We start from the raw sequence: 196,379 nt of genomic DNA, 5'->3' as shown, positions 1-196,379 counted from the left end.
GGTGGGGAGTGCCGGGGCGGGACGGGCGGTCCGGGTCGTAGGGGCCGTCCGGGTCGTACGGGCGGTGCGGGGTGCCGGGGCGGGACGGATGGTCCCGGTCGTAGGGGCCGTCCGGGCGGCGCGGGTGGTCCGCGCCGGTGGAACGGTCCGGGTACTCGGGGGCGAGCGGGCGGTGGGGAGTGCCGGGGCGGGACGGGCGGTCCGGGTCGTAGGGGCCGTCCGGGTCGTACGGGCGGTGCGGGGTGCCGGGGCGGGACGGATGGTCCCGGTCGTAGGGGCCGTCCGGGCGGCGCGGGTGATCCGCGTCAGTGGAACGGTCCGGGTACTCGGAGGCGAGCGGGCGGTGGGGGGCACCAGGGCGGTCCGGGTGGTCCGGGCGGTCCGGGTCGTACCCGGAACCCGGGTCCTGGGGGCCGTCCAGGCGACGCGGGTGATCCGCGTCAGTGGAACGGTCCGGGTACCAGAGACCCTCCGCGTCGTACGGGCGGTGCGGGTCGCGGGGACGATCCGCGTAGCCGGGGCGGCCGTGGCCGTGGAGGCGCTCCGGTTCACGGCGGTGGTCCGGGCGGCGCGGCCTGTCCGGGTACACGGGGACCAGCGGGCCGTGCGGCCGGTGCGGGTCACCGGGGCGGGCCGGGTGGTGCGGGCCGCCCGCGTCCTCGGCGCCGTCCGGGTCGTACGGACCGTCCGGATCCACGGAGCCGTCCGCGTCGTACGGGTGGCGCGGATCGCGGGGACCGTCCACGCGGCCGGGGCGGCCTTGGCCGTGCGGCCGGTGCGGGCGGTCGGCGTGCCCGGGGGCGTCAGCGCTGTGGGGGCGGCCGGGGTCGCGGCCATGGTCCGGGGCCGCCGGGCGGTCGGGGTCGCCCAGCCGGTCCGGGGCGTGCGGACGGTCGGCGTCACGGGGCTGGTCCGGGGCGGACGGGTGGTCCGGATCCTGGGGACGGACCCCGGCCTCAGGGCCACCGGAGTCCCCGGGACGACCCGGTCCGGAGGGAGGCTCGGACCCCGCAGGCCGATCCACGGCGAACGGGTCGGGCTGCCGCTCCGACGCGGACGGGCCGCCCGGACCCTGCGGGAGGACCCCCGCCTCGGGGCCATCGGAGTCCCCGGGATGGCCCGCCCCGGAGGGACCCTCGGACCCCGCAGGCCGGTCCGGGCCCTGAGGACGGACCCCGGCCTCAGGGCCACCGGAGTCCCCGGGACGACCCACCCCAGAGAGACTCTCGGAACCCTCGGGCCGGTCCACGGCGGACGGGTGGTCCGAACCCTGACGACGGACCCCGGTGTCAGGATCGTCGGAATCCCCGGGGCGGCCCGCCCCGGACGGGTGCTCGGACCCCGCAGGCCGGTCCAACATCAACGGGCCACCGGGTCCCTGAAGACGCATCCCCACCTCAGCACCATCGGAGTCCCCGGGACGACCCGCCCCAGAGGGACGCTCGGACCCCTCGGGCCGGTCCACAGCGGACGGGCCGGGCCGCCGGTCCGACATCAACGGACCGCCCGGGCCCTGAAGACGCAACCCCACTTCAGCACCATCAGGGTCTCCGGGACGGCCCGGGCCGGAGGGACGCTCAGACCCCGCGGGCCGGTCCAGGTCGACTCGGCGGTCCGGCGTGGACGGACGGTCCGGATCCTGAGGACGGACCTCGGCCTCAAGTCCGTCGGAGTTTCCGGGACGGCCCGCCCCGGACGGACGCTCAGCCTCCGCAGGCCGGTCCGCAGCGGACGGGCCGCCCGGACCCTGAGGGCGGGCCCCGGTCCAAGGGCCGTCGGGCTTCCCCGGGCGGCCACGGTGGTCCGGGGCAACCCGCCGATCCGGTGCGGCGGGCTGCTCGGCCCGGCGGGGCCCATCCGGGTCGCGGGCGTCGGCCGCGTCGGGCCGACCGTCGGGGCCCGCAGGGCGCTCCGGTCCGGGCGCCTGGTCAGTCGCACGGGCGTGGCCGGGGGTCCCGGAGCCCTCGTCGTCCTGGGGGCGTTCCCGGTCCTGGGCGGCGGCCGCGCCCCCGCCCCCGGCGCGGAAGGCGACCGCGCGCGCCCCGACGGCGGCGCCGTCAGCCGACCCGCGCCCGCCGTCCTCGGCCCCGCCGTCGAGAACGGCACCGCGCTCCTGCGCGGCGTCAGCCCCTCCCCCTCCGCCCCCCGGCAAGGCCGACGCGGGCGACACCGTGCCGGTGCCCGCCAGGACCACGGCGCCGACGGCGAAGACGAGTGCGCCCCGCAGGGCGCAGCGGTGGCGGGGGCCGCTCCCGGTACTGTCGGCGGACGCGGACGCGGATGCCGCCCGGCACCGCTCGCACGCGCAGTCCCCGGGTATCCCCCCGGTGACGGACTCCGCGAGGGAATCCGTGAAAGCCGGTGTATCCGGTATTCGCTCCACTCCGCTGCCGCCTTCCGTCATTCGCGCCGTACCGGCGGAACAACCGCCCGTACATATGCGACATACACCCTCTTTGGTGGCCGCGCAGTCGGAATCCGGGGACAAAGGACCGGCCCGCCCAGGACTTCCGGCCCTGACGGCGCCTTCCCCCGTTCCGCTATCAGGGGGACAGCCCGTGGCCGGGAGCGGCCATGGAGGTGGTCGGGAGCACCCTCAAACATCGGGTAGAGTTTTCTCTGTCAGCAGGCGCCGCTAGCTCAGTTGGTTAGAGCAGCTGACTCTTAATCAGCGGGTCCGGGGTTCGAGTCCCTGGCGGCGCACAGACAGCCGGAGGCCCCCATCGCGAGATGGGGGCTTCCGGCGTTTCCGCCCACCTTCCGGAGACACGACGAGGCGCCCCGCATCGTCTACAGCGCCCGCACCCCGCCCACGCGACCCCGTACTCGCGCGCGAGCGGTTCGCGAGCGGTTCACGCCGCTGCGAGCCCACCCTCGATCACTTCCGGCGCATTCGCATACGAGTCCGCTCGCTGCACCGCTTTGCCCGGTAAACACCTCGTTTCACCCTTGCGATCATGACGCTGCGTCCGAGATCCTTGGCCGACAGCGACGGCCCAACATCATTGTGTGACCTATGAGTTGGGCGGTGCCGGTGGGGAGCCGGCGCCCAGAGGTCCGTGCGGCCATTGGGGGGCCGTGAGAAGGACCCGCGTACCAGGACACACGCGGCCGAGCCCGCGTGCGGGGGGACAGAGCTCATGACATCCACGCCTGCCGACGCCCGGCAGCAGCATCTGCATCCGCCATCCCCGGCCCACCCGGCGAGCCCGGCGAAGCCACGCGGCCCGGGTCTGGCCGGCCTCTCCGGGCTCGCCGGGCTCTCCGGCCTGCCGGTGTCCGTGCCCCGGCAGCCGGGCCGTACGGGCCGGCCGGAGCAGGAGGGCCCGCCCGGGGAGGCGCGGCCGCCGTCCCCGGAGGCCGAGGGTCCGCCACCCGATCCGCCGCGCGAGCGCAGACGCCCGCGCTACGACTACGAGCACTACAGCCGGCTGGCCGGCCCGCTCACCCAGCCCGGCCCCGAGGAGCCCTACCGGGTCCGCTACCGCAGTCTTCTCGCGCAGGAGACGCACCGGGTGATCGGCGCGCTGCTGCTGGGCGCCGCCCCGGTTGTCTCGGTCGGGCTGCTGGTGTGGCTGATGCAGCCCTCCCACTGGACACAGCGGGAGAACGCGACGCCGACGATGCGTGTGCTGGACTCGGTGATGCTGGTGTCGATCGGCCTCATCGAGCTGTTCCGCACGCTGAACGTGGCGTCCAACGCCCATGCCACGCTGGTCGCCCGCGACCCGGTCCCGGTCGTGCCCGAGACGGGCACCCGGGTCGCCTTCCTCACCTCCTTCGTGCCCGGCAAGGAGCCGCTGGAGATGGTGACGCGCACCCTGGAGGGCGCCGTGCGGCTGCGCCACCGGGGCCCGTTGGACGTGTGGCTGCTCGACGAGGGTGACGACCCGGAGGTCAAGGAGGTCTGCCGGCGGCTGGGCGTGCGGCATTTCACGCGCAAGGGTGTCGCGAAATGGAATCAGCCCAAGGGCCCGCACCGCGCGAGGACGAAACACGGGAACTACAACGCCTGGCTCGACGCGCACGGCGACGAGTACGACTTCTTCGCGTCGGTGGACACGGACCATGTCCCGCTGCCCAACTTCCTCGAAAGAATGCTCGGTTACTTCCGTGACCCCGACGTCGCGTTTGTCGTTGGACCACAGGTGTACGGGAACTACGATGCGGCCGTGACCAAGGCCGCAGAAAGCCAGCAGTTCCTTTTCCACGCCCTGATCCAACGCGCCGGCAACCGCTACGGCTCCCCCATGTTCGTCGGCACCAACAACGCCGTGCGGATCAGCGCCCTCAAGGGGATAGGGGGCCTGTACGACTCGATCACCGAGGACATGGCCACCGGTTTCGAACTGCACCGGCACCGCAATCCGGTCACCGGCAGGAAGTGGCGCTCGGTCTACACCCCGGACGTGCTGGCGGTCGGCGAGGGCCCCAATTCGTGGACGGATTTCTTCACCCAGCAACTGCGCTGGTCCCGGGGCACCTACGAGACCATCGTCAAGCAGTTCTGGCGGGCCCCGTTCAGCCTTCCGCCGGGCAGGCTCCTCAACTACTCGCTGATGGTCATCTATTACCCGATGACGGCGCTCAACTGGCTGCTGGGCGCGCTGAGCTGCGCGCTGTTCCTCGGCTTCGGCGCCTCCGGGATCCAGATCGACTCCGAGGTCTGGATGATGCTCTACAGCGACGCCGCCGCCCTGCAGATCGGGCTGTACGTCTGGAACCGCCGGCACAATGTCTCGCCGCACGAGCCGGAGGGCTCCGGGGGGCTCGCCGGGATGGTGATGTCCGCGCTCTCCGCGCCCGTCTACGCCCGTTCGCTGGCGGACGCGGTGCTGCGCCGCAAGAGCTCGTTCGTGGTGACGCCCAAGGGCGACTCCGCGAGCCCTGACACCCTGTTCGGCACCTTCCGCATCCATCTGTTCTTCATGGCGGTCTTCGGGGGGTCCCTCGTGGCCTCGTTCTTCCTCGGCCACACGCATGTGGCGATGCGCACCTGGGCGGGGCTCGCGCTGGCGATCACCGTCGCGCCGGTCCTGGCCTGGTGGTGGACGGTGCGCCACACGCCGGCGCGGCCCGCGGAGGCCGGTCGATGAGACAGCCGGGACAGCCGCGCCACCTGGTCAGCCGCCGGACCCGTCGCCTGGCGATCGGTTCGGCGGTCGTGCTCGCCCTCGCGGGGATGAACGGTCCCGCGCTGTGGGGATACGCCTCGGACACCTACCACGACTACACGATCAATCAGTCGGACTACAAGGCCCGCAACGGCCATTGGGACGTGGTGGACGTCCCCGAGCAGTACCGCATCAACACCATTCACGCGGCACTGCTGCACACCGGGAAAGTGCTGCTGGTCGCCGGCTCCGGCAACAACGCCCGTAATTTCGCGGCCAAGACCTTCCGTACGGTCCTGTGGGACCCGGCGACGAACACCTTCAAGAACATCCCCACGCCCAAGGACCTGTTCTGCGCCGGGCACACCCAACTGCCCGACGGCCGCCTCCTGGTGGCGGGCGGCACCCAGCGCTACGAGAAGCTCGGCGGCGACGTCAGCAAGGCCGGCGGGCTGATGGTCGTCCACAACGAGAATCCGGACAAGCCGATGACGCTCCCGGCGGGCACCCGCTTCACCGGGAAGCAGAACGGCAGGACCTTCGAGTCCAAGGACCCCGTGCTCGTCCCCCGCGCCAAGAAGGAGCAGCCGCAGGGCAGTCAGCGTGTCATGGTCACCGCCAGTACGGCCCGGGTGTATGTGGAGGCGCTGCGCAAGGGCTCCCAGTACGAGACCGGTGTCACCGACAACTACACGGTCGAGGGGCTCGGCGGCGAGGACTCCCGCAATGTCTACGGCATCGCGAACAAACTCTCCTTCGACAAGAAGGACTTCCAGGGGATCAAGGACGCCTTCGAGTTCGACCCGGTCGCCGAGCGCTATATCACCGTCGACCCGATGAACGAGGCCCGCTGGTATCCGACCCTGACCACCCTGCAGGACGGGCGCGTGCTCTCGGTCTCCGGTCTGGACGAGATCGGCCAGGTCGTCCCGGGCAAGAACGAGATCTACGACCCGAAGACCAAGAAGTGGTCGTATCTGCCCGAGCAGCGCTTCTTCCCGACCTACCCGGCCCTTTTCCTCACCGACAAGGACCGCGTTTTCTACACCGGTTCCAATGCCGGCTACGGTCCGGCCGACCAGGGCCGTACACCCGGGCTGTGGGACCTCAAGAGCAACGAGTTCACCGAGGTGCCGGGCATCAGCGACCCGGACTCCCTGGAGACCTCGATGTCCGTGCTGCTGCCGCCCGCGCAGGACCAGCGGTACATGGTGCTCGGCGGCGGCGGGGTCGGCGAGGACAAGAAGTCCACGGCCCGCACCCGGATCGTCGATCTGCACGCCGCGCGGCCGCGCTTCACGGACGGCCCGGAGCTGTACGCGAAGGTCCGCTACCCGAGCAGTGTGATCCTGCCCGACGACACCGTGCTGACCACCAACGGCTCGGGCGACTACCGCGGCCGCGGCGACTCCGACGTCCTCAAGGCCGCGATCTACGACCCGCGCAGCAACGCCCTGCGGGAGGTCGCCGAGCCGCTGGTGGGCCGCAACTACCACTCGGGCGCGCTGCTGCTGCCCGACGGCCGGGTGATGACCTTCGGCTCCGACTCGCTCTTCGGCGACAAGGACAACACCCGGCCCGGCACCTTCCAGCAGCAGATCGACCTGTACACCCCGCCGTATCTGTTCAAGCCCTCGCGCCCCGAGATCAAGGACACCGGGTCCAGGACGGTGGAGCTCGGCGGCAGGGCGAGCTACCGCACGTCCCGCCCGGCGGACATCGCCAAGGCCCGGCTCATCCGGCCCGGTTCGTTCACGCACGTCACGAACATCGAACAGCGGTCGGTCGCGCTGGACTTCACGCGCTCCGCGGACGGCATCACCGTGACCCTGCCCAAGGACCCGTCCCTGGTGCCGCCCGGCTGGTACATGCTGATGGTGGACGACGGCCAGGGCGTGCCCTCACAGGCCGTGTGGATCAAGGTCCCGACGGCGGGCGAGAAGTCTTGAGCCAGGGACGGGAGTCGAGGACGCGACCGGGGCGGGCCCGCGAGGGGCCCGCCCCGGTCAGCGTTCATCAGCGTTCCGTCAACGGGCGTTGCGCGCGAGGTCGAGCGCGTAGCTCTCCCACCACTGGCCCGCCTCCGGGCCGCCCTTGCACGTGCCGTCCGACTCCCCCGGCCGCTTGATCCACAGATAGGCGTCCGTCCGGCTGTCACCGGTGTGCGTCGTGGGCGGCTCGCCGAGGGCCCGGCCGGAGGGGTTGCACCACGCCTTGTCGTTCTCGCCGCCCGACTTCGGGCCATTGCCGTTGCGGCTGGTGTCGATGACGAAGTGCTTGCCGCCCAGCAGCTCCGAGAGCCGGTGGCCGTAGCGCTTGTTCGCGCGAGTGGTCTGGAAGTTCGAGACGTTCAGCGCGAAGCCGTCGGCCTGCTCGATACCGGCCCGGCGCAGCGGCTCGGCCATCCGCTCCGGCGGATTGACCCAGCTGGGATTGCCCGCGTCCAGGTAGACCCGGGTGTGCGGCCGGGACTTGAGTCTGCCGACGGCCTCCTTCAGCAGCGCGTAGCGCTCCTCGTGGAACTGCTGGGGGGTGCAGCCGTCCTCCATGTGCGGGACGGCGTCCGGCTCCAGGACCACCAGGGCGCCGCGGTCGCCGATGCCGCGCACCGCCTTGTCGAGCCAGGCCCGGTAGGTGTCGCCGTCGGCGGCGCCGCCCTGCGAGTACTGGCCGCAGTCGCGGTGCGGGATGTTGTAGAGCACGAGGACGGCCTCGCGGTCGGCCTTGGCGGCGGCCTCGGTGAACCCCTTCGTCTGGCCCTCGGGGTTGTCGGTGCCGATCCACTCGGCGACGGGCTGCGCCGCGATCCTGTCGAGGAGTTCGGCGTCGTGGCCCTTGCCGTCGCGGCGCAGCTCGCCCGCGCGCTTGGCGGCGGTACCGTCCGGATTGACCCAGAACGGGTCCTTGGACCTGGGCTGTTGGACGGGCGCCTGCTGGGGCGGGCCCCCGGCCTGCGGCGGGGAGGCGGAGGAGGAGTCGGAACAGCCGGCGAGCAGGAGCAGCGCCGCCAGCGCCGCCCCCGGCCCGGCCTGGGCCCTGCGTGTGCGAGGTGTGCGGCCGGTGGTGCCGTACATCCATTCCCCCTTGGGTGTACTTCCTGCGGGGTGGTCCTCCCCTTCCCCCACGGGACAGACCGGTCGCCCCCATGCTGGCACAGACCTCACCCCCGCCGTCAGTGCGCGAGGGGCTGGCCCAGGGGCGCGTCGCCCGCTTGGCGGACGCGTGGCGTCAGACATGTCCGGTCCTTGTGAGGTAGGCGGAGACGACGATGTTGGCGTCGTACGCGCCGCGGGCGCGGTCGTACTGGCCACCGCAGGTGATCAGGCGCAGTTCGGCGCGGCCGCGCTCGTGCGGGCCGTAGACCTTCGCCGCGTCGAAGCGGTCCTTGGTGAGGACGGAGACGTCCTCGACGGTGAACTCGGCGGTGCTGCCGTCGGCGCGGCCGACGGTGACGGTGTGCCCGGGCCGGAGGTTGCCGAGGTCGTAGAAGACGGCCGGGGCGTGGTCGGTGTCGGCGTGGCCGACGAGCACGGCGGCGCCGGGCGTCCCGGGCTGGGGCCCGCCCCGGTACCAGCCCACGGCGCCGGGCCGCCCGTAGGGGGGCGGGTCGACGGCACCGCGGTCCAGTCCGCGCTCCTCCACCGGGGCCCTGATGCCCAGGGCGGCGACGGTGAGGGTCCTCGGGCGGGAGCGCGGCAGCGGAGCGTGGGCCGGGGGCAGCGGGCCGGCGGCCGGGCGGCCGACGGCGGCGACATCACCGGCGGTCGGGCCCGCGTCGGTGGCGTGCTGCCCCTCGGTGGCGCCCCGGCCCCACAGCCACAGAGCCATCAGCAGGACGGCCCAGGCGAGGCCGGTCAGCAGCCGGCCGTGGGTGCTCGCGCGTGGTTCGTACGTCCCGTGCATGCTGTGCTGCCTTCCGCTTCCGCCGGCTCCCGGCTACCGCCGGGCCGCTTCGCCGCGGCGGCGGTGCCAGATGAGACCGAGGGCGATCAGCGCGCTGCCGCCGGCCAGGATCAGACCCGGGGTGCCGGGGGCGCCGTCCGCGCGGGCCGCGCCGCCGCCTCCGGCGGGCACGGGGGCCACGGGCGAGCCCGCGGCCGGGCCGTTCCGGTGGCCCGTGCCCGGCGCGGGGCGGTCGCCCGCGTCAGTACGGGCGTCGGAGTCCGTACGGGCGTCGGCGGGCCCGGCGGCGACGCGCAGCCGGCCCTCGGGCACGGTGCCGCGGTCGGCGCACCGGACGCGGACCGGGTGGCTGCCGGGGCGCACGGTGGAGCTGACGGTGGTCTCCGCGTACATGCCGCGCGCGTCCTTGGCGAGTTTCGCGTCGGTGACGAAGGCGTCGGAGACGGCGGTGGCCCGCTCGCCCGCGCAGCCGGTGACGCGCAGCTGCACCTGTTCGCCGGGGCGGGCGGTCAGGGGCGTGATCTCCAGGGTGCCGGGCGGCGCGGTGCCGTCGGCGGCCTCGGCGTGCACCGGGGCCGCGCCCATGGCGGCGGCCGCGAGGACAGCGCACAGCGCGAGCCGGAACGGAGCCACCTTTACGGCGTTCATGGCGCATCCTCCTGGAGCCGCATGTGCTCCGAGAGTCACCCGCCGCCGGGCACGCCGCATCCGCTGCGTACCGGTATTGCTCCGTTCGGTGGCGGCTCAGATCAGTCCGGCTCAGATCAGGCCGACGAGGTCCGCGATGGAGTCGACGACGCGGGACGGCCGGAAGGGGTGCCGGTCGATGTCCTCGGGCCGGGTCAGCCCGGTGAGCACGAGGAAGGTCTCCATCCCGGCCTCCAGCCCGGCCAGCACATCGGTGTCCATCCGGTCGCCGATCATGGCGCTGGTCTCGGAGTGGGCGCCGATCGCGTTGAGGCCGGCGCGCATCATCAGCGGGTTGGGCTTGCCGACGAAGTAGGGCTCGCGGCCGGTGGCCTTGGTGATCAGGGCGGCGACGGAGCCGGTCGCGGGCAGCGCGCCCTCGGTGGAGGGGCCGGTCTCGTCGGGGTTGGTGGCGATGAACCGGGCGCCGTCGTTGATGAGCCGGATCGCCTTGGTGAGGGCCTCGAAGGAGTACGTGCGCGTCTCGCCCAGCACCACGTAGTCGGGCTCGACGTCGGTGAGGACGTAGCCGATGTCGTGCAGGGCCGTGGTCAGCCCAGCCTCGCCGATGACGTAGGCGGTGCCGCCGGGCCGCTGGGAGTCCAGGAACCGCGCGGTGGCCAGGGCGGAGGTCCAGATGGACTCGTGCGGGACGTCGAGGCCGATGCGGGCGAGCCGGGCCTGGAGGTCGCGGGGGGTGTAGATGGAGTTGTTGGTCAGGACGAGGAACGGCTTGCCGGAGGCCGTGAGCTTGTTGACGAAGGTGTCGGCCCCGGGGACGGGGACGCCCTCGTGCATCAGCACGCCGTCCATGTCGGTCAGCCAGGACTCGATGGGTCTGCGCTCTGCCACAGTCGGTACTCCTGCCATGCTGGCCCGTGCGGGCCGGTGGACGCCGGACGCACCTCGTCGTGCTGCCGCCGATCTCTCCAGCCTAGGTCAGCCGGGCGGCGGCCCGTGATCGTCCCGGCGGACCGCCGGATTCCGGGGCAACGCGGGCTCGGACGCGGGCTCGGACGCGGGGCTCAGCTGCCGGTCGCCGCCTTCCAGGCGTCCAGGTATCCGGGGAGATTGCGGCCGATGTCCGCCCAGTCCACCGGGAAGACCTCGACACCCTTCATGATCCCGGCGAGGGCGGTGGCATTCGCGTCACCGGCCTTGACGTCGCCGCGGGCCGGGAAGCCGCCGCCGACCGCGGAGACCTGCCGCTGCACGTCCTCGGAGAGCAGGTAGTCGAGGAACTTCTTCGCGGAGGCGGCGTGCGGGGCGTCCTCGACGAGACCGGCGGCGTACGGCAGAGCAAAGGTCGTCGGCTTCCCGCCGGGGCCCGCGGGGAAGAAGATGCCCTGGTTCGGCATGGACTTCATGTTCGCGTAGTTCATCTGGACATCGCCGTTGGCGACGAGGAGTTCACCCTTGTCGGTCTTGGGGGCGAGCTGCCCGGTCGAGGAGGACGGGCCGACGTTGTTGCGCTGGAGCCTCTTGAAGTAGTCCATCGCGGCGTCCTTGCCGCCGAGGTCGTGCATGGCCTTGATCAGGACGGCCGTGCCGTCGCCGGCGACACCGGGGGTGGAGTACTGCAGCTTGCCCTTGAAGCGGGCGTCCAGCAGGTCGTCCCAGGTCCTCGGCGGGCTGCTCAGCTCCTTGGTGTTGTAGATGAAGCAGAAGTAGTTGTTGACGACAGAGGTCCAGGTGCCGGAGGGGCTCTTGTCGCTGTCGGCGACCTTGTCGGCGCCCTGGGGCCGGTACTCCGCCAACAGTCCCTTGGAATCGGCCTGTTGGATGAACGGCGGCAGGGTGACGACGACGTCGGCCTTGGTGTTGGACTTCTCGCGGGCCAGACGCTGCACGAGGGCGCCGGAGCCGCCCTCCACGTAGTTGACCTTGATGCCGGTGCGCTGCTCGAAGTCCTTGAAGACCTTGTCGTAGAAGCCGGAGCCGTCCTCGGCCTTGAGGCCGTCGGCGCTGTAGACGGTGATCTCCTGGGCGTCGGCGCCGACCGTACCGCCGCAGGCGGCGAGCGCGGGGGCGAGGACGGTGAGCGCGGCGAGCAGGGCGGTGCGGTGCTTGCGGGATGTACGGACCGTACGGGGCATGGTCGAACTCCTGGGCGGAATGGGGGGATTCAGCGGATTCACCGGCAGGAAGAGCGGTTGCGGATGCGGGACACCCCGAAGAGGGCGAGAAGCGTCGCCGCCATGAGGACCACGGCGAGCGCCGCGCCGGCGAAGAGCGCGCCCCGGTCCGTCGCGGCGAAGATCTTGACGGGGAGGGGCAGCCAGTCGGGCGGGTAGAGCATCATCGTGGCGCTCAGCTCACCCATGGACAGGGCGAAGCACAGTCCGGCGGCCGCCCCCAACGAAGGGAGCAGCAGCGGAAGTTCGACCCGCCACAGCACGTACGCGGGCCGGGCACCGAGCGAGGCGGCGGCCTCCGCGCAGGCCGGGTCGAGACGGGTGAGGGCGGCGGCGACCGACTGGTGGGCGAAGGCCGTGACCAGGACGGCGTGGGCGGCGACGACGATCTGCGGGGTGCCGTTGAGGAGCAGCGGCGGCCGGGAGAACGCGACCAGCAGCGCGAGTCCGACGACGACGGACGGCACGGCGACCGGCAGCACGAACAGCGCGTCCACCACGCGGCGGGCGCGCCGCGGCAGCCTGCGCGCGGCGAGCGCCGCCCAGGTCCCGGCGGCGAGCGCGAGGACGCTCGCGGCGAGCGCGGTCAGCACGCTCGTGCCCAGGGCCTGCAGGGCGCCGCCCCCGGCGAGGTCCCGGTAGTGCGCGAGGGTCGCCCCCGACGGCAGGGCCCCGCTCCAGCGCGTGGCGAACGAGGCCGCCAGCACGACGAGCAGCGGCAGCGCGAACACCGGCAGGAACAGGGCGAGGAAGACGGTTTGCAGGAGCAGCCTGGCGAACCGGCTATGCACGAGCACGGCGGGCACCTCCGGGGGCGGTGGTACGGGCGGTGGTACGGGCTGTGGCGGTACGGGCGCCCGTACGGGCGACGAGCAGCCGGTAGCAGCCGTAAAGGGCCACCGACAGCGCGATGTTGACGACGGCCACGACGCACGCGCCGGTGTAGTCGCCGTCCAGGATGGCCTTGCTGTAGACGAGCACCGGCAGCGTGGTGACGCCCTTCGCGCCCGTGAACAGCACGATGCCGAACTCGTTGAGGCACATCACCAGTACCAGCGAGCCGCCCGCCGCGAGCGCGGGCAGCACCTCGGGCAGCACCACCTGCCGTACGACACGCGGCGCGCGGGCGCCGAGCGAGGCCGCGGCCTCCAACTGGGCCGTCTCCACCTGGGAGAAAGCGGCGAGCAGGGGCCGCATCACGAACGGCGTGAAGTAGGTGACCTCCGCGAGCAGCACGCCCCACGGCGTGTGCAGGAAGGCGAACGGCCCGTCCGGGGCGCCGGTGAGACCCGTCCACAGGCCGTTGGCGATCCCGACGCTGCCGTAGAGGAAGAGCAGGGCGAGGGTGATGAGGAAGGAGGGGAACGCGAGGAACACATCGACGAACCGTCCGACGGCCCGCGCCCCCGGGAACGGCACGAACGCGATGACGAACGCGAGCAGGAAGCCCAGCAGAAGCGAACCGGCGGTGGCGCCGGCGGCGATACGCACGGTGTTCCACAAGGCATCACGGAAGGCCGTCTGGGCGAGGACGTCACGGTAGGCGTCGACGGAGTGCCCGCCGCCGTCGGGCGTGAGGGACTGCCACAGGACGAGGGCGAGCGGGTAGAGGAAGACGAGGCCGAGCGCGAGGAGCGGCGGAAGCGCCCACCGCGCGGCGCGTGCAGGGGGGTCTGCGGCCGCGGGAAGGGCCGCGCCGTCGGCGGGAGTTGCCACTGAGGGCCGCGGGGCCCGGTCCGGGGCGGACCGCCCGGATGCCGACGGCGTGCCCAAGGCACGCCCCCCGGCCCGGGGCACGGACCCGCCCGGCTCCGGGGTGCGGGGCTCCGCCGCCGCAGGAACGGCCTCGCCGCCGAGGCAAGTTGCCGCCGCAGGCCCAGGACCCCGGTCCGGGGCGGTGCGGCCGTCCGGCGGGCGGCCCGCCCCGGGCGCGGGCCCGGCCGGAGGTGTGGGGCAGGGTGCGGTGGGGTGTTCCCCGTTGCCGTTCATCGGGTGGGGCTCTCTTTCCCGGTGCCGGCCGGCAGGAGGACGCCGTCCTGCGGGGCGAAGTGCACCGTCACCTCCGCGCCCAGGGCCGGCGGATCCCGTAGCTCGCGGACGTCCGTGTGCACGGTGTGGCCGCCGACGTCGAGCCGCAGGCGGTGCGTGGCGCCGCGCCACTGGATCTCGGTGACCCTGCCGCGCAGCGCGTTGGGGCCGGTGCCGAGGGTGAGCAGGTGCGGGCGGACGCACAGGGTGGCCGAGGCGCCCGGGGCGGCCGTGCCCACGGGCACGTCCAGGTCCGTACCGGCGAAGCGGACACCGGCCGGCCCCACCGTCACCGGCAGCAGATTGGCGTTGCCGACGAAGGACGCGGTGAACTCGGTGCTCGGGCGGCGGTAGAGCTCCTGCGGGGTGCCGCAGTCCCGCAGCCGGGCCCGGTCCATGACGGCGATCCGGTCGGCGAGGGTGAGGGCCTCGACCTGGTCGTGCGTGACGTACAGCATGGTCAGTTCCGGCAGTTCCCGGTGCAGCCGGGCGAGTTCGGCGAGCATGCCGGAGCGCAGCCGGGCGTCGAGGGCGGAGAGGGGCTCGTCCAGGAGCAGCACCCCGGGCCGGATGGCGAGCGCGCGGGCGATGGCGACGCGCTGCTGCTGCCCGCCGGACAGCTCGCGCGGGTAGCGCCGCGCGTACGCGGCCATGCCGGTCATCTCCAGCGCGGCGGCGACGCGTCCGGCGGTCTCGGCGCGCGGGGTGCGGCGGGCCTTGAGGCCGAAGGCGACGTTGGCGTCGACCCGCAGGTGGGGGAAGAGGGCGTAGCTCTGGACGACCATGCCGACGCCGCGCCGGTACGGGGCGAGGCCGGTGACGTCGCGGCCGCCGAGGAACACCCGCCCGGCGGCGGGCCGTACGAATCCGGCGACGGCGCGCAGCGCGGTGGTCTTGCCGGAGCCGGAGGGGCCGAGGAGGGCGAGGACCTCGCCGGGTTCGACGGTCAGGTCGAGGGAGTCGAGCGCGAGGGTGCCGCCGTAGGCGACGGTCACCCCGTCGAAGCGGATGCCGGTGGCGGCCGTCATGGCGCGTACTCCGCTATCGCGTCGGGGAGTTCGGCGACGGACGGCAGGATGTGGGTGGCACCGGCCGCGCGCAGGGCGGTGGCATCGTGGGCGCCGGTGAGGACGCCCGCGACGAGCGACGCCCCGGCACGCCGGCCGCAGACGATGTCGGAGGTGGTGTCGCCGGCGACGGCGATGTGCTGGACGGCGTCGGCGGCGCGGGTGCGCAGCAGGGCGGTCAGGACGAGGTCGGGCCAGGGGCGGCCGCGGCCGCCCGCGTCGGCGGGGCACAGGCTCAGGTCGGCGAGGTCCCGCCAGCCGAGGGCGGTGAGGATCGCGTCCTGGGTGGCGCGGGCGAAGCCGGTGGCCAGGACGACGGTACGGCCCTCGGCGCGCAGCCGTTGGACGGCCTCGCGGGCGCCGGGTACGGGCGCGCAGTGCCCGGCGCGCACCAACTGCCCGTAGGCGTCCTCGAAGGCGGCGTTGGCGCGCCGCGCGCGGTCCTCGTCCCCGCCGCCGAGGTGCCGGAAGACGGAGATCTTCGAGGTGCCCATCGTGGCGCGGACGTGGGCGAGTTGCTCGGCGTGGGCGGGGCTGCCGGGTTCGGTGCCGAGGGTGCGGCAGGCGGCGTCGAAGGCGCGCTCGACGAGGCCGTCGTCGGCGACGGTGGTGCCGGCCATGTCCAGGACGACGAGGGAGATACGGCGGGGCAGAGGGGCAATGTGCTCAGTGTGTGCGGTGTGTGCGGTGTGTGCGGTGTGTGCGGTCAACTCGGGTCACCAGCCCAGGGTGTCGGCCGTGGTTTCGGCGATGGCGGGGGAACAGGTCATACCGCGTCCGCCCGGCCCGGTGACCAGCCAGACGCCGTCACGGACCTGTTCGCGGTGGACGAGGCGCGCGGGGTCGGCGCACTGCGCGTACACCCCGGCCCAGCGCCGCCGTACCGGCGGCAGGGGGCGTCCGAGCAGGCCCTCGGCGACGGCGGTGAGGTGCTCGTAGGGGGCCTCGTCGACGTCGAAGGCGAAGGGCGCCGCGTACTCGTGGGTGTCGCCGATGGTCAGCGAGCCGTCGGCGCGCTGCACCATCAGCAGTTGCATCCGGTGTTCGGCGGCGACCTGCGGCTGCGGCCGCGCGGCGGCGAGGGCGTCGAGCGCGGGGGAACCGTAGGCGGGGTAGTAGCGGAAGCTGTCGGCGTCGGCGACGGAGGTGGTGAGTGTCTCGCCGAGCGGCGCGGTCTGCATCATCTGCAAGCGGACGCGGCGCACGGGCAGTTCGGGGGCGAGCTCGCGGGCGAGCCCGCCGAGCCAGGCACCGGTGCACAGCACGATCGCGTCGCCGCCGTGGGTCCCGCCGTGGTCGTCGCGCACGGAGCGGGCGCCGGTGACCTCGCGGACCTCGCGGCCGGGCAGGAAGGTGTACCGGCCGGAGGCGAGCAGGGCGGCGCGCAGGGCGCGCTGGGCGGTGCGGGGTTCGACGGCGGCGTCGCGCCGGCACCACAGGGCGCCGAGGAAGTCGCCGCGCAGCGCGGGGTTGAGGGTACGGGCCTCCTCGGCGTCGAGGAGTGCGAAGCCCCGGGCGGCCGCGTCGGGGCGGCCGGCCGCGGCGCGGGCGACGGCCAGTTCGGCCTCGTCGGTGACGACCGTCAGGGATCCGTTGGCGCGGAAGCCGAGGCCGGGGACGTGTTCGGCTGTCTCCTCCCACAGTTCGCGGGCGCGCAGGGCGGCCGCGAGTTCCTCTCCGCCGGCCCGGCCGCCGACCCAGACGAGTCCGAAGTTGCGGACGGAGGCGCCGCGCGCCTCGGCCTCGCGCTCGATGTGCACGACCTCGTGGCCGCGCTGTACCGCGTGCCAGGCGTGCAGGGTGCCCAGTACACCGGCTCCGACGACGATGACTCTCATGCCCCGAACGTTGCTCGCGGAGGGTTTCCCTCAAGGAGCCGGACGGCGACGCGACGGTGAACGAGCCGTCAAACCTGGCCTAGACCCGTTACCTTGCCGTTATCTCCAGGGGGCGTGTGGCGGGCGGTGCGGAGTCAGCCCTTCCGGCCGTCGAGGTGGGTGGTGAAGGAGAAGCGGTCCCCCCGGTACAGCGAGCGCACCCGCTCCAGCGGGCGGCCCTCGGCGTCCCGGGAGACCCGGTGGATGAGCAGCATCGGCAGCGCGGGCGAGGTGCCGATGAGCAGCGCCTCGCGCGGGGTGGCGAGCACGGTCTCCAGGCGTTCGTCGGCGTCGCCGAAGGCGATCCCGAGCCGCTCGCGCAGATAGCCGTAGAAGGAGGAGTCGGGCACGAACTCCTGGCCCAGCCGGGGCGCCCGCGCGACCGCGACGTAGGTGCTCTCCAGGCCGACGCGCTCGTCGTCGGCGAGCAGCACCCGCTCCATGTGCCACACGGGCTCGCCCTGCCGCACCCCGACGTCGGCGGCGAGCGCCGCCGGACACGGGAAGCGGTCGAGGCCGATCAGGGCCCGGCCGGGGCGGCGGCCCTGGCGGCGGACGCCCTCGGTGTAGCTGGCCAGGGCCAGCGGCTGCTCCAGCTTGGGGCCCGCGACGACCGTACCGCGCCCCTGCCGGCGCACCCGCCCCTCCAGCAGCAGTTCCCGCAGGGCCTGGCGCACGGTCTCGCGGGAGACCGCGAAGCGCGTGGCGAGGTCACGTTCGGCCGGCAGCCGGCCGCCCGTGCCCAACTCCTCCAGCAGCTCGGAGAGTTGGGCCTTGACGGCGTAGTACTTGGGTATGCGCCCGTGCTCGGGGATGCCGGCGCGGACCGGGGCGCCGGGGGTGTGGCCCGGCCGGGTGCGGGCGGGGCGCGGGTCGCGGCCGTCCGGGGTGTGCGTGTCGTCCACGCCGCGATCCTCGCACCTCAGGGACGTTCGCGGCGCGCGCTCAGGACCAGGGCGCCCCCGGCGGACAGCAGCGCGCAGACAGCGCAGCACAGGGCGAACACGTGGCGCACGGTTCCCGTCCGCGCCAGCGCGGGCCGGCCGCCGTCACGTACGCGGAAGGTGTAGCTGTCGGAGTCGCCCGCCCAGTCGCCGTCGCCGCCGTGCCGCTGTACGGCCGTCACGCTCGCGGTGACCGGCCCCTCGGGGGCGCCCGGGGCGAAACCGAGCCGCACGGGGACCTGGACGGTGCCGTGCGCGGGCACCGTGAACCCCGTGAAGACGGGGCCCCCTTGACCCGGCGGCCCGGGCGGCCCGGGCAGGCCCTCGAAGGCGCCCACGCTCTCGGCCGCGTCGCTCCGCTCGAACCGTACGGGCCGCCAGCGGGCGGCGGCCGCGTCGTAGAAGTCCAGCCGCACCTGGGCGGGCCGCAGCGCGTGGGCCCGGTCGGCGAACACCGCCACCGGGTGCAGGGAGCGGCACTCGGTACCGGTGGCGTTGCGCAGCTCCAGCCGCCACGCGCGGGGGGCGGCCCCGGCCTCGTACGTACGCGGCCCGCCGGCCAGCCGCGCGGCGATCGGCGGCACGGCACGGCCGGGCACGGCGCACCGTTCCGGCTCCCGTTCGGCGCGGGAGGCCCGGGGGCGGTGGTGGACGGTGGACTCGAAGGGCGGCGCGGGCGCCGACGTCGCGAGGAACGCGACCGCGACGGCACCGACGGCGAGCGCGCGGGAGGAGGGCATCGCGGCACCTTGGGTGGCGGTGGGCTTCCGGGCCAGGACCATCCCACCGCGCGGGGCCGGGCGGGGCCCGGCACGACGACGACAGGACCGACTGGCCGCCGGACACCCCCCGATATGACTATCGCCGCCGCGGATCCGGGCACGGACACCGCGCCTCCCGGGAGCGCGCTCCCGGAATCCGGGGCGGAGCCCCGGCAAAAGGCCACCGCAACCGGGGCGCCTTCACGATCCGCCGGACAGACCCCACCTGCCGGGGCCTGCCGACGGCCCCCAACGTCCGGCGCCGAGCCCCGGCAGGCCTCACCCGCCCCGAACACCGGCACCGGCACCGGCACCGGCACGACCACCGCGCGCGCATCGGCCGGAGCCCGCCGACACCCCCAACGCCCCGACGCCCCCGGCGAATCCCCACACCTCCCCCAGGATCCGGGGCCGAGCCCCGGACACCGCACGGCCCCCGGCGCGAACCCACACGCCACCTCCCCAGGGTCCGGGGCCCCGGAAGAACTCACCCGCCCCCGAACACCGGTGCCAGTACCAGCTCCGCCGCGCCCTCGACCACCGCGCGGGGCCCGGACGGGGCGACTCCCACCGGGGTCTCGCGGCCGGAGCGGGTGGCGTCCTCGGTGAGGACGGCGGACACCCCGGCCAGGTACGGGGCCGGGTCGGCGAGGACGGTGCGGCCGCCGAGCAGTACCAGGTCGATGTCCAGGAGCCGGACGAGGCCCGCGGCGCCGGTGCCCAGCAGGCGGGCCGCGCGGGCGGTGTCGCCGGCGGCGACGGCCGCCAGGCACAGCGCTTCGAGGCAGCCGCGGCCCCCGCACGCGCACGGCGGGCCGTCGAGTTGCAGCACCTGGTGTCCGAACTCCCCGGCGCCCGTCCGCGCGCCCCGGTGCACCGCCCCGCCGAGCACGAGCCCGGCGCCGAGGCCGGTCCCCAGGTGCAGGCAGGCGAAGGACTCCACGGGTGTGCCGGGCCCGCCGGGCCCGGACAGCCGGCGGAGGAGTCCGAGGGCGGCGGCGTTGGTGTCCTTGTCGACGGCGACGGGCAGCCCGAGCCGCTCCGCCAGCGCGTCCCGCAGCGGGAACCCGTCCCACTGCGGGAACCCGGTCACCCGCCGCAGCACCCCGCCGCGGTGGTCGAGGGGTCCGGGCACGGCGACCCCGGCACCGAGGAGGGTGTCGCGGGGGACGTCCGGTCCCAGCAGACCGTCCACCTCCGCCGCGACGGCCGTGAGCACCGTCTCCGCCCCCGCCCCGAGGTCCAGCGGCGCGGTGCGGGTGGCGAGCTCCGTCCCGGCGAGGTCGACGAGTGTGACGGTCAGGGTGTCGCGGTCCAGGTGCGCGCCGATCGCGTGCCCGGCGGCGGGGAGCAGGCGCAGGACCGTGGCCGGCTTGCCGCCGGTCGAGGCGCGGCGGCCCGCCGCGTCCGCGAGGCCGGCCGCCCGCAGCCGTGCGGTGATCTTGCTGACGGCCTGCGGGGTGAGCCCCGTACGGTCAGCGAGCTGGGCGCGGCTCGCGCCCTGCGCGCCCGCCGCGCGCAGCAGGCCGAGCACGAGCGCGGTGTTGTGGTCGCGGAGCGCGGCGAGGTTGGCGCCGGGGGCGGGGCGGGTTCGGTGCACACCCCTATTCTCCCTGCCGCTTGCACTTAGGCAACAGCGTTGCCAAAGTGGGGGCCATGGACGGCACCCCCACCCCCTCCCGCACCCCGCTCCGCGTCGGCCTCATCGGCTACGGCCTCGCCGGCTCCGTCTTCCACGCCCCGCTCCTCGCCACGACCGAGGGCCTGGCCCTCGACACCGTCGTCACCGCCAGCCCCGAGCGGCAGCGGCAGGCCGTCGCCGAGCACCCGGGAGTACGGACCGTCGAGCGCGCCGAGGCCCTCTTCGAGCGGGCCGGCGCGCTCGACCTGGTCGTGATCGCCTCCCCCAACCGCACGCACGTCCCGCTCGCCCGCGCCGCCCTCGCCGCCGGGCTGCCCGTGGTCGTGGACAAGCCGCTCGCCGCCACGGCCGCCGAGGCCGAGGAGCTGGCCGCGCTCGCCGAGCGGCGCGGGCTGCTGCTGAGCGCCTTCCAGAACCGCCGCTGGGACAACGACTTCCGCACCGTGCGGCAGCTGCTGGCCGACGGCGCCCTGGGCGAGGTCCGGCGCTTCGAGTCCCGCTTCGAGCGCTGGCGGCCCACGCCCAAGGGCGGCTGGCGGGAGTCCGGCGACCCCGCCGAGCTGGGCGGCCTGCTGTACGACCTGGGCAGCCACGTCGTCGACCAGGCCCTGGTGCTGTTCGGCCCGGCCGCCGCCGTCTACGCCGAGGCGGACGTGCGCAGGCCGGGCGCCGAGGCCGACGACGACACCTTCATCGCGCTCACGCACGCGAGCGGGGTGCGCTCCCATCTGTGGGTGAGCGCGACGGCCCCGCAGCTGGGGCCCCGGTTCCGGGTGCTGGGGAGTACGGCCGGCTATGTGAAGTACGGGCTGGACCCGCAGGAGGCCGCGCTGCGTGAGGGCCGGCGGCCCGGGGACGGGCCCTGGGGGGTGGAACCGGAGTCCGTGTGGGGACGGCTGGGCGCCGGGGAGTCCCCGCTGTCGGGCGGCGGCGAGCCCGTACCGACGCTGCCGGGCGACTACCCCGCGTACTACGCGGCGATCGCCGAGGCCCTGCGCACGGGCGGCGAACCGCCCGTCACCGCCCGGGAGTCGGCGGCCATGCTGCGGGTGCTGGAGGCGGCGCGGATCTCGGCGGCCGAGGCGCGGACCGTACGCCTGGGCGACGGCGAGGGAGAGGCCGCCACCGCACGCGGCTGACGCTCAGTCGGCCGGCGTCTCCTGCTGCCGCGACCGGTACAGCACGAACATCGCCAGCCCCGACCCGGCGACGACCAGCGCCCCGCCCAGCAGCAGCCGGGGGTTCATCGGGGGCCCGCCGCGGGCCAGTTCCCGGCCGGGCGCCCCGGGGCGCGGGGCGGGGGCGCCCAGGGCGCCGGGCGCGTTCTGGGAGCCCGACGCGCCCGGGGCGGCCACGGCCTGGCCCGCGTCGTCGGCCCACGGCCTGGGGAAGCCCGGCACCTTCAGCGCGCACAGCAGCAGCACGGCGACCAGCAGCGCGCCGATGAGCAGCGCGTCCCCCACGGCTCTCGTCAAGGCCGTCAGGCCGGCGGTGCGGCGCCTGCCGCGCAGGTTCTCGACCATGTCGAAAATATGCACAGCGCGAGGCGGCTTCCCGGGCAGCACACGCGGCCGTTCCCCCGAACGCTCCCGGGCCCGCGCTCAGGCGTCCTTGACCTCCTGGCGCTGCCGGCCCAGCCCCTCGATCCGGAGCTCCAGCACATCGCCGGCCCGCAGATACGGCTTGGGGTCGGGCAGCGCCATCGCCGCGCCGGCCGGGCTGCCGGTGTTGATCACGTCCCCGGGGTGCAGCGTCATGAACTGGCTGATGCGGCGGACGAGATACGCGACCGGGAAGATCTGGTCGGCCGTGGTGCCGTCCTGGCGCACCTCGCCGTTGACCCACAGCCGTACCCGCAGCGCCTGCGGGTCGGGGATCTCGTCGGCGGTCACCAGCCACGGGCCGAGCGGGTTGAAGGTCTCGCAGTTCTTGCCCTTGTCCCACTGCCCGCCGCGCTCGAACTGCCAGCCCCGCTCGGAGACATCGTTCGCGATCGCGTATCCGGCGACGGCGGCGAGCGCCTCCTCGTCCGTCTCCAGGTAGCGGGCGGTGCGGCCGATGACGACGGCCAGCTCGGCCTCCCAGTCGGTCTTGGTGCCGCCGCGCGGGATGCGCACGGTGTCCTCGGGGCCGACGACGGTGTCGGGGGCCTTGAGGAAGAGGACCGGTTCGGCGGGGACCTTCGCGCGGGTCGCGGCCGCCAGGCAGCGGTAGTTGAGCCCCACGCACACGATCTTGCCGATGCGGGTGAGCGGCGCCCCGATCCGCAGGCCCGCCGGGTCCAGGGCGGGCAGGATCCGGGCGCCGGCGGCGAAGCGGACGCGCTCCAGCGCGGTGGGGTCGGCCAGCAGCGCGCCGTCGATGTCGCGCACGACGGGCGACAGATCGCGCAGGGTGCCCTCCTCGTCCAGCAGTGCCGGACGCTCGCCCCCCGCCGGTCCCACACGCAGCAGCTTCATCGGTACAGCTCCCGTGGTCGAACATCGGACATCGGGCGATCTTGCCGATCGTCCAATTTCGGAGGGCCTCTCCGCAAGCCCTGTTTCGGCCGACGGGCCCGGGCGACCAGCACAGATCCGCCGCCTGTCGGGCCCTGTTCGGGCCATCTGCCGTAGATCCGCGGGGGGTTGGCGTACGGGCGCTCCCGCCGCACGCGAACAGCGCCCGTACCGCCCGTACCGCTCTACCGCCTTCGGACCGGGGCGGGCTCCGCCGGGGTGTCCGGGCCCGGGTCCCGCGCCAGTACCTCCTCGTCCGGCCGGGGGTCCGCCGGACGCGGCCCCAGCCAGGAGACCGCGAGCGCCACCGCGAGATTGACCGCCAGGGCGAGCAGGCCCGCGTTCACCCCCCACAGCGGGTCGCGCCCGGTGAAGACCAGCACGCACACGAGGGTGCCGCCCGCCACCAGCCCGCTCACCGCGCCCCACAGCGTCAGCTTCCGCCACACCAGCCCGAGAAGGACCATCGGGACGAGCTGGGCCATGCCCTCGTAGGAGATCAGCGAGAGCCGTACGAGGGTGTTGGGCGCGGTGTAGGTCAGGACGAGCGCGAGCGCGCCGGAGGCCACCACGACGGCCTGCGCCGCGAGCCGCTGCCGCTGCGGACGGCCGCTGAGCGCGGGTACCCGGCCCAGTACGCTGCGCCCCCACATCGTGCCGATGACCAGCATGAACACCGCCATCGGCACGATCGAGGAGAGCGCCGCCGCGACCCCGACGAGGCCGACCGCCCACGCGGGCAGCGAGTCGACGACGAGCTTGAACAGGGCCAGGTTCGAGCCCGCGCCGGTCAGGGACGGCACCACGAACAGCGCCGCCATGCCCAGCAGCATCGGCACGAACAGCAGCACGTTGTAGAAGGGCAGCAGCACCGCGTTGCGGCGCAGGGCGTCCGCGCTGCGCGCGCCCAGATAACCGGCCACCGTCGTCGGGAAGATGACGACCGTCAGCGAGTTGAGGAAGCTGGTGGTCGCGAACCAGGTGCCGTTCAGCCCGCTGCCGCCGTGCCCGGTGAAGGTCAGCCACTGCGGTTTCTCCGCCACCAGCCGGTCCAGGAACGGCCCGTAGCCGTCGAAGTAGTGCACGGGCACGTACACGGCGAGGAAGCCGAGGGTCACGATGACGAGCACGTCCTTGAGCACCGACACCCACGCGCTGCCGCGCAGTCCGCTGACCACGACGAAGCCCGTCGTCACCGCGAACGCCAGGAAATAGCCCCAGTTCAGGCTGATCGCCCCGTAGGAGATCGTCGAGACGACGACGCCCATGCCGGTGATCTGCAGCTGGATGTACGGCAGCAGACACACCGTCGCCAGCACCGCCACCGCCGTGCCCAGCCAGGGCCGGCCGTAGCGGTGGGCGACCATGTCGGTGATCGAGACCAGGCCGTGGCGGCGCGCGTACGCCCACAGGGTCGGGCCGACGACATAGCCGATCGCGTAGCCGCAGGACATGTAGGCGATCACGTACAGCACGGGGGCGCCGTGGTTGTAGCCCCAGCCGGCCGCGCCGAGGTAGCTGAAGCTCGTGTAGCCCTCGCCGGCCATGAGCACCCAGATGAAGACGGTGCCCAGGCTGCGGCCGCCCACCGACCAGTCGGCGAGCCCGCCGCCGGAGCCCCGGCCGCGCGCGGCCGCGAGCCCGAGGGCGACGGTCAGCACCATGAAGACCCCGAACACCGAGGTCGCGACGGCGGCGTTCACACCCGCCCCCGCCTGCGGTCGCAGCGCCGCGCCAGCAGCACGGCGAGGGGCGTCAGCAGGGTCGCCAGCAGCAGCCAGAAGAACAGGAAGGGCAGCCCGAGCACGGTCGGGGTGATCCGGTCCACCAGCGGCAGGGCGCCCAGGTAGAGCACGTAGGGGATCAGCAGATACAGCACAGCCGGACGTTTCAGCACGTCCAGACCCTAAGGGGTTGCCGGCCCCCGGAACCCCCGGCCCGCCCCCACCGCAGGGCGACCGGTCCTCGGCCGCAGGACGCCCGGGGCCGGCGGCCCCGCGCGTCACCACGCGCCGTGCCGACCGCCGCCCGCCGGGGTCCGTCCCGCCCCGGTCCCCGGCGGCCCCCGCCGTCTACGCCCCCAGCAGCCGGGACACCGTGTAGATCGCCAGGCCCGCCAGCGCGCCCACCACCGTGCCGTTGATCCGGATGAACTGCAGGTCGCGCCCGATGTGGGCCTCGATCTTGCGGGAGGTGTGCTCGGCGTCCCAGCCCTTGATCGTCTCGGTGATCAGCGCGGTGATCTCGTCCCGGTACGCCGTCACGACGTGCACCGCCGCGTCCTCCAGCCAGGTGTCGACCTTCGCCCGCAGCCGCTCGTCCGCGGCGACCCGGGCGCCCAGCGACAGCAGCCCCGCCCGCACCCTCAGCCGCAGCTCGCTGCGCTCGTCCTCGGCCGCCGCCACGACCATCGCGCGCACCGACCCCCAGGCCGAGGCGATCAGGTCCTGCACCTCGCCCCGGCCCAGCACCTCGGACTTCAGCCGCTCGACGCGCTCCCGGGTGTCGGTGTCGGACTGCAGGTCGCGCGCGAAGTCGCCGAGGAAGCGGTCGACCGCGCCGCGCGCGGGATGCTCGGGCATGTCGCGCATCTCGGAGACGAAGCGCAGCAGCTCCTTGTAGACGCGCTCGCCGACCTTGCGGTCCACGAAGCGCGGCGTCCAGCCGGGCGCGCCCCCGGTGACGGCGGTCATCACCGAGTCGCCGTGCTCGACCAGCCAGTCGTGGGCCCGTACGCACACCAGGTCCACGACCCGGCGGTGGCCGCCGTCGGCGACGACCTTCTGCAGCATCGCGCCCAGCCCCGGCGCGATCTCCTGGGCATCGGCGCGCCGCGTGATGGCCTCGCTGACCACGGCCTGCACGTCCGAGTCGCGCAGCACGGTCAGGGCACCGCGCAGCGCGGTGGCCAGCTCGGCGGTGACCCGGTCGGCGTTGGCCGGGTGGGCGAGCCAGCCGCCGAGCCGGGAGGCGATGCCCACCGAGCGCAGCCGCTCGCGGATCACCTCCCCGGAGAGGAAGTTCTCCCCGACGAAGTCGCCGAGGCTCCGGCCGAGCTGGTCCTTCTTCGTCGGGATGATCGCCGTGTGCGGGATGGGCAGGCCCATGGGGCGCTTGAAGAGCGCGGTGACGGCGAACCAGTCGGCGAGCGCGCCCACCATGCCCGCCTCGGCGGCGCCCGCGACATAGCCGGCCCAGGCGCCCGCGCCCTGGGACTGCGCCCAGCGGGCGAGCCCGTAGACGACGGCGACCGCCACCAGCAGCCCGGTGGCCAGTGCTTTCATGCGCCGCACTCCGCGCCTTTTCTCCTCGTCCACGGGGCTGTGGACGAGCCCTCCGGCGGGCATCATCCGGCCGGGGCCGGCCGGCGCGCCATCGTGCGCGCCGCCGGAGGAGCCATCAGCGGACCCTGCCATCCACACCACCCGTTCCCGCAGTCCTCACATGCAATTGTCACTGTGCCTGGACTTCCGGCGCGGCCGCGGAGTTCCCGCCGCCGGTCCGCCGGACGGCAGTCGGCCGACAGGCCGGCTTTCCGGGGAGCGTGGGATCATGGAAACGCCCGATCGGCCCCACCGGCCTATCCGTCCCGGCCGCGCCCCTCAGGAGACCCGTATGAGAACGCCGGAGCGGCACCGCGGCACGGGGTACGCGCTGCTCGCCGCGCTGGCGGCCGTGGCCGTCCTGGTCTCGGCGGCGATATTCGTGGGGGCCGGGGGCCTGCGCGGCGGGGCCGCCTTCGAGCGGGGCCCGCGCGAGGCGCACGGCACGGCCGCCCCCGCCACCGCCGGGCAGTGGATCGCCACCTGGGGCACGGCCCCCTCCGCCGCCGAACCGGCCGCCGGCCGCGGCTTCGCCGGGACGACCGTGCGCAATGCGGTGCACGCCAGCGTCGGCGGCACCGCCGTGCGCATCCGGCTCTCCAACCTCTACGGCAACCGGCCCCTGGCCGTCACCCACGCCTCGATCGCACTGGCCGCCCGCCCCGGCGGCCCGGCGGCGGAGGACGGCACCATGCGCCGCCTCACCTTCGACGGGCAGCCCACGGCCACGGTCCCGGCCGGGCAGGCGCTCACCAGCGACCCCGTGCTGCTGGCCGTGCCGGACGCCGCCGGACTGCTGGTGAGCACGTACTCGCCGACATCCTCGGGCCCGGCGACCTTCCACTACCAGGCCCGCCAGACCTCCTACCTGGCGCACGGCGACCAGACCGAGGACCCCGGCGCCGCCTACACCCTCAAGACCCCGTTCTGGCGCTATCTGACCGGCGTGGACGTGTGGACGCAGCAGGCGCAGGGCACCGTCGTCGCGTTCGGCGACTCCATCACCGACGGCGTGAACTCCACCCCGAACGCCAACCACCGCTGGCCCGACTTCCTCGCGGCCCGGCTGCGCGAGGAGCCCGGCGCGCCCCGCTACGGCGTGGTCAACGCGGGTATAAGCGGCAACCGCGTCCTGCTCGGCAACAAGGGCCCCGCCCCGCAGAACAACCCCAGCGCCCTGGACCGCTTCGACCGCGACGTGCTGGACCGCTCGGGCGTACGGACCGTGGTGGTGCTCCTCGGCGTCAACGACATCCTGCGCTCCCCCCGGCAGACCGACCCGCACCGGATCGTGGCGGGCCTGGAGCAGCTCGTGGAGCGGGCGCACCGGCGCGGGCTGCGGGTCGTCGGCTCGACGCTCATGCCCTTCGCCGGGCACAGCGGGCCGCAGCAGAACGCGGTACGGCAGGGCGTGAACGAACTGATCCGCGCGGGAGGCGTCTTCGACGTCCTCGTGGACCTGGACGCGGCGATGCGCGACCCGGCCGCCCCGCAAAGACTCAAGGCCGCCTACGACTCCGGCGACCACCTGCACCCCAACGACGCCGGCTACCGGCACATCGCCCGCACCATCGACCTGAGCGCCCTGCGGCCGAGCACCGTCACCGCCCTCTGACGGCCGCCGCCCAACGGCCCCCGCTACTCAAGAGACTTGCGGCGCTCGCCCTCCAGACGGCGCTCCTCGTCGCGCCGCTCGCGCTCCAGCCGGTGCTCCTCCCGCTCCTCGCGGGCCTTGCGGGACAGTCCGACACCGCCCCAGAACGCGAGTCCGGTGATGCGCACGCGCGGGGCGCCCGGGGTGCCGCCGCCCGCCGAGCCGTGGTCGAAGCCGCCCATGATGCCGATACCGCCGACCTGCACCTCGATCTCCGGCGGGGCGATCACGTTCACCCCGCCCATGACGGCGAAGCAGCGGATCTCCACGTCCCGGTCCTCGAACCGGGCCTCGCGCAGGTCGATTTCACCCCCGCCCCAGAACGTGAAGGCGGTGAAGCGGCGCGGCACCGTCCAGTTGCCGCGGCGCACGAAGCCGCCCATGACGCCGACGCCCGTCCGGGACGTCGCCGTACCGCCGACGCGCGCGGCCCAGTCGCGCTCCTCCGGCTGCGCGGAACCCGCGGCGGAACCGGTGTCGACCACCGTGCCGGACACCGGCAGATCACGGACGAGCGGCTGCAGCTCGCCGTGCGTGCGCGCCTTGTAGGCGGCGTCCAGGCGCTGCTCGAACTCCTCCATGGTCAGCCGCCCTTCGGCGACGGCCTCGCGCAGGGTCTCGGCGATCCGCTCGCGCTCGGCGTCGGAGGCCCGCATCTCAGGAAGTTCGCTCGTCATGGCGCACAGAGTAGCGAGCCGCGGCCAACTCCCCGTACGCCGCGGTCCCCCGGCCCCCGCGCACGCCGCGGAACCGGGTACGCGCCGTGACGTCCCGCTCCGTGTCGCGGTTTCACTCTCCGGAGTGGTCGGTCTGGCCCGGACGGCTAATCCGGCACCGTCCGGGGGCGCCACGCCCCGCCGGTGCGAACGTGTGATGCGACAGTGGGCGGCGGGGCCTTGCGACGCACCGCGCACCGACCGACACGAGTACCGCCCAGCCGTGCACCCCGGCGGCGGCCGAGGAGTCCCTGAGGACCATGAGCGACGAGCAGTCACAGCAACAGCCCGCCGGCCGTGGCACTCCGGCGTCCTGGACGCCGCCCAGGAAGAACGGCGGGCGGACCAGGCGCACCGGCTGGCGCCGGCTGCTGCCCACCTGGCGCATGGTGCTGGGCGCCTTCCTGCTGATCGTCCTGCTGATCGCGGGCGGGCTGATCGCCGGCTACATGCTGGTGGACATCCCGCCCGCCAACAAGGCCGCCGTCGCCGAGAGCAATGTCTTCCTCTACTCCGACGGCAGCCAGCTCGCCCGCGACGGCGAGGTCAACCGCGAGAGCGTGCCGCTGAGCAAGGTGCCCAAGGCCGTGCAGCACGCCGTACTCGCCGCCGAGGACCGGGACTTCTACTCGGAGTCGGCCGTCAACCCCGAGGCGATGCTGCGCGCCGCCTGGAACACCGTGACCGGCAAGGGCAAGCAGTCCGGCTCCACCATCACCCAGCAGTACGTCAAGAACTACTACCTCGGCCAGGAACAGACCATCAGCCGCAAGGTGAAGGAGTTCTTCATCGCGATCAAACTCGACCGCGAGGAGAGCAAGGACGACATCCTCGAAGGCTATGTGAACACCAGCTACTTCGGCCGCAACGCCTACGGCATCCAGGCCGCCGCCCAGGCCTACTACAGCAAGGATTCGGACAAACTCGACGCCGCCGAGGGCGCCTACCTCGCGACGCTCCTCAACGCGCCCAGCGCGTACGACATCGGCGCGCACCCCGAGAACCGGCCGCGCGCGACCGCCCGCTGGAACTACGTCCTCGACGGCATGGTCAAGAAGAAGTGGCTGACGAAGTCCGAGCGGGACGCGATGAAGTTCCCGGTGCCGGGCAAGTCCAAGCCGCGGCTGGGGATGTCGGGGCAGCGCGGCTATCTCGTCGAGGCCGTCAAGGACTACCTCACCAGCAACAAGATCGTCGACGACCAGACGCTGGCCGCGGGCGGCTTCCGTATCACCACCACCATCGACAGGAAGAAGGAGGACGCGTTCGTCAGCGCGGTGGAGCGGCAGCTGATGGACGAGCTGAGCGACACCCGCAAGGTCGACCGCTACGTACGGGCCGGGGGCGCCTCCGTCGACCCGAGGACCGGCCGGGTGGTGGCCCTGTACGGCGGGGTCGACTACACCAAGCAGTTCGTCAACAACGCCACCCGCCGCGACTACCAGGTCGGCTCCACCTTCAAGCCGTTCGTCTTCACCTCGGCCGTGCAGAACGGCTCCACCACCCAGGCGGGCCGCCCCATCACCCCGTACACGGTCTACGACGGCACCAACAAGCGCCCCGTGCAAGGCCCCAAGGGGCCCGTCGGCTACGCCCCGGCGAACGAGGACGACAAGAGCTACGGGCAGATCACCGTCACCAAGGCCACCGACCTGTCCGTCAACGCCGTCTACGCGCAGATGGCCCAGGACATCGGCCCGCGCAAGGTCCTCGACACCGCCGTCGCCCTGGGCGTCCCCGAGAAGACCCCGGGCCTGAACCCGTACCCGTCGATCGCGCTCGGCGTCGCCACCGCGAGCGTGCTGGACATGGCACAGGCGTACGCGACGCTCGCCAACCACGGCCGCCACGGCCCGTATTCGCTCGTCGACAAGGCCACCAAGGGCGCGGAGAACGTGCAGTTGCCGACCGTGGAGACCAAGCGGGCCGTCACCCGCGAGGCCGCCGACACCACGACCTCGATCCTCAAGAGCGTCGTCGACAACGGCACCGGCTCCGCCGCGCAGGACGCCGGGCGGCCCGCCGCGGGCAAGACGGGCACGGCCGAGGAGGACCGGGCCGCCTGGTTCGCCGGCTACACCCCCGAACTCGCCACCGTCGTCGCCGTGATGGGCCAGGACTCCGACACCGGCGACCAGAAGTCGCTGTACGGGGCGGCCGGGCGGGACCGGGTCAACGGCGGCGGCTTCCCCGCGCAGATCTGGGCCGCCTACACGGCCGACGCCCTCGACGGGGCCCCGATCACCGACTTCGACCTGGAGACGGAGAACGGCGCGGGCATCCCCTCGCTGGAGCCCTCCAGCTCCTCCGCGCCGCCCACGGGTCCCTCCGGCCCGCCGAGCGGACCGCCGACGGGCCTGCCGCCCACCGGACCGCCGCAGCAGCCCTCCTTCCCGCCGGAGCCGCCGACCCTGCGGCCGCCGACGGGCCCGCCGGGGCCGCCGACCGGACCGCAGCCGCCGGGGCCGCCGCTGCTGCCGTTCGGCCCGGGCGAGCAGAAGGAGGGCGGCGGCCGGGGCGGGCACGGCCTGGACCGCGACTCGCTCCTGGGCGACTACTGAGCCGACTGCCGCGGCGGCCGCCGGGCGCGTCCTCAGTGGCCGGAGGTGGCCTTCAGGCCCACGACCGCCACCAGCAGCAGGGAGATGAAGAAGATCCGGGCCGCGGTCACCGGCTCGCCCAGCACCACCATCCCGAGCACCGCCGCGCCCGCCGCGCCGATACCGACCCACACCCCGTAGGCCGTGCCGATCGGCAGGGTCCGCGAGGCCTGCGCGAGCAGCAGCATGCTCGCCACGATCCCGGCGACCGTGAACACGCTCGGCCACAGCCGCGTGAACCCGTCGGTGAACTTCATGCCGACCGACCAGCCGACCTCCAGCAGGCCGGCGAGCGCGAGCAGGATCCATGCCATGACGGCACCTCCGTGGAAAGAGTCCTCACAGGGGGTGCGTCGTCTTGTCCTGCCCGGTACGGCGCGTCTCGTCGGGTACCTACGACCGTAGCAAACAGCCCGGGCAGAGAGCCCGGGTACGGAGCCGCTACAGGTACAGACCGGTGGAGTCCTCCGAGCCCTCCAGCCGCTCCGCGGCCACCGCGTGCAGGTCGCGCTCGCGCATCAGCACATAGGCGATGCCGCGCACCTCGACCTCGGCGCGGTCCTCGGGGTCGTACAGCACCCGGTCGCCCGGCTCCACCGTGCGCACGTTCTGCCCGACGGCCACCACCTCGGCCCAGGCCAGCCTGCGGCCCACCGCCGCCGTGGCAGGGATGACGATGCCGCCGGTCGACCGGCGCTCGCCCTCGGGGATGTCGGTCCGGACCAGCACACGGTCGTGGAGCATCCGGATGGGCAGCTTGTCGTGGGAGTTCGTACTCACGCTCATGACCGTACCCGGCCCGGCCGGGCGGGAAGGCCACGGGGCGGGGAAGCGGGGATGTGAGCCGCGTCCCTGGACGGGGCCGCCGGCCGCCTCCGCACGGCCGTCACGCGTCGTCGTGCCGGCGCCCCGCGCGCAGCAGTCCGACGACGCCCACGGCCAGCAGGCCCGCCGCCGCGATCCGCTCCAGACGCGGGGCACCGTCCTCGGTCAGCAGGTGGGCGCGCACGCCCGAGGCGAGCCGCTGCGCGGCCTCGCAGGCCCGGCCCTTGACGTGGTCGGCCTTCGCGGCCACGGTCGCCCTCGCGTCGCCGATGATCGTCTGCGGGTGCAGACGCACACCGATCTCGTCGAGCGTCACGGCGAGCTCGTTCCGCCTGCGGGCGATGTCCGCCTCGATCTGCGCAGGGGTCCTGGCATCCGACACCGCGCTGCCTCCGTCGTCTCGAAAAGAGTGATGATGAGTGTGATGACGACAGTCTGTCAGCTCGCGCGACGCTCGTCCCCGCGGCACCCCCGATCGGGGACTTGACTAGGCTCGGCGCCGGGGTCCCGCACGCCGCGCGGCGCCCCGTAAGACGCCCGGCCGGCGCACCGGCCGACGCCACCGACCGAGGAGAGCCATGAGCGAGCGACTGCAGCCCGGCGACACCGCCCCCGCCTTCACCCTGCCCGACGCGGACGGCCGGCAGGTCTCCCTCGCCGACCACAAGGGCCGCAAGGTCATCGTCTACTTCTACCCCGCCGCCCTGACCCCCGGCTGCACCAAGCAGGCCTGCGACTTCACCGACAACCTCGGCTTCCTCGCCGGACACGGCTACGACGTGATCGGGATCTCCCCCGACAGGCCGGAGAAGCTCGCGAAGTTCCGCGAGAAGGAGGACCTGAAGGTCACGCTGCTCGCCGACCCGGACAGGACGGTCCTCGAAGCGTACGGCGCCTTCGGCGAGAAGAAGCTCTACGGCAAGACCGTCACCGGCGTGATCCGCTCCACGGTGATCGTCGGCGAGGACGGCACGGTCGAGCGGGCCCTGTACAACGTCAAGGCCACCGGACACGTCGCCAAGATCATCAAGGACCTGGGGCTGTAACCCCGGCGGCCCCGGCGGGGCTCTCCCCGGGCCCGTCCTCGGCCTCCGGCAGTTCGAGGACGGCCCGGGCGCCGCCGCCCTCCGCCTCACCGAACTCCAGCCGCGCCCCGAGCACCACCGCCTGCCCCACGGCGATCGTCAGCCCCAGGCCGTGCCCGGTGCCGCGCTCCGGGGCGGCCGTCCGGAAGCGGCGCGGGCCCTGGCTGACCAGCTCCGGCGGATAGCCCTCGCCGTGGTCGCGGACGACGATGCGGGTGTCCTCGACGGTGACCTCGATGGGCGGTCTGCCGTGCTTGGCCGCGTTGGCGAGGATGTTGACGAGGATCCGCTCCACGCGGCGCGCGTCGGTGGCCACGATCCGGCCCTCGCCCACCACCTCGACCCGTACGTCGTCGACGCCGCGCTGCCCCTGGGCCCGCTTGACGATGCCGCGCACGAGCGAGGGCAGCTCGACCGGGTCGAGCTGGGCCCGCTCCACCCCGGAGTCGAGCCGGGAGACCTCCAGCAGGTCCTCCACCAGCGAGCGCATGGTCTGGGCGCGTTCGCGCACCATCTCCACCGCGCGCGGGTGCGGCAGCAGCTCCGCCGAGGCGACCAGCCCGGCGACGGGCGTGCGCAGCTCGTGCGCCACGTCCGCGGTGAACTCGCGCTCCGCCTGCACCCGGGCCGCCAGCGAGGTCGCCATCAGATGCACGGAGCGGCCCAGTTCGGCGACCTCGTCGCGGCCCGCCGTCACCAGCGCGTCGGTGTCCGGGGGGCCGCCCTCGGCGATCTGCCGGGCCGCCGCCGCGCTGTGCCGCAGCCGCCGCGAGAGGCTCTGCGCGACGAACCAGGCGACGACCGCCATCAGCGCCACCGTCGCGACCCCGGCCACCACCAGCGCCTTGTCGAGGGCCGGCATGGGGTCGCGGTCCGGGTAGGGGGCCGACACGGACAGGATCTTGTCGTCGGCGACCGCGGTCGCCGCCCAGACGCGCGGATCGCTGCCGCCGCTGATGTACGTGCCGGAGCGGCCCTTGGAGACGGCCTGCGCGAGCGGCAGCGGCAGCGCGGAGTCGTCGAGCTGGGCGCCGAGCGCGAGCACGCTGTCGCGCTGGTAGATCTGCAGGGCCGAGCTGAGCAGCCCGTCCTGGAAGGCGCGCGCCTGCTGGTCGCGGCCCACGGCGGAGAGGTGGTGCACGCCCACGCCGAGCACCACGACGGCCAGCGCCGTCACGAAGGAGATCGCCAGCGCGATCCGGCCCCGGATCCCCATCACACGATCGTGTAGGTCTCGGACGGGTCCCCGAAGGGCGTGGCCCCGGTGTAGTCCACTTCGAGCTCGGTGAAGGCCGTCATCCCGTCGACGGTCCGCGCCCCGTACAGCCGCAGCCGGGCGGGGAAGGAGACCGGGACGGCCCCGCTGTTGGCGCCCCCGGAGACCTGGACGACACCGCTGCCGCTGGCGCCCTCGGCCGTGTAGCGGGTCCACTTGATATTGCTGGCCACCACGCCGGCGTTGGAGCAGTTCAAGGTGATGATCTCCGGCTCCACGATCGGCTCGCCCAGTCCGCACTCGCGCACCCCGGGCACCCCGGCCTCGCGCGGCAACGCGGCCTCCGCGCGCGCCTCCTGCGTGGCGCGGCCCGGCCCGGCCTTCTGCACGGCCGCCGTCCGGGGCGCCTCACCCACCGCGTCCGCCTGGCTCTTGAGCTGGGCCAGCCACACCCCGCCTGCGGCGACGACGGCCAGCGCGGCGACGATCACCACCACGGTGCCCGCACGGGCCCGACGCGGCACGGCACGCTCGGCCATCGGCCTCTCTTCCTCGTGGATCCCTGCGACGGGAGCAACTTCGAACAAGGGGGGTCCGGCTGTGCGGTCCCACGCTCTGAGGGACGGTGAAATCGGGCCGCGCGTTCCCTTCGTGGGCATATCCGGTCGGCCGGGTTCCGGGTACGGGCCGGGCACGGCGCCGGTGGGCCGCCGCCGCCCCGGCCCAACTGCCACTGTCCGGGCGGCGGCTGAGCCCGCGACGGCCGTTCGGCCACCCCAGCCCCACGCGCCGCGGCCGCCCAGTACGATGGCCTCGCCGGGCGGCCGTGGTGGAATTGGCAGTCACGCTGGGTTTAGGTCCCAGTGGGGTAACACCCGTGAGGGTTCGAGTCCCTCCGGCCGCACCATTGTTCTCTGTTCTCTTGTCGCTCCCGCGCGGGTGTCGCTCCCGCGCGGGCCCGCGCTCAGAGCGCCAGCAGTTCCCGTACGACGGGCACCAGGGCCCGGAAGGCCTTGCCGCGGTGGCTGATCGCGTTCTTCTCCTCCGCCGTCAGCTCGGCGCACGTGCGCGTCCCGCCCAGGGGCTGCAGCACGGGGTCGTACCCGAAGCCGCCCGAGCCCGCCGGGGCGTACCGCAGCGTGCCCTCCAGCCGGCCCTCGACGACGCGCTCGGTGCCGTCGGGGAGCGCCAGGGCGGCCGCGCACGCGAAGTGGGCGCCGCGGTGGCCTTCGTCGATGTCGGCGAGCTGGGCGAGGAGCAGTTCGAGATTGGCCCGGTCGTCCCCGTGCCGGCCGGCCCAGCGGGCGGAGAAGATCCCGGGGGCTCCGCCGAGGACGTCCACGCACAGCCCGGAGTCGTCGGCCACGGCCGGAATCCCCGTGGCCCGGGCGAGGGCATGCGCCTTCAGCAGGGCGTTCTCGGCGAAGGTGACGCCGGTCTCCTTGACGTCGGGAATCTCGGGATACGCGTCGGCACCGACGAGTTCGACATCGAGACCGGCCCCGGAGAGGATCGCCCGGAGCTCGGCGATCTTGCCGGTGTTGCGGGTGGCGAGGATCAGGTGCTGCGTGGGACTCATGCGGCGATTATCGCCGCCCCCGGCCCGGCGCCGTGGGGCCGGGCCCTGGGCCTGCGGCCCGGAGACGGCGCCGGGCAGGGGGCGCGCGACGCTCCCGGGGGGTGCGGGCGCGCTGCCGGTGCTGGGCGCACGGCGTGGGGCAGCCGGCCGTGAGCCTGCGCCCGGAAAAGGCCGCGCGGTGCGCGAGACACGCGCACCCGCCGCCCGGCGCGTACGTGGCGTGGCCACAGGCACCAGCCGGCGCCGGGCTCACCGGCGAGCAACAGGGCCCGAGTGCACCGCAGCGGTCCCCGGGCCCGTAGCGCCGGACGGCCGCACGGCGTGCGCACCCGGCTCACGAGCCGGCACGGCGCGTCGTGCGCCCGGCGCCCGATGCGGGACACCGGGCGCAGCCCGGAAACGGTTCGGGGTTCAGCCCAGGGTCTTCTCCAGCGCTTCGCGCTGGACCGCGGCGAGGTTCGTGCAGCCGTGGACGGCCAGGTCGAGGAGGGCGTTGAGTTCCTCGCGGGCGAAGGGTTCGGCCTCGGCGGTGCCCTGGACCTCGACGAAGCGGCCGTCGCCGGTGCAGACGACGTTCATGTCGGTGTCGGCGCGCACGTCCTCCTCGTAGCACAGGTCGAGGAGGGGGACGCCGTCGACGATGCCGACGCTGACGGCGGAGACGGTGCCGGTGAGCGGCTTGCGGCCGTTCTTGACCAGTTTGTTGGCCTGGGCCCAGGCGACGGCGTCGGCGAGGGCGACGTAGGCGCCGGTGATGGCGGCGGTACGGGTGCCGCCGTCGGCCTGCAGCACGTCGCAGTCGAGGACGATCGTGTTCTCGCCGAGGGCCTTGTAGTCGATGACGGCGCGCAGGGAGCGGCCGATGAGGCGGGAGATCTCGTGCGTCCGGCCGCCGATCTTGCCGCGTACGGACTCGCGGTCGCCGCGCGTGTTCGTGGAGCGGGGCAGCATCGCGTACTCGGCGGTGACCCAGCCCTCGCCGCTGCCCTTGCGCCAGCGGGGCACGCCTTCGGTGACGCTGGCGGTGCACAGCACCCTGGTGTCGCCGAAGGAGACGAGGACGGAGCCCTCGGCGTGCTTGCTCCAGCCGCGCTGGATGGTCACGGGGCGGAGCTGGTCGGGGGTGCGGCCGTCGATACGAGACATGGGCCAGAGCCTATCGGGAACGTGAAGGGCCCCGTTCCGGTCCGTCGGTGCGAACCGGCCACGGGGCCCTGCACAGGGTCGCCGGGTCAGCGACTCACATCATGTCCTCGATCTCGCCGGCGATCGGGTCGGCGTCGGTGCCGATGACGACCTGGATGGCGGTGCCCATCTTGACGACGCCGTGGGCGCCGGCGGCCTTGAGCGCGGCCTCGTCGACGAGGTCGGGGTCGTTGACCTCGGTGCGGAGACGGGTGATGCAGCCCTCGATCTCCTCGATGTTGTCGATCCCGCCGAGCCCGGCGACGATCTTCTCAGCCTTGCTGGCCATGCGCACTCCTGGTTGTCTCGGCCCTCGGCGCCCTCGCCGACCGGGCTTTCACACGTTAACCCACGTTCAGCCCAACTACGCGGGCGTTCGTCCGCCATCTGACGAAAGATGGCGACCACCCGGTACCGCGTTCCGGGGCACGGAACACACAGCACCGCAATGGTCTACACCAGTATGCGGCAAGGCGCCGGGCGGACCGCCGCCGGGGCGCCCGGCCGGGAGGATGCGGATGAGCGCGAACGCCGCGGCCGCCGCGCCGCAGGGAAAGCCGCGGGGGAAGTGGACACAGGCCCTGCTGGCGAACCTGCAGAAGATGGGCCGCAGTCTCCAGCTGCCGATCGCGGTGCTGCCGGCGGCGGGCATCCTCAACCGGCTGGGCCAGCCGGACGTGTTCGGCGCGGACGGGCTGGGCTGGACCGACGTGGCGAAGGTCTTCGCGGGCGCGGGCGGCGCGCTGCTGGACTCGGCGCTCGGGCTGCCGCTGCTGTTCTGCGTGGGTGTCGCGATCGGCATGGCGAAGAAGGCGGACGGTTCGACGGCGCTGGCCGCGGTGGTGGCCTTTCTCGTCTACTTCTCCGTCCTGCACCAGTTCCCGCTGGACTGTCCGCACGAGGCGCACTTCAGTGGGGCGGGGCTGTGGGGCGGGGTGTGCGTGACGGGCGCGGGCCGGGCCTCGCCGGCGAGTTTCCAGAACCCGGGGGTGTTCGGCGGCATCGTGATCGGGCTGCTGAGCGCCTGGTTCTGGGTGCGTTTCCACCGGGTCAGGCTCGTCGACTGGCTCGGTTTCTTCAACGGCCGCCGGCTGGTGCCGATCCTGATGTCCTTCGTCGCGCTGGCCTTCGCTGTGGTGTGCCTGTGGATCTGGCCGCCGATCGGTGACGCGCTGACGGCTTTCAGCCACTGGCTGTCGGATCTGGGGGCGGCGGGCTCGGGCCTCTTCGGGGTCGCGAACCGGGCGCTGCTGGTGGTCGGCCTGCACCAGTTCCTCAATACCTTCATGTGGTTCCAGTTCGGCTCGTACACCAAGCCGGACGGCACGGTCGTGCACGGCGACATCAACCGTTTCCTCGCGGGCGATCCGCACGCCGGCCAGTTCACCTCCGGTTTCTTCCCGGTGATGATGTTCGCGCTGCCGGCGGCGGCGCTGGCCATCGCGCACTGCGCGCGCCCGCACCATCGCAAGGCGGTCGGCGGCATGATGCTCTCGGTGGGTCTGACCTCGTTCGTCACCGGCATCACCGAGCCGGTCGAGTACTCGTTCCTCTTCATCGCCCCCGCGCTGTACGCGGCGCACGCCCTGCTCACCGGTGTCTCGATGGCGGTGACCTGGGGGCTGGGGGTGCACGACGGCTTCAGTTTCTCGGCCGGGCTCATCGACTACGTGATCAACTGGGGGCTGGCGACGAAGCCTTGGCTGATCATTCCGATCGGGCTCGTTCTCGCGGCCGTCTACTACGTGCTTTTCCGGTTCGCGATCACCAAGTTCGACCTGCCGACTCCGGGGCGGGAACCCGAGGAAGTGGCCGAGGAGATGGAGCGGGAGAATATTCGCTAGCGTTCGGCCCCAGGTGTGGTTCAGGCCACTCGGAACGATGGATTCCTTTACCCGCGCTTCACGTGCTACAACAGGTCTAAACCACTGAGTGGTGTAGACCAAAGCCGGCCGTCCCCTTCCCCCGAGCGCCGGCCTCACCTGGAGGAATCCGATGAGTAAGGCCAGCGCGCCCGCGGCCGAGAAAAAGGCCCTCGGAAAAAGCGCCATGGCGATCGCCCAGCGCATCGGCCGCAGCCTCATGCTGCCGGTCGCCGTGCTGCCGGCCGCCGCCCTGATGGTCCGCCTCGGCCAGGACGACATGCTGGGCCGCGAGTCGTTCCCGGCGTTCCTCACCAGGATCGCCGAGTTCCTCTCCGCCGGCGGCGGCGCCCTCCTGGACAACATGCCGCTGCTGTTCGCGGTGGGTGTCGCGATCGGCTACGCGAAGAAGTCGGACGGCTCCACCGCCCTCGCGGCCGTGGCCGGTTACCTCGTCTTCCAGAAGGTCCTCGGCACCTTCACCGACAGCAGCCTGCCGAAGAAGGAGGCCGTGGTCGACCACAAGGTCGCCATGGTGGAACAGACCGTCGACGCCAAGGTGCTCGGCGGCATCGTGATGGGCCTCGTGGTCGCGCTGCTGTATCAGCGCTTCTCCAAGACCAAACTCCCCGACTGGCTGGGCTTCTTCGGCGGCCGCCGTCTGGTGCCGATCCTGTCGTCCTTCGCGGGCCTGCTCATCGCCATCGTCTTCGGCTACATCTGGCCGGTGCTCGGCACGGGTCTGCACAACTTCGGTGAGTGGCTGGTCGGTTCGGGCGCGGTCGGCGCCGGTATCTTCGGTGTCGCCAACCGCGGTCTGATCGCGATCGGCATGCACCACCTGCTCAACTCCTTCCCCTGGTTCCAGGCCGGTTCCTTCGACGGCCCCAAGGGCACCGTCAACGGCGACATCGCCCGCTTCCTCGCCGGCGACCCGAGCGCCGGACAGTTCATGACCGGCTTCTTCCCGATCATGATGTTCGCGCTGCCGGCCGCGTGCCTGGCGATCGTGCACTGCGCCCGCCCGGAGAACCGCAAGGTCGTCGGCGGCATGATGGCCTCGCTCGCGCTCACCGCCTTCGTCACCGGCGTGACCGAGCCCATCGAGTTCACCTTCATGTTCGTCGCCCCGGTCCTCTACGCGGTGCACGCGGTACTCACCGGTGTCTCCATGGCGCTGACCTGGGCGCTGGGCATGAAGGACGGCTTCGGCTTCTCGGCCGGCGCGATCGACTTCCTGCTCAACCTCGGTATCGCCACCAAGCCGTGGCTGCTGGCCCTGGTGGGTCTGTGCTTCGCGGCGGTCTACTACGTGGTGTTCCGCTTCGCGATCATCAAGTTCAACCTCAAGACCCCGGGCCGCGAGTCCGAGGAGGAGTCCGCCGAGCTCAAGGCGTGACCCCCACGAGGGCGTGAACGAAGGGCCCCCGGAACCGCACGGTTCCGGGGGCCCTTTTCCGTATCCGCCCTCAGACCTCGTACACCGCGCCCGCCGTCGCCAGCTCCACCGGCCCGGTGTAGGCGGCGCGGGCGTCGCGGAGGTTGGCCAGCGGGTCGGTCCACGGCGGGACATGGGTGAGCACGAGCCGGCCCGCCCCCGCGCGGGCCGCGTGCTCCCCGGCCTCCCGGCCGTTGAGGTGCAGGTCCGGGATGTCCTCCTTGCCGTAGGTGAAGGACGCCTCGCACAGCAGCAGATCGGTCCCCTCGGCCAGATCGCTCAGCGCCGCGCAGGGCCCGGTGTCACCGGAGTAGACCAGTGACGCCCCGTTGTGCTCGACGCGGAAGGCGAAGGCCTCCACGGGGTGGCGCACCCGGTCGGTGCGCACGGTCATCGGACCGACCTTGAAGGTGCCGGGGGCCAGGGTGCGGAAGTCGAAGACCTCGCTCATACAGCTCTGATCGGGGATGTCGCCGTAGGCGGTGACCAGCCGCTCCTCGGTGCCCTCGGGCCCGTAGACGGGGATGGGCTCGGCACGGCCGCCCTCGTGCCGGTAGTAGCGGGCCACGAAGTAGCCGCACATGTCGATGCAGTGGTCCGGATGCAGATGGGAGAGCAGGACCGCGTCGAGGTCGTACAGACCGATGTGGCGCTGCAGCTCGCCGAGGGCACCGTTGCCCATGTCGAGGAGCAGCCGGAAGCCGTCGGCCTCGACGAGGTAGCTCGAACAGGCCGAATCCGCGGACGGGAACGAGCCCGAGCATCCGACGACGGTGAGCTTCATACGGGCCTGAACCTCCGTGGGCCGGTGACGGGGGGCCATGGTCCGTCGAGCGTAAGGCGCGGACCGTACGGCCGCTCCTCCACGGGGTGGGGTTGTGGCTGAAGTCACCGGTACGGGCCCTTCTGCCCGCCGGGGCGCCCGGTACGCGCGAGGGTTTGCGGGCCGGGGGCCCGCGCACCGTATGGCCCGTACACGAACCCGTACGGGACGGGGCCCGGCGGCCCTGACGGCCGGCCGTCAGGCCCAGAGCTGCCCGTGCAGCGCCTCGACCGCGGCCTCGGTCGTGGGCGCGGTGTACACCCCGGTGGACAGATACTTCCAGCCACCGTCGGCGACGACGAAGACGATGTCGGCGCGCTCCCCCGCCCGCTCGGCCTTGCGGGCCGTCCCGAGCGCGGCGTGCAGCACGGCGCCGGTGGAGATGCCCGCGAAGATGCCTTCCTCGGCGAGGAGTTGGCGGGTGCGGCGCACCGCGTCCTCGGAGCCCACCGAGTAGCGGGTGGTGAGCACGGAGGCGTCGTACAGCTCGGGCACGAAGCCCTCGTCGAGGTTGCGCAGCCCGTAGACCAGGTCGTCGTAGCGCGGCTCGGCGGCGACGATGCCCACCCCGGGCACATGCTCGCGCAGATAGCGGCCGACGCCCATCAGGGTGCCGGTGGTGCCCAGCCCGGCGACGAAGTGGGTGATCTCCGGGAGGTCGGCGAGGATCTCGGGCCCGGTCGTGGCGTAGTGGGCGCCCGCGTTGTCGGGGTTGCCGTACTGGTAGAGCATCACCCAGTCCGGGTGCCGCTCGGCCAGTTCCTTCGCGACGCGCACGGCCGTGTTGGAGCCGCCGGCGGCGGGCGAGGGGACGAACTCCGCGCCCCACATGGCGAGCAGTTCGCGCCGCTCCCGGCTGGTGTTCTCCGGCATGACGCACACGATGCGGTAGCCCTTGAGCTTGGCCGCCATGGCCAGGGAGATACCGGTGTTGCCGGAGGTGGGCTCCAGGATCGTCGCGCCCGGCGTGAGACGGCCCGCGCGCTCGGCCTGCTCGATCATGTGCAGGGCGGGGCGGTCCTTGACGGAGCCGGTGGGATTGCGGTCCTCCAGCTTGGCCCAGATCCGCACCGAGTCCGAGGGCGAGAGCCTCGGCAGACGCACGAGCGGGGTGTTGCCGACGGCCGCCAACGGGCTGTCGTAGCGCACGGATCAGACCGCCCCGCCGGCCACGGCCGGGAGGATCGTGACGCTGTCGCCGTCGCCGAGCGCGGTGCCGAGGCCGCCGAGGAAGCGGACGTCCTCGTCGTTGAGGTAGACGTTGACGAAGCGGCGCAGCTCGCCGCTGTCGTCGACGAGGCGCTCGCGGATGCCCGGGTGGCGCGTCTCCAGGTCCCTCAGCAGCTCGTCGAGCGTGGCCCCGGCACCCTCGACGGCCTTCTGCCCGTCGGTGTGGGTGCGCAGGATGGTCGGGATGCGGACCTCGATGGCCATGGTGTGCGGCTCCTGTGTCGAAGGACGGGCGGGCACCTGGGAGAACGACCAGCGCATCGTATCGATTCCCTGTGCGCGCCCCGGAAGTTCGTCCCGGCATCCGGGACGGTCCGTCTCAGCGGGCAGTACGCTCCTGCGGTGCGCGGCGGGGGTCAGTACGCGTCGACGACGCGTACGTCCTCCTCGGTGACCCGGCCGTCGACGATACGGAACGAGCGGAACTGGAAGGGTCCGGCGTCGTCGGCGTCGGCCGTGGAGACCAGGACGTAGTGCGCGCCGGGCTCGTTCGCGTAGGAGATGTCGGTGCGCGAGGGGTGGGCCTCGGTGGCGGTGTGGGAGTGGTAGATGACGACGGGTTCCTCGTCCCGGTCGTCCATCTCCCGGTAGAGCCGCAGGAGATCGCCGGAGTCGAACTCGTAGAAGGTGGGCGAGCGCGCGGCGTTGAGCATGGGGACGAACCGCTCGGGCCGGTCGGTGCCGGCCGGTCCCGCGACCACGCCGCACGCCTCGTCGGGGTGGTCGGCGCGGGCGTGCGCGACGATCTGCTCGTACAGGGCCTGCGTGATGGTCAGCATGCCCCCACCCTACGGAAGGGGCTCGGCGCCCGGCCGACGCGGGTGACGAACTGCACGCGCGGTGCGCGGCGTTGGGGACGGAAAAGCCCGTGGGCCCGTCCGTACCCCAGTGGTACGGACGGGCCCTCGGGCACCGAGTCCCGCGCGGCGTCCTACGCCGCCTTCTCGACCTCCGGGACCGTGTAGTCCCGGCGTGCGAAGGCCAGCGGGTTGCGCTTCTTGAGGACCAGGTACGACACCCACACGATCGCCGCCCACAGGGGCGCGCAGTACAGCGAGATCCGCGCGTCCTCGTCGATGCCCATGAGGACGATCACCAGGCCGATGAAGGCGAGCGCGAACAGGCTGGTCCACGGGGCGCCCGGGGCGGGGAAGGACGAGCGGGGCAGCTCGCCGCGGTCCGCCCGGCGGCGGTAGCGCAGATGCGCCACCAGGATCATGATCCAGGCCCACATGCCGGAGATCGTGGCGAAGGAGACGACGTACGTGAACGCCTGCCCCGGCCACTGGTAGTTGATCCACACGCCGACGAGCATCAGCGCGGCGGAGAAGGTGGTGCCGCGCAGCGGCAGCCCGCGCTTGGACAGCGCGGCGAAGAACTTCGGGCCCTGGCCGTTGAGCGCGAGGTCGCGCAGCATCCGGCCGGTGGAGTACATGCCGGAGTTGCAGGACGACAACGCCGCGGTGAGGACCACGAAATTGACGATGCCCGCGCCGGCCGGCAGCCCGATCTTCGCGAACGCCTCGACGAACGGGCTCTTGCCGGGCACGAATTCGGTCCACGGCACCACGGAGAGAATGATGACGAGCGCCCCGATGTAGAAGACGGCGATGCGCCACGGCACGGTGTTGATGGCCTTGGGCAGGGTCTTCTTCGGGTCCTTGGCCTCGCCCGCGGTGACGCCGACGAGCTCGACGGCGAGGAAGGCGAACATCACGATCTGGAGCGTCATCAGCGTGCTGCCGATGCCGTTGGGCACGAATCCCCGGTGCGACCAGAGGTTGGCGAAGGAGGCGGTGTCCCCGGCGTCCGAGAAGCCGAGGGTGATCACGCCGATGCCGATCAGGATCATGCCGATGATGGCGGTGACCTTGACCATGGAGAACCAGAACTCCAGCTCGCCGAAGAGCTTCACGGAGATCAGGTTGACGAGGTAGAGCACGACCGTGAAGGCCAGTGCCGAGACCCACTGCGGAATGCCGTGGTTCCAGTACTGCACATAGGTGGCGGCGGCGGTGACCTCGGTGATGCCGGTGACGACCCAGAACAGCCAGTACGTCCAGCCCGTCGCGTAGCCCCAGAACGGGCCGAGGAATTCCCGCGCGTAGTCGGAGAAGGAGCCCGAGACCGGGCGGTACATGAGCAGCTCACCGAGCGCCCGCATGATGCAGAAGATGACGAGCCCGGCTATCGCGTACGCCAGGATCAGGCTCGGGCCCGCCTTGGATATGGCCTTGCCCGCGCCGAGGAAGAGCCCGGTGCCGATCGCGCCGCCGATGGCGATCATCTGGATCTGCCGGTTGCCCAGCCCCCGCTGGTAACCCTCGGAAGCTTCCCTGCCGCTTCCGTCCTGCCCTGCGGACCCCGGGTTCTTCGCCGGGCTGTCCGCGACCTGCTCAGAGGTCATGGTGGTGCGCCTTTCTCCATACCGGTCGGCGCGCACGGGCGCGGACCGGGTCCAGATCCCCCCGGATGGAGTCCTGCAAGTGCCGACGGTCGGCCGGCGAAGCGCTCCCGCCGTGACATGGGTGGCGTCACGGAGGCAGGTCGGCAAGGTGTATCACGTCCGGCGGGGAGATCACCCGGGGCCGGTGTGGGGCACACCACAGAATAAGCGGGACAAAGGCGGCGGGCAGCATCGAAAGCCGCCATCACGGTAATGGGATCGTTATCCGGAATTGAGCGTTCTCTGAGCGGACAGCGGCACCGTGCCCTCAGGCCGTCGGGCCGTCGGGCCGTCGTGCCCTCAGGCCGTCATGGCCTCCACCAGCGTCTCCTGGAGTCCGCCGAGCCAGAGGTAGGCCATCACCATCGGCTTGCGCGGATCCTCGTCCGGCAGCCGGTACAGCGCGTCACTGTCGTCCTCGCCGCGGATCTCCAGCCGGGCGGCGATCGTCAGCCGCAGGTCGTTGAGCGCACCGAGCCAGCGCCCGCAGTCCTCGGGCGCCAGCCGCAGCACCCCGCCCCGCTCCCCCGCCGAGCCGCTCAGCCCGTCCAGGGAGCGCACGACGCCGAGCGCGTCCTCGCGCTTGCGGGCCCGCAGGTCGTTCTCGGTGTAGCGGCGGAACTCGGCCGCGTGCGCACGCTCCCGCGGATCCTGCTCCTCGCCGGGGGTGCCGTAGGCGTCCGGGAACAGCCGGGCCAGCGCCGGATCGGCGGGCGGCTCGCTGGGGCCCTCGGCGAAGAGCCGCGCGAGCGGGTCCTCGGACGCGTCCTCCCCCTCACCCGGCCCGATCAGCTCCAGCAGCTGAACGGCCAGGCTGCGCAGAATGGAGATCTCGATCTCGTCCAGGGCGACGGCGGCCCCGCCGCCGGGCAGCGGCTCGAAGTGCCCCGCCATCAGCGGTCCTGCGACAAGGTCGCCCACAGCCCGTAGCCGTGCATCGCCTGCACGTCGCGCTCCATCTCCTCGCGGGAACCGCTGGAGACGGTGGCGCGCCCCTTGTGATGGACGTCGAGCATCAGCTTGTGGGCCTTGTCCTTGGAGTAGCCGAAGTACGTCTGGAACACATACGTGACGTAACTCATGAGGTTGACGGGGTCGTTGTGCACCAACGTCACCCAGGGCACATCGGGCTCCGCCACCGCGAACGGCGACTCGCCCGTCTCGGGACGTTCGATCTCGACTGGGGCAACACTCACGAGTCCCATGCTGCCACCCACCGGGCAGGCCCGCACAAACGACCCCCAGAAATCGTCACCCTGACGAGAGTCGGAGGTAGCATCACTGGCCGGACCCGAGGACGACGACCGAGCGCGTCATACGGAGAGCGAGCCAGAAGTGAGCGCACACGACAGCACCGCGGAGCTGGGACTGCCGGTGACCGTACCGGCGACGTCCCTGTTCACCGACCGGTACGAACTCACCATGCTGCAAGCCGCGCTGCGCTCCGGCACCGCCGACCGCCGTTCGGTCTTCGAGGTCTTCACCCGCCGGCTCCCCGAGGGCCGCCGCTACGGCGTCGTCGCCGGCACCGGCCGCGTCCTCGACGCCGTGGAGAACTTCCGCTTCGACTCCGGCGTCCTCGACTTCCTCTCCGACCGCCGCATCGTGGACGAGACCACTCTCGCCTGGCTCGCCGACTACCGCTTCCGCGGCGACATCCGGGGCTACCCCGAGGGCGAGGTGTACTTCCCCGGCTCGCCCGTGCTGCGCGTCGAGGGCAGCTTCGCCGAGGCGGTGCTGCTGGAGACCGTGATCCTCTCGATCCTCAACCACGACTCGGCGGTGGCGGCCGCGGCCTCCCGGATGGCGGTCGCGGCCGGCGAGCGGCCACTGATCGAGATGGGCGCCCGGCGCACCCACGAGCTCGCGGCCGTCGCCGCGGCCCGCGCCGCGTACGTCGGCGGCTTCGCCTCCACCTCCGACCTCGCCGCCGGCTTCCGCTACAACATCCCCACCGTCGGCACCAGCGCGCACGCCTTCACCCTGCTGCACGACAGCGAGCGCGACGCCTTCCACGCGCAGGTCGACGCCCTCGGCGGCGGCACCACCCTGCTCGTGGACACCTACGACGTCGCCGAGGCCGTGAAGATGGCCGTCGAGGTCGCCGGCCCCGGGCTGGGCGCGGTGCGCATCGACTCCGGGGACCTGCTGCTGCTCGCCCACCGGGTGCGCGAGCAGCTCGACGGGCTCGGCGCCCGCGGCACCCGGATCGTGGTCACCAGCGACCTCGACGAGTACGCGATCGCCTCGCTCGCGGCCGCGCCCGTGGACGCCTACGGGGTCGGCACCCACCTGGTGACCGGCAGCGGGCACCCCACCTGCTCGATGGTCTACAAACTCGTCGCCCGCGCCGACGGGCCCGGCCAGGACGCCCCGCTGCGGCCGGTCGCGAAGAAGTCGATGGGCGGCAAGGCCTCGGTCGGCGGCCGCAAGTGGGCCGCGCGCCGGCCCGACGCGCACGGCATCGCCGAGGCGGAGGTCGTGGGCACCGGCGCGGTGCCGCCCGAACTGGCCGACCGGCAGCTGCTGGTGGAGCTCGTGCGCGGGGGCGAGGTCGTCGGCCGGGAGCCGCTGGAGGCGGCCCGCGAGCGGCACATGCGGGCACGCGCCGGGCTGCCGCTGTCGGCGACGCAGCTCTCGCGCGGCGAGCCCGTGCTGCCGACGGAGTTCATGACCGGCTCCTGAGGCGCGCGACCGGTTCCGGTTACGCATTGACGTTTCTTCCACGCCGACCCCGACCGTCGCGCCGCAGGTCACCGGGGGTGCTGCCGGTACCCCCTCCCATTGCGCGGGCGAAGTCACTACCCTCGGTCACAGGACTTGATCCGCCCGCCTCGGCCGAGGGCCCTTTCCTGAAGGATCCGCACCATGCAGAACGCACTCATCATCGTCGATGTGCAGAACGACTTCTGCGAGAGCGGCAGCCTCGCGGTCGCGGGCGGCGCCGATGTGGCGGCGGCCATCACCGATCTCGTCGGCGAGTCGGCCGGCACCTACCGCTATGTCGTGGCGACCCGCGACCACCACATAGACCCCGGTGACCACTTCTCCGAGCATCCCGACTTCGCGCACTCCTGGCCGCCGCACTGCGTGGCGGGCACGGAGGGCAGCGGCTTCCACCCCAACTTCGCGCCGGTCGTGGCCTCCGGGGCCATAGACGCCGTCTTCGACAAGGGCGAGTACACGGCGGCCTACAGCGGCTTCGAGGGCACCGACGAGAACGGGGTCCCGCTCGCGCGGTGGCTGCGCGAGCGCGCGGTGACGAGCGTGGACGTGGTCGGCATCGCCACGGACCACTGCGTACGCGCCACCGCACTGGACGCCCGGCGCGAGGGCTTCGCGACGCATGTCCTGCTGGACCTGACGGCGGCGGTGGCACCACAGACGGCGCAGCGGGCGATGGAGGAGCTGCGTGAGGCGGGGGTAGAACTCACGGGTAAGCCTGTGGGGGCTTGAGTTATCAGCCCGTCCGGCGCTTGAGGACCGGGGTCTGGGGCGGAGCCCCAGTTTCGGGAAGGGGCGGGGTGGGGAACAAAGCCCGCCGCAGGCGCCGCTATCAAGCCGCGGGCCGCGGCGGCTCCGCACGGCGAAGCAGCGACGCTATCGGATGCCAGGACTCCGTCTCGTCATCCGGCGCCCCACGCCACACCAGCCCCTCAGGATGGTGCAGGACAGCCGTTATCTCGTCCGGCGTAGGCGGCTCCGTGTTGCCGCGCAGGTACACCGACCGCAGCCCCAGGTTCCGCAGCCGCGTCAGCGCGCGCTGGCGGTTGACGGAGTGGACGAGCACCCGGACCCGGCCGGCCGCCGGTTCCCCGGCCGGGCTGGGGAGCGACAGGGCGACGACCACGCTGCCGTCCGGGAGCCTCACGAATCCGCCGCCGGCCATCCGCGTCCCCTTCCTGCCGACCGCCCGGTGTCAATAACGACCTCATGGCGGCCATCTAAACGCGATCGGCCGCCGCCCGCCAGGGGGCGACGGCCGATACCGCGTTGACCTGCGGAGATATGGCGTGCGGAGGGGGTTACCGGCCTGCGGGACCCACCTGGATCTTCATCGTCGCACCGGTCCAGTCCTCGTTGACGAGGGCGATGCGGGTGTTGGTGTCAGTAACGCGGACGCCTCCGGTCGGGTTCTCCTCGTCGAAGTACGTGCCGTGCCGGTCGTCGAAGACGGGGATGCCGGACTTGGCCGGCACCTGTGCGGCTACGCCGTTGCTGTGCACGGTGTAGCCCCGCACCCAGTGGTTGGTGAAGGTCGAGTCGTAGGCCTGGAAGCGGTTGCGCATCAGCGTGCCGTCGGCCCAGCGCTGCGCCTTGGGGTGGGCGTCGACGGGCAGGATGCGGCCGACGCCGGGGTGCACGCCGACGTTGTTGTCGGCCTGCGAGGTGTCCCACTTCCAGATCAACAGGCCGGGCTGGTACGGGTGGTGCTCGACCCAGGACGGGCGCGTGTCGCGCCAGCCGAAGTTGTAGGGGCCGGAGCTCAGCGTCTTGTCGTAGGAGACGTACTGACGGTTCTCGGCGAGGTAGTACTGCGCGTACTCCTTGGTGAAGGAGGCGCCGATGCGCGAGAAGCCCTTGGCCGTCCAGCCGCCGTCGTCGCCCTGGCCGCCCTCGGCGTTGTCGGTGAAGACGGTGGTGCCGTCGGCGGTGAGGCTGATGGCGTCGGCGGTGAAGCCCTTGCCGGTGGTGCCGCCGTCGGTCTGATAGCGGAAGCGCAGCCCGACCTTGTGACCCGTGTAGGCGCCGAGGTCGTAGGAGAGCTTCTTGTGCGCGCCCGAAGTGCCGGTCAGCGCGGGCCGGTTGCCGCCGTCGCGGGTGACGGTCTTTCCGTCGGCGGTGCCGTCGACGGGCGTCCAGGTGGTGCCGCCGTCGGTGGAGACCTCGGTGTAGAGGTAGTCGTAGTTGGCCTCGATGTCCCACCAGCCGGTCAGGTCCAGCCGGGCCGCCGACTTGCCGGTGAGGTCGACGGTGCGGGTGAGGGTGTTGCTGAGGTTGTCGGCCTGGCCGCCCCACCACTGCCTGCTGCCCTCGGCGGGGGCGACGACGTCGGTGGTGACCTTCTTGGCGGGCAGGTCGACGACGACGGCCTGCTTGTCCTTGGTGTTGTACTCGGCGACGCCGAGGGTGTGCGTGGAGCGCGAACCGGCCTTGGCCTTGTCGTAGTTGAGCCAGCCGAGCTGCAGCTTGTCCCAGGCGCTCATGTCTCCGGGCAGGTCGCCGATGGTGTCCTTGCCTGTGCCGAGCCAGGAGCCGGAGGACATCAGGGACCAGTACGCGACGGAGGACTCACCGGTGCCGGTGGTGTCGTACTCGTCGGGCAGGCCGAGGTCGTGACCGTACTCGTGGGCGAAGACGCCGAGGCCGCCGTTCTCGGGCTGCATGGTGTAGTCGCCGACCCAGATGCCGGTGTTGCCGATCTCGGTGCCGCCGGCCTTGTTGAAGGACGGGCCGGTCCGGCCGGCGTCGCCGCTGTAGGCGTACCAGCGGTGGGCCCAGATGGCGTCCTTGCCCTGCGCGCCGCCGCCCGCGGACTCGTCCTCGCCGGCGTGCACGATCTGGAAGTGGTCGATGTAGCCGTCGGGCTCGTTGAAGTTGCCGTTGTGGTTGTAGTCGTTGCGGTCCCACTGGTCGTACTCGGCCAGGTTCGCCTTGATCTCGGCGTCGCTGCGGCCCTTGGCCTTCTGGTCGGCGACCCACTGGTCGACCGCGTCGCGCACCAGGTCCCAGGCGTTGGAGCAGTTGGTGGACCCGCAGTAGTTCGAGCCGTAACGGGCCTCGTTCCAGGGGACCCTGACCCAGTCGGAGACCTGGCCGTCGACGGAGTAGCGGCCCGAGGACTGCTTCTCGTAGTACTTGGCGAGGGACTCCTTGCCCGCGTCGTGCGAGAAGTACAGGTCCTGGAAGTGCTCGCGGCTGTAGTCGGGCTGCCAGGCCGTGGAGTTGTCGTTCTCGCGGTCCGGCTTCGCGATGGTGTTGTGGGCGGGGCCGGGGGTGCCGCCGTACTTCTTCACGGGCGGCCGGGGGCCGTCGGGACCGTCGGGGTCGTACATCGTGGTGTCGTCGACCTTGTCGCCGAAGTCCACCAGGATCGTGAAGATCTTGTCGGTCTTCTCGCGGGCCAGCTCGACGTACTTGCCCTTGCCGAGCTCGACGACCTTGGAGCCGCCGCGCTGCTGGGCCTTCGCGTCGCCGGAGATGACCGCTTCGAGGGCGGCCTTGCGCTGCTCCTCGGTCTTCTTGGAGTACGGGCCCTTGAGGTCGTGCTCGACGGCGTGCCCGGCGGGCTGCGGGTCGTGGCGCTGCGCGGCCGCGGGTATCTCCGGGCCGGCGGTGGGGGCGGCCAGGGCCGGGCCGGCGCCGAGGCCCGCCGTCAGGGTCACCGCCCCCAGGCCGAGGGCCGTGGCCAGGGCGGCGGAGCGGAGGCCCCGTCTGCCGCTGCTGTTCGCTCTCTTCACTTGTTGCTGTCCTCCCAGTCAGAACTGTGGAGGTATTTGACAGGAAAGGATCAGCAAAAGACAGATCTTGACTGGGTAACGCAGACCAAGTACGTTACGCGGAACTTAACTTGCGGATATCGGACACCAACGGGCGCATCGGCACCGATGGTTGGACGACCGGATGACCCAGTGCGCCCCCGCCCCGACGGCTACGGCATGTCAGGTCGGGATTGCCGTCGGTTCCGCTCGGGCAGTCTCGACCGTAGAGTCGATTGGGTGTACGCGCCAGCCGACTCGGCACCCCCACCTGTCTCCCCGAGGACGGATCCCGCCATGTCGCGTCCGACCCCCGCACAGATAGCCTACGGTTCGGCCACCGTCGTCCTGTCGACCCTCGCGATGCTGCTGCTGTCGCAGACGCGCTCGGGTCCGGGTGTCGCCCTCATCGCCTGTGTCGCGCTCGCGCTCGGCCTGCTCGTGGCCGTCACGGTGCCGATGCCACGGGTCTTCGCCCGCAGGGTCACCGGACGATTGCCGCAGCGCCCGGCCGCTCCGGCCGAGGCGCGGATGAGCCAGCACTCGCTGCGCTGACTTTGAGTCAACCCGGCTTTTCCCATGCCGGGTTGCGGCCGTTCACTGCGTCGCGACCACCACGGTCTTCGCCGCCTTGTCGTGGATGCACTGGTGGTACGGCTCGTCCCAGGTGCACCACAGCACGTTGACGAGCCAGAAGACGAAGCCGCAGCACGGCACGATGCCCGGCAGCGTGTAGACGGCGGCGCGCGTCCAGCCCGGGGCGCCCTCGGGGCTCGCGCCGTTCTCCAGCATCGCGACGCGGATGTTCATGGCCATCTTGCCGACGGTCTGCCCCCGGGTGGTCAGCATCAGCCCTTCGTAGACGAAGTAGACGACCGCGATGATCACGCCGAGGGTGAAGGAGTCGCCGGAGTTCTCGTAGACGTCCCAACGCGCGGAGACCGCCGAGAAGATGATGCTGAGCGGGACGGACACGAGCAGCCCGTCGATGATACGGGCGAGCAGCCGCTTGCCGCGATGCCCCAGCGGGGGCATACCCGCGAGCGGGTCGGCGTCGTAGCCGCCGTGGGGACCACCGGGGGCGGAGCCGTAAGGAGCGCCGGGCCCGGGCCCGGACGGCGGGGGCCCACCGGGCGAACCGGCCCCGTAGGGCTCACCGCTGCCCTCACCGGGGGGCTGCCCACCGGGTCCGGGACCGCCGGCACCGCTCGGGGCGCCGCTTCCGTACGGGCCACCAGGCCCCTCGCCGGAGCCCGACCCCGGACCGGCGGCGCCCGAAGCACCCGCAGCACCACTCCCGTACGGGCCACCAGGCCCCTCGCCGAGAGGCTGCCCACCCGCACCGGAACCGCCGAGACCGCCCGGAGCGCCGCTCCCATACGGCCCGCCCGGCCCCTCGCCGGGAGGCCGTCCCGCACCGGCGGCACCCGAACCACCCGCAGCACCACTCCCGTACGGGCCACCAGGACCCTCACTGGAAGGCTGCCCACCCACGTCGGCACCGCCGCTCTCGTACGGCCCGCCGGGCCCCGCGCCGGAGCCCTGCCCCCGGCCGGCGGCACCCGCACTACCCGGCGGGGCACCGCTCCCGTACGGCCCGCCCGGACCCTCGCCGGACGGCGACCCCGCGCCGGGGGTACCGGGACCGCCCGGGGGTTCCTGCGGCTGCCCCCGGAACGGGTCCGTGCCCGGCTGTTCGCTGCTCATGGCCCGAGTAGACCCCAGCCCCTCCCCGGCCGCATCCGGCCGTATGCCGTTCGAGTTGCCGGGGGCGGACGGTCCGCCCGTCGTCAGCGGGCCTTCGCCTCCGCGACGAACGTGCGCGCCGCCTTGTCGTGCCAGCACTGCCGCCAGGGCCGGTCGAACAGGCACCACAGCACGTTCAGCACGCCGACCGCGAGCACGCCCAGCACCCCGTACAGCAGCCAGCGGCGCAGTGCCGCCCCGAACGAGGGGGCCTCGTGGGACTCGATGCCCAGCACGCGCAGCCCGCACAGCTTCTTGCCCGCCGTGCGGCCCCACTTGGCGGTCGGCAGCGCCTCGTAGAGGACCCCGAACAGCAGCAGGACGCCCAGCACGACGCCCAGGTACGGGCCGGTCGTGCCGTCGACGAGCCAGACCGTGACGGTCTGCCCGGACTGCTTCGCCTGCTCGATCTTGGCGTCGATGTGGTCGACGGCCTTGCTCCACAGCGGGACGGCCGCCGCCGCGACGACGGCCCCCGTCACGAGTGAGTCGACCACCCGCGCGGCCAGCCGCCGCCCGAGCGCGGCGGGCTTGCCGGTCTCGGTCGCGGACAGCAGGAAGGGGTCCTGCACGGGCGGCTTCCACGGGACGGCCGCCTCACTGCCGGCGGTCTGCGGCACGGCGGGCGGCGGCGCCGGCTGGTACGGCTGCGGCAGCCCGCCCTGCGGCTGCCGCTGCGCGAGCTGATGCACCTGCTGGGCCCAGCCGGCCGCCTGCTCGGCGGACGGCTCGGCGGATCGCTCGGCGGACGCCTCGCGGAACTGCGCTCCCTGCGCGGCGGGTTCCGCCGCGTGGGCGGCCCGCGCGGCGGGCGCCGGGACGTGCCCGTCCTGTCCCGGCCGTACGGCCGCGGGAACGTCCACCGCCTCGCGCGGACCCGGGTACTCGGGCTGTACGGACGGCTGCGGCGACGGCTGTACGGACCGGGCCGCCGCGGGCTGCCGCACCGCCCCGTACGCGTCCTGCCGCCCGGTCTCCGCGCCGGATTCCTCCGCGGGCCCGGGGTCCTCCCCCGCGCCGGGCGCGGCGCCGAACCGCCCGTCCGGGCCCGCCGGCGACGGACCGTACGCCCCCGGCTGCTCGCCGGGGCCGCCCGGCGGCACCGCCTCCGCGCCGCGCGCGGTCTGCGGGCCGGACGGGCCCGCCCAGTCCCCCGCACCGCCCCCGGCACCGGCGGCGGGCCGCCCCGGCTGCCGCCCCCGCTGCGTGCGGAGCTGCACCGTGCCGCCGCGCCCGCCGGCGACGGCGCCCGCGTCCGGCCCGGCCGGTTCCTCGTCCAGGAACACCGGGCCCGTCTCCTCCACGGGCCGCGCCGCCGGCGAGGCGGCGCGCGGGGTCGGGGGGACGGGCGCCGCGAGCGAGGGGGCGGCCGGGGCGAGGCCGGCGGGCGGGGTGGGCATCGGTTCGCCGTCGGCGGGGGCCGGCCGACTCGTGCCGGGCACCCACGCGCTGCCGCTCCAGTACCTGATGTAGCCAGGAATGGACGGGTCCGGATAAAACCCGGCCACAGGGCTGTTGTCGGCGGATCCTGAGGTAGGGGCGCTCATGGTGTCCGTTGTCCCGTATCTGCTCGGCCGTGCTGGGGGGTGTCGCGCCGGTGGACGGCTGGGTCCTTCAGTCTGCCGCACGGACGCGACGGTGCGGTCGCGGCTCCGGACCGCCGTACCGGCACGCGCGCTTCCCGCACACGTGATCTCTATGCACAAAATGCAACCCGGAGCGCATCAGACAGGTCTACCAGACGGTTCTCCTCCGTGCGGCCGTCCTGCGCACGGGACCACTCGCACGCGCGAACGGCGGGGTCCGTCACCCCTAGGGGCGCCCCCGCTGCGGAAAGGTTTCACTAGGGGCTTCACTGTCGACGGAGCGTCAAGGGCGCGGGCAGGGCGAAGCCGGTGGGCGAAGTCGCGTAAGGACGCGGGGACCCCGGGCTCTGTGACGGAGCAGGAGCAGCCGCAGAGGCAGAGAGGGCGCAACTGATGCACACCGTGGTCGAAAGAGAACTGGAACTGAGCCTGGTGCTGTCACCGGACCGCAGCGTCCCGGTGCCGTCCCGGCTCAGCTATCGCACGGCCGATCCCTACGCCGTGCACATCGCCTTCCACGTCACCTCGGACGTACCGGTGCACTGGACGTTCGCGCGGGACCTGCTGCTGGACGGGGTGCGGCGGCCGAGCGGGCACGGGGACGTACGGGTGTGGCCGACGCTCGCGGACGGCCGCAGCGTGGTGTGCATGGCGCTGTCGTCCCCGGACGGCGACGCGCTGCTCCAGGCTCCGGCCGGGGCGGTCTCGGCGTGGCTGGACCACACGCAGCGGGAGGTGGCGCGGGGCACGGAGGCGGAACGGCTGGGCCTGGACGCGGCGTTGAGCGCGCTGCTGCCGCCGGGGGCCGGTGCGTAGGGAACACGCGCAGGGGGAGCGCGCGTGACGGTCGAGGGCGAGCGGGTACGGGCCCGCGCCCGCCGTGCACGACCGACACCGGTCCCGCACGCTCCCGCGCGGGGAGCGCACCCCCACGCGCCGGGCCCCTCAAGCGCCCCGCGTGTCCAGCACCTTCCCCGGATTCAGCAGTCCGAGGGGATCGAAGACCGCCTTGACCGCCTGCTGGATCTCCGTGCCGACCGGCCCCAACTCCCGTTCCAGCCACTGCTTCTTGAGCACCCCCACGCCGTGCTCCCCGGTGATCGTGCCGCCCAGTTCGAGGCCGAGGGCCATGATCTCGTCGAAGGACTCGCGGGCGCGCCGCGCCTCGTCCTCGTCGGCGGGGTCGAAGCAGACGACGGGGTGGGTGTTGCCGTCACCGGCGTGGGCACAGACGCCGATGACGAGCCCGTGCTTGTCGGCGATCGCGGCGGTGCCCTCCATCATCGCGGCGAGCTTCCCGCGCGGGACGCACACGTCGTCGATCATCGTGGCGGGCCGGAGCCGTTCGAGGGCGGGCAGGGTCATCCGGCGGGCCCGCAGCAGGAGTTCGGACTCGGCCGGGGTGTCGGCGGGGACGACCTCGGTGGCGCCGGCGGCGCGGGCGAGCTCGCCGACGGCGGCGAGGTCGCGGGCCGGTTCGGGGGTGTCGAAGGCGACGAGGAGGAGGGCGGCGGTGGACTCGGGCAGCCCCATGTTCGCCATGGAGTTGACGGCCCGCACGGAGGTGCTGTCCATGAGTTCGAGGAGCGCGGGGGCGTGGCCGCGCGCCATGATCTCGCAGACGGCCTCGCAGGCGGCGGCCACCGAGGGGAACTCGGCGGCCAGCGCGAGCTGTTGCGGCGGCGCGGGCTTGAGCGCGAGGACCGCCCGTACGACGATGCCGAGGCTGCCCTCGGAGCCGACGAACAGCCGGGTCAGGTCGTAGCCGGCGACCCCCTTGGCGGTGCGCCGGCCGCAGCGCAGCAGCCGCCCGTCGGCGAGGACGACGTCGAGGCCGAGGACGTACTCGGCGGTCACCCCGTACTTCACACAGCACAGCCCGCCGGAGGCGGTGCCGATGTTGCCGCCGATGGTGCACTGCTCCCAACTGGAGGGATCCGGCGGGTAGTACAGGCCCTGCTCGGCGACGGCGCGGGAGAGGTCGGCGTTGACGACGCCGGGTTCGACGACGGCGATCCGCTCGACGGGGTCGATCTCCAGGACGCGGTCCATCTTGACGAGCGAGAGCACGACGCAGCCGTCGACGGCGTTGGCGCCGCCGGACAGCCCCGTACGGGCGCCCTGCGGGACGACGGGCACGCGCAGGGCGGTGGCGGTCCGCATGACGTGCTGCACCTGCTCGACGGTGCGCGGCAGCACGACGGCGGCGGGGGCACCGGCCTCGCAGAAGCTTGCCATGTCGTTGGCGTACGAGGCGGTGACCGCGGGGTCGGTCAGGATCGCTTCCAGGGGGAGCGCGGTGCGCAGGTGTGCGACGAGATCCATGAACTCACCCTGACACGTGGTGGCTCCGCCGGGGAAGATCAGGTGGCGGTCCGGCGTGGAGGGGACGCCTGCGGCGGGCCTTCCCCTCCCCGCCCCTTCCCGAAACTGGGGCTCCGCCCCAGACCCCGGTCCTCAATCGCCGGACGGGCTGGAATTCCCGAACCTCAGAGGTTGCCCCGCCTCTCCTGCTCCCTCTCAATGGCCTCGAAGAGCGCCTTGAAGTTCCCCTTCCCGAAGCCCATCGAGCCGTGCCGCTCGATGAGTTCGAAGAAGACCGTCGGCCGGTCCTGCACCGGCTTGGTGAAGATCTGCAGCAGATAGCCGTCCTCGTCGCGGTCGGCGAGGATCTTCAGTTCGCGCAGGGTGTCAAGGGGCACCCGGGTCTCGCCGACCCACTGGCCGAGGGTGTCGTAGTAGGTGTCGGGGGTGTCGAGGAACTCGACCCCGGCCGCCCGCATGGCGCGTACGCTCGCGACGATGTCGTTGGTGGCGAGCGCGATGTGCTGCATGCCGGCGCCGCCGTAGAACTCCAGGTACTCGTCGATCTGCGACTTCCGCTTGGCGACGGCCGGTTCGTTGAGGGGGAACTTCACCTTGCGGGTGCCGTCGGCGACGACTTTCGACATGAGCGCGGAGTATTCGGTGGCGATGTCGTCGCCGACGAACTCCTTCATGTTGGTGAAGCCCATGACGTTGTTGTAGAAGGCCACCCACTCGTTCATTCTGCCGAGTTCGACGTTGCCGACGCAGTGGTCGATGGCCTGGAAGTTCCGCTGGGCCGGGGGCTCGACGATGGGGTCGGCGGCGACGTAGCCGGGCAGGTAGGGGCCGTCGTAGTCGCCGCGCTCGACGAGCGTGTGCCGGGTCTCCCCGTAGGTGGCGATGGCGGCGAGCACGGCCGTGCCGTGCTCGTCCTTGACCTCGTGCGGTTCCTCCAGACCGGTGGCGCCGTGCGCGACGGCGTAGGCGTAGGCGGCTCTGGCGTCGGGCACCTCGATGGCGAGGTCCACGCAGCCGTCGCCGTGCCGGGCGACGTGGTCGGCGAGGAAGCGGCCGTGCTCGGTGGTCGCCTTGATCACGGTGGTGAGGACGAACCGGGCGCCGCCGGACTCCAGCACGTAACTCGCCGTCTCCCGGCAGCCGTTCTCCGGTCCGCGGTAGGCGACGCGCTTCATGCCGAAGGCGGTCGAGTAGTAGTGCGCTGCCTGCTTGGCGTTGCCGACGGCGAAGACCACCGCGTCCATGCCCTTGACCGGGAAGGGATCGGCCTGCCGTGCGGTGTGCGGGGTGTGATCCGTGGTCTGCGTCATGGCCGCAGGTTCCCTCCGATCCACAAGGTGCGCAATAGTTCGCGTATTTACTGGGCAAGTTGTTCAGTGGTACGCGGGAGTTCCCGGCCGTTGTGTACAGGGTGACCATCGGGGGGTGGCCATGGCGATCGATCGTTTGGACGGCAGGCTGATCGAGCTGCTGGCGCAGGAGCCGCGGGTGGGGGTGCTGGAGGCGTCCCGGCGGCTCGGGGTGGCGCGCGGGACGGTGCAGGCGCGGCTGGACCGGCTGCGGGCGCAGGGGGTGATCCGGGGCTTCGGGCCGGACGTGGACCCGGCGGCGCTGGGCTATCCGGTGACCGCTTTCGCGACGCTGGAGATCAAGCAGGGGCAGGGCCAGGACGTCCGGGCGCACCTGGCGACCGTCCCCGAGGTGCTGGAGCTGCACACGATCACCGGGCACGGCGACATGCTGTGCCGCCTGGTCGCACGCTCGAACGCCGACCTCCAGCGTGTGATCGACCGGGTTGTGGGTTTTGATGGCATCGTGCGGGCGTCCACGGCGATCGTGATGGAGAACGCGGTGCCGCTGCGGATCATCCCGCTGGTCAAACAGGCATCGGCCGACGGCCCCGGCGCGGCGTGCGGCTCGGGGACGGACGGCGGGCGGAGCGGAACGGGACTGACCGGACGGCACGCGGGGAAAAGCGAGACGCAGGACCGCGAGTGAACCCGGTGGGCGACCCAAGGAGGGTGCGACCTCGTGAGCTTCTTCGGTTATCTCGCCAGCCGCCATGCGCAACTGCTGGCGGACACCTACCAGCACGCCAGCGCCGTCTTCCAGTGCATGCTCGTCGCCACCGCCCTCGGGGTCGTGATCGGGGTGGCCACCTACCGCAGCGCGTGGGCCGGCGATCTCGCGGTGACCGTGGCGGCGACCCTGCTGACCGTCCCGTCCCTGGCCCTGATCGGCCTGCTCATCCCGGTCACCGGCCTGGGGGTGGCGCCGACCGTGACCGCGCTGGTGCTGTACGGGCTGCTGCCGGTCGTCCGCAACGCGGTGGTGGGACTGCGCGGCGTGGACCCCACGCTGCTGGACGCCGCGCGGGGCATCGGCATGTCGCGCGCCGCCCGCCTCTTCCGCGTCGAACTGCCGCTGGCCTGGCCGCCGATACTCACCGGTATCCGGGTCGCCACGCAGATGCTCATGGGCATCGCCGCGATCGCCGCCTATGCCTCGGGGCCCGGCCTGGGCAATGAGATCTTCCGGGGCATCTCCTCGCTGGGCAGCGCCAACGCCCTCAACCAGGTCCTCGCCGGCACCCTCGGCATCGTCCTGCTCGCGCTGCTCTTCGACGCCGCGTACGTGCTGCTGGGGCGGCTGACGATTCCGAGGGGGATCCGTGCCTGATCCCTTCCCCACCGGCGGTCCGGCCGCCGGTGCCGGGCGGCCGCGCGCCTCCGGCGCCACCATCGAGCTGGACAGGCTCACCAAGCGCTTTCCCGGCAGCGCCGCGCCCGCCGTCGACAGCGTCACCATGGAGATCCGGGCCGGGGAGATCGTGGTGTTCGTGGGGCCGTCCGGCTGCGGCAAGACCACCACGATGAAGATGATCAACCGGCTGATCGAGCCGACGTCCGGGCGGATCCGCATAGGCGGCGAGGACGTCACCTCCATCGACCCGGTCCGGCTCCGCCGCAAGATCGGCTACGCGATCCAGTCCTCGGGGCTGTTCCCGCACATGACCGTCGCGCAGAACATCGCGCTCGTCCCCCGCATGGCGGGCTGGTCCAAGGCCCGCACCTCGGCCCGCGTCGAGGAGATGCTGGACCTGGTGGGCCTGGACCCGGCCGAGTTCCACGGCCGTTATCCGCGCCAGCTCTCCGGAGGCCAGCAGCAGCGCGTGGGCGTGGCCCGCGCGCTGGCCGCCGATCCGCCGGTGCTGCTGATGGACGAGCCGTTCGGGGCGGTCGACCCGATCACCCGGGACCACCTCCAGGACGAGCTGATCCGGCTGCAGCACGAGCTGCACAAGACGATCGTCTTCGTCACCCACGACTTCGACGAGGCCATCAAGCTGGGCGACCGTATCGCGGTGCTGCGCGAGCGCTCGCACATCGCCCAGTTCGACACCCCCGAAGCGATCCTCACCAACCCCGTCGACGACTTCGTCTCCGGTTTCGTCGGCGCGGGCGCGGCCCTCAAACGGCTCAACCTCACGCGCGTACGGGACGTCGAGGTCGTGGACGTGCCCACCGCCACCGTCGACGACCCGCTGCAGTCCATCTTCGAGGCGCTGCGCTCCGGCACGAGCAACGAGGTCCTGCTGCTGGACCGGCACCGCCGCCCCTACAAGTGGCTGCGGCGCGGCGATCTCATGCGCGCCAAGGGCTCGTTGGCGCGCGCGGGCACGCTCGTGCACGACACGGTCACCCGTGACGCGACACTGCGCGACGCGCTGGAGGCCGTCCTGACGGACAACGCGGGCCGGGTCCCGGTGACCGGGCGGCGCGGCGCCTACGAGGGCGTCGTCGACATGGAGACGCTCATGAAGTCCGTCCACGAACTGCTGGAAGCGGACCGTCTGGAGGCCGTGGAACACCAGCATCGCCTGGAGGAACAGCGCGCCGAACAGACCCGCAGAGCCCAGGAGGGCAAACCGGGCGGCCCGGAGGGCGGGTCGTGACCGGGCCGGGGTGCGCGGGCGGCCGGTGCCGTACGGACGCGGGCGCGGCGGCCCGGGCGGACGGCGGGAGCGGGACACCCCGCAGGCGTCACAAGGCCGTCGCACACCGGGGGGCCCGGCCGTGACCGGCCCCGGCCGCCCGGGGAGTTCCCCCGGGCCCGAGGAGCCCGGCGCGGGCCGTACGGGCGAACCCGGTTTCGGCGGCATCGGCGGCGTCAGCGGGCCCGGCGGCATGGGAGAGCCGCCCGAGTCGCCCGGGATCGTCGGGCCGCCGCATCCGCCCGCGCCCGGCGAACGGCCCGTCGGCGAGCACGAAGTACGCGGCATCGCCTTCCGCGACCTCCTCACCGCCGAGGAACAGCTCCCCGCCGCACCCCCCGCCCGCCGCATCGGCTGGCAGCGGCTGACCGTACTGCCCGCCGTCCTCGCCGTCGTCCTGCTCACGACCTGGCTGTGGTTCCGCGGCGCCCACCTGGACTCCATCGCCCGCAACACACTCGCCGGCGGCAACGTGTGGCTGCGGCTTCGCCAGCACATCGTCCTCACCGTCGTCTCCACCGTCCTCGTGCTCCTCATCGCGCTGCCGCTCGGCATCCTGCTCACCCGCCGCCGGGTGCGCCGCGCCGCCCCCCTGGTCATGGCGGTCGCCAACACCGGCCAGGCCACCCCGGCGATCGGCCTGCTCGCCCTGCTCGTGATCTGGCTGGGCATCGGCGCGAAGGCCGCGCTCATCGGCATCGTCGTCTACGCGATCCTGCCGGTGCTCTCCAACACGATGGCCGGACTGCGGGCCATCGACCCCACCCTCGTGGAGGCCGCGCGCGGCATCGGCATGTCCGCGCTCGGCGTGCTCGGCCGCGTCGAACTCCCCCTGGCCGTACCGCTGATCCTCGCCGGGGTGCGCACCGCGCTCGTCCTGAACGTGGGCACGGCCACGCTCGCCTACTTCGGCGGGGGCGGCGGCCTCGGCGACCTGATCGCCTCCGGGATCACCAACCAGCGGATGCCGGTCCTCGTCCTGGGCTCGGTACTCACCGTGGCGCTGGCACTGCTGGTGGACTGGCTCGCCTCACTGGCCGAACTGCTGCTGCGGCCACGGGGCTTGGAGGGAGGCGCGTGAGGGTGCGTGGGACGACACGGACGCGACGCCCCGTACGGGCGCCCTGGCGCCGTACGGCCCTCGCCGCCACCCTCGCGACCGTACTCCTCGCCTCCCTCGCCGGCTGCGGGCTGACCAGCGGCTCGCCGCTCGCCGACGACGTGGGCCCCGGCTCGATCGGGCAGGGCCTGCCCCTGAAGGGGGCCCAACTGACCGTCACCTCCAAGAACTTCAGCGAGAACATCGTCCTCGGCCAGATCATGGGACTCGCCTTCAAAGCGGCCGGCGCCGAAGTACTGGACCGTACCGACATCCAGGGCTCGATCGGAGCCCGCGCCGCGATCACCTCCGGCAGCGCGGACGCCATGTACGAGTACACGGGCACCGCGTGGATCACCTACATGGGCCACGACAAACCACTGCCCGACCCCGCCGCGCAGTGGCGGGCCGTCGCCGAGGCCGACCGGGCCAACGGCGTGACCTGGCTCGCGCCCGCCTCCCTCAACAACACGTACGCGCTGGCGCTGAACCAGGCCAACGAGCGCAGATACCGCACCCGTACGCTCTCCGACGTCGCCCGGCTCTCACGGACCCGGCCGCAGGCGGTGACCCTGTGCGTGGAGAGCGAGTTCGCGGCCCGCGACGACGGGCTGTCGGGGATGGCGCGCGCGTACGGCATGAACGTGCCCGCGAAGCGGGTGCAGAAGATGGACGGCGGGATCATCTACACCCAGGTCTCGGGCGGCAACTCCTGCACGTACGGGGAGGTGTTCACCACTGACGGCCGCATCAAGGCCATGGACCTTGTCGTCATGGACGACGACAAGCGCTTCTTCCCCAACTACAACGCGGCCCCGGAGATCAACAGCAAGGCGATCGCGAAGTATCCGGCGATCAAGGACGTGCTGGACCCGATCACGGCGAAACTGACGAACGACGTGGCACGCGAGCTGAACGCGGAGGTCGACGTCAGGGGGCGGGACCCGCGCGATGTGGCGAAGCGGTGGCTGGTCGAGGAGGGCTTCATCACGAAGGGGTGACGCGGGGGCGCCTGCGGCGGGCGTACGGAGCCCGGAAACGGTTCCGGGTACCGGGGCGCCCCGGTCCCGTCAGGCCGCGCAGCTCGGCACCTTGTCGTCCTGGCCCGCCGCGAGGGCCTTGAGCGCGTCGACCGCGTCGTTCAGCTTGTCGACCGGGACCAGGCGCAGCCCCTTCGGGGAGTCCTGCTTCGCGGCCGCGCACTCCTTGCGCGGGAGCAGGAAGACCGAGGCCCCGTCCCGCTTGGCGGCCTGCGTCTTCAGCGGGACGCCGCCGACCTCGCCGACGTCGCCGTTGGGCGCGATCGTGCCCGTGCCCGCGATCGTCTTCCCGCCGGTGAGATCGCCGCCGCGCCCGTCGCCGTCGATCTTGTCGATGATGCCGAGGGTGAACAGCAGCCCGGCGCTCGGGCCGCCCACGTCCGCGAGGTTCAGGTCGACCTTCACCTGGTCCGGGGACCGGTGCAGATAGTTCAGGGCGGCCTGCTCGGCGGCGGTCTGCGACTTCTTCATCTCCTCGGCGTTGTGCTGCTCGTTCTCCTTGGCGGAGCCGGCCGGGTAGACGGCGGAACGCGGCATGACGGCGCGGTCCGTACGGAACCAGGCGCTGACGACGTCGCGGAGCCGGACGTCGACCTGCGGTCCCGTGACCACGATCGTGGTCATCCGCAGCTGCCCGTCCGTGGTCCGGCCGGGCACGCCCTTGAGGGAGATCACCTGCTTCCCGGAGTCGGCCCCGAGCACGTTCACGGTCCCCCCGGGCTGCGCGATCGTGAACGGCAGCGGGGCGAGCGCCGCCACCGCGAGCAGGGCGACGACGGGCGCGGCACAGATCGCGAGGGTACGGGCGCGGGCGGAGCGGAACAGGGTGCGCGTCGGAGCAGGCATGCCAGCGAGGCTAATTCACTCAGGCCCCTTGCGAGGACCCGCACCTCTGTGCTCCGCACGACCGCACGCGTACCCGCAGGCGCGAACCACGCGGAGCCGCTCCCGCGCCGGTGCGGCCGGAGCCGCCGCCGAGGCGGGACCCGTACCGCGACCCGCACGACCCGCACCACAGCCGGGGCCGGGGCCAGGGCCGTACCCGCAGACCCGAACCACGCCGAGGCGGCACCCGTACCGCGACCCGCACCACAGTCCCGGGCCCGGCCCGTGCCCGCGCCGGGCTCGGCCCGGACAGCGTTCGGTACGGGCACGCGCCCGTACCGCCGCCGCCCGCAGGGCCACGGCTAGCGCAGCGCCTCCGCCACCTCCTTCGCCGCCTCGACGACGCGCTTGCCGACGCGCTCGGGGACGGAGTCCGAGAGCATGACGACCCCGACGCTGCCCTCTATCCCGAGCACACCCAGCAGCGGGGCGGCCGCCCCGCTCGCGCCGGCCTCCAGTTCGCCGTGGGTGAGCGCGTAGCCGGGGCCGGAGGACAGTTCGCCGTTGCGGGCGGCGAGGATGGCGCGGCCGGCGGCGCCCCGGTCCAGGGGGTGGCGGAAGCCGGCCCGGTAGGCCACGTGGTAGTCGGTCCAGGTCGGCTCGACGACGGCGACCGCCAGCGCCTCGGTGCCGTCGACGAGCGTGAGGTGCGCGGTGGCCCCGATGTCCTCGGCCAGGGACCGCAGGGCGGGCAGGGCCGCTTCCCGGACCAGGGGGTGCACCTGGCGGCCGAGCCGCAGCACCCCCAGTCCCACCCGGGCCCGGCCGCCGAGGTCACGCCGCACGAGCGCGTGCTGTTCCAGGGTGGCGAGCAGTCGGTAGACCACCGTCCGGTTGACCCCGAGCCGGGTGGACAGCTCGGTGACGGTCAGCCCGTGATCGGTGTCGGCGAGCAGTTTGAGGACACGCAGTCCCCGGTCGAGCGTCTGCGAGGTCTCCGTCGTCACGACGCCCCTCCTCCGATGAAAGGCGTACCTCCGCTCGCGGTGGGGTTGCGCTGCCGTTCCCGTCCGGCAGCGCGCGAGGAGAGGCCGCCGGCCACTTGTCGCTTGGGCACCGGCTGCGCTCCGCGGCGGCGCTGCCACGGGGCGTGTGCGTGACCGGCACGGTAGCGCCGCCGATCCGCTCAGCGAAAGAGTCTGCCCACAATCCGGGCAACACGCGGCCGTTTTCCGGTAATCGGCACACGCTTCCCACGAGTCGGACACGCCGGGGCGTGCCCGCCGGCGCCCCCGGCCCGTACTGCCGCCGCCCCGCCCGGCACGGGCACCCGCACAGCGCAGCGTCACCGCATGCGCGTCGCCCACTCCCGGATCTTCTTGATCCGTTCGTTGAGCTGGCCCGCCGTGGCCTCCGCGCTCGGCGGGCCGCCGCAGACGCGGCGCAGTTCGGTGTGGACCACGCCGTGCGGTTTGCCGCTCTGGTGGACGTAGGCGCCGACCAGGGTGTTGAGCTGCTTGCGCAGCTCCAGCAGTTCCTTGTGCGTGACCACCGGCCGCCGCTCGGCGGGCAGTTCGAGGAGGTCGGCCTCCGTGTCGGGTTTCTTGCGGCTGTGCGCGATCTGCCGTGCCTGCCGCTTCTGCAGCAGCAGCTGCACCTGGTCGGGCTCCAGCAGGCCGGGGATGCCCAGGTAGTCCTGTTCCTCGTCGCTGCCCGCGTGCGCCTGCATGCCGAACTCGGCGCCGTCGTAGAGGACCCGGTCGAAGACGGCGTCCGACTCCAGTGCCTCGAAGGAGAGTTGGTCGTCGGTGCCGGTGTCCTCGTCCTGCTGCCGGTTCGCCTCGTCCATCTCCTTCTCGGACTCGGCGTACGGGTCCTCCTCCTCGCCGTCCTTCTTCGGCCGGTCCAGGACGTGGTCGCGTTCGACCTCCATCTCGTTGGCGAAGGTCAGCAGCGTGGGGATCGTGGGGACGAACACCGAGGCCGTCTCACCGCGCCGCCGCGAGCGCACGAAGCGGCCGACGGCCTGCGCGAAGAACAGCGGCGTGGAGATCGTCGTCGCGTAGACCCCGACCGCGAGCCTGGGCACGTCCACACCCTCGGACACCATGCGCACGGCGACCATCCACCGCGAGCCGTCCTGGGAGAAGTCGTCGATGCGCTGCGAGGCCCCCGAGTCGTCCGAGAGCACGAGCGTGGCGCCCTCCCCCGTGATCTCCCGGATGAGCTTGGCGTAGGCGCGGGCCGACTCCTGGTCGGAGGCGATGACGAGGGCGCCCGCGTCCGGAATGGACTTGCGGATCTCGCTCAGCCGCTGGTCCGCCGCCCGCAGCACGTTCGGCATCCAGTCGCCGCGCGGGTCCAGCGCGGTCCGCCACGCCTGCGAGACCGCGTCCTTGGTCATCGGCTCGCCGAGCCGGGCCTCCAGCTCGTCGCCGGCCTTGGTGCGCCAGCGCATGTTGCCGCTGTAGGAGAGGAAGATGACCGGCCGCACGACGCCGTCGGCCAGCGCGTTGCCGTAGCCGTAGGTGTAGTCGGCGGCGGAGCGGCGGATCCCGTCGTTGCCCTCCTCGTAGGTGACGAACGGGATCGGGTTCGTGTCCGAGCGGAACGGCGTACCCGTCAGCGCGAGCCGCCGCGTCGCCGGCTCGAACGCCTCCAGGCAGGCCTCGCCCCAGGACTTCGAGTCGCCGGCGTGGTGGATCTCGTCGAGGATGACGAGCGTCTTGCGCTGCTCGCAGCGGTTGCGGTGCAGCATGGGCCGGACGCCCACGCCCGCGTACGTCACGGCCACCCCGTGGTACTCACGGCCCAGCGGGCCCGCGCTGTACTCCGGGTCCAGCTTGATGCCGATCCGGGCCGCGGCCTCCGCCCACTGCTTCTTCAGATGCTCGGTCGGCGCGACGACCGTCACCTGCTGCACGACGTGGTGGTGCAGCAGCCACGAGGCGAGCGTCAGCGCGAAGGTGGTCTTGCCGGCGCCCGGCGTCGCGACGGCGAGGAAGTCGCGCGGCTGGGTCTGGATGTACTTGCCCATCGCGCCCTCCTGCCAGGCGCGCAGCTTGTTCGCGGTACCCCAGGGGGCCCGGCCGGGGAAAGCGGGCGAAAGGTGGTGGCTGGTTGTGGCGGCGGTGGTAGTCACGGTCTCCGTCAGGGGCGCTCGGGGATCGGCAACCGCGCAAGCGTACCGGGGGGTGCGGGGTGCGCACGCGGTGCGGGGTGCGCACCCGGTGCGGGGTGCGCACCCGGTGCGGGGTGCGCACCCGGTGCGGGGTGGGTCGGGGCCGGGGCGGTCCGGGCCCGAAGGGGCTGTATGAATTACGGCGGCGTGCCCTGGATCGTGACGGCACCCAGAATGCCGCCGCAATTCACACGTCACGCCCCTTCTCGGGCCCTCCCCGCCCCGGCCCCTCCCGCCGTCGGGCGGCTGCGGGTCCATGTTGGTACCGCCCCGCCAGGGGCATCCCGGACCGGACTCCTCAGCCCGCCGTCCGAGGCCGTAGCCGTGTCGTTACCCAGGCCCCCACCAGGGCCACGGCCGCCATCGCCGCGAACACCGCCACGAACGCCCCCGCCGGCGCCGCCCCGCCCGCGTCGCCTCCCCCGGCCTCAGGGGCCGTCGCGCCGCCGAAGGCGCCGAAGAGGACTCCGCTCGCGCCCACGAGCGCGATGTTGCCGAGGGCGTCGGAGATCTGGAGGGCGGCCGAGTTGGCGCCCTCCTCGCCGGGGGCGGAGAGTTCCAGCATCAGGACGCCGGTGCTGGAGATCGTCAGGCCCATGCCGTAGCCGCCGACGATCCAGGAGACGGCGACGATCCACGCGGGGACGCCGTCGGCGAGCGCGGTCGTCACGAGCGCGATGGCGAGGGTGATGCAGAGCATGCCGACGGTCATCAGCCGCTGCCGGTACGGTTCCAGGCGGCTCCGGCTCTGGGTGTACGAGCCGAGTGCCCAGGTCAGTCCGCCGCCGGTGAGGGAGAGCCCGGCCGTCGTCGCGGACAGTCCGCGCTCGGAGACGAGCATGAGCGGGATGAAGGTCTCGGCGCCGAGGAACGCCCCGGCGGCGACCCCGCGCAGCAGGACCACGGCGGGCAGCCCGCGCGCGACGCGGAACGTGCCGCGGGGCAGCAGCCGTACGATCGACGGGGCCAGCAGCGCGAGTCCGAGCGCGGCGGGGACGAGGGCGAGCCAGTCCCGGTCCTGCCCGGCGTACTGGAGCAGCCCGGCCCCGGCGGCGACGGCGAGTGCGAGCAGGATCCGTTTGCGGTCCAGTGCGGCCGCCCCCGCGCGGTCGCCGGACGGGAGCCTGCGCAGGGCCGGGAGCATCACGGCGAGCGGCAGGAGGACGATGACCGGGATCGCCAGGAACACCCAGCGCCAGTTCAGCTTCTCCGCGACCGTGCCCGCGACCACCGGGCCGACGAGCACGGGCACGACCCAGGCCGCCGAGAAGGAGGCCATGACCTTGGGCCGCAGCCGCCCGGGGTAGGCGCGCCCCACGACGACGTACATGGCGACGATGATGAGCCCGCCGCCGAGCCCCTGTACGCCGCGCGCGGCCACGAACATCCACATCTGCTGCGACAGTCCGGCGAGCACGAGCCCCGTGCCGAAGGCGGCGATGCCGGTGAACAGGGGCGCGAGCGGCCCGGAGCGGTCGCTCCACTCGCCGGAGAGCGTCATGGAGAACAGGCTCGCGGTGAAGTACGCGGAGAACGCGAAGGCGTACAGCCCGATCCCGTCGAGCGCGCGGGCCGCGACCGGCATGGCCGTGTTGACGGCGCTCGCCTCGAAGGCGACGAGGGAGACGACGGAGATGATGCCGAAGGTCAGCGCACGGTAGCGGCGGTCGAATATGCCGCTGCCGGCGGAGCCGGGTGCGTCGCCGAACTCGGCAGCGGCGGGTGGGGAGTTGCGTGGCGAGCCGGTGGCTCTCGAATCGGTTGCTGTCATGCCCGCCAGCGTAGGTAAGGGGACCCTTCCTTGTCCTGTGCCGGACGGCTGGAACGCGCTCATGCATCGGGCCTAGTCCCAACGGCCCGAAACATATGCGCCCCCTCACACGGTCAGCAGCACTCCCCCGTACGACACCCCCGCGATCACCACCCACGAGCACAGCCCGAGCAGCGCGACCCGCCCGCCCGTCCGTACCAGCGACGGCAGATGCACCGCGCTCCCGAGCCCGAACAGTGCCGCGGCCAGCAGCAGCTCCTGCGCGTGCTGCGCACCGTCGAGGACCCCGCCCGGCACCCATCCGGTCGTGCGCACGCCGACCATCGCGAGGAAGCCGAGCACGAAGAGGGGTACGAGCGCGGGCCGCTTGCCGGAAGCGGTGACGGGGGCCGTACGCCGCCTGCGCAGGGACACCGCCACGGCGGCGACCAGCGGCGCGAGCAGCGCGACCCGCATGAGCTTGACGAGGACGGCCTCGCCGAGCGCGGCCGGCCCGGCGGTCTGCGCGGTGGCCACGACCTGGCCCACGTCGTGCACGCCCGCGCCCACCCAGCGCCCGAACTGCGCGTCGCTCAGTCCCAACGGGTGGTGCAGCAGGGGCAGTACGGCGATGGCGAGCGTGCCGCAGAGGGTGACGAGCGCGACGGACGTCGCCACGTCCTCCTCGTCACTGCCGGACACCTCGCTGACCGCGCCGATCGCGGAGGCCCCGCAGATCGAGTAGCCGGTGGCGATCAGCAGCGGCTGGTCGCCGCGCAGCCCGAGCCGCCGCCCCAGCCACAGCGTCCCGAAGAACGTCGCGGCGACGACGGCGAGCACCATCACGACGGTCGCCCAGCCGAGCCCGAGCACGTCGTCCAGGCTCAGTTTCAGCCCGAGCAGCACGATGCCGACGCGCATGAGCCGCTTGCCGGCGAGGGTCAGCCCGGGCCGCCCGACACCGCGCACCCGCGCCCGTACGCCCGGTACGTGCGCCACCGCGATGCCGAGCACGACGGCGGCGGTGAGCATGGGGACGGCGGGAACGAGCCAGTGCACGCCCCAGGAGACGGCGACACCGGCAGCGGCCATGGCGAGCCCGGGGAGTTTGCCGGGTCTGCGCGCCTTGTTGGGTATGGGTGCCGTACGGCCCGTACGGGAACTGATCAGCGCCACGTACGTACTCCCCGTACGGGACGTAGGGAACGTACGGCCGTCACCGCTCCGCCACCGGCAGCTCGTACACGCGCCGCACGCTGCTGCCCAGGCGGGAGATGTCGGCACCGTAGATGTGGATCGAGATCGCCATGTCCGTACAGGAGTTGCGCACGCGGTGGATGTCACCGGGCGGTGCGAAGCCGCACACGTCTCCCTGGTGGTTCACCACGTCCTCGGTCGCGACGAGCCGCGCCGTGGCGCCGTCGGGCACGAGCCGGTAGCGGCGCTCGCTCTCGATACCCTGGTGCACTCCCGTGACACACCAGGACACGTGGTCGTGGATGGACGTCTGCTGCCCCGGCAGCCACACGAGCGCGACGATGGAGAAGCTGCCGTCGTGCTCCGCGTGCAGGATGTGCTGCCGGTAGCGCTCGGGGTCGCCCTCGCGCTGCCCGTCGGTGAGCAGGTCGTCCGCGCCGAGGTGCGGCGAGAGCCGTTCGCCGACGAGGTACGCCGTCGTGTCGGGTGGCAGGCCGCGGTCGACCACCTCCCGGACATCGGCGACGAGTTGGCCGATTCGTGCGGTCGTCGGGGGTGCGGTGGGTGTGGTCATACGGGCAGCGTCGGGGCGGCCGAACCATCACGTCCAACGAGAGTCTGTTGGCGGCTTACGAAGCCGGGCTTATGGATGAGTTCGAAACCCGCGAGTACGAGTCGCGGCGCACCGTGAACGGCCTCAGCACCCCACCCGCCGCGCCGCGACGGCCTTCAACTCGTCGAGGACGAGGGCGGTCGCGGGGATCCGCAGATGCTCGCGCAGCACGTACGCCGACACCTGCCGCCGCGAGGCCGGGTCGAGCGCCCGCCCCGTGATCTTGTCGTGGCGCAGGAACGACAGCACGAGCCCCGGCATCATCGCGACGCCCAGCCCCTCGGCGACGAGCGACTGCACGACGAGATTGTCGTCGGTGGTGAAGGCGATGTCGGGGGCGAATCCCTGCTCGGCGCACTCGTGCAGGAAGTTGGTGCGGCAGCGCAGACAGCCGGCGATCCAGCGTTCCCCCTCCAGGTCGGCGAGTTTGACGGCACGGCGCCGGGCGAGGGGATGCCCTATGGGCATCAGGATCGTCAGCTGGTCCTCAAGCAGGGGGATTTCGACCATCTCATCCGGAATATGCTCGTGCAGCCCGGGATAGGTGAAGGCGAGCGTGATGTCGCACTCCCCGCGCGACAGCCGCCGCAACGAGTCCGGCGGCTCCCCCTCCAGCAACTCCACCCGCACCCCCGGGTGATCGGCCGCGAGCCGCGCCACGGCCTCCGGCAGCAGCGTCGCGCTCGCACTGGGGAACGCGCACACCCGCACCCGCCCCGCGCGCAGCCGCGTGATGGCACTCATCTGCTGCTGAGCCGCCGTCAGACTCTCCAGAATCACCTCGGCATGCCGCGCCATCGCCTCCCCCGCCTCGGTCAGCCGCATCCGCCGCCCCACCCGCACGAACAACGGCGTCCCCACGGCCCGTTCGAGCGCCTTCATCTGCTGGGTGACGGCGGGCTGGGTGTAGCCGAGCGCACGGGCGGCGGCCGAGTACGAACCGGCGGTCACCACCGTGTGGAAGGTCTTGATGTGCCGGGAGTCGAACACCTCGGAATCATAAGCGGAATTTGGGTAAGCGGGTAAAGGGGTGGGGGTCCGGAGTGCATCAGATCGGGCCCGGCGCGTCCGGCGCGAACCCAAGCACATGAACAGGACATTGCGGTCACATGGCAGCGGGAACGGCACCGTTGAACCACGAGCGGTCCGCCGCCTAAGCTCGAACACATCAGCAACACGGCCGTGTGCCCGAGTGGTTGAGGGACTCGCCTGCAAAGCGAGTTACGCCGGTTCGATTCCGGTCACGGCCTCTGTGAGTACGGGTACTCGTGAGCTCCCCGGAGCCCATGAGTACCCGTACGGATACCGGGCCCCGGGCGCCCCGCCTACCGTCGGCAACATGATCACGCAACACACCCGGCGCCGTCCGCACGACGACCACGCGACCCTCTTCCCGAGGCGTGCCGGGGTGTGTCTGTGACCATCCCGGCCACGGCTTACGGATGCCCGATGATCCAGACGACCTGCACCTCGACGTGATCGGGGAAGACCCGGTACCCGATCGACACCCGTGCCGCGTCGAGCACCAACCGGCGCAATGCGGTGGGGCCGCGCCCCTCGTGCTCGGTGCCGACGTCGTACGGGCGGGTCGCGAGCGGGCCCCGCTCCGCTTCGAGGACGGCACGCCGCTGGTCAGGGGCTAAGGTGCCGATGCCGCGGCGGGCATCCGCGCTGTAGACGACACGGTAGGTCACGCGCGCGGCTCCAGCGTCTTCGGGTCGTACTCGGCCCACACGTCCTCGGAGGAGTACGTGGTGGCCGTACCGTCCGCCGACGCCGCGGCGGCGGCCCGGACGACGGGGTGGACGAGCGACAGCCACACCATCCGGTACTCGGCGATCAGGTCGCGCAGCTGCCCGAACGGGGCGGTGTCCAGCCGAGCGGTGAACGCCATCAGCTGCTCCGGCCACGGGGCGAGCGCCGCCTTGAGCTCCGCGATCGTCTGTGGCCCCTCGTCGGCCTCGACCCGATACGGAGAGCGTGTCGGGTACGCCTCTGCGGGCTGTGCGCTCATGATGTCGCCTCCTCGAACGGTACGGCTCCAGTGTGCTCGATGTCCGGGCCCGGGGCGGTCTGATCCAGGCATCTCCACCACCTCATCGGATGAACGTCACGGAATCCCCTGCGGGACCGTTGCTTCCAGGGGACAGTCGGCCCACGTCGCTGCCGTCGCGGCGAACGACCAAGGCCAGAGGGGGCGCTATGACACCGCGACTGGAGCGCCCGGTGACGGCCGGGGAAATGCGGAATTTCAAGGCGATCGACAAGGCATTCCCGGACTTGCACGCCGAGATGATCGACGGGGAGGTCTGCATCGATACCAGAGCCACCGGCGCTCATGGCCAGATGGTGATGTCCCTCGGGGCCCAGCTGCTCGCGAAGTGGTGCGTCATGACGGAGGTCAACACCGTCTGGGCGGGCTGGCACGGGACGACCTACCTGCGCCCCGACATCTCCGTGGCCGACCCCTCCCACCGCGGTGCCAACCGCAAGGAATTCCCCGCGGACGAGCTCATCCTCGTGGCCGAGGTCGTCTCCGAGTCGAACCCGGAGAACGACACCCGCCGCAAGGTCGGCAAGTACGCCCTGGCAGGCGTTCCGTACTACCTGGTCGTCGACCCCATCGAAGGCCGTTGCCTTCTCTACTCCCTGCCGGCCGAGGGCCGTTACCGGTCCCAGGTCGAGACGAAGTTCGGCGACCCGGTGCAGCTCGGCGCTCCCCTCGATGCGGAGCTGGACACCACGGGCCTCTTCACCTACTGAGCGAGGGGTTGTCGTACCCCACTGCTACGGTCCCGGACCATGACAACAGCGCTCCCGGACTTCCCGTACCACCCCGACCCCGTGGCCACGGGTGTCGTCGTCCCCTCCGACGTGACATGCGTGTGCTGCGGGCAGCAGCGCGGCCATGTCTATACCGGCCCGGTGTACTCCGAGGCCGACGGGCTGGACGACCGGCTGTGTCCCTGGTGCATAGCCGACGGGAGCGCCGCGGAACGCTACAAGGCTTCGTTCACGGAGGGATGCCTCGGCGATCACGTACCGGTGGACGTGATCCTCGCGGTCGACACCCGCACGCCGGGCTATGACGCGTGGCAGGTGCCCCAGTGGTTCTACCACTGCGGCGACGGCGCCGCTTTCCTCGGCGCCGTCGGAACTCCGGAACTCGCGAACTACCCCGACGCCGTCGAGATGTTGCGCCAGGAAGCCCACGACTGGGGCTGGTCACCGGAAGAAGTCGACCACCACCTGAGCACCCTCGACAAGGACGGCCAGCCCACGGCCTACCTCTTCCGGTGCCGGGTGTGCGGGACGCATCTCGCGTACTCGGACTTCACGTAGGGGCCTGGTCGAACTCGGTACGGCGCACCCCGCCGGGCGGGCCGTCAGGCAGACGCCCCCGTCACCCGCCCCCCACCCCACCTGGCCCGGGCCTTCTCCAGGTCGAGTGGCACCCGTTCGATGCCGGTGCCGTACGACCAGTCCTCCGCCGGCACCCGCCAGATGATCTCCAGGCCGATCCCGTCCGGGTCGGTGGCGTATACCGACAGGTGCATGCCCTGGTCGAGGCATTCCTTGACGGCCCCCGCCGCCTCCAGGCGCGTCTTCGCGGCGGCGAGTTCGTCGAGTGTGCCCACCTCGAACGCGACGTGTGCGAGCCCCGGTCCGGAGCTCGCGTCCCCGCCCCCGGCGGGAGACGCATCGGCGAGCAGCGCCAGATCATGGTGATTCTCGGAATCCACCGCCGAGCGGAGGAAGACGAGCAGTGGTGTGCCGTCCGGTCGCGGGACGCTGTCGACGACCTTCAGCCCGAGAACGTCCCGGTAGAAGCCGACGGAGGCGTCGATGTCGGTGACGGACAGCGTGACGTGGTTGACGCGGCGGATCGTCACGGCTTTTCTCCCTTCTCCCTCACCCGATCGAGTGGTGGTGAGTGATGGTGAGCAGACGGATCGTATCGCCGGGCGGGCCGCTTCCCGGGAGTGACGCCCGGAACTCGGGTAGCGGGTCGGGGGGTTAAGGGCGGCAGCCCGGCAGAAACCCGTCAGAGGCGTCGTCCTGCGGTTTTGAACCCGGTACCTGAGACCCGGTATCCAGAGACCCGGGATTCGAGCACTCTTTTCAAGGAACGGGAGGTAGATATATTCCCACCCGCCCACCCTCCCCCGCGTACGCGAGCGCGCACACGCACCCATGCACGCGCAACGCGCGTATAGCACAGGAGAGTTGACTTCCGGCAATCCGGCGTGACCGCCCGTGCGCGGCGTGTAACGTGCGCAGCAATGAAGCGAGCCCCGCTGGTGTAGGCGACACCAATACGGGGCTCTGACCTTCCAGATCGACTGAAGCGGAGACGATCCGATGGTTGACGCCAAGCTTAGCGCTGTTCTCATGGCTCCCGCAGGCTTCGGCAAGCGTTGTGTCCCCGACCAGCCCCCGCTGCGCCCGGGCACGTACGCGCACCTGCCCAAGCGCGAGGCGTACTTGGCGCACTACATCGACCGCCTCCCCGAGGGCGCCGCGATGGGCGTCAAGGCGCTGTCGCAGACGACCCGTTACGGGCAGATGGCCGTCGGCAGCGCCCTCAGGTACCTCAAGGGCGAGGGGCACCTGTTCATGCACCGGGGACCCCTCTGCGAGGGCAGCACGATGTGGGTGACCCGCACGTTCTGGTCCCGGATCCCGCGCAGTCAGACGTGGTGGGACGCCTTCGTCAACGGCGGCGCGGCGGCGGGCTCCTGGGCCGAGGACGCGCCGGTACTCGTGGCCGAAGAGGCTGAGGAGGCCGAAGAGACCGAGGAGGCCGAGGTCGAGGAAGCCGGGGCCGCCCCCGTCGTGGCGGAGCTCAAGGCGGAGCTCAAGGCGGAGCTCAAGGCGGAGCTCAAGGCCCAGCTCAAGGCCCGGCCCGAGGCAGAGCCCAAGACGCAGCCCAAGACGCAGCCCGCGCCGCTCCCGCAGCCCCTCGTTCACCCCTACGGGCGACCCACCCCCGCCCCCAAGCGCCCCTCCCGCGCCTACACCGCCCTCGCCGGACTCGGCCTCGCCGACCCCCGCATGTGCCTCTCCGCCGCCGACTGCGCCGAACTGGAGCCCCTGGCAGAGGAGTGGTTCGCCCGCAACGTCTCTGAACAGCAGTTCATCGCCGCCATCACCGGCGGACTCCCCCACGACGGCGTCCACTCACCCCTCGGCCTCGCCCGCCGCCGCCTCACCGCCAAGCTCCCGCCCCTGCTGGCCCGTTCACCCGAACCGGCGACCCAGCCCGCACGCCGCCGCCTCATCGAGTGCACCAACTGCGCCCGCCCAGGCACCCCCGAGGCCTTCCACAACGGCCTGTGCCGCACCTGCCGAGGCGACGGCACCCCCACCCCCTGGGGCACCACCACCGCCGACACCGTCCACACCCACGCCGCGAGAATCCGCCGCGACATGCGCGACCGCAAGGCGGAGCGACAGCACAGCGCCCACCCCTGAGACGGCGACCTGCGCGCCCATCCCGCCGCGACGCGGGAACCTCGAACGCGCCGCCACCGTCCCAGGTTTGAGGGCCCTCAGGGCGCGTCAGCCGAAATCCCGTGAACCTCCCGACTTCCCAGGACATTGCAGGAAAAAGCCGTCATCGGGGTCCGTCCGCGTCGGCAGGGGGGTTCATTCATGTTTGGCGATCTCCCCGCCGTTCTCCCTGATCCCGCGCGCACCGCCCCCGGGAGAAACGAATCTCCGCGCATTTCGCATGACGCGCACCCCGGAGGAAATCTCTTCGCGCTGGCGGAAGATACCGGAATGCGCGTCCGACACACTCCTCAACCCCCGAATGTTCATTGCCCAAATATGATTGTCCTACTTACTTTGAGTGTTGCGCGGGCCGCCGCTCGTGGGTTTCCGAGAGGGATCCCCAAGACCCGTCGCACAGGCGCCTGTTGATCGTTGTCCCCGCGAGACAAAAGGAGAAACGCCATGACGTACGAGCGTCCCACCCTCACGAAGGCCGGCAGCTTCCGCAAGGTGACCGGCGTCAAGAACACCGGCTCGCCGGACGTGCTCGCCGGACACCAGATCCTCTGATCCGGGGCGGGCGGCCCGCACCCGCCTGATTCCTGCGGGCAGTGCGCTCCGGGCCGTCGCCGAGGCGGCCCGTCGACCGGGTGACGGCGTCCAGCCGCCACCCGGTCCCCTGTCCGCACCCCGTCGACCGAAGGCCGAGACCCATGGAGCAGTCCCTGTCCCTCCGGGCCGTCCCCGCCTGGTTCGTCGTCCTCCCCGACACCGACGCGGCGGCCCCCCTCAGCCGCGCGGCACACCCCCACGCCCACCAGGTCCTGCGGCACGCCTCCGGAAGGCCCTGGATCATCGGGCGCTGGGCACCGGAGGCCATGGTGACCGGCGAGCACCGGGGCACACGCCTCGCGGTGACCGGCGAGCACGCCGTCACGCACCACCAGGCCGAGCAGGCCGCCGCGGCCGTCACCCGCGCCCGTTCCCTCGACGCGCTGGACCGCGCCGCCGACTGGCCCGGCAGCTTCCACCTCATGGCGAGCGGCTTCGGCGACGTCCGCGTCCGGGGCTGCGCGGTGGGCCTGCACCGGTTCTTCCACACCACCGCCGGCCGGGTGAGCGCGGCCGCCGACCGGGCGGACATCCTCGCCGAACTGACCGGCGCCGAACTCGACGCGGGCCGCGTCGCACTCGCGCTGCTCACCATCGGCGTGCCGTACCCCTGGACGGGAGAGCCTCTCTGGCGGAACCTGCGCGCCGTCCCGGGCGGTCACCACCTGACCCTGCACGCCAACGGCCGTGCCCGCACGGCGCGTTGGTGGTCGCCACCCGACCCGGTCCTCCCCCTCGCCGAAGGCGCCGTCCGCCTGCGTGACGCGCTCGCCGAGGCGGTCGGGGTCCGCACCCGGGGGCAGAGCCTGGTCAGTACGGACCTGGGCGGCCTGGACTCGACGGCCGTGTGCTGCACGGCAGCGCGCGGGGAAGCCCGGATCGTCGCCTACACCGCCGCCGTCCACGACACGACCGGCGACGACGTGTACTGGGCCGAACGCACCGTCCGGGCGCTGAAGAACGTCGAGCACCACGTCGTACCGGCCCACGACGTGGCCCTGACCTTCGACGGGGTCGACACCCTCACCGACGTCCTGGACACACCCTGCGTCATCACCGTCGCCCGCAACCGCCGCATGGGCATCGTGGAACAGGCCGCGGCCCGAGGATCCCGGCTGCACCTCACCGGTCTCGGCGGCGACGAACTCCTCGCCGGCACACCCGCCCGTCTGCACTCCCTGCTGCTCACCCACCCGCGCACCGCCGTCCGCGCCATCCGGGGCTACGCCGCCAAGTACCGGTGGCCGCACCGGGCGACGCTACGCCAGCTGCTCGACCGGCGCTCCTACGGGGCCTGGCTCGACCGGGTCGCCCGCGACCTCACGGCACCGCCGGCCGCCCCCGGCGAGCCCCTGCTCGACTGGGCGATCCCTCCGCGCATGCCGCCCTGGGCCACGGACGACGCCGTCGCGGCGGTCCGCGAACTCCTGCGCGCCGACGGGCCCGTACAGCCGCGCGGCAGGAACCACGGCGAGCACCGCGAACTCGTCGCCATGGACGGCATCTCCCAATGGACCCGGCACATCGGGCAGATGGCGGCCCCGCTCGGCATCACCGTCTCCGCCCCCTACTACGACGCCCGCGTCATCGAGGCCGCCCTCGCCGTCCGCCCCTCGGAACGCATCACGCCCTGGCGGTACAAGCCGCTCATCGTCGAGGCCATGCGGGGCGTCGTCCCCGAGACGGGCCGCACCCGCGCCACCAAAGTGAACGCCACTTTCGAGGAGGAGACGGGAATGCGCGACCACCGCCGGGCCCTGCTGACCCTGTGTGAGGACTCCCGGCTCGCCCGGCTGGGCCTCGTCGACGAGGACGTACTGCGCGACTGGTGCCGACGCCCTCTCGCCGCCGAGACCGGCAGCTGCCTGCTCCACTCGACGGTCGCCTGCGAAGCGTGGCTGCGCGCCCGGGAGATGACGCCCCGCCCGGCCACCACGAACGGAACGGGGTGAGCCGTGTTCGCGCTGAAGCCCGGCATCCTGCTGACCGAGACCGAGTACGGCATGGCCCTGCTCGACCAGAAGAGCGCCGAGTACTGGACGCTGAACCCGACCGCCGCGCTCGTCCTGCGCGCCCTGCTCGACGGGCACGGCGCCGAGCGCGCCGCCGAGCTCCTGACCGCGCGCTACGAGGACGTGGACCCGGACACGGCCGCCGAGGACGTCCGCCGCGTCCTCGACGGCCTGCGCTCCGCCGGCCTCGTCTCCCTCTGAACTCCCGGACCGGCCCGGCCCGTTCACGAACGGAGAGGCACGCATGTCGTCATCGGAAGCGCTCCCCTACGACCCCCGTTCCGTTCCCCTCGGCCGCCGCTGCGTGGCACGGCTCGCCGTCGCGGGCGCCCATCTGCTGGCGATACTGCCTCCGCACCGGATCCGGGCCGTCCTCACCCGGCTGCGCGGCGGCGTCCGGCCCGCCACCCTCGCCGAGGCGAGCGCCGCGCGGGAGACGGTGCTCGCCGTGAGCCTCGCCGCCGGCGGGCAGAAGGGCTGTCTGACCCGGTCCCTGGCCACCGTGCTGCTGTGCCGCTGGGACGGCCGGTGGGCCACCTGGTGCGTGGGCGTACGCACCCGGCCGCCGTTCGCCGCGCACGCCTGGGTGGAGGCCGACGGCGTCCTCGTCGGCGAGGGCGCGGCGGCCGGCTACTTCCAGCGGTTCTTCGGTGTGGAGTGAGCGATGACCGTCGCAGCCCCCGCCGAGGCCACGGGCACGCAGTCGGTGGACACCTCCGCCCGCCCGGGACACCGGGCCCTGCTCCGGCACCTGCGCCCGCAGTCCGGCCGCCTGGCCGCGGGCCTCGCCGTGGGCCTGACCGGCAGCGTCCTGGGCCTGGCCCAACCCCTCGCGGCCAAGCGCGTGGTGGACGACATGGGCCGGGGACACCCGGCCGCCGGACCCGTCGCCCTCCTCAGCCTGCTGGTCGTCGCCGGGGCCGTGCTCGCGGGGCTGGGGTACTACGTCCTGCAGTGCTCGGCGGAGTCCACCGTCCGCGACGCCCGCTGCCGACTGGCCCACCGCCTGCTGCGGCTGCGGGTCCCCGTGGTCGAGAGCACCGAGCCGGGCGACCTGATCGCCCGGCTCACGTCCGACACGACACTGCTGCGCCGGACCGCGCCGCTCGCCGTGACCGCCGCCGTCAACGGCACGCTGGTGACGGCGGCGACCGTCACCATGATGGGGCTCCTCGACCCCGTTCTGCTGTGCGCCACCCTGGCCGTCGTCGCCTTCGTCGGCGTCCTCGTCGCGGTCGTCTCCCCCCGCATCGGCCGGGCCACCCGCACCACGCAGGAGGCGGTGGGCCGCCTCGGTTCCACACTGGAACGCGCGTTGGGCGCCTTCCGCACGGTCAAGGCGTCCGGCGCCGAGCGCCAGGAGACCGAGGCCCTCCGGCGGGCGGCCGAGGAGGCCCGCCGCACCGGGGTGCGGGCCGCCGCGTGGGAGTCGGTGTCGGCGACGGCGACGGCGGTGGTGCTCCAGGTCTGCTTCCTCGTGGTGCTGGGACTGGGCGGCGCCCGGGTCGCGTCCGGGGCCATCGGCGTCTCCACGCTCGTCGCCTTCCTGCTCTACCTCTTCGCGCTCGCCCCGCGGGTCGGCCAAGTCGTTGAGGGAGTGGGCCAGTTCCAGGTGGCGTCGGCGGCGGCCGGCCGGATCGCGGACGCGGAACGGCTGGAGGTCGAAGAGGGCGAGTCCGAAGTCGGGGCCGAAGAGGTGGAGGGCGAACGGGGCGCCCGGGACGGGGAACCGCGACCGCCCGTCGCCGTCAGCTTCCGGCAGGTCTGCTTCACCTACCCCAGGCCCGGGGCGCACCCCACCCACCACCGGGTCTCCTTCGACGTCCCCGCACGCGGACTCACCGCCTTCGTCGGCCCGTCCGGCGCGGGCAAGACCACGCTCCTGTCCCTCATCGAGCGCTTCTACGAGCCCTGTTCGGGACGCGTCCTGCTGGACGGGAAGGACATACGGCACTGGCCCCTGGCCCGGCTGCGGGCCCGCATCGGCTACGTGGAGCAGGACGCCCCCGTCCTGTCGGGCACCCTGCGCGACAACCTGACGTTCGGCACGGCCGGTTCGTCCGACGCGGACATCGCGAAGGTCCTGCGCCTGACCCGCCTGGACGAGGTGACCGCCCGGCTGCCCGACGGGCTCGACACGACAGTCGGCCACCGCGGCAGCCGCCTCTCCGGCGGCGAACGCCAACGCGTCGCCATCGCCCGCGCGTTGCTCCGGCGCCCCGGCCTGCTGCTGCTGGACGAGGCCACCTCGCAGCTGGACGCGGCGAACGAGGCGGCGCTCCGCACGACGGTCGCCGCCGCCGCCCGGGAGGTGACGGTCCTGGTGATCGCCCATCGCCTGTCCACCGTGACGACGGCGGACCGGATCGTGGTGATGGAAGCGGGACGGGTGCGGGCCATCGGCTCCCACGGGGAGCTGATGGCCCGCGACGAGCTGTACGCGTCGCTGGCCCGGACGCAGTTGCTCACGTGAGCCGGCGAGGGCCGGGCCGCTTCACCCGGCGCCGCGTCCGTCTCGGCGGCGCCCCCGGAAGGGTGGTTACAGCGCTTCCGTACCGTGTTGCAGGTCGCGCAGCTCTTCCAGGTTCTCCCGGAGCTTCTTCATGTCCGCGGAGGGGTGTTCCCGCTCCATCTTGCGCATCTTCTCCAGCTGCCGCTCGATCTCGGCGGAGCTGTGACCGCCCGGGGCCGAGCCCTTGCTTCCGGCCGAGGGCGAGCCCTTGCCCGTACCGGCCTCGCCCAGCTTGGCGGACTGCAGGTCGCCGACGGCCCGTTCCACGTCCTGCGGCTTGATCTTCTTGGCGCCGGAGGGCGCCTTGAACGCGGGGGCCTCGCCCTTGAAGCTGATGGACAGCGGCAGCTCGCCATTCGGCTTCTTGCCGTCCTTGGCGAACTGGGCGAGGTCCAGCGTCAGTTCACGGACGACGCCGCCCTTGATGGCGATGTCGAACTTGATGTCCTTCTCGGGAACGTCCGTGACGTCATCGGGCACGGGAGGGAAGGACGGGTTCTTCTCCGCGAGCGGCTTCAGCCCCTCGGCCAGGTCCTGCACGGCCTTCTTCGCGGGCACGATGGCCGTCACATGGTCGGCACCGCCCTTGCTGCCGGCGTCCTTGAGGTCGGCGTTGTCGACGAGGGCCTTCTTGAAGGCGTCCAGGATCTTCTTCTGGTCCTGGACGTCGAGCCGGGCGGCGGGACCGCCGCCGGGGCCGCCGAAGCCGGGCTTGTTCTTCGTGAACTCCTCGAAGTCCTTGATGTCGTAGGCCAGCCACTGCCCGCTCATCATTTCCTTGAACGGGGACGGCATCTTCTCCAGCTCGCCCAGTCCCTGCTCAAGACCCTCGCGGCCCTTCGCCGTCATTCCGGCGATGCGCTTGAAGTCCATGCGCTGGTACATCGTCCTGCCGTCGGACCGGATGTCCATGACGGGTTCCCCGCCGTCCAGGGCGAGCGCGTATCCGCCCGGAACATAGGTGTTGGCCTCCGGCGACTTGAGGACTTCCCGGACCGGCTTGTCGGAGTCCACCCACGCGGAGACCCTCATACCGGCCATGATCTTGGCGTAGTCGCGCTCAAAGCCCTTGGAGTCCTTCAGCGCGGACCAGATCTGATCCTCGCTCGCCGCGATCCGGAACTCCGCGGTGAGCGCCTTGCGCTCACCCAGTTTCTCGAACCCCTGCTGGACCTTCGCGCCCGCGCTGATCTTCTCGATCGGGCCACAGGCGACGGACACGGTGGTAATCAGGGCCACACAGCCGACGGCGGCCGAGCCCTTGCGCTTGATGGAGATGCTCCTGCTCCTGATTCGATGCGACAGATGCCGATGCGACGGCTGATGCCGGTGGGTACGACCAGGATGCCCGCGGCAAGGTTGTACACGCCAGCGGTTTTTGTCGGGGCCGCGCAGCGATCGAGCGGGGGAGCCGGACTCATCACTTCCTGGACGAAAGCTCCCCGGAAACACACAGGCACCGGACGCGCTCGCTGAACTCGTCGTGGCTCAGGGTCTCGTGCCGCCCGTGCGGGTCGTACAGCCGGATGGTGTCGGCGTCGTAGCCGAGGACGGCGAAGGCGTGCTGGTCCTCCTCCTCGCCCATGTCGAGGCCCGCTATGACGACCCTGCGCTGGTCCAGCCCCGACATCGCCTCGTCCAGGGCACCCTCCAGCGGCTCGTCCCCCGCGTCACCCTCGCACTCGATGCCGTATCCGAGCAGCTTGAGAGCCGTCGAGACCTTCTTGCAGCCGTCGAGGGCCTCGTAGCTGGGTGCCCCGAGCAACGGGGACTTCCGCTTCGCCAGGGCCTTCTCCATGAGCGCCACCCAGGACGAGGTACGGCCGTCGGCGTACAGACCCGTGGGGCAGGCGGGGCGGGCGTGGACAAGGGGACCCACCTCGACCGTCCGGTCGAGCCTCACCTTGTAACGGCCGTTGGGCAGCGGCTTGATCCGGTTCTCCAACGACGCGGGGTCGACGTACGCCAGGGCCGCCAGGGTGGCGAGGTAGACGCAGTCGCCGACCTCGCCCTGCCGGACGTCGTCGGGCCGCGGATAGCCGGTCCGGCTCCACAGGGTGAGTTGGCTGAGGTCCCATGTGGTGAGCTGCACCCCGCCGGCCGTACGCTCCCGTTCGGCCCTCGACTCCCGTACGGACGGCCTGCGTTGCGGGGCGGCGGCGGACGGCTCTGTTCTCTTCAGCGCGCTCAGCATCAGGCAGGGTCCCTCTCCCGGTGTCAGGGCACGTGTGGCAGCGACGTCACCCAGGAGCGAGCCTAGGTACGGCTGCCATGGCGTGACTGTCGGCGCTGGTCGACTGTGGGGGGCAAAGGTTGACCTGACCGGAATCGGCGCTCTGATCAGAGGTGTCTGATCAAGCCCGAAAACGCGTTGCCCCCGCCGGGGAGCAGCCACTACCGCCGCGCCGGCACGAAAGCCGCCCGCCTACGCCGACGTGATCACCAAGCGCCTCGTCCTCCGGGCCCTGGAGGCGTCGCTTTCAGGGCCCCCAGCGCCGCACTGCCTCTTCCATGAGCCCCGGGGCAGAGTGACCGTTCAGCGTCCGGCGCCGTGGACGGCCCGGTAGTCGCTGGGGCTCAGGCCGTGGGCCGCCTTGAAGGCACGGCTGAAGTGAGCCGGGTCCATGAACCCCCACCGGGCCGCTGTCGAAGCCACCGTGCGGTCGGCCGCGTACGGGCCGGCCAGGTCACGTCGACAGCCCTCCAGCCGACGCTGCCTGATCCAGGCCGTGATCGTCGTCTGCTCCTCGGAGAAGAGTTTTTGCAGGTAGCGCAGTGACACATGGTGCGCCTTCGCGATCTGCTCCGGGGAGAGACCGGGGTCGGCCAGGTTCTGGTCGATGTATGCGCGGACGCGCAGGAGCGTGGTGCGGCGCACCGCCTGCCGGTCGTCGCCCGGGCGTGGCCGTCGTTCGGCGAACATCGTGGCGAGCAGATCACCGGTGGTCCGGGAGAGGCCCTCCGCGCTGTCCGCGTACTCGCGGGAGCGTCCGGCCAGGCGGGTGAGGAACGGAGAGACCAGGGCACCGACGCCTTCGGTCGCGGAAAAGCGGGTCGCCGTCAGCTCGCCGGTCCGGCTGCTGTCCAGGTGGGCCAGGCGATGCGGAAGCATGAACTCCAGCATCGAGAAGTCCGCACGGCACACGAGGGTGTAAGGCCGGGTGGTGTCGTAACAGGCGATGTCCCCGGGACCCAGCACCGTTTCGCGGCCGTCCTGGCGGACCACCGCGCTGCCGCGCTGCACCACGCCCACGAGGAGGTACTCGGCATCCGAGCGGGCGATCAGCCGTGGCGTCCGGTCGACGCGGCTCGGATCGGCCGATACCTCGCAGATCTGGACGGCACCGAGACGATCGGCCCTGATCTCTCCGCGGAACGGCTCGTCCTGAAGCGGCTCGACGTGGACCGGCACGAAGCTGTCGCACACGACGTCCTGCCAGAAGGCGCGCCGGTCCGCGGACGCGTGGTCCTGCGTCCGCAACAGGACGGTCATGGCTGCCCATTCATCTCTGTCCGCGTCCGCGTCCACGTCCGCGTCCGCGTCATAGGGCTGATCACGGTTGCTTCACTTTCGCCTCATGAGGAATGCGGCGGGCCGCCGGCGGATTCCCGTGCGCGTACCGACAAGCGGGCGTGCGCCTGAGGACAAACCGGCCACGCCCGCACCGGGCACTGTGGAGGCGTTCGACGAGCCGTCCGTCCCGATGGGAGACAACGCATGCCTTTCGCGTCAGTCAATGGTCAGCAACTGTACTTCGAGGACACCGGGGGCGACGGCCCGGTGGTCGTCTTCAGTCACGGCAACCTCATGAACCACCGCATGTGGGCGCCCCAAGTAGCGGCGTTGCGCGGTGAGTTCCGCTGCGTGGTGTGGGACGAGCGTCTGCACGGCCGTACCCGGGACGACGGCGCCCTGCACACGTACTGGGACTCCGCCGACGACCTCCTGGGCCTGCTCGACCACCTCGGCATCGAGCGGGCAGCACTGGCCGGTCACTCCCAGGGCGGATTCCTGTCGCTGCGCGCCGCTCTGCGCGCGCCCGAACGGGTCGGGGCCCTGGCCCTGATCGACAGCGCGGCGGTGGCCTGGCCGCCGGAGGCCCTGGCCCAGATGAGAGGTATCAGCGAAGGCTTCCGCGGCGACGGCCCGGACGCGGTGGCCCCGCTCCTTCTCGACATGCTGCTCGGCAGACCCGGGATCCACGCGGACTGGCTCCACGCATGGCACGAGCAGCCTCGGGAGCGACTGTCCGACGCGGTGGCCGTACTCATGGGCGTCGACGACGTCTCCACCCGCCTCGGCGAGATCACTCAGCCGGCCCTGATCGTGCACGGCGAGGCCGACCAGCCGGTCCCCCTGCCGCTGGGGCAGATGCTCCGCGAACGCCTGCCCGGCGCCACGGACCTGACCGTGGTACCGGGCGCGGGACACACACCCAGCCTGACCCACCCCGACCAGGTCAACGGTCCGTTGACCGCCTTCCTTCGCCACCACGCCTGAGCCGTACGGGAGGAACCGCACCATGACGCCACCACCCACTGACCCCGCACTGCTGCCTCTCGCCTTCCAGAACGCGCTCAATGCCCACGCTGCCGACCAAGTCCTGGCGCTGTACACGGAGAACGCGACGATGCGCACCGTCACCGGTGAGGTGATCAGCGGCAGCGCCGCGCTGCGGAAGGAAGTCGAGCAGACGATCGCCGCCGGCCCCCGCATCACCAACACCACCCGCCATGTCCTCGTCGGCGACGGCACCGCCTTGGTGATCGTCGACTGGAACATGCAGACGACGGCGCCGGACGGCAACCGCGTCACCGCGTCCGGCACCACCACGAACGTGGCACGCCGCAGCACCGACGGCACCTGGCGCTTCACCATCCTCAACCCGGCCGGCACCGAGCCCGTGGACGAAGCAGACGGAGCGCCCTTTCGGTCTGTCGCACACCGGCCGCCGACGTGAGTCGGCGGCCGATGAGTGGTGGTGCCGGCTTTCCTCGGCTCTGGGCGTGACTAGCCGACGGAAACGCTCCAGGACCGGCCCGGTGCCCGGAAACCGCCACCGGGCTCGGACGCGAAGGTGAAGAGAGCCGAGCCGACGTTGCCGTAGCTGTAGAAGGCCGCCATGTCCGCACGCCCGTTGCCGTCGTAGTCGCCGGCGAGGAGCTGGGCGTTGTTGGGGTTCCACTCGTCAGGCTTGGCGGTCCAGGACTTGACCGGGGTTTCGAAGCCGCCGTCGGCCGTGGACCGGAAGGTGAACAGGGCCGTCGAGCCGTCGCCATAGCCGTACATGGCACCGATGTCCGCGCGGCCATTACCGTCGAAGTCGCCGGCGACGACCTTCATGTTGCGTCCCCACCAGCTGTTGGCGGGGGCGTTCCAGGACATGGTCTCCTTGCCGAAGGTTCCGTCGGGCGCGGAGAGGAACGTGAACAGAGCGGCGCGGGCATCGTCGTAGCCGTACAAGGCGGCGACGTCCGCGCGGCCGTTGCCGTCGAAGTCGCCGGCGACGATCTGGATGTTGTTCACGTCCCACTGTCCGGGCTTGCCGGTCCAGGACTTGGTTTCCTTGCGGAAGGTGCCGTCCGGTTCGGAGAGGAAAGTGAACAGAGCTGCCGAGTTGTCGTCGTACCCGTACATGGTGGCCAGATCGGCGCGGCCATCACCGTTGAAATCACCCACGACCAGCTGCTTGACGCTCTTGAACGTCCACTGCCCGGGCTTGGTGCTCCAGGACTTGACGGGCTCCTTGCGGAAGGTTCCGTCGGGCTCGGAGAGGAAAGTGAACAGGGCTACCGAGCCGTCGTCGTACCCGTACATGGTGGCCAGATCGGCACGACCGTCACCGTTGAAATCACCCGCGACCAGCTGCTTGACATTCTTGAACGTCCACTGCCCGGGCTTGGTGCTCCACGACTTGACGGGCTCCTCGAAGCCGCCGTCGGGCTTGGAACGGAAGGTGAAGAGTGCTACCGAACCGTCGTCGTAGCCGTACAGAGCGGCGGTGTCGGCGCGGCCGTCGCCGTCGAAGTCACCGGAGACGGTCAGCTTATTGGCGCCCTTGACCACGGCGGACCGGGAAATGACCTGACGCATCCAGTAGTTGACATCGTCGACACGGGTCTCGACCGCGTTGTTCCGGGACTCCTCCTCGCCAAAGCAACCGCCGTGCCAGGCAAGGCTGTGAACGGCAGCCAATTCGAAACGCCCGCCGGTTTCCCGGAAGGCCGGACCCCCGGCATCACCCTGGCAGATCGCCGCACCAGGGGACTTGCCGGTCAGGCCGAGCGAGGCGGCGTCCACCGAGCCGATGGTGAAAGTGGCGTCGTGCAGGCGGTCGGGGACCCACTCGTCCTTGGTACGCCCGTAGCCGGTCACCCGCAGTTCCTCGCCCGGCGTGGGCTTGCCGGTGGCTATGCCGACCGGGGTGATCCCGGTGACCGGCTGGGAAAGCCTCGCCAGCACCAGATCGCGGTCCTCGCGCGGGACGAGTTCCACCACCTCCGCCTTGCTGCCGGTTTCCTGGGCGAGGTCGAGACGGCCGATGGTGGCCGTGGTCTTCCACTTGGGTGCACCGGCAGCGACGTTGAGGGGCTGAGCCGGATTCTCGGCGAAGCAACTGGCCGCTGTGACCAACCACTGCTGATCGACCAGTGCGGCGGAACAACTGCGGTGACCATTACCGATGTCGAGCTTGGCGGTGAACGCGTACGAGGCGTCCTTGGTGGCAGTGCCGACCACAGCCTGGGCGGGAGTGGCGGTCAGCAGACCGGCTGCGACTCCGGAGGCGACGAGCCCTTGGAGCAGCGCGACGCGCGAACGTCTGGCAAGCATGTGTTTCTTTCCGTTGAGATCAGAGTTCAGGCAACGGCGAAGCCGAGAGTGCGGATACCCGGGATGACGGGGGCAGCTCTGACGGCAGCGACCAGAAAGGTGGTCGCGCGACGTATCACCAAGGCGCCCCCCAAGGCTCACTCAACGGCTGAACCGCGCATAATGGCGAGATAAAGACAACTGTCGGTGAACTTATCACTACGTCAGCAGGTGGCAGTAGCGGGAAGGATCTTCGCAATCCGGCGACGGGGCGGCTTGCCCTCGGACTCCTCTCTTGGGGTAGTGGGCTGAGTGCGCCCTCGGGCACTCACCCCAGGACATTCGGCAGAGGTTGAGCGCGCCGACCCGGTGGCCGATCCGGCTGCGCCCCGGGCGATCCGCCAACGTCTGGGTCGTCACAGTCATCACGGCGGACGGACGATGCGGCCGTCCACGGGTCACCGCCGTACACGCGCCGACCGCCCGTGGTACGGCTGCCGCCCGGTCACAGGGCCATCTCACCGTCGCTGTCGTGCAGTTAGAACCAGAAGTCTGAAGGTGCATGAAGCATGGGAACAGCGAAAGTTCAGTGGCGAAAGTCCTCGAAGTCGACTGACTCCCAGGGGAATTGCCTTGAGGTCGCGGCGTTGGGGGACGAGATCCTCATCCGGGAGAGCGACGACCCGGATGTGGTCATCCGAACCACTCAGGCCAAGCTCCGAGCCTTCATCGACAGCGCTGTCGCAGGCGAATTCGACAGCCTCGCCTGACCGCCCGAGGTCACCGTCTGATCATCGCGTGACAGCAGCCTGGCGGTGGGATCGATCGGCCTGTTCTGGCCGCCCAGCGAGAGAACGCTGGAAATTGGATACGACACCGTGGCTTCCCGTCACAGCCGGGGCCATGCCCCCGAGGCCACCCAGGCGGGACTCTGGAGGCGCTGCCTTCAGGGCCCTGTCCCATCGACGACAGGCACGGCGGTAAGGGATCACCTCCTACCTCGTCATCACAGCGGATCACGCCCAACAACCCGGCTCCGGTCCCACCATCGACTCCACTTCTCGCCCGCGCGACCTCGCTGCCGTCCGGCCACGTATCCGGGGCTGGACGCACCAGCGGGGCCCGACAGGGGACGTGACCCGCATCACTAATCCTGCCCGAGCGGATGGCGTCAATCCTTGACCACTAGTCGTTATCCGACCAGCGGTCGTCCATAATGCGACCCATGCGAACCACTCAAAGGAAAGCGCGGGAAGTTGCTGAGCGTGACCAGGCGCTGGTGCGGCTGGCCCTGGACATGGTCAGCAAGGAGGGCTTCCACAACCTGACACTGGCGAAGCTCGCCCAGGAGGCCGGCTACTCGAAGGGGACGGTGTACAACCACTTCACCTGCCGCGAAGACCTGCTCATCGAGCTCTCGGCCGAGAGTGCGCGGCGCCAGTTGCGCTACTTCCAGGCCATCGCGGATCTGCCATGGGACGGAGTGAAGTCGGTCTACGGCATGGCCTTCGCGTACCTGCGCCATGCCGTGGTCGCCCCGGTGCTCTTCGAGTGCAGCATCTCCGCACGCACGGATGCGATCTGCCGGATGGCATCCCAGGGGCGGATGGAGCGGCGCGACCTGGTCGAATCCCAGATGGCTCAGGTAGTCGGCTTCGCCGTCCAGCGCACGGTCGCTGACGGGGCATACAGCAATCCCGGCGTACCGACCGCTGTGGCGGTCGATGCCTTGCGGGCCTTCATCTTCGGGTACGCGACGATGCACCTGTTGCCCCGGCGTTTCCGCTGGGCCGAAGAGGAGGGCCTGGAGGAGCGGTTGCTGGTCATGGCCTCGATGGTTCACGGCCTCGGGTGGCCCAGGTTGGAGAAGGAAGAGCTCCTGGCCGTCCATCGAGTCGTCGTCGATGTGGTCGACAGGACCACTCGCGAGTGCCAAACAGGTTGACTACTCATCGTAGCCACAGCGGCAGGATCAGCCGAGGTCGCTCATCTACGTTCCCGAGCCCCCATCGATCCATTGATCGAACTGCTTGTCAAAAATCGACCAACTGTCATAACGTGAGTCGTGCCCGCCGGGGGGGGTGGGCAGATGCAAGTGGAGGGGCTATGCGCATCAACATCGCCCGCCGCGGCAGTCAGCTGTGGCAGGCGTGCGTCGATCTCGCGCGAGATCGGTACACACGTGATTACCAGGCACACATTGATCCGTCACCGGACTGCTTCATCGCTCTGTGTGCGGACGCGGACGACAGTGGATGCCTTGTTCCACTGGCTTGTGCGGGCCTGACCTACGGGGGGACCAAGAACCTGCTCGTAGAGAGCTACCTGGGCGCGGCGGCGACTGACATCCTCACCGAGAGGTCGGGGGAGAAGTGCGAGCCGACAGACCTGATCGAAGTGGGGCCGCTGGCCTCCCGTGAAGCCGGTGCCGGACGACAGTTGATCCGGATGGTTCCGGCACTGGTCTGGTGCAACGGTGCCACCTATCTGCTCTGCACCGTCACCACGCCGCTGGCACGGATGCTGGCCCGGGTCGGCATCCAGTTCACCGGCGTAGCGGAGGCGCGCGAGGACTCCCTTCCGCTGGCTCAGAGGGGCCGATGGGGGACGTATTACGACACAGCTCCCGTCGCCGGCTACGTGGATTTACGTGCGTTCGATGCAGGGCTCAACCAGCAGGCCGAAACGGGCTATCAGCTCGCCGTGACTTGGGAACAGGGGACCGCGCTGGCCAGTCGGGGGACGGCGGCCCGATGAAGAACATTCGCCGAAACCTGCTGGCGGCCGAGCACCAGAACAACGTCCTCGTCGAGCGGCTCGCACCGGACGGCACGACCGCCGAGACCTTCACCTACGCCCAACTGGCCCAGTGGAGCGGAGAGATCCGTCGCGCTCTCGCTGTCTGCGGAGTGCCGGAGGGGGCCAGCGTCGGCGTCGTCGCCGGGAACGGGCCTGAATGGGTGGCCGCAGATCTGGCACTCCTGCTGGGCGGCCTGGTGGAAGTGCCCGTGCCGCTGGCGTTCTCCGGTGAGCAGGCAGCGTCACTGCTGCGCGAGGTTCGGCTCTGCCTGGCCGATGAAGCCGGTGCCCTCAAGCTCGCCGAATGGGGGCTGGCCGAGAACATCACAGTCGTCCCGATCCATTCCCACCGGGGTCGCGCTGACGGGGACACCTGGCCGGAGGGTCTTCCGATACCCTCGGACGAGCGCATCATCAAGATCATCCATACATCGGGGACGACGGGCGCACCCAAGGGCGTGAAGATCCGCGCCAAAGCTCTTGAAGCCCTCCTTGTTTCGCTCAACTCGGTCTCACCGACGGGGGTTTACGCACGCTACCTGTCCCTGGTGCCATTCAGCCTGCTCATCGAACAGGTCACCGCGGTGTATCTGCCGATCATCAGCGGAGGCCGGATGGTCCTGCTGCCGGACTCGACCGCCCTGCTCGGCACCGCTGGCTCCCGCGCCGAGGACGTCGTGACCTGGATGCGTGCCGCACACCCCACCGCTGCGGTGCTACCGCCAGCCGCAGTGAGCGCGCTCGACAAGGCCGTCCGGAGCGGTGGTGGTGCCGAGCCGATCCTCGGCACGGGCCAACGGCCGTTCCTCATGGCCGGAGGTACCCCCGTCGATATAGGGGCCCAACTCCGCCTGGATACCGCCGGGTTGCGGGTACACGAGGGATACGGGCTCTCTGAGAATAGCTCGGTGGTCTCCTGGAACACACCTGATAACTGGCGTCCCGGGACGGTGGGGAAGCCACTGCCACACTGCAGGGTCAGAGTTTCGGAAGACGGAGAACTCCTGGTCAAGTCCACTTCGCTCTTCGCCGGTTACACCGTGGAGGACCCGACCAGCCGCCCCGTGGACGCGGAGGGCTGGCTGCACACGGGAGACCGCGCCGAGATCGACGAGGATGGATACATCCGGATCCTGGGCCGGCTGAAGAACGTGATCATCACCAGCCACGGCCGGAACGTCTCGCCGGAATGGGTGGAAGGTAACCTACGCAGTTGTTCATCCGTCGTCGATGCCGTTGTCTTCGGCGACGGCATGGAACACCTCGCCGCAGTCCTGGTCACCTCACAGGGCATCAACCCCGAGACGGCGCGGCAGCAGGCCCGGGCACACGCCGAGGACCACCTCGCCGAGACCGACCGGCCCGAGACCTTCGTCGTCGTACCGGACAGCCGTGCGTTCCGCGACAAGTACTTCACGGTCACCGGCCGCCCTCGGCGGCAGCTCATCTTCAACGACCTGGTGGGCGCGGATCCCGCCCGCCTCAGCTGATCACTCAACGCACTGCGCAACGCATCGAGCAGGGGGGCTTGCTTGCCATGACACTTACTCAGAACAGCCTTCGACTCACCGCCATCGGGAGCGGCGACGGTCTGGCAATCACCCCGGCCGGCGGGGAAGCCGACTTCACCGAGCTGTACCAAGCCGGTCTGGACGGACTCTTGGCCGACGCAGGACACCTCCTCATACGCGGCTTCAACCCGGGCGTCGAGGAGTTCAACGAACTCGTGCAGCGTTACAGCTCCCGCACAACGCTGGATCCGGCCCGCACATTCCACGGAGATGCCGCCCAGAAGGTCGACTCCGGGCACGATCCCATCGGGCTCCATCTGGAGAACGGGGCGACTCCTTTCGCGCCCGACCTGCTGTGGTTCTACTGCGTCAGGGCGGCCACGTCAGGGTCGGAGACGACCGTCTGCGACGGATTCCGCGTGTGGGACGCCCTGTCGGACCGGACAAGGAAGGTCTTCACCGCCCAGCCGGTCAAGTACTCGCGCAACGTCCCGAGAGAAATGTGGCAGCGGCTCGCGGCACACCTCGCCGGCGAATCCCACCACCCCGGCCGGATGCAGGTCTCCAGCCTCTACGCGTTGGCGAATGAGGGCGCCGACGTGACCTTCACCGAAGAGTCCGACGGCAGTCTGACATACACGTACACAGTGTATGCCGCCCACCCCACCCGTTGGTCCACCCGCACCGCCTGGGCCAACAGCCTGCTGGGTCCGTCGTTCAACTACGAGGCGCCCGAGATCCGTTTCGCCGACGGATCCGCGATACCCGACGACGTGATCGCCGAGTATTCCCAGGTGACCGAATCCGTCACTGAAGAGGTGTCGTGGGAGGACGGCGACATCGTCCTCATCGACAACTCCCGGGTCATGCATGGCCGTCGGGCGATCACCGATCCCGACCGCACCATCCTCAACGCCCAGAGCTACAACAGGAGCTGATCCATGAAGTACGGCATCGTCATCCGCTACGAATTCGACACCTCGTGGCTGCGGCTCAGCCGCGAAGAGCGCAACCAGAAACAGGAGATCTTCCAGAAGGAGATCGTCGGACCCTTCGTCGACCGGTTGTCCGTACGGCACTTCGACGCCGAGGCGTTCTCCACCGGCTACTCCGACTTCCTGATCGTCGAGACCGATGACATCAAGTCCTACTACTACTTCGTCGAGAAGCTGCGCGACAGCGAGTTCATCGCCCATGGCTGGGCACGCATCCGAGACATCTCCATCGGCGTCCAGGACGGCTACAGGGAGTACGAGAGTGACAACTCATAATCAGTTCCACGGCATTGCCGATGCTGTCCGCACCGAGCTGGCATCGGTCACCCGGCTCGCTCACATCAACACCTTCCACCCGGGCGCCTTCGACTGGTCAGAAGCCGGCACCGCGGACGAACTGAATTATGTCTCCACCGTCGCGTACGGGGAGGCCGGCCACGAGAAGCAAGCCGTCGCCTATCTCACCAAGGAACTCGCCCAGCTCGCCGAAATCGAGCGGCATGTGAGCGCCGTCATGACCATGGTCATGGGTGAACTGCACGACCTGCGCGACCCGATCAACGTCGGGCACGAGCTGCACAACGCGCTGTCCTGCTTCGCATCCGAGGAGATCCAGCACGCCAATACCTTCTACCGCTACGTGCGTGCCCTCTCTGGAGTCGAACCGCGTGTAGACAAGGCACTGTTCGACGAACGATTCGACGTCTTCCGCACCGACGATCACCCGTACGTCAAGCTGGTCGCCCTGTGCTGCTCGGCCTACGTCGGCGAATCCGTCATCACCGTATTCGAGCACCGCGCCGACGCACTCGACCCCCAGCGGGACCGGTTCTTCACCCGGCTTCTGCACACACACGGCCTCGACGAAGCCCGCCACGTGAAGATCGACCACGTCGCCATGAAGCTGGTCTACCCCGCGCTCACCGCTCATCAGCAGCAACGCGTCCGTGAACTTCTCTCTCAGATCGAGGAGCTGAACCGAAGGCTGGCCGAGGCCTTCCAAGCAGCCACCGAGCAGATCCTGGCCGTCGACTTCACCACGGGCAACCCCGCTGCCGCCGTCCAGTTGGAGATGACCAAAGCGTTCGGCAGCAAGGTCTTCGCCCCCGACGGCACACTTCACACCGTCGACGAGATCCTCGACGACGAACTGAGCGCCGTGATCACCGCCTTCTCCGGGGTCGGACGGGTCCACGCAGCGGGTATCCCGCCCCTGTCGCCCGAAGTCCCCGCATTGGCGGGAGCGGGACAGTGACGTCGCCGGCTGTGGGAGCAGGCACCGCGCCGAGAGCTGCTTCAGGGCGGTCCGCCGTCACGACGGGTCGGATCGCGGTGGGAGCGGCAGTACTGGCCCTCCTGCTCGCAGCGATGGACGCCACGGTGATGGGGACAGTGCTGCCCAGCGTCCTGTCGGACGTCGGCGGTGCATCAGGCGGCGGATACGCCTGGCTGGTGTCCGGGTTCATGCTGGCCCAGGTCGCGGGTACCCCGCTCGCGGGCTGGGTAGCCGACCGACTCGACGACCGGGTGCTCGCCATCGGCGCCACTGCGGTCTTTCTCGCCGCCTCCGTCGCCGCCGGCCTGGCCGGGTCCTTCACGGTGCTTGTCACCGCGCGGGTCCTGCACGGCCTGGCCGCAGGCGCGATCGTCGTCTCCAGTTACGTCATCGTCGGGCGCATCTTCGGCCCCCAGCGGCGGGCCAAGGCCCAGGGCATGCTGAGTATGGTCTGGGGAGTGGCCGCCGTCCTGGGGCCGGTTGTCGGCGCGGCTGTCACCGAAATATGGGGCTGGCGTTGGGTGTTCTTCGTCAACGTGCCGCTGTGCGCGCTGGTGGTCATTGCGATAGCGGTCGCCCTGCCGAAGCCTGCGAAGACCGAGGGCAGCCATGGTGCGCGCATCGGCTTCCCGACTACGGAATACGCCCTGGTCACCGGAGGATCCGCGCTGTTCCTCATCGGCCTGCAGGGCGGCGCCCTGGGCATGGGCGCGGTCGGCGGATCGATCACCGCGGTCGCCGGTCTGGCGGCCCTGGGGCTGGTCCGCCGATTCGGAGGCAGCCTCGTGCCGAGGCAAGTCTTCGCTCGAACCCCCGTCGCGGCGGCGGCACTCGCCACGATCGGCGCCTGCGTCGTCATGTACGCCACAGTGACAGTCCTTCCCATCCGGCTCGCAGCACTCGGGATGTCCACCACCGGGATCGCTGTGGTGATCGGGCTCTCCGCCGTCGGCTGGGTGACCGGAAGCGCCCTGACGGGCGGGCTCATCTCCAAGCACGGCTACCGGCCCTCGATGATCATCGGCGCACTGGCGCTCCTCGGCAGCGCCGTGCTCAGCGCCACCGGTGAACTTCCCTGGCTGGCCGGCGCCCTGGCCGGAGTCGGCACCGGTGCAGTGACGGCGACGACACTCGCCCTGATCCAGGACCAGTCGCCGCCCGAGCAACTGGGCGTGGCGACGTCCGCGGCGACGATGCTGCGCAACATCGGATCCGCGGCGGGCGTGAACGGCATTGCGGCGCTGTACGCGGCCCTGGCGACATCGTCATCGCACCAGGAGAACCGGGCGTTCTGGGTACTCGCCGTCGTGGCCGTGCTCACAGTCCTTCTCCCCGCACTGTCCGCACCACGCCGCCGCACGACAACCGCTTGACCCAGGTGATCTCATCTCAGAGGCGGCGGTCACATCCCCGACTGCCGCCTCTGAGGAGTGACACCACGAGTGCCGACTCCCCAAGCCAGCGACAGTCCCGTCGTTCTCCGGTCATCCCGGCCCGACCGGACCGGAGCACCCTGCCAGGTATCCGGTATTCGGAGGTCCTCCCATATGGCGGCAGGGATACCCAGGTCCACCGGCCCAACGTCCTGTTGACGCTGCGCCCAGGAGGTCAAGGCGCCCCGAGCAACACAGCGACAGCCGCCCGGGCATGACGGGCCGGGGCCGGATCGCCGCTGATGCCGGCGGTCACGATCGCTCCTTCGGCGAGCAGGACGACGGTTTCCACCACCGGCGCCCCGGCCGCGTCGACCCACGCCGCGATCTGGTCGTGGAATGCCCGCTTGTGCGAACGGACTTCGGCCAGCACCGCCTTGGAGGAGGGGCCGAGTTCACCGTAAGCGTTGAGCCAGGCGCATCCGCGGAAGCCGGGCTGCGCGAACCACTCGGCAAGCCAGTCGAAGACGGCGAGTACGCGCTCGCGAGGTTCCTGGATCTGCTCCACACGGGCGGCCAGAGCCGCTCTCCATCGCTGGTCGCGACGTTTGAGCGTCGCGACGACGAGGTCCTCCTTCGACGCGAAGAATCGGTAGATCCGCTTCAGCGGCAGACCCGATGCCGCGCGGACCTCGTCCATTCCGACGGCCTGGACACCTCGCTCGTAGAAGAGCTTCTCCGCTGCGTCGAGCAGTGCTTCGCGGTCCAGGCGGTTCCGTTCCTCGGCGATCGGGGCCGGCATCCGGGACTCCTTGACGTTGAGAACGATCGTTCTCTACCTTAACCCCCGTCGAGAGAACGCACGTTCTCAATGTGAGGAGGACGCAGTGCCGGAACATCGTCCGCCGTACCCGCCGTTCACACGGGAGACCGCCCTGCAGAAGGTCCAGGCCGCTGAGGACGCGTGGAACACCCGCGATCCCCAACGGGTGGCACTGGCCTACACACCGGACTCGACGTGGCGGAACCGGGACACGTTCGTCAGCGGCCGCGAGGAGATCGTCGCTTTCCTGACGCAGAAGTGGGAGCGCGAACGGGACTACGCCCTGCGCAAGAGCCTCTGGTCGTTCCACGAGAACCGGATCGCCGTCCGCTTCCAGTACGAGTGGCGGGAGGTGGAAGGCCAGTGGTGGCGCAGTTACGGCAACGAGCTGTGGCAGTTCGACGAGTGCGGCCTGATGCGACGCCGCGAGGCGAGCATCAACGACATCGCCATCACCGAAGCGGACAGGCGTATCCACGGCCCACGCCCCTCGGACGAATACGGGATCGACATCCCGCTCCAGTAGTGCCCGCCATCGCCGTGATCTTCTGCTCGCCCAGCTGACTGGGACATACCTGCTGGCAGCCGTCACAGGATGCGGATCTCCACTTCGGAGGATCCGTGCCCTTCGTCTTCTGACCGCAGCACCGGCCTCAGCGCAATCGTACGAGCGCCTCGCGCAATCGGCGCCGCCGCAGAAGCCATCGCGACGGCTTCGCGTGACGGCCGCCGACGACGGCCCGGCCGGTGACCGTCACCCTCACCGGCCTGCCGTGGCATCGGCATTCGTACCAGCCCGCATCCCCGCGACCTCGCGGAGTGGCCGACCATCTGCCGAGCCCGTAGACGAAGCCCAGGGTGAGCGCCAGAACGCCGATACCGACGACGGCCGGCCACGGGTCACCGCCGTACACGCTCCCACCTCCGCCCGGTCACGGGGCCACCTCGCCCTCGCTGTCGTGCAGTTGGAACCACACGCGTTTGCCGACGATGTTGTGGTGCCGGTCGCACTCCCAGTCCACGCCCGCGCGCGCGGCCAGCACGTGGACGAGGTACAGGCCCCGACCGTGCTCCTCGGCGGCGCGGGCACAGCGCGCCTCCGGAAGTCCGAGGGGGCTCTCGTCGCGTACGGACACGACCACGCGGGGTGCCCTGATCGCGATCTCCACCTCCAGGGACGGAACTTGGGTGTGCGTGACGACGTTCGTCACGACCTCGGACACGCACAGCCTCGCGTCGTCGACGAGTGCGGCGTGCTCGTCCTCCAGGACGGTCGCCACGAAGGCGCGGGCGAGTCCGACGGTGGCGGGGCGGGCCGGTACGGACAGCCGGTACGAGGCGGCGGGCTCGCGGCCCGGGGGGCGGGGACTGTTGGGCGTTGCTTTGGGCATGACGGGGTCTCCCAACGCGGGCTGCGGACCGAACACGCACGTCACCGAGTGCGGACTTGACCAGCGATCACCTGGTGCAACTGGCCTGTGGGCAGCCGCACTTCGTGACCGACGGAGCGGTGCGCGATAGCGAGAGGACCATAGAGCACGGAGGGCCACACTCGCTACTAGGGAGCACAGTTGGCCCCAGTGGACCCAGGCCGTGCGCTACGGAAGACTTGCCGCATGCCACCAAGGAAAGATCCGACGGCTCGACAGCGGCGGCTCGGCCTCGAACTCCGCAAGTTGCGGGAGGCCGCAGGGCTCACCGCGCGTGAGCTCGCGTCCCTCATGGGGATCGACCACACGAAGGTGAGCCACATGGAGACAGCCCGGTTCGGAGTCGGCTCCGACCGTCTCCGTGCGCTGGCGAGCCACTGCGGGTGCACGGACCACACCTACGTCAACGCCCTCATCGCGATGGCCACAGAACGCGAGAAGGGTTGGTGGGAAGAGTACCGAGGGGCCATCCCGACGGGCTTCCTGGACCTGTCGGAGCTGGAGCACAAATCAACCTTCCTGCACACCTACCAAGTCACGCACCTGCCCGGCCTGACACAGACCGAGGAGTACGCGCGAGCAGTATTCGAGTTCACCTTTCCCCGGCTCTCCAAGGAACAGGTCGAAAACAGGATTTCCCACCGCCTGAAGCGAGCACAGATCCTGGACCGCCCGCACGGCCCCGAGTTCACTGCCGTGATCCACGAGGCCGCGCTCCGCATGCGCTTCGGCGGCCGGGAGATGGCCCGTGAGCAGCTCAACCACCTCTTGGCCCTCTCCGAGCGGCCGAACTGCACCATCCGGGTCCTGACCTTCGAGGCCAACGGGTTTGCCGGATCGGGCCAGGCCGTGCTCCACGCCGGCGGCAGCGTTCCGCAACTCGACACGATCCACCTCGACTCGGCGCACGGCGCGTTCCTCCTGGATGCCGAGAGCGAACTCAACGCATACCGGGACCTGTTGGCGGCGATGGAGAAGGCTAGCCTGAACGTGACACAGTCGCGCGACCTCATCAGAGGCATCGCACAAACCCTGTGAAAGGCTAGGAAATGCCCGACATCGCTTGGCAGAGGTCGTCCTTTTGTGGTGGAGGTGGCAACAACTGCATAGAGATTCGCCTGGAAACCGGATTGACTCAGATAAGAGAAAGTGCGGCACCCGGATCAGTCGTCACCACAACCAGCGGACGCCTCGCGGGACTCATCACAGGCGTCAAGGAAGACCGCCTCGGTCACTCGAACTAGCGACTCTCTACGGCAGCGCCTCTCGTCTTCACAGGTGAGGGGCGCTGCCGTTTGCTTCGGGCGCCCTGGTGTGTGCAACCTAGCTACGGCAGCACCGTTGCTCCCTTGCTCCTACGACGCTACTTTCGACGTGCGCCGCAGCACTCGGACGCAGCCGTGTGCCAGGTCGGCGTAACTCGCCCTGCCTACTGGCTACTTGTGGGCCAAGAGCGGCGCCCCGACTTCTCCGGTCCAGGAAGTGGGGGCGCTCCCGCCCTTCCACCCGTCACCCGAAGGAGACCTGATGCCCACGCCGACGAACTCCCCAGCCACGCCGAGCGGCCGCCCATGCCAGCAGTGCATCCGCCTGGCCCTGGCGCGGGCCGTCGCCTCCAGGGAAGGGCGGACGCTCGATGCCATCGCGATCGAGAAGGAACGGGAGAAGCACCGCAGTGAGCCACACCCGGGCCAGCTGTAACGCAGTTGCTGCGCGCCCGGTCAACTTCGGCTGTGCGCCGCTTCCCGGCCCCGGCGCCTACCGGGCGGCGGGCATGTTGCCGTTGCGCCAGTCGTCCACGCGCTTCCGGATGCTGGCAACCATCGGCAGCGCGTTGACTTCGCCGGGCTCGAACCACCGGACGTCCGTGGATTCCTCGGACACCGCCAGGTACCCGGCCACCGGCCGGGCCAGGAAGCAGACGGAGAACTCCTGCCGTACTTCACCGTCGTCGTACGCGAAGACGTGCCGGGGGTTGGTGTACGTGCCGACGATACCGACGACCTCGATGTCAATACCGGTCTCTTCTTTGGCCTCGCGCACGGCGCAGTCCGGCAGCGACTCACCGATGTGCATCGCGCCACCAGGCAGGGCCCACATCCCGTTGTCCCGACGACGCTGCAGCAGGATGCGCCCGGCTTCGTCGACGACGACAGCGGAGGCGGCCGGCACGAGGCTGTTCGCGACGGGGGCATCGGGGTCGTCCTCGTAGTCGCGCCTACCCATGACGTTCCCCTTCCCAGACCGGGGTTCCCCGGTTCCAGAGTTCTTCGACGTGCGCGGCGAAGCGGTCGAACATACCGTCACTCTGATGCCGACGCAGATGCAATGCAGGGGCGTCGTGCCCGATGTGGTGCGTGAGCAGAGGCGTCACGATCATGTCGTCGTCGAAGCGGAACACGGACAAGTACGCGTTGCCGTCACTGTACTTGGCCTCCACGCCCTCCTGTCCACGGATCTTCTCAAGTTCAGCGAGCGTCACGCGGATCCGACACAGTTTGCCTACGTCACTGACCCCAGATCGTAGGCAAATCATTGCCGCATCGTCGCCATGCTGGGCGGACTCCGACTCACGCACAACTCGGGACTGTGGCAGATGCTTGACGACCTCACCCCGGCCGAGACACTGCGAGAGCGGCTCGCTGCCGCTAACGCCCGTAGCAGTAGGGGAAGTCGGTGACCCACAGCATGCACAGCGCACCACGCGTCATTTCCGTGCCGCACTCCTCGGGGCCACTGCCAGTTGCTGCTCCTGTGTGCACCGAGTGCGCACGGCTGGTGGACGCCAGAGCGTCGGCGTGGGCCGCCGGAGACCTGACGACCGAGACACGGCATCTCACGGCATTGCAGCACCACAGGCAGACAGCCCACGGAGGTCAGACTTCGTGACCGAGCAGCAGTCAGAGCGGCCCACTGATAGCAGCACTTCATCGTCGCCTTGCCGTCAGTGCCTCACCCTCAGGATCGCCTACTTCACCGCTTGGCGGATGCGTGAGACGCAACGTGCCGTCGATCTGTACGAGCGCCTGAGCCAGCACCAGAAGGTACACATCTGAACACGGGCCCGCATGCCCACGGCGGCCGTCCCGGTCAGGTCCTTCCTGGCCGGGCCCCGTCAGGCGGTTCAGAAGGAATTCAAGTCGACTCCCTCAGGCACCCGGTAGACGGGCGATACGACAGAGAAACTGATGAGGTCCTCCTTCGAAGCACCCGGGGAATCCTGAGGTCGCAGGCTCCTGAGGAGAAGCTCGACGGAGACAGAGGAGTGGGTCTTCTCGTCTTCCGCGTTGATCTCCAACTGCCGCGCCTCGGAGTTCGCCGGACCGTAGTGAGTAACCCGAATCCCCTGCTTGGGAAGCTCTTCGCGAAGACGCTGGAATCCCTGTTCCAGCTCTGATGGCGACAGCTTCCATATCGACCAGTAATGGTGGACCGAGTACCGACCCTTGCCATCGTCACCAGTCGACACTGCCGGGCCACCCTGCGTGACCTCGCCTCGCAATTGAGTCATGTCGAGCAGGCGACTGGAGAGATCGCTCACCTGCTTTTCTGCATCGCTGGGGTGGACCACCTTCACTTCTCGCGGGCTGCCGCGCTCCACAGTTTTCTCCAGCCCCTCGCCTATTGACCCACACCCTGTCGCAGAGAGAACCAGCACCGCCGCCGCAGCACCTAGACTCATCCATGGCCTCGAATGTCTCGATCTACTTCGCATGAGAATTCTTCAGCTTCACTTCTCCGTATTGGCCCACAACAACCTTTGCCTGGTTCTCAAGACTGAGACTCGCCCTATGGGTGTCTGCGTCGTAGTCCCAGTAGCCGCCGTGCCCTTCTGTGTCCGTGGCCATCTGGCGAGCGCCGAACTCCACGTCATCCGGAATGACCTGCTTGATGCCGGAGGGCCCAGGAGGCTGGGCACCGCCGTGCGCGAGTCTGCCGAACGTGCCAACGAGCTCATCACCCTTGTCGGCGTGCTCATTCCACACATGCCCTTGCGGCACGGGGAAATCAGAGGCACGTCCAAGCTGAACTCCAGGACTACCGGCGAAGATAACGTCGCTCACCGGCAAATCACCCTGTCTTGCGGCAGAACCAACGACCACAGTGCCGTAACTGTGCCCAATGGCCGTCAAATGATGGCCCGCGCTGGAAGAGTGCGATGCATTGAGCCCGGAAAGGAATCCGTTGAGGTTGCCGGCTGCGTCATCAGCGTAGTGACTGAACGGCGAGTCCTTCACCACGTCCTGAGGCGCATCGTAGCCGTACCACGTGATGGTCGAAACCGTGTCTCCAGGCGCCTTGGCTGCGCTGGCTCGCCACAGAAGACCAGAACGATTGATCCCGCTGGGGATGTCTTCAAGCCGTGCTCCTGTGCCCGGAACATAAACGGCTGTGTGCTGCGCGACATCCGGATTTCCGTTGGCGACAATAGCGTGACCCCGACCGACGGCGTCAAACCCGAGAAGGTAAGCTTCCGGGAGGTCTCGCTGATCCTTACCCGCCCGTTCAACACGCTGCTGGATAGCATCAATTCCCTTCAGCTTCTTCTCCAGGTCCTCCTTCTCCGCACTCCACTTTTCCCAACCACTCGTTACGGCTTGCACTCCCTGCAGGGGAAGTCCCGTGATGTTGTTGTACTTTGGCTCAAACTTCTGCGGCTCATTGGCTTCCAGACCGCGGATCCGCTCCGCAAGGTTCGCGCGGGTCTCGGCCAGGACGATGCGGTTGGCGTCGTCGCGGACCGTTGCCGGGAGGCCGTCGAGGGCGCCGATTGCTGCCGGGTAGAGCGCGGCGTACTCGTTGCGTTGCTCGTCGGTCAGGCTCTGCCACCAAGCCGCGTTGTCCTTGGGGGACTTGCCCTTCGGGATGGCGTCCGCTGAGAAGTGCTTGCCTGCCGCCGACTGCACGGCTTTGAGGTCCTGGGACACGTCGGCCCAGTCGGTCTTGGTCAGGTCGCTGTTGGTCTGGAGCTTCGAGAGAGCCTGGGCGTAGCGACCGTCGATTTCTGTCGCTTCCTTGAGCGCTTCCCCGATACGGTCCGCGATTTCCTGGGCCTTGGCGTGGTTCGCGTCGTCCGTCTGGAGGAGGAGTTGGCCGCCTTGAGCCGGTTGTTGGAGGAGTGGTGCGGGAGTGGACGGGCTTCTTGGGTACTCGACCGAGCCGTCCGGCTTGACGGTGAACTTGAGTTGCTGGGCCTCGTCCAGGGCTTGCTTCAGCTTGCGTTGCGGAGAGACCAGCTCTTCGGACAGGCCCTTGAGGGCCGTTTCGACCAGGGCGCACTCGGCGTGGATGTACTGGTAGTTGTTGCTCAGCTTCGTCAGGGTGCCGGTCACCGACTCCGCGGCTTCGCCCTGTTGCGTGGCGCGGAGTTGCGCGAGCATCTCGTGTTCCACGCGGTCCTTTGCCGCTCGGGCCCGGCCGCTTACCTTCGCCCAGCCTTCGGCGGCTCCCGCGAACTTGGACGGGTCCAGGTTCAGGAGTTCTTCGATGGTCGGCATCGTCGCTCCCTACCGTCCCTGTCCCGTCGGCTGCGAGTAGTCGTCGATGCGGGAACGGCCTCGAACCGCGTCGAACGACGCTTTGACGCCTGCCTCGTTCGCGCCGAACTTGCCGCCGGCTTCCTTCAGGCTCCCTTCGAGGGATGAGCACTCATTGCGTACGGCCGCGAGGCGGCCCTCCCATCCGCCGCGTAAGGCACCCAGCGCGGTCGCGCTCGCGAAGCCTTGGAGTCCGCTGCCGATGCCCTCGTGGGCCTGGCCCAGTTCCTTGAGGCCCGTCTCGACGCTTTCACGGAGTTCGGCGGCGGCGCCGGATGCGTTCACCCACGGTGTGACGCTGGCCTTGTGCGTACCGTCGCCGCCGGGGCCTGCGGATGCGAGCCGCACCCCGGCTTCCTGTTCGCGTGCCCCCGGGATGAGCTTGCCCTCGGCGTCGTAGTGGTGCGGGTTGACCAAGCGGTCCCAGTGCGGTGGGAGTTCCGTGTCCGTCACGGGTGCGGCTCCTTGGGCGGGGTCAGTGCGGTGGGTGCGGGCGGTTTCGGCGTCTCATCAGGGCTGGCGCCACGATTGCGGCGCCCAAGATGGCGGCTGTGGCTACGCCTGCGGCGATCCATTTCGGGTCGGGACCGTCGTTGTCGGGGGTCGCGTGCTTGTCGGTGCTGGCTGCGGATTCCGAATTCGACTTCGGTGACGGGGAGTTGGGCGTCAGGGGGCTTACGTCCGGGGGGCCCGGGTCGCCCGGGTTCTGCAGGGCTACTCGGGGGCGGATGGCGCCGAAGCCGACGTAGTCGTTGCGTTTCTCGCCGCTTTGGGGGGCGCCGGCGGTGTTGATGAGGACTCGGGCTACTTGGTTGGCGGTCCAGTCGGGGTGGATGGACCATAGGAGGGCGGCGGAGGCGGAGGCCAGGGCGCTTGCCGCGCTGGTGCCGTCTCCGGTGCAGACACCGGTGGAGCCTGGGCAGGCCGCCACCGTTCCCACCCCAGGTGCTGCCAGGACCACTTGCGGGCCGTGCTGGGACAGCGGTGCCACTTCGCCGTTCCGGTCAAGTGCTGCCATTGCGATGACACCTGGTTCTGCTGCTGGGTACTCCACAGGATTGCCCTTGTCCCCCGTATTGCCAGCCGCTGCAAAGATCAGCTTGCCCTTGGATAAGGCGTACGCAATCGCTTGGCTCTCCGCAGGGCTTTCTTGAGGGCTGCCCCTTGAAATATTGATGATCTTGGCATCTGAGTCTGCCGCGTAGCGCAGCGCACCGACCATCGCCATCGTGTCTTCAGTGAAGTTCTTCCCCCCCACTCGAAGTGGCAGGACCTTCGTCCCGGGAGCCAGCCCGTAAGACCCCGTCGTATTGCCTCGCCGACCTGTACCCGCGATGAGTGCAGCCATGCTCGTACCGTGCCCGTTCAGGTCGGTATGAGCGTCACCAGGAAGGGGCGAAAAGTTCTTGCCCTCCAGTACCTGGCCCTGAAGGTCAGGAAGATCTGCGTCGATGCCCGAGTCCACCACCGCCACAGTGACCCCGGTGCCCGTGCTGGTCTTCCACATCTCCTCGGCGTGCATCGCGTCAAGATGCCACTGCTGGGAGCGAATCGTGTCTCCCTGCGCAGGAGTGGCCAACGCAATGGCCACCAATAGGCCAGTGACGACAACCTGGGCCCCCACCCGCCTTCGTCGCCTGCTGCAAGATGTGTTCTGCAAGGCTTTCCTCTGCATACGGGGTCGACTTCACTCGATGACCGGCGGCACCACACGGCGGCTGCCGTGTGTCCACGTCTCCTCGTCCTCGACCAGGTAATCAGGGCGCTGACTGCGACGCTTTCGTCCCGACGTGCCAGCGCCCACACCTGAGGCAGGCACCATGCCAGCTGCCGTGCCACTTCTGGGCATTGTGGATGAGGTCTCGTCTCTTGGTGGTACGCCACGCACCGAGCCTGCTCCTCCAGGCGTGGACGGCCCTTCCACGGCAGCGCCGGGTCGCCGTACCTGATGAGGTCCAGCAACGTCTGCGGGCGCAGCCCCCGCGTATCGGCCGCCGGATACGGACCTGCCGCCGACCGAACCGCCCGCTCCGGTGTACTGGCTTTTGGCTGCCGGGGATTGGGCCCTTCCAGAAACGGTGCCCCTGTCCGTACCGACAACGGTGGGGCGGGAACCGTTGCCGGTCGGTGCCCCCACGTTCCGTGGCGTCGCCCGCCCACCAACAATGCCGTCCGTGGGGATGTCCCGTCCTGGGTCGACCGCCCGTCCCATGCCTCGGGCTGGGGCCCTCCCCTGGTCCGACGCAGATGCGGTTCGGCCTCTGCCCGAACCCGGCATCCCCGCAAGGGATGTCTCACCGCCTGCCATCGGCAGTACAGCCGAAGGAAGCGGCCACGTGCGCTCCAGGAACGGGTCATTGGTCCTTGGCTGGGCTGACGCCGTTCCACCTGTCGGATGGGGCAGAGGCTGGGTCGTCCTACCCTCGGCATCCAGGGCGAACGACTCTGGCCGGCTGGGATGCACGACGGCTGCACTCGCTGCCCGTGCTGGCGCACCTGCGGAGTCAACGGATTCGCCGGATGCTGATCTTGACGGCGCAGAGGGAGCAACACCGTTACGGACTCCCGAGTCCCCGGGAAGCGGGATGTACTCCAGCTCCGAGTAATCCCGTTTCGCCGGCATCACCGCATCCGGCAACACCGGCAAAACCGGCCTCTCCGCCGAACTCAACCGCACCCCCGACCACTGATAAGACTCCGCCAGCTTCCGCATCAGCCGAGCCGCCTCCGCATGGTCCCGGTCCAGCCGCCCCTGCGCGGCCACCGCATCCGCGTGCGAAGGGCCGGCCCCCACAACAGCCCCCGATCCCCCGTCCCCCGCCAGCGGCACCGCAGAAGACCCCAGCAACTCTGGCCGCTGCCTCGCGTACGCATCGACCACCGACCGGCTCTCCGCCGAATACTTCGGCATGGCCGACTTCACCGAGGCGAGCGTCTCCGCCGCGTGCCCCATCCACGTCCCGGCCGTCTCGCTGTAATCGCCCAGCCGCAGCGTCGCGTTGGCCATCCGCGCACCCCACTCGCGGAACGCGGTGCCGCCCTCGCCCTCCCAGCCCACGCGCTCCATGTGGCCCCGGAGGTCATCCGCGATCTTCCGGATGGCGCCGGCCGCAGAGACCAGTCTCCGCGCCATCGCATCGACCTGACCTGCATCCGCATGCTCCACCATCGCCTGGAGTTGCTCATGCGGGATGCCGGAGAAGTCGTTGTTGGCGAACATGGACGGGGTCGGGCGGCGCGGATCGACCGGACTGCGGCCCTGGAAGACGACCGGCGGCTGCTCGGACGCGGCACTGCCGGAGCCGAGCAAGTCGCCGCCGAAGTCACTCACCGGATTCCTCCGAGGATGCCCCGGACTTCAGCCTGGGGAGGAGGAGAGGGAGGAATCGGACTCTTGCGGAGCAGGGCAAAGGTAGCCGTTTCGCCGCCAGGACGAGACGGCGTCCACCATCCCCGCAGGTGAGGGGCACCATAAAGGTCAATCGGACTCAACTGTCAGTCCTCCCAGATAGGTTGGCTCGTATGGCTGCGGAAGCGAAGACACAGGAGGCCGGGCACGCCCGGTACAACTATCGCCTTCGGCTGTCCGCGTCGGCCCGGCGTGATCTTGAGGCCGAGTGGGACCGCTGCCGCTGGCTGTGGAACGAATGCGTTGCGAAGTCCAAGCAGGTCCACGCGCTCAGCAAGGCCACGGGCGAGAAGCTGACGTGCGGTCCGGCGCAGCTCGACAGGATGCTGACCGGGGCCCGCAAGCGCACCCCCTGGCTCGCGGAGGGCTCCAGCGTTCCCCAGCAGCAGGTGATACGTGACTTCGGCAGGTCGAGGGCGAAGGCTCTGAAGGACATCAAGGACCGGTTGCCGATGCGGCAGCGGGCCGGGATGCCCCGCTGGAAGAAGAAACGCGAGTCGCTTCCGTCGCTGAATTACACGAAGCGCGGGTTCCGTGTCAAAGACGGCCGTCTGCACTTGGCGGGCGGGATCATGGTCCGTCCGGTGTGGTCGCGTGAGCTGCCCGGCCCGCCCTCGTCGGTGCGCGTGTACCGCGACAGCGTGGGGCACTGGTGGGCGTCCTTCGTCGTCCCGGCCGTGACCGGACAACTCCCTGAGACGGGCCGTGTGATCGGGATCGACTGGGGCGTCAAGGAAACCGCGACCACCACCAGCGACGACTACGACCTTCCCCACCCCCAGCACGGGAAGACCGCCGCTCAGCGCCTGGCGAAGTACCAGCGGATGATGGCCCGCCGGAAGCCGAAGAAGGGACAGGCCGCCTCGAAGGGCTACCGTAAAGCGAAACGGCAGACAGCGAAACTGCACCGCAAGGTCGCGGCCCAGCGGCAGGACACCGCCCGCAAGTGGGCCAAGCGCGTGGTCCGCGACCACGACGCGCTGGCCGTCGAGGACTTCAGGCCGAAGTTCCTCGCGAAGACCACCATGGCCCGCAAGGCCGCAGACGCGGCCATCAGCGCGACGAAGAAGGCCCTGGTCGAGATGGGTCGCAAGCACGGACGGGACGTCCGCCTCGTGCACCCCGCGCACACCACCATGGACTGTGCGCAGTGCGGAGCGAGAACCAAGCACGCACTCCCCCTCTCCGAAAGAACGTATACCTGCACCGCGTGCGGAGCCATCTCACCGAGAGACAAGAACTCCGCCCGCGTGATGCTCGTCCGGGCTGGTCTCTGTCCCGGCTAGTGCTGATCGTGCAAGACCTGCACCCCCGCCGGGAGAGCAGGCAACGAGAGCTAGGAATCCCCCTCGTTACGAGGGGGAGGAGTCAAAGCTCCACCTTCTTCGCCCCCGGAGCCGGTTCCCCGGCGCCCCCGCCCCCACTACCGGAACCGGCCCCGCCGCCCCCGGAACCGTAGAAGCCCCTCAGCCGCTCCTGGACCGCCCACATGCGGTCCCGCTGCTCGACGTCCACGTCCGCGTAACCGCTGCCCGCGCCCCGCACCGCGACGCCCAGTGCTTCGATCTGGTCGGACAGCAGCTGCGACAGCGTCGCGAGGTCCTCGTGGACCGTGTGGTACGCCCCGTACAGGGCCTGCACCGCCTCGAAGTTGCGGCCCAGGCTGTCCGCCGGCAGGCGGTCACCGGACAGGCGGGGCGGGGCCGCCTCCGAGTCGCCCAGTTTTACGAGGAGTTCGTCCACCCGGCCCTTGAACTCCTGTAACGACGACAGCTCCGCCGCGAGCCCGCTCCCCCCGGCCTCGCCCGTGCCGGCAACGGCAACCACCTCTGTCCACCCCAACCGTCAGACGTCACCGATGACTTCCGGGTACACGCTACTAGCGGGGTGTGACATTCGGCCTGAGTACACGTACTCAGAAGGCGTCCCGGCATGAGTAGAGGGACCGATGCGGCTGATCCGCTGCCGGGGTGGGGTGGGCGCCATGGAAACCATCCCGAACTCCTGCGGCGGTGCCGCCTCTCAGCGTGACATGCAGCCGGCCTATGTCGTCCTGGGCCGCCACCTGGCGATCACCGGGCTGGCGCTTCTCCTGCCCGCGTTCCTGCTCCTGGCGATGACCGACGTGACCAAGCAGATATCCCACGACCATTGCTACTACGAAGGGTGCACGAAACCGCTCATGGCCGCGCTCGACTGGGCGTGGCGGATGTTGTATCTGGCCGGGGCCGCGGCGCTGGTGGCTGTGTGTCTGCCCCGACGTGTCGCCAGGTTGCGGTTCTGCCTGGCCTGTCTGCAACTTCTTCTGCTGGTGAGCCCGTTCTTCATCGTCGCCGGTGTGTGACCGGTACGTCGCGGCGAACGCCGGGGGCGCGTCCATGACATACGGTGTGCCCTTGCACGCACACACGACGCAACAACGCGTATCCGCAGAAAGAGAGACACACGCGTGACCCTGCCGCCTCCCCACCAGCCGCCCCAGCCCCCGGTACCGCCGGCCCCGCCACAGCAGTGGCCCGCGTATCCCCAGCCCGGGGCCTGGGCAGTACCACCGGCCGCGCCCGCGCCCCGGAGGCTGGGAACCGGTGCTGTCATCGCCATCGTGGGCGGCTCACTGGCCGGTGTGGTCGCCCTCGGCGTGCTGGCCTTCTCATTGTTCAGCGGGGCGCAGGAGCCGGCCCGGGCGGCGGCTCCTGCGCCGGCCGCGTCGGGCAGCGGAAGCTCCCGGCAGGAGACCGCTCCGCCTTCCCCCCGCTACCGGCTCACGGTGCCGTCCAGCCTCCTCGACGGTCAGTACACCCTGGCTCAGGACATCAGCCGGACCATGGACGGAGGCATCGCGGGTTCCAGGAGCGGCAGCAACGAGCGGAACATGAAGGGGGCCGGCGGGCAGTACACCAGTGTGTCCGGCCAGGGGCCGCAGACCCTCCTTGTCTCCGGGCTCTACGGTGAGATCAAGGACCCTCGGCGCTCGCTGGACAGCATGTTCAAGGGGATGACCGAACACCCGGGCGTCGAGATCACGACCCCGGTGAAGGACATCACGCCCCCCGGAGTCCAAGAGCCTGTGACCTGTGAGGTGTTCTCGTTCACCCGCTCCGGGCGGACCGGGTCCATAGCGGCATGCGGCTGGAGCGACCACAGCACGGTGGTGACAGTCAGCGCGTCCGACACCGGCACCAGCAACCGCGTCAGCCTCGACGAGCTCGCGGCGAACACGGCCAAGGTCCGCGACCAGGTGCGGGTGCCCCGGGTCTGACGGTCACCACCGCGCTGCCGCGAAGCCGAAGAAGCCGCCGGCCGTGCAGAACGTCAGCGCCCCCGGAACCTCACCGCTCCCCCGCCCCCGTCACCACCGCCGTCTGCGGCCGGATCGGCAAGCGGTTCACCGGGCGTCCCGTCGCCGCCCGTACCGCCGAGGCCACCGCCGCCGGGGACGTCACCACCGGCACCGCGCTGATCGCCTTCGCGCCGAAGGGAGCGACGACGTCGCGCTCCTCGACCAGTTTCACGATGCGGATGTCGGGGGTGTCCAGGGACGTCGGCAGGGCGTAGCCCGTGAGGTCGGGGCGGCGTACCTGGCCGGCGGACGTGCGCAGGTTCTCCGTCAGGGCGGCGCCCAGGCCCTGGGTGATGCCGGCCTCGATGCGGGCGCGGGCCTGGCGGGGGTTCAGTACGCGGCCCACTTCCTGGGCGACGGCCATCTCCACGACCCGTACCACGCCCAGTTCGATGTCGACGTCGACGACGGCCCGTACCGCGCAGAAGGCCATGCCGACGAACGCGTCGCCCTGGCCGCTGTCGTCCAGCGGCTCCGTGGGGTGGGGACGGCACTGGGCGGTGGCCCAGAGTTCCTTGCCTTCCAGGGCCTCCTCGACGGTCGTGCTGAGCACCCCGTCGTACGAGGTGATCTTGCCGTCGGCGATCGTCAACAGCTCGGTGGACATGCCGAATTGATGGGCGAGCGGCTGGAGCAGCTGCGTGCGGACCATTCTCGCCGCGCGCTCCACCGCGCCGCCGGAGACCCACGTGTGACGGCTGCGGGCGCCCGCCCCCGACGGGGGCTGGTCGGTGTCGACGGGGGCGACGTGCACCTCGTCGATGCCCAGGATCTCCTGGACGATCTGCCGCGCGAGGGTCGCGAAACCCTGCCCCGTCTCGACGGCCGCGCAGATCACCGTGGCGACCGAACCGCTCACCTTCACCGTCGCCGTGGAGACCTCGTCGGCGCCCTCCGCGCCCAGCATGTGGACCATGCCCAGGCCGTAGCCGACGCCGCGCCGCACCGCGCCCGGGTCGCCCGCGCCGTCGGGGCCGCCGGGCAGCAGCCACTCCTCCTCCGGGTCGTCGACGGGGAGGGGAGGCAGCGGGAAGTCCCTTACGGAGCGCAGGAGTTCGGCGACCGGGGCCGGGCAGGTCACCGTCTGGCCCGTGGGCAGCAGATCGCCCGTCGCCAGGACGTTGCGCAGGCGCAGCTCCGCCGGGTCCAGGCCCAGCCGGGCCGCGAGCTTGTCCATCTGGCCCTCGTACGCGGCGCACACCTGCATCGCGCCCTCGCCGCGCACATGGCCGGAGGGCGGGTTGTTGGTGCGTACGGCCCAGCCCTCGACGAAGGCGTGCGGGACGACGTACGGGCCGCACGCGAAGGAGACCGCGGCGGCGAGCGCGTCCGAGGAGGTGTCGGCGTAGGCGCCCGCGTCCATCAGGATCTGCGCCTCGACCTTCACCAACTTGCCCTCGCCGTCGGCGTGGTGGCGGTAGCGCAGCAGCGTGGGGTGGCGGTGCGGGTGGCTGAGGAAGGACTCCTCGCGATTCGCCGCGAGCTTGACGGGATGGCCCGTGCGCAGGGCCAGCAGGCCGATCGGGAGCTGGGTGCCCGGGTCCTCGCGGTCGCCCATCGCGCCCGGCACACCCGTCACCACGATCTTCACGCGGTCCGGCTCCAGACCGAAGCAGGCGGCCGCGAGATCGCGGTCCGCGTGCGGGTCGGTGGACGAGGTGTAGATCTCCACACCGCCGTCCGGACGCGGCACGGCCAGCCCCGCCTCCGCGCCGATCGGGGCCGGGTCCTGGCGGCCGATGCGGTACAGGCCCTCGACGATCACCTCGCCCGTGACCTCGGGGTCGCCGAAGCGCAGCGGGATGTGGCGGATCAAGTTGCCGTCGGGGTGCAGGGGTTCGGCCGAGAACGCCTGCTCGGGGTCGGTGACCGGCTCCAGCAGCTCGTACTCGACGGCGATCGCCGCCGCGGCCAGCCGCGCCGTGTCCGGGTGCTCGGCCGCGACCGCCGCGATCGGCTCGCCGTGGTGCCGCACGATCTCCGAGGCGAAGACGGGGCGGTCGCAGGTGCCCCGCCCGTACGCGGCGTCGCCCGGCACGTCCTCGTGCGTGATGACCGCGCGGACGCCCGGCATGGCGGCGGCCTCGGCCGTGTCGATCTTCACGATACGGGCGTGCGGGTGCGGCGAGCGCAGGACCGCCGCCCACAGCAGGCCCTCCGCCCACAGGTCCGCCGCGTACGGGTACACACCCATCGTCTTGGCCGCCGCGTCGGCCGGGGGCACGGAGACACCGAGGCCGCGCGCGTTCGCGTCGAAGGAACCGTCGGGGCCGAAGGGGTCGGTGACCGTGGCGGCATGGTCCTCTGCCATGGCGGCCGTACCCGTCATGCCACCCGTTCCCGTCATGCTGTCGCCTTTCCGGTGCCGCCGGTGCCGCCGTGCGGGCCCGCCTGGTGCGGGATGCGCGCGGTCCCGGTCCCGTTCCCGCTCTCGGGACGCGCCTCGGCCTCCGCCTGCTCCCGCGCGCCGTCCGCCGACGCGGTGCGCTCGGCCGCGACCTTGCGGACCGCGTCGAGGACCCCGCGGTAGCCGGAGCAGCGGCACAGGTTGCCGCAGAACGCCTGGCGGGCCTCCAACTCGCTCGGGGCGTGGTTGCCTTCGAGCAGGTCGTGCATGGTCATCGCCATGCCCGGGACGCAGAAGCCGCACTGCACCGCGCCGCACGCGGCCAGCGCCCGCTGCACGTCCGACGGCCGCCCGTCCTCGTCCGCCAGGCCCTCGACCGTACGGACCTCCGAGCCGGCGGCGGTCGCCGCGGGCACCAGGCAGGAGGCGACGAGCCGCCCGTCGACCTGAACGGAACAGGCCCCGCACTCCCCCTGCGAACAGCCGTCCTTGGCCCCCGCGAGCCCGAGCCGCTCGCGCAGTACGTACAACAGGGACTCGCCGATCCAGGCATCGGTCACGGGGCGGTCGACGCCGTTGACGCGCAGGACGTAGGAGGAGCGGGGGTGCTCTGTGTGTTCGGTGTGCTCGGGGAGGTCGGCGGTTTCGGGGGGCTCCGGGAGGCCGGAGGCCTCGGCGGGGGCCGGGTGCGCGTCGAAGTCGCCGGGGCGCACGGAGCGTTCCGGGAGGGCGGGGATATCGGCGGGGGTGCCGGTGCTGTCGACGGGGCCGGGGCCGTCGTTCGGGCGACCCGACTGTGCCGGGGCAGCGGGTGGCGCGGCGGGGGCGCCGCTGTCGTCGGGGGATTCCGGTCGCTGGGCGAGGTCGCCGGGAGGTACGGGGCGTTCCGGGACGCCGGGGACGCCCGTTCCCCCAGCGGAGCCGGGACCATCGGCTGAGCCACCGGACTGCGCCGAGCGGACAGGCGGCACGGCGGTGCCGTCGAGTGACGCCGAGCCTTCGGCGAAGTCGCCGAGGTGCGCGGGGCGTTCCGGGACGCCGGGGACGCCCGTACCTCCGACGGAGCCGGGATCACCGGCTGAGCGGCCGGACTGCGCCGAGCGGACAGGCGGCACGGCGGTGCCGTCGAGCGACGCCGGGCCTTCGGCGAAGTCGCCGAGGTGCGCGGGGCGTTCCGGGACGCCGGGGACGCCCGTACCTCCGACGGAGCCGGGATCACCGGCTGAGCGGCCGGACTGCGCCGAGCGGACAGGCGGCACGGCGGTGCCGTCGAGCGACGCCGGGCCTTCGGCGAAGTCGCCGAGGTGCGCGGGGCGTTCCGGGACGCCGGGGACGCCCGTACCTCCGGCGGAGCCGGGATCACCGGCTGAGCGGCCGGACTGCACCGGGGGGACCGGCGGCATAGCGGTGCCGCCGGCCGACGCCGAACGCTCGGCGAAGTCTCCAGGGTGCGCGGCACGTTCCGGGACGCCCGCTCCCCCGACGGAGCCGGGGCCGTCAGCCGGGCGGACCGGCCGCACGGCGGTGCCCTCGGCCGACACCGAACGCTCGGTGAAGCCGCCGGAGTGCGCGCCGAGGTCACCGGCGGGGGCGCCCGGCCTGTCGGCGGAACCACGGTCGTCGGCCGGTGCCCTGTGAGCGGTGAAGTCACCAGGCGCCCCGGAGTGTTCCGGGAGGCCGGGGGTTTCGGCGCGTGCCGGGAAAGCAGGGCCGTCGGCAGCCGGCTGCGGCTGCCCCGGGGTGGCGGGGAACTCTTCCCGCCGCTCCGGCTGTTCCCGGTGCTCGGGGCGGGCTGCCCGGGGCCGGTCCGTCTCCCCGGTGCCGGCGGCGCGCGGTTCCGGGGGGGCGGGCGCCGTGTGCTCGGGGTGGGGCTGGGCGGGCTCGTGCGGGGCCCATTGGGCCGTCGCGGCAGCCGCCGCCAGCGGCTGCCGCCACGCTTCGTCGGCCCGCGGGTCTCCGGCCATGGTGTCCCCGGGGGCGGGGGCGGGCCACTCGGCCGTCGCGTGCGGGTCGTCCTCCGGGCGCGCGCGGTGCGTACGGCCCTGGCCCTGGACGAGATACTCGCCGGACTCCTCGACCGGGTCGTCCCCCGCCGCCGGCACCGACCACTGCCCCGTGGCCGGGCCCGTGCCCTCGGAGCCCGCGCCGCCGGAGGCGAACGGCAGCGGCCACTGCCCGGAATGCCCGGTGTTGCCCTCCGCCTGCGGATAGCCCTGCACGGCGCCGTGCGCCCCCCGCGCGGCGGCCTGCGCGCGTTCGGCGCCGGCCTGGCGCGGCAGGGGGTGCCCCTGGGCCGGGTTCGTCCCGGCGGCCGCGCCGGGCGCGTGGCCCTGCCCGGGGATGGTGACGCCACTCGCCTGCGAGCCACCCCCCTGCACGCCGCCTCCCGCACCGTGGCCCACCGCGCCGTCCCCGTCCCCGGGGTGGCCCTGGCCGGCCGCCGGCCAGCCGTGCGCGTCCGCGCCGGAGGCGCCCTCGTCCTGGGCGAACACCCCGGTGGGCAGCGTCCAGTGGCCCGTCGCGCCGGGCGCGTACGCGGCCTCGGGCCACTGCGTGCGCTCGTCGGCGGCGGGCGTGCGGCGCTGCCAGGGCTCGTCCGTCGGCGGGGTGTAGCCGCCGCTGCCGGCGGCGGCCAGGGGGTCCCAGGTGCCGGTGCCGGAGTGGTTCGCGCCGGGGTGCGCGAGGAGTTCGGGGGGCAGTTGGACGAAGGCGGTGCCCTCGTCGTACGCGCCGTGCGGGATCGGCTGCCAGCCGCCGTGACCGGCGGCCTGGGTGTGTCGCTGCTGTTCGTCACTCACGCGAGTGCCCTCCCCAGTGCTCGGCGGGCCAGGGTCGACACCGTACGCCGCAGGTGCAGCGCGGCGGGCGGCAGGGTGGCCGGCCCGCCGTCCGGCGCGGGGACGGGATCGGGGATGCAGGCCGCGGCCACATAGTCGCCGAACGCGGCGCACGCCTCGGGCGCGAGGGTGCGCTCGCCGTCCCAGTCGATGATCGAGGCGACCCAGCGCTCGGCCTCCAGCGGGCGCAGCGGCATCGGCGCGACCGCGCCCACCGCGCACCTGACGCCCCGCCGGGCCGGGTCGAGGACGACGGCCACGGACGCGGTGGCGCGCCCCGGGCCCGTACGGCCGGTGGCCTTGAGGAAGGCCTGCGGGGCGTGCAGCAGGGGCACGCGCACGTAGCCGATGAGCTCGCCGGGGGCCAGCATGTCGAAGCCGGTCAGCAGGTGGCCGACGGGGATCTCGCGGCGGCTGCCGCCGGGTCCGGCGATGACGAGCGCGGCTTCGAGAGCGGCGAGGACGGGCAGGGCGTCACCGGTGGCCGCGGCGGAGGCGATATTGCCGCCGAGGGTGCCCGCGTTGCGGATCTGCGGGGGGCCGGCGACGCGGGCGGCGGCGGCGAGCGCGGGGATGAGGGCGGCGAAGTCGGGGCGGCCCATGCGGGCGTGGGTCAGGCCCGCGCCGAGCAGGGCGTGGCCGTCCTGGTACTGCCAGCCCTTGATCTCGCTGATGCGGCCGAGGCCGACGAGGGCGGCGGGCCGCAGCAGCCCGGAGTTGACGGCGGCCATCAGATCGGTGCCGCCCGCGACGGGCACGGCGGCGGGCATGGCGGACAGCGCCGCCACGGCCTCGTCGAGCGAGCCCGGCAACGTCACCGTGTGCGCCGCCTGCGCTGCGTGCGTGGTCAACCCAGCTGCCCCTTCCCCGGAGGTCCCGGCCGAATCCGCCCCGTCCCGCCGTACGGTACGTGCTCGCGGCCCGGACGTGGCAACTCTGGCACATCTTCGAGGGCCGCCGCCGCGAGGGTCCGCGAACCACCGGTCCGTACCCGATGCCGGAAATGATCCGGGTTTCTCGGCACTGTCGCCGCGTGCGTGCTTTGTTGTGAATTAAAGGAGTTTGTTGGGTCTTGTACGGCTTACGGCAGTGTGGGGAGGAACCACCGTGCCAGGCACCCGCCGCGCGGGCGGGTGCCTTCGCCACGGCTCACACGATCGGGGGCGGGCCCTCGATCGGGCGTCCGAGGACACCGGGGCGGCGCTGCCAGGGGCGCGGGCCGGACGGCGGCCGGTAGTCGACGCCCAGGGCGTCCAGCCGCGCGTAATGGACGCTCATCCGTGCCTCGAACGCGGCGAAGTCGCGGGCCCCGGGCGCGGGCAGCGGCGACCAGACCGCCTCGGCGAAGGCGGAGAGCCGGGGGAAGGCCTGGTAGTCCACGCGCTGCCGACTGTCCATCACCTCCGTCCAGATGTTGGCCTGCGCGCCGAGCACGCGCGCCGCCTCATCCTCCGTCAGCTCCGCCGGCACGGGCTCGAAGCGGTAGACGTCCTCCAGCGTGCGCACGTACCCGATCGGTACCGGCTCGTCCGCGCCCGCCGCCTGCCGGTGGTCGAGATACACCTGCTGCTCCGGGCACATGACGACGTCGTGGCCCGCCCGCGCCGCCGCGATACCGCCCGCGAAGCCGCGCCAGGAGGAAACTGTCGCGCCCTCCGCGAGTCTTCCTCCCGGCCGCTGGCCTCCTAGGATCTCGTCCCAGCCGACGAGGCGCCGGCCGCGCGCGGTCAGCCAGCGGTCGAAGTGGCGGACGAACCAGCTCTGCAACTCGTCCTCGTCCGCGAGCCCTTCGGCCTTCATCCGCTCCTGCGCGACGGCCGAGGCACGCCACTGGTCCTTGGGGCACTCGTCCCCGCCGATGTGCACGAAACGGGACGGGAAGAGCTCCAGGACCTCCTCAAGTACCCGTTCGTAGAAGGCGAGAACAGTGTCGGTGGGGGCGAGCACGTTCGGGCTGATGCCCCAGTTGTCCCAGACGGTGAGCGAACCGGTGTCGACCGCATCGGTGTTGCCGAGCTCGGGGTACGCGGCGATGGCCGCCTGCGAGTGACCGGGCACGTCCATCTCGGGGACGACGGTGATGTGCCGCTCGGCGGCGTAGGCGACGATCTCGCGGATGTCGTCCTGCGTGTAGTAACCGCCGTGCGGACGCTCGTCCCACAGCGGGGACGCCCGGTGCCCCTCCTTGCTGCGCGCCCGCCACGCGCCCGTCTCCGTCAGCTTCGGGAAGGCGCGGATCTCCAGCCGCCAGCCCTGGTCGTCCGTCAGATGCAGGTGCAGGACGTTGAGCTTGTGCGCGGCGAGCAGGTCGACGAAGCGCAGCACGTCGTCCTTGGGCAGGAAGTGCCGGGCGACGTCCAGCAGGGCGCCGCGCCAGCCGAAGCGCGGCGCGTCCTCGATGCTCACGGCGGGTACGGGCCAGGAGCGGCGCGCGGAGAGCGGCGCGCGCCGGAAGGCCTGCGGCCCCAGGAGCTGACGCAGCGTCTGGGCGCCCCAGAAGACGCCCGCCGCGCTGCCGCCCGCGATGCGTATACCGCTTTTCTGTCCGGCGTCGAGCCGGTACGCCTCCGGCGCGAGCCGTGTGTCGATGACGAGCGTCACCGAGTTCGTCGCGTCGGCCGTTTCTTCGTCCGCCGCGTCGGCCGGCTGCCGCGGGGCCGGGTCCAGCGGCAGGCCCAGTGGCGGGCCGAGCGCCGCGCGCAGCCAGCGGGCCACGCCCTCCGTGCCGGGGCCGGCGCACAGCACCGTGTCCGGGTCGAGCACCGGGCCGGGCCCCGGGTTCGCGCTCGCTGTGACGGGGGCCGGGATCAGCTCCATCGGTCGGTCCTTTCGCGCCGTGCGGTCGTCGGCCGCGCGCCGTGCTGCGGTGCGCGCGGTGGTACACCACGCAAACAGCCCCCGGCGCGCGCGTCAACGCGCCCCGGGGGCCGATCCGCCCGGCGCGCGGCCGTACGGCCGCGCGCTCACACGATGCCTGAGGGCCGGTCAGGCGGACAGGACCCGGCGCCCGGCCGGTCCGGCCGGGCCGCGGGCGTCACTTGTCGCCCTTGCCGCCCTTGCCGTCCTTGTCGCCACCGGCGGCCATGCCCTCGTAGATCTCCTTGCACATCGGACAGACCGGGTACTTCTTCGGGTCGCGGCCCGGTACCCAGACCTTTCCGCAGAGGGCGACCACCGGCGAACCGGAGAGCGCGCTCTCCATGATCTTGTCCTTCTGGACGTAATGGGCGTAGCGCTCGTGGTCGCCGTCGCCGTGCGACACCTGCGGCGTCGGCTCTACGAGGGTGCCGGTCCCTGCCCCGCGCTCGGGCTCAAGAGTGCTCATGGTCTCCAAGGGTACTCAAGGCCGCCCCCGCCGGGCCCGAGCTCCGTACACCCCTTTGTCCTGCGGCTTTCGCCGTGCCGCACGCGGGGAGACACGCGGGAGGAGCGGTCAGTTGAGGCTGGGGTCGTCCGGATAGGTGGCGACCATGGCCAGCTCGCTGCGCTGGCGCCGCAGCACCGAGCGCCACAGGCGCTGCGGGGCCGGGGAGGAGACATCGCCCGGCTCGGACTCCACCACGTACCACGCGCCCTCGACCAGCTCGTCCTCCAGCTGGCCCGGGCCCCAGCCCGCGTACCCCGCGAAGATCCGCAGGCTGCCGACGGCCTCGGCCAGCAGCTCCGGCGGGGCCTCCAGGTCCACCAGACCGATCGCCCCGTGCACCCGCCGCCAGCCGATCGGATCGCCGCGGCCCGCGCGGCGGGCGAGCGGGAAGCCGTCGGCGCCGGGCTCCTCCCCCGGCACCACGGCCACGCCCAGCGCGGAGTCCAGCGAGACGGGGCCGCCCTGGAAGACCACCCCCGGCTCGCCCGCGAGCGCGGCCCAGGACTGCAGGATGTCGGCGACCCCGACGGGCGTCGGCCGGTTGAGGATCACGCCGAGGGAGCCCTCCTCGTCGTGGTCGAGCAGCAGCACCACCGCGCGGTCGAAGTTGGGGTCGGCGAGCGACGGTGTCGCGACCAGCAGCCGTCCTGTGAGCGAGGACACCTCGGACATGGGCACATGATCCCGCATTTCGGGTCCGGGCGGGGAGTGGAAGGGGAGGGGAAGGCGCGGACCTCCGCGAACCGGCTCCCGGCGGGCCACCGCGCCGTTAACCGGCAGCAACCATTCCGTATGCGGAGCGTGTTGTTGCAAACCCATGACGTTCCGGAAGGCCCCTTGGGCATACGGGAGGCCCCTCCGCGCGCATTACCCTTTCTTCTTGCCCATCCGACCAACTCCAGGAACGCGGAGATCCATGACCGGCCCTGACGATGTCCTGCTTGTCCACGGCGGTACCCCGCTTGAGGGCGAGATCCGTGTCCGCGGCGCGAAGAACCTCGTGCCCAAGGCCATGGTCGCCGCGCTCCTCGGCAGCGGCCCCAGCCGGCTGCGCAACGTTCCCGACATCCGCGACGTGCGCGTCGTGCGCGGGCTGCTGCAGCTGCACGGCGTCACGGTCCGCCCCGGTGACGAGCCCGGCGAGCTGATCATGGACCCGTCCCGGGTGGAGAGCGCCAACGTCGCCGACATCGACGCGCACGCCGGTTCCTCCCGGATCCCGATCCTCTTCTGCGGCCCGCTGCTGCACCGGCTGGGCCACGCGTTCATCCCGGGCCTGGGCGGCTGCGACATCGGCGGCCGGCCGATCGACTTCCACTTCGAGGTGCTGCGGCAGTTCGGCGCGGTCATCGAGAAACGCGCCGACGGCCAGTACCTGGAGGCCCCGCAGCGGCTGCGCGGCACCAAGATCCGGCTGCCCTACCCCTCGGTGGGCGCGACCGAGCAGGTGCTGCTGACCGCCGTCCTGGCCGAGGGCGTCACCGAGCTGTCCAACGCGGCCGTCGAGCCGGAGATCGAGGACCTCATCTGCGTACTGCAGAAGATGGGCGCGATCATCTCCATGGACACCGACCGCACCATCCGCATCACGGGTGTCGACTCCCTCGACGGGTACACCCACCACGCCCTCTCCGACCGCCTGGAGGCGGCCTCCTGGGCGTCGGCGGCACTGGCCACCAAGGGCAACATCTATGTGCGCGGCGCCCAGCAGCGCTCGATGATGACCTTCCTCAACACCTACCGCAAGGTCGGCGGCGCCTTCGCGATCGACGACGAGGGCATCCGCTTCTGGCACCCGGGCGGCGAGCTCAACGCCATCGCGCTGGAGACCGACGTCCACCCCGGCTTCCAGACCGACTGGCAGCAGCCGCTGGTCGTCGCCCTGACCCAGGCCTCGGGCCTGTCGATCGTGCACGAGACGGTCTACGAGTCCCGGCTCGGCTTCACCTCCGCGCTCAACCAGATGGGCGCGCACATCCAGCTCTACCGCGAGTGCCTGGGCGGCTCCGCCTGCCGCTTCGGCCAGCGCAACTTCCTGCACTCGGCGGTCGTCTCCGGCCCGACCAAGCTGCAGGGCGCCGACCTGGTCATCCCCGACCTGCGCGGCGGCTTCTCCTACCTGATCGCCGCCCTCGCGGCCCAGGGCACCTCGCACGTCCACGGCATCGACCTGATCAACCGCGGCTACGAGAACTTCATGGAGAAGCTCAGGGATCTGGGCGCGAACGTGGAGCTCCCCGGCGGCGCCGGCGTCTGATTCGGCGGGCGGCGCGGCTCCCCGCCGCGCGTGCAAGCGCCTGTACGGGCCACCCAAGGCCCCGTACAGGCGCTTTCGCGTGTCCGGGGTGCCCCGGGTGCCCCGGACGCGCGTACGGCCTTCCTGCGGACACCAAAAGGGCGGCCACCCCGTGCGGGGGTGGCCGCCCTTCTTGGGCTCGGGGGCTTACTTGCCCTTGGCCGCTTCCTTCAGCTTCGAACCCGCGGAGACCTTGACGCTGTAGCCGGCGGGGATCTGGATCGGGTCGCCCGTCTGCGGGTTGCGGGCGGTACGAGCGGCACGGTGGGTGCGCTCGAAGGTCAGGAAGCCGGGGATGGTCACCTTCTCGTCGCCCTTGGCGACGATCTCACCGACGGTCTCGGCGAAAGCGGCCAGAACGGCGTCGGCGTCCTTGCGGGTCACCTCGGCGCGGTCGGCCAGGGCGGCCACCAGCTCACTGCGGTTCATGTTGTACTCCCGTGTTCTTCTTGCCAATGAGGCGTGAGATCGAAGCCGATGCTGCCAGGGCCCTCGGACAGTCCCCGGACCCGGGTCCGCCCACCTGATCCCTCGCGCCCTGGGGGTCCCCCCTGGACGGAGTCCTCGGGGGAGCATCCTGCCCCCACCAGTGGCGGGAAAGCCAATCCGGCGCCCTTGAGAGTCACACGGAAAGCGGCAGAGCCTCGGATACGGCCGCATTTGGGCGGCCTGGTTGCTGCCCGTCACCTTAGAGGCAGGCCAGGGGCGTTGCGACAAGCGACGCGCCGTCGTCAGACGGCCGTGGCACCCGTCACAGCCGCTCCGGCGGCCTTCGCGGCCTCCCGGACGGCACCGGCGACCGCCCCGGCGACCTTCTCGTTGAAGACGCTGGGGACGATGTAGTTCGCGTTGAGCTCCTCGTCGCTGACGACGTCCGCCAGGGCCGTGGCCGCGGCCAGCATCATCTCCGTGTTCACGGTGTGCGACTGGGCGTCGAGCAGGCCGCGGAAGACACCCGGGAAGACCAGCACGTTGTTGATCTGGTTGGGGAAGTCCGAGCGGCCGGTGGCGACCACGGCGGCGGTCCGGCGGGCGACGGCCGGGTCCACCTCGGGGTCGGGGTTGGCGAGCGCGAAGACGATCGCGCCCTCGGCCATGGCGGCCACGTCCGCGCCGTCGAGGACGTTGGGGGCGGAGACGCCGATGAAGACGTCCGCGCCGCGCACGGCCTCCTTCAGGGTGCCGGTGATGCCCTCGGGGTTGGTGTTGTCGGCGATCCAGCGGAGCGCGGAGCCGGGGTCGGCGGCCACCAGGTCCTCGCGGCCGGCGTGCACCACGCCGTGGATGTCGGCGACCACCGCGTGCTTGACGCCGGCGGCGAGCAGCAGCTTGAGGATGGCCGTACCGGCCGCGCCCGCACCGGACATGACGACCCGTACGTCGCCGATGGACTTCTCCACCACGCGCAGCGCGTTGGTGAGCGCGGCGAGCACGACGATGGCGGTGCCGTGCTGGTCGTCGTGGAAGACGGGGATGTCGAGGGCCTCGCGCAGCCGGGCCTCGATCTCGAAGCAGCGGGGCGCGGAGATGTCCTCCAGGTTGATGCCCGCGAAGCCGGGGGCGATGGCCTTGACGATCTCGACGATGGCGTCGCTGTCCTGGGTGTCCAGGCAGATCGGCCAGGCGTCGATGCCGGCGAAGCGCTTGAAGAGGGCGGCCTTGCCCTCCATCACGGGCAGGGCGGCCTTGGGGCCGATATTGCCCAGGCCCAGCACGGCGGAGCCGTCGGTGACCACGGCCACCGAGTTGCGTTTGATGGTCAGCCGGCGGGCGTCCTCGGGGTTCTCGGCGATCGCCATGCACACCCGGGCCACGCCGGGGGTGTAGACCATGGACAGGTCGTCGCGGTTGCGGATGGGGTGCTTGGACGCCATCTCGATCTTGCCGCCGAGGTGCATGAGGAAGGTGCGGTCGGAGACCTTGCCGACGCTCACGCCCTCGATGCCGCGCAGCTTCTCGACGATCTCGTCGGCGTGGGCGGTGGAGGTCGCGGCGACGGTGACGTCGATGCGCAGCTTCTCGTGGCCCGAGGCGGTGACGTCCAGGCCGGTCACCGAGCCGCCGGAGGACTCCACGGCGGTGGTGAGCTGGCTGACCGCGGTCCCGCTCGCGGGTACCTCCAGTCGTACCGTCATCGAGTACGAGACGCTTGGCGCCGTTGCCATGCCGACTTCCTCTGCTTTCCCGGATGCACTTGGTGTGCCGCGATGCTCCCACCTACCGGCCGGTAGACGGTAACCAGGCCCAGATTACGGAAGCGGGATTCCAGAATGCGGGAGGGGGGAACGGCGACGGGCGCCCCTCTCCGGGGAGAGGGGCGCCCGTCGTCTCGCGGCTTGGTGACACCGACCCGCCATGCTCGCCTCGCGGCAAGTGGTCGCTCGAAGCGACGAAGGTTGGGCCCGGGGGCTTGGATCGAGCCGGTGCCGTACCCAGGCTAACAAACCCTCCCGGGCCGGCATTCCGGAGACCGCCGTTTCGGAGACCGGCGTTCAGGAGACGGGAGTTGCCCCCGGCGGGTCACCGGCAGGCCACCAGCAGATCACCAGCGGGCCACCGGCCGCCGCCGTCAGTCGCGCAGGAGGTCCGGGACCCCCGCCGCGTCCGGGTCGTCGCGCTCGCCCGCCAGGACCGTCAGCCGCTGCGTGGCCCGGGTGAGGGCCACGTACAGCACCCGCAGGCCCGCCGGGGACTCGTCCGCGATCTCCGCCGGGGTGACCACGACCGTCGCGTCGTACTCCAGGCCCTTGGCCTCCAGGCTGCCCAGGGCCACGACCCGCTCGCCGAGCCCCGCCAGCCACTGCCGGGCCTCGGCCCGGCGGGCCATGGGCACGACCACGCCCACGGTGCCGTCCACCTCGTCCAGCAGGTGCCGCGCCTCGGCCCGTACGGCCCGCGCGAGCCCGCCCCCGACGACGCGGAAGCGCGGCCGGATTCCCGTGGAGCGCACGGCCGCCGGGGACTCGCTGCCCGGCATCGCCAGCGCCAGCACCTTCGCCGCGAGCTCCGCGATCTCCGCGGGGTTGCGGTAGTTGACGGTGAGTCGGAAGCGGCGGCGCGGGCGGGTGCCGAGCGCCTCGTCGCGGGCGGCGGCCGCCTCGTCCGGGTCGGACCAGGAGGACTGCGCCGGGTCGCCGACGACCGTCCACGTCGCGTGCCGGCCGCGGCGGCCGATCATCCGCCACTGCATGGGCGTGAGGTCCTGCGCCTCGTCGACGATGACGTGCGCGTAGTCGCGGCGCTCCTGGGCGATCCGCTCGGCGCGCTCGCGGCGCGACTCGGCGCGCTGCGGCATCAGCTCCTCCAGCCCGCTGAGCGCCTCCAGCGGGTCGAGCTCGCGCGGCGCCCTGGGCCGGGCCGGAGTGCCCAGCAGCGTCTCCAGCTCGTCGAGCAGCGCGACGTCGTGCACCGACAGCGGGCCCCGGCCGGCCGCGTCCAGCCGGGCCAGCGAGCGGGCCAGCAGCCGGACCTCGCGCGGGTTGAGCACCCGGCGCGACCAGCGGCCCAGCCGGCGCTCGTCGGCGAGGGCGGCGAGCACCCGGCGCGGGGTGAGCTCGGGCCACCACGCGTCGAGGAAGGCGAGGAAGTCGTCCTCGGTGGTGATGTCCTCGTCGAAGGCCCGCCGGGCCTCCGCCGCGAGCTCCGGGTCGCTCCAGCGGCGCGGGCCGCCGGCCTTGGCCCACAGCGCGTCCAGGATCAGCCGGCGGGCGCGCGGGCGCAGCAGGTTGACCGGCGCGGTGCCGCCGAGGGCGGTGGTACGGATCCGGGCCAGCTCCTGCGCGTCGAGCTCGACGCGCGCGCCGAAGGCGACGACGCGCAGCCGGTCCGGCACGGACCGTGCGGCCGGCGGCTCGTCCTCGCCGAGCGCGAGCTGCCCGGCGGGCCGGCCGGTGGCGGGCCGGGCGAGGTCCAGGGCGCCCCGGACCGCCTTGCGCAGCACCTTGAGCATGCGCGAGGAGCCCTTGATCCGGGCGACGGCGGGCTCGTCGTAGGTGTCCGCCTCGGCCCCGTCCACCAGCGAGCCGACCGCGCGGATCGCGACCTGGCCCTCCTCGCCCAGCGAGGGCAGCACGCCCTCGGTGTAGGCGACGAGCAGGGGCGTCGGGGAGACCACGAGGATGCCGCCCGCGTAGCGCCGGCGGTCCTGGTAGAGGAGGTAGGCGGCGCGGTGCAGGGCGACGGCGGTCTTGCCGGTGCCGGGCCCGCCCTCGACCTCGGTCACGGAGGCGGCGGGGGCGCGGATGACGAGGTCCTGCTCGGCCTGGATGGAGGAGACGATGTCGCGCATCGTGTGGCTGCGGGCCTGCCCGAGCGCGGCCATCAGCGCGCCGTCGCCGACGACCGGCAGTGTCTCGCCGGCCAGGGTCGTGGTCAGCTCCGGGCGCAGCAGGTCGTCCTCGACGCCGAGGACCTTGCGGCCCTTGGAGCGGATGACGCGGCGGCGCACGACCCGGCCGGGGGCGACGGGGGTCGCGCGGTAGAAGGGCGCGGCGGCCGGGGCCCGCCAGTCGATCACCAGTGGCGCGTAGTCGGCGTCGAGGACGCCGAGGCGGCCGATGTGCAGGGTCTCGGCGATCTCGGCGCGGCCGTCGCGGACGGCGTCGTCGGCGGGCTCGACGGAGGTGTACGCGCCGTCGGGCCCCTTCTTGCCGTCCTTGCCCCGGAGCAGGTCGATCCGGCCGAAGAGGAAGTCCTCGAACTCGCTGTTGAGCCGGTTGAGGTGCACGCCGGCGCGGAAGACCTGGGCGTCCCGTTCGGCGAGCGCGCCCGGGGTGCCGACCTGGCCGCGCTTGGCGGCGTCGTCCATGAGGAACTCGGCCTCGTGGATCTTCTCCTCCAGGCGCCGGTAGACCCGGTCCAGATGCTGTTGTTCGGTAACGGTCTCACGGTCGCGGACCCCGTCGGGTCCCTTCGCCGGTCCGGTCACCACCTGTGCGTCAGTGGCGTTCTGCGCGGCCACCCAAGCCCCCTTCTGCTGTGCCTAGGGCGGCCAGCAACCGTACGCGAACAGAGGTACTGAGCGCACCTGTCAGGACATGACCGCTTTCTGTGATTTTCCCCCGGCCGGTGCGGGGCGGGCGTCAGCGGGAGCCGTCCAGCGCGCGCCGCCGGTGGCGGGCCACCCGCTCGCGGTTGCCGCACACCTCGCTGGAGCACCAGCGGCGCCGCCGGCCGCGCGAGGTGTCGAGGTAGACCAGGGAGCAGGTCTCGCCCTCGCAGCGGCGCAGCGCTCCGCGCGCGGCCGGGTCGGTGAGCAGTTCCACGGCGTCGCGGGCGATCTGTCCGAGGAGCGCGGCGCAGTCCGGGGGCCCGGCCAGGGTGCGCACCAGCCGGCCGTCGGTGGTCCGTACGGCCCGCAGGGCGAGGGGGGAGCTCGCGGCGAGGGCGTTGACGCGCTCCAGGTCGGAGTCGGCGGCCCGGCCCTCGACCTCGGCGTGCACGACGCGGTGCAGCAGGTCGCGGGCCGCGCGGAAGCGGCCGAGCCAGCCGGTGTCGACGGCGCCGAGCGGGGTCCCGTGGGGGACGAGCCCGGAGCCGAGCAGCCAGGAGCGCAGCCGCTCGGGGGAGTCGAGGCGCTCGACGGGTTCCTCGCTGAGCCGCCCGCCGACCGTGGCCACGAGGTCCAGGCACAGCCGTCCGGCGTCGAACCGCAGGTCGTAGGAGGCCGTCGCCGCCATGAGCCCGTCACCCTTTTCCTGATCCTTGTGTTCCTGCTTCCGGTGCCGTGCCGGTACGGCCTGCGGCTCCCCGAACTCGCCCCGCGCGTCGGCACGTTGGCCGGGCGGTCCGCGGCCGGACGCACTCCCCACAGAGTGCCGCGCCGCGCGCGCCGCGCAAACCCCCGCCGCACGGACGGGGGGTTCAGCTCGGCCGTTTGCGGGCGGCGCGCTTGCGCAGCAGGAAGGCGGCGGCCGCGGCGAGGGCGGCGGTCGCCGTGCCGGCGCCGGCGATCAGGGCCGTGCTGCCGGGTTCCGGCGCGGCGGTACGGGGGGCGCCGTCGACGAGGAGGTGGGTGACCTTGCGGACGCGGCCGTGGTGGCTGACGACGGTGACGGGGTAGCGGCCGGGCCGGAGGTCCTCGCGGATGCGGGCGGGGCCCAGGTAGCGGGGGTCGTCGCCGTCCCCGGCCTTGCTGTCGTCGCGGCGCAGCGCGACGGGGCGGACGAAGGCCGGGGAGGTGGCGGTCAGCCGGCCGTCCTCGCCGGGGTCGGGGTCCTCGTCGCGCCAGAGCACGCCCACGGCGCCGCCGGCCCGGACGCGGTGTCCGTCGGTGCGGGCCCGGTCCGGGCGCGGGGTGCCGGAGGCGTCGAAGAAGGCGGGGCCGCTGGCGTGGCCGACGTAGTCGTCGTCGCCGGGCCGGGCCGCGCGGACGGTCACCTGCTTCTCCGCGACCACCCGGCCGTCCGCCCCGGCCAGGCGGACCGGGTAGGTGCCGTCCGGGGCGTCCTGCGGGACGTCGACCGCGGCGGAGAACAGCCGGGGGTTGTGCCAGTCGGCGCCCCCGGGGTCGTGCGCGAGGCGCACCGGCCTGCCGAACGCGGGGGACCGCACGGTGAAGGACGTGCCGCTCTCGCCCGGGTACAGGTCGTCGTACGCCAGCCACAGCCGCTCCCCCGGCCGCAGCGTCCCGCCCGGCGTCCCGGCCCGGAACTCGGGCGGCCGCGCGGGGACCACCTCCACGTTCTCCTCGGCGACGACCCGGCCGGCGGCGCGCACGGCGAGGGGGTAGGTGCCGGGCCGTACGGTCGTGGCGAGGGCGGGGCGCGCGTGGTGGCCGTGCCCCTCGCGGGAGTCGCGGGAGTCGTGGCGGGAGAGGTCGTAGCGGGCGAGGGGGACGGGGCGGGGGAAGACCGGCGAGGTGACGGTCACGTCCTTCTCGTCCGGCAGGCCCCGCACGTCGATGTCGAGGAGTCCGCCGGGGCGGTTGTCGAAGGCGCTGTTGAGCAGCAGTTGCACCCCGCCCCGGCCCTCGCCTCCCGGCGGGGCCGTGGCGGCCCACGCCGGGGCCGGCCACAGCAGTGCCGCGACGGCGGCGGCCGCCGCCGCTCGGTTCCGGTTCACTGCCGGCACCCCCTTGTCCCTGGTCCGGGAACGCTCACCCTGCAAGAGGGTTCCGGCGGCGATCGGGTTGCCCCGGCGGGCCGGTTCAGGCTGTCGGGGTGAGCACCAAGGCCGTGTTCTCCATGGGCAGTTCGACGAGCCGTGCCACGTGCAGGCCGGAGCGTGCGGCCAGGTCGTGGTAGGTGTCCAGGGTGCGCTGGGTGCCGCCGTTGAGGACGAGCAGGTGCAGGTCCCACAGCGGGGCGAGCAGCCCGTCCCGGTCGTCGCGCACGACCCGTTCGACGACCAGCAGCCGGGAGCCGGCGGCCATCGAGGAGCGGATGTTGCGCAGCACCTGGACGCACTCGGCGTCCGGCCAGTCGCCGAGCACCCGGGAGAGCAGATAGGTGTCGGCGCCCTCGGGGAGGCGGCCGGTGAACATGTCGCCGGCGACGAGGTCGACGCGGTCGGTGCCCACCGTCGCGGCGAGGTGCTCGCGGGCGATGGGGATGGTGTGCTCCAGGTCGAAGAGGGTGCCGCGGGCCTGGGGCGCGGCCCGCAGCACGGTGGACAGCAACTGGCCGCTGCCGCCGGCGATGTCGACGATGTGACTGCTGCCGGTGAAGTCGATCTCCTGGGGGACGGAGTCGAAGAAGAAGTTGCTGGCCTGCATGGCCCGTTGGAAGCGTCCGGCGGCCTTCGGGTCGTCCCGCAGATACGCGATGAGCGACTGCCCGTAGGCCGCCTCGAAGCCGGGCCTGCCCGTGCGGAAGGTCTGTGCGGCGTGCCCCCACGCCTGGTAGAACTCCTCGCCGTACAGCAGGCACACGTCCCGCAGTGATCCGGGCCGGTCGCGCAGCAGTTCGCCGGTGGCGGTGTTGCGGTAGCCGGTCTCCTCGGTGCCCTCGACGACACCGAGGAGGACCAGCACCCGCAGCAGCCTGCGGACGACCCCCGCGTCCGGCGCGTCCTTTCCGTCCGCGCCGCCGGCAGCGGCGGCGAGTGCCGCGCTGTCGGTGTGCCCGGCCGCGATCAGGTCGGGCAGGCCCAGCCTGGCGGCCGCGTAGACGGCCTGGGTGCGCCAGGCGGCGGTGATCAGGTCGACGGTGGCCCGTACGGCCCCGGCATCCATGTCGCCGTGCGTTTCCATGGCGTCCTCTTGTCCTCCTGGTGAACGGCGTCGGACGGCATCAGGTGGGGATCCAGTCCCGCTGGATGTGCGGTGTGGCGATGCCGAGCGACCGCATGTGTTCGATGGGGTTGGCGTACTCCCGGCTGGAGACGATCCGTCCGTCGCGGAGCGTGAAGCCGAGGACGAAGTGGTTGCGGTAGTGGCCGGGGGGATAGCCGGGGAAGCGGATCGTGCCGTGCCCGTCGCACTCGACCCAGACGGTGTCCGGGTCCTCGCAGTGGTCGATCCGCACGTTCTCCCACTGCCAGTCGGGCAGGACTTGAAGGGACAGTTCCCCGTGCCGTTTGAGGCTCTCCCGGCCCCGGACCACGATCGGCCGCCCGATGTCCGTGAAGTACAGGGACGTGGTGCCGTCCTCGGTGTAGAGGGTGTACCGCGTCAGCCGGGCCTCGGCCCCTGTCTCCAGGTACCGCTCCACGGCCAGCCGGTTGCGGGCCCTCAGGGAGGTGGGGTCGGTCATGTCTCACCGTCCGCGTGTTCGTGGGGGGTGGCGGCCGCTCAGGGCTGGAGCCTGGTGGCCTGCCAGCCGTGGCCGTCGCGGTCGTAGGCCAGCCGCTCGTGGAGCCGGTCCGTGCCGTTCGCCCAGAACTCGATGCTGTCGGGCTCCAGCCGGTACGCGGTGTACGCGGCGGGGCGCGGCAACGGCCGCTGCCCTTCGCCCAGTTGCCGGGCCCTCTCCCGCAGTTCGGCGACGTGGCCGAGGCCGTCGAGCGGTTCGCTCTGCCGGGAGGCGGTGCTCATGGCGTGGGTGAAGACCGGCCGGGCCGTCCACAGGGCCTCCGCCTCGGTGTCCGGCAGCCGGTGCACGGGGCCGGCGAGGGTGATCTGCCGGCTGGTCTCGCGCCAGTACAGCACTCCCGACGCCCAGGGGTTGGCGGCCAGTTCGCGGCCCTTGCGGCTGCCGGCGTGGGTGGTGAAGACCAGGCCGGTGCCGGTCACCGCGGTGAGGGCCACTGTGCGTGAGGAGCTGCGGCCGTCGGGGGTCGCGGTGGCCAGGGCCAGGGCGCGGGGTTCGCGCACGCCGTGGGCGACGGCGGAATCCAGCCAGGAGCGCAGCAGTCGCAGTGGGTCGGAGGGGGGCTGGAGGAACTCGGGGAAGGCGAGGTCGACGGTTCCGGTGAGGGTTTCCGAGCGGGTGGTGGTCACGCTGCCCTCCTGGGGGTGCCGACGTTCAGGGTGCCCTGGAGTGTGATCACGCCGTCGCCGCACAGGGCGACGGAGTGGGCCCGGTCGCCCTCGCCGTTGGCCTTGACGCGCATGGGCGAGGGGCGGCCGAGTTCGATGCCCTGGGTGATCTCGATGCGCTGTCCCCAGGGGGCGAGGCCGTGCCGGGCGAGGTGGATGGCGATGGGTCCGGCGGCGGAGCCGGTCGCGGCGTCCTCCACCACGCCGTAGGCGGGCGAGAACATGCGGTTGCGCCAGCGCAGCCCGGATCCGGCGAAGCAGTTGACGGCCATGTCGGGGAAGCGGGACAGGGCCCGGTGGTCGGGTTCGAGCTTGGAGAGCGCCTCGAAGCTCTCGATGCCGACCAGGACGTGCCGGGGGCCGTTGCGGTAGATCTCCACCGGGAGCGTGGACTCGTCCACGCCGAGGGCGGCGAGGAGTTCCGCGCTGCGGTCGAAGGGCTCCCACACGGGCACCGGCTGGCACATCTTGGCGCCGGTCACCTTGCCGTCGGTGTACTCCATCACGAAGGGGACGGTGCCCTGGGCCGTCTCCATGCGGACGGCGTCCATGCCGGTGCGCGCTCCGATGGCGACGGCGGTGCCCAGCAGCGGGTGCCCCGCGAAGGGCAGTTCGTTGACCGGGGTGAAGATGCGGACATGGAAGTCGCCGTCCTGCTCGGGCCGCAGGACGAAGGTGGTCTCCGAGAGGTTCATCTCCCACGCGATGCCCTGCATGAGCTCCGGGGTGAGATCGTCGCAGTCGAAGAAGACAGCCACGGGGTTGCCCATCAGCGGCTCGGGCGCGAACGCGTCGACGACGACGTAGGGATACATCTGTGCCCCCTGCAGTGGTGAAGGACGAGAAAGTGTCGCCGGGCTGCCGGCCCGGTCAGGTGGGTATTCCGGCGCGCTTGATCCCGGGCACCGGAATGCCGAGGGCACGCAGCTGCTCGAAGGGGTTCATGAATTCGCGCTGGCGCTTGATCTTTCCGTCGACGAGCTCGAAGGAGTGCAGGAAGTGGTTCTCGTAATAGCCCTCGGGGTAGCCCTCGAAGAGAATCTTCCCGTGGCCGTCGCACTCGACCCAGAAGAAGCCCGGGTCCTGGGTCTCGAAGATCTGGATGTTGTACCACTCCCAGTCCGGGAAGCACTTGAGGGACCAGACGGCGTGCTCGCCGAGGCGGTCCCGGCCGTGGGTGGCGATGGGGGCGCCGGTGTCGTTGGTCCACAGGCCGCCGACGCCGTCCTCGGTGAACAGCTCGTGCCGGCGCAGCCGGTCCGCTCCCCTGGTGTTCATGTACCGCTCGACGACGGCCCGGTGGACTCGGCGCAGTTCCGCCTCGTCGGTGAATCCCTGCGACGGTGTGGTGTCGGACATGACTCTCCTCCTGACGTGCGTCGGGGTGGGGTCCCGGAACGGACGGTGGAGTCCGTAATTCCCTGGCGGACCCTCATGAGTGTCCCCCGGCCGATCAGCCAGGGCAATGTTTTCTGACATACTGCGGGCAGACAATTGGGGTTCTTTGCCGGGCAGTTGCCGAAGGAAGTCCGGGAAATACGGGAACGGCGCCGCGTATTGCCGCCGCGGCCCGGCGGTAATACGGGCGCCGGGCCGTCAGGCGGCCGCGGGAACGGGCGCGGCGGTCCGCGCCGTCCTGAAGTGCTCCTTGAGCGAGAAACCGGGGGCGGCGGCCTGCTCCGGACCGAGCGGCAGGCCGCGGGAGAGGAGCTGCCGGGCGGCCATGTGGTCGCCGGGCCGGTCGACCGATTCCACGGCGACGAGGCGGCCGCGGTGGAAGAGCAGCACGGAGAAGGCGTCGGGTTCCGCTTCGAGGACCACCGAGGTGTCGTGCTCGTGGGCGGCTCCGGCGATCTGGAGGGAGGCCGTGAACTGGTCGCTCCAGAACCAGGGCAGGTCGTCGTACGCGCGCGGGCTGCCGGTGAGCCGGTCGGCGACCAGGCGGGCGTGGCCGGCCGCGTTCTGCACGGATTCCAGCCGGACGCGCCGGCCGGTGCGGGCGTCGGGGTGGGCCGCGCAGTCGCCGACGGCGGAGATCGCGGGGTCGGCGGTCAGCAGGCGCTCGTCGGTGACGACGCCGCCGCACCGCTCGTCCGTCAACAGCCCTGCGGCTTCGGCGAGTTCGGTGCGCGGCGCGGCGCCGACGCCCACGAGGACGAGGTCCGCCGGCAGGACGCGGCCGTCGGCCGTCCCGACCGCCCGCACCCGGCCGTCGCCGTCCCCGTGGAAGCCGGCGACGCCCTGTCCGAGGAGCAGCGCGGTGCCGTGCGCGGTGTGCAGGTCCTGGAAGAAGGAGCCCGTTCCCGGGCCTCGACGGCGGTCACCGGGTAGCGTGCGCGTCCAGCTCGATCGCGACAGCAGGGCCGGTGATCCGCTCGATGGCCTGGCGCTCTTGAAGCTCTCTCCTCCCGGTGGGGAAGGAGATTCCCTTCTGGATCGCTCCGAAGGGTTTGACGGCGCTTATGTCCGTCCGACGACGATACCTTCCGACCGCCGGGCAGGTCAGTGACCCGCCGGGTTCCGCCAACTTGGTTGTTGTTGGCGGGTGTTCCGACAATATCAGAGAGCTGCGGCGCTGCGCACCGCAGGGGCAGAGGATGCGCTTCGCCTCCCCCGCGAGCGAGGGAGCATTGCGCAAGGTCCGGGTAGAACCCGGCCGGGCGCAGCCACAGTTGGCTCTCGTCGGCCTTCCCGGCCAGGTAGGCCTTGGACAGCGGCGGGCGCTCGTAGGGGAGGGTGTCCTCCTCGCCGACGAGCACGACGCGCCCGGTATAGCCGCGCTCGCGCAGGGAGGCGGCGGTCTGGTGGCCGGCCTGGCCCGTGCCGATGACGACGACGGTGCCCGGGGAGGTGGCGGCGGCGGTCACTGCTGCCTCTCGGGGAGGTGGACGATCAGGCCGTCGAGTTCCTCGGTGACCTTCAGCTGGCAGCTCAGCCGGCTGTTGGGGCGGCGCGGGCAGGCGGTGAAGTCGAGCATCTCGTCCTCATTGGCGCGCATCGCGGCCGGCTTGTCGCGGGTCTCCTCGTCGACGTACACGTGGCAGGTGGCGCACTGGGCGTTGCCGCCGCACTGGGCGACGATGCCGTCGACGTCGTTCGAGACGGCGCCGCGCATGACGCTGGTGCCGAGGGGGACGTCGAGGGTCCGCGCGGAGTCGTCGGGCGCGACATAGGTGATTTTGGGCATGGTGGAACTCCTGAGGGCGTCGACCGGGTGGGTTCACCGGTGCGCGCGTGTCGGGGTGGAGAGTTCGGCAGACGGAACAGGACGGTAGCGCCCCGGAAGACACGGTCGGGGAAACGGGCGAGGAATGGGTCATCTCGCCCGTAGCGCCTTCGCGGCACGGCCGTCGGACACGCGACGCCCTCGGCCAGTGGGTCGGCAACGGCCCGGACGCTAGCAGACCTCCGGACGGTCCGTCACCCCCGGGCGGGCGGATCCGGCAGCCGGTGTGTCATGAAGGGCCTGCTCAGGGTGAACTCGCGGAATTTCACGGCGGCTTCGGACAGGTAGGCGTCGCGGTGCCGCACGAGGGTCAGGTCGCGGTGGCAGTCCGGTGCGTCGATGTGCACCCAGGCGATCCCGGCGGACGGGCCGATGCGGCGGGACATCGCGGGGACCAGCCCGATGCCCAGGCCCGCGCCGATCATGTCGCCGCTGGCGCCGGGCTCGTCGCTCTCGCAGGACACCAGCGGCGCGAGCCCGTGGGCGGCGAACAGCCGCTCCAGCAGGGCCCGTGGCCAGGTGCCGGGCCGGGTGGTGACGTACGGCTCGTCGGCGGTCTCGGGGACCGTCACGCACTCCCGGCGCGCGAGGCGGCGCCCGGCCGGCACCGCGAGCAGCACCTCCTCGCGGACGAGCTCCACGGCCTCCAGGCCCGGCCCCGTCAACGGCTGTGACGCGATGCAGAAGTCGACCTCCCCGGCCCGCAGCCGGCGCTCCATCTCCGGCGCGTCCGCCTGGAACAGGCGCACGTCGGCGTCGGGGTACGCGGCGCGGAAGCTGCCCAGCAGCCGGGTGACCGTCAGCAGCGTCTCGGCGGCTATGGCGACCCGGCCCAGGCCCCGGTCACGGGCGTCGAGCAACGCCCGCCGCCCGTCGTCGAGTTCGCTCAGCGCGCGCTCCACGTGGCGCAGGAACACCGCCCCGTAGCGGTTGAGCCGGATACGCCGGCCCTGCCGGTCGAAGAGCGGCGTGCCCAGCTCGGCCTCCAGGCGCGCGACGGTCCGGCTGACCGAGGGCTGGGCGACCATCAGCTCCTCGGCGGCCCGGCTGATGTGCTCGAAGCGGGCCACGACCTGGAAGTAACGCAGTTGCAGCAGATCCATGGTCACCGCACCTTATGCCTCCCCCGCCATCACCACATGACAAACCCGGTCTTGGATCCGGCGGCCACCGCCCGCTTACCGTCAACTCGGGGCTACCGTCCAGGAAGCGGGCATTCCTCCCGCCGCCTGCGTACGCGAGGCGGTGGCCCCCCATCCGGCGCCCGCATCCGCGCGCACCACGCCCCCCACACTCGACAGCGAGGAAGGCCGAACCATGGGCGCTTCGGACCTGGCCCGACTCCAGTTCGCGGCCACGACCGGGATCCACTGGCTGTTCGTGATCCTCACCATGGGGCTCATCCCCCTCGTGGCGATCATGCACACCCGTGCCGCGCTCACCCGCGATCCCGGCACGAGGGCCGTCTGGGAGCGGATGACCCGCTTCTGGGGACAGCTCTACCTCATCAACTACGCGGTCGGCATCGTCACCGGACTCGTCATGGAGTTCCAGTTCGGGCTGAGCTGGAGCGGACTGAGCAGGTTCGCGGGCAATGTCTTCGGGGCGCCCCTGGCCCTGGAGACCCTGATCGCGTTCTTCGCGGAGTCCACCTTCCTCGGCATGTGGATCTTCGGCTGGGGCCGGCTGCCCAGGGCCCTGCACGTGGCCCTGATCTGGCTGGTGGGCCTGACCGCCTACATCTCCGCGTACTGGATCCTCATCGCCAACGGCTTCATGCAGAACCCCGTCGGCTACGAAATGCGCGGCGGCGAGGCCCGGTTGAGCGACTTCTGGGCACTGGCGACCAACCCCAGCGCGCTGCTCGCCCTCGCCCACATCACGCTCGCGGCCCTGCTGACCGGCGGTGTCTTCGTCGCCGGCATCAGCGCCTGGCACTTCGCCCGGCGCACCGCGGACGTGCGGGTCTTCCGCAACTCCCTGCGCCTGGGCCTGCTGTTCGCCGCGCCCGCGGGCTGGTTCGTCGTCACCGTCGGCAACCTCCAGTGGCCGCTGCTGGGCAGGACACAGCCGATGAAGCTGGCCGCCCTGGAGGGCGCCGGCACCGAGGGACTCCAGGCGATGTTCACCAAGCAGCACGGCGCCGGGAACTACACCCCCTCGCACGACTGGCTGCGCGGCTCCATGGACGTCATGGTGAACATCGCCAACCCGCTGTCCATCGTCCTGATCGTCGCCTTCGTGCTGCTGTGGAAGGACTGGCTGGTGCGCTTCCGGCCCGTCGCCTACCTGATGACGGCGCTCATCCCCTTCCCGTTCATCGCCTCCGTCGGCGGCTGGGTCTTCCGCGAGACGGGCCGCTGGCCCTGGGTCGTCTACGGCAAGCTCACCGTGGAGGAGGCCCTGTCGAAGGTGAGCAGCACCTCGCTGGCCGTCTCCTGCGCGGTCTTCATCGCGCTCTTCGTCGCGCTGGCGGTCACCAACTGGACGCTCATCGCCCGCTTCGCGCGGCGCGGCCCGGACGGCGCCCACCTCGGGGCCGTCGAGCCGCTGCCCGAGCACCTGCCTCAGGGCGCGCCCGGGAGCGGCTCCCAGGGCCGGGAGGACAAGGAAGCCGTCCCGTCCTTCTGACGGCCGCCGGGCCCCCACCTCTCACCCCTCACCCCTCACCACCCGAACCGCCCCTATGTCCCGGGGAGCTGACCACAGATGACGACTCTGGAATCCGTGTGGCTGGCCGTTCTCGGCCTGCTGCTCGCCGGGTACTTCGTGCTCGGCGGCTACGACTACGGCGTGCAGATGCTGCACCACCGCCTCGGCCGCGAGGAGAGCGGACGGCGGGCCGCGATCTCCGCGATGGGACCGTTCTTCCTCGGCAACGAGGTCTGGCTGGTCGCCTTCACCGGGGTGCTCTTCGGGGCCTTCCCGCACCTGGAGGGCAGCCTCCTGTCCGGCCTGTACCCGCTGATCGTCGCGATCCTGGTGGGCCTGGTCGTGGGCAACACCGCGGTGCAGCTGCGCGGCCGCGCCCGCGGGGAGCGCTCCCGCCGGGTGTGGGACATGCTGACCGTCGTCGGCGGCGGGCTCCCGGCCCTGTGCTGGGGCCTGGTCCTCGGCCTGCTGCTGCACGGAGTGCCGCGCCGCGCCGACGGCACCTTCCATGTGGGGCCCGCCGAGGTCTTCGCCCCGTTCACGCTGCTGTGCGGGGTGGGCGCCGCGCTGCTGTTCGCCGCGCACGGCGCCGCGTTCCTCGCCCTGCGCTCCGAGGGCGGCCTCGCCGAGCGGGCCCGCGCGGCGGCGCTCCGCCTGCTGGGCGCGTTCGCGGTCGCGGGGCTGCTCGCGGTCCTGCTGTCCGTGGCCGGCGCCGGCGCCTCGGTCACCAACCCGGTGGCCGCCGCGGCCGTCACCGCGGTGCTCGCGCTCGCCCTCGCCGCCGCCTGGCGCTCGCTGGCCGCGGGGCGCGCCGGGCGGGCCTTCGCCGCCACCTGCCTGGCGGCCGCGCTGCCGGTGCTCCTGGTCGGCGCGGGCCACTACCCGTACCTCCTGGCCTCCTCCGCCGGACACGGACTGACGGTCTCCCGGTCGGCCGCCGACGGCGCCACCCTGAAGCTGCTGCTCGCCTTCGGCGTCGTCCTGATCCCGCTGATCCTGCTCTACCAGGCGTGGAGCTGGTGGATGTTCCGGGGCCGTACGGGCCGGCGCCACCCGGCCTACTTCTGACAGCGGCCGCCAGGCACCGCACCGGAGGGAAAAAGGGGGAAGCGGCATGAAACCCGTCGAACGCCGACTGCTGCGCGAACTGCCCGTCCTGCGGCGGCACATGGCCGCCTCCACGGGACTGTCACTGCTGACCGCCGCCGTCACCGTCGCCCAGGCCGTCCTGCTGGCGGGCGTACTCGCCGAGGGCTTCGCCCGGCACACCGTGCCGGGCGGCCGGCTCGCCGCCCTCGCCGCCGTACTCGCGGCCCGCGCCCTGCTCGCCTGGGCGCGCACCGCCCTCGCGCAGCGTGCCGCCGCCGACGCCAAACAGCTCCTGCGCGAACGCGTCACCGGCGCGCTCCGGCGCGTCGGCCCCGTACGGCTCGCCGCCCGGCGGCACGGCGAGACCGCCACCCTGCTCACGCGCGGCCTCGACGCCCTCGACCCGTACGTGACCGGCTACCTGCCGACCCTGGCGGCCATGACCGTCGTGCCGCTCGCCGTCGTCGCGTACCTCGCGGCCACCGACCTCGCCTCCGCCGTCGTCATCCTCGTCACCCTGCCGCTGATCCCCCTCTTCGGCGCGCTCGTCGGCACCCACACCGCCCGGCGCACCGCCCGGCAGTGGCGGCTGCTGTCCCGGCTCGGCGGCCACTTCCTCGACGTCGTCGCCGGACTGCCGACCCTGCGGGCCTTCGGGCGCGAACGGCACCAGACCCGGGTCGTCGCCGCCATGGCCGACGCCCACCGGCGGGCCACCCTGCGCACCCTGCGCGTGGCCTTCCTGTCCTCGCTCGTCCTGGAGACGGTCGCCACGCTCTCCGTCGCGCTGGTGGCCGTCCCCGTCGGACTGCGGCTGCTGCGCGGCGAGTTGGACCTGAACACGGCCCTGGTCGTCCTGTTCCTCGCACCCGAGGCGTATCTGCCGCTGCGCGCGGCCGGCGCGGCCTTCCACGACAGCGCCGAGGGCGTCGCCGTGGCCGAACGGGCCTTCGCGCTCCTCGACGAGGACACCCCCGCCCGGTCCGCCGGACAGCTCCCCGCCCCCGACCCGCGCACCTCCCCCCTGCGGCTGGAGAACGTCACCGTCCGCTACCCGGGCCGCGCCGCCCCCGCGCTGGACCGGGTGACGCTGACCGTACGGCCCGGCGAGCACGTGGCGCTGACCGGCCCGAGCGGCGCCGGCAAGTCCACCCTGCTCGCGGCGCTCCTCGGCTTCGTCACCCCCTCCTCGGGACGTGTCCTCGTCGGCGGCACCGACCTCGCCGAGGCCGACCCGGCGGACTGGCGCGCGCACGTGGCCTGGGTGCCGCAGCGCCCGCACCTGTTCGCGGCCACCGTCGCCGACAACATCCGCCTCGGCCGGCCCGACGCGAGCGACGCGGAGGTACGGGCCGCGGCCCGCGCCGCCGCGGCGGAGGAGTTCATCGACGAACTCCCCGACGGCTACGCCACTTTGCTCGGCGAGCGGGGGGCCGGGCTCTCCGCCGGCCAGCGCCAGCGCATCGCCCTCGCACGCGCCTTCCTGCGCGACGCCCCGGTACTGCTCCTGGACGAACCCACCTCCCACCTCGACCCGCACAGCGAGGCCGAGGTCACCCGCGCCACCGCCCGCCTCATGCGGGGCCGCACCACGATCGTCGTCGCCCACCGCTTCGCACTGCTGCCGCACGTGGACCGGATCGTGACGGTGGAGACGGGCGGCCTGCGGGACGCGACACCGGAAGCCCGGCCGGACGCGCCGGTACCCGCAACCGCGCGGAGCCCACGATGACGCCCCGGAGGGACGGGACCCACGCGCCCGAACTCCATTGTTCCGACGCCGAGTCGGCGACACCGGCCGCCTCCCGGCACGCACGCCCGGCGCGACGGCCGGTGAGCACCGCGCCCCGCCCCGGCACCCCGGACGCCACCCACGCGGCGCGCCCCGGACGAGGGCTCCCCCACGCCGCTTCACCCCAGGCCCCCGCCGCACCGCCCGTACCGACGTCGGACGCCCCCGCCCCGCGGAGCCCGCGACGACAGGCCCGACGCTCAACCCCTCCCGCACCCGCGCACCACAGGGCCACCGGCAGGCACCACCCCGCAACACCACCGCGCACCCCCGCCGCACCGCCCTCCGACGCCCCCGCCCCGCGGAGTCACCCATGAGCCCGAGCCACGAGACGCCCCTCCCCTCTCACCCCACTCTGCGGCTGCTGCGCCTGCTCGCCCCGTACTGGCGGCGGCTGTTGCCCGCCGCGCTCGCCTCGGCCGCCGCCGAGCTGGCCGCGGCGGCGCTGATGGCGACGGCTGCCTGGCTGATCACCCGGGCCGCCGAGCAGCCGCCGCTGTCCGCCGTGAGCGTGGCGATCGTCGGCGTGCGCGCCCTGGCCCTGGGGCGGGGCCTGCTGCGGTACGGGGACCGGCTGCTCGGCCACGACGGCGTGCTCCGCGCGGTCGCGGGCTTCCGTACCCGCGTCTACGAGTCCCTGGTGCCGCTGGCCCCGGCCGGCATCCCCGCCTACCGCAGCGGGGACCTGCTGACCCGGCTCGTCGACGACGTCGACGCCGTCCAGGACCTGCTGCTGCGCGTACTGATCCCGCTGACGACGGCGTGCGTGGTCGCGGCCGGGGGCGTCGGGCTGACCGCCGCGCTGCTGCCGGAGGCCGCCCCGGTCCTGGCGGCCGGCCTGGCCCTCGCGGGCGTGGGCGTCCCGGCGCTGGTGCTCGCCGCGTCCGGCCGGGCCGGCCGCGCGGAGAAGGCGGCGCGCGCCGAACTGGCCGCGCTCACCGTGGACCTGGCGCAGGGCGCGGCCGACCTCGCGGCGTTCGGCGCCGAGGACGCGGCGCACGCCCGCGCCCGCCGGGCGGGCGCCCGCATCGCCGCCCTGGAGCGCCGCAAGGCCCTGACCACCGGTCTGGGCGCGGCGGCCGTCCTGCTGTGCCAGGGCGCGGCGACCATCGGCGTCACCCTGCTCGCCCTGCGCGCGCACGCGGCCGGTGAACTGCCCGCGACGGAGCTGACCGTCCTCGCGGTGATCGCCCTGGTGTCCTTCGAGACGGTCGCCCCGCTGCCCGCCGCGGCCCGCCGGCTGGCGGAGGTCCGGGCGAGCGCCCGCCGGCTCGCGGCGCTCCTGGCCTCCCCGCACCCCGTCGCCGAACCGGCCGCCCCGGCCCCGCCGGCCGCCGGCGGGCCCGTCGCCGTGGAGATCTCCGGGCTGCGGGTGCGCCACCGCCCCGACGGCCCCGCCGTCCTGGACGGGGTGGACCTGCGGCTGCCGGCCGGCCGCCGCGTCGCCCTCGTCGGCGCGAGCGGCGCCGGCAAGTCGACGCTGCTCGCCGCGCTCATGCGGTTCGTGGACTACGAGGCGGGCAGCATCCGCGTCGGCGGCCGCGAGCTGCGCGAGTGCCACGGGGCCGACGTACGGCGGGTGATCACGGGCATGACCCAGGACGCGCACGTCTTCCACACCACGATCCGCGCCAATCTGCTCCTGGCCCGCCCCGACGCCACCGAGGAGCAGCTGCGCGCGGCGGCCCGGGGCGCCCGGCTCCTGGAGTGGATCGAGTCGCTGCCCGAGGGCTGGGAGACCGTCCTCGGCGAGGGCGGCGGCTCGATGTCCGGCGGCCAGCGCCGCCGGCTGCTCCTGGCCCGCGCGCTGCTCGCCGACCCGCCGGTGCTCGTCCTGGACGAGCCGACCGAGGGCCTCGATCCGGACACCGCCGACGAGGTGCTCACCGACGTCCTCGACGCCACCCGGGGCCGCACCACCTTGATCATCACGCATCGGCAGGCGGGCCTCGCGGCCGCCGACGAGATCGTCGTCCTCGACCGCGGCCGCCTCGGCACCCCGCGCCCGCCGGCCTCGGTGGCCCTCGCCCGGTGACCGGCGACGCGACGACCGACAACGCAGAGAGCCCCCGGCCGTACCGGCCGGGGGCTCTCTCATGGGGAGTGGAGATGGCGGGAATCGAACCCGCGTCCAACGGTGCGGAAACAGGGCTTCTCCGAGCGCAGTCCGCTGCGCTTTTCTCGGCCCCGGAGATCACACGGACAAGTCTCCGACGGGCTCAGTCACTGTTTGGTTTCCCACTCGGTCCCGTGACCGGACCTAGTGGTTTAGTCCCCTAGCTGATGCCAGGATCCGGGTCGGGAACAGCCCCGGGCTGACACTTCGCAAGTCGCTGCTTAGGCAGCGAGGGCGAAGGAATCGCGCTTGGTGTTGGCGATTATTGGTTTCGGCCTGTGGTTTACGAGATCATGGCCGCTTCCTCGGCTCGCTTCCCCTGCTTCGACATCCGCTGTCGAAACCGATCATCCCCATGTGGTGTTTTCAAGCTGCTCCCCGCGCGAGCGGGGTGCGTGCGCCCCTGCTGGGGTGCGATCTCCATCGTACGCGACCGCCACGCGGCCGTGCCAGCGAATTCTAGTGCCGCTGACGGCGCCGCGCGGCGGCGATGGCGCGGTCGGACTCGCGGCGGTCCTGCTTCTCGCGCAGCGTCTGCCGCTTGTCGTACTCCTTCTTGCCCTTGGCGAGGGCGATCTCGACCTTGGCCCGGCCGTCCTTGAAGTACAGCGACAGCGGCACGATCGTGTGCCCCGTCTCCTGGCTCTTGGACGTGAGCTTGTCGATCTCCACGCGGTGCAGCAGCAGCTTGCGCTTGCGGCGCGCGGCGTGGTTGGTCCACGTGCCCTGGCTGTACTCGGGGATGTGGACGTTGTGCAGCCACGCCTCGCCACCGTCCATCTGCACGAAGCCGTCGGCGAGCGAAGCACGGCCCTGGCGCAGGGACTTGACCTCGGTGCCGGTGAGCACCATGCCGCACTCGTAGGTGGTGAGGATGTGGTAGTCGTGCCGCGCCTTCTTGTTCTGCGCGATCAGCTTGCGGCCCGGCTCCTTGGCCGCCTTGCTCAACTGCTTTCCCATAGTGCGGCCATTGTCGCACTAGGACCCGGTCCCCAGGCCAGTCAATACTTCCCGGGCCCGCTGCTCGGCATCGCCCCGCACGGGCACGTCGGGCACGATGCCGTGGCCGTCGACGGCGTGGCCGGCGGGGGTGCGGTAGTGGCCGACGGTCAGTTCGGCGACGGAGCCGTCGGGCAGCAGGCTCGGCATCTGCACCGAGCCCTTGCCGAAGGTGCGGGAGCCGACGACGACGGCGCGGCCCCGGTCCTGCAGCGCCCCGGTGAGCAGCTCGGCGGCGCTCATGGTGCCCCCGTCGACGAGGACGACGAGCGGGGGCCCGGTGGCCCCGCCGGGGACGGCCCGCAGCACCCGCTGCCGGCCGTGCACGTCGTAGGTGGCGACGGGGCCGCCGTCGAGGAAGGCGGAGGCGGCGGTCACGGCCTCGCTGACCAGGCCCCCGGAGTTGCCCCGCAGATCGAGCAGGACGCCCTCGCCGGGGGCGGCCTCGCGCACCGCGCGGCGGACGCGCTCGCCGGTGCCGCGGGTGAAGGAGGAGACCTTGATCCGGGTGGCCGGGGGGCCGCCGGCCGTGCCGCGCAGCCGCTCGACGGCGACGCTCTCGGAGGTCAGCCGCTCCCGGTAGACGGTGCGCTCCCAGCCGCGCCCGGCCCGCTCCAGGCCGAGCCGGACCGGGGTGCCGGGGATGGCCGGGCCCGGCGCGGTGAGCGGTCTGCCGCCGGGGCCCTCGGGGGGCTCGGGGTCGCCGCGCAGCCGGGCCACGACCTCGGTGACCGGCCGGCCGTCCACGGGCACCCCGTCCAGGGCGCGCAGCCGGTCGCCGGCCCGGACCCCGGCGCGGGCGGCGGGGCTGCCCTCGCGGACGCTGTCGACCAGGGTGCTGCCGCCGGCGCCGCGTCTCAGGGACAGGCCGACGCCGATGTACGCGCCGTCCAGGGCGCGCTCGAAGCCCTCGTACTCGCGGGCGCTGTAGACGGTGCTCCAGCGGTCGGTGCCGGCGCCGTCCTCCGGGGCGCTCGCGTCGGCCTCGCCGGCGGTGCGGGCGGCGGCGGCCTCCAGGGCGCGCAGTCCGGCCGTACGGGCGTCGACGCCGGGGGCCGCGCCCACGGCGTGCCCCGTCTCCGGGGCGGGGGCCTCGGTGGGTCTGCGGCCCGGGTGCCCGGCGGCGGGGGCCCAGGCCCCGGCGGCGGCGCCCGTCGCCAGGACGCCCGCGAAGACCAGCGTCAGGGCGGCGCCCCGCCGGGCGCGGCGCCCCCGGGAGGACGACGGCCGGGCCGGGCCGGGTGGGAACGAGCGCGCCGGGTCGGGCATGCGCGTGAGTCTAGGACAGAAGCGGGCGCCGTACGGGGAGTTGACCGCACGGCGCCCTGAGCGTCCGGTTCAGCGCGGGGCGCTCGCGCCCCACGTGCGACGGCTACACCTTGAGGTACTTCTGCAGCGTCGCGAACGCGGCGAGCGCGGGCATGAGCAGCCCGATGGCGATGACCAGCGGCAGCTTGGCGAGGACCGCGTCCCAGCCGAGGAACTGGATGACGTTGATCTGGTGCACCAGCCAGTTGTCGACGAGGAAGTACTGGCCGCACACCAGCAGCACGCACGCGAGCCCGCCGCCGAGGAGCCCGGCGAAGGCGGCCTCCATCACGAACGGGATCTGGATGTAGAAGCTGGAGGCGCCGACCAGCCGCATGATCCCGGTCTCGCGGCGGCGGCTGAACGCCGACACCCGCACGGTGTTGACGATCAGCATCAGCGCGACGACGAGCATCAGCGCCATCAGTCCGAGCGCCGCGGCGTTCATGCCGTTGAGCAGGTTGAGGATGTTGGAGAGCACCGCGCGCTGGTCCTGTACGGACTGCACGCCGGGCCGCTTGGTGAAGGCGCTGGAGATGACCTCGTACTTGGCGGGGTCCTTGAGCTTGACGCGGAAGGACTCCTGCATCTGGTCCAGGGTCAGGTAGCCGGCGATCGGGGAACTCTTGCCGAACTGCTCCTGGTAGTGCTTGTACGCCTCCTCCGCGGTCTCGAACTGGACGCTCTGGACGAGCGGCATCTTCTCCAGGTCGGCGCGGATCTCCTTCTTCTGGTCCTCGGTGACCGCCCCCTTCGCGCAGGACGGGAAGGACTCCGCGTCCGTCTTGTTGCAGAGGTAGATGGAGACGTTGACCTTGTCGTACCAGTAGCCCTTCATCGTGCTGACCTGCTCGCGCATGAGCAGCGACCCGCCGAAGAGGGCGAGCGAGAGGGCGACGGAGACGATGACCGCGAAGGTCATCGTGAGATTGCGGCGGAGACCGACGCCGATCTCCGACAGGACGAACTGGGCGCGCATGGCGTCCTTTCAGTGCTGGTAGCCGTAGACGCCGCGCGACTGGTCGCGCACGAGACGGCCCTTTTCCAATTCGATGACGCGCTTGCGCATCTGGTCCACGATCTGCTGGTCGTGGGTGGCCATGATGACCGTGGTCCCCGTCCGGTTGATCCGGTCCAGCAGCTTCATGATGCCGACGGAGGTCTGCGGGTCCAGGTTGCCGGTGGGCTCGTCGGCGATCAGCAGCAGCGGCCGGTTGACGAACGCGCGGGCGATGGCGACGCGCTGCTGTTCACCGCCGGAGAGTTCGCCGGGCATGCGCTCCTCCTTGCCGCCCAGGCCCACGAGTTCGAGGACCTGGGGGACGGCCTTGCGGATCTCGCCGCGCGGTTTGCCGATGACCTCCAGGGCGAAGGCGACGTTCTCGCCGACCGTCTTGCTGGGCAGCAGCCGGAAGTCCTGGAAGACGGTGCCCAGCTGGCGGCGCATGTGCGGCACCTTCCAGTTGGAGAGCCGGGCCAGGTCCTTGCCGAGCACATGGACCTGGCCGGAGGTGGCGCGCTCCTCGCGCAGCAGCAGCCTCAGGAAGGTGGACTTGCCGGAGCCGGACGAGCCGACCAGGAAGACGAACTCACCCTTCTCGATCTCCAGCGAGACGTCGCGGAGTGCCGGACGGTTCTGCTTGGGGTAGGACTTGGAGACGTTGTCGAATCGGATCACGGTGCACCACGCGTCGGCCGGGACAGGGAACACGGAACGCCGCGTTCCACGGCTTCCGTCGGTGTGCGTGACCCTACGCGAAGCACCGGTGCGCGTGCAGTCGGCGTACGCTGTTGGCGCGTTTATTACCGACCCCGCCGGGGACAAACCGAGGACAAAGGGGCTGCGTCCGCGCCGGCCGGCAGCCGCGCCGCGTGAGCGGCCGGGCCGCCGCCGTGATGGAGGGAACCGCCCGGCTCTCCCACGCGTTGGACGTACCGGAGGAGGAGATCGCATGACATGCGACCGACTGGTGTGCGCCAACTGCGCGGCCCCCGTCAGCGAGGGCCGGTGCCCGGTCTGCCGGGCCAGCAGGGAGCGGCTGCAGCAGCAGGCAGGCGTCTTCGCCGGGCTGACCCCGGCGGCCCTGCTCGTGCTGCTGGTGGCGCTCATAGCGCTCGCGGTGCTCGCCAACAACTTCGCCGTGTGAGCGATCGGTTACTCACGGGCGCGATGTGCGCGCTTTCGTGGTCGTGACGTGCCGAAGGGCCCGGGACGCGAGGCGTCCCGGGCCCTTCCGCGTGTGCGCGGCCCCGTCCGCCGCGGCGCTCGGGGCGGAAGCGGAGCGAGGGCCCGCGCGGGGTCAGGCCGTGGTGCCGCCGCGGGTCATCAGCCGCGGCAGCAGCCGGAAGCCGATACCGCCGGCGATCATCGTCGCGGCGCCGACGGCCAGATAGGCCGCCTGACCGGCACCGGTCTGGGCGAGCTCGCCGGTCTGGGCCAGCTCCTCCTTGGGCTTGGCCTGCTGCACGGGCTGGACCGTACCGTCCGTGCCCGTCGCGCAGTTGCTCGCGGTGTCGACGGGGCAGACGGGACCGGTGGCGTTGCCGTTGGCGGAGCCGTTGTTGCCGGGGGTGGCGGAACCGTTGCCGCCGCCGGTGCTGCTGCCCGTGGCACCGCCGGTGCCGCTGTGCTCACCGCCGGTGCTGCCGTGCTCGCCGCCGCCGGTGCTGCCGGTGCCGCCGGAGGTGCCCTGGCCGCCGGTGGTCGTACTGCCCGTCGTACCGGTGCCGCCCGTGCTCGTACCGGAGGAGGAACCGCCGGACGTACCGGTGGAGCTGCCGCCGGTGCTCGTGCCGGAGGTCGTGCTGCCGGTCGTGCCCGAGGTGGAGCTGCCGGACGTACCGGAGGTGGTCTCACCGGACGTGCCGGAGGAGCTGCCCGACGTGGAGCTGCCCGACGTGGAGCTGCCCGACGTGCCGGACGTCGTGCTGCCCGTGGTCGTCTCACCGGACGTACCGGAGGAGCTGCCGGACGTGGAGCTGCCGGTCGTGCCCGTACCCGACGTGGAGCTGCCCGACGTGCCCGAGGTGGAACTGCCGGACGTGCCCGAGGTGCTCGAACCGGACGTGCCCGAGGTGGTGCTGCCGGGGCCCGCCGTCGAGCCGTCCGTCGTACTGCCGGACGTACCCGACGTGCTGCTGCCCGACGTGCCCGAGGTGGTGCTGCCCGGACCCGCCGTGCTCCCCTCGGTGCCCGCGCCGCCCGCGGCGGTGCCCGTACCGCCGGCCGTCGTGCCGCCCGCGGTCTGCCCGCCCTGCGGAATGTGGTCCGGGTCCGTGACGGCGATGCCGGGGACCTGGACGTGGACGCCGGCGGCCGCGGCGGCCCCGGCGGCGGTCAGCGAGGCGCCCGCCGCGACAACCGCGCCCGCGGCTATGCGCGCGACCCGCAGCCGCGTCTTCTTGGTCATATGCTGCTACCCCCAGTAGCCGGTCTCGTCTTGGGAACGGCCATGCCCGGGGCGGTGATTGCGCGCGGACCGGGGAGCGCCGTCACCGGCCGTACCGGCCGGACCCGGCCGCCCCCGCCGCACGCGCCCCAGTGATACGCATGCCGCCCGCCAGCCTTGCCACTTTTTGAGGCAGCGTCAAGGCTGATACGGGCGGAATGTCCAACTATGGGGTGCTCGGCGGCACTTGTCAGGGGACGGACCTCCGTCCCCCCGCGGCTACTGCTCCTGCTTCGCCTGCTGCTCCTGCTGCTTGCGCCAGCGGATGCCCGCCTCCAGGAAGCCGTCGATGTCACCGTCCAGCACGGAGGTCGGGTTGCCGACCTCGAACTCGGTACGCAGGTCCTTGACCATCTGGTAGGGGTGCAGGACGTACGAACGCATCTGGTTTCCCCAGGAGTTGCCGCCGTCGCCCTTGAGGGCGTCCATCTTGGCCTGCTCCTCCTGCCGGCGCCGCTCCAGCAGCTTCGCCTGCAGCACGTTCATCGCGGTCGCCCGGTTCTGGATCTGCGAGCGCTCGTTCTGGCAGGAGACGACGATGCCCGTCGGGATGTGCGTGATGCGCACCGCCGAGTCGGTGGTGTTCACACCCTGGCCGCCGGGGCCGGAGGAACGGTAGACGTCGATGCGCAGCTCGGACTCGTCGATGTCGACGTGGTCGCTCTGCTCGACGACCGGCAGCACCTCGACACCCGCGAAGGAGGTCTGGCGACGCCCCTGGTTGTCGAACGGCGAGATGCGCACGAGACGGTGGGTGCCCTGCTCGACCGAGAGCGTGCCGTAGGCGTAGGGGGCCTGGACGGCGAAGGTGGTCGACTTGATGCCGGCCTCCTCCGCGTAGGAGGTCTCGTAGATCTCCGTCTTGTAGCCGTGGCGCTCGGCCCAGCGCAGATACATGCGCTGCAGGCGCTCGGCGAAGTCGGAGGCGTCGACGCCGCCGGCCTCGGCGCGGATGTTCACCAGCGCCTCACGGGCGTCGTACTCGCCGGACAGGAGGGTACGGACCTCCATCTCGTCCAGCGCCTTGCGGACGGAGGCCAGCTCGGACTCGGCCTCGGCGAGGGCGTCGGCGTCGTCCTCGGCCTCGGCGAGCTCGAAGAGCACCCCGAGGTCGTCGATCCGGCCGCGCAGCGACTCGGTCTTGCGCAGCTCCGCCTGGAGGTGCGAGAGCCGACTGGTGATCTTCTGCGCCGCCTCCGGGTCGTCCCACAGGGACGGGGCGGCCGCCTGCTCCTCGAGCACGGCGATGTCGGCCCTCATCTTGTCGAGGTCCAGGACGGCCTCGATCGACCCCATGGTCGAGGAGAGGGACTTCAGCTCTTCGGATACATCAACGACTGCCACGAACCCAGCCTAACGGCTGCGCGGAGCACTCGGTGCCGGGCGGGCTGACGCCCGCAGCACCCGGCTCCGGGGCCCCGGAAACGGGCCGGGCGGCCCGGTACGGGGCGGCTCCGCCGGGGGGCCGCCGAGAGCCGGTGCCGGGGCGGGGCCCGGCGCCCGTCTCCCTGCCCCTGGCACCGGGGGCGGCTCCGCCGGGAGAGCACCGACAGCCGGTACCGGGGCGGACCCCCGGCCCCGCTTCCCCGCCCGGAGGCGGCAGGGGCAGGAGGCCGCTCCCGGCGGGCCGCACACCGGGCGGGGGCGGGCCCTGCCCGGACACAGCGGGGCCGGGTGCCCGGAGTTCTGCCGCGCGGGCCGGCTCCGCCCGGAGACCGCCGACAGCCGGGTCAGGGGCGGGGACACGGGCGCCGGGTGCCCGCAGGCGTGCCGCCCGGAGACGGCAGGGGCCGGAGGCCGCTCCCGGCGGGCCGCACACCGGTGGGGCGGGTGCCGAAGTTCTGCCGCCGGGGCAGACCCGTGCCGGACGCTGCGGGCCTCAGCCCGTGGCTGTCGGGCAGCCCGGGCCCGCCCGGAGCCGTACACCCCACCCGCCCCGCGCGGAGCGCTACCGCGGGGTGTCCTCGCGGTGGACGCCGGGGCGGTCGGGGGCGGGACCGTCGTGGTCGGAGGCGGCGAACCAGCCGCCGATGCCCGCCGCCGTCGCCAGGGCCACCGCCGCCGCCCCGAACTTGATGCGGCGGCGCCGGGTCTCGGCGGGTGAGCGGTGCCGGGCCGAGCCCGCCCGGCGCTGGCCCGGTGCGCGGGGCGTACGGGCGGTGCCGTGCGCCCCGCCCGCGAGCTCGGCCGGGCTGGGCACCCGCATGCTCGTATGGGTCTCACGGCTGGAGTCGGAGACAGCGCCCGGCACGAGCGGCACCGCCCCCCGGCGCCGCACCGGCACGGCCGCGTCCACCGCGCCGCGCGCGCTCTCCACGGCGCCCTCGCGGACCGCCGCCCCGTCGGGCACGGCGACCGGCTCGTCCTCCTCCGGTTCGTCGATGTCCAGCGGCGGCAGTCCGGCCAGCCCGGGCAGCAGCTCGCGCAGCCGCGCGGCCAGCTCCGGGGCGCGCAGCCGGGACGCCGGGCCCTTGGCCAGGCACTGGACGAGGAGCTGCCACAGCTCGTCGGGGATGCCCGGCAGCGGGGCCACGGTCTCGGTGACGTGCCGGCGCAGCACCGCCCCGGGATGGCCGCCGCCGAACGGTGTGAAGCCGGCGAGCAGCTCGTACAGGACGGTCGCCAGCGCGTACACGTCGACGGAGGCGCGCGGCGGGAGCCCCTCGACGATCTCGGGGGCGAGGTAGTCGGGGGTGCCGATGACGCTGCGCGGGCCGACGGTCCGGCCGCCGCCGGGGCCGCCCCCGGGCTGCCGCTCGCGGGCCGGGCGGGGCACGTCGACCAGGCGCGCGATGCCGAAGTCGGTGAGCAGCGCGGGGTGCGCGCCGCCGGGGCCGAGCGGCCCCTGCATGTCGAGCAGGACGTTCTCGGGCTTGACGTCGCGGTGCACGATCCCGGCGGCGTGGGCCGCCGCGAGGCCCTCGGCGACGTCGGCGACGATGGCGACGGCGGCCTCGGGGGCCAGGCGCCGCTCGCGGTCGAGCCGGGTGCGCAGATCCGTGCCGCGCACGAGGTCCATGACGAGTGCGAGGTCGTTGCCGTCGACGACGAGGTCGCGCACGCCGACGACATGGGGGTGGTCGAGGCCGAGGAGGGCGGCCCGCTCCTGCACGAAGCGGCCGACGAGCTCCTGGTCCGAGGCGAGGTCCTCGCGCAGGAGCTTGATGGCGACCGGGCCCTCGGGGCCCTCGCCGAGCCATACCGTGCCGGCGCTGCCGCGGCCGAGGACCTGGTGGGCGGTGTACCGGCTGCCGATCTTCCGTGCCAAGGCTGCTCCGGCTCCTTCCTGACTTCCGCCGCCGTCCGCATCGGGAGGCGCGTTGGCGACAAAGCTACGCGGCTGACGGGACGTTAGGGACACCGAACAGCGCCAACCCTCGCTTCCGCCCCGGAAAACACCCTTCAGGTGTCGACAAATCCACAGGACGAGGGCTCGGCGCGGGCCGTGCGGCGCTACTTTCCGGACGGTCCGCCGAGACTCGAAACCCAGTCCTTGACGTCCGAGACCCACTTCCAGGTCGTGTCCCAGAAGCCGCGCCCGTCGGCGACCCAGTCCTTGAGCGGGGTGAACTCCCACACCAGCCAGGAGCCGACGACGAGCAGCAGGACCATGAACAGACAGCCCTTGAGGCAGCCGAGCCCGGGGATCCGCATCGGGTTGGCACCGCGCTGCCGGGGCGGCCGCGGCTCGCGGCGCGGGGCGGGCGCGGGCGGCTCGGGGGCGTACCTCTGCGGCTGCGGCTCCTGATGGCGCGGCACCGGGGCCTGGCGGCGGGCGGGGCGCTGCGGCGCGTACGGCTGCTGCTGGGGCTGCGGCTGCGGCGCGTACCCCTGGGGCTGGGGCGGGTAGTGCGGCGCGTAGCCCTGCTGCGGGTACGGCTGCGGCGGCTGCCCCTGCGGGGCCGGCGGCTGCGGGGCCGCCCGGCGCTGGGGGCGGCGGCGCAGCGGGTCCTCGCTGGGGTCGAGGTAGCGGACCTCGGTCTGGTCGTTGCGGTCGCGGGCCGCGCGCAGCTGGGTCTGCCACGGGTGCGCCCCGTCGCCGTCCTGCCCGGGCGGCAGCGGGGGCACGGGGGGCATGGCGCGCGTGGGGTCGGCGCCGCCCGCCGGGCCGGAGCCCGTGGGCATGACGCGGGTCGGATCGGCGCCGCCCGCCGGGCCCGGGCCCGTGGGCAGCACGCGCGTGGGGTCACCGGCGCCGTGCGGCCCGCCGGTGCTGGGCAGCACGCTGGTCGCCCCGTTCGGGTCGTACCCGCCCGGGTACCCGGCGCCGGCCGGCGGCAGCACCTGCGTGGGGTCGGCGGCGCCCGTGCCCTCCCCCGTGCCCGGCACGTGCGCGGGCTCCGGGTCCGGGGCGAGGAGCGCGCCGACGCCGAGCGCGGCCTCGGCCTGCTGCGGGGAGGCGTGCACCCCGACGCCCGCGGCGACCACACGCAGGGCGCGCGCGAGGTTCTCGGCGCTCGGCCGCTCCTCGGGGCGCTTGCGCAGGCAGCGCTCGATGACCGTCCACAGGGGCTCGGGGAGCGTGGTGGGGCGGCGCGGCTCCTCGCTCAGGTGCCGGTGCAGCACTTCCAGGGCGGTCGCGCCGGCGAAGGGCGGCCGCCCGGTGACCAGTTCGTACAGCAGGATGCCCGCGCCGTAGATGTCGACGGCGGAGGTCTGCGGGCGGCCCTCGGCGGACTCGGGCGCGACGTAGGCGGGCGTGCCGACGAACTCGTGGGTGCGGGTCAGGCCGGGCGAGTCGGCCAGGCGCGCGATGCCGAAGTCGGTGAGCATCGGCCGCATCAGGTCGCCGTCGGCGCCGGCGAGCAGCACGTTGGCGGGCTTGAGGTCGCGGTGGACGACGCCGTCGGCGTGGCTGGCGGCGAGCGCGTCGGCGATCTGCGCGGTGAGCAGGGCGGCCGCGACCGGGGTGAACGGGCCGTTCTCGCGCAGGTAGCGGTGCAGGTCGGGCCCGTCGACGAGATCCATCACCAGGGCGAGGAGATCGCCCTCGACGACGAGGTCGCGGGTGCGGACGATGTTGGGGTGGGTGAGGCGCAGCAGGACCGAGCGCTCCCGCAGGAAGCGCATCACCACGTCCGCGTCGTTGGCCAGCTCCTCCTTGAGGACCTTGATGGCGACGGTCTCGCCGGGCTGTCCGGCCACGGCGGCCTCGGCCCCCGCCGCCTCCCTCTGGCGGGCGCGCCAGACGGTGCCCGTCGCCCCGCGTCCGAGCACCTCCTCCAGGAGGTACTTGCTGCCTACCGGCCGCACGTCATGCGCTCCCTGATCGTGAAAGTTCGCCGTGGCCTCCGTCGTACCCGGCCTCCGCCCACTGTAGTGCTGTCGCACGGGCCACCGGCCTGCCGGAATCAGTGGGGCTTACGGGAAGGACGCCCCCACCGGGCCCGTGGTTGCCGGGAGGCGGACGGCGCGGCTCCGCGCCGCCGTCGCGCCCCGTCGCGCCGCCCGCCGGAAAGCCGTCACGAACAGGCACGGAAGCAGCACAAGAGGGGCCGCCGCCGGGCCCGTAACGATCCCGCTACGGACACCTCGCGCCATTCGTCGGCACGGTCCGGTCACCGGTGGCCGCGCGCCCGTCCCTCGCGGAACCGCAAGATCATGAATCTGGGGTCTTGCCGGGCGCGTTGTCGGCGGCAGGTGCGAGGATGCTCGCAGCACGGATGCGGTGGGGCGGCAGCGCGGGCCCCGGAGCGACGTGGCGACCTGTACGTGCCGAAGCGCCCGTGCACGGTGGGGGACGGCCGCGAGGGCCGAGCAGTCCCCGGCCGGGCCGGGGGCAGGAAGGGACCGTTGACGGCGATGCAGATCAGGCTGACCGTCCTCGGGCCGCTCAGCGGCCGCACCGACCGGGCCGCATGCGCCTGCGACGTGCTCGTGACCGCCCCCACGGGGACCGCCCTCGCGAGCGTGACCAGCGGGCTCGCCGCGGCCGTCGCGGCGGCGGGCGCGGACCTCGGCAGCGGAGCGGCCGCGGTCTACGCGGGCACCGAGCGGCTCGACGCCCAGCGCTGCGCGCTGGGCGAGCCGCCGCTGATCGACGGCGCCGTGCTGTCGCTGACCGCCCCGGCCGATCCGGAGCAGCACGCGGGCGTGCTGCTGTCCGGGCTGCCGGAGGCCGCCGCCCGGCTGCATGTGGTCTCCGGGCCCGATGCGGGCGGCGTGCATCTGCTGCACGGCGGGGAGGTCCGTATCGGCCGCTCGGCGGGCGCGGACGTGCCCCTGGACGACCCGGACGTCTCCCGCCTGCACTGCGCGGTCACCCTGCACGAGGACGGCGCGGTGACCCTGCGCGACCTCGGCTCCACCAACGGCACCACGCTGGGCGGCGAGCGGGTCGGCGAGCAGCCGGTGGCGTTCGCGCCGGGCGCGCTGCTGCGGGTCGGCGAGTCCGCCCTGAGCCTGCACGGCACGCGGGGCGGCGGCGGGACGCACCCGCGCGTGCTGCCGGCGGCTCCGGACGGCGAGGGCCATCTGCGGGTGGGCGCCGGGGAGGCCGGACCCGGTCCGGCCGGGGAGGTGCCGCCGCCGGTGACGGGCCCGTGGCTGGGCGGCCCGCACGCGCCCGGCTCCTGGCAGCCCGCCGAGCCGGGCGCGCACCAGGGGGCGGAAGCGGGGCCGTACGGGCCCGGCCCCGCCGCGTACGAGGAGCCCTCCGCCGGTACGGACGGGCACGACGGCCCCCTCACCCACGGCGGGCGCGGCGTCCCCCTGGCCCCGCCGCCGGCCGGGGCGGCAGGGCGCGGCGGCCCGGTCCGCGGCATAGGCGCATGGGCCCGCAGGCTGGCCGGCGGGCGCGGCGCGGCGGACGGCGTCCGGCCCGGCGAGGACGGCCCGCAGGAGGCCGACGCGGAGCGGGCCGACGCCGAGGCGGCCGCGCTGCGCGAGCGCTGGCCGGATCCGGCGGGCGTGCTGCTGACCGCGCTCGGCCCGGGCCCGCGCCTGTGGGAGCGCGGCGGCGACCACGCGGATCTGCTGACGGTGCGGCTGGGCACCGCCGACCGCTGCCCCGCCGACGGCGCCCCCCTGAGGTCCGTGCCGGTGACGGTCGCCCTGCGGCAGGCGGGCGCGCTGGGGCTGGCCGGGCCCCGGGAGCGGCTGGCCGGGCTGGCCCGCTCGGTGCTCGCGCAGCTCGCGGCACTGCACTCGCCGACTGTGCTGGAGTGCGTGCTGATCAGCGCGGACCGCGCGCGCCCGGCGGCGGAGCGGCTCGCGGAGTGGTCGTGGACGGGCTGGCTGCCGCAGCTGCGCCCGGCGCGCGGCCAGGACTGCCGGCTGCTGCTGGCCTACGACCGCGAGCAGGCGGCGGCCCGCGTCGCGGAGCTCACGCGCCGTCTCGACGAGGGCCCGCTCGGCCCGCACTGGGCGGCCGCCCCGGAGGCGGCCGTGGCGGCGGCCGCCGAGCGCCACCCCGGCCCGTACACGGTGCTGGTGGTGGACGGCGACCCGGGTTCGGCGGAGCTGCGCGAGAGCGTCGCGCGGCTGGCCGTGGCGGGTCCCGCTGCGGGCATCCATCTGATCGCGCTCGCGGAGGCCCCGGCCACCACGCCGGCTTCCCCCGTCGCCGCGACCCTGGCGACGGCGCGCTCGGTGTCCCCGGCGTTCCCGTACTGCGGGGCGGTGGGGCTGCTGAGCGGTGACGTGGCGACGGTGGTGCAGCTGATCCACCGCGCGCCCGCGAGCGCGCGGGGCGGTACGGACGGCGAACGCGCCGCGGCTGCTGGGCGGTTCGGCGGGCTCGTGGCGGAGGGCCGGGGGACGGCCGCCGACGAGCCGGCGCCCGTGGCGCAGTACGGCGGGGCCGGGCACGCGGGGGCCGCGGTGATCGCGGCGGTCGACGCGGTGTCGCGGGCGTGGGCGGAGCGGTTCGCCCGTGCCATGGCGCCGCTGCGGATGGCGGACGCCTCGGGCGGGCGGGGCATGGACGCGCGGGTGGCGGCGGCGCTGCCGCGCACGGCCCGGCTGCTCGACGAGCTGGGGCTCGCGCGGGCCACGCCCGCCTCGCTGACGGCCCGTTGGGCCTCCGCCCTGGACCGGGGGGCCCGGCCGGGCGGCCGGGCCGTGGCCGTGCTCGGCGCCGGCCCGCACGGGCCGCTGGCCGTGGACCTGGCGGCCGACGGCCCGCATCTGCTGGTCGAGGGCGGTCCCGGCTGCGGCAAGAGCGAGCTGCTGCGCTCGCTGGCCGCCTCGCTGGCCGCCGCCGACCGGCCCGACCGGCTCTCGCTGGTCCTGGTCGACGGCGCGGGCACCGAGCGCGGCGAGGGCCTGCGGCTGTGCACGGACCTGCCGCACGTGTCGACCCATCTCGCGGCCAACGACCCTGTGCGCATGCGGGAGTTCGCGCAGGCCCTCAGCTCCGAGCTCAAGCGCCGGGCCGAGCTGCTGGGGCAGCTGGACTTCACCGCCTGGCACGAGCGCCGCACCGCACCGCCGGCGGCGGGGAGCCCCGGGATCGTCGCGCCGCGCAGACCGGTGGACTCCCCGCCCCCCGCGCGTCCCCCGCACCCGGGGGCGGTCGCCGTCGCCCCGGCCGGGGCGGGCGATCTGGACCCGGCCCCCAGCGGCACGCTGAAGCTGCGCACGGCCCGGAGCGCGGAGCAGACCCGCACGGCCGACACGGCGCTGCCCCGGCTCGTCGTCCTCGTCGACGACTTCGACGCGCTGGTCGCCCCCGCGCTCGGCAGCACCGGCCGCCCGGCGGCGGGTTCGGTGGTGCGTGCCCTGGAGGCGGTGGCCCGGGAGGGGGCGCGGCTGGGCGTGCACCTGATCACCGCGTCGGGCCGTCCGGACCGTACGGCGGAGACCGCCGCGGTCGAGCGGTCCGGGCTGCGCGCCGTGCTGGAGATCGCGCCCGCCTGCGAGGGGGCCGCCGAGACCGGCGGCGGGCCGGTGCCCGGCCGGGGCCGGCTGCTGCGGCCGGACGACGGGGCGACGACTCCCTTCCAGGCGGGCCGGGTCACCGGCCGTATCCCGCGCACGACCACCCTGCGGCCGACCGTGGTGCCGCTGGACTGGCAGCGCATGGGCGACCCGCCGACCCGCCGGCCGCTGCGTGAGCTGGGCAACGGGCCCACCGACCTGGCGCTGCTCGCCAGCGCGCTGCAGCGGGCGGCGCAGTCGGCCGGAGCGGAGGCGGCGCCACCGCTGCTGTGACCCGCGCCGGGCCCCCGGCCGGGGTGTGACGTGCCATCACAGCCCGGTCACGATCACCGCCCCTGCCCCGAAGACGGTATTGCGGCCGCCGGTCGCCGGGCGTAGGACTACTCGCACGGGGAGACGGGCCGCAGGCCGGGTGACCTGCGCGACGGCCGTCCACGGGGATCTCGTGCGAGGGGGGCGGGGAAGCGATGGCGGCATTACGGACACCGTTGCGCAGGGCGCGCGCGCCACGTGCCGCGCCGGCGCGGCGCAGAGTGCGCGGAGCGCTCGCGGTGGCCGCGGCGGGGGCGCTGGCGCTGACGACGGCGGGCTGCGCCGACGACCACGGCGGGCAGCGGGAAGCGGGCGCGCAGGCCGTGCCGCACACGGTGCGACTGCCGGGGCTGGCCGGGCAGCACCTCAAGGTCACCGCCGTGTGGACGGGCGCCGAGCAGAAGAGTTTCACCAAGGTGCTGGACGAGTTCGCCCGGCGGACCGGCGCGCGGGTCTCGTTCGTCCCCAGCGGTGACGACATGTCGGCGTTCATCGGCTCGAAGGTCGCCGGCGGCGACCCGCCGGACGTCGCGATGCTCCCGCAGCCGGGCGTGCTCCACGAGTTCGCGCGCAAGGGCTGGCTGCGGCCGCTCGACCCCGAAGCGGCCGGGCAGCTCGCGAAGAACTTCTCCAAGGGCTGGCAGGACCTGGGCAGTTGGGAGGGCCGGCGCTACGGCGTGTACTTCAAGGCCGGCAACAAGTCCCTCATCTGGTACAACGCGAAGATCTTCGACGCGGCGGGGGCCGAAGTGCCGCGCACCTGGCCCGAGTTCCTGCGTGCCGCCCAGCTGATCGCCGACTACGGCGTCGACCCGGTCTCGGTGGCCGGGGCCGACGGCTGGACGCTCACCGACTGGTTCGAGAACATCTACCTCTCGCAGGCGGGCCAGGAGAAGTACGACGGGCTCACCCGGCACACCGTCAAGTGGACGGATCCGTCGGTGACTCAGGCGCTGACCACGCTGGCCCAGCTGTTCGGCAAGCGGGAGCTGCTCGCCGGCGGCAACGCGGGCGCGCTGCGGACCCAGTTCCCCACCTCCGTCACGAAGGCCTTCGCCGGCGGGGCGGACGCGAAGGCCGCGATGGTCTACGAGGGCGAGATCTGCGTTCCCAACATCACGGCGACGGGCGCCGTGGTCGGCAAGGACGCGAAGGTCTTCCCGTTCCCGGCGGTGGGTGCCGAACGCCCGGTGGTGACCGGCGGGGACGTGGCCGTCGCGCTGCGGCCCGGGGCGGCCGCGCAGGCGCTGATGACCTTCCTCGCCTCCCCCGACGCGGCGGCCGTCTGGGCCGGGCAGGGCGGGTTCGTCTCGGCCAACCGCTCCCTGGACCTGTCCGCCTACCGCGACGACACCCTGCGCTCCATCGCCAAGGTGCTGGTGGAGGCGGGCGATTCCTTCCGCTTCGACATGTCCGACCAGGCGCCCGCGTCCTTCGGCGCCAAGCCCGGGCAGGGCGAGTGGAAGGACCTCCAGGACTTTCTGCAGAACCCGTCCGACGTGGCCGGCGCCCAGCGGCGGCTGGAGGAGGACGCGCAGAAGGCGTACAGGACCTATACGAACTGACGGGAGCCCGGCACCATGTCGACCGCGACGGCGGGCGGCACCACGGGTCCTGGGCCCGTGCCGCCCGCATCCACTCCATCGAAGCGCGGGAAGGGCAGGAGCGTGCTCGGCGGCAGGCCGTGGCTCGCCGCCCTGTTCCTGCTGCCGGCGCTGGCGCTGCTGGGCGCCCTCGTCGTCTATCCCATCGGCTACTCCCTCTACCGGAGCTTCTTCGACGCCTCCGGCGGTTCCTTCGTGGGCGTCGACAACTACCAGGAGGTCTTCACCGACGACCGCATCCGCACCGCCCTGAAGAACAACGTCGTCTGGGTGATCGCCGCGCCCTCGCTGGCCACGGCCCTCGGGCTGGTCTTCGCGGTGCTCACCGAACGGGTGCGCTGGGGAACGGCGTTCAAGCTGGTCGTCTTCATGCCGATGGCGATCTCGATGCTCGCCGCGGGCATCATCTTCCGGCTGATGTACGAGCAGGACCCGCAGCGCGGGGTCGCCAACGCGGTGTGGGTGGGCGTGCACGACACCTTCAGCGCCCCCTCGCCCTTCCCGGGCGCCCACCCCTCGGACAGCGGCATCCTCACCGCGAGCGGCGGCGCGTTCGTCACGAAGGCCACGGTGCGGGCGGGCAGTCCGGCGCTGCTGCCGCTGGTCGGCGCCAAGCCCGCCGACCTCGCCGGAGCCCACGAGGCCGTCCCGGCGCGGGCCCTGCCGGACCGGGTCACGGGCACGGTGTGGCGGGACTTCGTGCGCGGCGGCACCAGCACCCCCGGCCGGCTCGACAAGGGCGAGAAGGCGCTCGCGGGCGTGACGGTCGAGGCGGTCAAGGACGGCCGGACCGTGGCCTCGGCGACCACGGGCGCGGACGGCACCTTCACCCTGCCCGCGACGGCCGACGGGGCCCGACTGCGGCTGCCGGAGGCGAACTTCGCCCAGCACTACAACGGCGTCGACTGGCTGGGCCCCTCACTGGTCACCCCGGCCATCATCGGCGCCTACATCTGGATGTGGGCCGGGTTCGCGATGGTGCTCATCGCGGCGGGCCTGGCGGGCGTGCCGCGTGAACTGCTGGAGGCGGCACGGGTGGACGGGGCGAACGAGTGGCAGGTCTTCCGGCGGGTGACGGTGCCGCTGCTGGCGCCCGTCCTCGGCGTCGTCCTCGTCACCCTGATGATCAACGTGCTGAAGATCTTCGACCTCGTGTACATCATCGCGCCGGGCTCCAGTCTGGCCAACGCCAATGTGCTGGCCCTGCAGCTGTACCAGTCGTCGTTCGGCACGGATGTCAACCAGGGGGTCGGCAGCGCCATCGCGATCTTCCTGCTGGTGCTCGTGGTGCCGGTGATGATCGTCAATCTCAGGCGGCTGCGAAGGGAGCGGCAGCGATGACCACGCTCGACACCACGGTCAAGGCCGAACGGTCACTGCCGGCGCGGATCGCGGGCCGGCTCGGCGGCGGGGCGACGCGGCTGTTCCTCGTCGCCGTCGGGCTGTTGTGGCTGACCCCGGCGGTCGGGCTGCTGGCGTCCTCGCTGCGCGGCAAGGCCGACATCGCCGGTTCCGGCTGGTGGGAGGTCTTCGCCCACGCCGGGCAGCTGACGGGCGAGAGCTACCGCACGCTGTTCCACAACGACGCGGTCACCCAGTCCCTGGGCACCACCGCGCTGATCACCGTGCCCGCCACGGTGCTGGTCGTCCTGATCGGCTCGCTCGCCGGATACGCCTTCGCCTGGCTGGAGTTCCCCGGCCGGGACTGGTGGTTCATGCTGGTGGTCGGGCTGCTCGTGGTGCCGGTGCAGGTCGCGCTGATCCCGGTCGCCAAGCTCTTCGACGCCGTCGGCATCTTCGAGAGCACTCCGGGCGTGGTGCTCTTCCACACCGCGTTCGGACTGCCCTTCGCGGTGTTCCTGCTGCGCAACTTCTTCGCGGAGATCCCCCGGGAGCTGCTGGAGGCGGCGCGGCTGGACGGCGCGGGCGAACTGCGGCTGTTCACGCGGGTGGTGCTGCCGCTGGGCGGTCCGGCGATCGCCTCACTGGGCATCTTCCAGTTCCTGTGGGTGTGGAACGACATGCTCGTCGCGCTGATCTTCGCGGACAGCGGCCGGCCGCCGATCACGGTCGCGCTGCAGCAGCAGGTGCGGCAGTTCGGCGACAACATCGACATCCTGGCCTCGGGCGCCTTCCTGTCGATGGTGGTGCCGCTCGCGGTGTTCTTCGCGTTCCAGCGGCAGTTCGTGAGCGGGGTGATGGCGGGGGCGGTGAAGTGACGGCTGTGGACGGGGTGATGACGGTGGCCGTCAAGCAACCGTCACGGGCGGCCTGTTGACGCCCCCGCTCAGCGGCGCACGTACAGCGAGACCGCGCCGCCGCGCACGTACGTCGCCGACTCCTCCCGGTACAGCCGGTCGAGCGCGTCCGTCCGGGCCCGCTCGGCCGGCTGCCCCCGGTACCAGCGGCTGCCCACCGCCGAGGTGTCCCACACCACCCACAGCCGCTGCCGGGCGTCCAACCGCGCCAGCTGGTCGGCGAGTTCGGCGGGGGCGACGTCCTCGCCGTAGAGGGTGCCGGAGGCGGCGGGCGAGCGCCGCAGGCCGACATCGCGCAGGCCGGCGAAGTCCTCCGGGTAGGCGAGGGAGACACGGCGCTCGTACTGCGGGAGGAACAGCACGGCGTCCCCGGGGCGGGCCTGCCGCCCGGCGACAGCGGCGACGCGGGCGAGCTCGTCGCCCCGGGAGGCGGGCCGCCGCTCCCGCTCCTGGTACGGCAGTTGCCAGACGAAGGCCGCCGCGATCGCCAGGACCCCGGCCGCCGTCACCAGCCGCCGCCGGCGCACCGCCCCGAGGAGCCGGTCGGCGCCGGTGGCGGCGAGCAGCGGCACGCCCGGCACGCAGAACAGCAGATAGCGGTCGTAGAACAGCGGCTGGGACTGCGAGACCGTGTACAGCAGGACGGGCGGGACCACCGCCCACGGCAGGGCCACGGCCGTGGGATGCAGGACGCCGACGCGCGGGCGCGGGGCGAGGACGGCGACGGCGATCAGCGCGAGCGTCACGACCAGGACGAGGCCGCCCGGTCCGGCGAAGGACCGCACCAGCGCCTTGGCCTCCGCGTATCCGGGCGTCCGCAGCCAGGAGACCTGGCCGCTCTGCCCCCGGGTGCGCAGCACCAGCGGCACCAGCACCGCGCAGACGGCGAGCGCCGCCGCGCCCCAGCCCCGCCAGGTGCGCCACGGCACACGCCCGGTGAGCAGGGTCAGGGCGTGCGCGGCCAGCAGCAGCGCGGCGAACTCGTGCAGCAGCGCGGCACCGGCGGCAGCCGCGCCGTAGGCCGCCCAGCGGCCCGCCGAGCCGTGCTCGACGGCGCGGACCAGCAGCCAGGTGGCCAGCGCGGCACCGGTGGTGACGAGCGCGTACGAACGGCCCTCCTGCGCGTAGTGGCTGACGAAGGGCGTGCCCGCGAAGAGCAGTCCGGCCCACAGGCCCACCCGGGGCCCGGCCAGCCGGCAGCCGATCGCGCCGACGAGGGCCGCGGTGGCGGCGGAGGCGGCCACCGACGGCAGCCGCAGGGCGAGCTCGTCGGCGCGCAGCGCCAGCACCGGGCGCATCAGCAGGTAGTACAGGCCGTGCACGGCGTCCACGCTGCCGAACAGGTGCCACATCTGCGGCAGTGAGCGGCGGGCGACGTCGAAGGTGGCGGCCTCGTCGCGCCACATCGTGCCCCGGTCCAGCCCCCACAGGCCGAGGCCGAGCATGACGGCGGCGGGGGCGAGGAGGGCGGCGGGCCGCGCGGGCCGGCCCCGGGCCGGCGCCGGGCGCACGCCCTGGCCGCGGCCGCGCGTCCCCGGCTGCGCCGGCGTCGCGGCGAGCCGGCCCTCCGTCGCGCCGTCAGCGCTCCTGGTCAGCCCTGTCCGTGCCATCAGCCCCGTCCGTCCCGTCGATTCCGTCCACTTCAGGTTCAATGCCCGGGTTTGTTCGTATTTATCGGTAAAACTGGGTTTCATGACCGAGGAGGAGAGCGCAACCCGGCCCACCGCGCGGATCAGCGTGGTCGTCATCGGCTTCAACGACGCCGCGCACATCGGTGACGCGATCCGGTCCGCTCTCGCGCAGGGCCCCGTCGTCGCGGAGGTCCTCGCCGTGGACGACGCCTCCACCGACGGGACCGCCGCCCTGCTCGACCATCTGGCGGCCCGTCACCCCCGGCTGCGGGTCCTCCACCGCGCCGTCAACAGCGGCGGCTGCGGCACCCCGCGCAACGACGGGCTGCGGGCCGCCGGCTCGCCGTACGTCATGTTCCTCGACAGCGACGACACCCTCCCGGCGGGCGCCGCCGCCGCACTGCTGGCCGCCGCCCTGCGGCACCACGCGCCCGTCGCGGCCGGGCTGTGCGTACGGCGCGAACTGCCCGGGCGGCGCGACGTGCGCTGGCAGCCCGGCCTCTACCGCACCGCCACCGTGCACGCGAGCCCCGAGGAACGGCCCGCGCTGCTGCACGACACCCTGTGCGTCAACAAGCTCTACGCGCGGGCCTTCCTCACCGAGCACGGCATCGCCTTCCCCGAAGGCCCCTTCCGCTACGAGGACTTCGTCTTCACCGCCCGCGTACTGGCCGCCGCGCCCCGCATCGCGACCGTGCCCGACCCCGTCTACATCTGGCACGTGCGCAGGGACGCGGCCGTGCCCTCGATCTCCCTCGACCGCTCCTCCATCGCCAACTGGCGGGCCCGGCTGTGCGCCCACCGGCGCAGCGTGCGCGTACTGCGCGAGGCCGGCCGCGAGACGCTCGCGCGGGCCGCGCGCGTGAAGTTCCTCGACCACGACCTGCGGCTGTACGCGCGCGAACTGCCCCTGCGCAGCCCCGGTTACCGGGCCGCCTGGTGGCGGGTGACCCGCGCCCACCTCGCCTGCTACACGGAGGACGAACTGCGGGCCGCCCGCGCGCCCGCCCGCTGGACCGCCCGCCTGCTGCTCGCCACCGAGGCCCCCCGCGACCTCGCGCGCCTGGCCCAGCTCGCCGCCTCCCCCGCCCGCCTGCTGCCGCCCTACGCCCGCGCCGGCGACCGCCCCGTGTGGGACGAGGACCTCCCCCACGCGGAACTCGACGGCATCACCGGCCCCGCCGCCGAGCCCGTCGCCCGGCTGCCGGTGACGGTCGACGCCGCGCCACGCCTCCTGACGGGGCCGCCACGCCGCGAACGCCGGGGAAGGCCCGGCCGGTTCGGCCGGCTGCTGCCCCCGCGTGCCGCGCGCAGCACACGGCTCTGGCTGCCCGGCCCGCCCGGCACCGCCCTCGCCACGGCGGGCTCCCCCGGCGGCCCGCGCGCCGAACTGCTGCTGCGCGTGCACGACTTGTACGGCCGGCTGGCCGCCGCCCGGCCGCAGACCGCCGACGTGGAACTGCGCCACCGGGACGGCGGACCCGTACTGCGGCACTCCGTTCCCCTGGCCGACGAGGGCTCCGCGTGGACCGCGCGCGTCCGCGTCGGCCTGGCCGCGCTGGCCGCGGCCGGCCGGCACGAGGGCGGCCGGGACCCGCAGGTGTGGGACGTGCGCGTGCGGGTGCACTGCGCGGCGGGCGGCTCCTTCCGCACCTCCGTACGGGCCGTGGGCCCCGGGCTGCGCCGCTCCGCCCTGCCGAGCCTGCGCTTCGGGCTGCTCCTCGCGCACCCCCACGCCACGGCGAACGGCTCCCTCTCCCTCCGCCTGGCCCCGGGCCCCCGCAGCGCCCTGACCATCGCCGCGTGCCGCCTGCGCCGCGCGTGGAACAAACGAAACGCCTCCACCGCCGCAAAGCAGACACCGCCCCACTCCCGCCACGGCCCCCGCCCCACCACCCGAACCCACCCCAACAACCACACACCGGCCGACCCACACCTCTGAAGCTCCCCGGTCCCCCGCCACCGCGCGCGAGGACACAGTCGCGCCCGAAGCCACCACCGCCCCGCCCCGCCGCACCCCAACAGGCCCGGCCGCACACCCCGTTCGCCCCCGGGACCCCGGCGGCGCGGCGGCGTGCGGCCCGGGCGGTGCGGGCGGCGTCGCCGGGTGCCCCTTGCCGTTCCCTCCGCGCCGCAGGCGCGCACGCATCAGCGGTCCACCTCCTCGAACAGCTTCTCCCAGCGGTCCAGGACCGCGGGCAGCCGCAGTGGTGCCACGTGCTCGCGTGCCGCGCGGCCGCAGCGGGCGCGCAGCGCGCTGTCCGTCATCAATTCCCGCAGGGCCGCCGCGAATGCGTCCGTGTCGCCGGGGGGCACGAGGGTGCCGGTGCGGCCGTCGGAGACCAGGTCACGGACGCCGCCGGAGACGGCGAAGGCCACGCAGGGCACACCCGCAGCGGCGGCCTCGGCGACGGCCATGGGGCGGCCCTCCCGCTCGCTGGTGAGGGCGAGCAGGGACAGCTCCCGGTAGGCGGCCGCCATGTCGGCCACGCCGCCCCGGAACCGGACCCGGCCGGCGATGCCCAACCGCTCGGCACGCGCGCGCAGTTCGCCCTCCTGGGGGCCGTCGCCGAACAGGTGCAGCTCCCAGCCGGCGGTCCCGCGGGCGGCCGCGGCGAAGGCGTCGAGCAGCCGGTCCAGCCGTTTGACCGGCTCCAGGCGGCCGACGGCGCCGACGCGGCGGGTGTCCAGCGGGGCGGGCGCGCCGGGCTCGAAGGGCAGCGGGTTCGGCATGACGCCCGCGTTGGGCAGCCGCTGCCGGCGGAAGGCGGCCGCGTCCGTCTCGCTGAGGAACAGCGCCTTCTCCAGGGCCGGATAGTGCTGGAGGATCAGCCGCAGGTTCTCGCCGGCCCGCGCCTGCTCGAAGGACTCGTGATACTGGCCGATGCCCTTCAGGTGCGGCCACGGCAGCCCCTCGAGCCACACCGCCGCCCAGGGCGAGCCGATGACGACGCAGCCGCCGCGCACCGCCGCGAACCGCCGGGCGAGCCTGCGCAACGCCCGGGCCCGCTCGGCGCGTTCGGCGCGGGCCCGCAGCAGCCGGGCGGGGCTCAGCCGCTCGGCGAGGGAGTCGGCCTGCCAGGGCGGCGGGGCCGGGGCGCGGTAGAGCGTGGTGTGCCGGTAGGCGGGGGCCGCGTGGTAGGTGTGCGGGCGCGGGCTGGGCCGGATGCCGACGAGCTCGACGCGGTGCCCGCGCCCGGCGAGCCCCTGGGCGAGGGTGTGCAGGACGCGCTGCGAGCCGCCGAGGGAGTCCACGTCGATCCCGACGAGGAACACGTCGCGCGGGGCGTGCCGGGCGCTCATCGCGCACCGCCCCCCGCACACCCGGCACCGGAACCCGCACCGGCCTCCGCGAAGAACGCGTCGACGACGGCCTCTCCGGCCCGCCCCGCCCCGTACGGGTTGAACCGGGCGTGGAAGGCGGCATAGGCCCCGGCCCATTCCTCCCGCACCGCCGGCAGGTCCCGCAGCGCCGCCACCAGTTGCCCCGTCGTGGTGAGCAGCGGCCCGGGGGCGATCTCGGCGAGGTCGTAGTACGTGCCGCGCGACGCCGTGCGGTACTCCTCGTAGTCGTCGGCGTAGATCAGGACGGGCCGCCCGAGGTGGGTGTAGTCGAACATCATCGACGAGTAGTCGGTGAGCAGCGCGTCGGAGGCGAGCATGAGGTCGTTGGGGTCGGTGAACTCCCGGCCGTCGCGCACCGCGTGGCCCAGTTCGCGGGGGACGCCGAAGCACTCGTAGTAGTGCGGGCGGACGACGACCGTCCACTCCTCGCCGGTGCGGCGGACGAGCTCGTCGAGGTCGACGCGGACGGAGGCGCCGGACTCCCTCGCCCCGTCGCGGAAGGTGGGCGCGTACAGCAGGATCTTGCGCCCGTCGGGGATCTGGAGCCGCTCGCGGGTGGCGGCGGCCCGCTCGCGCTGGGCCTCCTCGTCACGGCGGACGAGGACGTCGTTGCGGGGCAGTCCGGTGCGCAGCAGCTCGCCCGGGTAGGCGTTGGCGCGCACGAAGGTCTTCTCGAACTCCTCGCTGGGGGCGATCAGGACGTCCCAGCGGGCGATGTCGGCGCGGTGCCGGCGCTGCCGCTCGGGGCTCGCCAGGCGCAGCTCCGGCACGTCGAAGCCCATGTGCTTGAGGGCCTGGCCGTGCCAGGTCTGCAGATAGCGGGTGCCGGGCCGTTTGCCGTAGAGGGCGGGCAGGCCGTGGGAGTCGACCCAGTAGCGGGCGCGGGCGAGCGTGCGGACGTACTCCCAGCTGCCCCGGCGCACCAGGGGCACGTCCGGCGGATAGGAGGCGCGGCTGCCGGTGTAGGACCACACGGCCTTCAACGGCAGTCCGCGGCGCCGCAGTTCCTCGTGGATGGAGCGGGGGCTGTCGGCGTAGCCGCGGCCCTCCAGGGCCTCGAAGAGCACCAGGTGCTCGTCGACGGGCAGCTTCTGCAGCTCGTGGTAGGCCAGGGCCTTGGTGCGCGGGCCGGTCACGCGGCGGGTGAGGCGGTGCAGCCGGCGGCGGACGGGGCCCAGGCGGGGGGCGAGCGCCTCGGCGCGGGCGAGGGCGCCCGTGCGCTCCCAGGCGAGTTCGAGCCGGCCGGCGCCCCGGCCCTCGCAGCCGGCGCGCAGGATGTGCCCGGCGAGCGGGGCCGGCCGGTGCAGCGGGACGCGCAGCGGCGGCAGCCCGGCGGGGGCCAGGACGGGGTCGGTGCGGGTGAGGCCGAGCCGTTCGAGGACGACGACGGGGTGGCGGCGGCCGGTGAATCCCTTGAGGCCCAGGGGGATCCGGCGGGGGTCGAGGTCGACGGCCGCGGTGCGGCAGTCCCGGGCGGCCTCGGCGCCGGCCGGCGCGTAGGAGAAGGGCACGGCGTACGGGCCGGCCGGGGTGGTCAGGCGCAGTTCGCCGGTGACGGGCACGTCCCCGGTGAGCAGCCGGGCGGGGTCGTAGGTGTGCAGGACGATCCGCAGCAGCCGGCCGTGGCGGGTGACGCGGGCGGCCTCGTGGCGCAACGGGCCGGTGGCGAAGGGCTGTTCGTCCAGGTGCCAGTCGGTGATGTCGAGCGCGGCGGCCTCGGCCGGGCCGTCGGGGCGGGTGCGCCCCCACAGGACGCGGCCGTCCTCGCGCACGACGTGGCGGGGGGCGAGCCGCGGCCGGTCGAGGGTGCGCGCGCACTCGGCGGCCTCCGTGTACCGGCCGGCGCCCAGCAGGTACTGGCAGATCCGCTGCTCGCGCGGCAGGGCGGCGAGGGCGCCGGGGTCGGCCCCGGCGAGACAGGGGGTGACGGCGGCGGCGAGCCCCTCGGCCCAGGCGCGGTCGCGGAAGGGCAGGTCGCCCAGGTACAGCCGCAGGTCGTGGCGGAGGAACTTGGCGTCCTTGGCGGGCCGCAGGTCCGCGTTCCCGCTGTCGTCGAGGAAGGCGTCGACGGCGCGGGCCGCTCTGAGGCGGTCGGTGACATTGCTCAGCCGGTGGCGGCTCGCGGAGATGGAGGGGGCGCCGGGTCCGGCGGCGAGCCGCCAGGTGTACACGGGCCAGGGGACGACGGCGAACTCGCGGGCCAGGGTGAGGGCCTGGGCGCTGAAGAGGTGGTCCTCGTAGTGCATGTCCTCGCGGAAGCGCAGCCGGTGGCGGGCGAGGAAGTCCGCCCGGTAGAGCTTGTTGGTGGACAGGTGGTCCAGGAAGTACTCCGGTGCCGCGCGCAGTCCGGCCACACGCCGTACGTCCGTGAAGAGTTCGGGATAGCACAGGGCGGTGGCCCCGGTCTCCTCGAAGAGCCGCACGACCTGCCCGGTGACGAGGTCGGCGCCGGTCTCCTCGGCCGTCAGCAGCATCGACTTGCAGGCGTGGCGGGGCAGTTCGTCGTCGCTGTCGAGGAACATCACGAAGCGGCCGCGCGCGGCGGCGATGCCCGCGTTGCGCGGGGCGCCGCAGCCGCCGCTGTTGACGGGCAGCCGCAGGACGCGCACGCGCGGGTCGGCGGCGGCCAGGAGGCGGGCGGCGGCGAGGGAGCCGTCGGTGGAGCAGTCGTCGACGACCACGGCCTCCAGACGGCGCAGGGACTGCCCGAGCACCGAGCGCACGGCGCGCGGCAGCCGCTCGGCGTCGTTGTGGACGATCACGATCACGCTGACATCGGGCCCCGGTGGGGGGTGCACGGCGGTCACGGGTCACCTCGTTTCGCTGCGGACGGTCGGGGGCAGGCGCGGCTGCCGGGCCGGACGGCCGGGGTCCGGGGACCTCCGGCGATCACTACGCACAGACTAGAGGCGACCACTGACAGTCACCGTCTCCGGCTTCGCGTCGCGTCGTCCGGGCCCCCGGTCACGGGGTGCGGACCTCGGACAGGGCGAGTCCGCCGGGCCCCCGTTCGACGCGCCGCAGCGCCGGGTCGCCGGGCGGCAGCCCGCCGTGGCCGTCCCGCTGGAGCACCCAGCGGACCCCGAACTCGCGCAGGATGCCCAGCCGTTCGGCGCGCGGGGTGGCGGGCGCGAAGTAGCGGCGGGTGGCGGCGCGGCGCTCGGCCTCGTCGTCGAGGAAGGCGTCGGGCCAGGCGGGGGCGACGGTGTACGGGCCGTAGGCGGGCAGGGCGCGCAGCGCGCGGTAGTCGTCGGTCATCACCGTCTCGCCCCTGGCCACGTGCCGGGCCGCCCAGGAGAAGCGCGGCCACGGCGCGACGGCGGGCAGGGCGCGCAGGGCGCGAGGGACGGCGGCGGACGGCAGTACGTAGGTCACGACGCCCGCCTGCGCCACCGCCCCGGCCAGCAGTCCGGCGGCCGTCAGCGGGGCGAGGACGGCGCGCGTACGGCGGGCGCGGGCGACGGCGTCGGTGGTCTCCAGGGCCAGCGCGAGCTGCGCGGGGACCAGGACGGCGGGCAGGATCCGCCCCCAGGCGTGGTGCCCGCTCAGTCCGCCCGCCGTGAAGACGGCCAGCCCCAGGGCGCAGAACAGCACGAGGGGGTCGCGCTTGTCGCGCCGCGCGCGCAGGGCCAGCGCGGCCGCGCCCAGGGCCGCCAGACAGAACTTGGTGCCCAGGTGGGTGTACAGCGGCCGGTGGACCGCGTCGAGCCCGCCCCCGCCGAGCAGGGTGAGGACGGGGTAGTACGGCCAGCACAGCGGCACCGCGACGGCGGGCAGACAGCCCGCGGCGGCCCGCGCCCACACGGCGCGGGCGGGCCACGGCCGCTGCCCGAGGAGGACGGCGGCGCCGCCGGTGACGGCGACGGCCCCGGTGAACGGGTGGGTCAACAGCACGCACGCGAGCAGCAGTCCGAGCCCGAGGAAGGCCGACAGCGGCCACCGGCCCGCCAGCGCTCTCCGCAGCAGCGCCCAGAAGTGGAAGGCCGCCCCGAAGGCGAGCACGCCGGGGTAGGCGAGGGTGAGCGAGAGCGAGGCGATCCCCAGGAAGCCGCTCCACGCGAACAGCCGCACCCCGTACAGCAGGAACAGGCACAGCAGCGCCAGCGGTACGGCCGCGCGCCGCCGGGTGAAGGTGCGCACGAAGGCCCGTACGCCCGTGACGAGCACCGCCAGGTCCACGAGCGCCGCCAGGTGCAGCACGCGGAAGGTGCTCCAGCCGGTGACCGTGGCGAAGGCCGCCAGCAGCACCGTCCACGGGGAGTAGTACGGGCTGGGCGTGTCGGCGGCCACCAGGGGATTGCCCGGGTGGAACAGGTCGGTGCGCAGCCGTTCCAGGACGGCCGCGTGCATCCCCAGATCGCCCGCCCACGGCAGCCGTACGGCCATGGCCAGCAGCAGGGCGACCAGCAGGGCGGCGGCGCCGGTGACCGTCCGGTGCGCGGCCGTACGCGCCGTGCGCGCCCCGGGGCGCACGGCCGGGGCGGGGCCGCACTCGGTCACGGGTGCGCGCGCAGGGCGCGGGACGCGCGGGCCGACCGTGCCGCCCGGGCCGCGCGGGCACGCAGCCGCCAGGGCATGGCCACGGACTCCAGCTGCACCGCCAGGTCCATCTTCGACTCGCCGGCGGCGCGCTCCTCGAAGTGGATGGGCACCTCCAGCACGCTGCAACCGGCCTGCACGGCGCGGTACTTCATCTCCACCTGGAAGCTGTATCCGGCGCTGCCGACGGAGGCGAGGTCGATCGCGCGCAGCGCGGCGGCGCTCCACAGGTTGAAGCCGCCGGTGATGTCGCGCACCCGGGTGCCGAGGATCGCGGAGGCGTAGACGTTGGCCCAGCGGGAGAGCAGCCTGCGGTGCAGGCCCCAGGCCTCGGAGAGGGTGCCGCCGGGCACGTAGCGGCTGCCGACGACGAGGTCCGCGCCGGTGGCCAGCGCCACCCCCAGCAACTCCCCCACTTTTCCGGCCGGATGGCTGCCGTCGGCGTCCATCTGCACGACGTAGGCGGCGCCTTCGGTGACCGCGCGCGCCATACCGGCGGTGTACGCGCGGCCGAGGCCGTCCTTGGCGGTGCGGTGCAGCACGGACATGCGGGTGTGCCCGGGCGTGTTGTACCGCTCGGCGAGATCCTCGGCGGTCTTGCCGGTGCCGTCGGGACTGTTGTCGTCGACGACCAGCAGACGCAGCCCCTCCAACGGCAGGGACATCAGCGCGGCGGCCGTCGTCGGCAGACTGTCCGCCTCGTTGTAGGTGGGCATCACGACGGTCGTCGCAGTACGCGCCCACTCGGCGGGCAGCGGCTGCGGGGGTGCGGCGGTGCGGGGTGCGTGCTCGCTCATGAAGAGAACCTTGTCGGCGGTCGGTCAGCGATCGGTAGGCAGTCGGTGGCGGTCGGTGGGCGGGCGGTCCGCGCGAGTGCGGGCGGTCAGACGGCGGAGAAGCGGATGGCGGCGTCGGGGATGGCCGTGCCGCACCAGACGCGGGCCCCGTCGCGCAGTTCGTTGTCCGCGCCGACCTCGGCCCGGTCCCCGACGACGGCGCCGTCCAGCACGGTGCGCGGCCCCACCCGGGCGCCCCGGCCCACCATCGCCGCCCGTACCCGCGCGCCCTGCCCGATACGTGCCCCGTCCAGCAGGACGGAGCCCTCCACGTCGGCGCCCGCCGCCACGTACGCGCCCGCGCCGACGACGGTGCCGCCGTGCAGGCGGGCCCCGTCCTCGACGTGCGCGCCCGGCAGCAGCAGGTACTCGCCGGGCTCGCCCGGCAGGGCCGGTGAGCCGATCACGCCCCGTACGAGATCGGCGGAGGCCCGTACGAAGGCGGCGGGCCGGCCGAGGTCCAGCCAGTACGAGGCGTCGACGACGCCGTGCAGCAGGGCACCGCCGGCCAGCAGCCCGGGAAAGGTCTCGCGCTCGACGGAGACGGGCCGGCCGGCGGGGATGGAGCCGACGACCTCGCGCCGGAAGACGTAGGCGCCGGCGTTGATCTGGTCGGTGACGATCTCCTCGGGCCGCCGCGGTTTCTCGGTGAAGGCCAGCACGCGCCCGTCGGCGTCGGTGGGCACCAGCCCGAAGGCGCGCGGGTCGGCGACGCGGGTCAGATGCAGCGTCACATCGGCCCGTGCGCGCTCGTGCCGGGCGAGCAGCGCGCGGATGTCCAGGCCGGTGAGGATGTCGCCGTTGAAGACGAGGACGGGGTCGGCGGGCCCCGCTTCGAGCGCGTCCGCGGCCCCGCGGATCGCTCCGCCGGTGCCCAGGGGTTCGTCCTCGGTGACGTAGGTGAGTCTGAGCCCGTGCGCGGAGCCGTCGCCGAAGTACGGTTCGAAGACCTCGGCGAGGTAGGAGGTGGCCAGCACGACGTGGCGCACTCCGGCGGCGCGGGCGCGGGCGAGCTGGTGGGCGAGGAAGGGCACCCCGGCGGCGGGGACCATCGGCTTCGGCGTGGTGAGGGTGAGCGGGCGGAGCCGGGTCCCCTTGCCGCCGACGAGCAGTACCGCCTCTGTCATGCCACTGTCCTCGCCGTCTTCGCCGTTTTCAGAGATCCATGACCGTTTTTGCGGCAATTTACACTACAATCAATTCTCTGCGTCAAATGTCTGGTTTGCGTGGCGACAGTACCCGGGAGAGGCCCGTGCGACTCCTGCGAATTCCGCGATTTCTGCGACTCCCGCGTTTTCTGCGCACCCCGCGCCGCCCCCGGCGCCCGACGACCCCACGGAACCCGGCGGGCCGGCTGCGCCGGATGTACGCGCTGGGGCTGGAGTTCACCAAGTTCGGCACGGTCGGCGCCCTGGGCATCGTCGTCAACCTCGCGGTCTTCAACCTCTGCCGCGCGCTGAGCGGACTGCCGGTCGTCCGCTGCAGCGTCGTCGCGACCACCGTCGCCATCGCCTTCAACTACCTGGGCCTGCGCTACTTCACCTACCGGGAGCGCGACAAGAGCCGCCGCAGCCGCGAGATCGCCCTGTTCGCCGGCTTCAGCGGCGTCGGCCTCGTCATCGAGAACGGGGTGCTCTACGTGGCCACGTACGGCTTCGGCTGGCACACCCCGTTCCAGAGCAACCTGTTCAAGTTCCTGGGGATCGCGGCCGCCACGCTCTTCCGCTTCTGGTCCTACCGCGCCTGGGTGTTCCGCGCGCTGCCCGGCCACGCGCGCCCGGCCGGGCCCTGCGCCGAACGGCACCCCGACGAGCCCGCGTGTCACGGCGACCCCTCGAACAGCACGAGCAACCCTGCCGCGTACCACCCCGAGACCACCGCTCCTCCACCGTAGAGACACAGCCGCACCCCAAGCGGAGCACGCGCGAGCGGCCGGGCCACCAACAGCAGCAGAACCGGCAGGAACGGCAGCATGAAGCGTGGCTTGGACAGCGGCGAACCCGGCGTACCCACCATCAGCACCCACGCCCCCGCGACCGCGACCACCAGCGGCCACGGCACCCGCCGGTCCAGCGCCAGCGCCAGCACCCCGATCGCCGTGAGCACCAGCAGCCCCAGCACCACGGCGTTGCGCACGTCCACGACACCGTGCACGTGCCGGTAGAACAGCACCCGGCGCACCACGCGCGAGGTCCCCAGCCCGAAGTCGAAGGACTGCCCCCACGCCCGCTCCGCCTCGAACCAGCCGTCCGCGCGCCCCACATGGGCGCCCAGGAACAGCCAGTTGGCGATCAGCCCGACCGGCGCCAGCAGCAGCGCCGCCCACGGCTGCCAGCCGTCGCGCCGCTTCAGGGCCGCCCACCCGCAGGCCAGGACGACCGTCCCGATGAGCACCGAGGCCGTCGGCCGCACCGTGCCCGCCACGAAGCACAGCGCGGCCGCCGCCAGCCACCGGTGGGATATCAGGGCGACCAGCGTCCACACGAGCACCGCGCTGAAGACCGCCTCGGAATAGGGCACCCACAGCGCGAACGCGTACGGCGAACAGGCCCACAGCGCCACGCACGCGTACCCGACGGCGTCGCTGCCCCCCAGCGCCCGCACCAGCCGGTGGATGCCCGCCGCCGCGATCGCGGCCCCGCACCAGGACACCAGCACCCCGGCGTAGGCCAGCGGCAGCCCCGTCCAGCCCAGCGCCCGGATCAGCGCGGGCACCAGCGGGAAGAAGGCGAGCGTGGAGAACTCCGGCTGCCCGTCGCTGTCGTAGGGGATCGCGCTCGGATAGCCGCGTTCGGCGATGTGCAGGTAGTGACGGCTGTCCCAGCGGTGCAGCAGCACGCTCCCGCTGCGCCCCAGGTGGTAGTTGATCAGTAGCAGTACGGCGAACCCGAGCCCGGCGACCGCGAGATACAGCCCGACCGCCCGGGCGGTGGCTCTCGCCTCGGCCCGCCGCCGAGGTGTCGACAGAAGACGTGAAATGACCTTCATCCGACACTCTTTAGCATGCGGAAGGGGCGGCCTCCCGGGGTTCACCGGGGGGCCGCCCCTTGTTCATCCGCGCGTCAGCTGTGCGTCCGCAGCAGCGTGCGCATCGTCCGCATCGCCACCGACAGATTGGCGAGATCGAAGGCATCCGATCCGCGGATCTCGTCCAGTGTGGTGCGCGCCCGGGTGAGCAGCGCCGCGTTGCGCTCCTCCCACGCCGTGAACCGTTCCTGCGGTGTCGCCGAGCCGTTGCCGGCCGACAGCACGTCGGAGGTCAGCGCCGCGTGGGCCGCGTAGAGGTCCTCACGGATCGAGGCGCGGGCCATGGACTGCCAGCGGTCGGCGCGCGGCAGCTCGATGATGCGGTCCATCAGCTGGCTGATGTGCAGCCGGTCCCCCAGGTCGTAGTAGACCTCGGCGACGGCCAGCGGCTTCTTGCCCGTACGGTCCGCGACGGCCACGATGTCCAGCGCCGGGAAGACCGAGGAGAAGCCCGCGACCCGCACCGCCAGCTCGTCCGGCACCCCGGCCTCGACGAGCTCGTCGCGGATGGACTGCCACCACTGGGCGTCGGCGCCCTTGAGCAGCTCGGGCAGCGCCTCCCACACCTCGGCCACACCGTCGCGGAAGAAGTCCGCCGTGGCGGCCAGCTCCAGCGGCTGCGGACGGTTGTTGAGCAGCCAGCGCGTACCGCGCTCGACCAGGCGCCGCGAGTGCAGCCGGACACGCGTCTGCACATCCGCCGCGACCTGGTTGTCCAGGGCCTCGACGGCGTCCCACACCGCGTTCAGCCCGAAGATCTCGCGGGCCACGCTCTGCGCCCGCACGATCTCCTCCAGCGAGGCGCCCGTCTCCTCCCGCAGCCGGTGCAGGAAGGTCGAACCGCCGCTGTTGACCGTGTCGTTGACCAGGACGGTCGTGACGATCTCCCGGCGCAGCGCGTGCGCGTCGATCTGCGCCCCGAAACGCTCGCGCAGCGCCTGGGGGAAGTAGGCGTACAGCAGCTTCTGCAGATACGGGTCGTCCGGCAGGGAGGTGGCCAGCAGCTCCTCCGCCGTGGTGATCTTGATGTAGGCGAGCAGGACGGCCAGCTCGGGCTGGGTCAGCCCGCGCCCGGCGTTCAGCCGCTCGCGGATCTGCCGGTCGTTGGGCAGGAACTCGATGGCCCGGTCCAGGTGCCCCTCACGGGTGAGCCGGCGCATGATCCGCTGGTGGGCGTGGAGCAGGCTCGGCGCCTGGGCGACCGCGTTGGCCAGGGCCACGTTCTGCGCGTAGTTGTTGCGCAGCACCAGCTCGCCGACCTCGTCGGTCATCTCCGCGAGGAGCTTGTTGCGCTGCTTGACCGTCATGTCGCCGTCCGCGACGAGCGCGTTCAGCAGGACCTTGATGTTCACCTCGTGGTCGGAGGTGTCCACACCGGCGCTGTTGTCGATGGCGTCGGTGTTGACACGGCCGCCGTTCGACGCGAACTCGATCCGGCCGAGCTGGGTCAGACCCAGGTTGCCGCCCTCGCCGACGACCTTGGCACGCAGGTCCCTGCCGTCGACACGGATCGCGTCGTTGGCCTTGTCGCCGACGTCCGTGTGCGACTCCGTGGACGCCTTGACGTACGTGCCGATGCCGCCGTTCCACAACAGGTCGACCGGCGCCTGAAGGATCGCCTTCATCAGCTCGGCGGGCGTCAGCTTGGTGATGCCCGGCTCGATGCCGAGGGCCTCGCGCACCTGCGCGTTGACGGGGATCGACTTGGCCGTGCGCGGGTGCACGCCGCCGCCCTTGGACAGCAGCGACGGGTCGTAGTCGGCCCACGAGGAGCGCGGCAGCTCGAACAGCCGGCGGCGCTCGGCGTACGAGGCGGCCGCGTCCGGGTTCGGGTCGAGGAAGATGTGCCGGTGGTCGAAGGCGGCCACCAGACGGATGTGCTCGGACAGCAGCATGCCGTTGCCGAACACGTCACCGGACATGTCGCCGACACCGACGACCGTGAAGTCCTCGGTCTGGCTGTTGTGGCCCAGCTCCCGGAAGTGCCGCTTGACGGACTCCCAGGCGCCGCGCGCGGTGATGCCCATGCCCTTGTGGTCGTAGCCCGCCGAACCGCCGGAGGCGAAGGCGTCGCCGAGCCAGAAGCCGTAGGACTCGGCGACCTCGTTGGCGATGTCGGAGAAGGTCGCGGTGCCCTTGTCGGCGGCGACGACGAGGTAGGTGTCGTCACCGTCGTGGCGCACGACGTCCCGGGGCGGGACGATCTCGCCGCCGGCCATGTTGTCGGTGATGTCCAGCAGGCCGGAGATGAAGGTCCGGTAGCAGGCGATGCCCTCGGCCAGCCAGGCGTCCCGGTCCAGCTGCGGGTCCGGCAGCCGCTTGCCGACGAAGCCGCCCTTGGCGCCGACGGGCACGATGACCGTGTTCTTGACCATCTGCGCCTTGACCAGGCCCAGGACCTCGGTACGGAAGTCCTCGCGCCGGTCGGACCAGCGCAGACCACCGCGCGCGACCTTCCCGAAGCGCAGGTGCACACCCTCCACGCGCGGGGAGTAGACCCAGATCTCGTACGCGGGACGCGGCGCCGGCAGGTCGGGGATCAGCTGCGGGTCGAGCTTGAGCGACAGGTACGCGCGCGACTTCCCGCTGTCGTCCCGCTGACCCCCGCTTTCGCTTCCAACGCTGCCGCGCTGGAAGTGGTTGGTGCGCAGCGTCGCCTTGATGACCGTCAGGAACGCCCGCAGGATGCGGTCCTCGTCCAGGCTCGCGACCTGGTCGAGCGCGCCGTCCAGCTCCTCCAGCAGCCCGTCGGTCAGCTCGGTGCCCGCCTGCTGCATCGCGGGCGACATACGGGCCTCGAAGAGGTTGACCAGCAGCCGGGTGGTGTGGACGTTGTTGCTGAGGGTGTCCTCCATGTACGTCTGGCTGAACGGCGAACCGGCCTGCCGCAAGTACTTGGCGTACGCCCGCAGCACCATGGCCTGCCGCCAGTCAAGACCGGCCCGCAGCACCAGGTTGTTGAAGTTGTCGTTCTCCGCGTCACCGGACCACACGGCCGCGAAGGCGTTCTGGAAACGCACCCGCGCGTCGTCGCCCTCGACGTGCTCGGGCATCCGCAGCCCGAAGTCGTAGACCCACGCGGTCGTCCCGTCCGAGCAGCGCAGCTCGTACGGGCGCTCGTCGACGACCTCGACGCCGAGCCGCTGGAGCACCGGCAGCACGGCCGACAGCGAGACCGGCTCGCCCGTGCGGTAGATCTTGAAGCGGCGCTCGCCGGGGCCCGCGCCGACCGGCTCGTACAGGCTCAGCGCGAAGTCGCGCTCGCCCGCGCCCGTCGTCAGTCTCTCCAGGTGGCCGAGGTCGGCGACGGCCGCGCGCGGCGTGTGGTCGGCCTTGTAGCCCTCGGGGAAGGCCTGGCCGTAGCGGCGCGTCAGCTCGGCGGCGCGCTCCTCGCCGACCTCGGCGGTCAGCGTCTCGGCGAAGCCGTCCGCCCAGGAGCGGGCGGCCTCCGCCAGCCGGCCCTCGATGCGCTCGACATCGGCGTCGGTGAGGTCCGGCAGCGTCGAACCGGGCTGGAGGCGCACCACGAAGTGCAGCCGGGAGAGCACCGATTCGGTGTTCCAGGCGGTGAAGTCGACGCTGATACCGCCGAGTTCCTCCTTGAGGATGTCGATCAGCCGCAGCCGCACCGCCGTTGTGTAGCGGTCGCGCGGCAGATAGACCAGCGCCGAGTAGTAGCGCCCGTACTCGTCCTGCCGCAGGAACAGCCGCAGCCGGCGGCGCTCCTGGAGGTACAGCACGCTCGTCGCGATCGAGCGCAGCGTGTCGGCCGGGGTCTGGAACAGCTCGTCGCGCGGGTAGGTCTCCAGGATCTGCAGCAGATCACGGCCGTCGTGGCTGTCCGGGGTGAAGCCGGCGTCGGCGAGCACGCGCGCGACCTTGCGGCGCACCACGGGGACGCGGCGCACGGACTCGGTGTACGCGGCCGAGGAGAACAGGCCCAGGAAGCGGCGCTCGCCGGTGACATTGCCGTCGGCGTCGAACTTCTTGACCCCGACGTAGTCGAGGTAGGACGGCCGGTGCACGGTGGCCCGGCTGTTGGCCTTGGTGAGGATGAGCAGCTTGTGCTCGCGGGCCTTGGCCCGGGCGTCGGCGGGCAGCCGGTTGAAGGACGGCGAGACCGGGCCCGCGTGGTGGCCCTCGTCGTGGTGCGCGGGGTCGGAGCGCAGAATGCCCAGACCGGTGCCGGGGACGGCGCTGAGCACGTCCTCCTCGCCGCTGTCGGCGGGGATCCGGGTCAGCTCGTACTCGCGGTAGCCGAGGAAGGTGAAGTGGTCGGCGGCCAGCCAGCGCAGCAGCTCGCGGGCCTCGCCGAGCTCGGACTCCGGCAGGTCGGAGGGCAGCGCCTCCTGCGGCAGGCCCTCGGCGATGCGCAGCGCGGCGTCGCGCATCTTCCCCCAGTCCTCGACGGCCTCGCGGACGTCGGAGAGCACGCGCAGCAGATCGGCGGCGATCTGCTTGAGGTCGCCCCGGTCGGTCTCGCGGTCGATCTCGACGTGGATCCAGGACTCGGTGAGCGCGTCGTGCGGCAGGACGGCGTCCTTGCCCGTGCCGTGCGCGTCGCAGCTGGCGCCGAGGATCTCCAGCAGCCGGCCGGTGACATCGCGGCGCACCACCATCTGCGGGTGGATCACGACGTGGATGCCGCGGCCCTGGCGCGAGAGCTCGTTGGTGACCGAGTCGACCAGGAAGGGCATGTCGTCGGTGACGACCTCGACCACGGAGTGGGTGCACGTCCAGCCGTTCTCCTCGACGGTCGGGGTGTGCACCCGGACGTTGGCCGTGCCCTGCGGACGGGTCTCGGCGAGCCGGTAGTGGGAGAGCGCGGCGCCGAAGACGTCGACGGGGTCCCGGCCGGTCAGGTCCTCGGGGGCGGTGTGCAGGTAGTAGCGCTGGAGGTAGGCGTTGAGCGTCTCGGTGTCGAGCACCCCCTCACCCTTCGGACCGGTCGGTTGCGGCCCCCCGCCCGGGCCGCTGTCGGCGACCCGGGCCGCCCGCGCGAGCAGCTCGGCCTTGGCTTCGTCCAGCTTGGTCTGCATGTCCTCTGGCTCCTGTCGCGCGCCGTTGCGTGACATAGGTGGTGAAGGCATCCCGTCGCCGGCCGGGTTTTCCGGTCGTCTTCGACGGTATGCCGGAAGGAGGGGTGACCGGACCGTTCTCGGCCAACTTCGCTCGCAGCCCCCGGCCCGGGTTGTCAGCGCCTTCCCCGGGAGCGGTGCACCCGGGGCGCAGGACAGGAGCGCCGTCGCCCCTGCTGGATATCGCGCTGATCACCTGGTAAGGCTATCGCTTGTCGCGCCCGTGGGCCGACGCTGTGCCCGGCTTCACACCGTTGTCCACCGCTTCGGGCGTCCCGGGATCGGATTCCGGCCACTCGGGGCTCCCGCACGACCGCATATTTTCGGCCACCTCGCATGTCAGGGGCCCGCGGAGCGGACCTCAGCCGCGCAGGACGAGGCGCTCGGCCTCCTCGACCGCCTCCTGGAGGCTGTCGACCACCGGGACCCCGGCCGCGGCCAGGCCGGCCCGGCTGTGCGAACCACCGGTGTAGAGCACGGCGTGCGCGCCCACGTGCTCGGCGGCGACCGCGTCGTCCAGGGCGTCACCGATGACCACGGTCCGCTCCGCGGATATACCACGGGCCCCGAAGAGGCCGGTGACGTGGCGCTCCATGTGCTCGCGCTTGCTGCCGCCCGAGGGGCCCGTGCGCCCGTCGACGCGGACGAATCTGCGCTCGATGCCGAACCGGCGCACCAGCGGCACCAGGTCCTCGTGCTCGTACATGGACAGGATGGACTGGGTGCCGCCCCCGCCCTGCCAGCGCTCCAGCAGGCCCTCGACGCCGTCGGCGAGGGAGCAGCGGCCGCGGCGCTCGTGGTAGTGACGCCGGAAGACCCCGTCCATGTGCTCCCACTCGGCCTGGGTGGGGAGGCGGCCCATGAGCTCCTTGTAGAACAGCGGGATGGGCACCCGGTAGATCTCGCGGTACCGCTCGACCGTGACCGGCTCCAGGCCGAGGGCCGCCGAGGCGGCGTTGGTCGCCGCGACGACCGCCTCGATGTCCGAGAAGAGCGTCCCGTTCCAGTCCCAGACGATGTGTGCCGTTCGCTTCCCCATGCCTTCGACGGTACCGGCAGGGTCGGACAACGGGCCGGGGCCCCGATCTTCCCGGGGCGGGGCCGCGCGGGACCACGCGGGGCCGTGGACGGGCTCAGATCAGGCCCGGGATCTCCTGCACGGCGAACCACATCAGGTCGTGGTCCTCGGCGCCGTCCACCGTGAACTGCGCGTCGTCGTCCCCCTGGTCGGCGGCGGGCAGCGCGGCCGCGGCGGCCGCCACGTCCCGCTCGGCGTCCTCGCCGTCCACGTGCACCGACGCCGCCTTCGCCAGCGGTACGGGCCCGGCAAGCCGCACCGCGCCCAGCGCGTTGGTCACCGGGCCCCGGTCGGGGGCGGCGGTCACGGCCCCGTCGGCCACGTCGACGGCGACGACGACACGGCGGCGGGGCGCGCCGGGCTCGGCGGCCAGCAGGCGCAGCGAGCCCTGGGCGGCCCGGCCGAGCGCGGCGTACTCCAGCTCCTCGACGTCGTCGGACAGGTACCACTCGCGCAGCGCGGGGGTGACGGCGAAGGCGTCGAGCGGGGCCGGGCCCAGCTGTCCGTTCCGGTGCGCCTCGGCGAGACCGGGGAGGGTCAGGGGGACGTAGACGCGCATGACCGCCGCTTTCCTGAAGTGCCTGAAGTGTCGGACGACGCACCGACCGTGAGGTCAGCATACGGCCGCGAGTCCCCCTTCGAAGTGCCGGGAGCCCCCTTCGCCCGCCCTCCCGTCGACCGGGTCCCTGTCGCACGGGTCCGGGCCGGGAACACCCCTCCCCCTCCGGGACCACCCTGATAGGGGAAGGCTCCGGGGGCCCCTGGCACCGTCCGCCCGTCCTTGTCGCCCGGAAACCACCCCGGGTAGAAGGTCGGTCACCACAAGCTACCGCCCGGTATCGACGCCGGGCCCGGCCGCCACGGGGGCGATCCGCATGCACAGGACCACCACGACCAGATCCGCCGCGAGCAGGCCCTCCCCCGGCCACCGGGGGGAAGCGCCCCCGGCCAGGACCGCGCCGCCCCGGCGCACCGACACCCGGCGCCCGCACCCCGACCCCGCGGCCCGGCGCCGCGAACGCGAGCGGCTGCCGCGCTACTGGTTCGCGCACCGGCTGCTGCTGACCCTCAGCGGACAGCGCCCGGTGCACTCACTGCTCGGCCACACCCTGGGCGACGCCTACGAGCAGCTCACCGCGCTGGCCCCGCGGGCACCGCTGCGGCCCGCCCCCTGGAGCCGGGCCCCGGTCGTGCGGCGCTGCGACGAGTTCCGGCCGAGCCCCGGGGTGATCGAGGCGTTCGCGCGGATCGCCTCCGGCGACCGGCTGCAGGCGCTCGCCTTCCGGCTGGAGCACTGCCCGGACCTGCGCTGGCGCTGCTCGGCGGTCGAGCTGGGCGGAGCGCGCCCCTGAGCCGTGAGGGGCACATACGACGCGGCGGGGGCGGGCACGTGGTGTGCCCGCCCCCGCCGCGGGTGCGGTGACCGCCCTGCGGCGGCCGTGGGAGACGGCCGCCCGCCGGGGCTACTTCTTGCGGCGGCGGCCGCTGTTCTTCTGCGCCTTGCGGCGCTCCGCGCGCGTCAGACCGTCCGCCTCGGAGCGGGCCGGGCCGCCGTCGTCGGCGAAGTCGCCCTCGACGACGCCGCCTTCGCCGTCGACCGTGGGGGCCGAGAAGTGCAGCCGGTCATGGCGCTGCGGGGCGTCGAGGCCCTTGGCGCGGATCTCGGGCCGGACGGCACCGGCCGGCACCGCGTCCTGCACCTGCTCGACAGCCGGCGGCGTCGCGCCGGGCTGCACGGGGACCTCCTCCAGCTGCTGGTCGACCTGGACCTCCAGGTTGAACAGGTAGCCGACGGACTCCTCCTTGATGCCCTCCATCATGGCGGTGAACATGTCGAAGCCCTCGCGCTGGTACTCCACCAGCGGGTCCTTCTGGGCCATGGCCCGCAGGCCGATGCCCTCCTGGAGGTAGTCCATCTCGTAGAGGTGCTCACGCCACTTGCGGTCCAGGACGGACAGCACCACGCGGCGCTCCAGCTCGCGCATGATGTCGGAGCCCAGCTGCTCCTCGCGGGCGGCGTACTGCTCGTGGATGTCGTCCTTGACGGACTCGGCGATGAACTCGGCGGTCAGGCCGGCCCGGTCCCCGGCCGCGTCCTCCAGCTCCTCGATGGTGACCTTCACCGGGTAGAGCTGCTTGAACGCGCCCCACAGCCGCTCCAGGTCCCACTCCTCGGCGAAGCCCTCGACGGTCTCGGCCTGGATGTAGGCGTCGATGGTGCCGTCCATGAAGTGCTTGACCTGCTCCTGCAGGTCCTCGCCCTCCAGGACCCGGCGGCGCTCGCCGTAGATGACCTCACGCTGCCGGTTGAGGACCTCGTCGTACTTCAGGACGTTCTTGCGGGTCTCGAAGTTCTGCTGCTCGACCTGGGACTGCGCGGAGGCGATGGCGCGGGTGACCATCTTGTTCTCGATCGGCACGTCGTCGGGCACGTTGGCCATGGCCATCACGCGCTCGACCATCTGGGCCTTGAACAGCCTCATCAGGTCGTCGCCGAGGGAGAGGTAGAAACGGGACTCGCCCGGGTCGCCCTGACGGCCGGAGCGGCCGCGCAGCTGGTTGTCGATCCGGCGCGACTCGTGCCGCTCGGTGCCCAGCACGTACAGCCCGCCGAGCTCCTTGACCTCCTCGAACTCGGCCTTGACGGCGGCCTCGGCGCGCTCCAGGGCGGCGGGCAGCGCGGCCGCCCACTCCTCGACGTGCTCGACGGGGTCCAGGCCCATCTGGCGCAGCTCCGCCTCGGCGAGGTCGTCCGGATTGCCGCCCAGCTTGATGTCGGTACCGCGGCCGGCCATGTTGGTGGCGACGGTCACGGCGCCCTTGCGGCCCGCCTGGGCGACGATCTGCGCCTCCCGCTGGTGGTGCTTGGCGTTGAGCACCTCGTGCGCGATGCCGCGCTTGGAGAGCTGCTGCGAGAGGTACTCGGACTTCTCCACGGACGTGGTGCCGACGAGGATCGGCTGGCCCTTGCCGTGCTTGTCGGAGATGTCCTCGACGACCGCGTCGAACTTGGCGACCTCGGTGCGGTAGATGAGGTCGGACTGGTCCTTGCGGATCATCGGCCGGTTCGTCGGGATCGGGACGACGCCGAGCTTGTAGATCTGGTGGAACTCGGCGGCCTCGGTCATCGCCGTACCGGTCATGCCGGAGAGCTTGGTGTAGAGGCGGAAGAAGTTCTGCAGGGTGATCGTGGCGAGGGTCTGGTTCTCGTCCTTGATGTCCACCCCTTCCTTCGCCTCGATGGCCTGGTGCATGCCCTCGTTGTAGCGGCGGCCGGCCAGGATACGGCCGGTGTGCTCGTCGACGATCATGACTTCGCCGTCCATGACGACGTAGTCCTTGTCGCGCTTGAACAGCTCCTTGGCCTTGATGGCGTTGTTCAGGTAGCCGACGAGCGGGGTGTTGACCGACTCGTAGAGGTTGTCGATGCCCAGCCAGTCCTCGACCTTGCTGACACCGGCCTCGTGGATGGCGACCGTGCGCTTCTTCTCGTCGACCTCGTAGTCGCCGGTCTCCTCGACGCCCTTCTGCGGGTTGACGGGCTCGCCCTTGGACAGCCGGGTGACCAGCTTGGCGAAGTCGCCGTACCACTTGGTGGCCTGGTCGGCCGGGCCGGAGATGATCAGCGGGGTGCGGGCCTCGTCGACGAGGATCGAGTCGACCTCGTCGACCACCGCGAAGTTGTGGCCGCGCTGCACGAGCTCGTCCTTCGACCACGCCATGTTGTCGCGCAGGTAGTCGAAGCCGAACTCGTTGTTCGTGCCGTAGGTGATGTCGCAGTTGTACTGCTCGCGGCGCTGCGCCGGGGTCATGTTGGCGATGATGCAGCCGACCGACAGGCCCAGGAACTTGTGCACCCGGCCCATCAACTCCGAGTCGCGCTGGGCGAGATAGTCGTTGACGGTGATCAGGTGCACGCCCTTGCCCGACAGGGCGTTGAGATAGGCGGGGAGCGTGCCGACGAGGGTCTTGCCCTCACCGGTCTTCATCTCCGCGACATACCCCAGGTGCAGGGCGGCGCCGCCCATGAGCTGGACGTCGTAGTGACGCTGGCCGAGCACGCGCTTGGCGGCCTCGCGAACGGTCGCGAACGCCTCCGGGAGCAGATCGTCCAGGGTCTCGCCGTCGGCGAGCCGCTGCTTGTACTCGTCGGTCAGGGCACGCAGCTCTGCGTCGGAGAGGCTGACGAAGTCCTCTTCGATGGAATTGACCTGGTCCGCGATGCGGTGCAGCTTGCGCAGGATCTTGCCTTCACCTGCACGCATGATCTTGCCGAAGACGGACACGTAGGCTAGCTCCTTGCCGGTCGGGCCTGACACCTGTTCTTTTCCCCGCCGAGGGCAGCAGGAGGGTGCGCGGGCACGACGGGACAGTCCCCGCCGCAACGGCCATCGTAAGCGAGGACCCCTTCACGCCGGGAGGTCCGTCAGGGCCCGGCCCTGTTGTCACCCGCACGATGAACGAACACCGTACGGAAAAAGTGCCCGGAAAGCGCGCCGGGAAATGCACTCCGGACCGGTTTCCGCACGGACCGTAAAGGGCTCGCACCGCGCGGGCGGCGTCGCCCAGACTCCGTCCATGGAGCCCGTCACCCTCACCACCGGACGCCTGGTGCTGCGCCCGTTCTCCCGCGCAGACGCCGAGGCCGTGCGCGACGCCTGCCAGGACCCGGAGATCCCGCGCTGGACCGACGTGCCCTCGCCGTACTCGCTCGACGACGCGCTCGTCTTCATCGAACGGATCGCCAGGACGGGCTGGCGCACGGACACGCAGTACGACTTCGGTGTCTTCACCCGGGACGGTGGCGTCCTCGTCGGCGCGACGGGCCTGCCCCGGCTCGCCCTGGCCGCCCCCGACCGCCGGGCCGAGATCGGCTTCTGGACGGCCAGGGAGCAGCGCCGCCGCGGCTACACCGCCGAGGCCGCCCGCGAGGTCGCCCGCTGGGCCTTCACGGACCTGGGCGTGGAACGGCTGGAGTGGTACGCGCAGGTCGGCAACGAGGCCTCCCGCGCGACGGCCCTCAGGGCGGGCTTCCGGATGGAGGGCACGCTGCGCGCCCGCCTCCCGCACCGGGGCACGCGCCGCGACGCGTGGAGCGGCTCCCTGCTGCCCTCGGACCTGGGCCTGCCCTCGGCCACCCCGTACCTGCCCGCTCCCCGCGGCTGACACCGGCGGGGAGCGCGCCGGGGCCGTTGTCAGTGGCCGGCCCTAAGGTGCCGCCATGGTCATTCGCACGGCAACTGCCGTTCCGGGAAAGGGCCGTAAGGCCGGGGCCGGGCTCTCCGCCGACGAGGCGCGCCGCATCGCGCTGCGCGCCCAGGGACTGCTGGGCACCGCCGACCGGCGGGCGGGGGTGCCCGGCGTGCTGCGGCGGCTGGGCGCCGTCCAGTTGGACACGATCTCGGTGCTGGCGCGCTCGCACGAGCTGGTGCCGTACGCGCGGCTGGGCGCGGTCGGGCGGGGCGCGGTCGAGTCCGCGTACTGGACGGGCCGGTCCGGCAGCGCCGCGCCGCGCACTTTCGAGTACTGGTCGCATGCCGCGTGCGTGCTGCCCATCGAGGAGTGGCCGCTGTTCGCGTTCCGCCGGCGGGCCCGCCGCGCGCGGGGCCACCGCTGGCACGTGCTGGCCGACGCGGAGCGCGCCTGCGCGGCCGTCCGCGACCGGCTGCGCTCCGAGGGCCCGCTCACCGCGACGGAGCTGGGCGGCGCGCGGAACGGCGGGCCGTGGTGGGACTGGTCCGAGGCGAAGATCGCCGTGGAGTGGCTGCTGGACACCGGTGAGGTCGTCTGCACGGAACGGCGCGGTTGGAAGAGGGTGTACGACCTGGCGGAGCGGGCCGTCCCGCAGGAGCTGCACCACGACGGCCTGGACGACGCCGAGTGCGTGCGCCGCCTGGTCGCGCAGGCGGGGGCTGCCCTGGGGGTGGCGACGCGGGCGGACCTCGCCGACTACCACCGGCTCCGCGGCGAGCAGGTGGACGCCGCCCTGGAGGGCGCGGGCCTGGTGCCGGTGGAGGTGGCGGGCTGGGGGCGGCCGGCGTGGGCGGACCCGGCGGCGCTGGCCGCCGAGGACGCGGCGCGCTCCGCGCGGTGCCGTACGACGCTGCTGTCGCCCTTCGACTCACTGATCTGGGACCGGCCGCGCACGGAGCGGATATTCGGCTTCACGCACCGCCTGGAGGCCTATGTGCCCAGGGCCCGGCGCGTGCACGGGTATTTCGCGATGCCCCTGCTGACGGGCGGCCGGCTGGCGGGCCGGGTGGACCCGGCCCGTGAGGGACGCACGCTGGTGGCCCGGCAGCTCTCGCTGAGCGGTGCCGGAGCGGCGAAGGCGATGGCACGGGCGCTGCGGGAGGCGGCGGACTGGGTGGGCTGTGACTCGGTGCGCGTCGAGCGCTGCGACGACCCGAAGGCGGCGGCCGCACTGCGCGCGGAGCTGGCCTGAGCGGACGCCGGCGCCGGCGCCCGCGGTTCAGCGGATCTCCAGGATCTTCTCCCGCATCGCGTAGACCACCGCCTCCATCCTGGAGTGCAGCTGCAGCTTCTCCAGGATGTTGCGCACGTGGTTCTTCACCGTGTTCTCACTGATGAACAACTCCTTGGCGATGTCACGGTTGTTCATCCCGGTCGCGACGAGCTTGAGCACCTCCAGCTCGCGGTCGGTGAGCCGGGGCGCGGGCACCAGCCGCCGCTCGTCGGTGCGCTGGATCATGGACTTGAACTCGGTCAGCAGCTTCGAGGCCATCGAGGGGCTGATCTGCGACTGCCCGTCCGCGACGGCCCGGATCGCGGTGGCCACCTCGTCCGTGGAGATCTCCTTGAGGAGATAGCCGGTGGCGCCCGCCTTGATCGCGTCGTAGAGGTCGGCCTCCTCGTCACTGATCGTCAGCATGATGATCTTCGCGCTGGGGGCGACCTCCTTGATGGAGGTGCACGCCTCGATGCCCCCGCGCTTGGGCATGCGCACATCCATCAGCACGATGTCCGGCAGCAGGTCGGCGGCCTTCTCCACGGCCTCCGCGCCGTCGCCGGCCTCCCCCACGACCAGGATGTCCTCCTCCTGGGCCAGGACGATCTCCAGCCCCCGGCGGAAGAGCGCGTGGTCGTCCACGACCAGGACCCGGATCGGCTCCTCGCGCGCCGCTTCCCGCTCCGCGCAGGTGCCCTCGTCGTCGTCCTCACCGGGTACGAGCACGGGCCCGAACCTGTCCGCCATTGTTCCTCCCCTGAAGACCCCTGCTGTAGGCCCAGAGCCGCTCGCGGTTGCACCCTACTGCCGCCCCAACCGGTTCCGGCGGACCGGAGGTTGGCCGCGCGGCCATGATTTCATGCCGGGCGGACGGACGGCGCTCGTGCGGTCACGCGCCGGTGCCCCCCGGGAGCGCACCGGCGCTTCCGGGGGGCACCTTCACTCGTGGTCGCGCCGCGCGGGCGCGTGGCGCGGGCCCGTGCGGTTCAGCTGCCGAGCGCGCCCCCCACGCCTCCCGGCTCCGATTCGAAGAGCGGGTCCGCGTTGAGGTGGATCACGCCGTAGTCGTAGGCGTGCCGCCGGTAGACGACGCTGGGCAGTTTGGTCTCCGAGTCGACGAACAAATAGAAGTCGTGCCCGACCAACTCCATTTCGTACAGCGCCTGGTCGAGGCTCATGGGGGCCGCGGTGTGGGTCTTCTCCCTGACCACCAGGGGCCCTTCGCCCCTGACCTCCAGCGGTCCCATGCGGGTGACCGGCACCTGCTCCGTTTCCTGATGGGCTGTGAGTTCGCCGTTGGCGTTGAGTTCCGCCACACCTGGGAGGGTCATCGCGACCTCGCTCGCGGGAATTCGCCCATTGCCCCGGTGGCTGTGACGCTTCTCGTGCTGCTTGCGCAGCCGCGCTTCCAGTTTGGCGGTCGCCAGGTCCAGCGCGGCGTACGGATCGGTGGCCGCCGCCTCCGCCCGGATCACCGGTCCGCGCCCCCGCACGGTGATCTCCACTCGGTCGGATCGGTCGGCCTGCCTGGGGTTGGGCTCCTTGGACACCTCGACGTCGAGGCTGATCACCTTGCCGTCGAGCTTCTGGATCTTGTCCAGCTTCAGCTTCTCGGCCACGTGCTTGCGAAAGCGCTCGGGCACCTCGGTCTTGCGGCCTTTGACGACGATGTCCACGCAGAACTCCGTTCCCGGATCGCCCCGCCGAAGGTGCGGAGCGCATCCCTCTTGCATCAGACCCCGGGGGCACCCGGGGCCACCGACTGGGCGGTTTTCACCTCCTCCTCCCCCAAGGGCGAGATCTCCACCCCATCGACAATGCGATCGACTTCAAGCTTCGTCGAAAGCGCGCGAAACGCGCCATCCGGAGATACGAGGCATAGCCCCTGCCATTCCTCACAACCGAACATATCTCGCTCGGACGCCTGTCGGTAGCCCCTACCAGGGCGTACCTCCGTTCAGGTGTTTTCCTGCCGTTTCCCTCTGTAACGAGGGGCGTTACCCGTCAGTTCCGGTTGCGCACGGGGTCCGTCACGAAAGTCCTCGACACGGCCGCGACCACCGCCGCGCCCAGCACCGCGCCCCCGGCTCCGGTCACCGCCCGCGCGGCCTCCGTGAGCGACTCCCCCGTCGTCATCAGGTCGTCCACCAGCACCACCGGCCCCTCGCGCATCAGCAGTACCTCTCCCCCCTTGGATACCCCCAGGGCGCCCCGGACATTCGCCCGGCGCTGCCGGGCCCGCAGCTCCGCCTGGTCCGCCACGGCCCTGCGCTGCCGCAGGACGGCCGCGACCCGCACGGGCGGCCCCGAGGCCCGCACCCGGCGCGCGGCCGCCAGAGCGAGCCGGCGCACCGGATCGTGGCCCCGCGCGGCCACCGCGCGCCGCGCCGAGGGCACGGGCACCAGCAGCACCGCCCCGCCCGCACCCCCGGGCGCGCTCACCGGCCCGTACGCCCCGGTCACCGCCTGTACCGCCCCCGCCAGCGCCTCCCCCAGCGGCGCCGCCAGGGCGAGCGCACCGCGCTCCTTGTGCGCGAGCAGCACCTCGCGCACCGCCCCGTCGTACCCCGCGGCGGCGTGCACGGGCGGCAGCCCCTCGGGCACCGGGTCCGGCCACGCCCGCCGGGCCGGACGCCCGTACAGCACGGCGCGGCACTCCTCGCACAGCACAACTCGCGGCAGGCCGCAACCCGCGCAGTCCACCGGCAGCACCAGACCGGCGATCTCCCGCCACCATCCGCGCATGGCACGCCCCTACCCCGGATAGACGGGCGCCGACCCCTCCTTGGTCACCAGCTTCCAGCTGGTGTCCGGCAGCAGCCGGACGATGCCGCCGTCCCGCTCGGCGACCAGCGTCGGCGCCTTGGAGGTGCTCTCGGCGGCCGCGACCCCGCGCACCCCCGTGATGCCGGGCAGCGCCGAGCCGTTGGAGAGCGAGCCGTCGGTCTCGATGTACTGCAACTGCTGCAGCCCGCCCTTCTCGCTGCCCGCCACCAGCAACCGGCTGCCACCCGCCCACGACACGGCGTCGACCTGCTCCAACTTCGGCGCCACGGCCAGCAGTTCCTGCACCGACAGCGTCAACCGGCCATTGACCGGCCGCCGTTCGACACGGCCCAGCCGCAACACCGTACGCTCGTCCTTCGTCACCAGCAGCGCGATGCGCACCCCGTCCGCCGCGACACGCAGCCCGGTGATCCGCTCCCCGCGCGCCAGCTGCGGCACCGGCACCTCCTCGGGCGCGCCCGTACCGCCGGGCAGCCGCAGCAGCCGCGGGTGCTCCGGGTCCTGGTCGGCGACCCACAGATCGCCCAGCCCGTCCCAACTCGGCGTCGTCAGCCCCGCCTTGGCGCCGCCCCGGACCGTCAGCCGGGCCTCGCCGAGCGCCGCCCCGGGCTCCAGGCCGGCGACGAACAGGGACCGCCCGTCACTGGAGACACCGGCCGCGCGCCGCTCGGCCCGGTCCACCGCGACCGCCCGCAGCGGCGTCTGACCGTCCGCGCCGAACGGCCCGGGCACCCGCCGCGCCTCGTCCTCGCCCTCGCCGAGGCTGACGACGCGGTGCTGCGCGTCGACGAAGTACTGCCGGTCGGCGTGCCCGGCGATCTGCTCCGGCGCGTACGCGCGCGCCTGCTCCCGCCCCAGCGAGCACAGCCGCGCGCCGTCCTCCCGTTGCAGCGTCACCTCACTGACCTTCACCGACTGGTCCTGCACGGTGTACATCAGCTGCGCCGCCATCCGCCGGCACTGCTCCTGGCCCACACCCGCGGCCCGCTCGCCGCCCAGCCGCACCTTCAGCGCGTTGGAGTCGTCCAGCGCGAGCCGACGGTCCATCACCCGGGTTCCCGTGGGGAAGGCCGTCGCGGCGACCGGGTCGAGCCAGCCGGTCGGCCCGTCCAGCAGCGCGTTGACCGTGGCCGTCACCGGATCGATCCGCTTACGCAGATAGACCGGGTCGGCGACGAGCACGTCCCGTCCCCTGCCGGTGCCGCCCGAGCCCAGCTCCGCGAAGTAGTACTTGTTGACGGACCGGTAGATGCGCTGGAAGTCCGCGGAACCGAGCACCAGTTGGGACGGCAGCCGGTCGATGCGCCACTCGCCGTCCTCCCGCGCGATATGGATCTGCTCCTTGAAGTCGCTCTCGTCCGGCTTGTACGCGTGCCGGGCGTCGACCGTGGCGACCTGTCTGCCGGTGAGGGTGACGGTCACGGCCTCCTCCCGGTCGCCGCCGCGGTCCCCGGCACCACTGCGCTCCACACTCACATGCGGCGCCCCCGCCAGCACCGTGATCCCCCGCGAGGGGTTCCACTGCTGCTGCGCGCCCTTGGCGAGGTACATCCGGGCCGTCGCGTAGTCCGGGTCGTCACTGGTCGTCGCCTCCAGGAAGCCGGTCACCAGCTCCTCGGGCCGCTCACCCTTGTGCGGCGGCACCCCGTACACCCGCACCTGCGAGTCCACGTCCGCGCGCTGCGCGGAGTCCACCGGGACCACGTCCCCGTCGTCCGGCATCGAGGCACAGCCCGCCAGCACCGTGCCGCACAGCGCCAGCGCGGTGATACGGGGCGTGCGCCGCCGGTACCGGCGCGCGAGCCGACCCCTCACGGCGCTCACAGCCGCCCCTCGCGCCCGGCCGCGTCCCCGTCGGCCTCCCCAGGACGCCCTTGCCGCGCCACGACCCGCGCACCACCGCCCGGCAGCGCGGCCGGGTCCACGGCCGGCGGCGCACCGCGCTTCTGCGCGGGTACGGGCGCGGAGCCGCCCGGCGTCCGTACCGCCGACGGCAGCCCGGCCCCGGCCGGACCGCGGCCGCGCCGCGAATCCTCCGGCTCCAGCGGGATCGGCGAACCACGCAGCGTGTCCCCGGCCGTCCGCGGCAGCGTCAGCCGGAACTGCGAACCACCGCCCGGCTCACCCCACGCCTGCAGCCAGCCGCCGTGCAGCCGGGCGTCCTCCACCGCGATCGACAGCCCGAGACCCGTACCACCGGTGGTCCGGGCACGCGCCGGGTCCGCCCGCCAGAAACGGTTGAACACCCGTGTCGCCTCACCGGGTTTGAGCCCCACACCGTAGTCGCGCACCGCGACCGCGACCGCGTCCCCCACCGCCGCGAGCCGCACCACCACATCCCGGCCCTCACCGTGCTCGACGGCGTTGACCACAAGATTGCGCAGCACCCGCTCCACACGCCGGGCGTCCGCCTCCGCGACCACCGGCTCCTCCGCACCCCGCACCAGCAACCGGCTGCCCTTGCGCTCGGCGAGCGGCAACGCGCCCTCCACGACCCGGTGCACCACGTCCCGCAGATCGACCGGCTCCGCCTCCAGCGCCGCCGCACCCGCGTCGAAACGACTGATCTCCAACAGGTCGGACAGCAGCGACTCGAACCGGTCCACCTGCCCGAACAGCAGCTCCGCCGACCGCGCCGTCACCGGATCGAAGGAATCCCGTGCCTCGTGGATGACCTCCGCAGCCATCCGCACGGTCGTCAGCGGCGTCCGCAGCTCGTGCGAGACGTCCGAGACGAACCGACGCTGCATCCGCGACAACTGCTCCAACTGCTGGATCTTCACCTGCAAGTTCTGCGCCATCTTGTTGAAGGCCTCACCAAGGCGCGCGATGTCGTCCTCACCGGTGACCTTCATCCGCTCCTGCAGGATGCCCGCAGCGAGCCGCTCCGAGATCCACGCCGCCATCCGTACGGGCGTCACGATCTGCCGGACGACGAACCACACGATGGCCCCGAGGAGCACCACCATGAACACCCCGGCCGTCGCCAGCGTGCCGCGCACCAGCGCCAGCGTCTTCTCCTCCTGCGTGTACGGGAAGAGGTAGTACAGCTGGTAGGGATTGCCGCTGATGTCGTACATGCGCTTGCCGACGATCAGCGCCGGCTCGCCCTCGTCGGAGGCACTGTGCCGGATCGTGGCGGAGCGCTCCAGCGCCCCGGTCCGCAGATCGACCTGCCTGCGCAGGTCGGCGGGGATGCTGTGCTCCGGATCGATGTCACCGGAGGCACGCGGGCCCCGGCTGCCCACGGACGACTCACCACCGCCCGAGCCGATCGCCACGACGTGGTACACGCCCTGGCCACCACTGGACAACTGCTGCACGAGCGCCGTCAGCCAGGCCCCGGGATCGGTCCCCGCCCGGCCACCGGACTGCGCCGCGTCCTGCCCACGGGAGTCACCAGCCGTGTCGGCGGCCTCCCGCGCGGCCTTGAAACCGCCCTCGGCCTGACTCTGCGCGGCGTGCCGCTTGGCCTCCAGCAGACCGTTGCGCACCTGACCGACGACCACCACACCGAGGACGAGCAGCACCGCGACGGACATCAGCAGCGTTCCGGCGACCACCCGCAGCTGGATATTGCGCCGCCACAGCCGCATCGCGGGCAGCAGCGGCCGCCGCACCCAGCGCACGTACAGCCGCAGCAGCGGATGCACCGGCGCCGCACCGTCGGGCAGCAGCCGCCCCGCACGCCACAGCCGCCGCAGGACCGGTATCCCGCCCGCCGGCCCGACGGGCGGCGCCGCGCCGCGCTCCGGAGCGGCACCGCTGTCCCGCATGATCAGCTGGGCCCGGCCTTGTAGCCCACGCCGCGCACCGTCACCACGATCTCCGGGTGCTCCGGGTCCTTCTCGACCTTCGAACGCAGCCGCTGCACATGCACGTTGACCAGCCGCGTGTCCGCCGCGTGCCGGTAGCCCCACACCTGCTCCAGGAGCACCTCACGGGTGAAGACCTGCCACGGCTTGCGGGCCAGCGCGACGAGCAGATCGAACTCCAGCGGGGTCAGCGCTATCGCCTGGCCGTCGCGCTTGACCGAGTGCCCGGCGACATCGATGACCAGGTCGCCGATCGTCAGCTGCTCGGGAGCCGGCTCCTCGGAGCGGCGGAGCCGGGCCCGGATCCGGGCCACCAGCTCCTTGGGCTTGAACGGCTTGACGATGTAGTCGTCCGCCCCCGACTCCAGCCCGACGACCACGTCGACCGTGTCGCTCTTCGCCGTCAGCATCACGACCGGCACCCCGGACTCGGCGCGGATGAGGCGGCACACCTCGATGCCGTCACGCCCGGGCAGCATCAGATCGAGCAGCACAAGGTCCGGCTTGACCTCGCGAAAAGCGGCAAGTGCCTTGTCGCCATCGGCTACGAACGACGGCTCGAAACCCTCGCCGCGCAGCACGATGCCGAGCATTTCGGCCAGTGCGGTGTCGTCGTCGACGACAAGGACGCGTCCCTTCATATCGACATCATCCCATTTTCGCATCCGGTCCATAGCGCCGGGTGACCCAGCTCACCGGGGACCCCGGACATCCTGCCCGGCTCCCCGCCCCGGCGGGGCACACAGCTCGGCGAGCCCTGCCCCGGTCACCGGCGAGACGACCCCGTTCTCCGTGACGATCGCGGTCACCAGTTCCGGCGGTGTGACATCGAACGCGGGGTTGTACGCCTGGGTGCCCAGCGGAGCCACCGGCACCCCGGTCGCCGCCCCGGCCCCCGCCTCCGGTATCGCCGGGGCCGCGAAGTCCGTCACCTCGTGACCCGGCCGCTGCTCGACCTCTATCGCCGCTCCGTCGGGGGTGGCCAGGTCCACGGTCGAGGCCGGGGCCACCACGATGAAGGGCACGTGGTGGTAGCGGGCGAGCACGGCCAGCGGATAGCTGCCGACCTTGTTCGCCACCGACCCGTCCGCCGCGATCCGGTCCGCGCCGATGAGCACCGCGTCGACCTCCCCGGAGGCGAACAGCGAACCGGCCGCATTGTCGGTGAGGAGCGTGTACGCCATCCCCGCCCGGGCCGCCTCGTACGCGGTCAGCCGGGCCCCCTGCAACAGCGGCCGCGTCTCGTCCACCCACAGCCGCCTCAGCTCTCCCTTGTCGTGGGCGGCCCCCACCACCGCGAACGCGGTGCCCCGGCCGCCGGAGACCAGACCACCGGTGTTGCAGTGGGTCAGCAGCCGGTAGCCGCCGCCGGGCAGCAGCTCCTCCAGCAGCGCCAGCCCGTGCCGCGCCATACTCGCGCTGGCCCGCGCGTCCTCCCGGTGCAGGGCCCGGGCCTCGGCGAGCGCGGCGGCAGCGGCCTGCCGGGCGTCCGCCTCCCCGCTCATCGCGTCGCGGTACGCGCGCTGGGCGCGCCGCACCCCGTAGGCCAGGTTGACGGCCGTCGGGCGCGCACGGGCCAGGAGTTCGGCGGACTCGTCCACGTCGAAGCCCCGTGCCGCCGCCAGGGCCACTCCGTAGGCCCCGGCCATACCGAGCAGCGGCGCTCCCCGCACGGCGAGTGTGCGTATCGCGTCCACCAGCGCGGGCACGTCCGTGCACACGAGCTCGACCTCCTGGGCGGGAAGCCGCCGCTGGTCCAGGAGCACCAGCACCGGCCCCTCGGGCCGCTCCTCCCACCGCAGCGAGTCGACGGCCGCGGGTCCGGGGGACTCCGCGCGATCCACGTCGTGATCAGCCATCCGTCCAGTCTGCCGCGCACGGCCCCGGGTTTGAAGGTCTTCTTCGCCTCCTCCCTCGTACGAGAGCCCGCCGGCCCGGCGCTCTCCGCAGGTCCGGCGGGCCCGCTGGGGTTCGCGTACGCGTGACACGATGGCCGGTATCGCTCGCCGCCGCCCCGGCGACCGGGCACCGAGAAGGAGCTAGGAGAGCATGAACGACACTCCGGGCCGGACCCCGCCCGGGCCCTCTTCCGACGAGCAGCAGCCGTCTGCCCCCGAGCAGTCCACCGGCCGGGACGAGGCCGTGCGCTCCTCGCAGTGGGCACAGCAGCAGCCGCCCGGGGGCCACTGGTCCACGCAGCCCACGGCCCCTCCGCCACCCCGTCAACGGGCCCGCGCCGACAGCGGCCCCCGGCAGCCCCGGGGCGGCCAGGGCCGGCCGGCCCCGCAGCCCGCGCCCCGCCCGGGGGTGATCCCGCTGCGGCCGCTGGGCGCCGGAGAAATCGTGGAGGGCGCGTTCCGTGCCGCACGTGCCCACTGGCGTACGGCCTTCGGTGTCTCCCTGGCCGTGGCCGTCGGCACCCAGGGTCTGGCGACAGCGGCCCAGGGCCTGTGGTTCCGGGACGCCCCGGGGCTGGAGTCCCTGCAGAACAGCAACCCGGACCCGGGGGAGATAGGCAGCGCCATGGCGGCCCTGGGCGTCACGGCACTGATCGGTCTCGTGGGCTCGATCGTCGCGACCGCGATGCTGACGGTCGTCGTGAGCCGCGCGGTTCTGGGCAGGCCCATCACCATGGCCGAGGCCTGGCGGGACGCGAGGCCCCAGCTGGGGCGGATGTGCGGGCTGCTGCTGCTCGTTCCGGCCCTCATCGCGGGGATCCTCGCGGTCGGCCTGGGCTGCGGGCTGCTCGCCACAGCGGCGGGCGCGGGCTCGGCGGGCGCCGCCCTGACCGCTCTCGGTGGCCTCGCGGCGCTCGCGGGCGGCGTGTGGCTGTGGATCCGCTACAGTCTCGCGGCGCCGGCCCTGATGCTGGAGAAGCAGGGTGTGGTCGCGTCGATGAAGCGTTCCGCGAAGCTGGTCCGGGGCGCGTGGGGCCGGGTCTTCGGGATCCAGCTGCTGACGGTCCTCATGACGTTCGTGGTCTCCTCGATCGTGCAGCTGCCCTTCACCCTCGGCCAGCTCCTCATCGCGGTGAACGGCTCTTCCGGCGACGCCTTCGGCTGGCCGACGCTCATCACCATCGGCATCGCCGCGACCATCAGCTCTGCTCTCACTCTCCCCGTGACCGCGGGCGTGACGGCGCTGCTGTACGTGGACCAGCGCATCCGGCGTGAATCCCTCGACGTGGAACTCGCACGCGCGGCGGGCGAGTAATCCACTGCTGACTGCCCTGAGTCTGTGGTTCTCCGGGGAATCCTGGAGAACCACAGACCCGGCTCGGAGCAGGCGCCGGAAACAGGTTCCGGAAATGCGAGAAAGCCCCGCCAGGAACCTCACGGCTCCCAACGGGGCTTTCCCCAACAATAGCTCGGCGGCGTCCTACTCTCCCACACGGTCCCCCATGCAGTACCATCGG

At 72.5% G+C, this 196,379-nt stretch carries 166 protein-coding genes, 3 tRNA genes, 1 other RNA gene, 3 pseudogenes and 1 riboswitch; of the genes and pseudogenes, 62 read left to right on the top strand and 111 right to left on the bottom strand.

All coding sequences use genetic code 11. From position 1 onward, the window contains the following. Positions 1 to 745 (bottom strand): annotated as a pseudogene (locus tag ACFP1Z_RS21965) (hypothetical protein); the annotation flags it as partial. Positions 746 to 2,629: 1,884 nt separating this feature from the next. Here ACFP1Z_RS21965 and ACFP1Z_RS21960 point away from each other — a divergent pair. The 3 genes from ACFP1Z_RS21960 to glxA all read left to right on the top strand — a co-directional run bounded on the left by ACFP1Z_RS21960 (position 2,630) and on the right by glxA (position 7,063). After that, positions 2,630 to 2,703, top strand: a tRNA-Lys gene (locus ACFP1Z_RS21960). Between the two features lie 437 nt (positions 2,704 to 3,140). Further along, on the top strand, positions 3,141 to 5,096 hold the full coding sequence (locus tag ACFP1Z_RS21955; protein WP_390318573.1) for a glycosyltransferase family 2 protein: 1,956 nt from the start codon (positions 3,141 to 3,143) through the stop codon (positions 5,094 to 5,096). After that, positions 5,093 to 7,063 (top strand): radical copper oxidase GlxA, encoded by a 1,971-nt coding sequence (gene glxA, locus ACFP1Z_RS21950; RefSeq protein WP_390318571.1) that lies wholly within the window; start codon positions 5,093 to 5,095, stop codon positions 7,061 to 7,063. The genes ACFP1Z_RS21955 and glxA overlap by 4 nt, the downstream gene beginning before the upstream one ends. Before the next feature lie 78 nt (positions 7,064 to 7,141). Here glxA and ACFP1Z_RS21945 read toward each other — a convergent pair whose 3' ends face one another. The 13 genes from ACFP1Z_RS21945 to ACFP1Z_RS21885 all read right to left on the bottom strand — a co-directional run bounded on the left by ACFP1Z_RS21945 (position 7,142) and on the right by ACFP1Z_RS21885 (position 20,116). Further along, positions 7,142 to 8,188 carry a glycoside hydrolase family 6 protein gene (locus ACFP1Z_RS21945; RefSeq protein ID WP_390318570.1) on the bottom strand — a complete coding sequence of 349 codons (1,047 nt, stop codon included), beginning with the start codon at positions 8,186 to 8,188 and terminating at the stop codon, positions 7,142 to 7,144. Positions 8,189 to 8,342: 154 nt separating this feature from the next. Then, the gene (locus tag ACFP1Z_RS21940; protein WP_390318568.1) at positions 8,343 to 9,017 is read right to left on the bottom strand and encodes a class F sortase; all 675 of its coding nucleotides are present in this window, start codon (positions 9,015 to 9,017) and stop codon (positions 8,343 to 8,345) included. A 33-nt stretch (positions 9,018 to 9,050) separates the two neighbouring features. Next, the gene (locus tag ACFP1Z_RS21935) at positions 9,051 to 9,665 is read right to left on the bottom strand and encodes a hypothetical protein (RefSeq protein ID WP_390318566.1); all 615 of its coding nucleotides are present in this window, start codon (positions 9,663 to 9,665) and stop codon (positions 9,051 to 9,053) included. Positions 9,666 to 9,776: 111 nt separating this feature from the next. Beyond that, positions 9,777 to 10,556 (bottom strand): HAD-IIA family hydrolase, encoded by a 780-nt coding sequence (locus tag ACFP1Z_RS21930; protein WP_390318564.1) that lies wholly within the window; start codon positions 10,554 to 10,556, stop codon positions 9,777 to 9,779. A 173-nt stretch (positions 10,557 to 10,729) separates the two neighbouring features. After that, the gene (locus ACFP1Z_RS21925; protein WP_390318562.1) at positions 10,730 to 11,800 is read right to left on the bottom strand and encodes a 2-aminoethylphosphonate ABC transporter substrate-binding protein; all 1,071 of its coding nucleotides are present in this window, start codon (positions 11,798 to 11,800) and stop codon (positions 10,730 to 10,732) included. A 38-nt stretch (positions 11,801 to 11,838) separates the two neighbouring features. After that, on the bottom strand, positions 11,839 to 12,636 hold the full coding sequence (locus ACFP1Z_RS21920) for an ABC transporter permease (RefSeq protein ID WP_390318560.1): 798 nt from the start codon (positions 12,634 to 12,636) through the stop codon (positions 11,839 to 11,841). Continuing rightward, positions 12,623 to 13,555: a 2-aminoethylphosphonate ABC transporter permease subunit gene (locus ACFP1Z_RS21915; RefSeq protein ID WP_390318558.1), complete on the bottom strand. Its 933-nt coding sequence runs from the start codon at positions 13,553 to 13,555 to the stop codon at positions 12,623 to 12,625. Before ACFP1Z_RS21915 ends, ACFP1Z_RS21920 begins: the two co-directional genes overlap by 14 nt. 269 nt (positions 13,556 to 13,824) lie before the next feature. Next, positions 13,825 to 14,895 carry an ABC transporter ATP-binding protein gene (locus tag ACFP1Z_RS21910; protein WP_390318556.1) on the bottom strand — a complete coding sequence of 357 codons (1,071 nt, stop codon included), beginning with the start codon at positions 14,893 to 14,895 and terminating at the stop codon, positions 13,825 to 13,827. Next, on the bottom strand, positions 14,892 to 15,596 hold the full coding sequence (locus tag ACFP1Z_RS21905; protein ID WP_390318586.1) for a phosphonatase-like hydrolase: 705 nt from the start codon (positions 15,594 to 15,596) through the stop codon (positions 14,892 to 14,894). Before ACFP1Z_RS21905 ends, ACFP1Z_RS21910 begins: the two co-directional genes overlap by 4 nt. Positions 15,597 to 15,650: 54 nt before the next feature. Continuing rightward, positions 15,651 to 16,772 (bottom strand): TIGR03364 family FAD-dependent oxidoreductase, encoded by a 1,122-nt coding sequence (locus ACFP1Z_RS21900; protein ID WP_390318555.1) that lies wholly within the window; start codon positions 16,770 to 16,772, stop codon positions 15,651 to 15,653. A gap of 134 nt (positions 16,773 to 16,906) precedes the next feature. After that, complete coding sequence (locus ACFP1Z_RS21895; RefSeq protein WP_390318584.1) at positions 16,907 to 17,626, bottom strand: GntR family transcriptional regulator; 720 nt, start codon at positions 17,624 to 17,626, stop codon at positions 16,907 to 16,909. A 107-nt stretch (positions 17,627 to 17,733) separates the two neighbouring features. Then, positions 17,734 to 18,495 carry a hypothetical protein gene (locus ACFP1Z_RS21890; RefSeq protein ID WP_390318554.1) on the bottom strand — a complete coding sequence of 254 codons (762 nt, stop codon included), beginning with the start codon at positions 18,493 to 18,495 and terminating at the stop codon, positions 17,734 to 17,736. Positions 18,496 to 19,003: 508 nt separating this feature from the next. Next, positions 19,004 to 20,116 carry an ROK family transcriptional regulator gene (locus tag ACFP1Z_RS21885; protein ID WP_390318553.1) on the bottom strand — a complete coding sequence of 371 codons (1,113 nt, stop codon included), beginning with the start codon at positions 20,114 to 20,116 and terminating at the stop codon, positions 19,004 to 19,006. A gap of 56 nt (positions 20,117 to 20,172) precedes the next feature. Between ACFP1Z_RS21885 and ACFP1Z_RS21880 the strand changes: the two genes are divergently transcribed. Next, positions 20,173 to 21,297 carry a Gfo/Idh/MocA family protein gene (locus tag ACFP1Z_RS21880; RefSeq protein WP_390318551.1) on the top strand — a complete coding sequence of 375 codons (1,125 nt, stop codon included), beginning with the start codon at positions 20,173 to 20,175 and terminating at the stop codon, positions 21,295 to 21,297. 3 nt (positions 21,298 to 21,300) lie between these two features. Here ACFP1Z_RS21880 and ACFP1Z_RS21875 read toward each other — a convergent pair whose 3' ends face one another. The 5 genes from ACFP1Z_RS21875 to ACFP1Z_RS21855 all read right to left on the bottom strand — a co-directional run bounded on the left by ACFP1Z_RS21875 (position 21,301) and on the right by ACFP1Z_RS21855 (position 26,006). Beyond that, complete coding sequence (locus ACFP1Z_RS21875; RefSeq protein ID WP_390318549.1) at positions 21,301 to 21,681, bottom strand: hypothetical protein; 381 nt, start codon at positions 21,679 to 21,681, stop codon at positions 21,301 to 21,303. 78 nt (positions 21,682 to 21,759) lie between these two features. Further along, a complete protein-coding gene (locus tag ACFP1Z_RS21870; protein WP_390318548.1) occupies positions 21,760 to 22,617 on the bottom strand; it encodes a fumarylacetoacetate hydrolase family protein in 858 nt (285 codons plus the stop codon). Between the two features lie 224 nt (positions 22,618 to 22,841). Next, positions 22,842 to 24,359 carry a sodium:solute symporter family protein gene (locus ACFP1Z_RS21865; protein ID WP_390318546.1) on the bottom strand — a complete coding sequence of 506 codons (1,518 nt, stop codon included), beginning with the start codon at positions 24,357 to 24,359 and terminating at the stop codon, positions 22,842 to 22,844. Next, positions 24,356 to 24,553 (bottom strand): DUF3311 domain-containing protein, encoded by a 198-nt coding sequence (locus ACFP1Z_RS21860; RefSeq protein WP_390318544.1) that lies wholly within the window; start codon positions 24,551 to 24,553, stop codon positions 24,356 to 24,358. Before ACFP1Z_RS21860 ends, ACFP1Z_RS21865 begins: the two co-directional genes overlap by 4 nt. A gap of 175 nt (positions 24,554 to 24,728) precedes the next feature. After that, positions 24,729 to 26,006: a DUF445 domain-containing protein gene (locus tag ACFP1Z_RS21855; protein ID WP_390318583.1), complete on the bottom strand. Its 1,278-nt coding sequence runs from the start codon at positions 26,004 to 26,006 to the stop codon at positions 24,729 to 24,731. A 265-nt stretch (positions 26,007 to 26,271) separates the two neighbouring features. Between ACFP1Z_RS21855 and ACFP1Z_RS21850 the strand changes: the two genes are divergently transcribed. Further along, entirely contained in the window at positions 26,272 to 27,594 is a 1,323-nt protein-coding gene (locus ACFP1Z_RS21850) for an SGNH/GDSL hydrolase family protein (protein ID WP_390318542.1), read from the top strand. Positions 27,595 to 27,617: 23 nt separating this feature from the next. Here the strand turns inward: ACFP1Z_RS21850 and ACFP1Z_RS21845 are convergent, their stop codons facing one another. Continuing rightward, entirely contained in the window at positions 27,618 to 28,310 is a 693-nt protein-coding gene (locus ACFP1Z_RS21845; protein WP_390318540.1) for a DUF1707 SHOCT-like domain-containing protein, read from the bottom strand. A 299-nt stretch (positions 28,311 to 28,609) separates the two neighbouring features. Here ACFP1Z_RS21845 and ACFP1Z_RS21840 point away from each other — a divergent pair, with 299 nt between their 5' ends. Then, positions 28,610 to 30,910 carry a transglycosylase domain-containing protein gene (locus ACFP1Z_RS21840; protein WP_390318538.1) on the top strand — a complete coding sequence of 767 codons (2,301 nt, stop codon included), beginning with the start codon at positions 28,610 to 28,612 and terminating at the stop codon, positions 30,908 to 30,910. 32 nt (positions 30,911 to 30,942) lie between these two features. Here ACFP1Z_RS21840 and ACFP1Z_RS21835 read toward each other — a convergent pair whose 3' ends face one another. The 3 genes from ACFP1Z_RS21835 to ACFP1Z_RS21825 all read right to left on the bottom strand — a co-directional run bounded on the left by ACFP1Z_RS21835 (position 30,943) and on the right by ACFP1Z_RS21825 (position 32,156). After that, entirely contained in the window at positions 30,943 to 31,263 is a 321-nt protein-coding gene (locus tag ACFP1Z_RS21835) for a DMT family transporter (RefSeq protein ID WP_390318536.1), read from the bottom strand. Between the two features lie 33 nt (positions 31,264 to 31,296). Next, positions 31,297 to 31,360, bottom strand: a riboswitch (guanidine-III (ykkC-III) riboswitch). Positions 31,361 to 31,390: 30 nt separating this feature from the next. Further along, a complete protein-coding gene (locus ACFP1Z_RS21830; RefSeq protein WP_390318534.1) occupies positions 31,391 to 31,735 on the bottom strand; it encodes a GroES family chaperonin in 345 nt (114 codons plus the stop codon). A gap of 100 nt (positions 31,736 to 31,835) precedes the next feature. After that, entirely contained in the window at positions 31,836 to 32,156 is a 321-nt protein-coding gene (locus tag ACFP1Z_RS21825) for a DUF3618 domain-containing protein (RefSeq protein WP_390318532.1), read from the bottom strand. Positions 32,157 to 32,352: 196 nt separating this feature from the next. Here ACFP1Z_RS21825 and bcp point away from each other — a divergent pair, with 196 nt between their 5' ends. After that, entirely contained in the window at positions 32,353 to 32,820 is a 468-nt protein-coding gene (bcp, locus tag ACFP1Z_RS21820; protein WP_390318531.1) for a thioredoxin-dependent thiol peroxidase, read from the top strand. Here the strand turns inward: bcp and ACFP1Z_RS21815 are convergent. Beyond that, complete coding sequence (locus ACFP1Z_RS21815; protein WP_390318529.1) at positions 32,801 to 34,075, bottom strand: HAMP domain-containing sensor histidine kinase; 1,275 nt, start codon at positions 34,073 to 34,075, stop codon at positions 32,801 to 32,803. The genes bcp and ACFP1Z_RS21815 overlap by 20 nt on opposite strands. After that, the gene (locus tag ACFP1Z_RS21810; protein ID WP_390318528.1) at positions 34,075 to 34,614 is read right to left on the bottom strand and encodes a hypothetical protein; all 540 of its coding nucleotides are present in this window, start codon (positions 34,612 to 34,614) and stop codon (positions 34,075 to 34,077) included. Before ACFP1Z_RS21810 ends, ACFP1Z_RS21815 begins: the two co-directional genes overlap by 1 nt. Positions 34,615 to 34,895: 281 nt before the next feature. Between ACFP1Z_RS21810 and ACFP1Z_RS21805 the strand changes: the two genes are divergently transcribed. After that, positions 34,896 to 34,982 (top strand) — tRNA-Leu (locus ACFP1Z_RS21805). Between the two features lie 57 nt (positions 34,983 to 35,039). On the opposite strand, the gene rdgB is transcribed toward ACFP1Z_RS21805, so the two are convergent. The 3 genes from rdgB to ACFP1Z_RS21790 form a co-directional block, all read right to left on the bottom strand. Continuing rightward, a complete protein-coding gene (rdgB, locus tag ACFP1Z_RS21800) occupies positions 35,040 to 35,654 on the bottom strand; it encodes an RdgB/HAM1 family non-canonical purine NTP pyrophosphatase (protein ID WP_390318526.1) in 615 nt (204 codons plus the stop codon). Positions 35,655 to 36,065: 411 nt separating this feature from the next. After that, positions 36,066 to 36,800 (bottom strand): ribonuclease PH, encoded by a 735-nt coding sequence (gene rph, locus ACFP1Z_RS21795; RefSeq protein WP_390318524.1) that lies wholly within the window; start codon positions 36,798 to 36,800, stop codon positions 36,066 to 36,068. A gap of 94 nt (positions 36,801 to 36,894) precedes the next feature. Then, the gene (locus tag ACFP1Z_RS21790; RefSeq protein WP_390318522.1) at positions 36,895 to 37,128 is read right to left on the bottom strand and encodes a PTS sugar transporter subunit IIB; all 234 of its coding nucleotides are present in this window, start codon (positions 37,126 to 37,128) and stop codon (positions 36,895 to 36,897) included. A gap of 229 nt (positions 37,129 to 37,357) precedes the next feature. On the opposite strand from ACFP1Z_RS21790, the gene ACFP1Z_RS21785 reads away from it, so the two are divergent. Continuing rightward, the gene (locus tag ACFP1Z_RS21785) at positions 37,358 to 38,683 is read left to right on the top strand and encodes a PTS transporter subunit EIIC (protein WP_390318520.1); all 1,326 of its coding nucleotides are present in this window, start codon (positions 37,358 to 37,360) and stop codon (positions 38,681 to 38,683) included. Between the two features lie 151 nt (positions 38,684 to 38,834). Next, positions 38,835 to 40,100 (top strand): PTS transporter subunit EIIC, encoded by a 1,266-nt coding sequence (locus ACFP1Z_RS21780; RefSeq protein ID WP_390318518.1) that lies wholly within the window; start codon positions 38,835 to 38,837, stop codon positions 40,098 to 40,100. A 70-nt stretch (positions 40,101 to 40,170) separates the two neighbouring features. Here ACFP1Z_RS21780 and ACFP1Z_RS21775 read toward each other — a convergent pair whose 3' ends face one another. The 7 genes from ACFP1Z_RS21775 to clpS all read right to left on the bottom strand — a co-directional run bounded on the left by ACFP1Z_RS21775 (position 40,171) and on the right by clpS (position 45,843). After that, positions 40,171 to 40,923, bottom strand: coding sequence for an MBL fold metallo-hydrolase (locus tag ACFP1Z_RS21775; protein WP_390318516.1), 753 nt, complete (start codon positions 40,921 to 40,923; stop codon positions 40,171 to 40,173). Positions 40,924 to 41,160: 237 nt separating this feature from the next. Continuing rightward, positions 41,161 to 42,111, bottom strand: a complete 951-nt coding sequence (locus tag ACFP1Z_RS21770; RefSeq protein WP_390318514.1) for a PLP-dependent cysteine synthase family protein — start codon at positions 42,109 to 42,111, stop codon at positions 41,161 to 41,163. 3 nt (positions 42,112 to 42,114) lie between these two features. Further along, positions 42,115 to 42,396 (bottom strand): MoaD/ThiS family protein, encoded by a 282-nt coding sequence (locus ACFP1Z_RS21765; protein WP_390318512.1) that lies wholly within the window; start codon positions 42,394 to 42,396, stop codon positions 42,115 to 42,117. 152 nt (positions 42,397 to 42,548) lie between these two features. Beyond that, positions 42,549 to 42,971, bottom strand: coding sequence for a M67 family metallopeptidase (locus tag ACFP1Z_RS21760; RefSeq protein ID WP_390318510.1), 423 nt, complete (start codon positions 42,969 to 42,971; stop codon positions 42,549 to 42,551). Positions 42,972 to 43,123: 152 nt separating this feature from the next. Next, complete coding sequence (locus tag ACFP1Z_RS21755; protein ID WP_390318508.1) at positions 43,124 to 44,599, bottom strand: amino acid permease; 1,476 nt, start codon at positions 44,597 to 44,599, stop codon at positions 43,124 to 43,126. Between the two features lie 339 nt (positions 44,600 to 44,938). Next, positions 44,939 to 45,532 carry a DUF2017 domain-containing protein gene (locus ACFP1Z_RS21750; protein WP_390318506.1) on the bottom strand — a complete coding sequence of 198 codons (594 nt, stop codon included), beginning with the start codon at positions 45,530 to 45,532 and terminating at the stop codon, positions 44,939 to 44,941. Beyond that, the gene (clpS, locus tag ACFP1Z_RS21745; protein ID WP_390318504.1) at positions 45,532 to 45,843 is read right to left on the bottom strand and encodes an ATP-dependent Clp protease adapter ClpS; all 312 of its coding nucleotides are present in this window, start codon (positions 45,841 to 45,843) and stop codon (positions 45,532 to 45,534) included. The genes ACFP1Z_RS21750 and clpS overlap by 1 nt, the downstream gene beginning before the upstream one ends. Positions 45,844 to 45,973: 130 nt before the next feature. Between clpS and ACFP1Z_RS21740 the strand changes: the two genes are divergently transcribed. Both ACFP1Z_RS21740 and ACFP1Z_RS21735 read left to right on the top strand, forming a co-directional pair. Then, the gene (locus tag ACFP1Z_RS21740; protein WP_390318503.1) at positions 45,974 to 47,323 is read left to right on the top strand and encodes a nicotinate phosphoribosyltransferase; all 1,350 of its coding nucleotides are present in this window, start codon (positions 45,974 to 45,976) and stop codon (positions 47,321 to 47,323) included. Between the two features lie 183 nt (positions 47,324 to 47,506). Then, the gene (locus ACFP1Z_RS21735; protein WP_390318502.1) at positions 47,507 to 48,094 is read left to right on the top strand and encodes an isochorismatase family protein; all 588 of its coding nucleotides are present in this window, start codon (positions 47,507 to 47,509) and stop codon (positions 48,092 to 48,094) included. Positions 48,095 to 48,194: 100 nt separating this feature from the next. Here the strand turns inward: ACFP1Z_RS21735 and ACFP1Z_RS21730 are convergent, their stop codons facing one another. Together ACFP1Z_RS21730 and ACFP1Z_RS21725 are read right to left on the bottom strand one after the other, a co-directional pair. Continuing rightward, positions 48,195 to 48,527 carry a hypothetical protein gene (locus tag ACFP1Z_RS21730; RefSeq protein ID WP_390318500.1) on the bottom strand — a complete coding sequence of 111 codons (333 nt, stop codon included), beginning with the start codon at positions 48,525 to 48,527 and terminating at the stop codon, positions 48,195 to 48,197. 136 nt (positions 48,528 to 48,663) lie between these two features. Next, on the bottom strand, positions 48,664 to 51,099 hold the full coding sequence (locus tag ACFP1Z_RS21725; RefSeq protein WP_390318498.1) for an immune inhibitor A domain-containing protein: 2,436 nt from the start codon (positions 51,097 to 51,099) through the stop codon (positions 48,664 to 48,666). Positions 51,100 to 51,414: 315 nt separating this feature from the next. Here ACFP1Z_RS21725 and ACFP1Z_RS21720 point away from each other — a divergent pair, with 315 nt between their 5' ends. Beyond that, positions 51,415 to 51,672, top strand: coding sequence for a hypothetical protein (locus ACFP1Z_RS21720; RefSeq protein ID WP_390318496.1), 258 nt, complete (start codon positions 51,415 to 51,417; stop codon positions 51,670 to 51,672). 42 nt (positions 51,673 to 51,714) lie between these two features. On the opposite strand, the gene ACFP1Z_RS21715 is transcribed toward ACFP1Z_RS21720, so the two are convergent. Together ACFP1Z_RS21715 and ACFP1Z_RS21710 are read right to left on the bottom strand one after the other, a co-directional pair. Continuing rightward, positions 51,715 to 52,152: an RDD family protein gene (locus ACFP1Z_RS21715; protein WP_390318494.1), complete on the bottom strand. Its 438-nt coding sequence runs from the start codon at positions 52,150 to 52,152 to the stop codon at positions 51,715 to 51,717. Positions 52,153 to 52,907: 755 nt separating this feature from the next. Next, a complete protein-coding gene (locus ACFP1Z_RS21710) occupies positions 52,908 to 54,410 on the bottom strand; it encodes an RDD family protein (protein ID WP_390318493.1) in 1,503 nt (500 codons plus the stop codon). 432 nt (positions 54,411 to 54,842) lie between these two features. On the opposite strand from ACFP1Z_RS21710, the gene ACFP1Z_RS21705 reads away from it, so the two are divergent. Then, positions 54,843 to 55,265 (top strand): SsgA family sporulation/cell division regulator, encoded by a 423-nt coding sequence (locus tag ACFP1Z_RS21705; protein WP_390318492.1) that lies wholly within the window; start codon positions 54,843 to 54,845, stop codon positions 55,263 to 55,265. Between the two features lie 129 nt (positions 55,266 to 55,394). On the opposite strand, the gene ACFP1Z_RS21700 is transcribed toward ACFP1Z_RS21705, so the two are convergent. Next, positions 55,395 to 56,774 (bottom strand): FAD-binding oxidoreductase, encoded by a 1,380-nt coding sequence (locus ACFP1Z_RS21700; RefSeq protein WP_390318490.1) that lies wholly within the window; start codon positions 56,772 to 56,774, stop codon positions 55,395 to 55,397. Positions 56,775 to 56,938: 164 nt separating this feature from the next. Further along, positions 56,939 to 58,084, bottom strand: coding sequence for a 4-hydroxyphenylpyruvate dioxygenase (hppD, locus tag ACFP1Z_RS21695; RefSeq protein WP_390318488.1), 1,146 nt, complete (start codon positions 58,082 to 58,084; stop codon positions 56,939 to 56,941). 121 nt (positions 58,085 to 58,205) lie between these two features. Here hppD and ACFP1Z_RS21690 point away from each other — a divergent pair, with 121 nt between their 5' ends. The 5 genes from ACFP1Z_RS21690 to ACFP1Z_RS21670 all read left to right on the top strand — a co-directional run bounded on the left by ACFP1Z_RS21690 (position 58,206) and on the right by ACFP1Z_RS21670 (position 62,868). Beyond that, positions 58,206 to 58,772, top strand: a complete 567-nt coding sequence (locus ACFP1Z_RS21690) for an Lrp/AsnC family transcriptional regulator (RefSeq protein WP_390318486.1) — start codon at positions 58,206 to 58,208, stop codon at positions 58,770 to 58,772. Between the two features lie 33 nt (positions 58,773 to 58,805). After that, positions 58,806 to 59,453, top strand: a complete 648-nt coding sequence (locus ACFP1Z_RS21685; protein WP_390318484.1) for an ABC transporter permease — start codon at positions 58,806 to 58,808, stop codon at positions 59,451 to 59,453. Beyond that, on the top strand, positions 59,446 to 60,729 hold the full coding sequence (locus ACFP1Z_RS21680; RefSeq protein WP_390318482.1) for an ABC transporter ATP-binding protein: 1,284 nt from the start codon (positions 59,446 to 59,448) through the stop codon (positions 60,727 to 60,729). The genes ACFP1Z_RS21685 and ACFP1Z_RS21680 overlap by 8 nt, the downstream gene beginning before the upstream one ends. 232 nt (positions 60,730 to 60,961) lie before the next feature. Then, complete coding sequence (locus ACFP1Z_RS21675; protein ID WP_390318581.1) at positions 60,962 to 61,849, top strand: ABC transporter permease; 888 nt, start codon at positions 60,962 to 60,964, stop codon at positions 61,847 to 61,849. Between the two features lie 2 nt (positions 61,850 to 61,851). Then, positions 61,852 to 62,868, top strand: a complete 1,017-nt coding sequence (locus ACFP1Z_RS21670) for a glycine betaine ABC transporter substrate-binding protein (protein ID WP_390318480.1) — start codon at positions 61,852 to 61,854, stop codon at positions 62,866 to 62,868. Positions 62,869 to 62,937: 69 nt separating this feature from the next. On the opposite strand, the gene ACFP1Z_RS21665 is transcribed toward ACFP1Z_RS21670, so the two are convergent. The 7 genes from ACFP1Z_RS21665 to ACFP1Z_RS21635 form a co-directional block, all read right to left on the bottom strand. Next, complete coding sequence (locus ACFP1Z_RS21665; RefSeq protein WP_390318478.1) at positions 62,938 to 63,753, bottom strand: S16 family serine protease; 816 nt, start codon at positions 63,751 to 63,753, stop codon at positions 62,938 to 62,940. A gap of 341 nt (positions 63,754 to 64,094) precedes the next feature. Further along, positions 64,095 to 64,739, bottom strand: a complete 645-nt coding sequence (locus ACFP1Z_RS21660) for an IclR family transcriptional regulator (RefSeq protein ID WP_390318477.1) — start codon at positions 64,737 to 64,739, stop codon at positions 64,095 to 64,097. A gap of 338 nt (positions 64,740 to 65,077) precedes the next feature. Then, the gene (locus ACFP1Z_RS21655) at positions 65,078 to 66,874 is read right to left on the bottom strand and encodes a DEAD/DEAH box helicase (protein ID WP_390318476.1); all 1,797 of its coding nucleotides are present in this window, start codon (positions 66,872 to 66,874) and stop codon (positions 65,078 to 65,080) included. A 337-nt stretch (positions 66,875 to 67,211) separates the two neighbouring features. Next, a complete protein-coding gene (locus ACFP1Z_RS21650) occupies positions 67,212 to 68,684 on the bottom strand; it encodes an MFS transporter (protein WP_390318475.1) in 1,473 nt (490 codons plus the stop codon). Between the two features lie 105 nt (positions 68,685 to 68,789). Further along, entirely contained in the window at positions 68,790 to 69,839 is a 1,050-nt protein-coding gene (locus ACFP1Z_RS21645; RefSeq protein WP_390318474.1) for a YeiH family protein, read from the bottom strand. Positions 69,840 to 69,879: 40 nt separating this feature from the next. Next, positions 69,880 to 70,434 (bottom strand): cysteine dioxygenase family protein, encoded by a 555-nt coding sequence (locus tag ACFP1Z_RS21640; protein ID WP_390318472.1) that lies wholly within the window; start codon positions 70,432 to 70,434, stop codon positions 69,880 to 69,882. 123 nt (positions 70,435 to 70,557) lie between these two features. Continuing rightward, the gene (locus ACFP1Z_RS21635) at positions 70,558 to 71,463 is read right to left on the bottom strand and encodes a LysR family transcriptional regulator (RefSeq protein WP_390318470.1); all 906 of its coding nucleotides are present in this window, start codon (positions 71,461 to 71,463) and stop codon (positions 70,558 to 70,560) included. Positions 71,464 to 71,651: 188 nt separating this feature from the next. On the opposite strand from ACFP1Z_RS21635, the gene ACFP1Z_RS21630 reads away from it, so the two are divergent. Then, positions 71,652 to 71,723 (top strand) — tRNA-Cys (locus ACFP1Z_RS21630). Positions 71,724 to 71,909: 186 nt separating this feature from the next. Here ACFP1Z_RS21630 and ACFP1Z_RS21625 read toward each other — a convergent pair. Both ACFP1Z_RS21625 and ACFP1Z_RS21620 read right to left on the bottom strand, forming a co-directional pair. Then, complete coding sequence (locus tag ACFP1Z_RS21625) at positions 71,910 to 72,167, bottom strand: hypothetical protein (protein ID WP_390318468.1); 258 nt, start codon at positions 72,165 to 72,167, stop codon at positions 71,910 to 71,912. Beyond that, positions 72,164 to 72,487, bottom strand: a complete 324-nt coding sequence (locus ACFP1Z_RS21620; RefSeq protein ID WP_390318466.1) for a hypothetical protein — start codon at positions 72,485 to 72,487, stop codon at positions 72,164 to 72,166. Before ACFP1Z_RS21620 ends, ACFP1Z_RS21625 begins: the two co-directional genes overlap by 4 nt. A 188-nt stretch (positions 72,488 to 72,675) precedes the next feature. Here ACFP1Z_RS21620 and ACFP1Z_RS21615 point away from each other — a divergent pair, with 188 nt between their 5' ends. Continuing rightward, entirely contained in the window at positions 72,676 to 73,236 is a 561-nt protein-coding gene (locus tag ACFP1Z_RS21615) for a Uma2 family endonuclease (protein WP_390318464.1), read from the top strand. 39 nt (positions 73,237 to 73,275) lie between these two features. After that, positions 73,276 to 73,815, top strand: a complete 540-nt coding sequence (locus ACFP1Z_RS21610; RefSeq protein WP_390318462.1) for a CbrC family protein — start codon at positions 73,276 to 73,278, stop codon at positions 73,813 to 73,815. Between the two features lie 44 nt (positions 73,816 to 73,859). Here the strand turns inward: ACFP1Z_RS21610 and ACFP1Z_RS21605 are convergent, their stop codons facing one another. Then, positions 73,860 to 74,366, bottom strand: coding sequence for a VOC family protein (locus ACFP1Z_RS21605; RefSeq protein WP_390318461.1), 507 nt, complete (start codon positions 74,364 to 74,366; stop codon positions 73,860 to 73,862). Between the two features lie 499 nt (positions 74,367 to 74,865). On the opposite strand from ACFP1Z_RS21605, the gene ACFP1Z_RS21600 reads away from it, so the two are divergent. The 6 genes from ACFP1Z_RS21600 (at position 74,866) to ACFP1Z_RS21575 (ending at position 81,066) form a co-directional block, all read left to right on the top strand. Further along, positions 74,866 to 75,948, top strand: a complete 1,083-nt coding sequence (locus ACFP1Z_RS21600) for a MarR family transcriptional regulator (RefSeq protein WP_390318459.1) — start codon at positions 74,866 to 74,868, stop codon at positions 75,946 to 75,948. Between the two features lie 483 nt (positions 75,949 to 76,431). Next, positions 76,432 to 76,539 (top strand): keywimysin-related RiPP, encoded by a 108-nt coding sequence (locus ACFP1Z_RS21595; protein ID WP_390318457.1) that lies wholly within the window; start codon positions 76,432 to 76,434, stop codon positions 76,537 to 76,539. Between the two features lie 143 nt (positions 76,540 to 76,682). After that, positions 76,683 to 78,533: a lasso peptide isopeptide bond-forming cyclase gene (locus ACFP1Z_RS21590; protein ID WP_390318455.1), complete on the top strand. Its 1,851-nt coding sequence runs from the start codon at positions 76,683 to 76,685 to the stop codon at positions 78,531 to 78,533. Positions 78,534 to 78,536: 3 nt separating this feature from the next. Continuing rightward, positions 78,537 to 78,794 (top strand): lasso peptide biosynthesis PqqD family chaperone, encoded by a 258-nt coding sequence (locus tag ACFP1Z_RS21585; protein ID WP_390318453.1) that lies wholly within the window; start codon positions 78,537 to 78,539, stop codon positions 78,792 to 78,794. Positions 78,795 to 78,837: 43 nt separating this feature from the next. Continuing rightward, positions 78,838 to 79,254 (top strand): lasso peptide biosynthesis B2 protein, encoded by a 417-nt coding sequence (locus ACFP1Z_RS21580; protein ID WP_390318451.1) that lies wholly within the window; start codon positions 78,838 to 78,840, stop codon positions 79,252 to 79,254. A gap of 3 nt (positions 79,255 to 79,257) precedes the next feature. Next, positions 79,258 to 81,066 carry an ABC transporter ATP-binding protein gene (locus tag ACFP1Z_RS21575; protein ID WP_390318449.1) on the top strand — a complete coding sequence of 603 codons (1,809 nt, stop codon included), beginning with the start codon at positions 79,258 to 79,260 and terminating at the stop codon, positions 81,064 to 81,066. Positions 81,067 to 81,132: 66 nt separating this feature from the next. On the opposite strand, the gene ACFP1Z_RS21570 is transcribed toward ACFP1Z_RS21575, so the two are convergent. The 3 genes from ACFP1Z_RS21570 to ACFP1Z_RS21560 all read right to left on the bottom strand — a co-directional run bounded on the left by ACFP1Z_RS21570 (position 81,133) and on the right by ACFP1Z_RS21560 (position 84,598). Then, positions 81,133 to 82,326 carry a hypothetical protein gene (locus ACFP1Z_RS21570; protein ID WP_390318447.1) on the bottom strand — a complete coding sequence of 398 codons (1,194 nt, stop codon included), beginning with the start codon at positions 82,324 to 82,326 and terminating at the stop codon, positions 81,133 to 81,135. Positions 82,327 to 82,525: 199 nt separating this feature from the next. Further along, complete coding sequence (locus tag ACFP1Z_RS21565) at positions 82,526 to 83,299, bottom strand: C2 family cysteine protease (protein ID WP_390318445.1); 774 nt, start codon at positions 83,297 to 83,299, stop codon at positions 82,526 to 82,528. Positions 83,300 to 83,641: 342 nt separating this feature from the next. Continuing rightward, positions 83,642 to 84,598 (bottom strand): AraC-like ligand-binding domain-containing protein, encoded by a 957-nt coding sequence (locus tag ACFP1Z_RS21560; RefSeq protein ID WP_390318443.1) that lies wholly within the window; start codon positions 84,596 to 84,598, stop codon positions 83,642 to 83,644. Between the two features lie 225 nt (positions 84,599 to 84,823). Here ACFP1Z_RS21560 and ACFP1Z_RS21555 point away from each other — a divergent pair, with 225 nt between their 5' ends. Both ACFP1Z_RS21555 and ACFP1Z_RS21550 read left to right on the top strand, forming a co-directional pair. Beyond that, on the top strand, positions 84,824 to 85,606 hold the full coding sequence (locus tag ACFP1Z_RS21555) for an alpha/beta fold hydrolase (protein WP_390318441.1): 783 nt from the start codon (positions 84,824 to 84,826) through the stop codon (positions 85,604 to 85,606). 22 nt (positions 85,607 to 85,628) lie between these two features. Next, complete coding sequence (locus ACFP1Z_RS21550; protein WP_390318439.1) at positions 85,629 to 86,066, top strand: YybH family protein; 438 nt, start codon at positions 85,629 to 85,631, stop codon at positions 86,064 to 86,066. A 50-nt stretch (positions 86,067 to 86,116) separates the two neighbouring features. On the opposite strand, the gene ACFP1Z_RS21545 is transcribed toward ACFP1Z_RS21550, so the two are convergent. Next, entirely contained in the window at positions 86,117 to 87,937 is a 1,821-nt protein-coding gene (locus ACFP1Z_RS21545) for an FG-GAP-like repeat-containing protein (RefSeq protein ID WP_390318438.1), read from the bottom strand. A 548-nt stretch (positions 87,938 to 88,485) separates the two neighbouring features. On the opposite strand from ACFP1Z_RS21545, the gene ACFP1Z_RS21540 reads away from it, so the two are divergent. The 8 genes from ACFP1Z_RS21540 to ACFP1Z_RS21505 all read left to right on the top strand — a co-directional run bounded on the left by ACFP1Z_RS21540 (position 88,486) and on the right by ACFP1Z_RS21505 (position 95,870). Further along, on the top strand, positions 88,486 to 88,686 hold the full coding sequence (locus ACFP1Z_RS21540) for a DUF397 domain-containing protein (protein ID WP_390318436.1): 201 nt from the start codon (positions 88,486 to 88,488) through the stop codon (positions 88,684 to 88,686). Positions 88,687 to 89,141: 455 nt separating this feature from the next. Beyond that, positions 89,142 to 89,861 carry a TetR/AcrR family transcriptional regulator gene (locus tag ACFP1Z_RS21535; protein WP_390318435.1) on the top strand — a complete coding sequence of 240 codons (720 nt, stop codon included), beginning with the start codon at positions 89,142 to 89,144 and terminating at the stop codon, positions 89,859 to 89,861. A 161-nt stretch (positions 89,862 to 90,022) separates the two neighbouring features. Next, positions 90,023 to 90,673: a thermostable hemolysin gene (locus ACFP1Z_RS21530; protein ID WP_390318433.1), complete on the top strand. Its 651-nt coding sequence runs from the start codon at positions 90,023 to 90,025 to the stop codon at positions 90,671 to 90,673. Next, on the top strand, positions 90,670 to 92,205 hold the full coding sequence (locus ACFP1Z_RS21525) for an AMP-binding protein (RefSeq protein ID WP_390318431.1): 1,536 nt from the start codon (positions 90,670 to 90,672) through the stop codon (positions 92,203 to 92,205). The genes ACFP1Z_RS21530 and ACFP1Z_RS21525 overlap by 4 nt, the downstream gene beginning before the upstream one ends. 47 nt (positions 92,206 to 92,252) lie before the next feature. Then, on the top strand, positions 92,253 to 93,164 hold the full coding sequence (locus ACFP1Z_RS21520) for a TauD/TfdA family dioxygenase (protein ID WP_390318429.1): 912 nt from the start codon (positions 92,253 to 92,255) through the stop codon (positions 93,162 to 93,164). 3 nt (positions 93,165 to 93,167) lie between these two features. Next, positions 93,168 to 93,497, top strand: a complete 330-nt coding sequence (locus ACFP1Z_RS21515) for a darcynin family protein (protein ID WP_390318428.1) — start codon at positions 93,168 to 93,170, stop codon at positions 93,495 to 93,497. Then, a complete protein-coding gene (locus tag ACFP1Z_RS21510) occupies positions 93,484 to 94,476 on the top strand; it encodes a ferritin family protein (RefSeq protein WP_390318426.1) in 993 nt (330 codons plus the stop codon). Before ACFP1Z_RS21515 ends, ACFP1Z_RS21510 begins: the two co-directional genes overlap by 14 nt. Next, the gene (locus ACFP1Z_RS21505) at positions 94,473 to 95,870 is read left to right on the top strand and encodes an MFS transporter (protein WP_390318425.1); all 1,398 of its coding nucleotides are present in this window, start codon (positions 94,473 to 94,475) and stop codon (positions 95,868 to 95,870) included. The genes ACFP1Z_RS21510 and ACFP1Z_RS21505 overlap by 4 nt, the downstream gene beginning before the upstream one ends. Before the next feature lie 235 nt (positions 95,871 to 96,105). Here the strand turns inward: ACFP1Z_RS21505 and ACFP1Z_RS21500 are convergent, their stop codons facing one another. Next, positions 96,106 to 96,672, bottom strand: a complete 567-nt coding sequence (locus tag ACFP1Z_RS21500; protein WP_390318423.1) for a TetR/AcrR family transcriptional regulator — start codon at positions 96,670 to 96,672, stop codon at positions 96,106 to 96,108. An 85-nt stretch (positions 96,673 to 96,757) separates the two neighbouring features. Here ACFP1Z_RS21500 and ACFP1Z_RS21495 point away from each other — a divergent pair, with 85 nt between their 5' ends. Beyond that, a complete protein-coding gene (locus ACFP1Z_RS21495; protein ID WP_390318422.1) occupies positions 96,758 to 97,219 on the top strand; it encodes a nuclear transport factor 2 family protein in 462 nt (153 codons plus the stop codon). Positions 97,220 to 97,625: 406 nt separating this feature from the next. Here the strand turns inward: ACFP1Z_RS21495 and ACFP1Z_RS21490 are convergent, their stop codons facing one another. Next, the gene (locus tag ACFP1Z_RS21490) at positions 97,626 to 98,084 is read right to left on the bottom strand and encodes an ATP-binding protein (RefSeq protein WP_390318420.1); all 459 of its coding nucleotides are present in this window, start codon (positions 98,082 to 98,084) and stop codon (positions 97,626 to 97,628) included. A gap of 225 nt (positions 98,085 to 98,309) precedes the next feature. Here ACFP1Z_RS21490 and ACFP1Z_RS21485 point away from each other — a divergent pair, with 225 nt between their 5' ends. Together ACFP1Z_RS21485 and ACFP1Z_RS21480 are read left to right on the top strand one after the other, a co-directional pair. Further along, positions 98,310 to 99,161, top strand: coding sequence for a helix-turn-helix domain-containing protein (locus tag ACFP1Z_RS21485; RefSeq protein WP_390318418.1), 852 nt, complete (start codon positions 98,310 to 98,312; stop codon positions 99,159 to 99,161). An 11-nt stretch (positions 99,162 to 99,172) separates the two neighbouring features. Next, a complete protein-coding gene (locus ACFP1Z_RS21480; protein ID WP_390318417.1) occupies positions 99,173 to 99,367 on the top strand; it encodes a DUF397 domain-containing protein in 195 nt (64 codons plus the stop codon). 514 nt (positions 99,368 to 99,881) lie between these two features. Here ACFP1Z_RS21480 and ACFP1Z_RS21475 read toward each other — a convergent pair. Beyond that, positions 99,882 to 100,349: an NUDIX domain-containing protein gene (locus tag ACFP1Z_RS21475; protein WP_390318416.1), complete on the bottom strand. Its 468-nt coding sequence runs from the start codon at positions 100,347 to 100,349 to the stop codon at positions 99,882 to 99,884. Further along, positions 100,342 to 100,605, bottom strand: a complete 264-nt coding sequence (locus ACFP1Z_RS21470; RefSeq protein WP_390318415.1) for a hypothetical protein — start codon at positions 100,603 to 100,605, stop codon at positions 100,342 to 100,344. The genes ACFP1Z_RS21475 and ACFP1Z_RS21470 overlap by 8 nt, the downstream gene beginning before the upstream one ends. A gap of 403 nt (positions 100,606 to 101,008) precedes the next feature. Here ACFP1Z_RS21470 and ACFP1Z_RS21465 point away from each other — a divergent pair, with 403 nt between their 5' ends. Then, a complete protein-coding gene (locus tag ACFP1Z_RS21465) occupies positions 101,009 to 101,179 on the top strand; it encodes a hypothetical protein (protein WP_390318413.1) in 171 nt (56 codons plus the stop codon). 68 nt (positions 101,180 to 101,247) lie between these two features. Here the strand turns inward: ACFP1Z_RS21465 and ACFP1Z_RS21460 are convergent, their stop codons facing one another. The 4 genes from ACFP1Z_RS21460 to mycP form a co-directional block, all read right to left on the bottom strand. Then, positions 101,248 to 101,724, bottom strand: a complete 477-nt coding sequence (locus ACFP1Z_RS21460) for a hypothetical protein (RefSeq protein ID WP_390318412.1) — start codon at positions 101,722 to 101,724, stop codon at positions 101,248 to 101,250. A gap of 103 nt (positions 101,725 to 101,827) precedes the next feature. After that, complete coding sequence (locus tag ACFP1Z_RS21455) at positions 101,828 to 103,621, bottom strand: alpha/beta hydrolase (protein ID WP_390318411.1); 1,794 nt, start codon at positions 103,619 to 103,621, stop codon at positions 101,828 to 101,830. Between the two features lie 9 nt (positions 103,622 to 103,630). Continuing rightward, the gene (locus ACFP1Z_RS21450; RefSeq protein WP_390318409.1) at positions 103,631 to 104,113 is read right to left on the bottom strand and encodes a hypothetical protein; all 483 of its coding nucleotides are present in this window, start codon (positions 104,111 to 104,113) and stop codon (positions 103,631 to 103,633) included. A 22-nt stretch (positions 104,114 to 104,135) separates the two neighbouring features. Then, on the bottom strand, positions 104,136 to 105,182 hold the full coding sequence (gene mycP / locus ACFP1Z_RS21445) for a type VII secretion-associated serine protease mycosin (RefSeq protein ID WP_390318407.1): 1,047 nt from the start codon (positions 105,180 to 105,182) through the stop codon (positions 104,136 to 104,138). Positions 105,183 to 107,182: 2,000 nt separating this feature from the next. Between mycP and ACFP1Z_RS21440 the strand changes: the two are divergent. Then, positions 107,183 to 108,398, top strand: a pseudogene (locus ACFP1Z_RS21440) (RNA-guided endonuclease InsQ/TnpB family protein); the annotation flags it as partial. Between the two features lie 39 nt (positions 108,399 to 108,437). On the opposite strand, the gene ACFP1Z_RS21435 reads toward ACFP1Z_RS21440, so the two are convergent. Next, on the bottom strand, positions 108,438 to 108,896 hold the full coding sequence (locus tag ACFP1Z_RS21435; protein WP_390318588.1) for a hypothetical protein: 459 nt from the start codon (positions 108,894 to 108,896) through the stop codon (positions 108,438 to 108,440). A 157-nt stretch (positions 108,897 to 109,053) separates the two neighbouring features. On the opposite strand from ACFP1Z_RS21435, the gene ACFP1Z_RS21430 reads away from it, so the two are divergent. Continuing rightward, the gene (locus tag ACFP1Z_RS21430) at positions 109,054 to 109,413 is read left to right on the top strand and encodes a hypothetical protein (RefSeq protein ID WP_390318406.1); all 360 of its coding nucleotides are present in this window, start codon (positions 109,054 to 109,056) and stop codon (positions 109,411 to 109,413) included. Positions 109,414 to 109,671: 258 nt separating this feature from the next. Next, positions 109,672 to 110,328 carry a hypothetical protein gene (locus tag ACFP1Z_RS21425; RefSeq protein ID WP_390318405.1) on the top strand — a complete coding sequence of 219 codons (657 nt, stop codon included), beginning with the start codon at positions 109,672 to 109,674 and terminating at the stop codon, positions 110,326 to 110,328. A gap of 70 nt (positions 110,329 to 110,398) precedes the next feature. Here the strand turns inward: ACFP1Z_RS21425 and ACFP1Z_RS21420 are convergent, their stop codons facing one another. The 6 genes from ACFP1Z_RS21420 to ACFP1Z_RS21395 form a co-directional block, all read right to left on the bottom strand. Next, complete coding sequence (locus tag ACFP1Z_RS21420; RefSeq protein ID WP_390318579.1) at positions 110,399 to 112,738, bottom strand: xanthine dehydrogenase family protein molybdopterin-binding subunit; 2,340 nt, start codon at positions 112,736 to 112,738, stop codon at positions 110,399 to 110,401. 14 nt (positions 112,739 to 112,752) lie between these two features. Continuing rightward, on the bottom strand, positions 112,753 to 115,554 hold the full coding sequence (locus tag ACFP1Z_RS21415; protein ID WP_390318404.1) for a 2Fe-2S iron-sulfur cluster-binding protein: 2,802 nt from the start codon (positions 115,552 to 115,554) through the stop codon (positions 112,753 to 112,755). Further along, positions 115,551 to 116,444 (bottom strand): FAD binding domain-containing protein, encoded by an 894-nt coding sequence (locus ACFP1Z_RS21410; protein WP_390318402.1) that lies wholly within the window; start codon positions 116,442 to 116,444, stop codon positions 115,551 to 115,553. Before ACFP1Z_RS21410 ends, ACFP1Z_RS21415 begins: the two co-directional genes overlap by 4 nt. Positions 116,445 to 116,742: 298 nt before the next feature. After that, positions 116,743 to 118,410: a beta-N-acetylhexosaminidase gene (locus ACFP1Z_RS21405; RefSeq protein WP_390318401.1), complete on the bottom strand. Its 1,668-nt coding sequence runs from the start codon at positions 118,408 to 118,410 to the stop codon at positions 116,743 to 116,745. A 217-nt stretch (positions 118,411 to 118,627) separates the two neighbouring features. Then, positions 118,628 to 118,918 carry a DUF3039 domain-containing protein gene (locus ACFP1Z_RS21400; RefSeq protein WP_390318399.1) on the bottom strand — a complete coding sequence of 97 codons (291 nt, stop codon included), beginning with the start codon at positions 118,916 to 118,918 and terminating at the stop codon, positions 118,628 to 118,630. A 108-nt stretch (positions 118,919 to 119,026) separates the two neighbouring features. Next, complete coding sequence (locus ACFP1Z_RS21395) at positions 119,027 to 119,632, bottom strand: YqgE/AlgH family protein (RefSeq protein WP_390318397.1); 606 nt, start codon at positions 119,630 to 119,632, stop codon at positions 119,027 to 119,029. Positions 119,633 to 119,876: 244 nt separating this feature from the next. On the opposite strand from ACFP1Z_RS21395, the gene murA reads away from it, so the two are divergent. Further along, positions 119,877 to 121,217: a UDP-N-acetylglucosamine 1-carboxyvinyltransferase gene (gene murA, locus ACFP1Z_RS21390; RefSeq protein ID WP_390318395.1), complete on the top strand. Its 1,341-nt coding sequence runs from the start codon at positions 119,877 to 119,879 to the stop codon at positions 121,215 to 121,217. A 186-nt stretch (positions 121,218 to 121,403) separates the two neighbouring features. On the opposite strand, the gene ACFP1Z_RS21385 is transcribed toward murA, so the two are convergent. From ACFP1Z_RS21385 to ACFP1Z_RS21320, 14 genes and pseudogenes are all read right to left on the bottom strand, one after another. After that, positions 121,404 to 121,685, bottom strand: coding sequence for an HU family DNA-binding protein (locus ACFP1Z_RS21385; RefSeq protein WP_007382399.1), 282 nt, complete (start codon positions 121,683 to 121,685; stop codon positions 121,404 to 121,406). A gap of 302 nt (positions 121,686 to 121,987) precedes the next feature. After that, positions 121,988 to 123,421, bottom strand: a complete 1,434-nt coding sequence (locus ACFP1Z_RS21380; protein ID WP_390318393.1) for an NAD-dependent malic enzyme — start codon at positions 123,419 to 123,421, stop codon at positions 121,988 to 121,990. Positions 123,422 to 123,825: 404 nt separating this feature from the next. Beyond that, the gene (locus tag ACFP1Z_RS21375) at positions 123,826 to 126,216 is read right to left on the bottom strand and encodes a HelD family protein (RefSeq protein WP_390318391.1); all 2,391 of its coding nucleotides are present in this window, start codon (positions 126,214 to 126,216) and stop codon (positions 123,826 to 123,828) included. A gap of 121 nt (positions 126,217 to 126,337) precedes the next feature. Continuing rightward, the gene (locus ACFP1Z_RS21370) at positions 126,338 to 126,934 is read right to left on the bottom strand and encodes a CGNR zinc finger domain-containing protein (RefSeq protein ID WP_390318389.1); all 597 of its coding nucleotides are present in this window, start codon (positions 126,932 to 126,934) and stop codon (positions 126,338 to 126,340) included. Positions 126,935 to 127,118: 184 nt separating this feature from the next. Then, positions 127,119 to 128,318: a hypothetical protein gene (locus ACFP1Z_RS21365; protein ID WP_390318388.1), complete on the bottom strand. Its 1,200-nt coding sequence runs from the start codon at positions 128,316 to 128,318 to the stop codon at positions 127,119 to 127,121. An 85-nt stretch (positions 128,319 to 128,403) separates the two neighbouring features. Next, entirely contained in the window at positions 128,404 to 129,447 is a 1,044-nt protein-coding gene (locus ACFP1Z_RS21360) for a methyltransferase (RefSeq protein ID WP_390318386.1), read from the bottom strand. Positions 129,448 to 129,487: 40 nt separating this feature from the next. Next, complete coding sequence (locus tag ACFP1Z_RS21355; protein ID WP_390318385.1) at positions 129,488 to 129,949, bottom strand: PhzA/PhzB family protein; 462 nt, start codon at positions 129,947 to 129,949, stop codon at positions 129,488 to 129,490. Between the two features lie 38 nt (positions 129,950 to 129,987). Further along, a complete protein-coding gene (phzG, locus tag ACFP1Z_RS21350) occupies positions 129,988 to 130,635 on the bottom strand; it encodes a phenazine biosynthesis FMN-dependent oxidase PhzG (protein WP_390318383.1) in 648 nt (215 codons plus the stop codon). Next, on the bottom strand, positions 130,632 to 131,489 hold the full coding sequence (locus tag ACFP1Z_RS21345; RefSeq protein ID WP_390318381.1) for a PhzF family phenazine biosynthesis isomerase: 858 nt from the start codon (positions 131,487 to 131,489) through the stop codon (positions 130,632 to 130,634). Before ACFP1Z_RS21345 ends, phzG begins: the two co-directional genes overlap by 4 nt. Positions 131,490 to 131,544: 55 nt before the next feature. After that, complete coding sequence (locus tag ACFP1Z_RS21340; RefSeq protein WP_390318379.1) at positions 131,545 to 132,033, bottom strand: PhzA/PhzB family protein; 489 nt, start codon at positions 132,031 to 132,033, stop codon at positions 131,545 to 131,547. Positions 132,034 to 132,270: 237 nt separating this feature from the next. Further along, a complete protein-coding gene (locus ACFP1Z_RS21335; protein ID WP_390318577.1) occupies positions 132,271 to 133,032 on the bottom strand; it encodes an NAD(P)/FAD-dependent oxidoreductase in 762 nt (253 codons plus the stop codon). Between the two features lie 323 nt (positions 133,033 to 133,355). Further along, positions 133,356 to 133,541 (bottom strand): annotated as a pseudogene (locus tag ACFP1Z_RS21330) (FAD-dependent oxidoreductase); the annotation flags it as partial. Next, entirely contained in the window at positions 133,538 to 133,861 is a 324-nt protein-coding gene (locus ACFP1Z_RS21325) for a 2Fe-2S iron-sulfur cluster-binding protein (protein ID WP_390318378.1), read from the bottom strand. The pseudogene ACFP1Z_RS21330 and the gene ACFP1Z_RS21325, both read right to left, overlap by 4 nt. A gap of 233 nt (positions 133,862 to 134,094) precedes the next feature. Beyond that, the gene (locus tag ACFP1Z_RS21320; RefSeq protein ID WP_390318377.1) at positions 134,095 to 135,003 is read right to left on the bottom strand and encodes a LysR family transcriptional regulator; all 909 of its coding nucleotides are present in this window, start codon (positions 135,001 to 135,003) and stop codon (positions 134,095 to 134,097) included. A gap of 214 nt (positions 135,004 to 135,217) precedes the next feature. Between ACFP1Z_RS21320 and ACFP1Z_RS21315 the strand changes: the two genes are divergently transcribed. From ACFP1Z_RS21315 to cydC, 4 genes are all read left to right on the top strand, one after another. Next, positions 135,218 to 136,531 carry a cytochrome ubiquinol oxidase subunit I gene (locus ACFP1Z_RS21315; RefSeq protein ID WP_390318376.1) on the top strand — a complete coding sequence of 438 codons (1,314 nt, stop codon included), beginning with the start codon at positions 135,218 to 135,220 and terminating at the stop codon, positions 136,529 to 136,531. Positions 136,532 to 136,609: 78 nt separating this feature from the next. Beyond that, complete coding sequence (gene cydB, locus ACFP1Z_RS21310) at positions 136,610 to 137,620, top strand: cytochrome d ubiquinol oxidase subunit II (RefSeq protein WP_390318375.1); 1,011 nt, start codon at positions 136,610 to 136,612, stop codon at positions 137,618 to 137,620. Positions 137,621 to 137,666: 46 nt separating this feature from the next. Next, positions 137,667 to 139,373 carry a thiol reductant ABC exporter subunit CydD gene (cydD, locus tag ACFP1Z_RS21305; RefSeq protein WP_390318374.1) on the top strand — a complete coding sequence of 569 codons (1,707 nt, stop codon included), beginning with the start codon at positions 137,667 to 137,669 and terminating at the stop codon, positions 139,371 to 139,373. A gap of 373 nt (positions 139,374 to 139,746) precedes the next feature. Then, positions 139,747 to 141,468: a thiol reductant ABC exporter subunit CydC gene (gene cydC / locus ACFP1Z_RS21300; protein WP_390318373.1), complete on the top strand. Its 1,722-nt coding sequence runs from the start codon at positions 139,747 to 139,749 to the stop codon at positions 141,466 to 141,468. 66 nt (positions 141,469 to 141,534) lie between these two features. On the opposite strand, the gene ssrA is transcribed toward cydC, so the two are convergent. The 5 genes from ssrA to ftsE form a co-directional block, all read right to left on the bottom strand. Next, positions 141,535 to 141,904: a transfer-messenger RNA gene (ssrA, locus tag ACFP1Z_RS21295) on the bottom strand. A gap of 104 nt (positions 141,905 to 142,008) precedes the next feature. Beyond that, a complete protein-coding gene (smpB, locus tag ACFP1Z_RS21290) occupies positions 142,009 to 142,509 on the bottom strand; it encodes an SsrA-binding protein SmpB (RefSeq protein WP_390318372.1) in 501 nt (166 codons plus the stop codon). Positions 142,510 to 142,527: 18 nt separating this feature from the next. Then, the gene (locus ACFP1Z_RS21285) at positions 142,528 to 143,817 is read right to left on the bottom strand and encodes a S41 family peptidase (RefSeq protein WP_390318371.1); all 1,290 of its coding nucleotides are present in this window, start codon (positions 143,815 to 143,817) and stop codon (positions 142,528 to 142,530) included. 103 nt (positions 143,818 to 143,920) lie between these two features. After that, positions 143,921 to 144,835: a permease-like cell division protein FtsX gene (ftsX, locus tag ACFP1Z_RS21280; protein WP_390318369.1), complete on the bottom strand. Its 915-nt coding sequence runs from the start codon at positions 144,833 to 144,835 to the stop codon at positions 143,921 to 143,923. A 9-nt stretch (positions 144,836 to 144,844) separates the two neighbouring features. Then, positions 144,845 to 145,534 (bottom strand): cell division ATP-binding protein FtsE, encoded by a 690-nt coding sequence (gene ftsE, locus ACFP1Z_RS21275; RefSeq protein ID WP_390318367.1) that lies wholly within the window; start codon positions 145,532 to 145,534, stop codon positions 144,845 to 144,847. Positions 145,535 to 145,808: 274 nt separating this feature from the next. Here ftsE and ACFP1Z_RS21270 point away from each other — a divergent pair, with 274 nt between their 5' ends. Further along, positions 145,809 to 146,003, top strand: coding sequence for a hypothetical protein (locus ACFP1Z_RS21270; protein ID WP_390318365.1), 195 nt, complete (start codon positions 145,809 to 145,811; stop codon positions 146,001 to 146,003). Between the two features lie 153 nt (positions 146,004 to 146,156). On the opposite strand, the gene ACFP1Z_RS21265 is transcribed toward ACFP1Z_RS21270, so the two are convergent. Next, positions 146,157 to 146,324: an LPXTG cell wall anchor domain-containing protein gene (locus ACFP1Z_RS21265; RefSeq protein WP_390318364.1), complete on the bottom strand. Its 168-nt coding sequence runs from the start codon at positions 146,322 to 146,324 to the stop codon at positions 146,157 to 146,159. Between the two features lie 19 nt (positions 146,325 to 146,343). Here ACFP1Z_RS21265 and ACFP1Z_RS21260 point away from each other — a divergent pair, with 19 nt between their 5' ends. After that, a complete protein-coding gene (locus tag ACFP1Z_RS21260) occupies positions 146,344 to 147,285 on the top strand; it encodes a hypothetical protein (protein WP_390318362.1) in 942 nt (313 codons plus the stop codon). A 239-nt stretch (positions 147,286 to 147,524) separates the two neighbouring features. Here ACFP1Z_RS21260 and prfB read toward each other — a convergent pair whose 3' ends face one another. The 3 genes from prfB to ACFP1Z_RS21245 form a co-directional block, all read right to left on the bottom strand. Continuing rightward, complete coding sequence (prfB, locus tag ACFP1Z_RS21255; RefSeq protein ID WP_390318360.1) at positions 147,525 to 148,649, bottom strand: peptide chain release factor 2; 1,125 nt, start codon at positions 148,647 to 148,649, stop codon at positions 147,525 to 147,527. A gap of 604 nt (positions 148,650 to 149,253) precedes the next feature. Beyond that, on the bottom strand, positions 149,254 to 150,573 hold the full coding sequence (locus ACFP1Z_RS21250) for a serine/threonine-protein kinase (RefSeq protein WP_390318358.1): 1,320 nt from the start codon (positions 150,571 to 150,573) through the stop codon (positions 149,254 to 149,256). 185 nt (positions 150,574 to 150,758) lie between these two features. Next, a complete protein-coding gene (locus ACFP1Z_RS21245; protein ID WP_390318356.1) occupies positions 150,759 to 152,558 on the bottom strand; it encodes a serine/threonine-protein kinase in 1,800 nt (599 codons plus the stop codon). Positions 152,559 to 153,107: 549 nt separating this feature from the next. Here ACFP1Z_RS21245 and ACFP1Z_RS21240 point away from each other — a divergent pair. From ACFP1Z_RS21240 to ACFP1Z_RS21225, 4 genes are all read left to right on the top strand, one after another. Next, complete coding sequence (locus ACFP1Z_RS21240) at positions 153,108 to 156,458, top strand: FtsK/SpoIIIE domain-containing protein (RefSeq protein WP_390318355.1); 3,351 nt, start codon at positions 153,108 to 153,110, stop codon at positions 156,456 to 156,458. A gap of 194 nt (positions 156,459 to 156,652) precedes the next feature. Next, on the top strand, positions 156,653 to 158,062 hold the full coding sequence (locus ACFP1Z_RS21235; RefSeq protein ID WP_390318353.1) for an ABC transporter substrate-binding protein: 1,410 nt from the start codon (positions 156,653 to 156,655) through the stop codon (positions 158,060 to 158,062). Between the two features lie 15 nt (positions 158,063 to 158,077). Then, positions 158,078 to 159,442: a carbohydrate ABC transporter permease gene (locus tag ACFP1Z_RS21230; protein ID WP_390318352.1), complete on the top strand. Its 1,365-nt coding sequence runs from the start codon at positions 158,078 to 158,080 to the stop codon at positions 159,440 to 159,442. After that, positions 159,439 to 160,320 (top strand): carbohydrate ABC transporter permease, encoded by an 882-nt coding sequence (locus tag ACFP1Z_RS21225; protein WP_390318350.1) that lies wholly within the window; start codon positions 159,439 to 159,441, stop codon positions 160,318 to 160,320. The genes ACFP1Z_RS21230 and ACFP1Z_RS21225 overlap by 4 nt, the downstream gene beginning before the upstream one ends. A gap of 68 nt (positions 160,321 to 160,388) precedes the next feature. Here ACFP1Z_RS21225 and ACFP1Z_RS21220 read toward each other — a convergent pair whose 3' ends face one another. Further along, a complete protein-coding gene (locus tag ACFP1Z_RS21220) occupies positions 160,389 to 161,969 on the bottom strand; it encodes a glycosyltransferase family 39 protein (protein WP_390318349.1) in 1,581 nt (526 codons plus the stop codon). A gap of 82 nt (positions 161,970 to 162,051) precedes the next feature. Between ACFP1Z_RS21220 and ACFP1Z_RS21215 the strand changes: the two genes are divergently transcribed. Then, positions 162,052 to 163,932, top strand: a complete 1,881-nt coding sequence (locus tag ACFP1Z_RS21215) for a glycosyltransferase family 2 protein (protein ID WP_390318347.1) — start codon at positions 162,052 to 162,054, stop codon at positions 163,930 to 163,932. Positions 163,933 to 164,138: 206 nt separating this feature from the next. Here ACFP1Z_RS21215 and ACFP1Z_RS21210 read toward each other — a convergent pair whose 3' ends face one another. The 5 genes from ACFP1Z_RS21210 to manB all read right to left on the bottom strand — a co-directional run bounded on the left by ACFP1Z_RS21210 (position 164,139) and on the right by manB (position 171,837). Next, a complete protein-coding gene (locus tag ACFP1Z_RS21210) occupies positions 164,139 to 165,293 on the bottom strand; it encodes a glycosyltransferase (protein WP_390318345.1) in 1,155 nt (384 codons plus the stop codon). Then, positions 165,290 to 168,142 (bottom strand): bifunctional glycosyltransferase/CDP-glycerol:glycerophosphate glycerophosphotransferase, encoded by a 2,853-nt coding sequence (locus tag ACFP1Z_RS21205; protein ID WP_390318343.1) that lies wholly within the window; start codon positions 168,140 to 168,142, stop codon positions 165,290 to 165,292. Before ACFP1Z_RS21205 ends, ACFP1Z_RS21210 begins: the two co-directional genes overlap by 4 nt. Positions 168,143 to 168,299: 157 nt before the next feature. Further along, positions 168,300 to 169,835 (bottom strand): hypothetical protein, encoded by a 1,536-nt coding sequence (locus ACFP1Z_RS21200; protein WP_390318342.1) that lies wholly within the window; start codon positions 169,833 to 169,835, stop codon positions 168,300 to 168,302. Beyond that, a complete protein-coding gene (locus ACFP1Z_RS21195) occupies positions 169,832 to 170,671 on the bottom strand; it encodes a polyprenol monophosphomannose synthase (protein WP_390318340.1) in 840 nt (279 codons plus the stop codon). The genes ACFP1Z_RS21200 and ACFP1Z_RS21195 overlap by 4 nt, the downstream gene beginning before the upstream one ends. An 86-nt stretch (positions 170,672 to 170,757) precedes the next feature. Further along, positions 170,758 to 171,837 carry a mannose-1-phosphate guanylyltransferase gene (gene manB / locus ACFP1Z_RS21190; RefSeq protein ID WP_390318338.1) on the bottom strand — a complete coding sequence of 360 codons (1,080 nt, stop codon included), beginning with the start codon at positions 171,835 to 171,837 and terminating at the stop codon, positions 170,758 to 170,760. 236 nt (positions 171,838 to 172,073) lie between these two features. Between manB and ACFP1Z_RS21185 the strand changes: the two genes are divergently transcribed. Further along, positions 172,074 to 172,604 carry a GtrA family protein gene (locus ACFP1Z_RS21185; RefSeq protein ID WP_390318575.1) on the top strand — a complete coding sequence of 177 codons (531 nt, stop codon included), beginning with the start codon at positions 172,074 to 172,076 and terminating at the stop codon, positions 172,602 to 172,604. Here the strand turns inward: ACFP1Z_RS21185 and ACFP1Z_RS21180 are convergent. The 4 genes from ACFP1Z_RS21180 to ACFP1Z_RS21165 all read right to left on the bottom strand — a co-directional run bounded on the left by ACFP1Z_RS21180 (position 172,532) and on the right by ACFP1Z_RS21165 (position 180,452). Beyond that, the gene (locus tag ACFP1Z_RS21180; protein WP_390318336.1) at positions 172,532 to 173,698 is read right to left on the bottom strand and encodes a hypothetical protein; all 1,167 of its coding nucleotides are present in this window, start codon (positions 173,696 to 173,698) and stop codon (positions 172,532 to 172,534) included. The two genes, ACFP1Z_RS21185 and ACFP1Z_RS21180, sit on opposite strands and share 73 nt — an antisense overlap. A gap of 74 nt (positions 173,699 to 173,772) precedes the next feature. After that, positions 173,773 to 178,776 (bottom strand): NAD-glutamate dehydrogenase, encoded by a 5,004-nt coding sequence (locus tag ACFP1Z_RS21175; protein ID WP_390318334.1) that lies wholly within the window; start codon positions 178,774 to 178,776, stop codon positions 173,773 to 173,775. A 400-nt stretch (positions 178,777 to 179,176) separates the two neighbouring features. Next, entirely contained in the window at positions 179,177 to 179,854 is a 678-nt protein-coding gene (locus tag ACFP1Z_RS21170) for an HAD family hydrolase (protein ID WP_390318332.1), read from the bottom strand. Between the two features lie 94 nt (positions 179,855 to 179,948). Then, on the bottom strand, positions 179,949 to 180,452 hold the full coding sequence (locus ACFP1Z_RS21165; RefSeq protein ID WP_390318330.1) for a DUF6912 family protein: 504 nt from the start codon (positions 180,450 to 180,452) through the stop codon (positions 179,949 to 179,951). 316 nt (positions 180,453 to 180,768) lie between these two features. On the opposite strand from ACFP1Z_RS21165, the gene ACFP1Z_RS21160 reads away from it, so the two are divergent. Then, positions 180,769 to 181,245 carry an Rv3235 family protein gene (locus ACFP1Z_RS21160; protein ID WP_390318329.1) on the top strand — a complete coding sequence of 159 codons (477 nt, stop codon included), beginning with the start codon at positions 180,769 to 180,771 and terminating at the stop codon, positions 181,243 to 181,245. Between the two features lie 111 nt (positions 181,246 to 181,356). Here ACFP1Z_RS21160 and secA read toward each other — a convergent pair whose 3' ends face one another. Then, on the bottom strand, positions 181,357 to 184,179 hold the full coding sequence (secA, locus tag ACFP1Z_RS21155) for a preprotein translocase subunit SecA (protein ID WP_390318327.1): 2,823 nt from the start codon (positions 184,177 to 184,179) through the stop codon (positions 181,357 to 181,359). Positions 184,180 to 184,471: 292 nt separating this feature from the next. On the opposite strand from secA, the gene ACFP1Z_RS21150 reads away from it, so the two are divergent. Next, complete coding sequence (locus tag ACFP1Z_RS21150) at positions 184,472 to 185,059, top strand: GNAT family N-acetyltransferase (protein WP_390318325.1); 588 nt, start codon at positions 184,472 to 184,474, stop codon at positions 185,057 to 185,059. A gap of 55 nt (positions 185,060 to 185,114) precedes the next feature. After that, positions 185,115 to 186,338, top strand: coding sequence for a winged helix-turn-helix domain-containing protein (locus ACFP1Z_RS21145; RefSeq protein WP_390318324.1), 1,224 nt, complete (start codon positions 185,115 to 185,117; stop codon positions 186,336 to 186,338). Positions 186,339 to 186,365: 27 nt separating this feature from the next. Here the strand turns inward: ACFP1Z_RS21145 and ACFP1Z_RS21140 are convergent, their stop codons facing one another. The 7 genes from ACFP1Z_RS21140 to mtnA form a co-directional block, all read right to left on the bottom strand. Further along, entirely contained in the window at positions 186,366 to 187,109 is a 744-nt protein-coding gene (locus tag ACFP1Z_RS21140) for a response regulator (RefSeq protein WP_390318322.1), read from the bottom strand. 239 nt (positions 187,110 to 187,348) lie between these two features. Continuing rightward, complete coding sequence (gene hpf / locus ACFP1Z_RS21135; protein WP_390318320.1) at positions 187,349 to 188,038, bottom strand: ribosome hibernation-promoting factor, HPF/YfiA family; 690 nt, start codon at positions 188,036 to 188,038, stop codon at positions 187,349 to 187,351. A gap of 328 nt (positions 188,039 to 188,366) precedes the next feature. After that, a complete protein-coding gene (locus ACFP1Z_RS21130) occupies positions 188,367 to 189,107 on the bottom strand; it encodes a ComF family protein (protein WP_390318319.1) in 741 nt (246 codons plus the stop codon). Between the two features lie 9 nt (positions 189,108 to 189,116). Then, entirely contained in the window at positions 189,117 to 190,973 is a 1,857-nt protein-coding gene (locus ACFP1Z_RS21125) for an LpqB family beta-propeller domain-containing protein (protein WP_390318317.1), read from the bottom strand. Then, complete coding sequence (mtrB, locus tag ACFP1Z_RS21120; protein WP_390318315.1) at positions 190,970 to 192,925, bottom strand: MtrAB system histidine kinase MtrB; 1,956 nt, start codon at positions 192,923 to 192,925, stop codon at positions 190,970 to 190,972. Before mtrB ends, ACFP1Z_RS21125 begins: the two co-directional genes overlap by 4 nt. Before the next feature lie 2 nt (positions 192,926 to 192,927). After that, a complete protein-coding gene (mtrA, locus tag ACFP1Z_RS21115; RefSeq protein ID WP_390318313.1) occupies positions 192,928 to 193,605 on the bottom strand; it encodes a two-component system response regulator MtrA in 678 nt (225 codons plus the stop codon). Positions 193,606 to 193,656: 51 nt separating this feature from the next. Further along, on the bottom strand, positions 193,657 to 194,823 hold the full coding sequence (mtnA, locus tag ACFP1Z_RS21110) for an S-methyl-5-thioribose-1-phosphate isomerase (protein ID WP_390318311.1): 1,167 nt from the start codon (positions 194,821 to 194,823) through the stop codon (positions 193,657 to 193,659). A gap of 190 nt (positions 194,824 to 195,013) precedes the next feature. Between mtnA and ACFP1Z_RS21105 the strand changes: the two genes are divergently transcribed. Continuing rightward, positions 195,014 to 196,177 (top strand): DUF7544 domain-containing protein, encoded by a 1,164-nt coding sequence (locus ACFP1Z_RS21105; protein ID WP_390318309.1) that lies wholly within the window; start codon positions 195,014 to 195,016, stop codon positions 196,175 to 196,177. Positions 196,178 to 196,379: the final 202 nt, after the last annotated feature.

Origin of the sequence: Streptomyces gamaensis, assembly GCF_042656465.1 — a bacterium.
GTDB classification, from domain to species: Bacteria; Actinomycetota; Actinomycetes; order Streptomycetales; family Streptomycetaceae; genus Streptomyces; species Streptomyces gamaensis.
This window is presented reverse-complemented; position numbering and strand designations above follow the sequence as displayed.

Coding starts and splice junctions, on each gene's coding strand:
- ACFP1Z_RS21545 (WP_390318438.1), bottom strand. CDS start 87,937: ATGCTTGCCAGACGTTCGCGCGTCGCGCTGCTCCAAGGGCTCGTCGCC.
- bcp (WP_390318531.1), top strand. CDS start 32,353: ATGAGCGAGCGACTGCAGCCCGGCGACACCGCCCCCGCCTTCACCCTG.
- ACFP1Z_RS21940 (WP_390318568.1), bottom strand. CDS start 9,017: ATGCACGGGACGTACGAACCACGCGCGAGCACCCACGGCCGGCTGCTG.
- glxA (WP_390318571.1), top strand. CDS start 5,093: ATGAGACAGCCGGGACAGCCGCGCCACCTGGTCAGCCGCCGGACCCGT.
- ACFP1Z_RS21610 (WP_390318462.1), top strand. CDS start 73,276: ATGACAACAGCGCTCCCGGACTTCCCGTACCACCCCGACCCCGTGGCC.
- ACFP1Z_RS21890 (WP_390318554.1), bottom strand. CDS start 18,495: ATGCCCTCCTCCCGCGCGCTCGCCGTCGGTGCCGTCGCGGTCGCGTTC.
- ACFP1Z_RS21185 (WP_390318575.1), top strand. CDS start 172,074: ATGTACGCGCTGGGGCTGGAGTTCACCAAGTTCGGCACGGTCGGCGCC.
- ACFP1Z_RS21475 (WP_390318416.1), bottom strand. CDS start 100,349: ATGGGTAGGCGCGACTACGAGGACGACCCCGATGCCCCCGTCGCGAAC.
- hppD (WP_390318488.1), bottom strand. CDS start 58,084: ATGACGCAGACCACGGATCACACCCCGCACACCGCACGGCAGGCCGAT.
- ACFP1Z_RS21790 (WP_390318522.1), bottom strand. CDS start 37,128: ATGGCCAGCAAGGCTGAGAAGATCGTCGCCGGGCTCGGCGGGATCGAC.
- ACFP1Z_RS21340 (WP_390318379.1), bottom strand. CDS start 132,033: ATGTCCGACACCACACCGTCGCAGGGATTCACCGACGAGGCGGAACTG.
- ACFP1Z_RS21925 (WP_390318562.1), bottom strand. CDS start 11,800: ATGCCCCGTACGGTCCGTACATCCCGCAAGCACCGCACCGCCCTGCTC.
- ACFP1Z_RS21700 (WP_390318490.1), bottom strand. CDS start 56,774: ATGGATCTCGTCGCACACCTGCGCACCGCGCTCCCCCTGGAAGCGATC.
- ACFP1Z_RS21845 (WP_390318540.1), bottom strand. CDS start 28,310: ATGACGAGCGAACTTCCTGAGATGCGGGCCTCCGACGCCGAGCGCGAG.
- ACFP1Z_RS21540 (WP_390318436.1), top strand. CDS start 88,486: ATGGGAACAGCGAAAGTTCAGTGGCGAAAGTCCTCGAAGTCGACTGAC.
- ACFP1Z_RS21320 (WP_390318377.1), bottom strand. CDS start 135,003: ATGGATCTGCTGCAACTGCGTTACTTCCAGGTCGTGGCCCGCTTCGAG.
- ACFP1Z_RS21590 (WP_390318455.1), top strand. CDS start 76,683: ATGGAGCAGTCCCTGTCCCTCCGGGCCGTCCCCGCCTGGTTCGTCGTC.
- ACFP1Z_RS21760 (WP_390318510.1), bottom strand. CDS start 42,971: ATGCTGACCATCACGCAGGCCCTGTACGAGCAGATCGTCGCGCACGCC.
- ACFP1Z_RS21380 (WP_390318393.1), bottom strand. CDS start 123,421: ATGGCAACGGCGCCAAGCGTCTCGTACTCGATGACGGTACGACTGGAG.
- clpS (WP_390318504.1), bottom strand. CDS start 45,843: ATGGGACTCGTGAGTGTTGCCCCAGTCGAGATCGAACGTCCCGAGACG.
- smpB (WP_390318372.1), bottom strand. CDS start 142,509: ATGGGAAAGCAGTTGAGCAAGGCGGCCAAGGAGCCGGGCCGCAAGCTG.
- ACFP1Z_RS21175 (WP_390318334.1), bottom strand. CDS start 178,776: ATGCAGACCAAGCTGGACGAAGCCAAGGCCGAGCTGCTCGCGCGGGCG.
- ACFP1Z_RS21875 (WP_390318549.1), bottom strand. CDS start 21,681: ATGGTCGAGAACCTGCGCGGCAGGCGCCGCACCGCCGGCCTGACGGCC.
- ACFP1Z_RS21815 (WP_390318529.1), bottom strand. CDS start 34,075: ATGGGGATCCGGGGCCGGATCGCGCTGGCGATCTCCTTCGTGACGGCG.
- ACFP1Z_RS21900 (WP_390318555.1), bottom strand. CDS start 16,772: ATGAGAGTCATCGTCGTCGGAGCCGGTGTACTGGGCACCCTGCACGCC.
- ACFP1Z_RS21140 (WP_390318322.1), bottom strand. CDS start 187,109: ATGGCGGACAGGTTCGGGCCCGTGCTCGTACCCGGTGAGGACGACGAC.
- rdgB (WP_390318526.1), bottom strand. CDS start 35,654: ATGAGTCCCACGCAGCACCTGATCCTCGCCACCCGCAACACCGGCAAG.
- ACFP1Z_RS21765 (WP_390318512.1), bottom strand. CDS start 42,396: ATGGCCATCGAGGTCCGCATCCCGACCATCCTGCGCACCCACACCGAC.
- ACFP1Z_RS21675 (WP_390318581.1), top strand. CDS start 60,962: ATGGGAGAGCCGCCCGAGTCGCCCGGGATCGTCGGGCCGCCGCATCCG.
- ACFP1Z_RS21195 (WP_390318340.1), bottom strand. CDS start 170,671: ATGAGCGAGCACGCACCCCGCACCGCCGCACCCCCGCAGCCGCTGCCC.
- ACFP1Z_RS21420 (WP_390318579.1), bottom strand. CDS start 112,738: ATGACGGGTACGGCCGCCATGGCAGAGGACCATGCCGCCACGGTCACC.
- ACFP1Z_RS21775 (WP_390318516.1), bottom strand. CDS start 40,923: ATGAAGCTCACCGTCGTCGGATGCTCGGGCTCGTTCCCGTCCGCGGAT.
- ACFP1Z_RS21650 (WP_390318475.1), bottom strand. CDS start 68,684: ATGACAGCAACCGATTCGAGAGCCACCGGCTCGCCACGCAACTCCCCA.
- ACFP1Z_RS21455 (WP_390318411.1), bottom strand. CDS start 103,621: ATGCCGACCATCGAAGAACTCCTGAACCTGGACCCGTCCAAGTTCGCG.
- ACFP1Z_RS21810 (WP_390318528.1), bottom strand. CDS start 34,614: ATGGCCGAGCGTGCCGTGCCGCGTCGGGCCCGTGCGGGCACCGTGGTG.
- ACFP1Z_RS21515 (WP_390318428.1), top strand. CDS start 93,168: ATGAAGTACGGCATCGTCATCCGCTACGAATTCGACACCTCGTGGCTG.
- mtrB (WP_390318315.1), bottom strand. CDS start 192,925: ATGCGGGACAGCGGTGCCGCTCCGGAGCGCGGCGCGGCGCCGCCCGTC.
- ACFP1Z_RS21615 (WP_390318464.1), top strand. CDS start 72,676: ATGACACCGCGACTGGAGCGCCCGGTGACGGCCGGGGAAATGCGGAAT.
- ACFP1Z_RS21580 (WP_390318451.1), top strand. CDS start 78,838: ATGTCGTCATCGGAAGCGCTCCCCTACGACCCCCGTTCCGTTCCCCTC.
- ACFP1Z_RS21370 (WP_390318389.1), bottom strand. CDS start 126,934: ATGGCGGCGACGGCCTCCTACGACCTGCGGTTCGACGCCGGACGGCTG.
- ACFP1Z_RS21215 (WP_390318347.1), top strand. CDS start 162,052: ATGACCGAGGAGGAGAGCGCAACCCGGCCCACCGCGCGGATCAGCGTG.
- ACFP1Z_RS21565 (WP_390318445.1), bottom strand. CDS start 83,299: ATGCTGAGCGCGCTGAAGAGAACAGAGCCGTCCGCCGCCGCCCCGCAA.
- ACFP1Z_RS21315 (WP_390318376.1), top strand. CDS start 135,218: ATGGGCGCTTCGGACCTGGCCCGACTCCAGTTCGCGGCCACGACCGGG.
- mycP (WP_390318407.1), bottom strand. CDS start 105,182: ATGCACGCCGAGGAGATGTGGAAGACCAGCACGGGCACCGGGGTCACT.
- ACFP1Z_RS21225 (WP_390318350.1), top strand. CDS start 159,439: ATGACCACGCTCGACACCACGGTCAAGGCCGAACGGTCACTGCCGGCG.
- ACFP1Z_RS21840 (WP_390318538.1), top strand. CDS start 28,610: ATGAGCGACGAGCAGTCACAGCAACAGCCCGCCGGCCGTGGCACTCCG.
- ACFP1Z_RS21130 (WP_390318319.1), bottom strand. CDS start 189,107: ATGCGCGGATGGTGGCGGGAGATCGCCGGTCTGGTGCTGCCGGTGGAC.
- ACFP1Z_RS21880 (WP_390318551.1), top strand. CDS start 20,173: ATGGACGGCACCCCCACCCCCTCCCGCACCCCGCTCCGCGTCGGCCTC.
- ACFP1Z_RS21395 (WP_390318397.1), bottom strand. CDS start 119,632: ATGTCCGAGGTGTCCTCGCTCACAGGACGGCTGCTGGTCGCGACACCG.
- ACFP1Z_RS21780 (WP_390318518.1), top strand. CDS start 38,835: ATGAGTAAGGCCAGCGCGCCCGCGGCCGAGAAAAAGGCCCTCGGAAAA.
- ACFP1Z_RS21910 (WP_390318556.1), bottom strand. CDS start 14,895: ATGACGGCCGCCACCGGCATCCGCTTCGACGGGGTGACCGTCGCCTAC.
- ACFP1Z_RS21180 (WP_390318336.1), bottom strand. CDS start 173,698: ATGAAGGTCATTTCACGTCTTCTGTCGACACCTCGGCGGCGGGCCGAG.
- mtrA (WP_390318313.1), bottom strand. CDS start 193,605: ATGAAGGGACGCGTCCTTGTCGTCGACGACGACACCGCACTGGCCGAA.
- ACFP1Z_RS21665 (WP_390318478.1), bottom strand. CDS start 63,753: ATGCCTGCTCCGACGCGCACCCTGTTCCGCTCCGCCCGCGCCCGTACC.
- rph (WP_390318524.1), bottom strand. CDS start 36,800: ATGTCTCGTATCGACGGCCGCACCCCCGACCAGCTCCGCCCCGTGACC.
- ACFP1Z_RS21720 (WP_390318496.1), top strand. CDS start 51,415: ATGTCGCGTCCGACCCCCGCACAGATAGCCTACGGTTCGGCCACCGTC.
- manB (WP_390318338.1), bottom strand. CDS start 171,837: ATGACAGAGGCGGTACTGCTCGTCGGCGGCAAGGGGACCCGGCTCCGC.
- ACFP1Z_RS21230 (WP_390318352.1), top strand. CDS start 158,078: ATGTCGACCGCGACGGCGGGCGGCACCACGGGTCCTGGGCCCGTGCCG.
- ACFP1Z_RS21715 (WP_390318494.1), bottom strand. CDS start 52,152: ATGCCCCCGCTGGGGCATCGCGGCAAGCGGCTGCTCGCCCGTATCATC.
- ACFP1Z_RS21270 (WP_390318365.1), top strand. CDS start 145,809: ATGACATGCGACCGACTGGTGTGCGCCAACTGCGCGGCCCCCGTCAGC.
- ACFP1Z_RS21595 (WP_390318457.1), top strand. CDS start 76,432: ATGACGTACGAGCGTCCCACCCTCACGAAGGCCGGCAGCTTCCGCAAG.
- ACFP1Z_RS21945 (WP_390318570.1), bottom strand. CDS start 8,188: ATGTACGGCACCACCGGCCGCACACCTCGCACACGCAGGGCCCAGGCC.
- ACFP1Z_RS21240 (WP_390318355.1), top strand. CDS start 153,108: ATGCAGATCAGGCTGACCGTCCTCGGGCCGCTCAGCGGCCGCACCGAC.
- ACFP1Z_RS21150 (WP_390318325.1), top strand. CDS start 184,472: ATGGAGCCCGTCACCCTCACCACCGGACGCCTGGTGCTGCGCCCGTTC.
- ACFP1Z_RS21485 (WP_390318418.1), top strand. CDS start 98,310: ATGCCACCAAGGAAAGATCCGACGGCTCGACAGCGGCGGCTCGGCCTC.
- ACFP1Z_RS21555 (WP_390318441.1), top strand. CDS start 84,824: ATGCCTTTCGCGTCAGTCAATGGTCAGCAACTGTACTTCGAGGACACC.
- ACFP1Z_RS21385 (WP_007382399.1), bottom strand. CDS start 121,685: ATGAACCGCAGTGAGCTGGTGGCCGCCCTGGCCGACCGCGCCGAGGTG.
- ACFP1Z_RS21220 (WP_390318349.1), bottom strand. CDS start 161,969: ATGGCACGGACAGGGCTGACCAGGAGCGCTGACGGCGCGACGGAGGGC.
- ACFP1Z_RS21550 (WP_390318439.1), top strand. CDS start 85,629: ATGACGCCACCACCCACTGACCCCGCACTGCTGCCTCTCGCCTTCCAG.
- ACFP1Z_RS21600 (WP_390318459.1), top strand. CDS start 74,866: ATGGCTCCCGCAGGCTTCGGCAAGCGTTGTGTCCCCGACCAGCCCCCG.
- ACFP1Z_RS21345 (WP_390318381.1), bottom strand. CDS start 131,489: ATGTATCCCTACGTCGTCGTCGACGCGTTCGCGCCCGAGCCGCTGATG.
- ACFP1Z_RS21705 (WP_390318492.1), top strand. CDS start 54,843: ATGCACACCGTGGTCGAAAGAGAACTGGAACTGAGCCTGGTGCTGTCA.
- ACFP1Z_RS21620 (WP_390318466.1), bottom strand. CDS start 72,487: ATGAGCGCACAGCCCGCAGAGGCGTACCCGACACGCTCTCCGTATCGG.
- ACFP1Z_RS21935 (WP_390318566.1), bottom strand. CDS start 9,665: ATGAACGCCGTAAAGGTGGCTCCGTTCCGGCTCGCGCTGTGCGCTGTC.
- ACFP1Z_RS21835 (WP_390318536.1), bottom strand. CDS start 31,263: ATGGCATGGATCCTGCTCGCGCTCGCCGGCCTGCTGGAGGTCGGCTGG.
- ACFP1Z_RS21145 (WP_390318324.1), top strand. CDS start 185,115: ATGGTCATTCGCACGGCAACTGCCGTTCCGGGAAAGGGCCGTAAGGCC.
- ACFP1Z_RS21750 (WP_390318506.1), bottom strand. CDS start 45,532: ATGGCGGGGCACTTCGAGCCGCTGCCCGGCGGCGGGGCCGCCGTCGCC.
- ACFP1Z_RS21755 (WP_390318508.1), bottom strand. CDS start 44,599: ATGACCTCTGAGCAGGTCGCGGACAGCCCGGCGAAGAACCCGGGGTCC.
- ACFP1Z_RS21730 (WP_390318500.1), bottom strand. CDS start 48,527: ATGGCCGGCGGCGGATTCGTGAGGCTCCCGGACGGCAGCGTGGTCGTC.
- ACFP1Z_RS21480 (WP_390318417.1), top strand. CDS start 99,173: ATGCCCGACATCGCTTGGCAGAGGTCGTCCTTTTGTGGTGGAGGTGGC.
- murA (WP_390318395.1), top strand. CDS start 119,877: ATGACCGGCCCTGACGATGTCCTGCTTGTCCACGGCGGTACCCCGCTT.
- ACFP1Z_RS21405 (WP_390318401.1), bottom strand. CDS start 118,410: ATGGAGCTGATCCCGGCCCCCGTCACAGCGAGCGCGAACCCGGGGCCC.
- mtnA (WP_390318311.1), bottom strand. CDS start 194,823: ATGGCTGATCACGACGTGGATCGCGCGGAGTCCCCCGGACCCGCGGCC.
- cydB (WP_390318375.1), top strand. CDS start 136,610: ATGACGACTCTGGAATCCGTGTGGCTGGCCGTTCTCGGCCTGCTGCTC.
- ACFP1Z_RS21490 (WP_390318420.1), bottom strand. CDS start 98,084: ATGCCCAAAGCAACGCCCAACAGTCCCCGCCCCCCGGGCCGCGAGCCC.
- ACFP1Z_RS21710 (WP_390318493.1), bottom strand. CDS start 54,410: ATGAGCGCCCCTACCTCAGGATCCGCCGACAACAGCCCTGTGGCCGGG.
- ACFP1Z_RS21640 (WP_390318472.1), bottom strand. CDS start 70,434: ATGACCACACCCACCGCACCCCCGACGACCGCACGAATCGGCCAACTC.
- ACFP1Z_RS21525 (WP_390318431.1), top strand. CDS start 90,670: ATGAAGAACATTCGCCGAAACCTGCTGGCGGCCGAGCACCAGAACAAC.
- ACFP1Z_RS21735 (WP_390318502.1), top strand. CDS start 47,507: ATGCAGAACGCACTCATCATCGTCGATGTGCAGAACGACTTCTGCGAG.
- ACFP1Z_RS21160 (WP_390318329.1), top strand. CDS start 180,769: ATGCACAGGACCACCACGACCAGATCCGCCGCGAGCAGGCCCTCCCCC.
- ACFP1Z_RS21170 (WP_390318332.1), bottom strand. CDS start 179,854: ATGGGGAAGCGAACGGCACACATCGTCTGGGACTGGAACGGGACGCTC.
- ACFP1Z_RS21530 (WP_390318433.1), top strand. CDS start 90,023: ATGCGCATCAACATCGCCCGCCGCGGCAGTCAGCTGTGGCAGGCGTGC.
- ACFP1Z_RS21165 (WP_390318330.1), bottom strand. CDS start 180,452: ATGCGCGTCTACGTCCCCCTGACCCTCCCCGGTCTCGCCGAGGCGCAC.
- ACFP1Z_RS21785 (WP_390318520.1), top strand. CDS start 37,358: ATGAGCGCGAACGCCGCGGCCGCCGCGCCGCAGGGAAAGCCGCGGGGG.
- ACFP1Z_RS21355 (WP_390318385.1), bottom strand. CDS start 129,949: ATGACCGACCCCACCTCCCTGAGGGCCCGCAACCGGCTGGCCGTGGAG.
- ACFP1Z_RS21850 (WP_390318542.1), top strand. CDS start 26,272: ATGAGAACGCCGGAGCGGCACCGCGGCACGGGGTACGCGCTGCTCGCC.
- cydD (WP_390318374.1), top strand. CDS start 137,667: ATGAAACCCGTCGAACGCCGACTGCTGCGCGAACTGCCCGTCCTGCGG.
- ACFP1Z_RS21430 (WP_390318406.1), top strand. CDS start 109,054: ATGGAAACCATCCCGAACTCCTGCGGCGGTGCCGCCTCTCAGCGTGAC.
- ACFP1Z_RS21285 (WP_390318371.1), bottom strand. CDS start 143,817: ATGCCCGACCCGGCGCGCTCGTTCCCACCCGGCCCGGCCCGGCCGTCG.
- ACFP1Z_RS21325 (WP_390318378.1), bottom strand. CDS start 133,861: ATGCCCAAAATCACCTATGTCGCGCCCGACGACTCCGCGCGGACCCTC.
- ftsX (WP_390318369.1), bottom strand. CDS start 144,835: ATGCGCGCCCAGTTCGTCCTGTCGGAGATCGGCGTCGGTCTCCGCCGC.
- ACFP1Z_RS21575 (WP_390318449.1), top strand. CDS start 79,258: ATGACCGTCGCAGCCCCCGCCGAGGCCACGGGCACGCAGTCGGTGGAC.
- ACFP1Z_RS21360 (WP_390318386.1), bottom strand. CDS start 129,447: ATGGAAACGCACGGCGACATGGATGCCGGGGCCGTACGGGCCACCGTC.
- ACFP1Z_RS21955 (WP_390318573.1), top strand. CDS start 3,141: ATGACATCCACGCCTGCCGACGCCCGGCAGCAGCATCTGCATCCGCCA.
- ACFP1Z_RS21400 (WP_390318399.1), bottom strand. CDS start 118,918: ATGAGCACTCTTGAGCCCGAGCGCGGGGCAGGGACCGGCACCCTCGTA.
- ACFP1Z_RS21690 (WP_390318486.1), top strand. CDS start 58,206: ATGGCGATCGATCGTTTGGACGGCAGGCTGATCGAGCTGCTGGCGCAG.
- ACFP1Z_RS21105 (WP_390318309.1), top strand. CDS start 195,014: ATGAACGACACTCCGGGCCGGACCCCGCCCGGGCCCTCTTCCGACGAG.
- ACFP1Z_RS21210 (WP_390318345.1), bottom strand. CDS start 165,293: ATGAGCGCCCGGCACGCCCCGCGCGACGTGTTCCTCGTCGGGATCGAC.
- ACFP1Z_RS21870 (WP_390318548.1), bottom strand. CDS start 22,617: ATGAAGCTGCTGCGTGTGGGACCGGCGGGGGGCGAGCGTCCGGCACTG.
- ACFP1Z_RS21500 (WP_390318423.1), bottom strand. CDS start 96,672: ATGCCGGCCCCGATCGCCGAGGAACGGAACCGCCTGGACCGCGAAGCA.
- ACFP1Z_RS21560 (WP_390318443.1), bottom strand. CDS start 84,598: ATGACCGTCCTGTTGCGGACGCAGGACCACGCGTCCGCGGACCGGCGC.
- ACFP1Z_RS21535 (WP_390318435.1), top strand. CDS start 89,142: ATGCGAACCACTCAAAGGAAAGCGCGGGAAGTTGCTGAGCGTGACCAG.
- ACFP1Z_RS21855 (WP_390318583.1), bottom strand. CDS start 26,006: ATGATGCCCGCCGGAGGGCTCGTCCACAGCCCCGTGGACGAGGAGAAA.
- ACFP1Z_RS21520 (WP_390318429.1), top strand. CDS start 92,253: ATGACACTTACTCAGAACAGCCTTCGACTCACCGCCATCGGGAGCGGC.
- ACFP1Z_RS21830 (WP_390318534.1), bottom strand. CDS start 31,735: ATGAGCGTGAGTACGAACTCCCACGACAAGCTGCCCATCCGGATGCTC.
- cydC (WP_390318373.1), top strand. CDS start 139,747: ATGAGCCCGAGCCACGAGACGCCCCTCCCCTCTCACCCCACTCTGCGG.
- ACFP1Z_RS21235 (WP_390318353.1), top strand. CDS start 156,653: ATGGCGGCATTACGGACACCGTTGCGCAGGGCGCGCGCGCCACGTGCC.